The following is a 187,081-nucleotide window of genomic DNA, read 5'->3' as shown; positions in this document are numbered from 1 at the left end:
CTGGCCGTAATAGTTCATACCCCAGCAAAAGACCGTGCCGTCAGCACGCAGTGCGCACGAATGTGCATTGCCTGCCGCAACAGTCGTGGTAGCAGCGTCAGCAACCGTATTCAAAATAATGGATGCCGAGCTCCCGGCGCCCGTAACTTCGGTCTGGGTATGTGCGCTTCCTGTAAGGTTAAATCCGGTAGCCGCATTTGCATCGCTCGTCTGGGTAAGCGATTGCGAGGTAACGCCGAGCTGCAAATCAGCGCCTCCATTCACAATCGATAGTGCTGCGTCTTTTACACTGTATTCCGTCCAGCCTGTTTGATTAGATGCATGTACTGCGCTATTTGCTGTTACTCCGCCCGCCCAGTTTGTTTGCGTAAACGTAGAGGCGGCGGCGGCAACTTGGCCGTATGGCAAAATCGTGTACAGAAGTAGGCCACAAATTGCAGCCGAAGCAAAAAATCTTTTAGGAAAATCTTTGTTTACCGTGAAATGTTCAAAAGGAGAAAGAACCGACAATTTAATACAATCTAAATAAAAAGCAGCACATTTTTTTGTGACTTTTTTAGTAGCCCAAGTTACCTTTGTATGACTTTTTTCCACTTTGAAAATAACGATTTCTAGTAAAACAAGTCTGTTAAAATCAGAGCTAGCATACTATATTTTTAACATTTAGTCAAACTATATATTGATAGAATATCGCTGATGCCCCCCTAAAATAGGGACTACTAATATTGTACACATTAGGACACCATCATAATAAAAAACTGATGCGCTGGCTAAGAATATAGCCGAAATATAGCCTTTGTTGTCCACCGCGGCGGACTTCTCTTTTATATCCATTATCATTGTTCGGTTTTCCACCAAAGGAGGATCCGCCCTTGGAGGAGAATACCTGCCGGCAGTGCTACGCACTGGTGTTGCGGGCGAGATTCCGCCGCAGAGAAACTTCTCCGCTCCCCGTCTGTCCGCCTCTGGCGGAACCCCTTCCCCAGGTTCGAGTCCTTCCTTGTCTTCACCAAAAAAAATCACTGACGCAAAGTCAGCAATTTTTTTTGGTGCCCCGCTATTTCGGGACTACTATCGTTATATACATTACTGGTGCGCGGGAGAGGACTCCGTCGCTTCGCTCCTAGAACCCTCGTCGCCAAAGCTCCTCTTTCAAACCCCTCGGTTTGAATAATTCCGCTGCGGGAAAACTTCCGTTTTCCCGACCCCTTTCCCAGGTTCGAGTCCTTCCTTGCCTTCACCAAAAAAAATAGCTGACGCAAAGTCAGCAATTTTTTTTGGTGCGCGGGAGAGGACTCGAACCTCCATGGGATTGCTCCCACTAGCCCCTCAAGCTAGCGCGTATACCAATTCCGCCACCCGCGCGCACAATTTGTAGAGTGTAGCGCCCTGTCAGACGCCACGCAAGGTTACGCCGCAGCAGTAACCTTCTTCACTTCCTTAATTCGCTTCTTTGATGTTCGGAGATAACCAAGCTTTGCTCGACGCACTCGGTAGAGCTTCTTCACTTCAATCTTGTCGATGGTTGGTAAGTGCAGTGGGAAAATCTTTTCAACACCAACGCCATTTGAGATTTTGCGAACGGTAATAGTGGCACCGGCTTCTGAGCCATGCTTCCGACCTATGACCGTACCTTCGAAAATCTGTACACGCTCTTTCTCTTCGCCCTTTGGCGTAACTTCCCGAATTCGTTGGTGTACCCGCACGAGAGCACCCGGCACTACTTCTGGGTACACTGGGCCAACACTCACCACGGCAGCCTCACTGACAGCCACAACTTCTTCAGCCGTCGCCTCTGCTGGCTCGGCTTCAACAGTTTCAGCAGGCACCTCAGCCGCCATCTCTGGGGCTGTAGCTGCTTCTTTTGGTTCTTCAGAAGGGGCAACTGGCACCTCTTCAGTTTTCTCTACTTCTTCTTCAGCCATACAACGCTCAAAAATCGAATAAAAAAGCCCGAATTTCGGGGGTAAAATGCTCAGCTATTCTAAGCAATAACGTACGGTCAGTCAAGAGTGCACTTGCGCAATACTCCGAATGATAGCAGCAACCTCATCAACCGCCTGCCCTAATTTTCCTTGCGTATTCACAATGCGATAATCAAACTCGGTCTGACGTGCTAATTCTTGTTCGGTCTCTGTCCATCGCACCCGCCGCTGTTCTGGGGTAAACGTGTTCGAACTAAGTCGCACTTTTAGTTCGGCAAGGGAACCAGGGAGTATAAAAATGGTTATTGTTCGCAGCGTGCGGGCTCGAAGTGCTGCGGCACCTCGTACGTCAATCTGTTGAATGACATTGTGACCTTGCTGCAACAATGTTAGTAACGGCTCTTTCGGTGTCCCATATTTATAATTACGCACTGGTGCCCATTCGAGTAACTGCTTTTTTGCTATGCGCTCCTGAAATGCATCGTCGGATACGTAATGATACGTCTTCCCGGCTATCTCACCCGGTCGACGCAAACGAGTTGTCATGGTTACGAGTTTCACGAGTCCCAAACTTCTACGCCGGAGCAGCGAACGAAGAATGGTGTCTTTGCCCACACGCGACGGACCCACCAAAAGAAAGAGGGTGCCGGTATTTTTTTGTTTCAGCGGTTTCGGAGTCATGCCGTTATGGTAGTCAAGAAGGTAGCAAGTTCAGCGTCGAGCGGCAACGTATACCGATGCCAAACTTCCTGTGAGTCGCGGAATCCAAGATTCGTCGCCTGCAAAAAAAGTCGAGGCAACGCCACACCCTGAGCCAACACTTTACCGTACAACGCGTCCCCTACCACGGGGTGACCCAGGGCATTGAGGTGGGTTCGTATTTGGTGCGTTCGGCCAGTATGAATGACCACGGAAAGTAACGTGAAGTTAACATACCGAGTAAGCACCGTGTACGCAGTCTCGGCGGACCGTCCTTCACCACCGCTTGGTCGAGCAGCCATACGACCCGGATTTGTTTTCGAGCGACCAATCGGAAACGTTATAAGACCTTCGTCACGATCAATGCTGCCGTGCACCAGTGCGGTGTACTGCTTCTCCACTCGTCGTTCACGAAACTCGTTCACCAACCAGTCATACATAGCTGCCGTCTTAGCGACCACAAGAAGACCAGAAACATCACGATCAAGACGATGCACGATACCGGGGCGGTCCGGCTGACCAACTGTTGCGATGGCTGGTAAATAGTTTAGTAACGCGGAAGTTAAGGTTGGCGCTTTGGCGTTCGGCGCCGGGTGAACAAGAACGCCAGCTTGCTTGACGACAACTAAAAAATCTTCAGTCTCGTCGAGAATAACAAGTTCTGGAGCTGGGGGTGGAGGAATCAACGCCTCTGGATTATCGACAACGGTAATGACTTCTCCTGCTTTTAACCAATGGTGTATGACTGGGGCAACCCCACTAATAAGCACTGCCCCACTACGAATCAGCTGTTGCACCCGACTCCGCGACAACCCAAGGGACGCTACGAGATAGAGGTCGAGGCGTTGTTTCCCTATATCAATTGGAACCTTCAGTGTATGTTCTGGCATATTCGTCTTTTATAAACTCTACGGCAGCCTGCTTGGTGCGTACTGTACCCATCAACTGCTCTTCGCGCAATCGACGTTTCAAAAACCCAATGGCCGGCCCGGCGGCAATACGCACCACGCGCATAATGCCGTCACCACCAAGTAGTGGCGCTGGCAACTTACCATCACGTCGGGGTATCCGCTTCAAATGGCGCTCTAGGTCAACAAGATGTTTTGTGTACGGCTTTCCACTGGCTGGAATAGTGCCGAGCGTATCGGCCAGCAAAAGTGCCTTGAGCTTTTCTGCCAAAGGATGGTCAACGAAGTACTTTAGCACCGTGCGCAACTTCATATCAGTCACCCGACCGTGCAACAAGAGAAGATGGTGCTGAATAAGCCAGCGCACATTTGTTGGCTCAACGTGTAGTCCCGAATCTACTGACATCACAGAGAGCTTCAGTCGCTCACAAATTGCTTCAGCCATTTTTCCACCTTCGACATCGTGCCCATCAAAACGAACACGATCGACGCCATCCTTTTTTGGAGTTCTGAGCATGGTCGGCTTGGCTATGTCGTGTAGTAACACCGTTACAACTAACTCCGCATCAATGCCTGCATGCTTTGCCCGGAAGCGTCTAGAGGCAAGCGCCGCGAGTGCCAACGCAGTGTGCTTCCAAACAGACCCTTCGCTGTGATACTTGCGCGGTTGCGGGCACGTTTTCGTGGCTCGCAGTTCAGGAATTAATTTCTCAAGTGCCGTACTGCGGTCATACAGGTTGAGCGCAATAACGGGATTTGCAACGAACGTCCGCAAAAACTCACGAGCAATCACTTCCCTCGGTACAACAAATTCACCGCTCACTTTTTTTACAAGCCCAGCCGTCGCCACCCGCAGCTCCCGCCAGGTGGCTGGTGCAAATGAAAAATTATGTGTAACGGCAAATCGTAACCCACGCAGGACGCGTGAGTAATCTTCGGCGAACCGAGTTGCCGCATCACCCACCGTACGTAATTGTCGCTTCTTTAAATCAACTATTCCGCCGGTTGGGTCGACAATGCATTTACCACGTATATCCCAGGCTATTGCATTCACCGTATAGTCTCGACGCAAAAGATCCTCTTCGATAGGTAAAGACGCACGACGCACCACCTTTATATCCCTATATGCACCAGTTCCCTTGGCTGGTAAATCAAGCCGCGGCAGCGCAATATCAATGGCCAAGCTGCCGTGTTGACCTGTTGGAACAAATTTTATAACCCCGAACGTCCGGCCGACGGTATTCACTCGGCCATGTCGCTTTAGAAACGTTAGTAATTTCGCCTCGGCAACATTGGTCACTACAAAATCATAGTCTTTCGTTTGTCGACCAAGTAGCAAATCGCGCACCATGCCCCCGACCAAATAAAGATTGGAATCAGGATACGTTTTGAATAAGGCACGGGCAAATGAAAGTTCCCGTGTTCTAATGGCTCTTTTTTGCCAATCTTTTAATATTGTTTCTGGTTTCATAAGACAATGGTATCACAGGGCTTTCTTTGCCGACACGGAAACAACAAAGCCACCCTTGCGGTAAGGGTGGCTTTGATTGAAATGCGACACGACAACTACGCTTCTATATCTGTATTCGTTAATTCCTCGGGTGGTAAAGCATTTTCCCGGCTAATCAATATTTCTTCTGGACTAGGTGCCGTGCCGGGAGCTTCGTCTAAAGGTACGAAACGGCCGTGCGCAGGTTCGTCGCTAGACTCTTCTGTTTCGTCCGGTTTCCTTTCGCGGATAAATCTACTTGCCCAAAAATGCGACTCACCTTTTGGCTCTCCACTGAATAAACCCATATTTTATTATAAAGTTTACTTAATTTATTAAATTATAGCAGATTATTTGAATAAAATCAAGATTCCGCAGCGTAAAATCGAGATCCTTTCTTTGTTGATTCAATGTACTAGTACATTGAATTGTGCGATAAAAATTAATTTAAAAAAACTACATTAGCCTTTGTCTCCGTCAAAAGTTCCCTGGAGTCCCGCCTACGCGGGACTACTGAAATCCTAAACATTTTGAAAAATTAACTCTTTGGAGTCCCGCCTACGCGGGACACCATCATCATTTATCTTTTGTCGTGGTAAAAAACTCGGCTCTGTTGGAGCCCCGCTGCTGCGGGACTACTGTCATCGTAAACATTTTGAAAAATCAAAGATTGAATTCCTTGGAGTCCCGCCTACGCGGGACACCATCATCATTTATCTTTTGTCTCCGTCAAAAGTTCCGCTTTTGGAGCGGGCAAGGGGAATCGAACCCCTGGCATCAGCTTGGAAAGCTGAGGTATTACCATTATACGATGCCCGCCTAAAGTACAGTTTTTCTATCCTAGCGTGCTTTCCTGGGTTCGTGAAGACTTTCTCGACTGCCACCAGCTTTTAATTGGCGGGATAAATGACACCACGATGATTCCAGCAATTATAGGGAGAATGTACTCGTCAATACTTGGCACAAGTGTACCAAGAGTGAACCCAAGTGTCGGTATACCAATCGCCCACAATGCGGCACCGATAAAATTATAAGTGATGAATGTGCGGTACGGCATTTTGCCAACACCTGCGAGAATCGGAGTAAACGTTCTAACAATGGGCATGAATCGTGCCAGCACAATGGCTTGTGCGCCATAGCGAACAAAAAAATTGTGTGCTTGTTCAAGGTGTGCTTTTTTAAAAAATCGAGAATCCTCTCGGGTAAAAATCCGCGGACCAATTCGATACCCAAATGCATACCCAACACTGTCGCCTGCCACTGCTGCTATAAACGAGAGCAGAATGAGCAATGAGAATGAAAAAACACCTTGTGAGGCCAGTAGTCCGGCCGTGAACAGCAGGCTATCCCCCGGCAGAAAGAAACCAATAAGAAGCCCCGACTCTGCAAAAACTATAGCGGCGACGCCCAAGAGTCCGACGGTTTGAATAATTTGGGAAAGATCAAAGTGCAGCATGGCGTCGTTTCTGTGCTGCATTAATGGCGTCGTCATCTAAACCAAAGTGGTGTGCAACTTCATGCCACACAGTGTCGGTGACAATTTTTCGAATACCCTCAGGGGTGTTACCGAGCGCGACAATGGGCTCTTTAAAAATGGTTATTTTATCAGGGAGCACCATGCTGTAGTTTGGTCCGCGACGGGTTTGAGGAACACCCTGGTACAAACCAAGCAGTGTGTGACCCCGAGCTATGGGTACTTCGTTCAGCTGCTCGGGCCGCGCTACTGCTTCTATGGTTATAACCACATTATCCACGAGCTTGCCGAAGTGCTCTGGAATAGCATCTATTCCTTCACGCACAAGCTGGCTGAATACTTCATCGGTCATGGCGCCATGATAACTGATTTGTTGGTCGTCGGCTACGGTTGTCAGAGGCCCGCCACGACTGCTATACTTCGCCCTACTTTATCTCTTCTATGGCAGCCCGCCCAAAGTTTCACATTGTGGCGGGCATGGGGCAACACAAACCCTTCACCTGTGTCATTGTTCGTTGTAGGATCTTATCTCTGTGGCAGGGTAGCTCAGCTGGTTAGAGCAACGCCTTCATAAGGCGGAGGTCGCGGGTTCGAGCCCCGCCCCTGCTACCATAGTGAAACTTTTGACGAAGACAAAAGATAAGTGATATCAGTAGTCCCGCAGCAGCGGGGCTACCATAACGGAAAGAATCTAATGACTTTAGTGCCGTAGTAACGGTGCTACCATAGTGATAGAAAATGCAAGGACGGGAGTGCCGTGACAACGGTGCTACCATAGTGAAACTTTTGACGGAGACAAAAGATAAACGACGACAGTAGTCCCAACGGGGGGCTACCATAGCGGAAAAGTCTAATAACTTTAGTGCCGTGACAACGGTGCTAGATAACGGAAAGATTTAGAAATCCTGCGCATCAATCACACTACCCATTTTTATGTCTGTCAGTAGCCAACTAATTGAGAAAATTCCCGTTATCGTTCTTTTGCTACTGAGTGCTAGCTCGGTAGTCGCCGGTGATTACTTTGCAAAACTTTGGTCAATCAATTCTAGTCGACTACTCTTTGGTTTGGCGGTGCTTGGGTACATCGGCTCTGCTGTTTTTTATATACCAACCTTACTCCGAGAAGGGCTTGTCATAACATCTGTTATCTGGACAATCCTTAGCATCGTTGGTTTTTTAGTCATCGGTGTGCTTATATTCAATGAGGCACTCACGGGGTGGCAAATAGCGGGGGTAACAATTGGTGTTATATCTCTGATTATTTTAAGCTTCTCCTAGTTCATAAGCCCGGGTGGCGGAATGGTATACGCAGGGGACTTAAAATCCCCGGGTCTCACGGCCATGAGGGTTCGACTCCCTCCCCGGGCACCATTAGTGGTCATTTTGATTTTTCAAAATGTTTATACTGACAGTAGTCCCGCAGCGGCGGGACACCACCAAGTCAAACTTGGTTTTGGATAGGTAAAATAAGTGAGGTCAGTAGTCCCGCAGCAATAGAAATCATTCCGAAATATTCGGAATGTGAGGGAAAAAATTTCAAATCTTTATGAAAACCGTTGGGTTTATATACGCCATAGCTGCCGCTGTCACGTGGGGTTTGGTATATACCATAGACCAAAAGATACTGGACAAAGTTTCTCCATTATCCTTGATTTTTGTTGATGCCATTCTCGTAGCCAGTATTACGTTGCCGATAATACTTTTGGATACGCAGTCGCTAAAGGTTTTACTGACGTCCGGAAAACTAAATCTAAGTTTAATTCTTGCTGCCGTAATTTTGGCAACACTAGCAAATTTTTTTATCTTCTCTGGTATAAAAATACTAGGAGCACCAACTGCATCAATTTTTGAAATAGCATACCCATTTTTTGTTATACTTTTTAGTTTTTTGATTTTTAAAACAAGCTTAGATTTCTATTTCCTCCTAGGCTCAGTTTTTATATTTATCGGTTCTTTAATCATAATAAAGCTTGCCTAACTGATTCAGTTACAGATTTTTTCCTCAAGAGTTTTTGCGTCGGTTCGTCGTCAATAAAATTTGCGACTGTCGGACTACCTCTAGCCTATACTCTTTCGAAGCACTGCCAACGGTTGTAAATACTCTTCAAATGACTCACCGGCCTCTAGTCTAGCATGCACCTTTTGAACAATATTCGCGTGCTCAATTTCGTCTTTGGTAACAGGTCCTAAACGTTCCCCAAGATACGCTTCTATGTACTGAACATCTTGCTCAACCTCTTTCCATTCAGGAGACAATGTTGCCAGACGTGCCAATCCTTCTTTACACAAAAAGCCACCGGCTCGTTTCAGCTCACGCCGCAGACCAATATAATACTTCTCTAGCAAGTCCACGCCCATATTTTCCTCAGCATACTTTATTCCCCTACCAGTGCCGATGAGTTCCGGCGGAACGCCAAGTGAGTACAGCGCACCAGTAAAACCTATGGCACGAGGCAGTTGCACTTTTCCAAGACTCCGTGAATAACCAAAAAGACCAATATGCTGCACTCGCTCCCGTCGTCGTGGCAACGCAGAAGCAACCTGCATGATAATTGGCGCAATGCCCTCAACCGTTCGCTGGTAAGCCCCCTCAAAGTATGTAATGAGCGTTAGTAGCTTCTGTTCTTCCGATGGCGTAATCGTTGCTGCCTCGCCTAAGGGGAGCATCGTTTCGAGCAGGCGGATTGCTTCGAGAACCTTTTTTTTGTCAAAATCATACCGAAAAGCACTTTGCAAAAGCGCAGTTTTTATACCTCGATACTCGTGACAAAATTCTGCCACTGTATCGGGTGTTAGTCCCCCACGAAATGGCAAACAAGCTGAACCGATGATTGGGTACAGCCGCACCCCAGTTCTCTGTTCAAGCTCTTGATAACGAGACAAAGCAATTTTTATGGCCAGTACGGTTGGCACTAATCCGGAATTCAATGCTGGATCTGAACGGGCGAGGTACGGCCGAATGTACGCTGGTGTAAAATGAAAGATTCGCTCATGAAGTGCCAAGTACGTTTCCAAAATATGAGCAGACGCGATAATAACATCGACTTGTTCAAAAAGTGGGATAAGTTCAATATGGGTCAGGCCACCTCTCTCGAAGTTGTGCAGCGGATGTTTTAACGACGCCAACTCTTTAAACGATTCTTGAATGGCAATCATCTCTTCGGCTGACTCTGTCATGGGTAAAATGACTTCAAATAAGGGCGGAGCGTGAAGACCAACTTCTTTTGCTAGACCAGCCGCGCCCAAAATGCCCATGAATGCCCTACCCAAACGAAATTCTGTTTCCACCTTTGGGTTTGGAAGACGAAATGTTAAAAACTTATCTTTACCCAGGGGAAAATTTTTAAAGTATTCGAGATGTTCCGCCAACAAACGTTCAATGACCGATTCATCGACAAATTTGCCTTCCCAATCCCATTTGTACTCTGAGACACCGAGCTCGGAAAAAGAAAGGAAGCACTCATGTGTTTCCTGTTGCGTACTAATAAACGCTTCGGTATGCCAATAAGGCGTACCAGCTTGATCTGGGTGTTGTGAAACCATGGTGGCTGGAATCTTTCTATTCATACTTTTTTACAAACCGTTCAATACGTTTTATCCCTTCCTGTAATTCCTCGATGGGTACAGCAAAGCTTAAACGAATATAATTTTTATAAAGGAAAGTTTCGGCTGGAACGACAGCAACTCGTTCTTCGTCAAGTAACGCTTGGCACCAGGCCACTGCGCTCTGAAACTGTTTTCCAAGCAGCGGGCTGATATCGACAAAAAAGTAGAAGGCACCATCAGGAAGCGTGAACGATAGCTGTGGAGTCTTGGCCAGTGCTGCTGCCAAAAAATCACGACGGCTACGGTAGACCGTCCGCATCGCCTCAACTGATTTTTGCGGATGAGTCAGCGCCGCACAGGCGGCTTTCTGAGAAATAGACGACGTACTTGAGGTTGTTTGGCTTTGCAGGGCAACCATGGCATCGATAATATGTTTTGGCCCAGCAGCAAAACCAACCCGCCAACCGGTCATGGCATAACTTTTTGAAAAACCATTTATCGTTACAGTACGTGCTTTTATCTCTTCATTGAGAGATGCGATTGATACATGTCTACGCCCGAATATAATTTTCTCGTAGATTTCGTCAGAAATAACGATTATATTTTTTTCTACGGCAATCTCAGCTATTTTTATCAATTCTTCTTCTTCTATAATCGCCCCGGTTGGGTTAGCTGGACTATTTAATACAATTGCTTTTGTTTTTGAAGTAATACTTTTTTCTAGAGCGGCCGCGGTTAAACGAAAGGGTGGTTCTAGGGTAACAAAGACGGGTGTTGCGCCGCTCAGTCGTACTTGTTCCGCATACGTACTCCATGTGGGCACGGGCACAATAACCTCGTCTCCACTGTCACAAAGTACTTGAAACGCGTGATAGAGCAACTGTTTCGTTCCCACCCCAATAACTATTTCACTTGGGTGATAGAAAACTTTATTTTCATCAAAAAGTTTTTTGCACACTGCCGTCCTCAATTCAACGATGCCACTAGTGGCGGTGTAGTGCGTAAACCCCTTCACTATGGCAGCAATTGCTGCAAAGCGAATACTCCAGGGAGTACCAAAATCTGGTTCACCAATGCCTAAATTCACGACACTAATTCCATGGGACTCTAAAAGTCTCACGTTCTCTTCCAGCGCTAATGTTGGTGAAGAATGAAGTTGTTCTATTCGTTTGGCAAACATACGCATAAATGAAGACAACAAAAAAACCTAGTCTCTATCCATAAAAATTCTGGATAGACAGAGACGAGGTTACTCGTGGTGCCACTCTGTTTTCTTAGACAGTCGCCTGTCTAAGCTTATCAGTGCCCTCTAATTAGGACACCTCTATTCTATAACGGGAATTCCCGGCAAGGTTCTACTTATCTCTTTCAAGAGGTTCTTCCTGCAGCTCCGGAGTGTCAACTCCATCAACGCTTTTTGAATTGTAATTGGATAGTAGCAAAATGCTTTGGGCTGTCAATTTCGTAAACGACAAGACTCGCTTAAACGTATTGAAAAACGTTAGAAAAGAAAGAAGACCCCATACGCACTAAAAGAAAAGAAAGAAAAGAAAGGAAAGGTGGGTGGGTGGGTGTGCTAGAAGGGGCCTCTTTCTGGATAGTGGTGTGCGGGATTTAATGATTCACCCGCTGCCAAATTTCGGTGACCTAGGCGCAGCTGCGCCTATCAAGGCGCAAGGCGCACAAAAGTCACCATATCCAGGTGTGAATTCACAACTCGAAGAGCCGCAGTAATGAAAAAACCGCGTGAAGACGCGGAAACGGGTACGCACGAAGTGCGACCTTTTTTTCCACGCTCTCGATCCTCGGAGAGTTAAGAACTCACTTGAGTAAAATTCGTAGTGTGGCCGGACTGGCTACCGTAGCGGGTCTGTGGGGATTGCTCCCTCTTCCCTACGAACGTTACTTTTTAGAAAAGAACGACCGAAATGTTATCGGTCAAACGAGTATAACAAATTGTAGAAAGGTGTCTAGTGCAAAATTGGGGCCAAACCGAAATATTTACTCACCTTACTCTCCGTCAAGATAGTGGTCCGAAAGATCGAGCAACACTATGAGTAAGGCGAGCGAAATTGGCCCAAGAATAATGCCTAACGGTCCGAAAAGTTGTAGCCCACCGAAGACTGATAACAGCACCAAAAATGGATGGATATTAAAACTGCGACCAATCAGCCAAGGCCGAAGAATATTATCAATTAACCCAACGAGAACCGCCCCCCAGGCAAGTAAGGCAAGCGCCATGATTGGTGAACCAGCATACAACAGGTAAAGCACAGCGGGAACAACGACGAGTGAGGTACCAATGCCCGGAATAAGTGCCGCAAAAATGGCTACCCCACCCCACAGTGCCGGACTTGGGATACCAAAAATCGCAAAACCAATTCCGGCCAATACGCCTTGCGCAACGGCAACAACCACAGTGCCGGTAACGACAGCATTCACCGCTGTTTCAAGCCTGTCGAGTATTTGATAATCTCGTTCTTCTTTAAATGGGCTCACTTTTGCAAATGCCGCCGCAAATCGGTCACCATCTTTCAATATATAAAAAAAGGCAATGGCACTAAGCGCGAAGTTAAAAAGTGCCGACACAGTACCAGACAAAACACCCCGCACATTACCAGCCACACTAAGCCCAATGTCTTGGACGTAGCTGGCCAAATTACTACGAAGCCCTGGCATGTACCGTGACAGGATATCTACAATGTCATCCTCTACACCACCGTAACCACCAAGTCGCAAATAGGTCACGAGACCTCTGGCTTCCAAAAAAACAAGACTCCCCAAAATGAGGAGTGGCACAAGGACAAGCCCCACAGAAATAACCACGGTCAAAAAAGCGGCGGCACCATTTGGCGCACCAACATAACTCTGTAACTTACGATGGACTGGCCGAAAAACAACTGCCAACGCTGCCGCAATCGCCAGTGGTTGTAGATACGGGAAAAAAAGCGCGAATACCAAACTGGCCGCACCGAAAAGCATAGCAAAGAAGAAGAATTGTCGAGAATTTACCTTCATACGCGTAAGTGTAGCATGGCTGGTTCGAAAAAAAAGTTCAGAGGCCGCACCTTAAAAATCTATACCTTTCTGTGCCAAAATGCCTTTATAGTACGGATGCTTCACCATATCGACTCGGCTCACCAAGTCCGCTTTTGCAACTAATGCCTTTGGCGCAAAATGCCCAGTCATAACAAGGTGCGTAAGTGGCGGCTTAACCTTCAAAACTGCGAGAAGGTCTTGCACGGTGATTAACTTTTCTTCTATGGCACTTATTGCTTCATCCATAACGATGAGCTGGTAGTCACCACTCTTCAGGGCACGCTTAGCGCGTGCTAGGCCACGCTTGGCGGCGTCTTTATGCACACGCATCGGCTTCTTATCTCCTAAAATTTTAACAAAACCCTTGCCGGAGGACTCGACATGAACGTGACCAAGTTTCTTGCTTCCTTTGTACAGCGGTAGTAGCTCGCCATAGGCGGCAAAAAAGTCTCGCTCACCGTTTGGCCATTCGCCCTTAATAAAATGAATGATGAAAACATTCATGCCGGTGCCGAGCGCCCGAACGGCCATACCAATAGCGGCCGTAGTCTTCCCTTTACCTCGTCCCTCGTAAATCATAAAAAGACCGTGCTTTTCGGGAATAGTGACGGGTGGAGTGGGTGGATATTTTTTGCCCATATTGTACTTTGTTCAATTAAGATTACACTAAAAAGTACGGAACTACGACCAAGCAAAGCAGCCAAGGAGTGTCCCTATGAATGGTTTAGGTTACCGGAACGGTGGAGGCAGCGGCACGTGTACCAAATGCGACGCCATCGGGCACCTCATCGAGATTAGCGGGGTATCTCGATGCAGCCATTGCGGCGCTGTTTTTTACGCTGCGACCGGCGAACCCGTCGCCGAAGACGAACTCCGGCGAGGACAGCAATGGGAAGCCTGCAGGAAGTTTCTTCTGTGGACCACCTGTGTGGTTCTTCGCAAACAAGCCGCCTGAGAGGGCGGCAACAATGAGGAGAGAGACCTGACGCCCCGGCTTCCCTGCCGAGGCGTCTCTCTGAGAATACTATTTCAAATGAGTGTTTATTGCGGCAGTTTTCACAATATTATTCGTACTCTTTAATTTTTTCCTCTAACATTTTTTTGCGAAGGCATTGGTCATTTTAGGAATATATCCTTTCGCTAATCTAATATAAAATTCTCTAATATTTTCCACTTGCCCCGGCGCCACCTCAACTTCACAAGGACGCGTGATGTGTTCCATATAAAATAACGCTACCTCCATATTAGTGGCTGTTTCGGGTGCCTGCTCTGGAGCAGAAAACTGCGAGTATTCCTTTGGTTCAATGCCTTTATCTTTCATTACTGTATGTTACCAAAATATTTCACTGAGGCATCTCATGACACCTTCTAACATTGACTATTTGAAAACATCGTAGTAATAAAGTATGGTCCCACAATACAACGGAGCGGAGGAAAAAAGTCCATGAGCAATTTAAAGGTATCTACGGCCACACTGATTCAGGGACCATCCCTGACCATCGTGGCAATCACCATGCTACTCGAGGGTCTGAAGGTAGCGGTGTCGATCGATGGTGGCATCTACGAAGGTGTCGTCACTCAAATCGAGATGGCACCGGGGTGCGGATCGGACCATCTGTACGCGAATGTCCGCGTGCCCGACCTCGACGAGAGTAGCGACGACGACTACGCTTCAATCCGGGTCGCGATCACCGCCAACGGGCAGGTGACGGTCCTTCCGAAAGGCAGCGACTAAGTCGCCCCTCCGGAAACGGAAACATTCTCCACACGACCCGTCCCGCGGCCCACCCAGAACTGACACTGGGGGGCCGCTTTTTATAGGAGCGTAGAACTAATGAATGAATCCTAAGAACAGCCGGAAGTTGACCCGCAGTTCCAACACTTGTAGCAAGCACCATTACGCACCATTAAACTGCCGCAGTCAGCGCAGGTTGGCGCATCTCCCTGTACTCGAACCGTAAAGTGTTCGTTGATAACCACTTGCCCGCTCGTGTCCTGCATTACTGGTACTGCTTTCGTTTGCGGAAGTATAGCGGTCTTCATTTCCCCGACAACTTCAGTTGCCGCTGTTGGCTGTGCGGTTAGACCGGCTTCAACTTGATCAGCAGCTGAAAGAAAATTCATACCAAGCCACCGGAAGATGTAATCGATGACGGATTTAGCAATAGGAATGTCCTCATTTCTGGTAAATCCTGATGGCTCAAACCGCATATGGCTGAACTTACGAACGAGGTCTTTTAGCGGCACGCCATACTGCAAGGAAACGGAAACCATGGTGGCGAAGGCATCCATCAGCCCAGAAATAGTGGAGCCTTCTTTATTCATGGTAAGGAAGACTTCCCCTGGTTGACCGTCATCGTACAGGCCAACAGTGACATACCCTTCGTGACCAGCAATGGTGAATTTATGCGTTACTGCCCGACGAGTATCCTTAAGCTTGTGACGACGAAGTGAGGGGTCCTCGGTTACAGAAACGGACACATCTGCCTCAATAGATACTGTTTGTGCTGCTTCTTTCTTTTTGCCCGTATTCAAAGGCTGCGTCTTCTTTGAACCATCGCGATAAATAGCGAGCGCCTTCACTCCTAATTTCCATGCCTCGTAGTACATTTCAGCAATCTCTTCGGAAGTGCTCGTCTCTGGAATGTTCACCGTCTTCGATATGGCACCAGAAATAAACGGCTGTACGGCACCCATCATCTTAATGTGACCCTGGTAGTGAATGGAACGCTCTCCGTTCACGGGCTTAAAGGCACAATCGAATACGGCGAGGTCTGCTTCCTTCAAGTACGGCGCACCTTCAATAGTTTCTTGCTCGTTTACATACTCAACCATTTCTTTTATTTGTTCTTCGCTGTACCCGAGTCGTCTGAGTCCCGCAGGTAAGGTGCGGTTCACAATTTTCATCATGCCGCCACCAACGAGTGTCTTGTATTTAACAAGGGCAATGTCCGGCTCAACACCAGTGGTGTCGCAATCCATCATGAAGGCGATGGTACCGGTGGGGGCCAGCACGGTGGCCTGGGAATTTCGATAACCAAATTGTTCACCCAAAGTGAGCGCCGACGCCCATACTTCATACGCCGCCTCCATGAGGTCTTGCGCTACGGCCGGTGCGTCAATGTCTCGAATAGCTGCCTGGTGCTTTAAGATAACACCGAGCATTGGCTCACGGTTCTTCATGAAGCCTGCAAACGGTCCAACCCGAGAAGCAATACGGGCTGACATCTCATACGCCGTGCCAGTCATGAGCGCCGTAATAGCAGCCGCGTAAGAACGGCCTTCATCAGAGTCATACGGAAGGCCACGATCCATGAGTAATGCACCAAGGTTAGCGTACCCCAATCCAAGCTGGCGGTAATCGATGGCGTTTCTCGTTATCTCTGGCGTTGGATAGCTGGAGAAACCAACAATAATCTCTTGCGCCAAAAGTAAAATCTCTACCGCCCGCCGGAAACCAATAACGTCAAACTGGCCATCAGTTCGCACGAACTTCAACAGGTTGATACTCGCCAAGTTACAGGCTGAATTATCAATATGCATGTACTCTGAGCACGGATTTGAGGCGTTAATACGGCCAGTGTTTGGACAGGTATGCCACGCATTGATAGTCGTGTCGTACTGCATACCTGGATCACCACACACCCAAGCGGCGTCAGCAATCATCTTCATAAGGTCACGTGCTTTGAATGTTTCGACCGCCTCACCGGTTGTGCTGGCCCGTGTTGAAAAATCACCATCCGCTTCATAGGCGCGCATAAACTCATCCGTAACACGCACAGAATTATTCGCATTCTGAAATTGAATTGACTGCCAGGCTTCGCCGTTTAGCCCCATGTCGTACCCCATGGCGCCAAGTGCCCAAGCTTTTTTCTCTTCTAATTCTTTACTGCGCACAAACTCAACGATGTCTGGATGATCAATATTCAAAACCACCATCTTAGCTGCCCGTCGCGTTGTCCCGCCTGACTTAATGGCACCGGCCGAGGCATCAGCGCCGCGCATGAACGAAACCGGACCAGACGCTGTGCCGCCAAGCGACAATCGTTCTTTTGAAGATCGCAAAGTGGAAAGATTTATACCCGAACCAGAACCGTGCTTAAAAATCATCCCCTCTTTCTTGATCCAATCAAGAATCGACTCCATTGTGTCTTCGACCGAAAGAATGAAGCAGGCCGAGCACTGCGGTTTCTCTCGGACGCCAACATTAAACCAGACTGGTGAATTGAATGCTGCCTTCTGATACACAAGCAGGTGCGCAAGCTCAGCATTAAAAATGGGAGCCTCTTCATCGCGAAGATACCCACCAGTTTTTCCCCACTCAGTAATAGTGTCGGCCACTCGGCTCACCAATTGTTTAACACTGCGTTCCCGCTGCGGTGTACCGTTTTGCCCACGGAAATATTTTGAAACAACAACATTCGTGGCCAACTGCGACCAAAAATCTGGAATCTCGACGTCCTTTTGTTCAAAAACAACTTGCCCGCCACTACTTGCTATACTCGCTGTCCGTTGCTCCCAAACAATCTCATCATACGGATGCACTCCTGGTTTTGTAAAAAAATGTTCTATTCGATACCCTTCATCCTCGCTAACGACTGAAGACCTAGGAGTAGCACGGAGCGATGCGTCGATGCGAGTTGTTGACATAACCTGGCAAGGTAAGGTTAGCAATTAACAAAGCAAACAATGGAGGGACACCTCTGTACAGTACGGCGATGCGAGGCTGAATTGTCTACATCTAGTGGTGCTTAACAAAAAATACCACAAGATATTGTTAGGGTCAAGAAAACGCAACAAACTGCTGTGAGTCAAAAAACTTTATTTACTGGGAGAAAAACAGTGTTTGCCAGTATAGCACAGTGGGACAATCATCCAACCCCACAAGACGCGGTGGATAACCAAGCGACCGGGTATTTTGCACTCTACGGCTCTGCCGTAAGCTGGCCAAGGGCTTCACGAACTTGATCAAACGCTAGTTCGCCAGTAAATCGACTTCGGATAACTCCAGTGGCATCAATAAAAAACGTTACTGGCAGCTCAGTTGCTTTATAAAGATTCGATACTTCCTCATTTGTATCAACAAAAAGCCGTACCGCAGGGAATGGCTCTCGTGATTGCCTCCAATTAACCACTGCCTCAATTGGCTGTCCCCTGTTTACCGCCAATACGACGACCGGCTTCGAGGATAATAGTGCCGTAATATTGAACGTCGCCAATTGACTTACGCAAAACGGGCAATCAGTTCTCCAGAAGGTGAGAATAATTGGCCGACCAACAAACTGACTAAGTCGTTCGTCGCCATTACCGATTCTCGGTAAGGCAAAATCTGGCGCCAAGTAGTCAACCTCAGGAGCGGTCGCATATGTTTTTGGCGCCTCAGGTTCCGGAACGATTACTTCGACAATTTCAGTCTCTTTTTCAGTACTATCACGCAGCCAAGGAAGTTTATTCCAGCTATAGACAACGCCGACTAATACGATAGCAAGTATTACGATTGGCCCGAGTAGTCGTCTAAACATACAGATCAAATAATTTTGCCAGCCGCACCACACAACAAAATGCGTTCCCGTACAACTTCCTGCAGCGCACTACCGGCCGGCTTGAAGAGTTTGTACGGAATGATTTCTTCAGGCGCACCGGCAAGCGACGCACGCAAGGCCGTTATATAGGCGATCCGTAAGTCAGTACTAAAATGAACGTTTGCTATACCAGCTTTGACCGCCTCGGCCACGGCATCAAAAGGCACACCGGCACCACCATGCAGGACGAGCGGTACGGTTGGGATCGCACTATGAATTAGACCGACGCGCTCAACGTTCACATTGTCCTTCGCAAGATTATCTTTAACGACCATGCCATGAATGGTGCCAACCGCTGCGGCTAAGCGATCAACCTTCGTTGCCTGAATGAAATTCACCGCTCGCTCTACTGAGGCTAAGCTCTCCTCTGGTACAACGACAGCTTCAGTATAAATGGTCGAAGAATCGGTCACGAGGTAGCCAATTTCTCCCTCCACCATCACGTCTCCCGCGGCCCGAGCCGCTTCCACTACCTGCAAAACACCGGCAATATTTGTTTCATCTGACTCTTTAGAGAGATCAATGTGAACCGATTGAAAACCGGCAGTGATTGCTTCAATGGCGCTTTCGGGACTTCTAGCATGGTCCGCGTTTAGGTACAAACTCGCCCCGAACGTTTTGGCGGCCGCTGCCACCATGGCCACCGCAATACCATCACGAATAACGGCACGTTCGCCTTCAGACACACCAATCATAACGGGCGCCCGCAATTCCGCCGCTTTGACAGCAATGGCATTGAGCATTCCTAAATCAGAGATATTGAAATGCGGTATAGCCCACCTTTCCGCAACTGCTTGAGTAAAAACTTCGGAAAGTTTTTGCATAGCAAATGTTAATTGACGAAAGTAAACGAATCTAACAGACGTTCAAAAATGGGACCATAGCCACTCACTTCAACAAAACTACCACCAGTTCGGGGAATAATCACTCGATCCATTGCTTTTCCAGTCGCTGGGTCATAATCTCGATACCGATCGGCCATAACACTATTTTGTAGGACAACTGGCGTGGCTGGTGCCGGAATTAATGTTGTTGTCGTAACGGTCTCAATTGTACGAATACGAATGGTGTGCCCATTATTCTCGAAGATGTATTCACCCAACTCGTTATTTTTATTTTCCTGCCACGTAATTGGTAATGAAAATTTGTACCCTTCACTAGTAACTACAGACGCTTCAGTTGCCACGTTACTACTCACAACGGTATTGGCCGAACGGAAAATCGTGTCGGCAGTGATGAATGCTGCTGCCGCAATAACAACGACAGCAGTAAGTGCGACGCCAACCGTCCTTATAGATACCGTGGTCGACCAATCAACCTGACGAAAAAAATTACCCCTCATACGCTACTTCAGTATCCGAGGCTGCAATGACCGCTTCGTTTTTTGGACCTGCCGACGCATCGTCGACAATGTTAGCAAACCATCTTGCGGACCAATATGCTGCAGCACGCCAGCGGCATTCAACGTTCCCCACCGCATTGCTTCGACCATTGACTGCTTATAATGGAGCGCAGCCATAAATCCGCTGGCGAAACTATCTCCACAACCAGTACGCTCTATCACTGGCGAAGGGTAAATGCCAAGCTGCCAATAGGAACGACCATCAGTTGCGAATGAGCCGACTGGCCCATCTGTCATGACCGCAATACTCGCGCCAAGTGCCAGCATGCCGTTCAGTAGTTGTCGCTCCGTCTTCTCGCGACGAATGCCCGTCATAATTCTGGCCTCGTCTCGATTTAAGAACAGTGCCGTCGTTCGCTTTAGAATTGGGCGCAAGCGCTTAACATCATCTTTTAATTGAAAACTTCCTGGATTAAAACCAAGCTTTGTTTTTGGATGGGCGGCCAAGTAACGAACAACCTGGCGATAGAGGGACTGATACGGGCCACCAAAAGAAGTTAGATACACCCAGTGTGCTTCTGGTGGCTTTTTAGGAAAATCAAAACGATCTTCTGCTCCATGGTGTACGAGAATGGTCCGTTCTGCATGATAATCAATAACCACTGATGCATTCGTAGAACGATTTCGAGCAACTTGCACATACCGTGGCGAAACCGTTTCCTTGCGCAGAGTGCGCAGAATGCGTTGTCCATTATCGTCATCCCCAACCACGCAGTACATCGTTGTTTTCATACCCAGTCGTGCGCCGCCAACCGCATTATTCATGCCATTGTAGGCCGTTTTTGTTGTAATACCTTTGGCAATAATCTTGTCACCGTACCGTAAGCACACTTGGCACAACTGCGTATTTATACTGCAGTGCACGTCAGCGTCATCGATATTGACCAGTGTATCAAGGCCGGCTGGGCCAATAGTGAAGAGGTCGTATAGCATAGATATATGGTAGCACAGCTCACTATGACGACCGCTTTCGCGCTATAGCCTGTTTTGCTGCACGCACAATGCCCGCTTCGGTCAAGCCAAATTTTTTCAAAAGCTGCTCTGGCGTCCCAGACTCTCCGAAATGATTCTTAATACCGACAAACTCAATGGGGACTGGGTTATGTTGTGCTAGAATCTCGGCTACGGCAGACCCCATGCCGCCGGCAATCTGATGTTCTTCAACAGTAACAATGGCACCGGCGTCCCGTGCTGCCTTAATGAGGGTGCGCTCATCAATTGGTTTTATTGTGTGAAGATTAATTACCCGAACGCTGCGACCTATTTTTTCAAGGGCATGCGCGGCCATAATTGTTTCGTACACGAGCGGCCCTGAAGCAAGAAGCACAACATCAGGCTTTCCTTTGCTCTCAAAAAAAACTTCGGCTTTACCAATAACAAACGGTGTTTGCTTGGTAGTAAACACGGCTGTTTTTTCACGAGCAAGACGGAGGTAAACGGGATGCTTTGTCTTAGCAGCAGCCAGTGTGGCTTTCTGCGCTTCATTGGCGTCGCACGGGTACAGTACCGTCATGTTGGGCAATGCTCGCATAATGGCGATATCTTCCAACGCCTGATGCGTAGCACCGTCAGGACCAACGGAAACACCGGCATGGGAACCAACAATTTTAACCGGCACATTATTGTAACAAATGGTGGTTCTAATTTGCTCCCAATTTCGTCCGGGACTAAACGTCGCATAACTTGAAATGAATGGAATTTTACCGTAGTTCGCGAGCCCTGCCGCCACAGCTGCCAAATTTTGTTCAGCAACACCAATCTCAATAAACCGGTTAGGAAAGGCTTCAGCAAAATGTATGGTCTGCGTTGACTCGGTCAGATCTGCGCACAAAGCTACAATACGCTCGTCTTTTCTGCCTGCTTCAAGAAGACCTTGGCCATAGCCTTCCCTCGTAGCTTTCTGCACCACGTCTTTAACCTCAAATATTTTGTCCAGTAAATTGCTTTTTTTAGAAACTCCCATGTTTATTCGTGCTCACTTTAGGAACTTAAAGTGTAAATTTACGAGAACCTGAGAAACTGAGTTGCGTCATAGGATAGATACCAAAATAATGGAACGATTAAGACAGCGTAACCTAAGCCTTCTTTGAATTTTGATTTATACGAAAAATCGGCTAACTCTACACCGAGAGCCAAAAAAATGGGCGACAAAATAAAAGGACGCAAAATGCCAGCACAAAATAGACCAATTAAACTAAATGAGATAAGCCAGGCGACTTCAACATCCATCGTCAAGAAGAATTCCAACACTGCAGCAAATTGCATTGCGACAAGCAACAGCGAATGAAAAAGGGCATAAAATAATAGCAGACTCAGTACTGACCTTATTATAAGGTTCCTATATGTTTTCATATTACTCGTGTTCACTTTTTATTTTCCCGCCCAACGTTCTAAGCTCGTGCAAAAATTCCTTTGCCTCCACACCTGCTGGAGCCTTACCATGCCATCGATAATCAAATTCAATCTCCTCTATGCCTTTTCCTGGGATAGTATGGGCAATAATAACAACTGGTTTTTCGTAGATTGACCGAGCTGTTTCACAGGCATTGATAATTTCTGTCATATTGTGACCATTTACTTCAATGACGTGCCAACGAAATGCTTCGTATTTTTCTTTCAATGATTCAAGTGGCATGATGTCTTCGGTCATGCCGTCAATCTGAATATTGTTGCGGTCAATAATCGCCGTTACGTTATCGAGTCGGAGCTTACCAGCCAACAACACCGCCTCCCACGTGTTGCCAGCGTCGTGCTCGCCATCAGACAACAGACAGTAAACTTGGTTCTTGCGTGCATCCATCTTAAGACCGATAGCTATGCCAAGCGCTTGACTGAGTCCTGACCCAAGCGGGCCAGACGTCGTTTCAATACCGGGTAGAGAACCTCGATGCGGATGCCCCTGCAGCCGAGAGCCTAGTTTTCGTAACGTCATTAATTCACGCACAGGGAAATAACCAGCATGCGCTAACGTAGCGTATTGCACCGGACAAATATGCCCATTTGAAAGCACGCAGTAATCGCGCTCTGGCCAGAGTGATTTTTTAGGATTGTGTTTGAGAACAGCAAAGTAAAGAGCGGTAAAAACATCGGCCATACCAAGCGGACCAGCCGTATGTCCAGAGCCAGCCGCCACGAGCATTTCAATAATAGACTGGCGAATTTTATTCGCCGTTTGTTCAAGTGCTTTTATTTTTTTATCGGATATGTGTGTCATCGGATTCATCAAAACTTCTCAATCCGAGTTTTCATTCGTAAACCGTACAGCATATAGCGTATGGCGTATGCCATTAGAGTGTCGCTTGCCGAAACGCGGCGAGTACCGTCTTTGGGTCCCCAAATTTCCAAAACGTACTCCCCACGGCAACCCGATCAACACCCAGCTTTGACAACGGCTTCATATGTTCAATTTTTACCCCGCCATCAATGGTCAACTTTAATTGGGGGTAGCGTGCTTTCACTGTCCTAATTTTTTCATAGACTGCTTCAGAAAATACTTCGCCCTGATACCCTGGCTTTTCTATGCTGAGGAGTAATAGTGAGGTCAAACTGGGTACGTACGATTCTATGGCCGTGACTGGCGTTTCTAGCCGCAACGCAAGCCCATGCTCAATGCGGCTCGATGGCCTCGGAAGACGCAACACACCGTCGAGCGCCTCAACATGCCAATACACACGGCTAACGCCAAGTCGATACAGTGGCGGGCTCCAGCTAAGCGGATCGCGCACCATTAAGTGCGCCTCCCATTCAACATCTCGAAGTAATTCAGGCAGGTCATCGGGCGACACCGATTTGGTCGGCACAAATTGCCCGTCCATAAAGTCTACCTGCACCGTCAAACCCAAGCCAGCCACCGACTGCACCCGCGAGATAAGTTCTTGCGAAGAATCGGTAAGAATACTTGGAATGATAACCATACTTTATTTGTTTGGAGAAAACATCTCTTGCTCGAGTGCTGCCAGCTTATCAAGGCGATTACGATACCGTGGCTCGTTACTAAATGGTGTGGACAGCCAAACCTGAACGATATCGGCGGCATCAGCCCCGCTGGTCTCGTCAGCATCAAACACCAGTACATTGGCATCATCGTCTTTTCTTGAACCAATGGCTTGATGCACTGACCGAACCAATGCTGCTCGCACACCACGCACCTTGTTAGCAGCAATATCCATGCCAACACCACTGCCGCACATTAAAATACCGCGATGCATGACGGGGTCAGTGGCAACGGCTTTGGCAACCGGCAAAGCATAATCAATAAAGTCATCACTGGGGTCAAGTTTTGCCGCTCCGAAGTCCTCAAACGGAATCCTATTCTTCGTCAAAAACCGTTTTAATGACTCTTTAAGGCCAAAGCCACGATGATCAGCGCCAATATATATCATGTGGTTAGTATAGCCGTAAAACCGTTAGCCATAAAGCCGTACTGCCATTGTAACCAGCGTTTATTTATCGCTTGGAAATAATTCTTTGCCACGCTCCCAAAATTCTGGGTGACCTTGCTCACGCATCCAATACCACCACTCTACGCCCCAAAGATAGGCGTCACCAAACCCAGTTTTCTTAGCAAACGCTATTTGGTTATTCAATCGATCTATGTCCATGGAACGCAACTGCTCCTCAATGGTCGCCTCAACGAGGGAGACACCTGGCGGCCAAGGTTCTGCTTGAAGCTCTGCAATGAGAACGTGCGCAGGGTCTAGTCCCCAAAGACGAGCCTTCGCCCGATACAGTCCTGCCGGAAATGGATAGGTCCAATAGCCAATGTACTTATTCCAGGTAGTTCGGTAGATTGTGGTACCAAAGGTATCGGCAAACGTCGCAGCATGCGACCAAAGTGACAGTTCTCCTGAATCGGTAATAAGCACTGGTTTCTCTGTACGTTCCCTCATTATGGTCAGTTCACGATCAAGCCGTTCGCGGAGTGGTGCTGGGCAATAACCAAACCAGCTTACGAACGGCTCATTCTCTAACTGCCACATCACTATTTCTGGTCGACTGTCATAACGACTGACAATGGCTACCAATAGGTCTTCCAATGCTGCGTCTTGTTCGCTATTTGATAACGTATGGAGCCAAGCCGGCACGAAACACTCAGGCCAACGCGGCACCTTACGACCAACCGCAACAATAACTTCAGCGTTATGCGCCGCTGCTGCGTCGAGTTGCCAATCAAGTTCTGAAAAAGTAAACGTGTTTTGCGTTGGTTCTATATCATCCCAGTACGCAACGATACGCAACTGGCGAACGCCGAGTTCATCAAGAACGCTTCCGAGCACCACCTTTGGATCAAGATGTAATGCCAGCGCCTGCTTGGTTGAAAAAGTCACACCCAGGCGCTGCTCTTGCTCTGCTACTGGCCGAGCAAGATAGGCTAGCCAAACAATAAGGGCCGCGCAAATAGCCAGCGCTACCCAACGTATAGATGACCGACGAATACCTACGCGCATCTCAAGCGACAAGATAGAGGCCAAAACTTAAGACAAACAAAGCAAACACTTTTTGCAAAACTATCGTTCGAGTAATCCTTTCATGAATGGCGCCAGGAAAGAAACGATTTACAAATACAGCCAGAATGAAAAGGAAGGCGTACTGTACGCCCTGCAAAGCATTCACGACCGAAACCTGGGGTGCCAAGGCAACGGCAAAATTTAATAATACAAACCCAAGCGCACCAAACGCTTGTCCAACATAAAATAATGCCGATGGACGAGTGCCCCCACGGGCAAAAATGGCCTGGCGAATACCCGGCACCATGAGGAGCGGGACAACAGTACTAAAGGCCGCCAGTCGCATCCAAAGGAAACCATCAATGAACGTGGTTTGGTTAAAAACGACTTTCGTTAATGTGTACGAAAGGGCAAACAAGCCAGCAGCAAGGACTGTAAGATACGCTTCTCTATAACCAAGACGCTTCGCTTGTCCCCGTTCATACGATATAACCACCGCACCGATAATTAAGAGGGCTATCCCTGACAACTGACCGGATGACACCGTTTCGCCAAGCGTAACGGCAGCAAAAAGTATTGTCCAAAGAGGAACAAGTGCACCAACCGCCGGCACGACTCGAGTGGTCTCCCCTTGCTGCAGAGCATTAAAAAATGCCAACAGTGCCGCCATGAAAGAAGCGCCAGCTATGAATGCCGTAACAAGAACAGACACGGGCAAGATCGTTAGCTCACCAAAAGGCAAGAGCACAAAACCCAAGAGACCAAGTGTGCCAATAAAAAAGACATAAACACCTGGGCGTTGCATACGTCCAGACAGTAATATTTTATCAACAACGAACGCTAAAGCATTCGCAAAATGTCCGGCTAGTGCCACAAGCAGCCAATTCATTCCCTTAGTATACCAGAAGTCCCCTACCTGGACAGGAGCAAGAAAAGCAAGTATACAGAAACCTCGTAGGGAGCCGGATTAAAACCTTATTGTGGGCAATTAGCCCCGACGCTTTCAGGTCGGGGTTCCGACATGCCTAGCATCGTCGGAACTTCCTCCTTCGCTCCGGCAGTATCGTCGGAGCTATGGCGGACAGGCAGTTTCCGCCAACGGCGGATCCGCCTCTGGCGGAGGTTACCCGCCCAAAGTTTCACATTGTGGCGGGTTGGGAGCGTCTCGTTTACACCGAGAAGGCCGTCCCGTTTCACGGGACACCGTCCGTCATTTTCAGTAATTGCGATGCAATCGCAATTATTATGAGGTCTGCTAAACTTAGGTAACGAAGCAAAATTAAATCTTTTTGTGGGCAATTAGCTCAGTTGGTTAGAGCGTCTCGTTTACACCGAGAAGGTCGTAGGTTCGAATCCTACATTGCCCAATGAACAATACAATGTGGTCGTCCCGTTTCAAATGCCACCTTGGTGTTTAAAGCTAGCTTTCATTTTATTATGTATGGAAGATACAAAAACCATCACTCCTACTACTTATAAAACTCATCGAAAAGTTGCCCTCGTATTGGCAATTCTTTTCAGTCTTGATGCATTAAATAACTTGTTTGCTTTATTTGTAGAACTGAAAGACGGATTTAATATATTTTCATGGTTCATTCAACTCTTGCCTGCTGTAGGAAATACTTTTCTTTGTTGGTGGATTTACCTCAAGATTCAGACAGCAGAAAGTCGGCGACGCATGAAGATTGCAATAATCAGTGGATGTATTCTTGGCTTTATTAGCTTCATTGCTGGTTTTGTTGGTCCAATTCTTTTTGCGCCGGAAGCAGACCAAGGACCGCTACTTGGTATTATTATTACTGGGCCATTGGGATTTTATGCGGGAGTTGCGGGTGGATACCTTTATGCCCGACTTACATCAAAACAAGCATCAGCGTAACTTCTGATAGCCATACCTATACCAGAGCGCAGCCCCCATCTTTTGCCCCACGAATCAATTGAACTCTGTTCAGAACACGAAAATTTTAAATCCTATGCAGTGTGCGAAGCGGACGCGTGGCGAGAAAGGCACGCACCACAGCATCCTTCAACTAAACCAGTACCAGAAAGTCAGCCAGAACAAGTGACTCCCCAATCCGGACTCCCTCGAAGATTTTGGAAATTAATTACCCGCCGGAGAAATAAAGAATAGAAATTCTCGATTTCTACCTTTTTCTCCCACAATCGGCGACTCAGTCTCTGATTTTACATGGAGGCCAAGTGCGGCTAGATCGCTTTTCACTTTTGCCAGCACTTGCGACACGAGTTCATCTGGCACTCGCCCAGCAACTAACTGACCCGGCAGTGCTTCATAGTGCGGTTTAACTAATGTCACCACGACACCACCTGGTTTTATAAACGTGAGTGCTTTCGGAATAATTTTCTGCTGTCTCGTCCACCCAGCATCAATTGTCACCACATCAACAAGTTCTGGTAGCTCAGCGTAGAGCGCATTGGTTCTTTCCATAACAACCACACGTGCGTCATTTCGCAATTTCCAATCCAACACACCGTAGGCCGTATCAATCGCGTACACTTTCTTGGCACCACGCTGCAATAAGCAATCGGTAAAGCCACCCGTTGAGCAGCCTAAGTCGGCACATATCGCACCAGTTACATTCACGGCAAAAGTATCGAGGGCGTGAGCCAACTTTTCACCACCTCGCGATACAAATTTTTCACTACTCATATTTCTTTGCCAATATACGTAGCCACATCAAGTAAGTCATCAATAACAACGTCAGCGGCACTAAGGTGCTGCTTTTCAAAAGTTCCCGAGAACCCTATGGATTTCATTCCTGCTGCCCGAGCTCCCATAATACCCTTAGGAGAATCTTCAATAACAACACACTGACTAGGCACTACTCCAAGCTTTTCTGCCGCAAACAAAAAAACAGCTGGGTCTGGCTTTGATTTCCATCCAACTTCGCTTACCGAGTAGATGTGAGTATTGAAATATGTAGGTAACGCAAGTCGCTCCTGAACAATGGTCAATAATTCGGGATGAAGCGCCGTAGCAACTGCCATTCTGTATTTACTATCTGGGAGCAATCGCCAAAGTTCTTGAAAGCCCGGCACGAAAGTGATCGTTTTTTGAAATAGCTGCTGCACTATTTGAAATCGTTCATCTATAAGCTCGTCAACAGCATCTGGCAAATTAAAATAATCCTTAACATAGGAAGCACCGTCTCGTAATGACATCCCATTCAAAGATGCCTTTGCCTCAACCCATGACATATCACTCCAATTGAGACCGCGCTGACTGAGGAAAGCGCGGTCCGCCTCATCCCAAATGTGATTGGTGTCGGCAATAACCCCCTCTAAATCAAAAATTATGGCCTTTGTTTGCATAGTAGCTAAGCGTACCTGTGCAACACGGCTTGGGCAAGCACGGCTTCACAAATAGCCAAAAACCTGTAGAATTGGCACGTGACATTCACGAGGAAGAAAGAGGACTTCATCTGCGAACACTGCGCTCAAAATGTAGTGGGTGACGGATATACGAATCACTGCCCAAAATGTCTCTGGTCAAAACATGTGGACATTGACCCAGGTGACCGAGCAGCAACGTGTCATGGTATGATGCGTCCTATCGCAACACGCTACGAGCACGATACGTTTATTGTCTATCATCAATGTACGGTGTGCAATGTGATAAAAAAAAATAAAAGTGTAAACGACGACGCAAAAAGTTTACTACACACATTAGTGAACAAACCGTTACCGTAAGACGTTGTACGTAAAAAAATAAGAAGTTATCCACAGCCTATGCAAATCATCTGGGGCCTCATCATTACAACAATCGGCGCGCTCATTGTTGTCTACACAGAAAAAATTCTAACCTTTGCCGGCTCAATGGGTTGGGCTGAACAGTGGTTACGTTTCTACGGTGGATCGCGCCTTGGCTATAAGTTGGTTGGTGTCGCGGCAATCATAATCGGTTTACTTATGGTAACCGGACTTATTGGAAATGTACTTTTAGGCCTGTTTGGTGGTCTTTTTGCAGGATTCACAACTTTACCGTAACATCTTTTTCACGGGCTCGTAGCTCAGTTGGTAGAGCGCTCGGTTTGCATCCGAGAGGTCAGGGGTTCGAATCCCCTCGGGTCCACCAAAAAAATTCTGCTTCACTCGTCACTGCAATAGATTGCTACGAAACAAAATAACATTCGCTACGGCGAATGTTATTTTGTTGCAAAAAATATTGTTGACGATATTTTTTTAGTATATAATGATTACAGTTTTTGAAACGCACAATCGCGTTACAAAAAAATTTTAGCGCAACACATGTACTACGCGAAAGCGAACGCATCACTGTTACGCATAATTGGACGGAGGTGATTTTCATGGCAGCAAAGAAAAAGGCAGCAAAGAAAAAGACAGTGAAGAAGGCGGCACCAAAGCGCAAGGCCGCTCCTAAGAAGAAGAAGACTGTGAAGAAGGCAAAGAAGCGATAACCGCTTCTGTCCTCACAGCAAAAAGAGCTCCCTAGGGAGCTCTTTTTGCTTACCCAAAAATAGTTTTTTCTGCCGGACCAGGCGGACCTTCTAAACCATACAGGCTAATAGAGCCAAAAATACCATCGTACCCAGGCGTTATGGTTACTGCACCTCGTCGGACGCGATTAACCGCATCAGCTACGGCAGGCGACGTAGCCGCCTGTATGCGAGCGAGCGGCGCGTCAATGAGAACCTCGAACTCAGTCCCCACCGTTGGCACCAACTGCTCATAGATTCGCGCCACTGCTTTTGAATGTTTCCCAACGCCAATTACTTCTGACAAAATTTCTCTCAGTGGCACAATAGAAACATAATCTGGCCGGCTACTTGGTCGTTCAGTGACCATACGGTCTGCTAACTGAGACGCTCGGCTAAGAACGCCGACGGTAACGGATCGCCCGCACTTCGGACATACGCCTTGCAACTGTCGAGTCTCGTCAGGTAATAACCGTACACCACACATTGCATGACCATCAACGTGATACTTCCCCTCCTCAGGATAAAATTCAATGGTACCAACAATCTTGTTTGACTGTGTATTTGAAAGAGCATGACGAAGCGCGTCGTAGGTCCAATCCATGCCAGTAAGTACTGTCGCCTCACGGCCCAGATTATCCAGACTATGCGCGTCTGAATTTGATAGTAAGGTTACTTTGTCTAAGTGAGAAATCTGCCAGTTCATCTGCGGGTCCGACGAAAGCCCCGTTTCTATGGCAGTGACATATGGCGTTAGTTCCTCAAAACATTCTTCCAAACTATCAAAGCCCGATTTTGAACCAAAGACTGAAAACCACGGCGTCCAGACGTGTGCCGGAATAAACATGCATGCTTCTGAAATGCTCAGCACAATTTCTAGCAGACGCTTCGCATCGAGCCCCAACATTGGTCGCCCATCTGCTTTTAGATTACCAATTGCTGCTAGGGCGATATTAATTTTCCTTACGACCGAAAGATCGGGCGCAACAACCAACACATGTAAACGGCGAACTTTTTCGTTCTTTTTATAGATGCAAGCAATTTCAACAGTGGGAACGAATTGAACCGGCCGTACGGTTTTGGCTGCCTTACATTCATAAAAACCACTGCTAGTCTGCGTCAGTTCTTGTTCCATCATGGCAAACCACCCAGGGTGCGTGAAATCTCCCGTCCCCATGAGCGTGATGCCTTTGCGAGCTGCGGCGGCGGCAATATTCGGAAGCAGAAGATCTTTTGAACAGGCGCGAGAAAATTTTGAATGAATATGTAAATCAAGAACTGTATTTCCAATTGTCGAAATCATACGTAGCGCTACTGCCTCGCCAACCGATCAGCAAGCAATACTTCACCTTGTGTATTGACGCCGACCCCGTGGCGCCAATCTTTAAGTACCAGTGGCACAACTCGCTCACCATCAGCAACAGCGAGTGCCATGAGATCCGTTAAATAATATTCACGCTGTACATTTTTACGCTGTAATTTCGGTAGTGTGCGCCAAAGCCATGCCGCATTGAAACAATACTGACCGCAATTTACTTCGCGGATTCGTCGCTCTCCAGCTGTTGCATCCTTATACTCAATGCAGCGACGAACGAAACGACCAGTTGTATCACGTTCAATTCTCCCCCACTTCGAAAAAATACGCTGGACACCCCTATAGTTAGGAACAAGCGCTGTGGCGAGCGCCATGGCTGCCCCCGTCCGTAGTTGCATAGCCGACAACTTACGCAGCACAGCTGCAGTGAGAAAAGGACTATCACCATTAGCCACGATGACCTGATTAACCTTTCCTTTCAAAAGCGGCATCGCTGTAGCAACGGCGTGCCCTGTGCCAAGCTGCTTTGATTGCCCAGCATAGAGTGCCCGGCTACCAACGGCTTTTTCAACTTGTGCACGCTTATATCCAACGACCACGACAGGCTTCATTCCAAACGCGCCTTCTTCGATCGCCCCTACGGCGCGTAGAATCATAGGCTGCCCGGCAACAGGCACAAGCACTTTTGGGATAGACAAACCCATACGGCTACCTTTACCAGCAGCCAAAAGAACAACGCCAATTTTTTTCTGTTGCTTCATATGTTTTAGCTATACTAGCAGAGAAACCAATGTTTGGCAGGTTACCGGGCGCGCCCGAAGACAACGAAAACAGCAACCGAGTGGTTGCTGTTTTTTGTGGGCTGCACTGTCCTGGCGCTGACCTACTTTCCCCTGAAAGAGTATCATCGGCGCTGGTGAGCTTAACGGCTGTGTTCGAAATGGGAACAGGTGTGGCCTCACCGCTAGAAGCACCAGGACACTGCAGCCCACGGCTGGAGTGAAAACACAATGCAAGCACGCGTCTGTCTGACGCATCAAAAAAATTACAGTCATGCTGGATGTGGACGCACATCAGCACCGAGGCATCGGCCGATTAGTACGCCTCCGCTTCATCCCTTACGGGACTTCTACGTAGCGCCTATCAACCCAATAATCTCTTGGGGGCCTCAAACGAAACCTAATCTTGGAGACGGCTTCACGCTTATATGCTTTCAGCGTTTATCCTAACCGAACTTGGCTACCCAGCACTGCCCTTGGCAGAACAACTGGTACACCAGAGGTTCGTCCTTCCCGGTCCTCTCGTACTAAGGAAGGGCCTCCGCAAGTTTCCGCGCCCGTGGCGGATAGGAGACCGAACTGTCTCACGACGTTCTGAACCCAGCTCGCGTGCCGCTTTAATTGGCGAACAGCCAAACCCTTGGGAGCTTCTCCACCCCCAGGATGCGACGAGCCGACATCGAGGTGCCGAACCAGGCCGTCGCTGTGGACGCTTGGGCCTGACTAGCCTGTTATCCCCGGAGTAGCTTTTATCCGTTGAGCTTCGACCATCCTACATTGGATCGTCGGATCACTAAGTTCCGCTTTCGCGACTGCTTCTCTTGTAGGAGTTGCAGTAAAGCTGGCTTCTGGCTTTGCCCTATCGTCCCGATTTCCATCCGGGACTAGCCAACCTTTGTAAACGCCTCCGTTACATTTTAGGAGGCAACCGCCCCAGTTAAACTACCTGCCAGCTACTGTTCCCCGCACCGGATAACGGTGCAGGGTTAGGGTTACGAATACAAAAGGGTGGTATCTCACTGGTGCCTTGCGGCTCCCACCTATGCTGAACAGTTGTATCCCTAACTCAATAGCAAGCTGTAGTAAAGCTTCACGGGGTCTTTTCGTCCAGCCACGGGTCAGGGGCATCTTCACCCCTCTCGCAATTTCACCGAGTCCCTCGTTAAGACAGTTCTCAAGTCGTTATGCCATTCGTGCAGGTCGGAACTTACCCGACAAGGAATTTCGCTACCTTAGGACGATTATAGTTATCGCCGGCGTTCGTCAGCGCTTCGGTTCAAGGCTGCCGGCCCGAAGGCCATGACCAATCCCCTTAACGTTCTGACACTGGCCAGGCATCAGCCCCTATACATAAGCTTTCGCTTTCGCAGGGACCTGTGTTTTTGGTAAACAGTCGCTTGAGATCATTCGCTGCGCCCCGACAAAGTCGGGGAGGCCTTATCCCGAAGTTACGGCCGCTTTTTTGCCGAGTTCCTGAACGAGGGTTCTCTCGTACACCTGAGGCTACTCGCCTCGCGCACCTGTGTCGGTTTACGGTACGGTTCACTCCTACCACGTCTCACTTTACGCAAGACGAGATACGTTGCTTTTCTAGGCTCCTTCGCTACTCCCATTGGCTCTGCCTTGCGGCTTCGCCTGCGCCTTGCGGCACGCCTATAGCCAAAAAACGTGGGGACTTAAAAGAAGCGCACAACGCTCTACGTAGGAGCAAGTGCAGTAATATTAAACTGCTCATCCATCGGTTACGCCGTACGGCCTCACCTTAGGACCGACTCACCCTGGGTCGAGTGTCGTTGCCCAGGAAACCTTACGCTTACGGTGGTCACGGTTCTCACGTGACTTTTTGCTACTCATGCCAACATTCTCACTCCTGACCGCTCCAGGATCCCTCACGGGTCTCCCTTCGACGCAGATCAGGACGCTCCTCTACCACCTTCACTAAAAGTGAAGATCCGGAACTTCGGTACTGGATTTGAGCCCCGATAAATTTTCGGCGCAAGATAATTTGACCAGTGAGCTGTTACGCTTTCTTTAAAGGATGGCTGCTTCTAAGCCAACCTCCTGGTTGTTTCAATCATCTCACTTCCTTTGACACTTAATCCCACGCTAACCCGAAGGCTTCGCGTGTCCCGTACCCGCAGGTACGAGAAGATTTCGGGACCTTAGTTGCCGGTCTAGGGCTGTTTCCCTTTTGACTGATGGAGCTTAGCCCCCATAGTCTGACTACCACAGTATAACGATCCCAGTATTCGGAGTTTGGTTGAAGAACGTAGGATTGCTCCACCGTTCCTCATTCAGTGCTCTACCCCTGGGTGCCACTGTGGCGCTAGCCCAATAGCTATTTCGAGGAGAACCAGCTATCGCCGAGTTCGATTGGAATTTCTCCGCTAACCACAGCTCATCCCCGCGTGTTGTACGGCGCGTGGGTTCGGACCTCCCCTCGTCTTTCGACGAGGTTCATCCTGGCCATGGCTAGGTCACCCGGCTTCGGGTCGTATTGCTACCGCTTGTTCACACTACAGTCCTCGGTTACCACTCGACCGAAGTCAAGGATAACCAAAAACTATAGAGTGAAAATCGCGCTATTAACGCTCGCTTTCACTATGCCTCCGCCCTACGTGGGCTTAGACGAGCGATAGGCAACACACTCGTTGGCTCATTCTTCAATAGGCACGCCGTCACCCACCCGAAGGTGAGCTCCGACTCTCTGTAAGTAGATGGTTTCAGATACTATTTCATCCCCCTCACCGGGGTACTTTTCACCTTTCCCTCACGGTACTTGTTCACTATCGATCACTAGAAGTATTTAGCCTTGGATCGTAGTCGACCCAGATTCCCACAAGATTTCTCGAGTCTCGTGGTACTCAAAATAAAAACCGCAAAGCAATACCTTCTTTCGAGTACGGGACTTTCACCCTCTCTGGTGGCCCTTTCCAGGGACCTTCTCCTAGATGGTATTCAGCCGTAGCTGCTCACTCTGCCCAGCGCGGTCAGGCGCGCTGACGTAATCATTTTACAACCCCTCAATTGGCATTGGCCCTGAAGCCGTTACACGATTGCCCTTATCTCTTGCGAGTTAGGTACGCACATACAGCCATCTGAGGTTTGGGCTTCTCCCCGTTCGCTCGCCGCTACTAGGAGAATTTTCCTTCGCGAAAGTTGCCCGTGCGAACTTGCGTTCGCCGCCTGCAACTCTCGTGGAGGACATTATTTTCTTTTCCACCGGGTACTAAGATGTTTCAGTTCCCCGGGTACACTTCGTACGCCTATGTATTCAGCGCACGATAATCCCGCATTACCAGGATTGGGTTGCCCCATTCGGATATCTCCGGATCAAAGGTTGCTCACCACCTCCCCGAAGCGTTTCGCCGGTTGCCGCGTCCTTCATCGTCTTCTAGTGTCAAGGCATCCGCCATCTACCCTTTCGTGCCTCGATGCTGATATTCATCAGCATCCAGTAAAACTGCAATTAATCTATGTGAAGATGCGTCTTCATCCGTGTGCTTGCATTGGACTATGAAATTTTCAAGTTGCTATCCGTTCCACCCGCTGCAGCGACCGCGACGCGCAAGGCGTCGACGAGTCGCTGCACCAGGAACAACGAGCGGTGAGATTTAAAAAAAGAAGGGACAAAAAAACCGCCGAAGGGCGGTTGAGACACCTGCAACGCCGGTAATGTCTCTAGCCGTCCGTTTGGAGAGAAGTTATTAGGCGATGTTGCATAGAGAGGCGTTAGTTAATATCCACAGTTAACTTGGCTAATTATACCGAATGTTTCCGGCCTGTCAAGGGTTTTCAGGGTGTAAGCTGATGGATTCAAAAGACCCTTCAAAATACCCCGAAAGCCTTGACTAAACACCCTTTTTTTGCCAGGATACAGCAAATAATCACGAGGAAAATACCACGCTCCTTTGAGGGAGCGATTTACTATGGATATTCCTGATGACACTGAGGCATTTGGACGCGACCAAAACGCCGACGCAGTACAAAAAATTCTTAAAGCCGTACACAGACTCCGTCAAGCCATATGGCAGCGGCGCCCGATTCTTGGTGAAATAATGGATCGCCACGGGGCTAAGACACTCTATGAATATGCCCGCGATTTTCTTGACGTGAACCCTGCCCCACGTCTCGATGAACGCAAAGAAGAACTCATTGCCGTTGTCGAAAAACTCGTCGCTGAACGAATCAATCCTAGCGTTGGCAAACGTGTCGCTTTGCAATTAAGAAGTAAGGCGCTCATTTCAACGATCGATCATCACGGACCAATCGACCACCCTTTCTTCGTTAACGCTAATCTCATCTCCAGTCTCCCTGTGATGGATACGGACGACCCTGACTTATGTGCGGCGGTCGTTTTTTCATTTGCCAGTGTCTCTGTAAATAATGCCTCAGCCTATCCTCGAGGCATCTTGCTCAATGGCAAACGAGCCGGGCAGCACGAACTCATTCGCATACCTATACTCCCAGATCGCTTAAAAATGAGTGTTGTCTACGACTTAGAACCATTTACGGCTGCTGACATCGATCGGGCATGTGCGAGACTCGACGCGCTGGCACGCGGTGGCGCACTAACCATTCCTCGTGCAACGGCGGCGAAAAAAATATTAGGAGAAATCTTTGCAAACCCAGACGTACTAAACGCACCGGACTTCTCCACGCAAATAACAAAAATTAACTTTGCACTTTGGCCAAAACTATTCGGATCCCAACCGCTGGATCTCATCTATATTGATATTGAATCAATTGTTGCAACCCTCCTTCAAGAGGTTCACCTCATCAATGCAGACTCCCTCCTCTACCGCATGCTCTTTGACGACCGGGTTCGCGAAGAAGCGACGAACTGTTTTGACGGAATACCGGGCGCATTCTCTCAGGCGAAGGGTACCGGCACTTGCTTCTTCTGGGGAATTGACGAGAAACATCGTCGGGTAAGTTTACAGATTGCAAACGGTTCACTTACGTTGCCAAATGGATTGCCGATCGTACCATGGAACCCCGAAGCTATTCGAACTGCTCTCAAGGCAAAAAAAATTTTTCCGAGCATGCTTACCTGTTACATCATGGTGTCTTTATACTACGGCATGAAATGTCTTGGTGGTTTCTGCCAAGTCCACGATTTAACGCTAACGAAAAGAGCCTGGCAATCATTGCTAACATTTATGGCTGAGCACGAGGAAGCGGCGGCGGTTGCTGTTGTGCAAACAAAAGAATTAGGTGGTGATGGATTAGTTCTCGCCTACCTGGAAAATGACGATGCTTCACTTACGCCGGCAACCGGTATTGATCTGGCGATTGACGAAAATGCAGCACCTCATGAACACTACGCTGCCATAGCTCGTTCTGTTACGGTAGATGAACTGATGGGTTCCTTATTGCCAGAAATGTATACCGTACTCTATGCGGCGCACGAACGAGAAGCTGATCTAACAGAGCTATCGCCAACGAAAATTCTTCAGGCTCGAAAAGTTGAGCAAAAAATAAAAGCGGCGCTTCGCCGCTCGTCAAGCGTGCAAGTAGTTCCAGTTACCGCAACGTCGCCAGCAAAGCCTCCAGCGTCCGTACCCCAAAACCAGTAGCACCTAGTGGCACCGAGGGTTGCGTTTCGCGCTCCGCCCAAGCTGGTCCAGCAATATCAAGGTGCACCCATGGTGTTTTTTCAACAAACTCTTGCAAGAACAAAGCAGCTACGATAGCTCCACCCCATCTGTCTCCTGTATTTCTATAATCGGCTACTTTACTCTTCAAAAGCTCTTTATACCGACCAGGAAGCGGCAATTGCCATAGCGGCTCACCAACTTCCTTGCTAGCCGCCATTACCATTTTGGTGAACGCGCTCGTATTGCCAAACATCCCCGCAATCTCTTCACCCAGCGCCACGACGCACGCACCGGTTAATGTTGCGAGGTCTACAATGTAATCTGCTTTTTCTCGTACCGCATAACCAAGCGCATCACACAAAATGAGGCGACCTTCAGCATCAGTGTTCAAAATTTCTACCGTTTTACCCGATAAGGTCATGGCAACATCACCCGGTTTCGCGGCTTTGCCTGAAGGCATATTTTCAACAGCTGGGATTATGCCGTGCACTTCACACCGTGGTGCCAACTCATCAATACGAGAGAATAATCCTAGCACCGCCGCCGCACCGGCCATATCGATTTTCATATTTTCCATGTACCCCCACGGCTTAACATGCAACCCACCAGAATCAAACGTAACACCCTTACCAACAAAGAATACTTTTTTTAATTTGCCTGACCGCTTTGGCGTATATGTTAGGTGTATAAATTGCGGTGCCTCATCTGAGCCTTTTGCCACAGCGAGGAAAGCCCCCATGTTGAGTTTCTTTGCGGCAGCAGCATCCAGAACACGAACGGTAACTTGCGATTTTTTCTTGCTCGCAATCTCACGAGCAACGGCCGCCAAATGCTGCGGCGTCATATCGCTGGCAGGAGTGTTAACAAGGTCTCGGGCATAACACGTCATCGCAGCACTGCGCTGGCCACTAATAATGCCCGCCGTAGCCTGGCGCTTCTGAGCATCAGATCCAACAAGTACCGCCACCGTAGTAATGAGTCGCTTCTCTACTTCAACTTTTGTTTCCTTACCATGGTACCGATCGAACTTATAGGTTCCGAGAAGTACCCCTTCAGTAATAGCAGCAGCGCTTCGTTCAATAGCGCGACTACCGCCAAACGGCTCCACTGCGAACGCAATTCGCTTCGCTCGTTCTTGGCCAGTGCGCTTCGCCGTACTGGCTGCTAACTCTCTAAGTACACTAGCATCCCAATTACGACGCTGACCAAGTCCCAAAAGTAACACCGTGTGTGAGGGAATCCCGTGCGAAGGAATCAAAATGCTTTCGCCTTTCTTCCCAGAAAAATCATATCGCTTTATAGCAGCAGTGATTCGACCAGCCAAAATTCGGTCAATATCACGCACCGCACCAACTAATTTTTTTTCTTTTTCAAAGGAGCCAACAACCACTACATCCGTCTCGTATTGGGTTGCCATTCCTCGAATGGCCAATATTTCCATACTTACGAAAGCCCCAGTAATCGGGTAAGTTCTGTTTCTTTGAATCCCACGACAATTTCACTGTCAACGACAATAACTGGTACGGCCATGACTCCGGATTTTTCTATCATCTCTTGCTGCGCGGCGTGATCACTCGTTACATCTTTCTCTGTAAATGCTACGTTGTGCGCTACAAAAAAAGCTTTCGCCAACTTGCAATACGGGCACGTGCTCGTCGTGTAAATAGTAACCTGCATATTAACCAATCTGCAGAGTGCTACGAACTTTCTCAACAATATCGCCTGGTGTAAAGTGCGCCTTCACCAAATAACCAACGGCACCAAGCTTCAAACCCTTATCAACATCATCGCGTTGACCAAGGTTCGTGAGTAGAATTACCGGAATACCAGCCATGGCAGGCGATTGCTTCAGTCGTTCGAGGATTGTAAAGCCATCAATACCGGGAAGAATAATGTCTAGCAAGATAAGATCGGGCATGGTTTTCTCGGCAACAGCCAGCGCTGCTTCTCCTTCGATAGCAGTTTCAACAATGAATCCTTCGGCTTTCAATTTACGTTCTAATAAATCACGTAAAAATTGATCGTCTTCAACAATAAGAATGCGTCGCGCAGTGGCTGTCGGCACAACGGCTGCCTGAGCAACCACTGGTGGCTCGCCGAGCACGACTCGTACTTTTTCAACGACTTCTTCTGGATCAAATTCTGCCTTTACGAGGTAATCTCGGGCCCCAAGTTTTACCGCTCGATCAATCTCAACTGGTTGACCGGAGTTCGAGATAATAATGATTGGCAATTTCGGTATGATGCCGTCGCTATGCAGTTTCTCAAGCACAGCAAAACCATCAAGTTTTGGCATGAGAATATCCAGCAAAACCACGTCTGGCGAAGTTTCGGTGATGGCCCGCAGCCCCTCTTCCCCATCTCTTGCCTTGGTAACGATGTACCCGTACCCTACAAGCTTTCGTTCCAAAGCCTGTAGCAGTGTTTCGTTATCTTCAACGATGAGTACTTTTTTGCCTTCCATAGTAGCTGAACTATATCACGGCAAAACGGGGGACGCTACTCTGCAGCCGGAAGTGCCGGTGCTGGTGCTACTGCCATGTGTTTATCTCGGAAACCAGTCCCTGCCGGAATGAGGCGACCAATCAAGACATTTTCTTTTAGACCCTCAAGTCTATCCACGCGCCCAGACGTTGCGGCGTTAATGAGCACCCGAGCGGTTTCTTGGAAGGACGCCGCGGCGAGGAAACTCTTCGTTGATAGTGCCGCCTTTGTCATACCCAACAAAAGTTCATCGTACTCAACCAAATCTTTTGAACTGCCGGCGTTCGCATCCATCACCTGCGCACGCTCAACGATTTCTCCAGGGAGTAAGTCAGAGTCGCCGGCGTTTGTAACATACACTCGTGAGAAGAGCTGCCGACAAATGACTTCCACGTGCTTATCGTTTAGCTTCTGACCCTGGGAAGAGTAGATGTACTGAATCTCTCGAATAATGTAGCGCTGCGTTTCAAGACGCCCACGCAAGCGGAAAAGTTGCTGCAAATCATTACTGCCATCCGTCAGTTGCTCACCGACAGTCACGGTAGCGCCGTCATTAACAAGCAACCGATACCCTGGCGGAATAATAATCTCCCGAATGTTTTCACCAATCTCTGGGTCAGCGTCAGGAACGGGTTCATTGCTCACAATGCGGAGCAACCGCTGACCACGAGGTGCATCCGGATTCGCTTCGCGGCTCGGGGTGGTTATTGAGACAACACCAGCCACATCAGCCAAGAAGGTTTTACGCTTTGGTGGTCGCACTTCAAACAGTTCTTCCACTCGTGGCAAACCTTGCGTGATGTCCTGACCAGCCACTCCCCCAGTGTGGAACGTACGCATAGTAAGCTGTGTACCAGGTTCACCAATAGACTCAGCCGCGATGATGCCGACAGCCGTACCAAGCGAAACTGGACGGTTGTACCCAAGGTCCAATCCGTAGCACTTAACACAGACGCCACGACCCATTTTGCACGTCATGATACTGGCAATTCGTACTGAATCTACCTTCGCTTCAATCAACTCAGCCAATACATCGGAGCCAATCAGTTCACCTTCTTTGACGATAACCTTTCGAGTCCCTGGCTTCATTACCCGTTCCAGCACAACTCGACCAGCCACCTTTTCCTCTAACGTCTGCCCGGTACTGGCGGCTTCTTCTCGAGTAATAACCAAGCCCTCTTGGTCTCCACAATCAGTGCTCTGGACAATGACGTCTTGTGCCACGTCGACCAACCGACGAGTCAAATATCCGGCGTTAGCGGTACGAAGCGCAGTATCAGAAAGTCCTTTACGGGCACCGTGGGTTGAAATGAAGTACTCAAGTACGTCAAACCCGTCTTTGAAGTTACCCGTAACTGGCAGTTCGATAATATCCCCAGATGGGTTGGTCACAAGCCCCTTCATACCAACAATCTGTGTAAGCTGCCCCCACGACCCACGGGCACCGGACTCAACCATAGTGTAAACCGAGCTACCCTTTGGCAGAATATTTTTCGAGAGCGCTACGACCTTATCTTTGGCGCTGGTCCACAATTGCACCACCTGACTGTGACGCTCGTCATTCGTTAACAATCCATCGGCATACTGCTGCTGCACTTCATCAACTTCTTTGTGGGCCGCCTCAATAATTTCTGGCTTTTCAGGAAGTGAAGGAATATCCCCCATACTCCACGAGAGTCCAGACTTCGTCAGATAAGCAAACCCAAGATCCTTCAAGTCATCAAGTAGTTGCGCGGCTCTGTCTACTTCTTCAAGTTCAATCACTTTCTTGACGACATTTCCGAGCGTGCGCTTATCCATGACTTCGTTCATAAAGCCAACACTCTCTGGCATCACCTCATTGAAGAGCAATCGTCCAACTGAGGTAACAACGATTTCACCGGACAATAAGCGGACCGTTAGCATCTGACGAAGCCCAACAACCTTAAGGTCATGCGCGGTAATTGCTTCGGTCGGGCTACCAAACAGTCGTTTATTGGCGGTTGCTTCATCTTCGTCCACAGTGGTGAGGTAGTGGAGACCCCACACAATATCTTGGTTCGGGCTGGCCACTGGTTCGCCATGTGCTGGCTTCAAAAGGTTCTTAGACGAGAGCATTAATTCAGCTGCTTCACGTCGAGCCTCTGTTGTCAGTGGTACGTGTACCGCCATTTGGTCACCATCAAAGTCTGCGTTAAACGCCGGACAAACGAGGGGGTGCAATTGAATAGCTTTCCCTTCAACCAGGATTGGACGGAAGGCTTGAATACCAAGACGGTGCAAGGTTGGCGCGCGGTTCAATAGAACGAATGCATCGGCCACAATCTCGTCTAGTATGTCCCACACTTCTGGTCGAGCACTTTCAATGTATCGGTTCGCCGAACGCACGTTATGCACCAATTCACGACTGATAAGCTTGCTAATAACAAATGGTCGGAACAATTCAAGCGCCATTCGCTTTGGCAACCCACACTGATGCATCTTTAATGTTGGACCAACCACAATAACGGAACGACCAGAGTAGTCGATACGTTTACCGAGCAAGTTCTGGCGGAATCGACCCTGCTTCCCTTTCAGCATGTCGGCCAATGACTTCAAGCTTCGCTTCTGCCCCGTGGCAGCCATGACTGTCTTACCGTGACGAGCAGAGTTATCAATCAACGCATCAACCGCTTCTTGAAGCATACGCTTCTCGTTCCGCGTAATAACTTCCGGCGCGTTCAACTCAACCAGCTGCTTCAAACGGTTGTTACGGTTAATAACTCGACGATACAAATCGTTCAAGTCAGAAGTTGCAAAACGACCACCATCAAGCGGCACCATTGGCCGAAGATCCGGAGGTATAACGGGAAGAGCGGTAATAATCATCCACTCTGGTCGCAAATGATTCTGCATAAAACTCTTTAAGAGCTTCATTCGGCGAGTCAACTTCTCGGCCCGTGCACCACCAGCCTCTTCCATCTCTTCTTCCATCGTTTCACGAAGCGCTGGCAAGTCGATTTCAGAAAGTAATTTGTACACCGCTTCGGCACCAATGCCAGCCGTAAAGACATGACCATACTTAAGGGAAAGGTCGTGGTACGTGCTCTCGGAAATAATGCGCATCGGCTTCAAATCTCGAAGTTCACGCTCTGCGAGAGCAAATACTTCCTCAAGTTCAGCCAATCGTTCATCGCGAACCTTCGCAATAGCTGTTCTCTTTTCGCTCGTCCCGTCACCCTGCGCGTCTTTTACCTCGTGCTGATAGTCAGCTTCAATAGACCGACGCTTCGCCTGGTACTCCTGCTTCACCTGCTCGATAGTTGCCTCACGCAATCCTTCATCAACCTCGGTAATAATGAAGTTGGCAAAGTAAATGACTTTTTCCAAATTCTGCATGGAAAGGTCAAGCATAAGACCAATTTTTGATGGCACGCCACGCAGAAACCAAATGTGTGAAACTGGCGCTTTGAGTTCAATGTGACCCATCCGTTCACGTCGAACAACGGCTCTCGTTACCTCAACACCACACTTATCACAGACAATGCCCTTGTACCGAATCTTCTTGTACTTGCCGCAGTAACATTCCCAGTCTTTTGAAGGACCGAAAATTCGTTCCGAAAAGAGACCTTCCTTTTCTGGCTTTTGCGTTCGGTAGTTTACCGTCTCTGGCTTTGTGACCTCACCGTGCGACCAGCGTCGCACCGCTTCTGGTGAAGCCAGCTTCAATCGAATGGCGGCAAAGTCGGAAGCGGTTCCTTGTGTTGGTTCTGTATACATAGTGGTAGCGGTTAAGCGGCGACAACTGGTTCCTCGGACGACTCCCGTATGACATTGTCTTCGTCGTCTAGCAACTCAACATCAAGACAAAGTCCTTTCAGTTCACGAACCAACACATTAAAGGATTCTGGCACATTCATCTTTTGGATTGGCTCACCCTTAATGATAGCTTCGTACGCCTTGGAACGTCCGGGCACGTCATCTGACTTAATGGTCAAGATTTCCTGCAAGGTATGAGCGGCTCCATACCCTTCGAGCGCCCACACTTCCATTTCACCAAATCGCTGACCACCAAACTGCGCCTTACCACCCAGCGGCTGTTGCGTAATAAGCGAGTATGGACCGATAGACCGCTGATGAATCTTGTCGTCCACCATGTGGTTCAATTTCAACATATAAATGGTACCAACCGTTACCCGATGCGCGAACGGTTCACCGGTACGGCCGTTATATAGCACTGCCTTACCATCACGGGCGAGGCCGGCTCGTTCTAACTCATTTTGAATTGTTTCGCCCGTCACCCCATCTAACGCCGGTGTGGCTACGTGATAGCCGAGTCGTTCAGCCGCAATACCAAGGTGCGTCTCAAGAATTTGACCGAGGTTCATACGAGAAACCACACCGAGTGGTGAAAGAATGATGTCGACTGGTGTTCCGTCCTCAAGGAACGGCAAATCTTCAACTGGCACAACTCGCGACACCACACCCTTGTTGCCGTGTCGACCAGCCATTTTGTCACCCACCTGAATCTTTCGTAGGTTTGCCACCTTCACCTGAATGCTCTTAATAACGCCAGCCGGCAAACGGTCGCCTGCGTCACGTGAGAAAACTTTAACATCCACGACTTTACCGTGCTCACCATGTTCAAGGTATAGTGATGTGTCACGGACATCTTTTGCTTTCTCACCGAAAATGGCGCGCAGCAATTTCTCTTCAGCAGAAAGTTCAGTTTCTCCTTTGGGTGTAATTTTACCAACCAAGATGTCCCCCGAAGAAACTTGCGCACCGATGCGGACAACACCTTCTTCGTCGAGATCTTTCAGCTTCTCTTCACCAATGTTTGGAATGTCAGACGTAATAACTTCTGGACCAAGCTTCGTTTCACGAACGTCTACCGTGTAATCCTCAATATGAATTGACGAATAAACGTCGTCACGAACTAGGCGCTCTGAAATAATAATAGCGTCCTCATAGTTATAGCCTTCCCAACACATGAAGGCGACTGTGACGTTACGACCCAATGCCAATTCACCACCCTCAGTCGACGGACCATCGGCCAGCACCTCGCCAGCCTTCACTTTCTCACCCAGTGAAACAATGGGACGTTGATTTAAACAGGTCGAAGCGTTAGAACGAACAAATTTCGTAAGTTCATAGACGTACCGCTTGCCGCTCTTGGCGAGGAGCACTATGTGGCGTCCGTCGATTTCAACAATTTCACCCTCTTCGTCAGCAATAACAACGTGGCCAGAATCGCGGGCGGCTCGAGCTTCAACACCAGTACCGACAATCGGGGCGGCTGGATTGACCAAAGAAACTGCCTGCCGTTGCATGTTCGTACCCATGAGTGCCCGAATGGCGTCATCGTGTTCAAGGAAAGGAATGAGCGATGTGCCGATACTGACGATTTGGTTCGGCGCAACGTCCATGTAATCAATCGTTTCAACTGGTTCGACTGACGGCTCGCCATGGCGACGTACTTCGGCTTTTTCCTCAACAAAATAGCCATCTTCCGTAATGGGGGTCGTGGCCGCTGTTGTCGTGTGTCGCTGGTTCGTAAAGGCATCGAGGTACACAATCTCGCCCGTAATGCGTGGCTTCAACGCCACTGTTTCTACCTCACTAACAGCTGCAATATCTTTCGCTAGTGCTGCCGTTACTGTGGTGCCAGCTTTGGCAATAACTTTTCCGGTTTTGGGATGAACAACATCAAGCCGCACTATTTCGCCCGTCGTTTCTTTTGCGTCATTGTCCACATCGTGCTTCACACGAACGAAAGGTGTTTCAATAAATCCGTACTCATTCACCCGTGCGTAACTTGCCAAGTGTCCAACCAGACCAATGTTCGGTCCTTCTGGTGTGGCAATTGGACAGAGCCGACCGTAGTGCGTTGGGTGCACATCACGCACTTCAAATCCTGCCCGCTCACGAGACAAACCACCCGGGCCCATAGCAGACACGCGGCGCTTGTGCTCCAACTCAGCCAGGGCGTTCGTTTGATCCATGAACTGCGACAGCTGCGAACTCATGAAAAATTCTTTCAAGGCACCAATAACTGGCCGTGCATTGATAAGCTTATTTGGCGTCAGTTCGTTAATGTCCAATGTCGACATACGGTCGCGAATGATGCGCTCCATACGAGCGACACCAACACGGAACCGGTTTTGAATCAGCTCACCCACTGCCCGTACGCGGCGATTCCCCAAGTGGTCAATGTCGTCTGCTTCTTCTTGTGTCGCATTCAACCGCATAATCTCGTTCACAATCATAACGAGGTCTTCTTTGCGAAGAACGCGGTGCGCTTTGTCGTTCGGAACATCAATTCCAAAACGCATGTTCAATTTATGACGACCGACACGACCAAAGTCGTAGCGATCAAACCGGAAGAACATCGATTGAATGAGTGTCCGAGCGTTCTCGGTGGTAGCGAGGTCCCCTGGTCGAATCCGCTTATACACTTCAATCACCCCTTCATCTTCGTTTGTGGCAATATCTTTTGCTAACGTCGCTTCAAGATATGGCTGTACGAGCTCATCTTGGAACAGCGCTCTGATTTGATCATCCGTGCCATAGCCAAAAGACCGTAACAAAGAGGTTACGGCTACTTTTCGCTTTCTATCAATCTTCACCCAGGCCACACCGGCGGCGTCTGTTTCCATTTCCAACCATGCCCCACGGTTTGGAATGACCTTCGCCCCATACAACCGACGACCACGGACAAATTCTGAAGTAAAAAATACACCCGCCGACCGAATCATCTGTGAAACGACCACCCGTTCAATGCCGTTCACCACGAACGTCCCTCGTGGTGTCATAACTGGAAAATCACCCAAATAAATTTCTTGCTCTTTCACTTCCGACGTCCGTCGGTTCGTGAGCTTCGCTTTCACACGAAGCGGCGCTTCAAAGGTAACGTTCTTTTCGCGGCTCGTAATTTCATCGAACTTCGCTTCATCGAGATAATAATCGGTGAAGGCAAGTTCTAAATCACGACCAGTGAAGTCCTGGATAGGACTTACTTCATCGAACAGTTCGCGTAACCCCTCGCGCAAGAACCAATCGTACGATTGTTTCTGAATGGCCGTGAGATCAGGAAGGGGGGTAGCCTCACGAATGACGCCGAAACGTTTGCGTGGTGGGTGTGCCATGGGACGCTGGCAGTTAAAAAATAAGTAAGCGGGCAGGTGGAAACAAAAAACCCCCTCCCGAGAACGGGAAGAGTGCACTACCTATTACTATGAAGCACCACGGTGTAACAAAAATCGCAAAAAAACATGCCCGAAAGACGGGTTGAAAGTGTGAGCACCGTACCAGACTGTTTTTCAGCTGTCAAGTCCAGAATTTGGCCTGTCTGGAGCTCCGCCACGAGACTTTTCCACTTTCTCCAGAAGTAGGTTCCGTACCGCTTCCCCATTCTGCCGGCTTAGTCCATCAATATGCGTTTCAGTGTGAGAAATTTCCGATGCCGTTGCGACGTATAAATCGTACAGATTTAAAATGTGATCCAATGGGTCTTGGTCAAAGTATATGTCATGAATGCGGTTATACGGAACGCTCACTTCGCGACGGATGAGGACACCTTTTCGAACCCGAAGAAAATGTTCGTCAAGGTCATAAAAATAGGTCCAAATATACAGCCACTGATAGATGATGATAAGAAACAGCATGCAAAAAAATACAGCGGCAAAAGGCGAGAGTAGCAAAAGGTAGTTTGGTGCTACCGACTGTGGTGTTGCAGCTATGATGAGCGCAAAGATAGCAGCAACGATAAACAAGGTACCGAAGATTGAACGCCACATACGATGTGCTTCCTTCCCTACACCCATCTCAAGCGTCAATAGTTTCTTCCAAATCTTTCGAAATTGGAGCGGATAAACACGGCTGGTTGGTACTCGTTTCCTTTTAAAAAGAGGCATGCGATGAAATTATGAATTATTTAACGGCAGATCTCAGATAAGACTACGTATAGTTTATGCCCGATAACCAAGCTTGCCCAGTTCCTCACTAGCCACCACGCGATCGTCCCATTGTAATCGGACACCATTCGCCACTGCCATAGTTTGTTCGGCACCACGACCAGATATGAGCACGAGGTCCCCTGGCGCAGCTAACGCAAAGGCCCGGGCAATAGCGGCGCGACGATCTACTATTTTCTCAAGCACCACGCTGCGGCCTTGTTGCTGCACTTTCACTGCACCAGCCAATAATTCGTCAGCGAGCACGGCCGGGTCGTCGTCATAGGGGTCATCAGTTGTGCTAATCACGACATCTGCGTGCGCAGCAGCAACTTCGCCCATAACAGGACGCCGCCAACGATCCCGACCACCACCAGTCGGCCCGATTATTTGCAGTACCCGCTTATGAGACAGAACGGCAAGATGTCGATAGAGTGCTCGCATAGACGTTGGCTCGTGTGTGTAGTCAATCATAACCAGAAAGGGCTGACCACACTGAATAAACTCTTGCCTGCCGGGAACTGGTTTTAAAGCCGCAATGCCTGTGACAATACTTGGCCAGCTAAAACCGAATGCCAGACAGACAAGCGCTGCCGCTGCAACGTTTTCTACATTGAAACCAAAAAGAAATGGCGACTGCGCCATCTGGCCACCGAGTAAAATGGTTGCGCCTTTTGCGTCGAGCGACATTGTCCGATACGACAACCGATGCTCGTCTGTTAGCTCTTGCCCATTCCCTACCCCAAAAGACCAGAAGGTACCTGCAGCAAGCTCCCGATAGAATGAAAATTCTTTATCGTCGGCATTGAGAACCGTATGCTGCGAAATTGTTCTGCCATTAATCTTCTTCGGACGACTGCGGTGTAGATGTTGAAACAATTTCCCTTTCGCTGCTCGATACGCTTCATAAGAACCGTGCGATTCTAGATGCTCTGGAAACAAGTTCGTCAGTAGCACACAGTCGTAATGTATGCCGCTATGACGATACTGAGCGATACCTTCAGATGAAGTTTCTATGACTGCATACGTGCAACCAGCCCGGTGCATATCACGCAACATACGCTGCAGAGCAAATCGGCCAGGCATGGTCATGCCCGTTTGCGACAACCACTCTGTTGGACCAACCTTCATTGTGGCAGTCGACGTCAGGCCGACAACCTGGCCAGCTGATTCTAATAACTGAGCAATTATGTTTGCCGTGGTTGATTTCCCTTTGGTGCCGGTAACCCCAATGACAATGAGTTTTTCAGAGGGCCACCCATACCACCCTGCTGCAAACAAGGCCATACCGTGATGGTAGCCTTGAAATACAGCACGAGGCAGCCAGCGACGAGCAAGAGATTTTATGCGGTGTAGTAGCATGAAATTGCTAAATTATATTCCTAGACAAGGGTACCAAAAAACAAAAGAACTGGCGTTAGCCAGCGGTTTTGAAGAACAAAAAATTTACTTTGTCTGCTTTTGAACAAACTGAACTTTATTCTCGTCGAGGTCTAAAATGCTGAAGTTCTTACCCCAATCTTCAAGCACAAGTTCTTTGTGTATGATTATTTTTTTCTGCTTCAAACTGTCATACAACTCTTCAATACCTTGTTCTAAAGAAATAAATACTGTTTGCGCTCCCGGAATTTCTCTTGTTTCTATTTTTTTCTTAATACCTAAACGTGCGTTATTGGGAAAAATAAAAGAAACGTACTTGTCCGCCTGTTGCTGTTCAATAGTAAAATCCAAAACGTCTCGATAAAATCGAGTGGCTTTCTCAATATCCTCAGTGTAAAACACGGCGCTGTCTAAATTCATATACAGCTAAGTATACCGGAAACACATTGTTAGCATATCTCTGCTCCCAGAGGGAATCGAACCCCCATCTTAGGTTCCGGAAACCCACGTTCTATCCGTTGAACTATGGGAGCAAGGGTATGCTACAAATGTGCATTGTCCGCCAAGGGCGGATCCGCCTTTGGCGGAAACTACGAGGGCAAAAGAAAGGTGCGGGGTATTTTATTGTCCGCCGGAGGCGGAAACTATGGAAACAAAAACTACTTCCTTCTGAGCCGCCGACGAATATCTCGTGACGTGGCGTACATCCTATACCAAAAACGTTGGTGGACCAAATCAACGGCTTGCGGATAATGAACTCGTTCACCGGTTTTCCCAATCGTTGCGAATCCTTCCTTGAAACGAGTTAGGTTCGCCCACGCGTGCGCTTCAGCGCCTTCCGGGCTAACCCCACCAAAATTGTAGCGAGCATACCCTGAACGCTTCGCATGACGAATACCCTCCCAGTGCAGTAAGTACGGTGCCATGAGTGACCGGTGTTCGTAACTAGAAGCACCGTGGAGATAGGTAACCGTGTCACCAAACAGTCCCAGAATATTCGCTACGATAATCTGGTTGTCATACTCCGCCACATACAATTTTACTTCTCCACGCGGCAAAAGTATGTCAATCATGCGACGATAGTACAGTGTGTCATGCGGGCGAATTCCCTGCCGCTTAGCTGTCTGCTGCAAAAGCTTCACAAAGAATGGGAAAACACGATGTGCGTAACTCAAGTCTTCAATGAGTCGCCCATGAACACCGCGCCGCTCGGCAAGGTGAATATTGTATCGTGTCTTCTCTTGCATTGCAGCCAGTAAGCCATCTTCGTCTGTCGTTGTTAGCACATGAAGTTCATCGGCGGGCTGAACTGATTTCGTAGGCACAAGATTTGCTGTTGCGGACAACGAGACGTCCACCCACGGTTGTCCATGTGCCTCCAGCCGAGAAAAAACTGCCTGCTGCTCTTTAGCCGCCAAACTAATGCCTCGAACGCAGTGGTGCATAATACTTTCCGCCGTGCTCTCGTCGTCAGCCAACATGTGCGGACCACGCGGCGCGTAGAGATATTGCTTTCCAAGTGGCAGCGGCTGCGATACAAGCTGCAGGCCCGCCAACACAGTGTCGCCCTCAACAATCTGCAATCGTGTTACCTGATGCCCGAGGGTCTGTTGAAAAACGCCCCACCCCCACGACTGCGTGAGTTGGCTACAACGTGCGTGCTTCATCCAGTAGTCCCAAACGCCGGCATCATCTATCTTTCGTGTATCCATACTTACGACCGACTTGCTCCTAACTGCTTTAACGCTGCCTTCAATCGCTCAACAGAATCGGTCAAAGTCTTCGGAACGGCCTCGAGTGCGGCACGCGCATCGGCTAGGCGGTAACCGAGACGCTCCAGTGCTTCTAGTACTTCACCGTCACCAATGGCAAAACCTGCTGCGGTTGGTACTGCCCGCTCTTCAGCAGCAAACGTATCTTTCAATTCAAGCAGTAATCGTTCAGCGGTTTTACGACCAATGCCCGAAACTTTCGTTAACACTGCGATGTCACCGGTCACCACCGCATTCCGCAACTGTTCTGGCACGGTGGTCGACAATATACCGAGGGCACTCTTTGGACCGACGCCCGTTACCCCAATGAGGGTTACAAACATGGCCTGCTCTTCCGACCGTTCAAACCCATACAGCTCTAGCGCATCTTCTCGAACATACTGATGTGTATAAAGCGCGATTGTGTCATTAACTGCCACAGTCAAAATAGTGGCTTGCGTAGCGAATATTCTATACCCAATACCCTGCACAACAACGACGAGTGTCGTGCCAGTCTTACTAATAATTGTTCCTTCGACGTACGCAATCATATCTACAAGATACTCGCTTTTATTGTCTTCGGGGAGCGGCTCAATACGGTCACGCCACTACTTGTCACCGTGGCTAAGTCTTCAATCCGCACGCCGCCTTTATTAGTTTCATATATACCCGGCTCAACAGAAAAAACCATACCGTTTTTTAATATGTCACGACTACCAGTACTCAGTGTTGGCGCTTCATGAACTTCTAATCCAACGCCATGTCCAAGTGAATGACCAAAAGCCCCGGGATAGACTTCATCAATAATAACCCGAGCAATTGCGTCTGCCTTCGCGGCCAGACGCCCACCACGCCGAAGGTAGGTAAGCGCCGCTGTTTGCGCCTTGAGGCATGTTTCGTAGCGGTGACGCTGCGCCGTAGTTGGTTCCCCGAGATACACAGTCCGAGACATATCGGCATGGTACCCTACCAGCTTTACGCCGAGATCAATAATCACCTCCTGACCAAGCTGCAAACGTGCTGCTGTTGGCTCATGATGCGGCCGCGCTGCATGCTTTCCGGCTGCGACAATTGTCGGAAAGGCTAGTCCACCACCGGGAATGTCGTGTGCCAAGGTCTGAACATAATGAGCAACGCCAAGTTCGGTGGGAAGCTTCCGTTTCTTTTTTAACGTCCGAAGCCATAAAACCGTTTTTTTATAAACCGCATCAGTTGCCGCAATGGCTCGCTGCAACTTTTCCAATTCATAGTCGTCTTTGTATTTACGAAGTTGTTGCACAGCGTCACCAATACCTACAAGAGTCACACCCAGAAACGCACGCACCAACTGACGATGCGCTTCTACCGTCAGCGAGAAGTCTTCAATACCGAGTCTATGGGAACGGCCAGATAATTCTCCTCGAACAATTTTTGCGAGCGAACCAGTAATCTCTTCAACAAGTATGCACTCCGGTACTTCTTCTCGGGCGCGCTCCGTATAACGAAAGTCAGTATACAAAACAGCCTCATCGCGGGTCACGAGTACGGTCCCGGCTGTGCCAGAAAAATTTGTGAGGTAGTAACGGCTTAACTCGTCAGTAATCAAAATGCCATCAAGCTTGGCCTTGACCATTGTGCGCCGCAAGGCGCGTAGACGCAGCGCGCAGGCACTATCTGTGACCTGCCTCATGTACTTCGCACGACACTGCAATTGATTCGGTATTAACCTTAAGCGGGTGCTCCCCTTCGCCTGGCGCAATACTGGTAGCCAGGGTATCTCGCAGAATAGCCGAGACTTCTTCATGAAGCATGACACTAAGCGAAGCACTTTCTGTTTTGTACGTCAGAGAGATACCGTCGTTGATTGTAAGCCCGAGCTGTTTGCGGAGTGCGTTTACCTGCCGCACGAATTCTCGACGTAGTCCTTCACGCTCAAGCTCAGGAGTAAGATGCGTATCAAACGTAATGGTAACGCCCTGGTCGTCAGACAGAGATACAGACTGTGCAGATGCCGCAAAATTGTCTACGACAGCTTTTATGTTCAACTCTTCCAAAATGACGTCTCGCAAAACTTCCGGAACCGTTACGCCCGTGACAGACATAGCCGCCAGCGGCTGGCGAACCTTAATTTTCTCTTTCGCTCTGAGCGCATGACCAAGTTCGATTATCTGCCGCGCAACTTCAGTATCCGTAATGAGCGCTGGGTCGACTCGACTTGGCACTGCTTCTGGCCACGGTGCCAAGTGCACAGAATCAAAAGACTGCGTGTCCCAAGACTTCAGTCGCTGATGCAATGCCTCAGCAATAAACGGAGTGAACGGTGCCATTATCTTACTGGTCTCAGACAACACCGTGAACAAAGTCGACAAAGCGTCTTGCTTGTCCTTTTCGTCACTTCCTTTAAAGCGGTCGCGCGATCGCCGCACATACCAGGTAGAAAGATCGGTAATAAAAGGCTGCAAGGGCTTTACCGCCCGCCACAACTCATACGCCTCCATTCCATCAGTCACCTCCTGCTTCAATTGTTCCAGTCGCGCCAAAATCCAACGGTCTAACACATGCGTCGGTTTTTCAACTACAGCAATCGGTTGACCAATGGAAGCGTACAGGGCAAAAAAAGAATACACGTTCCATATCGGAAGTAGCGCCTTCCGCATAACCTCCCCGAGCTCTTGCTCGGAAAAATTAATCGGTTCGGCGCGCGTCACTGGAGAATCTAAAAGGTATAGTCGCAGCGCATCAGCTCCGTAGGTCGCAAGAATGGTATTTGAATCAGGCATGTTGCCCTTCGATTTCGACATCTTCGTGCCATCCCCAGCCATAACGAGCCCATTCACAATGACGTTTGTGAAAGCTGGTTTCTGAAACAGCGCTGCGGCGAGAACATGCAATGTATAAAACCAGCCGCGGGTTTGGTCTAACCCTTCAGCGATGAACTGCGCAGGAAATGACGCTTCAAATTGTTCTTTGTTTTCAAACGGATAATGTGCCTGACCATACGGCATCGTGCCCGAATCAAACCACACGTCGAGTACGTCTGGAACGCGCTTCATAGCGCCACCACACGAACACTTCCACGCTACGGCATCTATGCCTGGTCTATGGAGATCCGTCGGACGTACGCCTGAATGCGCTTCAATCTCATCAAGACTACCAAGCACCGTTTGCTCTGCGCACGCCCCGCACTTCCATAACGGCAAAGGAATTCCCCAATATCGTTTGCGTGAAACATTCCAGTCTGGTGCCGCAGCGATACCTTTGCCGAAACGGCCGTCTTTAATGTATTCGGGTACCCAACGAATCTGGCTGTTTGTTTCAGCCATTGCTTCCTTTAATTTTTCAACCGCAACAAACACAGAATCTTGCACCTTATAAATGAGCGGCTCTTTGCACCGCCAGCAAAAAGGGTAACTGTGCGTAATACTGTCCGACTTAAAGACAGCGCCGGCATTCGTGAGATCAACCACAATATCTGAATCTGCCTCCTTAACGTGCCGACCGGCATATGGCTTCACCTCTGGGAGATACCGGCCATCATCCCCAATCGTCAGAATAAGTGGCACGTCGTCGTTTTGATGCGCCAAGAAATCATTCTCGCCAAAGGCCGGTGCGATGTGAACGATACCAGTGCCGTCGTCGAGCGACACAAAATCTTGATGCAGTACTCGGTATGCCTTGTCAGTATTGTCGGGAGCAATAAATTGCTGAACAGGCGCATAACGCATACCGACTAACGCATCTCCCGCCACCTCGGCCAGCACCTCATACGGCTCATCCGCAAGCACTGATAGTCTATCCTTAGCAAGGATTACCACTCGGCCAGCCCATGGTGCTTTTTCTGTCTTCAAACGTGCCTTCACATACGTGGTTTTTGCGTTCACGGCCAAAGCAGTATTTGCTGAAAGGGTCCACGGCGTTGTTGTCCAAGCCAGTAAGTACGTATCAATTTCACCGTGCACCTTAAATCCCACATAGACCGACGGGTCAACCGCATCGTGATAATTTTCCCCGCCGCTTTCCATTTTAGAGAGTGGCGTCTCGCAACGCGTACAATACAGTGAACTTCTGTAGGCCTCGTAAACAAGCCCCTTGTCATATAGCTGTTTAAACACCCAAATACCCGACTCCATAAAGTCGAGATCCATCGTTTTGTAGTCATTATCAAAATCAACCCAGCGACCAATCCGTGTAACGACGCTCCGCCAAACGTCAACGTACTTTAAAACTGTCTCGCGGCACGCAGTGTTAAACTGCTCAATACCGATGGCTTCAATATCTTTTCGACTGTTTAATCCTAACGACTTCTCAACCATCACTTCAATTGGCAGACCATGACAATCCCAACCGAACCGCCGAGTCACGCGATACCCACGCATTGTTTTGTAGCGCGGCACTACATCTTTCTGCGTTTGCGCTAAGAGCGTGCCAATATGCGGCACACCAGTTGCATATGGTGGGCCGTCGTAAAAAACGAAGGGTTTGTCTTCTGGCCGCTCACGAACCGACCGGGCAAAAAGGTCTTCTTGCTGCCAAAAGGCAAGTGTCTCCTCTTCGAAAGCAGCAAGTGGATTCACTGGCTGTGGTTTTGAATTTTTTTGCTTGTCTTGCATAGGTCTCTGCCATAGTATCGTCGGAGTGTAGACTTGTCCATTTCTCACATTGCACAATGAGCAGCCAGCAAAGTAGACTAGGACAGATGAAAGCCGCACCAAAAAACCTTCCTACTGCTCCCGGCGTGTACTTCTATAAACGCGCTCGCCGGGTTCTTTATGTTGGCAAAGCCAGTAATCTAAAAAATCGTGTTTCGTCTTATTTCCACTTGAGCAGCAACCACTCACCTGCCAAACAAAAGCTTTTAGCTGACGCCACATCGATTACCTATGAGGAAACGGATTCTGAAATCGAGGCGTTACTCCTCGAAGCTCACTACATAAAAAAACTCCGGCCGCCATACAACGTACTGCTACGGGACGATAAAACATTTCTTTCTGTCGTTATCACTGACGAGGAATACCCACGTATACTGCCGACGAGAAAAATTGGCAGTGACGGCACATACTTCGGCCCGTTTACTGATGCGCGAGCCGTAAAAGAAGCACTACGGGTCATTCGAAAACTCTTTCCGTACCGAACCAAGTGCGTGCCCTTCAAAGCTTCAGCGAAGGAGGGCGTGCCAAATAGTAGACGTGGTTGCTTAGACTCTCACTTAGGGCTTTGTCCAGGTGTATGCAGTGGACGAATCTCAGCTGTCGAATACCGAAAAAGTATTCGGCGAATTAAACTTTTTTTTGAAGGGAAGAAACGGTTGGTGGTTTCCGCTTTAAAAAGAGAGCGAAGACAGGTAGCCAAAAAAACAGATGACGAGTCACGCTTTCGTCTTCAGCGCATCGACCAGCAACTGCAATGGCTTGAAAAGGTCATTGTTATGACGCACATCCTACGATATGAAGAAAAAGCTGAAGGCGATGTTATTGAGCTGGGGCGTGTATTGGGGCTCGCAAAGCCACCGCACCGCATTGAAGGTTATGATATTTCACACGTCTCAGGCACGTTGACTACCTCATCAATGGTCGTTTTCACAGATGGCAATGCTGATAAGCGTGAATACAAAAAATTTAAGATTAGAACGGTCATTGGCTCAAATGATGTTGCGAGCCTTAAGGAAACATTTCGCCGACGCTTTGAGCACAGACCAGGTGGTACAAAAGAACCCTGGCTAATGCCTGACTTAGTAATTGTGGATGGAGGACGACCGCAACTGAGTGCCGCGCTTGAGGTGTGGCGCGAATTGCATTTAACCGTTCCGCTTATTTCGCTCGCCAAGCGTTATGAAGAAATTTTTATACCGAACCAAGTGTCGGCCATGGTCTTACTACGTACCTCTCCGGCACTACATCTCGTTCAGCGCGTTCGCGACGAAGCCCACCGTTTCTGCAAGAGCTACCATACACTCCTCAGAAGGAAAAAATTGTTGCAGAGATAATTATCTGCCAATATTTTAACCAGCTTCAAGTTTCAAAAAAGTTCTGAGCTCGGGGCACTGGAATTTTTGGTTCCAGTGCCCCGAATCTCGAGGAGTGCGCTTACGGAAAGAACCCCTTAACAGACCTACACCCAGAGGCGGATCCGCCTCAGACGAACTTTTCTTTGCTATCGAATCTTGGGCAAGCAAGAAAATGAACAAATTATTTCTTACTTCACCTGCAACTCCCTCTCTGCAATTTTGGCAAAATCTAAGAGGTCGCTAATATCTTGCGCGGTCATTTCTCGAGGCTTGGTGTCTTTGATACAAAAAACGCCAACAGGTAAATTACTTGAACGCTCACGCAAAGCAACGCCGGCGTAAAACCGAATGAATGGAGCGTTCACCACCATAGGATTATCGGCGAACCGGGGGTCCAATAATGTATCCGCCACAACAAAAACATAGTTTGCCAATAAGGCGTGGCCACAGAAGGAGACACTCCGTGCCCCTTCGCGATCCGGCGGACAAATATCGCCGCAGCACGACTTGTACCATTCGCGCTTACGATCAATCAGTGTTACCGCCGCCATACGAACACCGAAACGCGCCATAGCTCGCTTTGTTAACTCATCAAAACGAGCTTCTTGTGGTGTATTAAGTAATCCCAATCGCTCCAGAGCAACTAAGCGATCTTCTTCTGCTGGATGTCCTTGAGGAGCCTGCATATAGTTATATTGTGATAGTCGGCCGCACAAGAGACTCCATGCCGACAAAAAATTTAAGGGTGCCCGATGAATCTAGTACAGGTGAAATACGGAGCGCCGCCGTATACTGAGTGCCGTCTTTACGACGATTTATCACCCAAACGGCAATAGGGCGTTTATGAATTTTAACTTCAAGCCAGAGATTTTTATAAAATTGAATGTCCATCTGACCACCCCATAAGGATGGGCGCTGACCAATGACTTCTTCTATTGTATAGCCAGTCATGGCTTCCACCTGCCCGTTTGCAAAATGAATGACTCCATCAATGTCAGTAATAATCACCATATCTGCAATAGCTTCTAGAATGGAATTAACTGACCCGCAACGCCCGCACTTAATAGCCAGCGACGCCGAATACAGCTCCCCCTTCGCAAGTAGGCGGCTGCATTTTTGACAGCGAAATTCCCCCTCTTTTTTTCCTGCCTCCATTTCAAAAAATGAAAGGAGCTCGCGGCTCTCATACTAATGATGAGCTTCAGCGAGCTTCTAAAACAAAAATAGCACGTGGTTGCACGCGAAGTCAATTATCGTATGCCCGTGCTAACAAAACTCACCGGCAGTTGCTCTATGATTACTTCCGCGGCTTTTTCAGACGACCACCCCTGGTTGCTCGCGTAGTACCGTGTGCTTCGTCCATTATATCCACACTACTTGCCGAAGTAACCAAATCAAAATTATCTCGCAACGTTGCCCGGGGCGTAATATGATTTTTCTTGTTATAGGCCAACTGAATGGCGCGGCGGCGAATAACCTCATCAATGGCCCGCCGCATAGAACCAGTAATTTTGTCAGCGTACATAATTACTGCCCCGTCAGGGTGCCGCGCCGCTCGACCCATGGTTTGAATGAGCGTTGTTTCATTTCGCAAAAACCCTTCTTTGTCGGCGTCGAGTATTGCCACGAGCGACACTTCCGGCAAATCTAAACCTTCACGAAGTAAGTTAATACCAACGATGACGTCGTAGCGACCAGCTCGCAAATCTTTGAGTATCTCAATACGTTCCAGTGTTTCAACGTCCGCATGCAAATACTGAACCCGAATATGCCGCTCTGCCAAGTATTCCGTGAGGTCTTCAGCGAGACGTTTCGTCAGGGTGGTCACGAGTGTTCGCTCACCCCTTGCGACACGTGTCGTAATCTCCCGCTCTAAATCATCCAGCTGACCTTCAGTTTTTCGAACATCTATATTCGGGTCTGGAATGCCGGTTGGGCGAATCAGCTGCTCAGCCACGTGGATAGAAGCCGTACGCTTTACGCTGTACGCCGTACGTTTAGCAACATCCCGGAAACCGTGAGGGGCGCCGGAAAGTTGCAGCTCATATTCATTTGGTGTTGCAGAAACATAAACGAGCTGACCTACTCGCTCTGAAAATTCTGGAAAGTTTAATGGTCGGTTATCAAACGCTGACGGCAAACGCCAGCCATAATCGATCAGCATTTGTTTTCGCGACCTGTCGCCAGCATACATACCTCGAATTTGCGGTACACCAATGTGGCTCTCGTCCAGACAAGTGAGAAACCCTGGGAGCTTATGCTGCCGGGCTGAGAACCCAAAATAATCAAGCAGGGTAAAGGGTGGTTCACCCGGGCGGCGACCATCAAAATGACGTGAGTAATTCTCAACACCATTACAATAACCAGTTGTCTCCAAAAGCTCTAAGTCATAATTTGTTCGTTCTTCCAGTCGCTGCGCTTCAAGCAATTTTTCGTTGGCTCGTAGGTCCTGCAGTCGAACAGTTAACTCCTCACGAATTGCAGCTATCGCATCTTTTTGACCATCCACTGGCGTTACGAAATGTTTGGCCGGATAAATGTCGACGGTCGAGAGCGACACGGCTTTCCGTGCCTCGCCCGCTCGTTTCTCAAGCATATTCGGCAGCAAGGTAATCGACTCAAGTTTTGACCCATACCACTCGAAACGTAAAACATCCTCGCCGCTAACTGGATGCACTTCGACTATCTCCCCCCGCACCCGAAACGTACCGCGATGAAAATCGATATCGTTCCGCTGATACTGCAGCTGCACCAGCGACTTAAGAAATGCCTGCCGCCCCAATGTGTCACCCACTAAAATCGGCACCCGCTGCGACTGGTAATTCTCTGGTGAACCTAAGCCATAGATACACGAAACCGAGGCAACAATAATAACGTCTGACCTCGTTAATAACGACTGAGTCGCGGCGTGTCGCAGCCGATCTATTTCGTCGTTTATCATCGACTCTTTAGCAATATACGTATCGGACTGTGGAATATACGCCTCAGGTTGATAGTAATCGTAGTACGAAACAAAGTAGTGAACCGCGTTCTCTGGAAAGAACTGTTTGAATTCACCATAGAGCTGCGCGGCAAGCGTCTTGTTGGGTGAGATAATAAGCGTCGGCTGCTGCATGGCTTCAATGACTTTGGCCATGGTGTACGTTTTTCCTGAACCAGTAACGCCGAGTAGTGTCTGGTGCGTATTGCCGGCTTTGAGCCATGTCGAAAGTTGCCGAATAGCTTCTGGCTGATCACCGGTGGGTTTAAATTTGGAGTGGAATTTGAATTTCATAGTGTTAGCTCAGTATACACTGATGTACTGTCTGGAGCCTTGATACGGTAACCCGACAAACAAAGAAGCGTCCTTGTCAAAATGACCAAGACACTTCTTTGCAATGCAAGTGTATTTGCTATAAAAAATGTTTTCTAAGAAAAGCTCTTCCCGACCCCGTTTTTAGATAGTACTCAAAATTTTTTGCTGTTTTTGTATTTTCAAAAGCAAAATACACACTGAGTTTCCATGGTTTAAATTTTGACGTATGCCTAGATTTTCCTGAATTGTGATCCTCTATTCTTTGTTTTAAGTCTTTAGAAAAACCAACATAATGTTGGGAGGGTGATTTAACGCTTCGAAGTAAATATACGTAAAACATATAAGCCCGCCTTCGCTGCGGCTACGGCGCGCAGCTTTCCTTTTATTTTTGCATCCACGTTTCGATGAACCTTCAAACTGGTATTGGCGTAAGCCAGCTGAAGCTTTAGCGAAAGCTGGAGCGGGAGACGGGAGTCGAACCCGCGACCTTCTCGTTGGCAACGAGACGTTCTACCACTGAACTACTCCCGCAAGAGTAGTGGCATTAAAGCACAGGCTTCTTACCGATGCAACTACAGAGAACGTGAAGAAAGGCCGCAAACATACTAGTCTGCGGCCTCTCGAATCAATTGCTGACGCGCCTCCTTATCGCGTCTTCAGAAAATTGCTTACCAGCTGTTCACCCTCTTCGCTGAAGTATGACTCCGGATGAAACTGCACCCCGTATACATTGCGCGGGCCAGTGAGCGTTACGGCCATAACCTGACCGTCATCACTTCGCGCTGTTACGGTCAGTGCCTTACTTTGCGCAGCCGCTCCACTGTCCAGCACCAACGAGTGATACCGCATGGCGGTAAACGACGATGGTACTCCCACGAACAAAGCGTCGTCTGTTACCGTCACCCGAACCTCAGAGGTTTTGCCGTGCATCAGTCGCCCGGCTGGCACAACAGGAACACCCGCCCAGGAGCCAATGGCTTGGCAGCCAAGACAGACACCGAGTATCGGCACAACATCGGCCCAGCGGTCCAGTGCAGTCTTGAACGGCCGCACGTCATCCGGATGCCCTGGGCCGGGGGACAGGACAAGATGCGTGAAGCCATCTGTCGACATCACCTCATTTGTCCGCACGACGCGAACACTTGCCCCGGCTACTGCCAACAGTTGCACCAGGTTGTAGGTGAAGGAGTCGAAGTGATCAAGAAGCAGTACCCGTGGAGACTCACTCATCGTCCAGTACCTCCCGTTGCATGCTTGAGCACGTTGCCAATTGATCTTGCTTTCGTTAGCGACTCCTCGTACTCACCGGCAGGTGTTGAGTCGGCAACTACGCCTCCCCCTGCTTGCCAGTACATAGTTCCGGAATCTACCCACGCCGTTCGAATCGCTATGCCCGTATCAAGACCGTATGAGGTGAACCAACCAACAGCGCCGCCATATGGCCCACGAGCACACGGCTCAAGTTCAACCAGCAATTGACAGGCGCGAATCTTAGGCGCACCGGAGAGCGTACCAGCCGGCAAGCAGGTGAGAAACGCCCGAAACGGAGTAATAGCTTCGTGCAGTCGTCCGCTCACGTCGCTCACCAGATGCTGCACCGTGCTGTATTTCTCTACCCGCATCACTCCGCTGACGACTACACTCCCCGTCACTGTCACTCGGCCAACATCATTTCGCGCCAAATCAACCAACATGCTGTGCTCGGCCCGCTCCTTTGGATCTGCCGCCAGCTCCTGCCGCAGGCGCTCGTCTTCCACCGCATCGATGCTCCGCCGTCTGGTTCCAGCAATTGGTCGAATGTGCACGACATCACCACTGACTTTCACCATAACCTCGGGCGACGCACCAGTAAGCACTCGCCCGTCGCTAAGCTCAAGGTGAAACATATACGGTGATGGATTCATACGACGCAGGTGTCGGTAGAAGTCGAATGAATCACCAGAAAAACCAACACTGAACCGCTGCGACAGCACTATCTGAAATACATCACCGCTGGTGATATACCGTTTCCCGGTTTCGATCATCCGCTCGTAGACGTCCCGAGTCATGTTGCTCGAAATCTTACCATCCACGCCGGTCAGCTTGGTGAGCGGCTCGATTGGTTTTTGCAGATGACGGATCAGTCGACCGGCACGTTCGTACGCATCCCGATGCGCCGCCGCTACATTTTCGCTGCCGTTGAACTCAGCCAAAGCGACGAGGTAAACAAGCTGACGGGCATGGTCAAAGACGATTACTTCGTCGAACGCGACGAGATCAATCTCTGGCCAATCCAGTTTGTTCACGCTGTGCCGTGACACCGTTGGTTCAATGAGGCATACACCCTCAAAACCAACGTAGCCGATTGCACCACCAAGAAATGGTGCTCGACCAGGTTGCTGCAGTGGTGTTGTTGACTGCAAAAACGCTTCCAGATGCTCGAGAGCCATTCCCTCGGCAATTTCCACCCGACCCAGCCGTGGTTTCAATGCCGACCGTTCACCTCGCACGGTGAAACGGGCGCTCATCCGACAACCAACGATGGTGTAATCCCCCAAGTGCTGCCCCTGCGGCACACTTTCAAGAAATACTGTTGGGGTGGTGGCTCGACGGACGGATTGATACACCGCTACCGGTGTTACGTTGTCACTTGGCAACCCAATAACGACCGGCACCAGGTGCCTACCACCCACAGCAGCCATGCGCTGGAAATCATCGAGCACATTCGCCGCGTAATCATCAATCACACGCCATGCTCCATTCCAACAGCTTTCCATCCCCTCACCCATTTCACGATTCAGTGCTTCACCGTTTTTCATGTCGTTCTCCCTATTCCTTTTCTTTTCAAAAGGTTTTTGTTGTCAAAGGTTCATTCCGGCTCGCTACCCAAAACAAAACGCCCGCTCCAGAGAGCGGGCCAAAACTATTATTAACAATAACAATCTAGGCTCGCCCTCTGAGATAGAGAACGGACCACCAACGAGCGTTTGCTTCAATGTGTATAGAAATCATACTTTTCTTTGTTTCAGTGTACTAGTACAGTGAACTATAGCAGAAAGAGATGTGGTGTCAAGAACGTTCGGTCGGTCGTTGCAGCAGGCGCCAAAAACCGCCGGTCGGGTTTGTTAATTCTCTGGCACCCCGAGCAATGGTAGCCACCCCCACACCAAGCTCTTCGGCAATGTCGCGGTGCGACGCACCAGCCGCCAGACGCTTTACAATCTGCCAACGCAAGGCCACTTCATCAAGTTCGGCTGGGGTTAATACGTCACGCAAAAACTCATGCAGCAACTCCGGCGACCGCGCCGCGCGCATAACTACTTCCTCAACTTCACTAATGTACTTTTTTGTTACGTTCCCCATATCAATGTACTAGTACATTGTATTTAACAATAAAAAATCTAGCAAGGCGCGAGGGGGTTGATTTCGATCAGCCCCCTCGCCGTCGAACATCTTAGCTGCAGGCGGCCCACCCTGTTCGCGTAGGTGGTGGTAGTTTTTGTGCCGTCCGACAACGAAAAACGATCTTCTCCATCAGCTCCCGAACGAAATCATCCGGCAGCCCCTGCGCCTCTGCCAACTTCGTCACTGCTGCAATCCTCGCCTGCTCCACGGCCGGACGCACAATTGGCAATCCAGCAGCACGCTTGATCTCGCCGGCTTCAAGTGCCAACCGAAATCGTAAGGCGAGCAGACGCACGAACAAGGCATCGATCTCGTCGATCTCAACCCCAATACTTTCTAAGGTTCTTTCCATGACCTCTACCCTCCTTCCGATGGCTCAAAACAAAAAACGCATCAAAACGATGCGCGAATCTTAGCCCTTACAATATCGCTGGTCAATGTTGTTTCCTATCGAGCGATTAGTTCACGAATCTTGTTCACAATCTGCGTTGGGGTTACTCGCGCTTTTAGAAACACTTCCGTTGCCCCGGCTTTTTTTACATCACTCAACTCATCTGATTCGACAGTGTTCGAAAAAACAATGATTGGCGTCTTCTCCAGTTTCGGCGTGGCTCGCAACGTGGCCAGTGCTTCAAGCCCGTTCATGGCTGGCATAGCTATGTCGAGAAGTATGAGATCAAATGGTTGGGTCTGAGCAGTCTTCACTCCCCAGGCACCATTTTCCGCCACGGTACAAATAAATCCTTCTTTCTCAAATCGATGACGATACAATTCAACAATGTCCCGCGTATCTTCAATGAGGAGCACCCGCACTTGCTGCACCGCAGCACTCGCTGTGCGGCCACGAGCCAATACCGTTTCAATTTTCTCTACCAATTGACTCGGCGTAAGGTCAGACTTTACCAAGTAGTCGTCGGCACCGAGCTGCATGCCTTTTGTAATCTCTTCGTCTTGTCCCAGGTTCGAAAGGACGACAATCAACAAGTCTTTCAAGTCTGCATCCTGCCGCACTACTTTTAAAACCTCATAGCCATCGAGGTCTGGCATGATGATATCGAGCAAAGTGAGATCCGGTTTTTCTTTATGCATCACCGCAATTCCCTGCTTGCCGTCAGGTGCAACAAAAACCTGGTACCCCAACTCTTTAAACTTCGTGTGGTACATCTCGGCGAGGAATGCCTCGTCTTCAATGATAAGCACTTTTTTCTTTGCCTCTGCCATAGTTGTCTGCACTAAGCCTAGCGAACCATATCCTTCAAGGCAAGGATGGCTTCATCCGTCACACTAGGAAGCGGCACGGCAAAAGCGAAGGTGCTGCCCTTGTTCACGCCTGGGCTCGTCACCCAAATAACACCGTGGTGTGCTTCAACCATCATTCTTCCGACGTAGAGGCCAAGGCCAGTGCCACGGGTATTGAGGTTATTGCCATCCGCTCGGTTAAACTTCTGAAACAAACGTTTCTGATCTTCTGGGGCAAGTCCTGCACCGGTGTCTGTTACGGAAAACATGATGCTTGGCACAGCAATGTACGGCGGTCGTTTGTTGCGAACCACTTCAACCCGTACGGTAACCGACCCTTTCGGTGTGTACTTCACCGCATTATCTATTAAGTTCATCATCACCTGACGCAACTTCTCACCATCAAGTGGTAACACTGGTAACGCTTCTCTTGGTTGCTCGAACACCAACTTCAATTTCTTGTTGCCGGCTGCCGTCTGCAATTCCTCTGTGGCGGAAGCTGCTAGTTCTTCAAGCTTGGTTGGTGCCATATTGTACTTCATGCGACCCGATTCAATGCGAGAAATAGACAGTAAATTTTCAACCAGTTCAATCAGCCGATTGGCTGATTCATAAATTTTTCTGATTGGATCTTCTTGCTTATTCGGAATTTTGCCAAACGAGCCCTCAGAAAGCATTGAAACGTATCCCTTAATAACCGTGAGTGGTGTGCGCAATTGGTGCGACGCGATAGAAACAAATTCTGACTTCGCTTCGTCAAGCACTTTCAATTGCTGGTTAGCATCTTCGAGCTGTGTCGTTAGCCTGGTAAGTATTTGCCGCTGCTTCACTTCCCGAAGCATACTTCGAATAAGGAAGTAGGCGAGTACTGACGCCAGCACCAGTACGGTAATGTTTCCAGCAAGCTGAATATCGCCATCGGCCAAGAATACCTGCCCAAGCAAGATGAGCAACAAGAGTACAACAAATACCTCCGTCGCAATTACTGTAATATTAAGTAAGTTGTAACGAACAATGGCGAACGTGGTGAGGAGTAAAAAAATAATAACCCCCCATGGACCATACCGACTCGATAAAAAATCACCACTGACGAGCGGAATAATTAAATTTCCACCGATACCAATAATAAGTCCGGCCAACAGACCAAACGTGAGGTACTGCAACTGAATTCGCTCTAAGCTCTCGCTATGTCTAAGCTTTTGAAAAAGAAAAATGCAAACGACAGAAAATAAGGTAATGAAGTAGGAGGCTAAAATTGGGAATAAGACACCGGTTTGTACATCAATGCCGCCACTGCGCGGAATCACCGCTGCCACGATGAATCCCTGGGGAAGGTAAATAATGACGCCGAGTAATGCAGTGAGGGCAAGTAACACTAACTGAACTCCTTTTGAGATAATGCCCGTTGGCTGAGGAAAAGCCTCAACAAAAAGGAACAATGTATAAAAAATCAGGAGCGCTCCAAGATATGCTGTCTCGGCCCAAAAGTGAGAACTGAAAACATCAGCTAAATAGTTTGCGACTGTCCACAATACGATTGCGAGTGTTAATGAGAGAAACAGACGATTCGTACGCTGCTTCGAATCGTGCAAATAAACAATGAGCCCGATGAGTGTTTCGAGCACGATAAGAACAAGAGTGGCAATGAAGTACACGTTCATAATCGTCAAGTGGGGAGGTCGCGTATTCTTCGCAACCTCCCCACCAGTTTATCACACTTCTCCTCGCCTACATCCCCGCCATGACGTAAGCGTAGAACTCCGGCCGTGAGGCCAGCCAGTTGGCCTCGCCGCGAAGCCGGTTCATCCGACACCCGTACGTGAGCGGGCAGTCCGGTGTGTGCACTTCGCGGCTGCACCAGTAGTGCTGCCCGACGGTTTCGACCACCACCGGAATGCCGGCAATTTGGTCGAAAATCAAAATCCGGGTGGGTTCATACAGCGCCCAGATGTCGGTAAATCCGACGCTGTGGCAACCCCAGTAAATTGCCTTCACCAAAGCGTCGAGCACCGCCATTGCGCCGTCCTGGGCTTTCCGGCGGTACGCACGCTCGATACCAACGAGGCTCACCTCGACCGGTCGGGCACTGTGGGTGATACAGCCCGGCTCGAACGATTCGACCGGGAACGGTCGCGGGGCAACGAGAATCTGCCCCGCTGCCACGAGTTCACCCGCAGCCCGAACGCCGACCAAGATCTGTTGCGGCCAACGAAGGATTGGTATCACCTCCTCCTCCGGCCAATGCATTTCGTCGGTGCCGATTTCGTAGAGGAGCAGCCGCACTGCGGTCAGCTCCTCCAACGAATCGGCGATGAAAGGCTGAACCGCTTCATGCTCTGCCATCTGTCTACCTCCTCCCAATGCGCTCGCACGGGGTCTTTGTTGTGAATTGCCGTGTTTCAAAAACGGCTGCTTACCATAGTCCTTTTTGTGAGCGCTGTCAACGCAGCCTACACAACGTGCACCTTGGGCTGCTTATTTCCGCAAAATTTCGAGGCATACATAATGCTATACGCGCCTGTTTTCAAAAGGTAGATTCTGTCCCCCACACCAATATCGGCTAGGTTTACGTGCTCTATAATAATGTCATCACCATCACACGATGGGCCGGTGAGAGTAAACATTTTTTTCTTGCCGTTACCGTTACTCACTCGCTTGGCACTCCCATTCACCTTATTCACTGGTGCATAAATTTCATACGCAAACCCTCGCGAACTTGGCTCAATTAATTCTAGTAGCCCGTTGAACGCACCGAGGTCACAGAATAACCAATTGTCCCGCCCTCGCTTAGTACGACCAATGACCGTCGTCACCGCGAAACCAGTGTCAGCCACCATTGCTCGTCCCGGCTCTGCCCAAATTTCTAAACCAGGCAAATACCGTTTCACACTTTGCTGAATGGCACTGAAAATTGTCTCAAGCGATGGCACATCTTTCGTGTAGCACACAGGGAAACCACCACCAATATCAATAACCTTGAGGTCGTAGCCACTTTTCTGTTTGAACGTATTCACCAGAGCTGCCGCTCGGCGTATACCCTGTTGCCAGTTCTGTACGTTTGAACATTGCGACCCAACATGAAATGCCAAGCCATATGGTACCAACCGTTGCTCTACAGTAAATTGCAGCAACCCCAACACTTGTGACGTCTCAGCACCAAATCGTCGCGACAACGGCCACTGACTACCTTTGTTGCTGGTGCGGAATCGAATGAAGACATTGCTGCCTGGTGCGTAGCGAGCCAACTTCGAAATTTCCATCATCGAATCTGCCACAAAATGGCGGACGCCAATGCGGTACGCTGCCCGAATCTCCGCCGGAATTTTTACTGGCGTCGTAAAAAACATCCGCTCTGGGCTTACCTTTAATTTTCTGAGAAGTCGAATTTCACCCAGTGACGCCACGTCAAAATGAGCACCCTCTTGAACTAAAACGTGCACCACAGCCGGAACGGCATTTGATTTTAATGTGAAAAAAATCTTCACGTTTGGCAGACCGCGGCGGAACCGTTGATAGTTCGCCGCCACTTGCCGCTTACTGAACCAGAACGCGGGTGTTTCCCGCGTTTCGCTTTTTGCTATGAGTGGCGCCAGTCCAAGCTCTTTTGTTTTTGCCATATAAACAGGCGAAATTGTAAATTTCATAGTGAATTATAGCACATTTTCCTGAACTTTTCAATAGAAAAAGAGCTTCGTGTGTTCACGAAGCCCCTTTCCCTCCAAACGAAATGGGCGCTGCCAGTCCTCCTAGAAAGGCAGCGGCATTGATGCTGTGCAGCCGATGCCGCTCAGCGTGAAATCCTTCCCGAGGTCACCCCCGGGCTGGGAAGAGTACATAGTGTCGCAGGTCAGCCACCGAAGCGGCCCTTGACCGTAGATGCCGAGGCCTGCGCCCCAGCTACCATCGGTCCCGACGCCACTGACACCGACGAGTTCAACATACTTCGCCAGCGGGTTCCAATGCCTCGGGAGCAAGGGAACATCGACGCCGAAGAAGGCGTCGATCGGGCGAATGGTATCTTCGCCCGAGATGGAAATATTCACGACACGAAGGTCGGCTGAAATCTCCACCTTGCGCAGCCACTCGTCCCACGAGGACTCACCACTGGCAAGGCCCATGGGCACGAACGGATGTACCGTCGCACCCAGCCGGCCGAACCAGAGGTTCGACGTGGAGTTGGTCCGGTAGACCTCACCGCTGTCGAGGTCGAGCGCGTCAACGCTGCTGTCGTAAGATGCGACGTTCAACGTCGCACCAAAACGCAGCCAATCGCGCTCGCCCATCTCGTAGAGCATCCCGAGAGTAAAGTCCCAACCGGGTTCCTCGTGAGCCTTCACGAGGTCGAGGTCGCCGAAGTCAGGAATCTCGGTTGAAATCCCAACCTTATTCTCGCTTCCAGGCAGGACGCCGATGACGCCGATGGACAAGCCATCGATGCCGACGGACGCCAGGTCCCACGCCAACGACAGCCGCCAGCGTGACGTTTCGAACGCAAGGTCGAGGTCGCTCGAGGGCAGCTCACCGTCAACAGCGGCGTTGACGTAGTTGAGCTGCACGACCACCGGCTTGAAGCCAGCGGTGATCGTACCGGAGTAGATGGTGCTTCCGTAGAAGTAGGCACCACCGACCGACGCCCAGTCGTCGAGGCCGAGATCGAATGTTTCGGTGAGGGTGGCCGGATTGGCCCACCCCCACTCATGAGAGGTGTAGGCAAGCCTCGCCCCGCAATCGGGGTAGAGGCAAAACTCGGACAGCAATGCGATCTGACTCCCCGCTCCAGCCGAAGCCGGCGCAGGAGCGAGGGTCATGGTGATGGACGCCAAGATGGCGCCAAGGAAACGAACGAAGAACTGACGCATCTAGCGTCTCCTTTGCCCTGAACGTATGTCAGAGCGGTTGTCTGCAGTTATTGTTAGAGTGCGAGCCGGAATCGAACACGATAATTTAGCTGAAAACTGCCACAAAGTCAATAGTTTATATAAAGAAGTATCGGCCGCCCTCGAGATTGAGAGCGGCCGGTGGGCACGGGCTAATGTGGCAACGAAGATTCGTGGTCGATGATCATCGAATGGGGCCACGAAGATTCGTGGTCGGCCACCATCGTAAGAAGTCGCTGCGCATGCCGAATCTCCTCGAGCGCCTGCTGTGCATGACCATTGTCCGGCCAAGCTCCCTGCTGGAAATGAGCCTGAGCGAGGCTGTTCCAGGCCAGCACCTGAAGGTGTCTGATGCCAGGGCTGACGTCACACGAGAACAACGAAGCCAGCTGGATCTCGTGAATGGCCCGAACAACGTCGCCGCCGAGGATGTACTCCTCGGCCTCGCGGTGGTGGTGCCGAACAGCATGGGTGCTGCCCGGGCAGTCCGCTTCAGCAACGACCGGCTTCGCGGGCGCTGCCCACTTTCCGGCGTCACTGTGGAGGATGGCGATCACACCAACCGCCGTAAGAGCCAGGGCAAAAATGGAACGAACGTTCATTGGACTTCCTCCTAAGTTGTCTACCGACGTTCCGTCGGTTGGGTTGAAACGAAAAACCTCCTAACGGCTGAGTGAATACCCGCGGCAGTTTCCTGCCGCGTTAACCTTGAACGCGCCAGAGTAGCTGTCGAAAAGAGCCACGACCCCGGCGACGAAAAGAACGAGTATGAGTGCACGGCGACGGTTCACGATAGCCCTCCTTGGTTGATGTACCGACGTTTCGTCAGTAGTCGCAAACAAATTCTACGGTTGAAGCGACCGCATAGTAAAGCAAAAGAAGGGCAAAAGGTCAATCCTAGATATTTAAAACTGCGGAAAATTTGTTGACAAAAAAGGAAAAAATTATATTATATCGTTGCCCATTCGGGAAGTCTTCAAGAAAAGAAGCTAGACTTGGGATGCCACTCAAGATACTAGATATAGGCTCGGGATTCCCTCGAGAAACTAGCTTGAAGGCGAAACGTTCAATGACAATCGGAAGACAATAGAAGGAGTTCCATCATGAAGTTGATCCGTTACGGAGGGTTCGCCCTCCTCGCCGCACTCCTGGTGTATTCGTCGCCGCCGGCTGCTACGGCTGGCAACCCCGCTCTGCAGGCCATCGCCGCCGCTCCCGTCGACGTCGGGAACACCGGCACGGCCATCATTCCGAACGGCACCGGCAAGACGACCACGATGCCGGCCCTCACCTCGGCCATCGCCGCCGACGATCCTGCGATTGCGCTGACGGCTCATCGTGCCGACATCGCTGACGCCATGGAGGGCACCGCGCTTTCGACCAGCACCAAGGTCGGCACCGGCACCGCCAACGCGATCCTGAAGACCGAGAAGACGATTTCCCCGGCGCTCGTGCGCAACAAGGAGGGATCCATCGGAATCGACACCAAGGTCGGCACCGACAACAACTCGCACAACTACGAAGCCGCCAGCATCCTCGACAAAGGCGGCCACAGCCACAAGAAGGCCTGAACCCGAACCAAGCGGGGCGGCTTCCAGTCGCTTCGCACATCTGAATTTCTTCAACAACGTCAGCATCGCTGACTCGTGTCAACAGGGAATCCAACCCTGACATGGCACCCGCCGCGGGTACGTTTTCCGGTCAACCGACCTGGAGCGTACCCGCGGCGCTCCCTTTTCAAAAAGTTTTTATATGACTCCCACGAACCCCATAGCAAAGGCAGCCCAGCGGTTAAGGAAAAGTTGCAGCGAGAAACAGCCATACTGTTCGACCCTGAGCGTGTGCGAAGGGAAGTTTATGGCTGTGCTGCAACTTTTGCGAGAAACCGCGTAGCTGCCGAAGCGAGGGTGCCATTTTTCCGCCAAAGGCGGATCGGCCTACGGCGGACTGGTCTCTATTCTTTTAAGCAAGCAAAAGAGTAATAAAAATCTTATCTAAAAAGCGAGCCTTAAGTGCAAGAAAAAATAACTCAAACAACAAAACAGCACCGACGTACGTCGGTGCTGTTTATTTTCCGAACCTCTTACCTGGGAGCGAGTGGGGTGTTTGGTAGTTACCTTAACCACACTACTCGCTGACTACTTGTCCCACTTAGGAGGGGTAGTGGTTCGTTCGTCGCTCCCAGATAAGAACCCCGGAAATGTTATTTCATTTCGAGTGCAGTAGCGCATTACTACCCGTACTCGACGCGGCACCTTAACAAGAAAAAGGCTTCCTGTCAAGGAAGCAGCCGTGCTAAAATTTTTACATAAAGGCTACGCCGCTCGTCGACTTCGTCTATTTTCTCTACCAAAAAAATTAAGCTGTTTCTCACTACTATCCTCTTCTCGCAATGCTTCCTCTTGCGCACCTCCGCTGCCTTCCGTCTCTCCTTGCCGCTGTCCTGAAATCCGAACCTCTTTATTTACCTCGTCGTACGCAGCACCGCACTCACGGCAATCACCATGTTCGTCTGGATGAAGATGTGTTCCGCACTTAATGCAAGACATACCCTTATAGTATTAAGAAATGGCCACTGAAACGCAAGATAGAGATTTTTGGCTGGCACTCAGCTTCGTTTTGGCGCCTATACAAATAAGAAAGCTGGCCAGGTATCTGCCGAGCGGTGAAGCAGCTTGGCGTGCATCGCGTGAAACATTGCGCGGCCTGAACTTTGAGCATGAAACAATTGAGAAATTTTTTACCTATCGTACAACCAACGATTCTACAACAACACAAGAGAAACTGCGTCGCGAAAACATAGAATTTGTCATCAAGACAGATAGTACCTACCCCGCACTCCTAAAAGAAATACCCGACGCACCACACCTATTTTTTTACCGTGGTGTACTCCCCCTGAACAAACCTGTCGAACCGACAATCGCAATAGTCGGAACACGTAAAATGACTGAGTACGGAAAGGTAGCCGCGCTTCATCTAACGCAAGCGCTGGCAAAAAATGAGCTAACAACGGTGAGCGGTCTGGCGCGTGGCATAGACGCAATCGTGCATGAGGCGACACTTGAAGTTGGCGGCCGAACTATTGCTGTGCTCGGTAGTTCCATTGCAGAATCAGATATCTACCCACCAGAACATCGTCAACTGGCAACGAAAATTGTCGAATCCGGTGGCCTCCTTATGAGCGAGTACCCACCCGGCGTTGGGCCGAGTCAACATCATTTCCCGGAACGCAATCGCATCATAGCCGGTCTAAGCCTTGGAACATTGGTCATCGAAGCACCACTGAAAAGCGGTGCCCTCATCACCGCTCGTTTGGCTCTCGACTATAACCGTGAAATTTTAGCCATCCCTGGGCGCATCACCGAAGAAAACGCCGCCGGCTGCAACGCGCTACTACACGACGGAGCGCACGTGATTACTGGCGCGCAAGACGTTTTCGTTGCATTAGGGTTAGAACCGAGAGTAGCGCCAACAAAAAAACTCAATCAACAACTGAGCGCAACCGCGACAAACATAATGGCGGCACTTTCCCACGAACCAATATACTTCGATGACCTAGCGGCACGATGTTCATTATCAACAACAATACTCGCCACTGAACTCCTCTCGCTTGAGCTTTCTGGCCTCGTGCGAGATGTGGGCGGGAAACGATATATAAAATTGTAAGAATCCAAACAAATTAAACTATTTACACTGAGCGAGCGGAGCGAGTCGAAGTGTTGCCCCGCTGCTGCGCCGCTTGCTAGCGGCACTACTAATAATCTATGCATTCCTGCTAAACAGGAATGAAAAAAGATGTCCCGCCTAAAATGGCGGGATACCCAATATTCAATACATTCAAAAAATTTTGAATGTTAATTAAGGTAACGGGCCTACTGGCTTTTTAAACATTCTGATGTTATCGAAATGACCACTAAGGTTGACACCCTACAGAACCCTCGAGTACGCTTCTGCCTATTATGAAACTCGTCATCGTTGAATCGCCAACAAAAGCCAAAACCATTCAGAAGTTCCTTGGCAAGAAATTTTCTGTCATGTCTTCCTATGGCCACATCCGCGACTTGCCGAAGTCGAAAATGGGTATCGATATAGAGAACGATTTCGCACCGCAGTACGTCGTGCCTTTGAAAGCGAAGAAAAATCTGACTGCTTTAAAGCTCAAGGCCAAAAAGGCTGACATGGTCATTCTGGCAACTGATGAAGACCGTGAAGGGGAAGCTATTGCCTGGCACCTCAAAGAAGCACTTGGCCTCACCAACGAAAACTCACAACGTATCGCTTTTCATGAAATTACTGACGAAGCGATTGCTGAAGCGCTTGAGCACCCACGCACCATTGACGAGCGAATGGTCGACTCCCAACAGGCGCGACGAATGCTCGACAGATTAGTTGGCTACGAACTCTCTCCATTTCTATGGCGAAAAATTTATCGAGGTCTCTCAGCCGGTCGTGTACAATCGGTCGCCGTACGAATGGTTGTGGAACGAGAACGAGAAATACGAGCCTTCAATGCTGAAGAGTACTGGACGATTGAAGCTGACTTTACCGTACCCACTGGCACTATAACTGCCGCACTGTTCACCCGTAATGGTGAGCGGCTCGATAAATTTGCCCTACCCGGAATATCGGCGGCCGATGCAATTGTCGCTGATCTTGAAAAAGCCAGCTACAAAATTGCGGACGTAAACGGCCGCGAAGCGAAGAAAACACCACCCCCGCCTTTCACCACATCTATTCTGCAGCAAGAGGCTAGCCGTCGCCTCAATATGAGTCCGAAGCAAACCATGATGGTGGCGCAGCAACTGTACGAGGGGGTAACCATTGGTGACGAAGGTGCCGTCGGTCTCATTACGTATATGAGAACCGATTCAATGAACCTGTCAGAGAAATTTTTAACTGAAGCACAGACGTACCTTCTGGAAACCTACGGCAAAGAGTACGCAACAGAGCCGCGTCGATTTAAATCACGTTCCAAAAACGCCCAAGAGGCACACGAAGCCATTCGCCCATCAAGCGCGCTTCGCACTCCAGAGTCAGTGGCAGAGTACCTCGACCCGAAACAAAAGAAGCTCTACGAACTCATCTGGCGACGGGCCATAGCTTCGCAAATGCCGGAGGCAATTGTTCGCACTACCACAATTGACGTGGCGACCGTGCAAGCTCCCGACTATACACTCCGTGCGAGTGGCTCAGTTCTTTCTTTTGATGGTTGGCGCAAGGTCTACTATAACGATGCAAACGACGTCGACTTGCCGGACGTTACTGTTGGAGCAACGGCAATGCTACAAAAAGTTGGCGGCACGCAACACTTCACCGAACCCCCCGCTCGCTTCTCAGACGCTACGCTCATTAAATCGCTTGAAGAACATGGCATCGGCCGACCATCAACCTACGCCCCAACCATTAGCACCATTACAGACCGCGGTTACGTTGAAAAAAAAGAACGACGGCTGTATCCCACCGAACTCGCTGAATTGGTAAATGACCTTTTAGTTGAACACTTCCCAGAAATCATTGACTTTGAGTTCACCGCCACGCTGGAACGCGAGCTCGATGAAATTGCTGAGGGTGAAAAACAGCTCGTGCCCGTGCTGCGTGCTTTCTACACCCCATTCAAAGAGCACCTTATAGTAAAAGATGCTGAAATCAGTAAAGAGAGCATAACCCAAGAAGCCAGTGACCAAGTCTGCGCCACCTGCGGTAAACCGATGGTGGTAAAGTTCGGTCGCTTTGGTCGGTTCCTGGCCTGCACCGGATACCCGGAATGTCGCACCACAAAGCCGCTAGCGGGGAGCGACGAAGCGGTGGCAGCAGAAACATTTGCGGCAGAACCATGTGAATTATGTGGCAAGCCCATGGCCGTTAAACGTGGGCGATTTGGTACCTTCCTTGGTTGCACCGGCTATCCAGAATGCAAAAAAATTAAACCAATCGTGAAATCCACCGGGGTACCATGTCCTGGCTGCGGTAAGGGTGACCTCGTTGAAAAACGCTCGAAGCGTGGGCGAAACTTTTTTGCCTGCAACACCTACCCGGCCTGCTCATTTGCGCTATGGTCTAAACCAACCGGCGAGAAATGCCCAACCTGCGGCTCACTGCTTGTCTTCGCAGCCAAAGGCGCGGTACGCTGCTCTATGAAGGGTTGCGGCTATATCGGCATGCAATCGGAAACGTAGAAATAACCTTTATGGAGAAGCCAAAGGAGCCCCAAGTACTCACGCAACTTCTCAAACGACTCGCAGCACAATTTCCCGGAGCTGATCTTGATATGGTTCGTCTGGCTTATGAATTTGCCGACCAGGCACATCAGGGCCAAAAGCGCACCAACGGCGAACCCTACATCACGCACGCCTTGGCAGTTGCGAACAAGCTCTCCACCATGCGAGTCGATTTGAACACGGTTATCGCCGGATTGTTGCACGATGTTCCTGAAGATACCTCATACACCGTGCCAGACATTCGAGAAAATTTTGGCGTTGATGTGGCGGCGCTGGTGGAAGGCATCACAAAACTCGGCACGCTCAAGTACCGAGGCATGGAGCGTTACGTGGAAAACCTGCGAAAAATGTTTTTAGCCATTTCAAAAGACGTTCGGGTCGTTCTCATTAAATTCGCGGACCGATTGCACAACCTGGAAACGCTCGACGCCTTAGCGCCAGAAAAACGCCAGCGCATTGCGCTCGAAAGTATGGAAATATTCGCCCCCATCGCGCATCGCCTCGGCATGTGGGAAATTAAAGGTCAACTAGAAGACCTGTCGTTCAAATACACCGACCAAGAATCGTACGCCTGGGTATCGCAGCTCATGGCCACAACCTCGCCAAGTAAAGAAAAGAACTTGGCAAAAGTAATGGCACTACTGCGCGATAAACTTGATGAAAACCAAACTATCACGGTGCTCGACATCGAAGGGCGTGCCAAGTTTCTGTACAGTCTTTATAAAAAACTGCTGCGCCACGACCGTGATATCTCAAAAATTTATGACCTCGTAGCCGTACGCGTGATTGTTGAAAACGTTACCGAATGTTACGCCGTCCTTGGCATCATTCACCAACTCTGGAAGCCGCTCCGTGGCCGTATTAAAGACTACATCGCCCAACCGAAGCCAAACGGTTATCAATCGCTGCACACGACCGTGTTCGTTGGCCCTGGCGAAATCGTTGAATTCCAAATTCGCACCAAAGCCATGGATGAAGAATCACACTACGGCCCAGCCGCACACTGGTACTACACCGAACAAGGTAAGCCTAAGGAAGGCATAAAAATGAACAGCCCACGGTACGCATGGGTAACAGAGCTCGTAAAATTGCAGAAAGAAATTCGCGACACCACCGAGTATCTCGAGCACTTAAAAATTGATGTCTTCCCTGAAAATATTTTTGTCTTCACTCCCGGCGGAGACGTCATTGCACTCCCCGATCAAGCCACACCCGTAGACTTTGCCTATCACATTCACTCAGACATTGGTAACCACTGTGTCGCGGCGCGTATTAATAACAAGCTGATGCCCCTTTCAACGCCACTTAAGTCTGGTGATATGGTTGATATTGTCATCGACAAAAAGCGAGCTCGCCCGTCACCAGACTGGCTGCAATTCGTTAAAACAAGAACGGCCAGAGAACGCATTAAGCTTGAATTAAATCGTTCACGGCAACTGTTCGGGTTATTCAAGAAGGTGTAAGCTGCTGCCATCTATGGCTACCATTCGCTCACGGGTCTTATCTGGTATTCAGCCCACTGGCCGACTACACGTCGGTAACTATCTTGGCGCACTCAAAAACTTTGTTACGCTCCAAACAGATCACGACTGCCTCTTTATGGTGGCTGACTTGCACGCTTTGACAGAAAGCTACAATACAAAAGAAAAAACAGCCGAAATCATAGATATCATTGCAAGTTACCTGGCTGCTGGGTTGAATCCGAAAAAGTGCACCTTGTTCTTGCAGTCGTTCGTTCCCGCCCACGCCGAGTTAGCTTGGATTCTGAACACGGTAACGCCCATGGGTGAGCTAGAACGGATGACGCAGTATAAAGATAAAAGCGCCCGGCAACCAGGCAACGCCAACGTCGGCCTGTTCACCTATCCCACCTTGATGGCCGCCGATATTCTTCTCTACAATGGCAACCTCGTCCCGGTTGGAGACGACCAGACGCAGCACCTCGAACTGACGCGCACCGTGGCCAAAAAATTCAACACTCGCTACGGCGCAGTGTTCACCGTACCGATGCCACTTTACACAAGCGTACCACGGCTAATGAGCCTAACTGATCCGAACCGTAAAATGAGTAAGTCCGAACCGACCGGTTGCCTTTTTCTGGACGACGAACCAGCAATCATTAAGAAAAAAATCGCCCGAGCAGTCACAGACAGTGGCACGGGAGACAAAAACGAAGTGGCGGCTGGGGTAGCCAACCTATTCCTTCTGCTTGATGCTTTCAGCACGCCAAAAGTGGCCGCTGAATTTCGGGCAAAACAGCAATCCGGAACTATTCGCTACAGTGAGCTAAAGGAAACACTAGCGAACGACATCTGCGTCGGGCTCGAAGACTTTCAAAAAAAGTTCCTGCATCTGCGTAGCCGGCCAAGAGCAATGCTTACGACACTTCGCAATGGCTCAAAAAATGCTGAAAAAATTGCGTTGCATACTATGAAAAAAGTGCGCCAGGCCATTGGGCTACCAAGTCGTTGATAACTCCATGAATGCTTTTCAGAATGCCCTAACCCAGCTGCAACAGGCTGGCAAAATTGCTAACACGCCGCCGGCAGTGCTCGATACATTAAGTAAACCAGAGCGAGTCATTGAAGTTACCGTTCCAGTAGTAATGGATGACGGACAAAAAAAACTGTTTACCGGTTACCGAGTGCAACACTCCAACGTCCGCGGCCCCTACAAAGGCGGCTTACGCTATCATTCAAACGTCGACCAGAACGAGGTGAAGGCGCTTGCCCTTTGGATGACCATGAAGTGCGCCGTCGTGGGTATACCAATGGGTGGCGGCAAAGGTGGTATCACTGTTAACCCCAAAAAACTTTCTAGCGGAGAATTGGAACGGCTAACACGATCGTTCACTCGAATGATGAAAGATGTCTTCGGCCCAGAACGAGACGTGCCAGCACCAGACGTAAATACAAACCCGCAGATTATGGCATGGATTGCCGACGAATATCGGCACATTGTCGGCCGCGCGGAACCGGGTGTTGTTACCGGTAAGCCAATTTCTGAGGGTGGCTCGCTCGGTCGCGATACAGCCACAGCGGACGGCGCCTACATGGTGCTAGAAGATGTCGCGAAAAAATTAAAACTGAACCCCAAAAAAACCAGCGTTATCATTCAAGGTTTTGGGAACGCTGGCTTTCATATGGCAACGCTTGCTCACAAAGCCGGCTACCGCATCATTGGTCTAAGTGATTCTACTGGTGGCATACTCGACGTCCGCGGCAAAGGCATGGACCCCAAAAACGTGATGGCCACAAAAAAAGACCGCGGTATGATAGGTTCGATGTACTGCGTTGGATCGGTGTGCGATGGTAAAAATTACAAAGGCGTAACGAACGAAAAACTACTCGAAGCACCCTGCGATATCCTTATTCCAGCCGCGCTCGAAAATCAGATTACCAAGAAAAATGCCGGTCGTATCAAGGCACGAATCATTCTCGAAGTAGCAAACGGCCCAACTACCCCAGAAGCGGATAGTAAACTGCTCAAACGTGGCGTTCTCGTCGTGCCAGATATTTTGGCCAATGCCGGCGGGGTCACGGTTTCCTATTTCGAATGGCTGCAAAATAAACAAGGTATCCGGTGGACAGCAAAGCAGGTTAGAGAAAAATTAAAGCCGATTATGCGCGACTCGTTTGCTGCTGTTTGGAAAGCGAAAGAATCATATAAAACAAGCATGCGCACGGCTGCGTTTATCGTTGCCCTAAAACGCCTAGAGGAGGCACTTGCCAAGCGTGGTTAAAGCGACACTACGAGAGCGCTTGCACGACAGTTCTAAAGGCGTCCCCCCGTTCAGAGGCGTTTGAAAACTTATCAAAACTAGCGGCCGCTGGTGACAGCAGAACAATCGTACCCGAGGTAGCACACGCTTTCGCAGCAGCTACCATAGTCGCCATGGTTTCCCCGCCTGAGACATACTTCGGTGGGGTTTTCCCTTGTCGAACACTTGCAGCTTCAATTGCCGTGTAGAGTGTTACAGCGCTCTGACCAATGCCGACGATTGTATGTACGGTTGAGCTGGCAATAACAGTAGCAAGTTCATCATACGAAAGTTTTTTATCGCTCCCGCCGAGCATTAGCACAATGGGGGCAGTGAATGATTGCACAGCAGCAATGGTGGCTTCTGGCGTTGTGGCGAATGAGTTATTCCAATAACTTACTCCGGCGACATCTCGAACATGCTCAAGCCGATGCGGCAAACCATGGAAATTTGCGACCGCTTCAGCGATAACCGCTTCGGGAATTCCTAAAGCAAGTCCAGCTGCTACAGCAGCAATAACATTTTCTAAATTAAATCTGCCAGGCAAACGCACATTGGTAATCGGCAACACTAGTGTTTGCTCTCCTTCAAGCGTGGAGATGATCGAGTCTTCACTAATGCCGACACCGTATTCAAGCACTCGTTTTGTGCTAATGGGAACGAGTTTCCCATGTACATTGCCTGCTAATGCTTCATTTGCAGTGTAGTCGACAGTGATAATAGCAATATCGTTCTCATGCTGATGGCGAAGAATGTTTGCTTTAGCCGCAACATATTCCGCCATTGAACTATGATAATCCTGATGTTCAGCGGTAATACCCAAAACAACAGCTATGGTTGGTGAAACGGAAAGGTCTTGCAATTGAAAACTTGAAAGTTCATAGACCACGAAGTCGTCAGCCTTGATAGTAGCCAGTGCCGCAATGGCGGGCGCGCCAATATTCCCCACGAGGTGCACCGTACGACCAGAAGCTTTTATTATTTCAGCGATTAGCGACGCTGTCGTGCCTTTTCCTTTTGTTCCAGTAACACCAATAATCTTTGCTGGACACATCTCAAAAAATTCAGCCGTTGGGCTGGTGAGCTTTACGCCAGCTGCCACCGCGACTTTTATCTCTGGCATAATGCGCACCCCAGGGCTTCGCATTATACAATCAAAACTGCTTAATCCAGCGAGATACTCCGGCCCAAGCTGCCATGTAATTCGTTCTTTTAACTCTTGCGCTGCCGCCTCCTGCGCTACAATTTCTCGCGCGTCACAAACTGTTACAACAGCATTTTTCAAAAGTAGATAGCGAACTGCTGCTTGCCCCTCACGACCAAAACCAATTACAGCAACTCGTTTTCCTGCCCACTCCATACTAATTAAGCACTGCTTTTTCAACTCGCACCGATTCACCCAACCACCATCTGGCGGTATCTGTAAAATGGGCCGTGTCTCCGGTGGCAAATAGTTTCATGATTCCTGTGCCGGAGGATTCACTATTTGGATTGTCGGCAAGGTACTGTGCTAATTTGTTTGCCATTGCGTCTGCCGAACTCACTAATTTTACCCGCTTGCCCATTATGCGCTGTATCTGTGGCGCAATCATTGGGTAGTGCGTACACCCCAAAATGAGGGTGTCGATGTGTCGCTCTTTAAGTGGCTTTAAGTACCGCCGTAAAATACGCATTGCCTCCGGATATCGCCACGCCCGTTCTTCCACGAGTGGTGCGAGGAGTGGCGTTGGCTGCGTAAAGATAGTCGCCTCCGGGCAGGCCGCCCGTAAAAGGTTCTCATGACTTTTGCTAGCAATTGTTGTGCGAGTACCAATGACGCCGATGCGATTTGCTTTACTAACGCGCAAAGCTTCGGCCACAGAGGCATCTGAAACATCAAACACCGGCATAGTTAACTCAGCACGCAACACCTCAGCAGCAACAGCAGAGGCAGTATTACAAGCAATGACAATAATCGTTGCACCCTGCGCGACCAAAAAAGCCGCCGCTTCTCGAGTGTAGCGCTGAATTGCTTCGGGATGCTGATTACCATACAACGCACGAGCTGTGTCCCCCAGGTACACGACATCAAGCGAGGGTAGCCGGGCACGAACGGCTTTTAATACCGTTAGGCCTCCTGCACCAGAATCAAAAAAACCAACCATAGCAGCTACGCCAGGATAGTAACTGTTTTCTTTTGCAAATGTTTTGTTGTTACGAGGATGCTTGTTTGTTTTGAACTACCAAGTGGCACGCCGGCTTTGTCAGTTAGCAATGCACCAGCCTCACGAGCCACGAGGAGAGCAGCTGCACTCTTAAACAAGCTGACACTGTCCGTAGGCGCAACAACAATGTCGTACGCACCAGCTGCGACGTAGCAAAGCCCCAAGGAGAGGCAATCTAAATCAACGTGAACTGCGCCAGCCCCCGTTAATGCCGTAGCGGCTGGTTTATCATTCGTAACGTACGCCACAGCACCAGCCAACTCTTTTTGTTCAGAAACTGCTAGTGGGCGGCCGCTAAGACTGGCGCCTTCACCCTTACGAGCCGAGAAGACATTCCCCGTTGCTGGTTCAAGCACGACACCAAGCACAACTTCGCCCTTCTCTCGAAGCGCTAAGGATGTCGTAAAGAGTGGTAGTCCACGAAAAAAGTAACGACCACCATCAAACGCGTTTATCACCCACTGCCAGGGCGCGTTCGTGCTGCCTGTTTCACCATGCACCGAATGAGCTGGAAAAAGTTGATGCAGTGTCGTCGACAAAAACGAACGAATTTCTGTTTCAATTTCCTGTGCCTTTACATGGCGCTGCTTGTCGGACAAACCAACCAGTTCTCGCTGCCGAGAAAGAAGGAGTTGCCCCACACGGCGTAGGAGCGGCAAAATAACGTAATACGTCTGTTCAACTGTTGGTGGTGTTGGTAAAGCCATACTTATGTAGTTGATTCAAGAATAAAAAGCCACTCCCGTAAAATTTGTTTCGTGTCCGACGGCCCAGCTACTGCCAAACAATCAACGCCAATTGCCTTCACTGGATAGTCATTCCCCCCCTCAAAAAGAGCGTCACCAATGAAAACCATTTCCTTAATAGCAGTGCCGGTCTGCTGTTCTATTTGTTTAATGCCGTATGCCTTGTCCACCCCTTTTTTTGTAACATCGATTGACGTCTCACCCCCCAACCGAACCTCAAACTCTGGCAACCGAGCCATAAGTGCTGCTTGTATAAGCGGCCGCCAATCTTTCGTTACTCGCCATAGTTTTTTCTCCGCCACTGGAGCCTGTTGGCCAAGAGCGGAGAATGTTACCTGCGTACCACGGTCTTCAATAATTTCACCATACGTTTTCTCTGGGTGCGAATAACCAACCTCCATAAAAACGCTGTCGAATGCGTGCCGAATTCTCTGCCTATCAGGTTCGGGAATCATATCAGCATACAATTCTTTCCACGCTCCTGCTTCGAACCGATAACTTCGCGCCGCACACGTTGGGAACAATAGTAAGCGCGATTTCAGTTCGTCTGGGCACTGAAACGAATGTATGAATTGCTCTTCAAATTTGTAGAATGCTCCACCGCCGATAACCGCGATGAGTCGTTGCCTGAGAAGGCGCACCAGAAGGCCGGACATTTCACTGTCCATAATAGCCTTACTTTCAGCCAATGTACCATCCAAATCAAAAACAATCAGTTTTTTCTCTACAATAGACACCATAGTATCGGCAGTGTAGCCGTTCCGTCCTGACTCAGCAACTAACTATTCTTAAGGAGGTTCACTAGGTTGGCGTGTAATTGTACCGGAGCTATGAGGAGATCACTCAGCGGGACTGCCCAGTTAAATGGGGAGCCAGAAAAATCAGTAACGATAAGGCCGGCGTTCTGTGCAATAAAAGCGGCGGCGGCAACATCATAGTGCCGCATATCATTCCATACTGCGCCGTCAATCCTACCCGCAGCTACCATACAAAGGTCAATTGCTGACGCACCAAGCACTCTCGTGGTTCGCACTAAGGGATGCAAGTACCCGTAGAGTGCAGCGTGACGAATTTTTGCCTTACCTTCACTGCTGCGTCCCAGGGTAATTATGGCTTTACTCGCCACGGCGCATATTGATGGTTGCAGTTGCACCCCATTCACCGTTGACTGCGTTGTCCCGTACGCGCTGAACAATTCATTAGTAAACGGATTGAACACCACCCCTACCACTGGCTTACCGTCGTAGAGAAGCGCTATAGAAACATTAGAATGTGCTAAGTTATGGGTGAAATTTGTGGTTCCATCTAAGGGATCAATTACCCACTTCCATAGTGACCCAGTGGCAACATCTCCGGACTCTTCTGAAAAGATGCTATCTTCGGGAAATGTTTTTTGCACTGTGTCGAGAATAATCCGCTCGGCTGCCTCGTCAATTTCAGTAACAGCATTAAGCCCCGCCTCATCTTTAAATCGAACGCCACCACCTTCCAGCGGGTGCTGTGCGATATATTCCCCAGCCGCTTTAGCAGCGCCAATCGCCACCTGCCAGGAATGTTCAATTCTGCTTGCAATGCTTTCCATATCCCGAACGCTAGCACGTGAAATTAGTGATGGCAATCCACTTTGACATCCCACATTACAGAGCATACGATTCCTAAATCTATGCAACATCTTAAATCTAAAGACCCAATCATTGCTGGGCTCATAGCAGCAGAACTGGCCAGACAGCAGCATGGTTTAGAAATGATTCCGTCTGAAAATTTTACCTCTTTAGCCGTAATCGAAGCACTCGGCTCTGTGCTCACCAACAAGTACTCCGAAGGGTATCCTGGTCGTCGTTACTATGGCGGCAACAGCATAATCGACGAAATAGAGGAACTGGCACGCAGTCGGGCAAAAGAGTTATTCGGTGTAGCGCATGCCAACGTGCAACCGTATTCCGGCTCACCAGCTAACCAGGCATGTTTTTTTGCCTTACTCAATCCCGGCGACACCGTGCTTGGTATGGAACTTGGCCACGGTGGTCACCTCACGCACGGCTACGGCCTCAATTTCTCTGGTCGTTACTATAAGAGCGTCAGCTACGGGGTGAACAAGGAAACAGAACTCCTCGACTACGATGCAATTCGTGCTATCGCCAAGCGTGAACGACCAAAGCTCATTGTGTGTGGCGCCACCGCCTACCCACGGAAAATTGACTTTGCCGCATTCAAAGCCATAGCCGACGAAGTAAACGCCTATTTGCTCGCCGACATATCCCACATTACAGGTCTCATTATTGCCGGCGTTCATGATTCTCCCGTGCCCTATGCAGACCTCGTAATGACGACCACGCACAAAACATTGCGTGGGCCACGCGGAGCAATAATTCTGGTGCCTCGTCTCACCGACCGTCTGGCTGAACACTATGAACGTGCAAAAACAAAGACGCTCGATACGCTTGTAGACAGCGCTATTATCCCAGGACTCCAAGGTGGGCCGCACAATCATCAAACGGCGGCTATCGCCGTAGCGCTCGCCGAAGCGGCCACTGACGATTTCAAAACATACGGCCGACAAATCGTAAAGAATGCCGCAGCCTTAGCAGAAACCATCACTACGGCCGGCGTCCGTCTTGTTACGGGTGGCACTGACAACCATCTGCTTTTAATCGACGTTACCCCAGTTGGTCTCACCGGAAAAGAAGCAGAAGAAGCGCTGGACAGTGTCGGCATTACGGTTAACAAAAATATGATTCCGTTTGATACACGGAAACCACTTGACCCCTCAGGTATCCGCCTCGGCACGCCGGCTCTCACCTCACGAGGATTCACCGAAAAAGATATGCAGCGAGTCGGCGAATGCATCGCAAACATCCTACGTCGTCCAACAGACGAAGCAGTGCGTGAAAAAGTAAAACGTACAGTTGCAGAACTAACAACACTTCACCCTCTATATCCAGAGCTCTAGGAACGTTGTGCTCTGCACAATCGAATTAAGTTTGCGTACAGCATAGCTACCGTTACAGGACCTACACCGCCAGGCACTGGTGTCGCAGCACCGACCGACTGCAATGTTTCGTCCCACAAGACATCCCCAATCGTTTTTCCGTCAACTAAGGTTGTTCCAACATCTATAATGGTGCTGCCAAGTGCAAACTGGCTTCCTCGCAAAAATTGAGGATTACCAACAGCCGTAACTACCACAGCCGCACCTGCTAAAATTTCAGCTAAGTCTTTCGCGTCGCTACGAATAACCCGAGCGTGCATTCCAGCCTGGGTTAATACCGAGCACAAAGTTGAGCCAAAGAAATCACCGTTTGATACCACCACGGCTGACTTATTTACAAAACGCACCGGAACCCAAAACGGCCGGTAGTTGCTTGAAAAAGGAAGGAGTGTGGCAACTGGCACTATGCCGTCGACGGTTTGCAAAAGTGCGATGGCCGCCCCAACGGGCGCCGGAAGAAAGGCGTCCGGTTCGGCGCGTAAAACCCGTTGACGATTTGCATCTGTTAATCCATCAGCGTCATGCTGTGGGTCAATGGCGGTAACTAATGCATCGGTGCTGGGTCTGAGCGCTAAAGGTAGAGGCAACTGCAATATCAAACCACCTGGTTCTTTGTTGAGGCTGGCTATGGTGTCAGCCACTACTGCTGCACTGACGGTGGCGGGTAAGTGATGAAGCGCGAATTGGATACCAAGGCGGTCGGCCGCCTCGCCCTTGCGACGCAAGTACAACACTGACGCCGGGTCGCTACCAACGAGTATGCAGTGCAGGGTTGGCGCAAAAGGCAATGCTGCCACCTGCTCGCGCATGGCACTATCCATAGCAGCCGCAATTATTTTTCCATTCAGAATATGCATACTAACGAGCGCCGCAATTATCGCACCCGAAACACCGTTCGTTAGCCACGGTGTCACCAAGGTAGCGCAGAATGAATGCTCGCCGACAAGCAACAGCGTGAGCGTAGCCTTCCATGAGATTAAGTTTCTGCTCATCATGCCGGCGTTTCTCGCGTAGGAGCTCCCACCGTAAGGCAAGTGCCTCTGGCATGACTCGATTTAAAATTTTAATCTCCTGCCCCCGATATGGCGGAGCATACGCCAAGAGCCCCCGCTCAGTGAGCGCCTTCAGTGACCGACTTAACCCTTCTCGGCTGAAATCCGCACTGCGAACAATCTCTTCAGGTGAAAATCGAACGCCTACTTCGAGTGCTTTACCATACCGATCTCGCAGTGCCTCCCAAACGGCTCGTTGCACCCGCGCTCGACGATTAATGGCAGCATCAACTTCGGCTAGTGGTTGCAGAAGCTGCACGCCCGCCGCGGAAGCAGACTCACGCGGACGCTCTATATAGCCGGCGTGTTCAAGTGCCTTTAGGGCAGTGCTGACTGCCATTTCCGGAGCCTTCATTCCAGTCGCGGCCAGGATCTCTGCGTACGTCGTTTTAATCACATCCCCAATCTGTCGAACCAAAGACCCGTAGACTGCTCGAATAAAAGCTGGCGATGGATTCTCTCCTTCAAGAAAGAACTCTCGTAGATACCTATCAGACGGATGATGCAATAATACTGCGTAACTTGGCTTACCGTCTCTCCCAGCTCTGCCAGCTTCTTGATAGTACGCTTCCAGTGTACCCGGCAAATCCATGTGCACAATCAGTCGTACGTCTGGCTTATCAATGCCAAGCCCAAAAGCATTCGTTGCTACCATCACTCGAGTTTTCCCTTCCATGAACTGCTGTTGCGAGACCTCTCGGTCGGCCTTGTCTATACCCGCATGATACGCCGTAACGGAAATGTCGTTCACCGCTAACACCTCTCGCATGGTATCAACCGCGTCACGGGTGCCCGCATAAATAATCGCCGGCCCAGAAATTTCTCGAACGAGCCTGACTGCATGTTCTATTTTTTCTGTTGGGGTGGCTCGAATTGCCCCGTACGTTACATTGGGTCGGTCAAACCCAGTTACAATCACCGCCGGATCTTTAAGATCTAGCGACGCAATTATGTCACGACGAACGTCCGGCGTGGCGGTGGCGGTCAGCGCCAAGACAGGCGGACGATGAAGTGTTTGTAAAACATCTTTCAACCGAAGATAGCTTGGTCGAAAATCGTGACCCCATTCAGAGATGCAGTGCGCCTCGTCGACGGCAAACAGACTAACCGTTACCTCCTGTAAGCCCCGCATGAATGCCTGGTCGTAAAATCGTTCTGGAGCCACATAGAGTAACTTTATTTCTCCCGAGCGTGCCGCAGCAAGCCTTGCAACAGATTCATTTGTCGACAGCGTACTATTTATAAACGTCGCTGGAATGTTGCGCGCTACAAGAACGCTCACTTGGTCCTGCATAAGGGCAATGAGCGGGGAAACAACAATCGTAAGGCCGGGCAGTGCCAACGCCGGCAATTGATAGCAGAGTGATTTACCGGCACCGGTCGGCATCACAACCAGCGCATCACGCTGAGCCAACACAGCCGATACAGCTGCTTCTTGCCCTTGTCGGAATTCGCTGTAGCCAAATTGCTCAGACAAAATTTTCTTTACCTGCATCTCCATAGTGGCGGCATTGTAGCATAATGCTGAGCGCCCGCCGCGAGATTTGTTTTCTCGCGGCGGGCTGCTGCTTCTCGCTCGTCAATCCTGCTGCCGACGCGCTCGATAGGCGAGATTTCTGATGAATTCACCTACGGGCATCTTCCCGTGTTTCTGCTGGTACGAGTAGTAACTCGACTGGCAGGAAAGGCAGAGCCGACCGCCCCTGGGGGGTTTTGACCGCCGCTGACAGCGATCGCACCTTGCCGGGTCAACAGCCCTTGGTTGTGTCGCTGCGACAGAATGCGCCTCCTTCCGTTTCGTCCCGCCACGAGATGTCCAGTTCCGCAAACCCTTCCGGATGTAGTCCGGATTCATTTGCAAAACATCGCATACATTCACGAAGCTGAGGGGCCATGCCGAGTCGTCCGACAGCAGCCAGCCGTATGCATCCTGGTACAGCCCCTGCCGCTTTCGATCCCGGGCGTAGGCATGCTTCTGGACGCACTGAATTGCATCTCTCAGCACCGCAATGAATAAACGGTGCTCGCCCGAAGGTAACTCCTTTAGGGCGCTGCGGCTGAAAAATTGTACCGGTAGAACCGGGTCGGGTAACGCAAGATCCTCATTGTGCATTCGATACCTCCTTGAACTCTGTAGTCTTGGAGCTCGCTCACAGCCTAAGCGCGAGAACAATAGCTGTCAATGAAGGCTTAGTTTTAAAAAGACCTCCCTCGTTATCTCAACATCTCGACCTGCCCGGTGAGCACCATCGCTATTAATGCCGAAATGCATTGCGACCGACCCCAGCCGGTAATTTGGGAGTTTTAAATGTTGCCGAGCAAGTTCTAGTGTGTCGACAATTGTAGGATGTTTCGCATAGGTAACGCCGTATTCTTCAAAGGCATAGGCCACAAACGGATAATCAAACCGACGCACATTATGCCCCACCCAAATACCGTTTCCAATGAAGTCAGCAAACTGTTGCAGTGCAACTCGTGGAGGCACCCCTTGTTCGCGCAAAAAATCGGTCGTGAGGCCGTGAATTCTACTGGCGTCAAGCGGCACAGGACGAAACGGCGTCATGTACGAATGAAATGTGTCGACGACAACACCGCCCACTAATCGCTCGCCAGCGAGCTCAACGATTTCATCGCCGCCATCCCACCGGAAACCCGTGGTTTCAATATCAAGAATAATGTGGGGCACATTTGTTTGCATAATCCTCAGTCTGAACAATATTAAGAGAAATGTGAAGCGCGGGGGACAAGTTTGTCCCCCGCATTGCTTCCCTCCTCTTTAAATTTTCTTCAGGTGACTGAGTCGACGGCGACCTCCTCGTGCCAACCAGCCACACAAACATCGACCTCATGTCGTTCTGGCGCTGACGCCGAACCCGGCCTGCTTACCTTGAGTCCCGCTGCTACCACGGCTCGCTTCAGACACATCTGCCAGGGCATCTTCTGCAGGTAGGAAGCGAGAAAGTAGCCGAGGAAGCAGTCACCGGCGCCCGTCTCCTGCACCACCGCAATGTCCGGATACGCCGGAATTCGATATCGAGCGCCGCCCGTGAGTACTTGTGCCCCCTCCGTATCTCTCGTCACCACGAGCACCGTATTGTGGCGGTGCAAGAACTGATCCACTCGACTGCCGAGCCCGAAGAAGAATTCGGATTCCTCCCTGTTCAACACCAGCCAGTTGATCTGCGGCAACAAGAGGTCGAAGAGGTCACTGACAACGAGCGACGCACGCGGGTTGAGAATGTTGAGCCGACGATCCGGCGTTTGATGCCGGAATAATGCTCGTGCGATTTTGACCTCATCTGCATCAGGCAGCAGTCCGGTCACGACACGGGTCGGGGCCGCATGCCGATGAAGCTCCTCAAGTTCTGCTGCTCGTAACGGCCGGTCCATGCCACGACGATCGGTCAGGAGCCACTTCTTCTCTGGAAGCAGGAGTGAAACCGGTGTCCGTTTACGAACCGGAAACAAACTTGCTTCGATGCCTGTCGCCTTCAGCTTCTGCCGCACGATAGGCGCGAACTCGTCGTGTCCGCCAATGGTCGCCACCAAGTGTGGTGAAAAACCAGCCTGACTCAAGGCGACCGCAACGTTGAATGAAGTACCACCAAGCTCGAGCTCAATGACACCGTTCAATTTGCTGCCCGCGGCGCCAGTCTCGATGCCGCGGCAAACGACCTCGAGAGCACACGAGAAACCAACCGTAACTCTTGCTTTCTTCACGATTCCTCCTCATGAGTATCTTTGAATGTACCCAAGCTTGCTGGCAAATCTACACGAAACCGGGTATAGTGCGCAACACTACCTATTCTATGGCACTTCAAGTTGGCATCGTTGGTCTACCAAACGTCGGGAAATCGACGCTCTTTAAGGCGCTTACAAAAAAACAGGTCGTTATTGAAAATTATCCCTTTGCCACCATTGAGCCGAACGTGGGCGTGGTGGCTGTGCCCGATGAGCGACTTGAAGCCCTGGCTGTTGTTTCAAAATCGGTAAAAATTATTCCAACGGCGATTGAATTTGTTGATATTGCGGGGCTAGTGGCTGGCGCGCACAAAGGCGAGGGCCTCGGTAATAAATTCTTGGCACACATTCGTGAAGTGGACGCTATAGTAGAAGTGGTTCGAGATTTTGTTGACCCAAACATCATTCACGTTGACGGCACACCAGATCCTGAACGTGATCGAATTACTATCGGGCTGGAGCTCGCCATGGCAGACCTCGATACGGTCACGCGTCGCATCGCCGCCACCGAGGGTCGAGCGAACAGTGGGGATGCACGTGCAGCCACCGAACTTGCCCTCTGCCGTCGATTAGCCGAAGCACTGAATACTGTTAACCATGTACGTGACGTTGAAACAACCGAAGATGAAGCTGTGATTTTGCAGTCTATAAATTTACTCACCCGAAAACCACTTTTAATTGTCGAGAATGTCAGCGAAGAAAATGCCGCCAGCATAGGGACGAATGGCGCAATACGTATTTCTGCAAAAATTGAATCTGAGCTAGCCGAACTAGCACCCGACGAAGCCAAGGCGTATCTCACTGACCTCGGCTTAGAGCGCTCCGGTCTTGATCGGCTTATTTCCGGAGCCTATGAATTACTACACTTGATTACGTTCTTCACGAGCGGCCCCACAGAAACTCGAGCGTGGACGATTCACGAAGGCACCAAGGCACCACAAGCGGCTGGTGTTATTCATACCGATTTCGAACACGGCTTCATTGCTGCTGAAGTTATTCCGTGGCAAGAATTGGTTAAAACAGGTGGCGAAGTACGAGCAAAGGAACTGGGGCTACTCCGGCTCGAAGGAAAAACATATACCCTGGCTGATGGTGATGTCTGCCACTTTCGTTTCAGCACCTAGCACCAAACAGTTGTTACATACTATGTTTCCATGTACTAGTACATGGAAACATACCAGCATACTCCCCTTTTTTATCTTAGGGGAATATGCAAAAACCGTATTACGACATTGAACCGGTGGGCATTCCTGATGGGGTTTTCATACCACACATCTTGCAAGTCGACTTATGGGTACCTATTTCGTAAATAGCAGACAAACCAACCAAGATGTAAATCACTCTTGAAATAACCATATCCATACCACCAAAGAGTGAACCAATTTCCCAACCAAAAAGACCCTGCAAAAGCCAGTTAAGGCCGCCAACAACGAGAAGAAGGAAAGTTAACATGTGAAGATTTTTCATATCCTCACCTCCTTTCCTATTTTGGTTTGTTCCGTCACTCCTTAAGAATAGCAGGAAACTACCGTGCTCTCAATTGTTTACGGGCTTCTCGAGAACAATGATTTCACGGCCAACTGCCTGCCCGGGTCTACGATAAATGCTTGTTTGCGCGCCATCAGGAAACGGGATTACTCGGAACATAGCCATATCAAGTACTAAATCAGCAATGACACCAATTGCACTGCCCTCGTCTGTTTCCCACACCGGGAAGGCGATGACTGCTCGACCACCAGGAATTAAAACTGCAGCAAACGATTCGAGCGCTTTACTATACAGCGGCAGCAAGGGTTCTTTCATAGCCGCAACGCTTTTTTCATTTGGCCGTGCGGCGCACGGTGGGCCCAAGGCAACTTCAGTAACGATTCCCTGCACGCTCTCCGAAGGGACAACGGTCGCTAGGTCTGGTACGGGTATTGTAAAAAGTTTTACCTCACCACTAACTGGCGTGTGTTCTCGCAACCAATCAATATTGGCCGCGCTGTCAGTCACTGCCAATTTGGCGATATCAGTTCCTACAACATTTTGCCAACCAGCCAGTAGCGCTTCCATGAGAACAGTTCCCGAACCGCAAAACGGATCAAGGAGTGTGCCGCGCATAGGCATACCCAGCAGATTAACCATTGCCCGGGCTAACTTTGGTGGTAGCATGCCGGCCCGAGCGTTCCGTCGTGGTCGACCATAGTCTCGCTTACCCCATGCTTCATAAGGTTGAACGGCTACCGTGCGAGCGATGTAAGCAACTTCATCACCAATGACAACGATAAACTCCGCGTTTTTATCTTGCGTTAACTTGTTTCCCGTAACTTGCACGGAGGTTAGTGGCTGACCACGACCATTGACCCAGCGCACACCTGAAACGCCGAGCGTTTTTAAATGCCGTTTTATCGACAAGCCAATTTTTTCTACTGCCTGAGCACCTGGCGCTTGGCCTGTCGCTGTGTAGTAGCTAATGCCGAAGGTTGCAGGTCGCAAGCGTGTTACCTGTGGTAGTAAAATGTCTAGCCAGGGGCTGACGTCATGAGCTTTGGGGATGTTCGTAATCTGCCCTAGTACTTCCGCAACTTTTACCGTTCCGCCCAATAGTTCTGGTAAACGAACCGCCGCACTTGCCTCTAGTCCCGAGACAACCGCAACTGAACCGAGCAACTGTGCCGTGCCGGTAGTGGCGTCGCCACGGGCAAAAAGCCGAGTCAACTCAGCGAAAGCGAGCGCCGGTTCGCGCCCAAAAATAACGACATATTTAGCCATACGGCCTAGTATTACATGTTCTCTATACTTGCGCACCAGGTACAAGCGTGATAGGGTGGGCAAGTATAAATTATATGCCTTTTGTGTCTCGGCGACTCGTCCGAGACATCCCACGCACAGGGCCTGGGAACCGGCAAAGCACTTCGCACCAATGTGGTGGCGAGGGCGGTGCCATACGGGCCGCTCTTATTTTTTTTAACCCAATAGAATGAAACGATACGAACTGCTCTACATGGTCGCCGGCAGCACTGGCGACGATGGTGTTCCTCCAGTCATCGCAAAAGTAACAGAACAGCTGCAAGTAAACGGCTGTGAAGTTTCGCACGAGGTCAATCTCGAAAAACGTCGCTTGGCGTACCCTATTAAGCACGAGCGCTACGCGTATTATCGATTGGTTGAGTTCAGTGCCGAACCAAGTGCCGTGGCGAAGTTGAACGAAACATTCCGCTTGACGCAAGACATATTGCGCCACCTCATTGTTGAGAAACCGGTAAAGAGTGCCGCAACGATTGAGCGAGAGCAAGCACTACGCACCCGATTGGCTGCTCGTCGACAACAGCGCGCTGTCGCCGCTGGCGTGGCCGAAGAAGCGGCCGCTGAGAGTGCTACCCCAGCCATGAGCGCCGAAGAGCTCGATGAAAAATTATCGAGGATTGTCGACGAAGCTCCGTTAGCGTAAAAAACAGCTAGATTTCTTTTATGGCAATGAGTCTAAATAAGGTTCTCCTCATTGGGAACCTAACCCGCGACCCAGAGGTACGAGCAACACCACAAGGTCAAAACGTCGCGACCTTTAGTGTTGCTACCAATCGGAGCTGGACAACGCCAGCCGGTGAGAAACAGGAGCGCACCGAATATCACAACATCGTCGTCTGGGGTAAATTGGCAGAAATCGCCGGCCGTTTCCTTGGCAAGGGCCGCAAAATCTACATCGAAGGCCGGCTGCAGACTCGCGAGTGGGAGGCGCAAGACGGCGCAAAAAAGAATCGAACGGAGATTGTGGCAGAAAACTTTATCATGCTCGACAAAGCTAGTGGAGAAATGCCCTTCCGCCCCACTACCAGCAACTCACCGCAGAGTAACGGCAATGAAGGCGTTCAGCCAGAACCGATCGAAGACGAAATTCAACTTGAAAACATTCCATTCTAATTATGAGCAAACCAACTTCACACACCTCGGCCATTGCGCCAAAAAGTCGCTACTGTCACTTCTGCGTTAACGGCATCAACGACATCGACTACAAAGAAACCGTGATTCTGCAGCGATACACATCGTCATACGCAAAAATCGTTCCTCGGCGAAAGAGTGGTGTCTGCGCCACGCATCAACGAAAGCTCGCCACTGCTATAAAGCGGGCAAGAGTAATGGCGTTGCTACCGTTTGTGAACCAACAGTAGTCAGGCAGTATGGGGATGATCTCCACTTTAAACGACATCAAGGTTGGCCTCGTCATTAATTACGATGGCGAACCGTTCATTGTGCTTGAGGCAAACTTTGTTCGTATGCAACAACGGAAGCCTGTCATGCAAACGAAGATGCGCCACCTCATTACTGGCAAGGTTTTGGAAATTAGCTTTAAGCCTGGCGACCGAGTAGAAACAGCTGACTTAGTTCGGCGCAAAGTGAGCTACCTCTACCGAGAGGGTGACCAATTGCAATTCATGGATGGCGATACCTTTGAGCAATTTTCTCTGTCGGCTTCGGTACTTGGCACTAAAATTAGTTTTTTGAAAGACGGCGAGATTCTCGACGTCCTGTACTACAACGACAAACCCATTAACATTGAGTTACCGAAGAAGGTTGAGTTAAAGGTTTTGGAAACTGAACCAGGTGCCCGTGGTGACACCGCCCAAGGCAACGTTTTGAAAGCCGCGAAGCTAGAAACCGGCGCTACCCTAAATGTTCCTTTGTTTATCAAAGAAGGTGACACCATTCGGGTGAATACCGAACGGGAAGAATACGTAGAACGGGTGTAGTAGTAAAAAAGACAACAAAAACACAGCCCCCAATTGGGGGCTGTGTTTTTTAATTGACGCCATTCCTACTACGTGGTTAAATCTGGCCGACCCTGAACGTGGGTCAACTACACAACCGGAGGGTACATCTTGAAAGGAATTCCTGTTCGTGACGGAAAGCGGGACCGCAAGCCGATGGCTGCCGCGGTAACTGAGCCGGAGACTGCAGCAGAATGGAGACGCCGGGTCGTTCGTAGCACGAACGATCTGCTGTGTTCCTTTATATTTGAAGGCGACATCGGATTCGTGGCAAAGACTGGCAGCCACAGCGGTGTTCGCGTTTCGAGGAGAGATGCGCAACTGACGGTGATCCTGCTGCCGACCAACGGCCAGGAGATCGACTGGCGCAATCTGGAGGTTGCGGCGTATGAGCAAGGGCTCGGGCGGCCGCGACACCTCGTCACCGTTCCTGTCGTGGTGAAGAGCACGCGAGGAACGGCAACGTTCACAAATCTGGACGCCGAACGGATCAAATTCAGTCTGGCACACTGTCAGCGCTGAGGATCCGTACCCCATCCTCTTTTTCGACCGCGGCCCGCCTTTTCGCAAGAGAAGGCGGGCCGCAACACATATAAAAAGTTTTATGAAGTTGGTCCCGCGCCAGATTTTTGGTCTCTGGCGCGGGGCTTCTGATCTGAAATGGGTAGTGTGACAACGGCGTTGTCGCAGTTGATGTATGTGTGGCGGGAAGAATTCCTGCGACGCACCCACTTATGTTGCTACCACACCAGTCCAGTGCCTATATTATATCAATGAGCTAGAGAGTTGTATACATTTCGGGACTACTGACTCTCTTGTTGCCCCACTGCTGTGGGACTACTGACTCTCTTGTTGTCCCGCTGCTGTGGGACTACTGACTCTCTTGTTGCCCCGCTGCTGTGGGACTACTGACTCTCTTGTTGCCCCGCTGCTGTGGGACTACTGACTTTTTAAACATTGCGACCACGTCGCAATGACCACTTTGGTTGACAACCAATATGATAAGAGCAACCTCGTAGTCGCAAGCAGGCGGAGCAGCTTGCCCTACAACACCTAGCTCCGCAGTACAGGGATACGGACATGAAGGCAACGAGAAATGGTGGTGGTGAGGTGGAAGAGGCTGGCCTCCAACAAAACGCGAGAGTACTCGCGGTTGAGATTCCGGGTATCGACCCCGGCAGAAGAGGGTCGGTCACGTCCGTCCATGAGAATGGACGGGTGAACGTCAGTTTTTTCCCCCGTGGCACGGAGAAAAATGCTGACTTCATCAGGGACCTGCTTCCTAGCCAGGTCAGGCTTTGCCCCTAAGCCTCCGGTTGGGGAAAAAATTTGAAACATGAAGCCGGATTAACCTCCGGCACCTAGAGTCAGGTTCGCCCTGCTCACAAGGCCGCTTTGGTTCAAACCTGGCGGCCTCCCTTTTAAAAGTTGATGATTGACAAATTTAAAAAATAATGATATTCTCGCTCGTTACTTGGACATTGAAAATTTCATAGGGAGGTACGGTAAGAAGAAGTGAGGCGTAGAACATTCCTTAAAGCAACTGCTGCATTTACGATGGGTGCAACGGTGCCCGGATGTAGCATTACGAAACCACAAACTCGCACCAGCAAGGTGCAAACAGCAACAGGAGCACGGAACTTGAAATACAGAAATGAACCGATCATCCGGCAGCGCGTGGCATGGCTCAAAGGCGAAGCAGGGCAGCTTCGACTCGATGGTGACGATACCGGTTATCGAGGGGTGGCGATCTCACCTCTCGACGTCGAAAATCCGGATCCGCTGGTTCCGATTGTCGATGTCGCCACCTTGCCGATTTACAACGTCGGCAAGGTCAACGGCCTGTGCGAGTACTACGGGCGCGGCCTCGGTGGGCCTGCCACGATCTTCGTACGAATACCAGTACTCGGAGCACTACTCGAAGTAGACCAGCTGCTCATCGACCACAACCGCCAGTTGGTGGTCGTCGATGGTTGGCGACCCTGGTGGGTGCAGGCGGCGCTCTGGCGCTACCTGCGCGGACAGATCATCAGGTCACGAGGCCTCAATCCCGAAGATCTGACAATCGCTGAAGAGCTCGAAGTCGGGCTCAAGGCCGACGACGTCGGGTCGTACTGCGGTCTGCGCCAAGACGACGCCCTCATCGAGGCAATCAGCAGACTGGTGCAGAGCGGCCAAGGTGAAGAACTCGCCAAGGCGGCTGTCTCTCTCGACATCACCGTCTATAAGGCCACCGAGCTCTTCCTCACCTTCAAGGCGAATATGGGAGAAGGTTCGCTCAAGATCGAGGAAAGTGCTATTACCGCGCACGGCAACGGTGGAGCCGTGGATGTCTGGATGCGGAACACGACGACCGGGAAATACGTCAACCTGGGCGTACCGTTCGACTACGTCCCGCGACCCGATGTCGCTGTCTCGCCGGCGGTCATCAACTACTTCGACATGGATGGCATCAACACCGCCGTCTATGCCGAGGAAGTTGCGCAGGACCCCATCCTGCGTACATACCTGCGCCATCTCGGCATCACCACGGTGAACGATGGTGTGTTTACTGAGGCGCAAGAGGAACGGCGACTGCTGTTCCACGCTATGCGTAGCGTGGGCTGCAGCTACTTCAGCCTCAACACCGATCTCGGTGAGCCGTGGCACTTCAACGTCCCTAACTGGTACGGGGGCAATCAGGTGGCCGAACTGCCCGGTAGTGGCAATACCTGCCACGCACTGCTCGCCGACGTTCGCGACCGAACCACCGGCCAGCCCATGGCCGTGTGGAGCAACGAAGTTGCCCATCGCCTAGCAAAGGAGATGGGCATCAAGTAGAACGCACCTCGGAGGACGGCGTAACTACAAGTCGACCCCGGCGCTATGAGAATCATGGTGCCGGGGTCGAGTTCGTTTTGCTAACAAATTTATTCTTCGCTGTCTGGCGCTGGCAATGGTTTCTGGGCCAACCTATCTTCCGCAACTTTTTTCATAACAATCTCCCGGATGCGCTTCATCGTGTCTTTGTGCTCTCGCAGATACTGCCGCGCGGTCTCCCTACCCACACCCAACTTTTCTTCGCCCACACTGTAACTGTTCCCATTTTTTTCAACGGCACCATAAAGTAGCCCCGTATCGATAAGGTCCCCAGCCACAGAAATGCCTTCGTTATACATAATATCAAACTCGGTGGTCTGAAATGGTGGGGCTACTTTATTTTTCACAATCTTCACCTTTACCCTGTTTCCCACATTCTTCTCTCCAGATTTAATCTGCGCCGCTCGGCGAACTTCAATCCGCACTGACGAGTAAAACTTCAGGGCCGTGCCTCCGGTGGTCGTTTCTGGATTACCAAAAAAGACACCAATCTTCATTCGAATCTGGTTGATGAAAATAACGACGGTCTGCGTCTTTGAAACTATACCTGCCAGTTTTCTGAGTGCCTGGCTCATCAGCCGAGCCTGCAGTCCCATGTGAGAATCCCCCATTTCGCCCTCAATTTCTGCCCGTGGCACTAACGCCGCCACCGAGTCAACAACAACAACATCGACACCATTGGAACGAACAAGTGTTTCTAAAATTTCCAATGCTTGCTCGCCGTTGTCTGGCTGCGAAATAAAAAGCTTGTCGACGTCCACGCCAATTTTTTTGGCGTACTCCGGCGACAAGGCGTGTTCAGCGTCAATAAAGGCAGCGGTACCGCCAGCCTTTTGCACCTCGGCCACAATGTGTTGCGCCAACGTAGTTTTACCAGATGCTTCTGGACCATAAATTTCAATGATGCGGCCCCGAGGTACACCACCAACGCCGAGCGCCAAGTCGAGCGACAAACAGCCAGTTGAAACTGCATCGATATCCATAGTTTGTGCTTCACCGAAGCGCATAATTGAACCCGCCCCAAAGCGCTCTTGGATCTGCGCAATCGCCGATGCGGCTGCTTTATCCCGATGGTCCCCGCCACTTGTATGTTTTGCTTTTGCCATAATTATAATGAATTCTTTTCGCTTGGAATTGCAGCGGCTTCTTTCGACGCCGCGTAGTACACCTGTCGCTCTAATATCGCCGGCCGGCCATACCGCTTCTCAGCCACAATGCGAATACTGTTTGGCCCTGGGCCTAGGCGAACGGGAACAGTAAAAAGACCGTCTGGCGAAGCGATAATTGATTGCCCATTAATGGAAATCCGCGCGCCCTGAGTAACGTTACCGGCAATAATTAAATTTTCCGTCGTCACAATGGCCCCCGCGGTTGGCTCAATAATAGCCAGCTTCGGTGGCGCCGCCATAGTAACGAGTTGCGCTCCCAGGTAAAGCACCAAGGCCAAGGCACCAGTACTGGCTCCGATTCGCCTCCAGAAGGTTGGGCCGCTCATGAGGTCTTTCCAGCCTACTCGCTGAGCAAACTGTTGGTCTCTGGTTGGCACTTCTTCCCGAAGCTCTTCCCAACCAAGCACCGTTGTTTCAACCGTTACGTGGAGTAACTGTGCATAGCGGGTAATAAAGTGCTTCTCATACACTAGGCCCGGTAGGGCTTCAAAATCTTCGGCTTCGATAGCTTTAAGATACCGCTCTGGAACAACAATTGCTCTGGAGCATTCGGCAATGCTGAATCCCAACGCTTCACGAGCAGCTCTGAGTGTTCCGCCAATGGAAATTTCGTCCGCAATAACAACCCGACGGAACACCGCTGGTGTACCCGTCGAGCTTACAATACGAGGCATGACACTACTGGTCGTAGTCATTATCAACAGTAGATTCTTCAATACTATCCTCCACAGTATCATCTCCCTCAGCCGCCAGCAACACATCCCGAGGCTTCGCCCCATCCCCCGGCCCAACCACACCTTGCGCTTCCATCATATCGATTAGTCGTGCCGCTCGGGCGTATCCAACTTTCAACCGACGCTGCAGGTATGAGGCCGAAGCTTTACGAGTGGTGAGCACCAGCGACTCAGCCTCACGATAGAGTGGGTCATCTGGTTCACCATCAAATGCCCCGCCACCGGCGCTCGGCTTCGTTACCACCTCGTCAACATATTCCGGCGTGGCGTTGTTTTTCAAGAACCGCACAACATCGGCAATTTCTTCATCGGCCAAATACGCACCTTGCAATCGTTTTGGTTTTGTCACCTCAGCAGAAACGTAGAGTAGATCTCCCCGACCCAATAATTTTTCGGCGCCGGCCATGTCAAGAATAGTGCGAGAGTCCGTTATGGACGCAACCGAGAAAGCGATGCGGGCGATAATGTTCGCCTTGATGAGTCCAGTGATAACGTCAACGGACGGACGTTGCGTTGCTAAAATAAGATGAATACCCACCGCCCGCGACATTTGTGAAAGCCGAATGATAGCTGACTCCACCTCTGAAGCAGCGGCAGTCATGATATCTGCCAATTCGTCTATGATGACGACAATATACGGCATCCGTTCTTTCTCTTTTAAATTGTACGACTGAATATTGCGATGACTCGCTGCTGCCAGCACGGTGAACCGTCGATCCATTTCACCAAGCAACCACTTCAGAGCATTCACTGTGGCTGGCAATTCGGTAATAATCGGCGTCAATAAGTGCGGCATGTGCTGGTAGACCGCGAACTCAACTCGCTTCGGGTCAACCAAAATAAATTTTAAATCTGTTGGATTATTTTGATACAGAAGCGAAACAATAATCCCATTTAACGCGACTGACTTTCCAGAGCCAGTGGAACCAGCCACCAAGAGGTGCGGCATTCGTTCTAGGTCAGCCACCCACGCAGCGCCGCTGACATCCTTACCAAGGGCCAAGGCAAGATTCGATGTTCGCTTTTGGAAACCCTCACCCTCTAAGACTTCTCGTAATTGCACGCGAGCCACTGCTTTGTTTGGGACCTCAATGCCGACTAACGACCGACCTGGAATTGGCGCCTCAATACGAATAGGATGAGCCGCCAGCGCGAGGGATAAATCGTTAGAGAGCGTTGTGATAGCGGCCAATTTCACGCCCTGATCAGGCTTCAGTGTGTACTGCGTGACCGTTGGCCCAACACTAATTTCACCCATTTCAACTGCAATGCCAAAACTACCCAGTGTCTGCTTAATAATATCCCGATTCGCATTGATGTCGCCGCTGGTTGGCTTCCCAGAACTTGGCTTCAAGAGGTCTAGTGGTAAATCAATCGGGATAGCTTTATACGGCCGACGAGTCGCTGTCAGCCCAGGCAGAACAGCTTCGGCCGCCTCCTTCACTTGGTCTTCGTCTGGCTCCTCTGGATGACTCACGACGGCTGTCGTAAATGACGGTGTCCGTTCAGTGGTCGCTACTGTTGTTGTGGGTATTGGCCGACGGAAACCTCGCAGCACACCAGCAAAAAAATCGACTATCGCGGACATGCCTGCACCAAATGATTCTGCGATATGGGCCAACGTAATTTCAAGGGTAATAACGACCGCAGCGGAAAGAAGAACCAAGAGAACAAAAATAGCACCCCACGCACCTAAAATGGTTTCGAGCGGCGAACGTAAAAAAAGACCAATATACCCACCACCCTCACCAGCCACGGTTGCCCGAAGCGCTGGATCAAGGGGAATCAACGTATCAACCAGTCCAGCGAACGAAAGGATAAAAAGGCCCACCCCAAAAAGTACTACACTCGACCGCCGACCATGGAACGGTCGAATGCGAAGGGCGATGAGTACCAATAAAAATGCGGGGAACAACCAAGCCGTCCAACCAAACAGTATGGCTAGCGTCCGCTGCCAAAACATACCAAATGGACCGGCGATACCAAGGAGCGCCAGGACACTCACCCCAGCCACCGCCAGAAGTACGAGTAGCCACAAATTAGCCGCTGTTTCAGCAGATAGTAAGGGGCCTCTTGTTGTGTGTCGACGTTCCTGTCGACGGGTTCGTTTTGCCATTGAGAAAGTGTTTGATTGTCTAAAAGTATACCACGGTCGCTGCGTTCGCTAAGCGGCTTCTTCGCCACGGTACTGCAATGCTTCAGCAATATGCGCCTCTTCGACAGTTGCAGACTTTGCCAAGTCAGCGATAGTGCGACTAACTTTCATAACCCTATAAAAGCTACGAGCCGAAAAGCCTAACCGTTCCGCTGCCACACCCAGCAACTGCTCCGCGGCCGCCGTTAATTTACCATGCTGACGAATTTGATCGCTTGATAGTTCCGCATTCGTTAAAGCGTTTGTCTCTACCCGACGGGCTTCTTGTAAAACACGTGCCTCGCGCACTCGCTCTCGAACTGTAAACGACGACTCGGCTATCCGACCATCCGTTTGTAGAGCAACAATTGGAACTCGCGGCACGTGAACATGTAAATCAATTCTATCAATAAGTGGACCGGACAGGCGCTGTCGGTATTTATTGAGCACGGCTGATGAGCACGTACACCGGCGCTCCGAATCAGTCGCATAGCCGCAAGGGCATGGATTCTCTGCGGTGACCAAAACAAATCGAGCCGGAAAGACAACCGTGCCAGCAGCACGAGCCACAACAATGCGACCGTCTTCCAACGGCTGTCGAAGTGTTTCAAGAACGCTTCTTGGAAATTCTGGAAATTCATCTAAAAAAAGAACGCCTCGATGCGAAAGAGATACTTCTCCAGGTTTCGCCGGGCTGCCGCCACCCACCAAGGCAACGGGCGAAGCCGTGTGGTGGGGATTACGAAACGGCCGTTCTCTCACGCAGGCAGTTTCGAGTAATCCACTGACCGAGTAAATATTCGTTACCTCAAGCACTTCGTCTTCTGTTAAAGGAGGCAGGATGCTGGCCAAGGCTTTCGCTAGTAACGTCTTTCCAGCCCCCGGTGGACCAATCAAGCGAATATTATGACCACCAGCCGCGGCAATTTCCAAGGCCCGCTTAGCAAACTGCTGCCCAACAATTTTTTGAAAGTCATCATCTGGTTCTGTGTACGTATCAGGTATTTGCGTAGCCACCGCTCGAGGTAGCTCCTGCTCTAATAAACAGTGCGACAGTACGGCCGCAAGTGACGGCGCCCCAAATACGGTTAACCCTTTTACTAGCGCCGCTTCTGGTCCATTCTGCACAGGCACAATAATTGCAGTGAACCCGTCGGCTCTGGCCCGGAGCGCCGCCGTCAGCACGCCCCGCACTGGACGAAGTGTTCCGTCTAACGCCAACTCACCCAAAAACATAACCTTGTCGATTGGCCGCTGTGGCGTAACCACGCCGCTCGCGAGCAATATGGCAAGCGCAATAGGTAGGTCATAGAGTGGCCCTTCTTTCTTTACGCCACCCGGCGCCAGATTAACAGTCACCCGAGTTGTGGGGAAGGGAAGTCCGCTGTGCTTCACCGCAGACCGCACCCGTTCTCGAGCCTCTTGTACCGCTGTGTCTGGTAGTCCAACAATGAGGACGCTCGGTAACGAGCGACCGACGTCTGCCTCAACGGCAACGGTTACCGCATCAAGACCGACGGTCGCTGCTGAGAACACTCGTGCTGCCATATAGGTGCTCATTTCTCCACTCACGAATATACATCCCCACGATAATGAAAACCCCAAACACAATGTACAGGTCCGCCGTATTAAAAATTAGACCGGGTGAAAAACGAAACGTATCAATAACATACCCATAACGAAAACGATCGAGCAGGTTTGAAGCGCCACCAATGAGCACGAGCACTGCGCCAAAACGATACGGTCGCGCAGTACCATGAAGCACCACAATACTAAACATGCCGATGGCAATACCGCCAAGAGCCAGCACCCAACTATTCGTCATTGGTATCCCAAACGGACCAAGTGGATTCACGGCCGGATGAAACGACAACGCCGCGCCGATAATCGGCTGCGGCGTTGCGGCGTCGAAAGCAAACGTTTTAATGACGCGGTCAATAACAGTTAAGGCAATAACAGCAAGCAGCGTCAACACACTTTTTTCCTACTTACATTCGACTCTTAATTTCTTCCTTGCAGCTTATACATGAACTTGACCACGGTCGTGCCAAGAGTCGTTTCTCATCAATCTGCTTCCCGCAATATTTGCAAACACCATAGGTGCCGTCGTCTAGACGGAGGAGCGCAGAACGAATGTCACGAAGTGTACTCGTCAACTCATGCTCAACCGAAAGATTATCTGTGAAGGTAGCGACCTCAGCGCTATTTTCGTCTTCATCGTTTCCGTAATCAGGAAAATTTGCCTCGTACTTTCCACCAACACCTTTATCAGCAACGTCTAGAAGCTCCTTCTTTAACGTGGCCTCTTTGTCGAGCAGCTTCTGGCGAATTGGCTCTGTAGTCGTACTGTCCATAAAAAATATGAAATGCCCACACGGGCAAACGAGAGTATACGGCACTGCTTGCAAGAGAGCAACAGGAAGCTAAAATCATCCGGAAATGTGAAGAGGCGCATCGAGCGCCCTATGTAATAATGTGGCGTGATGCGCCTCTCGCGGGTTCGTAGCCCATTTCATAACCGCCGGTGGCAGTAGTGAAAATTTTTGGCTAATAACCCGAAGGCGTTTCCCCGTCATAAACGTAAGAGCACCCCGCTACCGACCTTAGTGGTGTAACTCGGTCGACATTGCGAACACGAGTGATCACCTTTTCCTCATTGATTGAGGGCTTTTTATTTTTGTTGGTTCAGGTGCGCAGACGGGTGTTTGTATCGCACCTTTTCGGTGTAGTAGGGGGAGCAGTGTACCGAAACAATATTCGGACCACAGCTCCTTTGCTCTTTGTTTATTCTTTTAATGAACTGAACATAGTATAGCATGAAACAGCCGACAAAACAACCTTACTTTTACGAACAAAATACTATTGTTTGGCCTGATGAGGAATAGTTAGTCGCAAATGAATCCCAAGTTATACCCAACCTTATCCACACCACCCTCCCCGCTATGGGGAGGGTGGCTTTTTGTTCACGCTACCTTCTCTAATTAACTATCGCGACGTTTGTCACGCGGTGCGTCGCTCCCTGCTGGCGCTGGTGGAAACCACTCTGGCGGATTCGCTTGCTTCAACGAAAGATTAGTGCGGCCAAGCTCATCAATTTCAATGACCTTAACCCGCACGTCTTTCCCAACCGAAAGAATGTCTTCAACTTTATTTACTCGGTACGGCGCCATCTCTGAAATGTGCACTAGCCCTTCCTTCTTTGGAAGGATTTCTACGAAGGCACCGAAGTCCATGAGTCGCGTTACTTTCCCTTCATAGAATTCCCCAGCCACAACATCTCGCGTTAAATTCTTTACCCACGTTACCGCCTGCTCTAGGCCGTCGGCATTTGGGGAAGCGATAAAGACCGTGCCGTCTTGCTCAACATCAATGGTGACGCCCGTCTTGTCGATAATTTCATTAATCATCTTTCCGCCGGGACCAATAAGGTCGCGAATGCGTTCCGGATTAATTTTAACAGTAATGATGCGCGGGGCATGCGCCGACATTTCGCTTCGAGGCGCCGCGATGACGTTCGTCATGACATCGAGTATCTTCATTCTGCCAATGCGTGCGGCGGTCAACGTCTCTTCAATCATTGCGCTTGTCAGTCCGTTTGTCTTTGTATCCATCTGCACGGCAGTGATTCCATTTTTTGATCCTGCCACTTTAAAATCCATGCCGCCTTTTCCATCTTCTAAATCTTGCAGGTCAGTCAAAATGACATAGCGACCAGCCTCGTCTGAGGCAAGACCCATAGCCACCCCAGCCACTGGTGCGGTGAGTGGTACGCCGGCATCCATTAACGCCAACGTCGAACCACACACTGAACCCATCGATGAGGAACCATTGGAACCCAAAACTTCCGAGACGACTAACGTCGTGTACGGGAATATTTCTTTTGTTGGAAGTACTGGAATGAGTGCTTTCTCAGCCAGTGCACCATGACCAATTTCACGACGCTTTGGTCCTGACATTCGTCCAGCCTCGCCAACCGAGAACGGTGGGAAGTTATAGAAGTGAAGATAACGCTTCTTTGTGTTAAGCGACATCGTATCGAGTATCTGTTCGTCACCCGGTGAACCAAGCGTTACCACTGAAAGTACTTGCGTCTCACCGCGATTGAACAAACCTGAACCGTGTGTGCGTGGTAGTAGTCCAACCTCGACGGAAAGCGGTCGAATCTCGTCGAGCGCGCGCCCATCGACTCGACGCTTATCCTCAATAGCCGCTCGGGTAATTTCTTCTTCGACAATTTCGTAGAATAACGCTTTGGCAACAGCCCGACGCTCTTTGCCAATTTGATCCGTCACGAGCTGCGCCTCCAGTTCATCCTTTATAGTAGCGAGTACTTCTTTACGATTTCGTTTCGTTGCTGTTTTGTCGCTAAAGAATCGGCTACGAATCTCCGCCCTGCTCCAGGTGCGTACTCGTTCGGCAAGTTCTGGCTCCAAAACCGCCTCATCAGCCAGCAACGCGGCAACGTCAATCTTTTCAACCGCATGACTTGCAGTTAGTTCGTTTATCAACTCTAGGGCTGGAAGCAGTTGTGCTTGACCAAAATTGATACCGGCAAAAAAATCATCTTCGGTAATTTCCTTGGCGCCAGCCTCAATCATTGTCACGCGGTCGCGTGTTCCAGCAACGACGAGGTCAACGTCGCTCTCTTCTAATTCTTTAATCGTTGGATTTGCAATCCACTGCCCATTCACCCGACCAACACGAATGCCTGCTAAGGGACCAGCCCAAGGAATGGGTGAAAGCGCGAGTACTAACGAAGAACCAACTAATGCAGGAATACTCGGGTCGTTCTCTCCATCAAAAGAAAGCACCGTCACCACGACTTGGATGTCGTTTCGCATGCGGTCGTCAAACAGCGGCCGAATTGAACGGTCAACTAAACGAGCTGTTAACGTCGCTTCGTCTGATGGTCGGCCTTCTCGTTTAATGAAGCGTGACCCTTTAATTTTACCTGCGGCGTAAAACCGTTCTTCGTACTCGACAGTGAGTGGAAAATATTCCATTCCTTCACGAACGTCTGGACTCATCACTACTGTGGCGAGCACAACGGTCTCGCCATAGCGAACCGTGGCTGAGGCTGTTGCCTGCTTCGCCAATTTACCAAACTCAATCTGAAGCGTTCTTCCGCCCCAGGTTACTTCGCGGCGTATTGTCGCGCCGACTGCTGCTTCTTGCATAGACATTCTTTCATCCGCAACTGTGCGTCATTCGTGTGGTAGGTACACGAGTTGCCCGAACTATTTCGGAAAACTAGCGTAGCTACCACCTGCTCATGATACGCAGTGCGGTAATAAATAAAATTACGGCGTCTCCGTTTTTGTTTTGCTATCTGTTTTTGCTTTCATGGCTAACCGCGAGCGCATGAGGTACTGCCGTTTATCGCTCGACAAATCTATATAATCGTCCACCGCAGCTTTTAGGCCGCCCGATGTCGTTTCGCCGAAACCAATGGCTTCAACCAGTAGCCCTCGCATCTGTAGATACTCAACGAGCGGAATGAAATCTCCGTCACCAGTAACGAGAACGATGACATCAACTTTCGACGCCAACGTCACCGCATCAATAGCGATACCAACATCCCAGTCAGCTTTCTTAGCGCCGCTAGAAAAAATCTGCAGATCTTTCGTTTTCACTTCGAATCCCGATTTGTCCAAAGCTTCAAAAAAAGAAACCTCTTCTTCTGAATCAGACTTAATCGCGTAGGCAATGGCACGCGTCAAGCGTCGCCCACCCACCGCGGCGTCTAACATTGCCTTGAAGTTCAACCGGCTACCAAACAAATTTTTCGCTGAATGATACATGTTGGCGACGTCTACTAAGACGCCAACCCGCTGCTCACTATGTTTAATCATCTATGTCTAGTCTATTTCGTCGTCAGCATCTTTTGCCATTGCTTCGGCTTCAGCCTCAGCTTCTGCCTCGGCTTCTACTTCAGCGTCGTGCGCTGCTTCAGCTGCCTCGATAGTCTTTTGATCGTAGCGCTTGGCAATTTTAAGTTTTAGTTGCTTCACGAGCTGCTCGAAAGCTTGCGGATCCTCATGTTCAAGGTAACGCAATAATCGACGACGCTCTCCCACTTTTTTTAATAGGCCTCGACGAGACGAGTGATCTTTACGGTGCGTCTTCAAGTGATCCGTCAGGTCTTTAATCTCTGACGTCAGTATTGCAATCTGCACCTGACTCGAGCCCGTATCAGACTCATGGGTACGAAACTTTTTAATAATTCGGTCTTTCGCTTTCTTGTCGAGCATAGGCTCTGTTCGTTTAATCGTCGGTTTGCCAAGTGCAGGGTAAGACCGTACCCAATACACCGAGCGCCCGTGCGGGAGCGCGTCCTCTCATATATAAAAACGTACGCGAGAGACCAGTATAGGCAATATTGCTGGGGTTGTCAATCTATTGCTAATGAAATCAGGAAATCAATAGGTTTGACTTTTATCTCAAAACCCGCTACTTTACTCGGTCGCTCACATCCTGTGAGAGATTTGGCTCTACCCCATAAATAGCGGTTGCCAACACAGAAGGCTCACTGAAAATCGATCCGGAGGAACACCCATGAACAAGGCAACGCTGTACGCCCTCATCGGCGCTGTGCTTTACGGCACGCAGAGTGCCGTCATCGAGATGCGGCTCAAAGAGCTCACCCCGACTGCCGTGCTGCTTTGCTTTTACATAGCGATGCTGCCCGTAGTCCTGGCCATTTTGGCCTACAAATGGTCGACGGGAACGCCGATCATTTGGCCGCAGGGCGGCAACCTGTACATCGCGGGTGCGATGGGAATAGCCTATTTTTGGGCTGATTGGTTTACCGTTGCCGCCTACAACACTGGCGGCGATGTAGCCACGGTAACGGGCATCCTGATGCTCGTCCCCATCATCGCCAGCGTCATCAAACTGGCCGACGGCGGTACCCTGCCAAACATCTGGCAGGTCGCGGCGTACCTGACCATGGCGGTAAGTGTCGGCCTTTTCGCCAAGGGCCTAGAAGTCGCAACCTCGCGGACAATGTAAGGCGAGGAGGAGGAACAATGGACAAACGAAATTCCCTCGTCCGAAGGAGGCGCAGGCAGCATCTGACCACCTGGGTCGGCGTCTGTATCGCCATCTGGGTCGGGCTCGAGTTGCGGTCGTGCCACTACCGCCGCATGGCCCAGTCCCCAACCAGCTTTGACTTCCTGCTCGACAGGACGATGAAGCACTGACGTGCTGTTGCCGCCTCCTCTGGCGACAACGGTCGAATCGACATGAAGAAGGCCCCCACCATATCACTGGTGACGCGGGCCTCTTCTTCTTTTTAAAATAACTTAAAAAAGGGGGTGCTTTTTGGCTCACCCTACCACTATCAAAAACCTTACAGCATATAGCGTATGGCCTTTCCGTGTCGTACAATATTCACTATGGCAAATCTCAAAGACTACATTCAAGATTTTTTGGAATACCTGGAGATTGAAAAAAACCGCAGCGCGGCGACTATTCGCAATTACCGCTTCTACCTCAATCGTTTCGCTGACTGGTCAGAGGAACACAGTGTCACAAACACGAACCGCATTACACCAGAACATATTCGCCAATACCGACTCTGGCTCAATCGCTTTACTGATACTCACGGCGAAGCACTTAAAAAGAACACGCAAAACTATCACCTCATTGCGCTGCGCACGTTGCTAAAATATTTAGCCAAACGAGATGTGGCCAGCTTGGCACCAGAAAAGATTGAACTCATGAAAATGCCTGACCGCAGTATTTCATTTCTGACCGGCGAAGAACTACAGCGCTTACTCGCTGCGCCAGGACGAGTACCGCAGCCAAAACTGACCCTACTGCGTGATGCTGCTATGCTGACCGTTCTTTTTTCGACCGGTCTACGTGTCTCTGAGTTGACAAACCTTAAACGAGAGCAGGTGAGCACCCGTGAACCAACCAATGGTTCCCTAACGGAACTCAGTGTGCGAGGAAAAGGTTCAAAAATTCGTGTTGTTTTTTTGTCGCCAGACGCACGGGCGTATGTAAAGTCGTACCTGGCCGAACGGCACGATGTTTCACCCTATCTATTTGTCCGACACGACCGTGCTGGCAAAATTCAAAACGATCGGGCAAAAAAAGAAGGCGGTGCGCCGCTAACGCCCCGCTCCATTGAACGGCTTCTTCAAAAATATGCCCGCGTCGCCGGTATTATGAAACAGGTGACACCGCATACCCTTCGTCATTCTTTTGCCACCGACCTACTCATAAACGGCGCGGATGTGCGTTCGGTGCAGAGTCTGCTTGGTCACGCATCAATTACGACGACGCAAATTTACACCCATCTTACAGATAGCGAACTGCGCCGGGTGCACGAAGCATTTCACAATAAAAAATAATCACATCCATTCACAACTGGTTTTATAGCTCCTCTTTGTGGCGAAATAATAACGGATAGGTCATAAGAAAAAAACCAACGACTGCTGGCACTAAACCCGCAGTGGCTGCATACGGCACAACAGTTTGCGAAAGCAAATGGCTAGCAAAGTAGCTGACACCATCAATTGCAGCCACCACAGCACCAAGCGCCATAAAAATACTTCGACGTCGAACCGGTGCAGCAGTTGCGTTTATGCTCGTTCGAAAAAATTGCACCGCAAACAAACCAGCTGTGAAAACGATTCCCAAACTTATTATAAAAATCTCGCCGCCCGTATAGCTTGGGTTGCGATAGAAGAAAAACAGACTTGTTGAACTGAGCTGCGGTAATGGCAAGTGAGCCATTCTGTAAAGAAACATGGTGACGCCAAGACCAGAGGCAACACCAAAAACAATGTTCGCCAGCGCTGGCCGGCCAGACACTCGAATTGTAAAAAGGAGACAAAAACCAAGACCGATAAAAAGAAAAACGTAGAGAGCTAAGTAGAATGCCACCTGCGCCGTGATTGGGCTGATAGGTAAGACATTAGCAAATGCAAGTATGGCGAAGTAGGCTGTAAAACTGGCAAAAAAACTTTGGTAAACTTGATAAGCTGACTTTCCTTCTGTTATCTGATCTTTCCTTCGTTGCAATCTTAAGACGCCAAAAAAGAAGATTACAGAAATCGTGGCAGTCAAAAAAGTAAAAATCATAAATGCACTATAGCAGTCGCTTCAGGAATGGGAAGGATTGATTTTCAACAAGGGTCCCCTCTATACTCCCCTCACGTGCTCCTGTAGCTCAATTGGATAGAGCGTGTGGTTTCTACCCACAAGGTTGCAGGTTCGATTCCTGCCGGGAGCACCAACCTTCGAAAAAGCTTCGGCTGGCGAGCCAGCCATAGTTCTTGACCGTCCGAAGCCTGCCACCTCCGCCAAAGTAGCCAAAGGCTACGGCGGCTGGATGGCGCAGGTGGTCAGCGGCGGCGTGGCGAGCCAGGTGTTTTGAATAATGTCTTTCTGCCATAGTTTAATTTTTAAAACAATTTTAGTCACAAAATAGAAAATTGATTACTGTCTAAAATAGACGCACATGAACAATCAAAAAGGATTTACAAATATTATTTTGATAGGAGTAATTGTTGCCATCGTCGCTGTTGGTGGATTTCTTTATACAAAGTCTCAACTCAATGAAACGGGCAAGGTCAAAATATTAGTTTCGGTGCTAGACGCATCAACTAACCAACCAGTAAGCAATGCGGTAATTGAACTTGGTGGTTTGGCCGTAGGAATTCCTGAAGATCCAACGCCGCAGCCAACGTTTGGAAAAGAAAAAACTAAGAATGGTGTTGCTCTATTTTATATTTCGGCTAATAGCCTTGATGAAATTTTTGCATTTGATGCCAATGTCACCGCAGATAATTACCTTGCAGCATACGAAACATTCAATACAGAACTACGTGAGTTCACTATTCAGTTAGTAAATAAACAAACGAGCCTTGCAAGTTCACAAGCACAGGCCCTCGACTATGCAAAGAAAAATGAGTGGGTCGCATACTGGCTAGAGAAACATCCAGAATTTAATCCAAACGACCAAAAAAATTATCTAGTAACTTTTACATCCCCTTATTGGTGGGTTATTTTTAGAGATTCGGGGTTGAAACATCCAATCGCAAAATGTAACGAAGGGGCGTGGGACCCAACAGACATTCGGTGTACGATAGCGGCAAAAATAAATGCAGTGGATGGTACTCTTATGGAACTAAAGCCCGATTTGGCCGATACTGGCTGGGCGCCTTCTTACGGTTTTTAATTTGAAAGAGAATTTGCCGAAAAAAAGGTACTACCCCAATAAACGCCACTATGAAATCTAGTCATAAACATACCCACGCCACATATAACGTGGGACTGAAAATATTACTGCGGCGCGGTAACTCATACCTCTTTGTCTATACACCAGAAGGATACCTTGATATCCCAGGCGGTCGCATTGACGCAACAGAACATACAACACCACTACTGACAGTGTTAAAAAGAGAGTTAAAAGAAGAGCTTGGAACAAAAGTTCGCTATACAATCGGCCAGCCGATATTTCATTTCCGACGTCATTTCTCGAATCCAGAAAAACATATTTTCCTTGTGGTGTACGAAGCAACGTACCGCAAGGGCGACATCGTCCTCTCTAGTGAACACGCCCGCTACCAGTGGCTGAATCCAAAAAAAGATGTGCTACCGTCGTCGGCTTTATTTCACAAAGAAGGAGCAGCAGCTTTGAAGAACTATTTCAAACTTTTACCAAGGAAAACTAAGCCCAGTAAGTAGTTAGCCTTGACAATTCAACCAAAACGTGCTAGCTTATTCAATTCACTATTTTTTGGTGAGTGTAATAAGATCATGAAAATATCGCGCAAAACAATTTCTTTTTTTGTCGCAGCCCTGCTCGTGCCTACTGCTGCCTTCACTTCTCTAGAGACGGCAGCCGCAGCAACGTGTGACCGTAATATGGTTGTTTTTGAACGTGGCTTCTATGGCCAATACTACAACCTGGCGGAAGATGACATTGGCGTAGAAGACGACATTGAAAATTATATTCCAGAGGTGGCGGATGATAACTACTGGTACAACCCAGAATATCGTGTCTTCGACCGTGTAGACCAAACTATTAATTTCGGCGCTAAATTCTTTCCGGTTGACACCGGGAAACTGGGCGACCCGTACCACTTCGCTGTTCATTGGCGTAGTGCGTTCGTGGTATCCGCAACCGGAGAGTATGAATTTCGCGTTACCTCAAACAACGATTCCTGGTTACGCATTGACGACACTATGGTGCTGGATCTCGGTGACGCAAAATTTGCAAAGAGCGGCGTTAAAAAGATTACCTTGACCAAAGGTGTCCATGAACTAAACAGTTATTTTACTGAACGGCATACACCTGGCTCGCAGTATTCCTTTACTGTTACCGGAAGCGCGCTTCATTACTACCCACTACCAGCTAGTTGTACAATCACCGATGCACGCTCGTACGGCCTTGAGGCGTTGTCTACTTCTACCCCTGCGCCATCAAACGACAAGCCAACGACTACACCTGGCCGAGTCCTTGGGGCGAGCACGGGTGAGTACACGCCTGCAGTGGGGCTCGTCAAAACTGCAAACAGCCCGGACGTCTACGCTCTCTACGCCAATGGATTCCGTCACTACATAACAAGCCCAACATCATTCACTAACTATGGGTACGACTACAATACTATCCGCACCATTTCTCGCGCCGAGCTCAACAAGTATCCAGACGCGCGACTACTTCGAACGCCCGAGGATGCGACTGTTTATTTTCTCTCGACACGGCCAAACAGACAGTGGCTAAAGATTGCGCTTCCTTCGCCAACCGCGCTCGTGTCGTACCCAAATAACTACTGGGGCAATGTGCTCGTGGTTGATACAATCGATATTACTTCTTACCCCACCGCTAGGGTTGTAAAAACAGCAAACGCACCGGCTGTCTATTTATTGCAAGACAATAAACGTCGACTATTTTTATCAGGCGATGTTTTCACGGGTCTTGGTTACAAATGGCCAGAGGTGCTGACGATATCGAATGAGCATCTCGGTACCTACCTTGAAGGACCACCAATAGGATAACAGCCCACGAACGAAAACCGACTGTGCGAACAGTCGGTTTTCGTTTATACTTGGCCCATGAAAACACTGCCGCTTGGTCTCACCTTTGATGACGTTCTGCTGGTGCCTCAATTGTCTGAGGTCTCGCCCAGCACCGCCATTACTACGACCAAACTCACACCAAATATTCAGCTCTCTATTCCTTTGCTTTCAGCCGCCATGGACACCGTAACGGGCGCCAACATGGCCATTGCCATTGCGCGATTGGGGGGTCTCGGGGTGTTGCATCGTAATTGTACGATTCCAGAACAGGTCGCCATGGTGCGAACCGTCAAAAAAGCCGGATGTCTTGTTGCCGCAGCAATTGGACCACACGATAGTGAGCGAGCGTTGGCGCTAGACGCGGTGGGCATCGACGCAATCGTCGTTGATTCCGCCCACGTGCACAAACCAAGTATCCTTAAGGATGTAAAAACGCTGCGAAAAAAAGTGCACGCTAACTTGATTGTAGGCAACATAGCAACGGCCGCGGCTGCCCGTGCTTTTGCGCCGTACGTTGATGCACTCAAGGTTGGCGTCGGCCCGGGCGCTATCTGCACGACGCGTGTTGTTGCCGGCGTCGGCGTACCACAACTAACGGCCATTATACTGGTGGCAGAAGCCGTCAAAGGAAATCGAATTACGGTTATTGCTGACGGTGGCATTCGTTATTCGGGAGACATAGTCAAAGCTATTGCTGGCGGCGCGGCGGCAGTGATGCTTGGCTCATTATTTGCAGGAACTGACGAAGCCCCAGGGGATACAACCTTACTGAACGGCAAGAAAGTTAAACGGTATCGCGGCATGGGTTCATTAGGCGCCATGCAGATTGGTGAGAGCTCTGACCGCTATGGCCAAAAAGGAATGAAAAAATACGTACCTGAAGGTGTCGAGGGTATTGTTCCGTATAAAGGCCCTCTCGCCGACACGGTGTATCAACTCATCGGTGGACTAAAGGCTGGCATGGGCTATGTTGGAGTCTCCACAATCCCTCAACTGATGCAGTGCAGTAAACATTTCATTCGCATTACCCCAGCCGGCAGAGCCGAAAGCCACCCGCATACTATTCAGATAGAAAAACAAGCTCCCAATTATAACTAACTATGACAGAAAAAAAACCGTCGCCCTTTGCAAAATTACCCCTCGCTGAACTTCACACACACGTTGGTGGCGCGGCCGATGCGGCTGTATTGTGGACGCTCGCACACGATCAAGGTATTCGTCTCCCTACGAAAAACTACTGGGAGTTTGAAGACATGGTTACGGTAAAACGAAACTACAAAAGTTTCAAAGAAATCGATCGAGCGAAGTACCACTGGACCGAGCTCATTCAATCGTCACCAGTGGCAATGGAACCCGCCGTACACCAGACTATCGGTGGTGCGTACCGCTCACACAATATCGTACTCCATGAGATTCGCTTCAACCCGATGAAACGCAATCGGAACGGAGAACGAGACCTAGACTATATTATCCATGCCTCTATTCGTGGCCTGGAACGCGCTATGCTCGAATATCCAGATGTGCGCGCTGGCATCATTTTGATGCTTGACCGAGAATTTACCTACCGACAAAACGAAATCATTTACGAAAAAGCTCTCAAGTATCAACATCGCGGCGTCATCGGTATTGACGTTGCCGGTCCACAACTAGCCGCATTTAAAATGGCGCAGTACGTTGATCTGTTCTGTGCTGCCAAAGCAAAAGGGCTCGGCGTTACTATCCATACTGGTGAAGAGGGATCATTAAAAGAGCTTGAACTCGTCATTAAGAAAATAGCGCCGTCACGCATAGGTCATGGGGTCAATGCCTATCGAGACAAAAAACTGATGGGGCTCATCAAAGAAGCTGGCATCACTTTAGAGGTATGTCCAACTTCTAATATGCGAGTTGGTGTATTTAAAACCCTCAATGAGCAACGCCGCGCCTATCAAACACTGCACCAAGCCGGGGTAAAATTGACTATCAATACTGATGGGCCGGAAATGTATGAAACAAATCTGGCCGCCGAACTCAACTACTTATTGCATCATGCTATTTTTTCAGAATCCGAAGTAACCTCGTTCATCGCCAACGCCTTCGCGGCTACCTTTATACCGAAACGCCAGTAAGCATGGTCTACATTATAGATTTTGGCTCACAATACTCTCACCTCATAGGTCGGCGTGTTCGCGCCCTTGGCGTAGAGGCAACACTTATTCCCTTCACTGCTCCGCTTGGTCAGATTAAAAACGCTGAGGCTATTATTTTATCTGGGGGGCCAAGTTCCGTGTATACAACTGGTGCCCCAAGTTGCAGTCAGAAACTTTTTACTTTAGGAATTCCCCTACTCGGCGTGTGCTACGGCATGCAACTGATGACGCACCAGCTTGGTGGCAGTGTGGAACGGGGGAAACGTGGTGAGTACGGCCCGGCGCTGCTCGACGCCACGGTGTCGTCGCCGCTTTTGAAGGGGCTGCCAAAGAAAAATCGCGTTTGGATGTCTCATGGAGACATTGTTACGAAACTACCAAAAGGATTCCGACACATTGCGCAAACGGCGAACTCTCCTGATGCGGTCATCGCCAATGAGAAAGAAAAACTTTACGGCATTCAGTTTCATATCGAAGTTGAGCACACGCAGTACGGTAACGCTATTTTGAAAAATTTTCTCTTCACGATTGCTAAATGCAAAAAGACATGGAATGTTGCTGACTTAATTACCCAAAAAATCACCGCCATCCAAAATACTGTCGGCCAGAATGCGGTTGTTGCGGCTGTTTCTGGTGGGGTCGACTCCACGGTGACGGCCGCACTGGTGAGCCGAGCCATAGGGAAACAGCTCACGGCCGTATTCGTGAATCATGGCCTAATGCGTAAAAATGAACCAAGTGAAGTGCGCGCCATTCTGTCACAACTCGGTTGCCGTGTTCGCTACGTCAATGCAGAGCAACCATTTCTCCGTGGCCTAAAGGGCGTTACGTTTGGCGAAAAGAAAAGAAAAATTATTGGGCGCGAGTTTATCCGCGCCTTCGACCGTGCAGTAAAATCTGTTCACCCCCGTCCCACCTTCTTAGCCCAAGGAACTATTCAATCAGACGTTATTGAATCCGCTGCAGCGAGTAGTGGAAAAACGGCGCGCGTTATTAAATCTCATCACAATGTCGGTGGGCTACCGAAAGGATTGAAGTGGAAACTACTTGAACCGCTTCGCGACCTTTATAAAGATGAGGTCCGTGAACTGGGTGAAGCACTTGGACTACCCAAGGCGCTCGTTTGGCGACAACCGTTTCCTGGCCCGGGTCTGGCCATTCGCATTGCCGGCGAAGTAACGCCGGAAAAACTACGTATCGTTCGTGATGCTGACTTAATCGTGCGAGAAGAAATTCATCGGGTGAAGCGTGAAGACGAATTTTATCACTACTTTGCCCAAGTACTCAGCCAAAAAACAGTTGGGGTCACCGGTGACGAACGCCGCTACGCTTACCCAATAGTTGTTCGCATCATTACCTCGTCCGACATTATGACCGCGGACTGGGCACAACTTCCCCACGACTTTATGGCACGCCTTTCCTGGCGCATTACAAATGAAGTGAGAGGCGTTACTCGCGTCCTCTACGATATAACCTCAAAACCACCCGCTACGACGGAGTGGGAATAACACCGTTACGCTAGCGCTTCACTACTTTAAAGGAAACCGTCCGGTTTCCTGTTAATATATCCTTCCCTCAGCAAAGGTCGTTCTTGTTTCTCTCCGTGCTGTAACCGGCAAAGCCAGATTACAGTACTCGAGAAACACTCACTGTGATTTGAAAATATTACACAAATGGAAAAACGGCGCTGCTGTTAGGCTACGCCGTTTTCCCTCCATTGTTTCTTCTGACCTCCTTTACCGCACGGCTTCGATGCCGTTGCGGTAGATTTGCCATGCTGCCTCACAACCACGTTCGGGGTGCGGCATCATGCCCATGATCCGTCCCGTCTCGTCGCAGATGCCTGCGACCGGACAGCCGTTCGGACTAGCCGGATAGGTTATGACACCTTCATAGCTGCCGTAGGTTGCCGTGACAACAACAGGACCCTGGGATTGAAAATACCCTTCACCATGAGCTGATGGCATTTCGATCTCCACTCCATCCAGCCCCTTAGTCCAGAGGCTCGAGCCATGGAGAACCACGGGCGTATGCCGCCAGTGTTCGAAGCGACCAGTACGGTTGCGGTCAAGAACAGCGGTGCATCCGGAGGAAAAATCTCCCGCCGGAAGAAGTCCTGCCCGCACCAACACCTGGAATCCATTGCAGATGCCAAGCATCGGTACCTGCCGCTCGAGACAACGCTCCACGCTTTCACGCAGCCGCGTTTGTAACTCGATGGCAAACACCGTTCCGGCGCCACCATGATCGCCGAAGCTGAAACCGCCAGGCCAGAGGACAAGATCGGCTTCCCACAATCGGCGACGTCCGTCGAGTAGCACCCGAATGGGCACCACCTCCGCACGACCGCCGACCGCGTTCACCACTGCAACCTTCTCCTCATGGCTGTTTACTCCAGTAACCCAGGGAATCAATACAAGCGGTTTCATTCCACCACCTCCGCAAACGTTCTCTTCCACTCAGTTGCAATCGCATCGGGCAACACCTTGAACAGACGTTCTCCTTCTACATGCACCGCAATCTCCGGCTCTTCGGTAACCACACCAAGAGGGACATAGTCACCTCGAGCGAGATACCTCTCCCAAGGGGAAGCCGGATCAACCACGAGAATCATCGCTGCGTTCAGTTCGGCAAAAAGCGACTTCAGGGGGTCCCAAGGAAGATCTATGGCGCAACCGAAACCACTGCCATAGCTCATCTCAAAAAGACGCCGAATCAATCCGCCCTCTGCCACCACCGAACGAGAATGCACTCCCTCGTTCCATCCACACTCCTTGAACATGCGATGCACCCGACAGAGTCCCCGCCTGAGCTGCTTCAAGTCCACGTAAGGCAATACGTGACTTCGCTCGCCGTAGCGATCGAGGAAAACGGATCCGCCCAGTTGAACATCAAGCAACCCCGGATGGTAGAGAATGATAGTATCCCCAGGACGAGTGAACAACTTCGGAACGAGACGAGACGTATCCCGCATTCTCCCCAAAGCTAACACCGAAAGTCCGAGAGGTGCATCGCACTCTCCAAGCCGGCAGCTTGAACTGTCCTTGCCACTGATGACTGGTGTCCGAAGCATTTGCGAAGCGTAGCCGTAACCACACTCCACTAGCTGCTTCAATCGCCAAGCATGCCCAGGATTGTCCATCACAGGTGGACTCATCACATTCACGTTGAGCACGATATCGTCCGGGCCGAAACCAGCCGATACGAGCCGTGTCACCGCTTGTGCTGTGATGAGTTGCCCGAGCCCAGCAGGGTCAACTTCGCCGTAGTACTGGTTAGTTGCTACTGCGACACCGAGCCCCCAGGGCTTTCCATACACTGGTCCCGACACGTAGAGCTCTTCGGGCACACACTCTCCTACCCTGTTTCCGCGAATGATGTACGGGAGTACCGTACGCCCTTGCACCGTCTGGTCGAAATGATGCGCAGCGGAAGACTGATCGGCAATGTTGTAGTGCCCAAGGTGCGCTCTAACGAGCTGAATCCAATCGTCTTCGCTTGCAGGCTCAGACGGCTGGAAACGATGCGGACGAACCGTAGGTTCCCTGACAGCAATCTCCGGGAGTGGAGCCGCATTCAGAAAGTCATATGGCAAGTCAACTGCGACGTCACCGATGAGTTCTGTTGTCGGTGCCCCGACCCATTCGAGCTCTGAAAGCCCACTGTCGTAAACTGCCTGCGCCCTGCCAGTATCCGTAAAAACGCCGATGACCGCGAAACGGACATCATAGTCACGGAGTATGGCGAGAGCTTCAGGAAGCATACTTGGTGGAATCGCAAGAACACCGCGTTCCTGGCTTTCGGAAAGCAAGATTTGCCAGGGACGCATAGCCGCACACTTACGCGGCACCCACGCCAAGTTCAACCACACACCGGTGTCCTCACCCATTTCAAAGCATGCCGACGACAAGCCAGCTGCTCCGCAATCGGTTGAGGCACGAATGCATCCTGCGTCTCTCAAGACCGGAATCGCTTCCATGAAACCGCGCTGTTCAATCGGCATGCCGATTTGCACATGCGCAGCGTCAATGGTTACGGTTTTGGCCGTTGCAGCTGCACTCGACACTGTCGCACCATGCAACCCATCGTTACCGGTGAGACCACCGATAAGCACGACGAAATCGCCCGGCATTGGCGTACCTTTCTTGGCGCACTTCGCAGGAAGTATGCCCACACAATGACCAAGTGCGATGCCCTTCCAATTACGATCGTGCTTCAGGTACTGCGACCATGCCATGGGAATACCCATCGGGTTGCAGTAATCTGCCGTGCCCCGCACGGATTCAGTAAGCACGACCTGCGGATGTGTACCGCCAGGGACGACGAGATTCCATGGCAGATGAGGATCACAGGTTGCCATCACCGTCGTTCCGAGAATCGGGTACGCACCGAGTGCTGTGAGCATGATGTCCCGCTGGACACCACCATGCTTGGTCATGATCCCACCATAAGGGTCACCAGCGAACGTCGGTGAAATGTGAGTTTCACCCTTAACGTTTACACCGTAACGCCCATAGAAGCGCATCACACCAGCATTGTCCTCGAAGGCGCTCAGAACCAGCCTATGGTGCAGGCGATTCGTTACGTCAAAGAGGAACGGTAGTAGGCCAAGCGCACGCCACGTCTCGTGGTTGCAGTGATCGCTCCACTTTGCAGCAACCACCTCGAGTTCTGCATCTCGCGCCGGACGGCCCAGCGCAACGTAGTAGGCACGAACGACTGCCAGCTTTGCAGCCGACATCATAAGACGCCGCTTGCTTGATAATGCGGCGAGCTCTTGATCATCCATAGATGCAACAGCAATGTGCTCCACGCCGCCAACCTCACCCTGTGGTACGAGTGTATCGTACGCAAAATCCGGGGCGAGAATCTCTTGCGTCTGACTGTTCATGCAGTACCGCTTGACGATCTCATCGGCAACTCCGTGCGATACACCTTCGAAGGCGTATCTTGTTGCCCAGCGTGCCCATGTAAACTCAGGCAGACCAAGCGCCTGTGCTGTGCGCCGAAGCGACGCCAACTCCGGGTCGGTCATGGCTCGCCTATACGCCACCTCTCTCACTTGTGCCGTCGTGCTCGTCAAAGACGTAGCAACGCTTGGCACTTCAACCATTGGGTGAGTAAAAAACGGAAGAAGAGCGTGGACGTCGCCGACGCCCTCAACCCTCATTACCGACTCGATGGCGAGCGAAATTACCGAGTAATTGAGACCTTGCAGTCTCCGTAGCAAACTAGCGGCAACAGGATCGATCCCGAGGCGCATCTTGTATACAGTTTGAATGTGATTCATTGCTATCCCTCAACTGGTTGTGAAACGACAATCCAAAACTTTAGCCGAGAGACCTTAACACCGGAAGATTCACCTGGCAATGTTTAAATATGGAAAAACGGCGCTGCTGTTAAGCTACGCCGTTTTCCCTCCTTAGTTTCTTCTGACCTCCTTTATTTTGCTGTCGGGCTAAAGCCCAGCAGCGATATCGTTCCGGTGGTACTCACCATCCCAGTGAATCGTATTGACCCGACGGTAAGCGGCTTCACGCGCCGCACGGAAATCGAGGTTTGCACCTCGCCCGACGACCGTCAACGCGCGCCCACTATCCGTGAGGATGTCCCGGCCGCTGTCGGCGACCCTCGTCCCGGCATGGAAAATGGTCCTACTCCTTCTTCTCAGCGGCGCCGCTCGATCATTCTCGCGAGGCACTCCTTATAGGGGCGTCCCTCGGGGTACAGCATGAAACCGATTTCTTTGGCCCAGTTGAGCCGCCTCTCTTCTCCTGCCCTCACCGGCGAGGGACAATCGACAGGCAACAGCTCACCTTGCGCCGCACGACGCAACGCCTCGATCTGAACGCAGTGTTCGGTCGGAAGAAGCCTTGCTTGCAGTGAGTCCACGTCATCTGCCGGCAAAATTGGGCACTCCTCAAAGTGGAGCACTCTTCCTTCGTCGACAAACGGATCGAGATCCTGGCAAACTGACATGGCCACGAAATCACGCGGTAGCACGAGACGGGCGAACGCGATCTGCGACGCCACGACACGCTTCCCAAACATACCCGGCCCACCGAATGCTTTCGGATGAGCCGGATGCTGGTTCGTGCCGCGGATGCCCTCGGCAACGAGTGCTCTGACGCACGACTCCGGCACGGTTGGGATGCAACCGTAGAGTCCAACATGGTCCACCGCGAACTGACGAGAGAGTTCAAGAAGAACTCGCCCCCAGTGTTCCGCCTCACTCACCTTGTACGGCACGACGAGAAGATTGTCCCCCTCAGTCATGCCGAGAGCGGTGAGCTTGTCGATGAGACCAAGGGCGTCCTTGGTGTTGGTTGCGACGGCGCACACCAACTCGACAAGACCATGAAGGATTCCGCCTTCCATGGTCGCCAACTTGATGGCCCTGAGCGTGCTCCCGCCCCCGGAACCGAGTCCCAAGAGTCGCATTGGCAGCTTAAATGTTCTCACGGTTCTTTCCTCCTTATTCCTCTGGTAATGATCATGGAGCGTCTCTATAGACGCTAAAAACGCAAACGGCGGTACCTTAGCACCGCCGTTCAGAATGAGCAACGCAGCTTTGTGTAGAATTTAGGACCTCAAATTGTAGCCTCGTTGGAACATACGAACGCACATGGCAAACGAAAAAATTGTTAGGGCAATAACAACAGCGGCGGCAATGAGGGAGTTCACGTCACTTATTCCTATCATGCTAAAACGAATGCCATTAACCATATAAAAAATAGGGTTGAAGTGGCTCACTGTTGCCATCCAGTCAGGGAGTAATCGCACCGAATGAAAGACACCACCAAAGAAAGAGAGTGGGAGCAGTATGAATGTATTAGGAAGACTAATGTGATCAAACGATTTCCCCCACAATCCGACGATGCCTCCAAGCGAAGCAAACAACAGTGACGTAGCGATAAGGAAAAATAGAAACGCCCAGAAATGAGAAATGGATGCAGTTGTGAAAAATAAGGCTACGCCATACACCCCAAGCCCAACCACCAACCCGCGAGTAGTGGCGGCGAGCACAAATCCAAGAACAATCTCCGTGTACGAAAGTGGTGCAACAAGAAGCTCAGAGAGTGTATTCTGCAACTTCCCAATGTAGATAGATGAAGAAGTGTTTGTAAAACTGGCAGAGATGACGTTCATCATAAGTAACCCCGGAATCATAAAATCAATGTAGCTTACGCCTGGCAGTATATTTTCAATTCGTGACCCGAGAATGTTGCCAAAGACAACAATATACAGGAGTGAGGAAATAATAGGGGGGAATACCGTCTGCACCGCTAACTTAAATGTTTTGCGCAACTCACGAATGTATAACGTATACAGCCCTACCCAGTTCATATCCCGTTCTCTTTAGCCTCGGTTCGCGTGAGGTCAAGATAAATTTCTTCCAATTTCTTGTGGCCCTCTTTTGCGAGTAGCTCAGCTGTTTTTTCCATAAGCACAATCTTTCCATGATCGATTATGGCCACGCGCTCACAAAGCCGTTCTGCTTCTTCTAGGTAGTGCGTTGTTAAAAGAATGGTTGTCCCTTGTGCTTGAATATCTTTTAACTCTTGCCAGAGCCAGTGCCGCATTTCTACGTCCACTCCCGCCGTCGGTTCATCGAGAATGAGCAACTTTGGTTTATGCATTAAAGCCCGAGCCAAAAGTACACGACGTTTCATACCACCAGACAAACTTTGAAATGGCTTCATCCGTTGCTCCCACAAATCAAACCGCTTCAGTAGTGTTTCGGCGCGTAGTTTAGCAGCCCCCTCAGTAATGCCAAAGTAACCTCCGTTACTTATCAGTGTTTCTAAAGGATAGCGAAAAATATCAACATTAAACTCTTGCGGCGACAAACCAACCAACGCCCGTGCCGCTCGGTAATTTGTAACAACATCCTGACTAAAAACAGTGATGCTCCCAGAGTCTGGAGTAACCAGCCCCGCGATGCAGCCAATGGTGGTTGTTTTCCCAGCACCATTCGGACCAAGGAAACCAAAAAATTCCCCTTCGGCAATTGAAAACGAAACGTCGTTTACTGCCGGAACGCCGTTGTAAGATTTTTGTAAATTCGTAACCACTAACGCCGACATACGACCTTACTTAACAATGAGGCTAATGAGCAGGGTGGCTAATCCAAGGAAGAGGGAGAACCCACCAACGTCTGTGGCGGTTGTGACAAAAATACTCGACCCGAGCGCCGGGTCTTGCTTCAATTTACGAAGCACTAAGGGAACGAAGGCGCCAACGAGTCCTGCAATAATTAAGTTTCCGAGCATGGCCAAGAACATAACAAGTGCCAGCCAAATGTTCTGATACCACGCAAACGTTAAGAGACCGATAACAACACCAATGAGCATGCCATTCAAAACACCGATGCCCAACTCTTTCCCGATTACTTTCATTCCAAGGCTCCAATCAACTTCACCGAGTGCGAGGCTCCGCACCACAACGGTCAGTGATTGTGTACCAGCGTTACCACCCATACCAGAAACGATTGGCATCATAGCGGCTAGAACAACATACTGGGCAATGGTGTCCGAAAAAAGTGAAATCGTCGCGGCAGCTAAAACGGCGGTACCCAAATTAATGAGTAACCATGGGGCACGACGGCGAGTAGAAATAATAATCGGCGTCGAAACGTGGTCTTCTTGGCCAAGGTTAGCAAGGTGGTAGATATCTTGCGTTGCCTCATCGGTCAAAACATCAATAGCGTCGTCAACAGTAATTCGCCCGACTAATCGATGGTTATCATCTATAACGGGAACGGAGAGTAAATTATAGCGGGCGATTAAATCGGCTACGAACTCTTGATTAGCGTGTGGGCGCACTGCAACGGGGTCCACTTCCATGATGTCAGCCAGCGTTACGTCCGCAGCAGACAGCACCAATTGACGAAACGTCACTGCACCTACTAGTTGCTCATTGTCGTCACACACATAAATGCTGTAGTACTCTTCGGCCGCGTCCTTGGGTAACGCACGAATCTGTGCAATAGCTTCCCCGACAGTTAAAGTGCTTTGCATCGACAACAGGTCAGTGGTCATGATTCCACCGGCCGTATCTGGTGCGTAGCCTAACAATTTTCCAACTGCTTTCTTCTGCGTGCCGTTTAATTTATCAAACACTGGTTGCCGCCGTTCTTCTGGTAATCCATGAATTAAATCTGCGACGTCATCCGGATCAAGCTCTTGGAGCGCCGCCATGAAATGGTCCTCTGGAATGAGCTCTAAAATCTCTGGAACTTGTGATTCATCAAGTTCACTGATAACTCGAGCTAACTTTCGGCTCTTCAACAGGCTCTCCGCAAACCACTGCTGTTCACTTGCTTGAAGATACGGCAACAGTTGCGCCAAATCAGCCGGATGCATTTGTTTCACTGCATTAAATGCTGAGCTGAGCGCATGATTGCGAATCAACCTGAGCAGTGCATCTTGGACACGATTGAGGGATTTATGCATAGAGTTTTAATAACAAGCGCCTCACCGCACGGGTGAGGCTGGGAAATCCCGTGCCTAAAGCAATCCTAGTACAGCCCGCCAGGCTTGGCAATTTCTCCTTCCTATTTACCACTCACCACCGGTTCGGTTGAGTGTTGTTTTATGAGACGAGTTAAAATTGGAGGTGTAAAAATCGTGGTCACTATAACCATAATAACAATAACCGAGTAAACATCTTCAGAAACGACGCCCAAGCTTCTCCCCACAGTGGCAAAGATAAGCCCAACCTCACCACGCGGCACCATACCAAAACCGACAATGAGTTTGCGGACGGGGCCAGCAACCAAGCCGGCTGCTAATTTACCAATAAACGCGACAACTGTTACGGCGAGTGCGAGCACGAGCAGTCGCGGATTTGTGAAGGTAGCCACATTAACGTTCATACCGGTAACCACGAAAAAAATTGGGACGACGAGATACCCTACTGGTTCGACAATAGAATCTAAATGGCGCTTTGCGTGTGGCTCAATGATTGCTTCGATGCCCACCCTAGTAGTTTCATCACACCCAGCAATATATTTTCGTACGTCTCGAATAACCTTCGGATCTTTGAAGTATTGAAAATGTACCGAATCTAAAATTAATCCGGCAGCAAACGCACCAACAATCGGTGCTAGACCAATCGCGCTCGCCAAATAGGAAAATACGAGACCAAAGGATACTGCCAAAGTAAATTTCATTCCGACTCCTGTGCTTATTAGGGAGAAGAGTCGGCCAATTCTCGGAGCAGCAAGCTGCCCGACGACAATTGCCCCAACAAGGAAAAGGACGGCCTTTCCAATGATGAAGCTGACGGCGCCAAAGCTGACGGCGCCAAGCGTCACAATTGCCGAAACAATGGCCAAAATGATGAGACCCAGCACATCATCGATTACAGCCGCGCCAAGCACAATTTGCGCTTCAGGTTCCTTGATGAAATGAAGATCTTTAAATACCCGGCCAGTTATACCTACGGAGGTGGCGGTCAACGTCGCGCCAAGGAAAAGATGAGCATTCAGACTAAGTTCCGGGAAAAGCCAAGGACCGACGACGTATGTCCCCAGGACGAAGGGCACTATGACACCAACAACGGCAACAATCACAGCTCGCGGACCAGTCCGTTGCATCTCGGCAATATTGGATTCTAGCCCAATCTGAAACAGCAAAATAACGACACCCAGTTCGGCAAGAAAATGAATTATCTCGTTTTGGGCAATTGGCTCAAAAAAATTAATACCAATAAGCGCCAGGTTACCAAGGAAAACACCGATGAGGAGCTCCCCGAGAACCGCCGGTTGACCGAACGCTGCCACGAATCCTGAAAACTTCGCGGCGAGTAGCAGGATGGCAATCCATAAAAAAACAGTTGCGATATTTGCACCTTCGGGCACCGCTCCCGAACTGGCAAAAACACTATGCCCCCAAAATACTGTGGCACCAATCAGTACCATCTTAAAACGCTGCAAGAACAGTTTTGCGTTATTTACGAAAATCATATTTTTTATTGAAAGCGGTGGGCACGTTGCCCACCACACGAATTACCATTATCGCTAGAATACTCTGGCGGAATACCGTGTCAAGAGATTTTAAACTTTCGCTGCACCGCTCGCCGCACTTCGTACCGTTGCCGCGCTAATTCAATCAACCGATCGAGAAGTTGTGGATACGGGAGACCAGAACATTCCCACAACTTCGGGTACATACTGATTGGTGTAAACCCTGGCGCTGTATTCACCTCGTTAAAGACCCATGTGCCACTAGGAGTGTAGAAAAAATCCACTCGCGCCATTCCTGACAATTCTAATGTTTGAAAAATCTTACACGCTAACCGCTGCGCTTCCTGCTGCTCCGCTTTCGTAAGCGCCGCCGGAATTTGCAATGCCGCTCCTGCCTCATCAATATACTTCGCTTCGTAAGAATAGAAATCATGCGTTGGAGTTACCTCTCCTGGAACCGAGGCTTCAGGAACATCGTTTCCAAGTACTGCCACCTCAATCTCACGTCCCACAATGCCCTCTTCTATTAAAACCTTCGTGTCATAAAAAAAGGCAGCCTCAATCGCTTGCTGAAGATTTTCAGCATCGGCAACTTTCACAACTCCCACCGAAGAGCCAAGACTAGCCGGTTTAACAAAAACCGGAAAACCAACAGTTGCCGTGAAGTCGCGAACTGCTTGGCTTATGTGCGTGTGTGGTCGTACAACTATTGTTCGAGCAACGGGAATGCCTGCCGCAGCCACGAGTCGTTTCGCAACGTCCTTGTCCATACCAACCGCTGAACCCAAGACACCGCAGCCAACGTAGGGCACTTCGATAAGCTCCAGAAGACCTTGCAACGTCCCATCCTCACCGCCCGTGCCGTGGATGATAGGGAAAACAACATCAATTTTATGCGTATCCCCATCAGTTGCACCACGCAGAGTTAACCCACCATTAAGCGCTGTGGGTAAAACCTGCGTACCACCAGCTTGTTCAACGCTGCCCTCGAGGAGCATACGCTCCGCACCCCCCTGAAGCTGCCAGCGGCCATCGTGGTCAATTCCGGCCAACACGACATCGTACTTATTCTTATCAAGAGCATTATAAATACCCCGGGCGGAAACAACGGATACTTCATGCTCCGTTGATTTGCCGCCAAAAAGAAGGAGGACGGTAAGTTTTTTGTGTGCAGCCATATTTTTACTTTACCCTAGGACGAAGCAGTAGGAAAGCTGTTCATAATTCAGCCGTCATACGACGTAATGGATACCTTCAGACACTCCTCACCGCCAGCTGTTCCCCGCGACCGAAGGAAGTACCTGTGGTATTCGATTCCCCTCTCTCTACAATAAAGAAAACCCTTCCCGAAAAGGGAAAGGTTTTCTTTTGGACCCGAGGGGAATCGAACCCCTTACCTCTGCAATGCGAATGCAGCGCTCTACCAGATGAGCTACGGGCCCGTATGGCGAATGGCCCCGACGCCGCAATGTAAAGCATCTAATGAATCGGGGCTCCGACTAAACGTCGGAGCAAATAGCATATAGCAAATAGCGGCAGACAACCAGCCGTAATGGGTGATGTAATTTTGAACACAGCGACCGTAGAGCTTTACTCCTTATCACAAAGAAGGAAAAACGAGCAACCTTGGGGGATGGAAGGGAATATAGTATTGAGCTCTTTTTTTAAAATCAGAGTGAGTTTTTACTGAGCACGGTGGCGGTAGGGCAAAGCCTGCTACCGCGCGGAGGGAAAAATGAACGACCTTGAAGGAGGAAGGGATACCCTAACAGGGAAACGGGAGTTTCCCTTTAGAGAAGCGAAGCCGAGTCTGACTCGGCGAAGCGGTATCTGCCCCCGGAGGGAATTGAACCCCCATCACTGCATTAGGACTGCGGTGCTCTATCCGTTGAGCTACGAGGGCTTAAAAACTGTCTCTGCTTGGGCAGGATACTCGCGGAAATGTTATTTATCAATGCATGAAATAGCTTAACTTCAGCAGCACCTTTTGTAACTGTGATTCTACACATGCCATACTGTGTCCTGCCACGAGTACCTCCGTCGTTGTAATTTATTTTAAATCGCGCAGCGGGGATGCCAGTAACCCGAACCCAGTATTTAAGGCACTCCCCTTTACTCATGCCAGTAAAAAACCGCATGGTTGGCTTGATACGCGACTCAGATATAGAAAGATCTTTTCGCAAAATTTCTAAATATAATGCTATCAATCGCCCGTCCGAATTTATTAACTCACAAACCCCCTTACTGCCCTCTCCCCAATAAAGCATCGCAAGCACAATAAATGACTCGCGATGATGACTGGCCAACAATTGCAACGATTCACTTTCCGCTTTAGCAAGGCCAACCTTGCGACGATTCGCACTCCCGCCTTGTTTAGCTTTCAGGATGCGTGCATAAAAAGGACTTAAACGTATCGCATGTACATGGTGCCAGACAGTTGGCACTGGAATTGTTAGCAGCTTGGAAATTTCATTTAAACTGTACCCGTTCTTTCTGAGTTTTTTTGCTTTTTCTATCTTCTGAAGACTATGCACTCTCATAATTAAATATTATCACCTTGATTGAGAAGTTCAAGCTTGTCTATTAGTTGGGTAGCTATTTTGAATCTAAATTTACACCTGCTCGCAAATATTTTGACAGTAACCGCTGTGAACGATACAGTTTACTTAATACCTACTAACCATTTTCGCTCATGTTTAGCCAGAAAGAAGGCGGCTTCGCCGGCGCAACCGTTATTGCAGAGGGGGTTAAAGTTGAAGGAAATTTCAAAGGGGAAGGCCCCATGGTAATTGATGGTGAAGTGAAGGGGACCATCGTCACCAACCACTCAGTTGAGGTTGGAAAATCAGCCACCATTGAAGCAAACGTTCGAGCCGACTCTGTCGTCGTTGGTGGTTTTGTTCGTGGCAATATAATTGCAAAAAGTAGGATAGAACTTTTGGCTGGCAGTCGAGTAGAAGGAGATATCGCCACCACGTCTCTGGTGATTGCTGAAGGAGCAAGTTTCAATGGGAAGTGCGCTATGGGCGCGACAAAAACTGATGACCTTGAAAGTAGTGAACTCGCACGAGAGACCAAAGCGAAGGCCGTCAAAACATCATAAGGTGGCGCAGCGCGCCATTCTATTATGCACTTCTACGTCTACGACGAAGCACTAACGCAGCCTAAACTTGCGGCGGCATTAGCGAACGTTGAGGCGAGACTAACAGATCTCGAGCTCCATGGTCGCGTTGGCCGCCTTGGGCCACTAAAGAGCGCCAAAGACATGGTACGCCAGGCGGTTCGTGCTGGTGCCACGACGATTGTCGCTGTGGGTACTGACACTGTTGTCAGCGAAACACTCGACGCTATTGCGGGAACCGACACAACGCTCGGCATCATCCCCATTGGCGAGCCTTCCACCATCGCTCACCACCTCGGCGTTCCGGCAGGCGAACGAGCTGTCGAAGTACTCGCCGCCCGAAAAGTAGAAATTATAGACCTTGGTAAAATTGATACCCACTTCTTTTTGACCGAGGTAGAAGTAGCTGCGGCAAAACCACTCACCCTAGAGTGTGACGAACGGTACACGGTAAGTATTCCGAAAACCACCAACCGAGTTACCCTGGCCAATCTTACTACTGCTGCACACTGTCAGGATGGCTACCTCGAGGCACACTTCACCCCACCAACAAAACGTAGCTGGCTCAGAGCCACTACCGCCATCACAAGCACCGTTCCTTTCAAACACGTGCGTATTTTTGCCGGCGAAGAAGAAACCGCCACAATCCAAGGCAACTACACTATCAAGCTTCCGGCCATTGCCGAGGTAATGCCTCGTTCACTACGGGTAATTGTTGGCCGCGACCGGTCTTTTTAAGCACCCACCGCTGGTGCGCTTATCCCTGTCGCAGACGCCGGTAGTCCTTCACGGCTAACCGCATCAAAGACGACCATACGCTGCCGCTCTATCGCAACAACTTGCGCTGGCGTAATAATGAAACGCTCGTTCTGAAATGGCTTTGGCAGCCGCGGCGCAACATAAAAACGGACAACGGTACACAACGCAACGTCAATATCAAAATTTTTTATAATCCCCAGGCGAGTACCGCTTTGTGTTTCAACGGGTAGTCCAAGGAGTGCTTTAGCTGGCAAGGTTGCCATCTTTTTTCTTTCTAAAAAGAACCCACTGCTGCAACGCCAATAACAACGTGCTCAGGAACCAATACAATGCCAGTCCGGCTGGAAACGTCCACGCAATCACGGTCGTTACCGCCGGCATAACATACAGCATTTGCTGGTTCATAAGTGTCGCGAAGTCTTCATCCTTGGATTCGTCGCTTCGCTTGGCTGGCCGACGATGAACCAGCATTTTCCCTTGCCAAAATTGGGCCAACCCAGCGAGAATTGCAATTATATAATTCGGCTGCGATAGGTCGAGAAGGCCGTAAAGACCCATGGTGTTTATGTGCTCCGGCGATGGTATAAATGAGTACAATAGCTGCAAACTCTCGGGTTTTGTTACATTTCGAAACGCGTGGAACAGTGCAATAAGAAACGGGAGCTGCAGGAGTAAAGGAAGGCACGACGAGAGTGGATTAATCTTTTCTTCTTTGTAGAGCTGCATTGTCTCTCGCGCCAGCTGCTCACGATTATTGCTGTACTGTTTTTTTAAAGCTTCCAGCTTTGGCTGTAAGTCTTGCAATCCTTTTTGGGCACGTATGGATTTAACGGAAAGTGGATAGAGAACCAGGCGAATAAATATTGTCAAAATAATAATGGCAACACCGAGGTCATTGCCTGGGATAATGTCATACAAAAAAACTAACGCGTTGAAAACCGGCTGATAAAAGATGGTGTTATAGAGGTATGACATGGCAAAAATTACTGTTTTATAGCTTCTACAGGGTCACTGCCGCCTTTGGCCCATGGATGACACCGGACAAGGCGCCGGAACGCATACCACAAGCCTAGCCACTTATACTCGGCAACCGCCGCCTTGGCGTAGACAGAGCACGTTGGCGTAAAGCGGCAACAGCCATAGGGATAAAAATAGCGGCCAACAGCGCTATGGTCTGGTGAAACTGTCCACTGATAAAGAGTGATTCCGAAGGAAATAACCTTAAGCATAGGCTTAGAGACCCGATCGGCTGAGTAACGCTTGCAAGCTAGCTTTTCGTGCTATGGCCGAACACTGCAGTATCGGACGCTTTACAGAAACCATGATAGCAATACCACTCGACGACAAGGGTCGTTTTGCCAGTGCCTGACGTAAATCAACCCGCAACTGCCGTTTTATCTTATTCCGTACAGTAGCCCGTTTATCAACGACGGTACCAACAACAACGGTAACTCGCGGGCCAGGAGCAAGTAACGGCATTGTGCGCACCAATAAAAATTGATCGGATACTCGCCTGCCTTTTGCTATTGTCCGCTGGATGTCTCTTCGTTTCCGTAACCGCTCGGCCCGGGGAAACATGGACTAAGCAACGGCCAATCTTTTGCGACCCTTTGCTCGACGCCGCGCCAGTACCGCTCGTCCACTCGTGGTACTCATCCTCGCTCGAAAGCCATGTTTTTTTGCTCGCTTCGCTTTTTTAGGTTGGAACGTCCTCTTTGGCATACTCCCGTAAATGAATTAGTAAGTTGTAACGCTGCCCAGTCTATGTAATGCATTCAGTATACGTTGTCAAAAGCTCGTGGTCAAAGTCATCATGGAGAAACAGGCCGCCCACAGGATATCCACAGGTTGTTAACATTCCTTCTGTTCCATTCTACTATGAGCTTCCACCCCCTGTGCTATAGTTGAAAATACCGAATTTTTTGAAATAAACTACAATGATTTTTTTGCTGCTTCGTACTCACCACATGGTACCCCACCTCCTATGACAAAGGAGCATCTCTGGCAAGCGGTTTTGGGTGAGCTTGAACTGGTCATCAGCCGAGCAAATTTCACAACCTGGTTCAAAAATACATTTGTTATTGAGGTTGATGATGGCCGGGTGATTATTGGCGTCCCCAACACGTTCACAAAAACCTGGCTCGAAAAAAAATACCACGACGCCATTGTTGTTGCTATCCAAAACACCCTTCAAGAAACACTTCGAGAAGTGATGTACAAAGTTGAGGTCCATCGTCCTGACGGTGTCTTTGAACACACGACGACTGCAGCAGTCGAACCAAAAGCAGTAGCGGTAAGCCAGGCGCAGCAACGCTTTGGCTTAAATGAGCGCTACCGTATTGAATCTTTCATTGTTGGGAAAGGAAACGAACTTGCCCACGCCGCCGCATTGGCAGTAGCGAGTAACCCAGGTAAGTCATACAACCCCTTATTCATTTATGGTGGTGTTGGCCTTGGAAAAACACACCTTTTGCAAGGTGTCGGGCTTAACCTTATTGAAAAAGGCGCTCGGGTGCTCTACGTGACCAGTGAACGTTTCACGAACGACTACATTCAATCAGTTCGCGCCGGTCGTGCAAAAGAGTTTAAAGATCAGTACCGCTCCGTTGATGTTCTTCTCATTGATGACATTCAATTCATTGCTGGGAAAGAAGCCACGCAAGAAGAATTCTTCCACACCTTTAACGCGCTTCACCAAAACAACAAGCAAATCGTGCTTACTTCAGACCGCCCACCAAAAGCCATCCCCGCCCTCGAACAACGGTTACTCTCTCGTTTCGAATGGGGAATGATTGCTGATATTGCTAACCCCGACCTTGAAACTCGTACCGCCATTTTACAGTCGAAATGTAAGGAGAAGCGGGTAAACATCGACGGTGACATTCTTGGCTACCTTGCGTCTGTTGTGCAGCACAATGTCCGCGAATTAGAGGGGGCGCTAAACCGCGTGCTCGCCGAACAAGAATTCTCTGGCCGAATTGCAACCCTTGACGACGTGAAAAAACTGTACCGAGATATCGCTCAAACAACCACTCGCACCGAGCGACTCACTCCAAAACAGCTCATCGACATCGTTTGTCGTTATTATGCGATATCAATTGAGGATGTACTTGGGAAAAGTAGGAAACGAGAACTCGTTCTTCCCCGCCAAGTAAGCATGTACCTAATGAGAGAAGAAACAAAGGCGTCTTTCCCTTCCATTGGCCAACATGTTGGGCAACGTGACCACACAACCGTTATGCATGCGTATGACAAAATTAAAACTGCTGTTGAAAATGACGAAAAGATACGACAGGATATTCTCACTATTCGTCAGCAACTCTATGTTGTGTAAAACATGTGCACGAACAGTGCAGCACAGAGAGATGAACTGTGGAGAAAAAGAGACCTACTAACACAATTACTTTCCTTCACTCCACTCCTCACGACACTTTCCACAACCACTAAAACTTTATGATCACTACTACACAACGTCATCCGCACTTCATCAACAACCTAACACTTACCACCAGTAGAGATTTAGCAGCAAAAGCTGGGTACGGTTGTCTTTAATCTTACTTACCCACAAATCCACACCACTTACTACTTCTATTATTTCTTTTCTATATTAACTTATTAATATGCGGTTCACGTGCTTGAAAGAAAACCTAGTACTCGGTGTCCAAACAGTTGCCCCAACTGCACTTCGGTCTGGTGGGTTACCAGTGCTAAAGAATATCCATATTTCAGTTGAAGCAGGAAAAATAACTTTCACCACAACAAACCTTGAGTTGGGGGTCCAGCACACCGTTCGCGGAAAAACTGAAGAAGATGGCAGCTGTCTTGTACCTGCAAAATTATTCCTTGATCTTGTTAGTTTATTGCCAGAAGGAACGGTGACGGTTACTTTGGAGGAAAGTGGGTTGCGAATCGCCACCGCGGACACAAGTAGTTCACTTCACACAATTCCCGAAGCAGACTTTCCTATTATCCCCTCACTAGAGAATCCGAAAAACGAAGTTGAATTTTTAATTAGCGATTTTGTTGAGGGTCTTAAAAAAACACAGTTCTCAGTTGGAAGAAATGAGCAACGACCACAATTTCAAGGTGTTCTACTGGTACTTGATGGGCAGACGGTGTGTTTTGCGGCTACTGACGGATTCCGATTGGCTGAAGCGAAAGGAAAAATAGCAACGCAAGAAGGACGAGTGCAGTGTATTGTACCAACAAGTGCAGCTCAGGAAATCTTCAGGATGCTGGGTAGTTTAAGTGGATCGGTAAAAATGGCGCTTGGGGAAAATCAAGCATGTTTTTTGTTTGATCAAACAGTAGTAACAACCCGCTTGGTAGAGGGAGATTTTCCAGAGTACGAGTCTTTATTCCCAGTTGGTGGAACCGAGCATGTTGTAGCAGTTAGCGCCCTTAGTAAGGCGGTAAAAGCCACTGCACTTTTTTCTCGTGGTGGTTCGTCTAGTATTGGGGTAACCGGGAATGCCGACGGCTCACTAGATGTACATGCTGAAAGTAGTGAGGTTGGTTTCCATCGCACAAAAGTACCAGCTACTGGGCCAGCTGGAACAGGAGAGTCAATCACCCTAAACGCGCGTTACCTTCTCGATATTTTGGCGGTGGCTGATGGTAAGGTAGTCGTACATTTATTGAATGCTGATCGACCGGTTTTGGTTACCCCCTATGAAGCAGCAGAGGGAAATAATTGGCGGTATCTTATTATGCCCATTCGGGGGTAATAGAGAGGCAGCAGGAGAGGATAAGTAAACCCCCACAAGCGTGGGGGTTTACTTATGGGATGTAGTTAAAAGAACGCTCAACAGTTTTTGTGTTACCAACATCGTCTCGAACCTCAACTTGAAGATTGTGGAAGCCAGAGGCAAAGGTATCTGGTATAGCTATTGTTTGCCCTGTCCCCCCTCCCCCTGTGGCCACTCGGCTGCCGTCAAAAGAGTATGAAATACTTACAATGCCCCGTTTGGCAGTAGCGACCAGTGTGACGGGTAGCGTTGTTCCTCGCACGGTTTGGTTAGGTGCCGGACTTGTGACAATGAGCTGCGGTTCGTTCTCAATAGTGTGCACATCATCATACTCAGTTGGCGGGACTGTTATGGTGTCGCTACCTTGGGCTCCCACCCACTGTTGGACGGCAGCTTCCCATGGGGCGTAGTTAGGATCATTCTCTGGATGTTCAGGTGCTGGCCCGGTTGGGTTATCGCGATCAACATAGTGGAGAATACTGTGCGCCGCTGGGTAGGAGCGTGTTTCTCGATAATCAGTCGGTGTTCGGTCGGTGGCTAATTTTCCTGATGCACGATCAATAACAACAGAAAGCGTTGTTGGTATTTTCCCATAGAGCGCTGGATTACCATCCTCAGAAATTTGATCTGGTGGGGTGAACTGTTCAACCGAAGTACCTTGCAGGGCACCGCGCATAAAAGCGTTCCAGATTGGCGCAGCAACATTCACCCCGTCAGCAGAGCCGGTCATTGCCGTGTTGTTATTGTTTCCTGCCCACACACCAGCGACGAGAGACGGCGTAAACCCAATTGTCCAGCCGTCGTGGAAGTCGTTTGTTGTTCCTGTTTTTGCACCAACTGGTCTGTCTCCCAGGGTGAGCGGGCTACTGGCACCAAAGACATACGCCCGGGCACTGTTGTCGGTGAGAATACTGGTAACGAGTCTGGCAACTTGCGTTGGCATAGCTTGTCGATTTTTTGGTTGGAACGATTCGAGAAGGTTCCCATTGGAGTCCTCAACGCGAAGGATTGCCGCGGTTTCGTGGTAGACACCATCATTGGCGAATGCTTGAAAAGCAGCCGCATGTTCTAGTAGTTTTACCTCCCCACCCCCAAGCACCAACGACAAACCAAAGCGACTCCGATCACCAAGCGTTGTATAGCCGAGACGATCAGCGAGGTTCAGCGCATTATCGACACCAGTCAAATAGAGTGTTTGCACGGCAGGAATATTTAAAGAGCCGGCTAGCGCCTGCCGAATAGTGACCGGGCCATGCTCTGCCCCACCGAAATTGGTTGGTTCATAGGCGGCTTGCGGCGGCGATAAGAACTTTGTTTTTACGTCGTAGAGGACAGTGTTTGGTGTGTAGCCACGCATGAACGCAGCGGCGTATACGATTGGTTTGAAAGACGAGCCTGGTTGTCGTGGTTGAATGGTAACGTTGACGTTGCCGTCAATTGTTTCTTCGAAGTAGTCTTTGGAACCAACCATGCTCACTATTTGGCCTGTCTTTGGGTCAATCGCTATGAGTGCTGCGTTGTTTCCGCCGTAGCGCTCAGTATTTTTATCCGCACCATTCTTTACTGCCTCCTCGGCAATTTTTTGTAACTTCGCGTCGAGCGTCGTTACCACTCGTAATCCATTCGTTTCCAAATAGCCTTCTCCATATTTTTCTGCCAGCAAGGATTGAATATAGAAAACGAAATGTGGTGCCGTGATACCCTCCCCCAATTTCGAGAAGTGGAGCTCCTCTTGTTTGGCCACTTCAGCTGCCTCTTCCGATATATAACCAAGGGCGGCCATTTCGTCTAAGATGTAGTGCTGTCGTGCTATGAGTTCGGCTCGGTTGTTGCCATAAGGGGAAAGTCGAGAAGGTCTGTTTGGTAGGGCGGCCAGTGTTGCCGACTCCGCTAGCGAGAGTTCGTTGGCGTCCTTCGCAAAATATTTCTCCGAAGCAGATTGGATACCGTAGGCATTGCCGCCGTAAGGAATCGCGTTGAGGTAGAGTTCAAGAATTTGGTCCTTTGAAAATTCTTGTTCGAGTCGGTAGCTTAAAATGAGTTCCTTTAGTTTTCTGGTGTAGCTTTTTTCGTTCCCGACGATGGTGTTTTTAACCAGCTGTTGCGTAATGGTTGATCCCCCCGGTTGTCGACTGGTAAAAATATTCACAAGCACTGCTCGAAGGAACCCGCGGATATCAAACCCGTTGTGTGAGTAAAAATTACGGTCTTCGGCTACCAACGTCGCATTCCTTACGTTTTCTGGGATTTGCGCCAAGGTAATCGTCGTCTGTTTTTGGTCGCCATGGAATTCATATAGCACTGTTTCACCCGTGCGGTCGTAAATTTTTGTGCCATTGTTTATAGCCTGGTGCGCAAGGCTCCCAGGGTCGGGCAGGGTGTGTGAGTACCACGCGGTTAGTGCGAGAAGCGCCAGCACACCAAAGGCCGCGCCAGTGGCCCCAATAAGCGCCAGTTTGCCAATGAGATGTTTTGCGCCACGGGGGAGAGTGAACTGAGGGAGTCGGCGACCACGTTTTCGTTTCCGGTGCAGTGACCCTGTTGGAGACGGTTTATAGGCTATGCGTTTAAAGTGATGGTGCGGCATTTGTATAAGAAAGATAGTGGCTTCACTATAGCAGAGCTATCACCCTTGCCAAAGTCTGTCCCCTTCAGTATAGTGGGTAAACCTATGATTAAAGTAACAACGAAAAACCCCAGCAAAATCGCTACTTCAGAGATTCAGCAGCTTCTCGAAGATCGGCAATATTGGTCACTGCCAAAGGTTGGCGATGTCGTTTCCGGTATCGTTAGCAGTATTACAAAAACAGAAGTTCACCTTGATTTAGGTGGCTATTCTGGTGTCATCCGTGGTCGGGAGCTTTATAATGAATCAGAAGACTATGCAAAGTTGGGGCTTGGCGACCCGGCCGAAGCAACCGTTCTTGATCTTGAAAACGAGCTTGGTGAAGTTGAACTCTCCTTCAGATTTGCTGGACAGCAACGGTCGTGGGGTAAACTGGAAGACCTTCGTGATGCCGGCGAGTTAGTGACGGTAACCGTGCGAGAGGCGAACAAGGGTGGGCTCATTGTTGACGTCAACAATGTTGAAGGTTTCTTGCCTGTCTCACAGCTCTCAGCCGAGCACTACCCACGGGTTCCTGGTGGTGACAAGGTCCGCATTCTAGAAAAATTGAAAGAATTTATTGGTGAGAAGTTTGTCGTTAAGGTGCTTGACGCAAGCCTAGATGACGGGAAACTGATTGTTTCCGAAAAGAAGGTTGAAGAGGACAAACAGGTGGAGAAGATTAATGCGCATCGTGTTGGTGAGGTCTGTGAAGGTCCAATTACTGCCATTGCCGACTTCGGTGCCTTCATGGAGTTTGCCCCGGGGCTCACTGGTCTCATCCATATTTCAGAGTTGGCCTGGCAGCGGGTTGAGAATCCTTCAGAAATTGTCGTGATGGACCAAAAAGTAAAAGCGCAGATTATTAACATCAATGGCCCAAAGGTTTTCTTGTCGGTTAAGCGGCTTCTCCCTGACCCATGGAAAACAGTACAAGAGAAGTACGCTATTGGGACTCGAGTAAAGGGGAAAATCAGAAAGATAAACAGCTTTGGGTTGTTCGTGGAGCTTGACCCTGAAATTCATGGTTTGGCACACGTCTCAGAATTGGGTATGGCTCCCGAAGAGGTTGCTGAAAAAGTAAAGTTAGGTGACGAGATGGAGTTCACCATCGTTTCATTAAAGCCGCTTGAATATCGCCTTGGCTTGTCGCTTACAAAAACAGCCGCTGATGTTGCGGCCAGTGCAAAAGAAGAGCCCGTAACTGAAGATGATAATACGAAGAAAGAATCGGCCGTCTAAATTATTTATTAGGCATAAAAAACCGTCCCGTAGCCGGGGCGGTTTTTTCTTGCTACACTGCACCTACTTTATTATATGAAAAATTTACTTCGCAGCTTCCTCTTCTTCATCCTCATCTTCTTCGCACTCGCGGGGATGGTCGCTGTTGTTTCTAATTATCGCAGCAGCACAGAGACCGTAAGTCTTAGCGCATTTGTCACCGATATTTCTGCCGGTTCAGTAAAAAGCATACTCGTTAGTGATGGAGCAACGATTCTCTATACGTTGCAAGACGGGTCTGAGAAGATGGCGCACAAAGAATCACAAGATTCATTGCCAGCGCTGTTGCAGAGCTATGGCGTTTCAGCGGAAGCTATTCGGGCGCTCCCCATTACCGTAAAGACCGAGGGTGGTTTCTCGTATTGGCTGGGGGCAGTGCTTCCAATCCTCTTACCCATCGCGCTCATTGGACTGCTCTTCTACTTCATGTTGCGGCAGGTGCAAGGCATGAACAATCGTGCCATGACGTTTGGACAAAGCACCGCTCGAGAAGCAAGTGACCAGCGCCGCGAGAAAACGACCTTTGCCGACATTGCTGGCGCTCACGAGGCAAAGCAAGAATTAGAAGAAGTCGTGGAGTTTTTGGCTCAGCCAGAAAAATTTCAGGCCGTTGGCGCCAAGATTCCCCGTGGCGTTTTATTGGTTGGCGCTCCGGGTACAGGCAAAACGCTTTTAGCGAGAGCGGTTGCGGGTGAAGCCGGTGTTCCTTTTATCCACATTTCTGGTTCAGAATTTGTGGAAATGTTTGTTGGGGTTGGGGCTTCGCGGGTGCGCGATCTATTCCGCCGTGCTAAAAAGCTTGCCCCGGCTATCATTTTTATCGATGAAATCGATGCCGTTGGCCGTCAGCGTGGTAGCGGGTTGGGTGGCTCGCACGACGAACGAGAGCAAACACTAAATCAGATACTTGTTGAGATGGACGGGTTTGAAACATCAACCAACGTGATTGTTATGGCGGCCACAAACCGGCCTGATGTGTTGGATGCCGCCCTCCTCCGACCCGGTCGTTTTGATAGACGAGTGATGATTGACCTTCCCGACATTAACGATCGTGAGGCAATTCTTGCCGTACATGCAAAAAACAAACCAATGGCACCAACCGTTGTCTTACGAGAGGTGGCTGCTCGAACACCGGGACTGTCTGGTGCGGATCTCGCCAACGTATTAAACGAAGCGGCTATCTTGGCTGCGCGTCATGGAGACAAAGCGATTTCACAAACGGCGATTTTAGAGAGCGTTGAAAAAGTTATCCTTGGCCCAGAACGTCGTAATCAAGTGATCTCAGACAAAGAGAAGAAAATTACTGCATACCACGAGGCTGGTCATGCGCTCGTTGCACACTTGTTGCCAAACGCCGACCCGGTGCATAAAATCTCCATTATTTCTCGCGGTCATGCCGCAGGGTACACATTAAAACTGCCACTCGAAGACAAACGGTTCCACACGAAGAGTGAGTTTATTGACGACCTGGCTGTTATGTTGGGCGGCTACACCGCCGAGCAAGAAGTGTTTGATGAGTTAACCACCGGTGCGTCGAACGATTTGCGGCAGGCTACGAAACTGTCGAAGAGTATTATCGTTGATTATGGTATGAGCGTGCTTGGCCCACGAACCTTCGGGCATCGAGAAGAGATGATATTCTTGGGTAGAGAAATACACGAACAGCGAGATTATAGTGAAGACACCGCCAAGCAGATTGATGAAGAAGTAGCCGCACTATTGAAGCGGGCACAGGCAACAGCTAAGCGACTCATTAAAGAAAATCGACCGACTCTTGAACGCATTGTGGCCGCACTTCTTGAAAAAGAAACATTAGAGCGGCAAGCATTTGAAGCAATAATGGCAGAACCGGTGGCGGCCTAAGTGGCCGCCACTTTGCTGTAGTGAAGTTTTTTCGGTATACTATGTGCGTCGGGTAATCCTCAGGAGGCGAAAACACATATGATAAAAGTGCAACCAGTGTATCGGGCAGTGCTCGCGTCAGCCCTTCGTGCATCGTGGCGAGAAAAGTCGCTTTGGATGTGGGGATTATTTGCGGCGTTAATCGGTAACGTCGGTGAATATCAAGTTCTCTTTAGCGCCATTGAGCAAGTGAGCAATCGCGGTGGAGTACCGCTTCCTCTCAGTTTCACTGCCGACGTGCCGTCCGCAACTATTCAAACGGCCAGCTCACTCGGACACATTTTTTTCCAAGAGCCAGGTTCTATTCTGTTCCTCTTCATGACCGGCGCGGCGATAATAGCCGTGGCGGCTTTTTTAATTTGGTTGGCTATGATTAGTGTGGCCGCATTGGTGCGGAATGCCGCACTAGTCGCCGCCAGTAAACCACTTACTTCTTCAGCGACAACCTTGGCAGCAAGCCGAACCACTTTTGCTCCCCTACTCGTCACGTTTCTATTTGGGAAGATTGTTGTGTGGATGTTACTGGCATTGGTGGCGCTCTTCGCTGCTTTGGCAATCCTTGACCCATACTTTGGAATGCCAAGTTTTGCAGTAGCGTTTCTTTTGCTTATCCCAACAGCCATTGCGCTCTCGTTTATTGTTCGCTACATGGTTTCGTTTATTGTGTTAAAAAAGTGTAGCCTCGTCGATGCCCTTGAGCGGTCGATCGTTTTATTGAAGGCCCATTGGTTGGTCACGTTAGAAATGGCGGCTCTCCTTGGGGTTGTGAGTGTTCTTGTTGGGGCTCTCGTACTATTCATCGCTTGGCTATTCATTGTGCCGACGTTTATTGCCGCCGCTGTTCTTTGGCAGCTGGGGTTTGGCGCCTGGGGAACTATTGTGGGCTTAATCGCGCTCGTCGTTCTCATTGTCCTCCTCTTCTTTTTTGCGGCGTGGCTGGCAACCTTCCAATGGACGGCATGGACCATGCTCTACGTTCGATTAACCCAACGAACAAAAACTGTCAGTAAAATAGTGAGAGTATTGAGCCGTTTTCTGCCTGATAGGCGATTTCGCCTATTCCGTCGAGCATAGGGGCTATGGGCGCGGCCGGTAATGCGAGCGACCGCACGGTGCGAGTCGCTTCGCCCGACGCCTCGGGTAAGTTGGCGGACAAGCTCCGTTCACTTCGTTTTGAAGCAAAAGAGCGAGAGGTAGAAGAGCAAGCCACTACTGTTGGCGCTGTCTATTTTAATTTGAAGGGATTTCCAATTAATCCCGATAGCGTTTCTTTGATTTCAGAAGATGAAGCTCGTTCACTCGGATTGATTTGCTTTTGGTACTCAATAGATGACCTTCGGCTAGGTAGTATTAATCCAACGTCTCCAGCGGTACGTGAAAAAGTTGCGGCGCTCGCAGCAGAACACCATACCACGCCGACCCTCTACCTCATTTCGTATGAAAGTTTTCGCCTCGCCCTTGATACCTATCGACGGGTGCCACGACCGTACGTAACCACCCGTGGCGTTAGTATTTCTACCGGAGATCTTGAAAAGTATACCCAAGGTGGTCGGCAAAGTGACACGTTAGGTGAAATCAAGAAAGCAATTTCAGGCGCCTCAACGAGTGATGTGGTCACGGCAATCATTGCGGGGGCACTGCAAACACGGGCGAGCGACATACATATTGAAGCCAGTAACGCCGGTCTGGCACTACGGTTTCGTATTGATGGTGTTCTCTATCCCGTCCTTTCGTTTCCGGCGACTATGTATGACGCTTTGGTTAAACGATTAAAATTGTTGTCTGGACTAAAAATAAATATTACCGACAAACCACAAGATGGTCGCTTCACTATCGCTGAGGCCGCTGACAAGGTTGATGTTCGTATTTCTACACTACCAAGTGCGTATGGAGAAAGTGTTGTGTTGCGGCTCCTTCGCTGGAATGCGCGTGGGGTAGCCCTTGAAACGCTCGGCCTCACCGGGCACGCAAAAGAGGTATTGTTAGCCGAACTAGAAAAGCCAAATGGCATGATTCTGACGACCGGTCCAACCGGTTCTGGTAAGACAACAACGCTCTACGCCATGTTGGTGCGGTTAGCAAAACCAGAGAACAAGATTATTACTCTGGAAGATCCGATTGAATATCAGCTGCCGGGTATTACGCAAAGCCAAATTGATCAGACGCGGGGCTACACGTTTGCGGCTGGACTCCGTTCAATGTTGCGACAAGATCCAAATGTGGTTATGGTCGGCGAAATTCGTGATGCGGAAACGGCGGATGTGGCGGCGAACGCGGCGCTCACGGGGCATTTGGTGCTCTCTACGCTCCACACAAATAATGCCGCTGGTGCTATTCCGCGCCTCTTAAATATTGGGCTGGCTCGGTTTCTTTTACCAGCCGCCCTAAACGTTATCATTGGTCAGCGGTTGGTTCGTCGTCTTTGTGAATCGTGTAAAGTACCGACGATGCCAGAAGAAAAATTGGCCGCTCGTGTGGCCGCTATCCTGGCAACCCTTCCGCACGTTGATCGTGATGAGTTACCAAAGAACCAAACCTTCTACACCAGCCCGGGTTGCGAAGCGTGTCAGCAGCTGCAGTACCGCGGACAAATTGGTATTTATGAAGTACTGCTGGTTGATGCAGATATTGAAAATGCAATTTTGTCAGGCGCTGAACTTTCTGAGTCAGCAGTGCTTACAATGGCCAGGAAAAATGGTATGCGCACTATGGTTGAGGACGGTGTGCTGAAGGCGCTACAGGGAATTACGAGTCTTGAAGAAGTGTTCCGCGTAACCAGTGAAGAAGGTTAAGGAGTCGTAATTGTCACCGTTCTTTTTGTTCCTTGGCGAGAAAACTGTAGCCAGGTAGTGTGTGGCGGCAGAGCTGGCGCTATCGTGTCCGCCCACTCGACTATGACAATGCAGTTTTTATCGGCCAAAGCGTCGTCCAACCCCGCCATACATATTTCCTCGGCACTGTGCGCCCGGTAGCTATCAATGTGGCAGAGGGTGAATTTTTTTCCGGCATGAAATTGGACCAGCGTATAGGTTGGGCTAATCACTCGTGACTTTACACCAAGTGCGGCTGCAAAGAACTGCGTAAAGGTTGTTTTGCCGGCGCCAAGATTTCCAACGAGTCCAAAGACGTCACCCCCTCGGGCGAGCTTCGCGAGGCGAACGGCAAGGGCTTTTGTGGCTTGTAAATTTGCCAGTGGGAGCGTTACGCTCTGCTGTTTCTTCTTAGTCATAGCTACAGAGGCAAGTGCGGGTCAATAACGAGCGGCCGCTTTTTGTTCAAAAGAAAACGTACCGCCCCAGCCGCTGCAATCATGGCACCATTGTCCGTTGCGAACTCTATGGCCGGGGTGAGCAAGGTTGCTTTTGGGGCGCGCACGGTCAGCGCTTCTGCTAAACGCATTTGTAGTTTTGTGTTTGCGGCTACACCACCAGCCAGCACAATAGTTTTTGGCAAGTACTGTTCGGCCGCTCGACACGTTTTTTCAACAAGGGTTTCAACGATAGCCGTTTCAATACTTGCTGCCATGTCAGCCTTACGCACTCCCCCTTTTTCAATCTGCATTGCCGCAGCCGTTTTTAAACCAGAGAAACTAAAGTCAAGATTATATTTTTTGTCGAGCATCGGCCGAGGTAGTTTTATGATTGGCTTCCCTTGCTTCGCCAGTCGTGAAAGCGCCGGCCCACCCGGGTATGGGAGCCCAAGCAGTTTTGCTGTCTTATCAAATGCCTCACCCGCAGCATCATCTCGGGTAGAGCCAAGCACGATATACGAGAGATGACGCTTCATTAAAATAAGCTCGGTGTGCCCACCCGAAACCAGTAGCGCCAGCAATGGAAAAGTGAAATTGGCCGCGTTGTCACCCGGAGTTCTTCCCTTTTCCCCTTCGCCATTTGCCATTGGCAATTTACCATCTGAAATCTCCCCCCTTATTGTCTTGCCATTTGCTATTGGCCATTTGCCACCTGCCAACAAGTTCGCATAAATATGTCCCTCAAGATGGTTCACCGGCACCAGCGGCTTTTGCCACAGGTAGCTAATAGTACGAGCGACTTCCACGCCAGTAACTAGAGAAGTTACAAGGCCCGGCCCACTAGTAACAGCAATGGCATCAATTGATTTTTTTAATTCTGAAAGTGGGATTTTTTTTTCAAGTTGGGTAAGAAGACCCGGCAAACGAATAGCATGTTCTCGCGCCGCAATCTCTGGCACTACCCCGCCGGTCTTTCTGTGGGTGGCAATTTGTGAGTGAAGAAAGTTGTACTGCAAAGACAACTGAATGGTGCCGTGCTTGTCTCGCGAGGCATCCAGCAAAGCAATCCCGCTTTCGTCGCATGACGTTTCAATTCCTAATATCCGAACCCGTTTGTTCATATGACCCGAGTATACGGGTTCATGTGCATCGTCGCAATTAGCATTGACGGTCTTTAATTGATGAGCTATAAGTGTGGCACCACACGATGGAGGGTGGATGTGATGAGAAAAAAAATGTGGACGGTGTGTGTCTCTTTTTTCTTTCTGACGGGCATAGCCAAGGGAGCCGACGATCCACCTGCCGCCCGGGTAGGCATCGCCACGGCCGTGGCGAAGGCGTTTCACGACATTGCTCAAGAATGCCGTGGAACGCAGGTGGACCCCTGCATGTGCCACTTTGCCGCGGGGGTGGCGACAGAGGTTGGTCTACAACCCCTGCCTATCGTCACTGTCGTGAACGTCAATTTCTTCACGGCTATCGACGAGGCAGACCCAAGATGGGGGGTCGTTGTTGAGCTTGCTGGAGCGGGTGGGGCGATGTCGCAGATGTACTTCTCCCAGCCAGCAACAGACGAAGCGGCGTGTCTCGTCCTGAACGACCCCTTGGAGTATGTCAGGGTCTTGCGGCAGGCCTTCGCGAAAGTCGCGACCGGGAATGTCTTCCCATCGGAGCCAGCGACGCCCAGCTTGCCGATCTGACGACTCCTCCTGGCGCAGGCGGAGCAACCTTAACAGTTGTTTCCGCCTGCGCCCCCAAAAATTTGATTCAAAACAGAAATGAATGTACTATCGTCGCACCACATACCGCGGAAGCGAAGTGAGCGTTTCTCACAGATCTTTCAGGTAATTGAGGCCTCATCGTCTAACGGTTAGGACGCTGCCCTTTCACGGCGGAAATCGGGGTTCGATTCCCCGTGGGGCTACCAAATGGTATTTTTCACCACCGTACTCTTGTTTTACCCTGTGAATCTCTGTCATATCGAGGGTTTCAATTCGTTCGCCGTCGAAATATATAAATCCTTTGACCATCAAACCCCGTAAGCGCATTTTTCTAGATACATCGCTAGTTTTTCCCCATTTCTCTGGAATGGCTCTCAAATACTCAAAACAATAATTGAGGGCTAGCTCCATATCGAATTCTTCAATCCGGCTGTCATCTAGTAGTATCCTCTTTTGTTCGATGCGTTGGTTTATAAGCCGTTTCTGTTCTTGAAATTCTTCATCGGAGTATTTACCATTCTGGTGGAACTCAAAAATACGTTGACGATCAGTAGCCAATACTTCTATCTGTTTTTGAATCCGAGAATTATTTTCGTCTAGCTTTTTATAACTACTCTTCCAAGTATCAGTAATGATGGCTTTGAATAACTTTTCAAAACGATCATTGGGTGCGATCCTTTGAAAATAATTCAGAAAAATCTTTTCTAGTTCGATATTGGGGATACTTTTTGCGGCCACGCAACCTTGTTTACGATGATGATAGTAATGGTAGTATTTCCCGAGTTTCCCCCGAGATCTGCTGCCGGTGAGTGGTTGCTTGCATTTGGTACAAACCACAATCCGTCGTAGTGGGAACAGAGGGTTTTCTGGTGAACGACGACAGCCATTTGCAATGCCAAGTCTTATTTTTCTGCATTGTTCAAAAAGCTCTCTTGAAACAATCGGTTCAAATGCACCATCGATTCTCTCTCCGAGTCCGACTATTACTCCACAGTAAACTTCGTTTTTCAAAATTTTTACCATGAGCTGTGGCCAAGGTTTCTTACCCTCCTTTGTTCGTAATCCGCGATCACTAATAAATCTTGCCAACCTCTCGTAAGTGTATGTTCCTTTAGCGTATTCTTCGAACAAGATCCTTATGTAGAGTGCTATTTTTTCATCAGGCGTAATGTTAGCTTTCTTGTATGGGCGGTAGTAGCCCAGCGGAGCTTGCCAACACCAAATACCCTGTCGTATTCGAGCTAGCATCCCGCCCCTAGTCCGTTCGGTTCGCATATTGTTATCTAGCTCTGCAAAAACAGAAATCATTCCTTCCATGGCTCGCCCCAGTGAACTTTCGTCGATTGGTTCCGTAACAGAACGAAGTTCAGTACCGTAGCGTCTGAGAATGGCTCTTACAGTGACATGATCATCTTGGTTTCGAGCGAAACGATCAAGTTTATAAACAACGAAGTACTTGATTGGTAGTTTCTTATCAGCGCATCGTGAAATAGCCTTTTGGAATTCAGTTCGGTTGGCGCTTTTTGCAGACTCACCTTTCTCGACGAACGCTGGCTCAATAATCGTAATGGCGTTTCGTTCAGCGTATTCTATACAGGCTTTTTCTTGCGATTCTAGACTCGTGTTTTCAACCTGATCTTTAGAGGAAACTCTAACGTAAATTATCCCAGTTTTTACTGTATTCATGCTCATATTTATACATTACCCTGAAAATAAGAATTAGTGAGTACCCAAGCGGGATATTTCAAACTCTTATTATGGTCCTGATTTTAGTCCGTTTTCTTTTACAAAATCCTCAAACGCAAGCAGCGCAACAGCTTGTAGTTTTTCCCTAATGCGTAACAACTCTTCGTCTGTTATATCAGCAAGAGAGGGATCAATTTTTCGGCATTGTTCTAGAGTAAGCATCTCAAAACACATCAGCCGCCAGCGAGGTGACGCGCCAGCGGCTGAATAAGTGTGACGTCACCTGGTTGCAATAAATTTCCTGAAAAAAGTTATTGCAAGCCTATCCTTACCCTACCTTGTAATACTTCCACTTGGTTTAGTTTTCAGTTTCTTTTTTGTCTTCAAAAACCAAGTAAACAAATAAAAAAACAGCTCAGTTTTGAGCTGTCCCCAGTCGGAACCAAGTGGAATGGTTTTAGATCTCTGGGTTGTAAAATTCTATACCCTTTCCTCGGCGTATATGGATAATAGACTTACCATCCGCTGCACTGTTAGGAAGCTTTTTGTTGTTCAACTTTGCATATCGGAAAAACCCCTGGTCTACACTAAGCAAGTTATTGATTCTCTTGTTGCGTTGTTCGTTGTTCTTGCTCGGCTCAAAACCGTTTTGTATCAATAGATTTTCTAGAACGTCATAAGGAACAAAACCTCCCTGAGGGAAGTCCGACAGAAGAATATCAAAAGCGCGTGCATAATTAGTACCAAGGGTTACGTTTAGCGGTGCCCCTCGATATGTAAATAGTCCGTCGCTGTTTTTCATAATAGTCCTTTTGCCAACCACCTTCTCAGCTAGTTCATTTATCTTCTCACTGCCTACTTCAGTAATAGTAAGTCTAATTTTATAGCTGTGGCGCTGCCTTTTAGGCGGTGCTTCATCTTGTACCCAGGCTTCCGTCACTTTCACCAGGCCGAGTGTCGATGCCGCGACCATGGAATGAGTAAATAGAAAAGGAGAGTAGATAGAAAGACCATCTTCGTCTCTTGGAGGTGCGTACTCAAAAACAAATTCTTTGCCAAAATCTTTAGATCGTTCACGAAGTAGCATTAGAAGCTTCTCTATCTGCCGCTCAAAAGTGTAGAAGCTTTTTTCCCGCAACTTTAGTTGATCGTGTACAAACAGATCCATATAGCGCCCTAAGAATGAGTTCAAGATTTGACGGTTGCTGTCGCTCAGCTCTTTTTTGAACTCTATCCAAGCGAGCATACGTTGTTGCTGAGCAACAGGAAACGCGGCCACTATGTCAACCAAGTTGAACTTATTTTTGTAGATGTTATTCAGCGAGTTTTTCGCCTCGCTCTCTTTTTTGGTGCGATGTTTTTTATAAAACCATCTATGCCCCTTACGATCAAAAGTTGGATTTTCAAGTGTTATGCCCCACTGGTTTAGGTTGTGTAGTAGTACGTACAGTGATAGGTAACTGTTTCCTGGTCCCAATAAGTCGACTAATTGAAAAACCGGTCGACCCGTTAGGTTTCCGTTGAGATACTTCCAAAGAGCATAGACTTCGTAATCTTCGAAGTAAGGTAGATTCTCTAATGATTTAGCGGCGTCACCTTTTACCATTGTTCTTGTTTGACTTAGAAGTTTGGGCGTCACAATTCGGCAATTCCCGGTAATTGTGTCTATTACTGTCTAATTTCTAATCAGAATATCCTAATAGTGTCGGGTACTGTCGGATATGGAGTCAAAATGTTGTAAAAGTGTCAGATACTGTCCGGTTGTGTCCGGTTTTTACTTGACATTCGCACAAAAAGATTACGTAATTCCTAGTTCTTTAGTTGCTCAGTTCTTCGCAAGCAAGGCCGTCATTGTCTTTGTCTAATTGATGAATGTCTTTATTTATTCCTCCGCAGACTAAAAAGGTTGCTTGCGCCTTTTCTCCACTAGCAAAATCACTGCAGTTATAGAGGTCAAAATTACAAACGGCAGCGCTTGGTTCAACGCTTGGCGACGTAGCTCGCGCGGTTTCTCGAGCGGCAACTGGCGCATCCGTACGTGCAGATGTTGTTGCTGGAGCCCCGTGGCAGTGATACTCGCTCGTTTTCTTGTTGGTATGGCACCCGTTGGCATCAGTGCGTCCTGGGTGTGCCCAAGCAAGCGTCGGTGCCATTATGACCAGGACGGTTGCAATAGCTGCTCTACGCTTCATTTTTAGCCTGTAACGATGTGTGCAATAACAAAGGCTGCACCAAGAATAGTTGCCCCAAATACGATAGCTACAGCGTAATTCCCTTTTTTGAGTTCCTCCCACTCATCTATCGGGGTAAGCCAAGAAAAGACTTTGGCGAGAATGCCGAGCGCAAACGCCATAGAAATAGCGCCGGTAAGTGCCCAGCCGAAAGTGATCAAGTACTGCTTTAGTATGTAGCCCATAGATTTCTTAGGTTATACCCCACAGTATACGCCTACTACTCAAGTATTTCGATAACGTCTCCCTGGACGGAGACCTTAGCGCTTACAGTATTGGAGATTTTGCCACCAAAAGCATTCGTGCCTCGGAACGTTGTGGTGACGATGAGGTGGTCACTTTTATCCACGTATGTTGTTTTTACGTGTTCATAGCTATCAGGATCATGCATCGAATCTTTGATGACTCGAGTAAGTTTGATGTGGGAACCATCCCACGCGCTAAACTGTTTCTGAATAGTATTTTTGCGCTCCGCATCTTCTTTCGTAATGACGACAATACCAGAGTAGCCAGCATCTTTTTTGTCTCCGGCTGAAACACTACTCACCACATATGAATCAGTTGTTTCTTCTCTGAGATTAGCTGCTTGCAAGAGAGCCGTAATGTTTTGCACCGGCTCTATACCGGGCGGGCTGACATAGAAATCATTTACTTTTCGAGTAAGCACATCAAAGTTGACCATTAGCGTGATACCCTCGTGTTCGTAGCTTACTGTGCCTTCTGTATACCCAACCTTCTTTTGCTCTGCTGTTGGTTCCTCCTCTGCTGTTGGTTCTCCGAGTGCAGTTACAACTTCATCTATTGTTTTGCCTATGAGTGGAGGTAAATCAAAAACCATCGCTTGCACTGGTCCTGAATATTGATCACTCGTTTTTTCCAAAGAGTTCGCTGCACTAACGATAATGAGTAACAAAACAGCCATAGGCACGAGAAACCATAACTGCTGCCAAAAGGGTTTTTTGATACTTCCCGAAGTTGATTGGTTGTCCATGTGAATAAAATAAAAATAAGCGACTTGTAGGTAGCAAGGCGCTTGGGGTGCAACACAGAGCCCCGCGCCAGCTGAGCCTTTCTGCCCCATACCCCTTTCGGGATATGACCCACAACGAGTCGCTGAACACGGGGTTCAGTATCGTTGTGGGATTTCTTGCCATGCCGCTGGTTACCCAGTGGTTTAGGCAATTCAATTGTCGCAATCATTATGGCCTATTTCTATAAAATTGGCCAAGTATAAGTTCTACAAACATTTAGTTTGTTGACAAGAATTAGTGAAACATCTAGAATTAGTAATATTATAAAAGTTACTCATTCTATGACACAGGAACCTTTTCTGAACCCCTTCCGCCCCGGCGCTGGTCAACCGCCTCCTTACTTGGCTGGTCGTGACCCTGAAAAACAAGCATTCATAAACTTGCTCCAGCAGGAGGTCATTATGAAAAACATGATTCTGACTGGCCTACGTGGTACGGGCAAGACCGTTCTCGTCGATAGCTTCAAACCCGTCGCTCTTGTGAATCAGTGGCTTTGGGCAGGTACCGATCTTTCTGAGTCGGCTAGTGTTTCAGAAAACACCATTGCTACAAGAATATTGACTGACCTCTCGATTATTACATCGCAACTCAAGGGACAAAAGGACAAGATGGGTTTTGGCGGGGAAACAGACGAAGTTTCCCTAGACTACGCTGCATTGCTTGAATATTACAATGGTCAGCCAGGGCTGGTGTCAGACAAACTTCGAAGTACACTCGAATTTGTTTGGAATAATGTAAAAAAAGCTAGCCCTCAAGTAAAAGGAATAGTAATCGCTTACGATGAGGCACAAAAAATGAGTGATCAAGGGAAAGAAGGACAGTATCCGTTGTCAGTACTTTTAGAGGTTTTTCAATCGTTACAAAAAAGAGGTTATCCCTTACTACTTGTTCTCGTTGGTCTTCCAACGCTTCAGCAGCGTTTGGTTGATGCGAGGACTTACGCGGAGCGCATGTTTGAGGTGACAGAGCTTCATGGTCTCTCTGACACAGAGAGCAGAGAAGCGGTTCTAAAACCGATACAAAGGGAAAACTGTCCCGTAACATTTGGCGATACGTCAGTAGGAATAATTGTGAAAGAGTCGGGTGGTTATCCTTATTTCATTCAGTTTCTTTGTCGGGAAGCATTCAATAGTTTTTTGAGCCAGATGACACAAGGAAGGAATGATCCGAGCGTTCCCCTTGAAGAAATAATAGCCAAGCTTGATATAGACTTCTTTGCAGCGCGCTGGAATAACGCCACCGACAGGGAACGAGAATTACTGTCTGTTATGTCTACATTAGACAACTGCCAAGATGAATTCACAGTAAAGGAGGTAGTTGAGCAATGGGGAAGGCTGCTCCAGAGCCCTATTAGTTCAAGCCACGCAAGTCAAATATTTGCAAAGCTCGTTATTGACGGCCTTATTTACCGAACTCGGTATGGTAAGTATCGCCTCGGTATCCCGTTACTGGATAGATTTATCAAGCGCCAACGGATACTTTCTGCTATTAGTGAGTAGAAAATTCTTTTGCACATAAACTGCGATGATACTTTTATACCAAGGCAGTGGTGCATCTGGATTTGAACTTGTCGGTGAACCTATGCCCGAGGAACGATGGCAACGTATCGCCACGAATGCTGCCCGCTTGTTGCTTCGTCGAGGACAGTCTCGTGCAGCAGAATTGTTATCCTTGATACCGTTTTCGATAAGTGAAGGTTCTAATTATTTTGGCGATGACTTTTATGTTTTGCATGCAACGGTACCACTGGATGATTATGAAGAAATGGGTGCCCTGAAAACAACCCAGCAAGATGAGGAGGCTTTCATGCATGTTGCTTATTGTATAAGTGAGGTCGGGGGGCCTTTTATTCGTTTTATTTGTATTTATCCAGAATTAGTTGATGTTCCTGCACCAGTTTCAACACCAAAACCTCATAATACGACGGCTGTTGTTGATCGTGCACTGCTTGATGCCGAGAATCTCTTGGCCACAAATGGTCCGATCAGCGCCATGGATAGGGCCCACACAGCATTGCATGGCTACATGAAAAATTTATGTGAAGAAATGGGAGTAGCGGAAACGGATAACAAGAGTATTACGGAATTTTTCAAAATATTGAGAACAAAGCATCCAGCTTTTACTTCTGAAGTTACACGATCACATGACGTGGATCGAGTTTTGAAATCTTTCGCATCAATACTTGATGCAATGAATACGTTTCGCAATCAATCCAGTCTCGCTCACCCCAACAATAGCTTGCTCGCAGAGGCGGAAGCTATGCTTGTTATAAATAGTGCGCGTTCTTTATTGCACTATATAAATCAAAAAATGTTACGGTGATATTTTGGTATGATAAAAAAAACTTCCAAAGATCTTTGGATAGAGATGTCTATAAGGGAGATTTCAACACAAGCAAAATTTGCGGGGATCATGTATTCGTATTTGCAAAAGCCGCACCAGGCTAGTAATGACATAATTTTTATTGCCATTCATTCCTTTTTGTCCCACTGTGCAATGGTTTCAAAAATGCTGAAAGCAACAGAACAACGGAACAATATCCTTTCAAGGTGGTGGCATCGTTTTTTTGTCCAGAAGGATGTCTTCTCAATTGGAGTAGTGTTGGGAGTCGATAAAAAATCTCTAATCCATAAACGAAAATTCCGTAATCATCTGGAACATTATGATGAGCGGCTAAAGGGCTGGATTGGCAAATATGGTCCCGATACTAATATCGGGACATATAATATTGGTTCCCGATTAGCGTTTCAAATAAATAATATAGTTTTTGTTAGTCACTATGACCCTAGAACGATGCACTTCACTTTTGTAAACGAAGACTTTGATTTAGCTGTCTTGAATCAAGAGGTACTTAGGATAAAAATGCTGGCTGATCAGTGGGTGAAAAAAATTGAAAACAGAGTAGTACTTCCTCCTTTTGGCTAGTAGAATGTTCTGTGCCTTTTGTTACTTCTAAAGACAAGCTAATTGAGTGGGTTTGATTGTGGTTTTTATAGTTGGAAAGATGTTGTTTGGTCTCTTGAGTTAGCCCTACACTAATAAAACGATAGAATTTGATATGGCCTTGCTTCCACCAGCCTTTTTGAAATCAGTCGTTTCAATTGAAGTTATCGAGGGCCAAGAGGCGAAATGCCGCGGCACGGGATTTTTATTATTCAGAGTATATAATAAAGAGGGCGAACGTTATTCTGGTCAATTATTCTTAGTAACGGCCGCGCATGTTCTAATTGATATTGAGCGTGATGGGTTTGAAAAATTGTACCTAAGATTTGATAAAAACGGCGAAGCGATTGCACAGAAATTTTCCATTCCGACTCATCGCGCACCAGGTCTAAGGAGCTTTTTTTGTCCTGAATCAGGTAAAGATGTTGCTGTAATTCCACTCGACAAAGAAACTCTTGAAGAAAATGAAATTGATTTTGTCAGTATCCTCGACACTGAAACAGGACTCCGTCCTGAGCAATTTGATGAGGTGGGCTTATCTGTTGGTGATGAAATTTTTTTTCTTGGATTTCCACTTGGAATGCGCGGTGAAAACAAAAACTACGCTATCTGTAGATCGGGCATTATAGCGAGACGAGACCCCGAGCTTGCCAAAAACTCAATCTTATACCTTGATGCCCCAGTTTTCCCGGGTAATAGCGGCGGACCAGTTTTTTGCAAACCACAAGTTGTTTCTATCCAAGGGACAAAATCAATAAATCGTGCCTACCTAATAGGTATAGCCACACATTATTACTGGCAAACAAAGCACAGTGAAGCGGCTATGACCGAGAATAAAATACTTGAGTTAGTGGAAGGCCATCTAGGCCTGTCAAAAATAGTTACGCTAGATGCCGTTTATGAAGCTATCGGTGTATTCGAAAAAGCACTGTCCGATAAAGAGGTAGATATATCACCTAGTGCTCCACCTGCTGAATAGTGGTGTTCTACTCCCATGAGGGACTATGCCGCCAAGGTCATTTCCTTGGCCAAAGCATCCTTTTCCATATCTTCCCCAAACCGCAACCATTCTCTAAGCTCCAGAACAATAGAGTTCCAATGCGCACCCACTAGGGCTACCAAAAAAGCATCTCTCCTTGTGAGGGGTGCTTTTTTGGTATGTGCTTCCCCGCGTGGGAATCGAACGGGCAGCAGCGAGCGCTGAGTGATTTCGGAAGAAATCACGAATACCGCGAGCGCCGATGGATGTGAGCAGGCGAAGCATCAAGCGCTGCCCAGGACAGAGCACTGAGTCGCACTGCTGGCGACGAAGGGCGTCGGAATTCCCCGCTTGTCCTGAGAAGCTTAGCGACGAAGGATGGGGCTAAAAGAAAAAATCTGGCTGTGCGCCAGGTTTTTTCTTTTGGTTATACTATCGGATGCAAGAAGCTGGACTCGGGTCCGACCGCGCCCCGTAGAGTCCGAATGCATCTGAGGACTTCTACTGGGGTTCCCGGTTGCAAATTCCCTCGGTCGCAGATCGCGCCAAAGGCGGGATAACAAATTATTCTGTGGAAACAATTTGTAAATAAGCGCATAATTAAAATAGTTAAGTTTTTATTTGTTATTGAGTACTTAAGAAAAAAAATCCGCTTCGTTTTTGACTTTTATGGATTTACAAAAAACATATAAAATTCAACATCAAACTTCACAACTTGAGAATGTAATCAAGGAAATTGTCTTTGGGATGGAAGATGGTATGGTGTCTACTTTAGGTTCTGTCACCGGTATTGCGGTAGGTAGTGGAAACCATTCTACGGTACTGCTAGCAGGGTTAGTTATTATTGCTGTTGAATCTGTTTCTATGGGCATAGGTTCGTATTTATCCAACCAGTCTGAAGAAGAGGTTTCTGCCAGGAAATTAGCAGAGGAGAAAAGCGAAATTACAAATTATCCAATAGAAGAAAAAGAAGAATTAAGGGAGATGTATGCTAAAGACGGCTGGCCGGAAAAATTGGCAGTGGAGATGTCAGAGGCGGCTTCGCAAAACCCTGAACTCATGTTGAAAGAAATGGCTCTAAGGGAACTGGAAGTATTTCCTTCCCGTCCTTCTATTTCACTCAAAGGCGGGTTTTACATGTTTGGTTCTTATATCATAGGTGGAATGTTGCCACTATTTTCATATTTGTTTTTACCGATCAAGCAAGCCATACCAGTCTCTATAGTTTTAACATTGATTGGACTATTTGGTTTAGGAGCAGCGGCTACTAAGTCCACTAAACAACCATTAATAAAGTCAGGGCTAAAAATGTTAGTGATTGGTGGAGTAGCGCTTGTGGTTGGTTTGATTGTTGGAATATTAGTAGGATAGCTAATTCTGTTTTAAGGGGCATGGTTATATAATTGCGGAATTTCAGTAATTGAAAAATATACTTCCCTTACTAAAGCCAAGAAAGTTTTCCACCTTACAGGACCTAGTTCCACTCCCGCTACGGAGTACCAATTTGCACCACTTCCTTTTGAAAATCTAAGGCTTTCATCTCCTCCCCAAACCTCAACCATTCTCTCAGCTCCAAAACAATAGAGTTCCAATGCGCACCCACTTGGGCTAAAAATCAAAACATCCCGTCCAACGGGATTGTTTTTGTTTCCAAAACCTTTTCAAAAAGAAGAAGAGACCCGGAACACCAGTGATATGGTGCGGGTCTCTCCTCTTTTGTAAACTCCTAAACCGTTCTTTGTAAACCTATTAATATGGCCCTATTAGGGGCTTTTATTTCTTCCTCCCATTCTGAGAAATTGAACCGTGGTGAGATTCGCCCCGTAAATACAAGCAGCACAACGACCAAAGGGAGTGAGCACGCTTTCGTGTGAACGATTCCTGTGGGAGTGGGGACACTGTCAGAACTAAGGTATAATTAAGTCATAAGTATTAAGTTAGTGTATATGCTAAAAAGTAGAGAAATTGATGAAACAAAGGCGAGCTGGAGCTATGCCGAGCTGTGGGACAAATATCCAATACCAGCTCGACCAGACGACGAGGAGTTGGAAATAGAAAAGAAAGAAATACTAGCTTCTGGTGTACCACCGTCGGATATCAACGTAATGATACTTGGTTCCACTATAGAATATAGGTCGCTATGCAAAAAACTTGGTACCCATCCTTATGTTGTTGATTTTGCGAAAGAGAATTTCGATGCGCTGACTTCCTATGCTGAGGAAAAATTTGAACAAGAACATTTTATTGAAGCAGACTGGCTTCAGATAAACTATCAGAATTATTTTGACTATATATTAGGGCATCGTCCTTTCAACGTCATACGGGGAGATCAGGTTCGGCTACTGTTTCAAAAAATGTATGATTCTTTGAAAGTTGGCGGTGTTTTTTTCTGTCGAGGTAACGTGTTATTCCCCGAGAACAATGGCGAGTTGATAGAAGTGGTAAGTAAATGGGGGTTAGTTTCCAGTAGACCGTATCGACTGTTCAGTTATTTGGAGGTTCCTCTTTATATTTATTGTGCTGATAAACAAGGGTATCTAGATTATCCTAAAGCTCGTGAGGTCATAAAAAAAATTCATGAGCAGGGGAAAATTAGCGACGAAGATTATACGGACATCCAACCACTAATTTCAATGGCTGCAGGTACAAAGTTTCGTAGTTACGTAACAAAAGAGGAAATTCAAAAAGAAATTGAAGCCGCCGGTTTTAAAAAAATCGAGTGGTTGTTTACATCGCATGAGTTTACTCGGAATATGCCGGTTATTAAATTGACGAAGTAGTATGCCGGAGAGTTCGTTTAAACAACCGAAGATTGCTGCAGAATTCGAGACCATGGGACAATTTAATGAAGAAATTAACGAGGTTGGTTACGCCCGCTATAATTATAAAGAGCTTCAAGAAAGAGAGGCGGAGTTAACTAAAATGATTGAGGGGGCATCTGATGTTGCCCTTTTTAATTCTGGAGCAGCTGCGATGCACTCAGCCATTGCGGCAGAAGGTTTGAAGGTTGGCGATGTAGTATTTTGTGCTGATGCTATTTATGACACCACAAAAAAAGACATTCAGTCGTTAGAAGGTCTAGGGATACGGGTAGTTATTTTTGACTCCACCGATCTTGCAGCTTTGCGGGAACTTGTTGAGAGAGAAAAACCTCGACTGATAGTGGTTGAAACAGTTGCAAATTCTAAAGGTATGGAAGTAACCGATCTCGAGGGGGTCGGGGAAATTGTGCAAACGACAAATCTGGATTATCAAGAAAATAGAACGTCAGAAAAAATATTGACCAAGTTTTGTGAGAAGAGAAAAAATCTTACTGGGCTATCAGCAGAAACGCAGGCCATCATTTTGGCTTCGATAGAGGAATACCGAGTCGGTCAGAATCCTTTTGTATTTCGTAAAGCCGTAAGGTGCATTGAGCAGGATACCGAGCTTGCTCGCGAAGAAGTGGTACGCGAACTTGAGCGGATGGTGAAGCGAGTGACTGGAGATAGTCGCGAAAAATTATCTGTAATTATTGACAATACGTTGCCGTCACCAGTATTAATAAATCCATTACAAGTTCTAAAAAAGTTTAATGTTGAGAAGGTTATTGTTGAAAGCGGAACGAAGCACTACCAGGAGGGGGCAAATGAAATAACCTTAGGGGTTGCATATTCTGATAATGACGAGAAAACGAGGGCAATTAAGACAAGGAGAATCGAACTAGGAACATATTTACAGCCGACTGATGAAAGAAAAATTCCAGATAGTATTTCAGAAACGATGGCCGGAAAAATGAAAAATCATGCACGGAATGCACTGCAACTTGCTGAAGCGTTAAGTGGAATAACAGGCCTTGAGGTTTCCCACCCAAACTTACCCACGCACAAACAAAATGAGCTTGTGCAGGAATTGGCACCAGAGGGAGCCGTTACCTTATTTTATGTAACAGTGCCAGAAAAAATTACCGGAGAGCAGTTTATACAAAGAGTTAAAGATCTCGCCGGTGAAAGCGTTGGTTTAGGTTCAAGTTTTGGGCATGAAAAAACATGGCTTTCAAACTATGGTATGGACAAAAGAACCGTCAGAATAGCTGCAGGGATTGAATCAGAGCAAGATTTCAGCAACATAGTTCATATTTTCAAACAAGTGGCAATTGAACTTATTTAGGGGTGGAATTAGAGAATTGAGTATTTGATTAATCTCTGATTCTGTATGCTTACACGAGGACAAGTTGCGCAATGAAAAACATGGATAAGCACGTTTTTTTGTGAACGATCCCTGCGGGAGTGAGGCTAAAAAAATCTAACCTGAAAGGGTGGGCTGACTTTTGAAAATGAAGAAGCCCATCGAGCGCGACAGCTATCTTTTGCTGTGCGCCCGACGGACTTCAGTGGTGGGCATGGGCGGCGGTCTAGTCGTCTTCCCAAACCATGGTGCCATCTGGTTTGACGACGAGCTTCAGGCGATAGATGATAGGATCAACTATCATCAAGGTATCCCCATTTGGTTGCCACCCCTCTTCAGCGGCCGCGGTAAAGATCATTCCAATCAAGTCTTCGATGGTGTTCACGGTATCCTCCTTACCCAAAGGATAGTACTCTACTAACAAAAATCAAAACATCCCGTGCAACGGGATTGTTTTTATTTTTAAAACCTTTTCAAAAAGAACGAAGACCCGGGCACTGCAGTTGCAATGCACACGGGTCTTCTTCGTTCGGCGGTTCCTATCTTGTTTTCATCGCTTGCGTTTGGCGGTCGTCTTCTTGCTTGGGGTGCAGAGATATTTCAGCGTTCGAAGTGGTGTGTTCGACTCCTTCCTCTCCCACGTACTGTATGTCCGCAGAGAAACACCGAGCATCTGAGCCATCTCTGTTTGTGTTTCTTTCAGTTCCCGCCGCAATGCACGAAGGTCAAAATCTTCGATTACCTTGACAGCTACACGCAGTTTCCTTAGTAGCTTGGTTATATCTCCTCGCTTATTATTCATTGGCTCCTCCTGTGGTCCTTCGTTTTCAGGACACTAGCTCACCTTAAGCCCGCGCGCGGCATTTCTGAGTACCCACGCAACAGTAGGAGGTGACCCCAAGAGTTGTATCTTGATTTTCATGGCGTCCTGGGGAGGTTCCAATTTTGTTGCTCCGAGCACGTTTGCTAGGAGAGCGTCGATGGCAGGGGTTGTGTCAGCTAACCTGGTAGTGAGTAGATCATTGACTGGTATGTCGGCTTCGTGGGCGACGGCGGCATCGAGGAGGTGGCCGTAGATGCGCCGTTGATCGGCTGTCAGCGGACCCTCGTTGCGACACGACTCACAGAGGTCGTCGTCACCGACGCGGAGAATCCATGGGCTGTTGTCGCACTCCGTGCATGAGGCCGAATCGTAGGCTTCCCTCTCCTCGTTGTGTGCGAGGAGAATCTGACCTTCCGGGCCGCGGTCGTGTTCGTCCTTGACGCCGCAACCGTCGCAATCAATGCGCCAACCAACGAACTGTCCTAAGTATTCAATTCTAATGAGCATAAAGCAGTTCCTCCTTCTGCAGTTGTGCGGCCACCTTACTCTTGGTCTAATAGACGGTCAATATAGTTCTGTCCTCTTCCGGAGTGCCAATCTTCACTATTTCCTTCTAGGGCTAATAAAAAATACCTGACATAGCGCCAGGTATTTTTTATTTAATAAGCAGAAAATTCGAACGAGCAAGGACGAAACAGTCAAAGCGCAGTCGAGCGCCGAGAGGTGCGAACGTGCGCAAGTATTTGGGGCTGTTCAGGACGAGACTCCTCGGCTAGTTATTGTTAGGCAAACCGATTGGTCCTTGATCTATGATCGGCCGTGACATGTCAATAAATTCTATGTTTGTCGGTAAAACAAATAAGGAGCTATCTACTATCCAGGGATCGCAACGGTAGTCGGCTTCTTTGTCATTATCAATTCCTTGCCATTTATCATCGCCGGGAACTGCGGAAGAACTTTTTACTGTAGATTTAGCACCGGTTGTCATCCCTTCAACCCAAACGTAATTTGTTTCCATATCGCCAATCATATGAAATTTCATTATTTTGGAATCTCTTGTGGACATTAAGTCTCCTCTTACTTTTCCACCATTTATAAACACGGTGCCCTGTGTTTTAAAAGGATCAGTGGAATCTATAAACTGACAGCGCTGAGGTTGGCCTGAGGCTAGTAGGATTTTTAGAGAGGTGGACTTTGATGGCTCAGTCACATTTGCTGAATCCGTTTCGGCTTGTTCTTGAGTATCAATTTGAATTGCTTGGTCAACCTGTAGCTCGGTTTTGGAGGGACTACCCACCATAAAATAGACGCCTGAAGCAAGACCAAGGGTTACCAAAACGGCGACGACAATTGAGACCACTTTATTATTCATAAAATTCTAATCATTAATATTGTTATAAGTATACAGCTTTCCATCAGGCTAGACACTGGCAAAGCATGTTGCTGACCCAAACTGGGTTGGATTTAGGGGCTTTGAGTCGGTTTATTTTATAACCCGTTGTAGGGTATCACGTCCCTTGGTGGCCCCTCTAAGGCTAAAAATCAATACACATCCCCCGTGCAACGGGAGTGTTTTTGTTTCCAAAACTTTTTAAAAAAGATGAAGAGGGAACGACACATGTTCCCTCTTCATGATTCTCTGTGTTGGCTCCCTACACCCAAATGTGTCTTGGGTTGTGCGAGCAGTTAGCTGTCGCCAACTGAGTCGACTTCGGCGAAGAAGTGGCCCCCTCCCTGCCGGCCGGTACAAGAACCATCGCAGGGGCCCTTTGTTGTGACCTTGATGTCCTTCTGCGTTCGGCTGTGTTGAACGAACGGTACCCCCTCGTCGTTCACGACTTCGACTCGTTCAGTGAGTCGGGCGTGGTGCGTACCGCTGCAACCGAGTACCCACTCAAGGCGACTGTCACCGAACCGTTCACCGTTCAGGGGGCGATTGGCCCCTCGTTGGTAGTTGTTGAACCTTTGCGTTGGCATTGTTGTGCCACCTCCTTGGTTTGTGCCCACACCTTAGCTTTATAAATAAAACTGTCAATAGCCCCAATTAAAAAGAACGATGATCAAGAAGATTAACCTGTTTTTAAAGTTAATGACGTATCAAAAGTTACCTTAACCATGTAATCACTTCCCTTTCAGTCGCATCTCATACGCTGGTTACCACGATGCTGTTGGTGGTTAATCCATGCTAGGCTACTGCCTAGCCCTGAAGTGCTACTTGTAGCAGCAGATATATAACAATGCAGAGCTTATGTTGAAAATTGTCACTATAATCTCAGTCTTTTCACTATTGCTTCCCGCAGTCAGTCTTGCTGAGACGCAGGAACTTCGTACCATTACGTTCCCAGTGAATGGTGCGCACAGTTTTAGTGATGACTATGGTGACCCTCGCTCTGGTGGGCGCGTGCACGAGGGTATAGATATTACTGCTGCAAAAATGACACCAGTTGTTTCCGCCGTAGGCGGCTATGTTAGCTCATTGCCCCAAGAAGAGCCGTCGTACGGATTTACTATTATCATTCGGGGAAATGACGGATACTCGTATCATTACCTTCACATTAATAACGACACGCCTGGCACCGATGACGGTTTAGGTGGCCCGCCGTATGCCTATGCACCGGGAATTGAGCGTGGGTCACCGGTGGTGGCTGGGCAACATATTGGTTGGGTTGGTGATAGCGGTAATGCCGAAAACATTGGGTCGCATCTTCATTTTGAAATACGTTTACCAGACCACTCTCCTATAAATCCTTACCCAAGCCTCGTTGTTGCAGATAGCGTTACAAAATTTGATCCCGCCAAAGCTACACAAAGTGCGCCAACCATAAATGACGATAAGCAGTTGGTCGCGAACTTCAACACAGTTTGCGAGTCGAACACACTCATCAAGGGTTCACTGAGCGCCGTCTACTACTGTGGTGCGGACAACAAGCGGTATGTTTTTCCAAATCAAAAAACTTACATCAGCTGGTACCCAGACTTTACAGGTGTTGTAAAAATTACTGACACAGACCTTGCCAACATCCCGCTTGGTGGGAATGTAACCTCACGCCCAGGAGTGCGAATGGTGAAGGTGCCAACAGACCCACACGTCTATGTGGTGCAGCTCGGTGGAGTCTTACGGCACGTAACGTCACCCGACATTGCAGTCAGTATGTACGGCGCGAACTGGTCAAAACAGGTAGATGATTTACCAGAAGCCTTTTTTGTAAATTACTCAGTAGGCGCACCAGTAACGAGTAGCTAGAAGCAATTCAAAAAGTTCGAAGGCCCCGGCGCTGCTGTGTTTAAAGCAATGCGGGGGCCTTCTGGCCGGAGACTAAGACCGCTAGGTCTTATTATGGAGGGCCGCCATCGCGCGTTTCACGATTGCGGCGATTTTCGCATTGGTCTTCGGGAAAGATTTCCCGTCTGGCGTACCGATGCCGAAGCGTACGGCAAAGATTTCGCGTTCCTTCGGGGTCGCCGTGTCGAGGAACGTTCTTACTTGGTCTGCCAGCTCCTCCGTTGAAGAAGGTTTGGTGGGTTTTGGCACCGCGCCTCTTTCCTATTTCCTTCCCTTTGCCACTCGTTCCTCCTTAGCGCAGTTGCGCTTATCTTTAGTATCGACAGGTGTCCATTGCGGCGAGTCGTTTCCGGAGATCATCTGGCCATAGATTCCCGTAGCCCAGGTTCTCGAGCGTGCGCAGGGTCCATGTGAGACCTGCGTGTGCATTGCCTCTTCGTCTGGCTCGTTCCACCAGACATCCGGCCAGTTTTTGTGGGTCGGCGGCTGATATTTCGATGCGGCCGTTATTGCAAAAAAGCTGTACGTAGCGCTTCGTTGTGTCGCAAGCGAAACATATCTCGCCATCCTCAATAGCGACCAGCAAGTATCGTGTGCCCGATTGCGCGAAAGGGTATTCGGCCTGTTCGATACCCGCCCACGCATTCATGATGCACGGCAGGTGGGTGCTCGTCGTCTCCGGGAAGCGGAGTATACGAGTCGTTACCATGATGAGCACACCACCCCACCGCCCCTTGCTACGCAGCAGCGGACGCTTGGGGTTGGTTTTATCCGGTGCAGCTTCACGAAGAAGCTCATCGCGCACCAAGGGTGGTTGCGCATGAAATGGAATCACACGGACGTCCTCCCTGTCGCCAAGCTGTACGCAGCGCTTTCCGTTGCCGATAACCGGAATGCCTTCAAGTAGAATGCCTGTTGCCATCATTCGAAAACAATTCGTCATGGTCGGGGTTTGCTCCTTGCGAGTTTTGAACGTTCGTTCGTGGCCGCAAATTAGCAGCATTATACTCATCAGTCAATTGTCTAACGTTGGTCAGTTGGTCGTTTTAAAATTTTCAAAACGAAGAAAGGGCCCGAACAACATCTTGACGATGTGTGGGCCCTTTCGGAATTGTTCGGCCGTAGTCGCCAGGGTGGCGACTTGGGCACGTCAGCTGATGTAGCCGCAGCGCTTGAGCGCAGCGACGATGAGGTCGCTCGCCAACTGGCAGCGATGTTCGCGAGCATGGCCCATAGAGGCCAGGAACACCGTCTGACTGGTGGCGTCGCAGGTCTCGAGCTCTGCGCTCGCCTGCGCCGTGTTCTTGCGTGCCTCCATCACGTGTCTGTTGGCGACCAACAGTCCGTGTTTGTTCGTTCTTCGCACGAACGTTGCTCTCAGTCGCGGGAACCAGTAGTGTTCCCGCCAAAACACCAATGCGACGACCTCCTGAACGGGCTGTGCTCCAGGTGAGCACGACTCGTCCAGGAAGCTCCGCAGACTCTTCTTCACGTCGTCTTCTTTCATCGCTTCATTCCTTCTTACTTGTCCCGCCGCCTGCTCTCTTCCTTTAAGTCGAGAGCAGGCGGCATGTGAGCGGTTGTGGTCAGGAGCGGTGGCCGCGGTTCCTTTTTCCGCTCTTGGGGTGGGTTCGCTCCTCGTTGCGGGGCGGCTGTCCCATGTCGGCGAACGGGGAGTTCCGGAACTGGCCATTGCCTCGGACATGGCGGGGCAGTTCAACCGGCCTGGTGGTCGGCTCGATGCGTCCGATCACTTCCGTGCGGTGCGGACGCTGACGCTGCTCATCGGGCTTGTGGCCGAAGAGGGCAGCAGTCGCCGCAGCCCGTTCGCGCTTCACCTTGGCTTCGGCCTCGCGGGCTTCGCGCTTCACCTTGGCTTCGGCCTCGCGGGCTTCGCGCTTCACCTTGGCTTCGGCCTCGCGCTTCACCTGTTCCGCCCGCCTGACCTCGTCCTCTTTGATCAGCCTGCGCGCGGAGCAGACCTGGTGGAAGGCCATGCCCGCCGCTTCGAGTTCGGGTCGGCAGACCGAGCAAACGAGCACCATGAACAGGTGCTCCTCCTGAACGATCCGGGGCATTCCTTGCGCCTCGAGAAAGTTCTCGATCTCGATCATTGAGGGCACACGGAAGTATTTCTCCCAGTTCCCACCCGTCGCTGGCTTGCTGCAGTGCACGCAGCTGCCGACGGGGTTGGTGGTTGTGCTGATCTGGTCGCTCATCTGCTCACCTCTAAGTCAATTTTCAAAGCGAAGTTACCTTACCCACTCTTGCAACAACTTCTAATTTGCAAAGTGATTCAGTTCCCAAAATTGAGAAAAGAACTCTGTATCGTACAAGTTTTTATAGATTTGTCAACCCAGGCGTGATTATTAAAAATGATTTCGCCGGCCGTTCCTCAACCCAAGTTTGGGGAGAAACGGCCGGCGTAGTTCGCGAACCAGGTTTTGGTCAGGCCTTGATGGCCTGAATAAGCGGTGTGGTGTTGTCCTCCAACGCCCAATGCCGCTGGACCTCTTCGTCCCACGGTCCCCGGTAGGTCTGGGTGGACCAAAGGACTATCTTCGTGTCCGGGAACTTTGCCCGGAGCTGCGTTGCTACCCTGCGCCCTTCTTCGCAGTGTGCATCACCAGGGGTGACGATTGCCACACTCGGTGCAGTCGTGAGTCCTTCGATCAGTTTTTCCGCCTCGACAGCCGAATCGGTTGCTACCAACTCGGAGCCGAGCTCTTTCTTGACTGCCTCCACCACTGGGAGGTATTCGCTTAGATGGACGTCAAACAAAAACAACATTACTCTTGAACCCCTTGTGAGTTTTTTGTCCAACCCTTTTTGGCCGAACACAACATACTACGATGTGGATTGCTATCGGTCAAGGTAAGGCACTTCTTGCCCACGGGTGATGCTCGACGTACACTTGCTCTATGCCCGCACATACACTTGCCATTGAACCAAACAATCAGCTGCGCGTTACTGTTTACGCAGAAGATGACGCCGCTAAGGCGGAGACATTGACTGGTGTTGTCTTAAAAACATTTTCAGACCATCCGGGTGAACAGTTTTCAGCACTGGTTGATTTGTCGAGCGCCAGTAATTCGGCTGACCCAGCGACCCTCAAGGCGTACGTTCCCGCCCTGGAGCATCCGCAACTTACAAAGGTAGCCTTTTTTGGGTTCCTTAATGAGACGCAAAGAGTGTTCGTTGAATTTGCCGTTCGTTTTGCAAAAAGCTCCAAGGTTGGTTTTTTTGACTCTGAACAAGAAGCAGTTAATTGGCTCCATCAGTAGTAACAGCTACCAAAACAGTTCGTGAGTAATTTTTAGCAGTGCACAATATAAAGAAAGTACTATGAAACAAAACAGTATAGTAAAACAGAAAGCGTGGGTTGTATCGGTCGACATGGGATATGGTCACGAGCGCGCCGCTTTTGGTTTACGGCACATTGCGTCAGGCGACATTGTAACGGCGAATAATTACGATGGTATTCCAGCTAAGGATTTACAGCTTTGGCAGCAAGGAAGAAAATTTTATGAGGCTATTTCACGCCTCAGCACCGTGCCGCTTGTGGGGCAGTTCATTTTTGAAACGTACGATAAGCTGCAAGAGATTCAGCCGTTCTATCCACGTCGTGATTTATCTCGCCCCACCCTCCAAGTTCGTGAACTGTATCGAATGATGGAGAAGCATGAGTTCATGCGCGACCTGATTGATCGTCTCCGACGAAAAAATTTACCACTCGTTACAACCTTTTTTCTTCCGGCGTTTGCCGCTGAATATTATGGCTACCCCGGGGAAATATATTGCGTGGTAACTGACGCCGATATTAGCAGAGCGTGGGCAGCGCTTGACCCAAAGCAAAGCCGCATTAAATATTTTGCCCCGACCGGCAGAGTGGTAGAACGGTTGAAGCTCTATGGGGTGCCCGAGGAGAACATTTTCTTGACTGGTTTCCCCCTACCAAAAGAATTAGTTGACGGGCCAGACCCAGCACAGCTCCGGCGTCAAATTTCGCGACGACTCAATAATCTTGACCCAAATGGTATTTTCAGAAAGCAGTACGACCGAACGTTGCACCAGCACTTTGGTCGCGATTGGCATAGTCGACCGCAACCACGGTCGCTCACTGTTACTTTCGCTGTTGGTGGTGCCGGAGCGCAAGCAAAAATTGGCGTTGAGGCACTGCAGTCGCTCCGTGTTCGTATTGCCAGAAACGAGATTACGTTTAACCTTGAAGCCGGCACGCATCGCGGTGTTCGCGACCTCTACAAGAAAGCAGTCAGCGATCTGCGCCTAACGAAATATCTTGGCAGTAGCGTACATGTTTACTACACAAAAAGTCGTCACGACTACTTCCGTGATTACACAAAGCGACTAGCGACGACGGATGTTTTGTGGACGAAACCATCAGAACAATCTTTCTATGCTGGCGCAGGATTACCAATAATTATTGCTCCCCCGCTTGGATCTCAGGAAGAGTTTAACGCGCGTTGGCTGCAAACGGTTGGAGGTGGTGTGCCGCAGCATAACCCAAAGTATGTTGGCGAGTGGCTCTTTGACTGGGTGGCAAGTGGTGGTCTCGCCAAGATGGCGTGGAGCGGCTACATCGAAGCACCAACCCACGGTGCGTATCGAATAGAGAGCGTTATAACCGATGAACACTTTCCTCTAGAGTCACTGCCGCTCATTGTGTAGGTATGTTGAATCAGGTTCGTACGAAGGTTTTGCGCTCGTGGGTTATTTTGCGCGGCCTACTGCGGCGACATAGTTGGCTCGTCACATTGTGGCTTTTGGTAATCACGAATGCGTTGCTCGTATACTTTTTTATTTTACAATCACCACAACCCGCACCTGTCGTGCCAGTAGTAGCACCAGCAGTAACAACGACGCCGTCATTATTAAACGGTTCTCCGGTTTCACTCACCGTTGCCACAAAACTACCCATTGCCGCCATGATCGATAATAGTGTTGCGGCTCGACCGGCCGCAGGGTTAAGTAAAGCTGCCGTTGTGTTTGAATTTCCAGTTGAAGGTGGGCTTACGAGGTTGTTAGCACTGTGGCAAACAGATGAGAATGTGGTTATTGGTCCGGTACGTTCTGCTCGAGAGTATGTCCTGCCAATTGTTCAAGGCTTTCATGCTCTCTATGTGCATTCGGGTGGCAGTCCGTTGGCGCTTCAGCGATTAAAACAAAATACCGGATTGCTCGATGCAGACGAGTTTCGTAATGGTAAGTACTACGCAAGGCAATCAAGCAGTCCCGCTCCTCACAATTTGTTTTCTAGTATTTTTCAGTTAGACCTTTTGGCCGCCTCGAACGACTGGTTAGTATGGCCGGGTGTTACGGCAATGGCGGCGCACGACAATGCGCCTGGTGGTGGTGTGGCTGCTTCGCAGGTGCGCGTTTCACCGTCGTCACTCCTGACATACCAAACCGTGTGGAAGTGGAATGAAGGCAATCAGGGCTATGAACGGTTCATTGGTGGCGTAGAAGCAATCGACAGAACCACGCATGAAACTATTCGTGCCGCTACGGTCCTACTACTTGAAACAGACGTTTTGCCAGCACCTCGCCCTGGGGTGCCCGATGCGGTTACCGTGCGAGTTACGGGTAGTGGCAAAGCGCTACTACTCCGGAATGGTCAGCAATATTCAATTTCGTGGAGCAAGGTGAATGCTGACGGGCCGCTGCAATACTTCGACAAAGATGGGAATGCCGTACCCATTGCCCCCGGCTTACTGTGGGTGCATTTTGTTCCGTCGCTCAGAAGCGCGGAGGCAGTTAATCCCAAGTAACTTGCTACAGACAGCAGACCTCAGTATACTGAACGGCGTTCATACTATGGCATGGCTTTTTAAAAAATCGAAACGAACCCCGGTGCATTCTGTACCGGTGAGTGATCGTGCCGAAGCAGTGTTCACGCCTCCGATTGCGCGAAGTGACGAAGCATTTCAATCAGCCACATCTGAGGGTGCTCTTGCGCTAGATGTTTATGTGACCGATAGTCAGGTGGTTGTTCAGAGCGCCATTGCTGGTGTTCGACCAGAAGATATCGTTATCGCGCTGCACAACGATCTTCTAACTGTTCGTGGTGAACGTCATGAAAAGTACAGCCAAGAAGTTAAGCAGTATATGGTGCAGGAATGTTATTGGGGGGCATTCTCACGTTCCGTTGTCCTTCCGGTGTCAGTACAAGCAGACAGCGCTACCGCTACAATGCAAGACGGTGTATTAACAATTACTCTTACGCGCAGTGAACCAACCGCGGTTACCGTGCGCGTTGTAACCTAACATACATATGGAAGCAACTATTGATCGGTTTGAAGGAGACGATGCAATTCTCAGGACAAGCGATGGTCAAGAAATTTATTGGCCAAGTGCCGAGCTCCCGGACGAAGCGGCCGAAGGCAGCGTATTGCAGTTAGTCGTAGCGGTTGACGGTGCGGCCACGGATGACCGACGTGACCAGACAAGAGAATTACTCAATGAAATTTTGAACGCCGACGAATAAGAAAACAAGCTCGCACACTAGTGCGAGCTTGTTTGTTTTGCGACCGGGGAACTGCATCCAAGAGGCCCGAAGTGGGGAAAATCTGAGTGCAAGCACCAAGATTGCCTCCGCCCGAAGACCCCACGCTTGTCGTGGATGCAGTTCCTCGAACTCAAAACAGAAAACTTTAGCATAGCCTTGCCAACGTGTCAATATGTCACTTTCCGGGCGCCTAGCGACAAATACAATAATTCAGTCCGTCGGTAAAATACTCAGCATCGCGCTTGGTTGGGGGGTAGTACTTTTACTGACCAACTACCTTGGTGCCGGTGGTTATGGGACGTATACCATCATGACAACGTACCTGCAGTTCTTTGCAGTAGCGATTGATTTAGGATTGGTACTCGTCAGTAGCCAGCTATTTGCAGAATTTACCACCGACCGGCAAAAAGTATTTTCTAATGTATTGGCATTCCGTGCTGTCACCGCCTTATTCGCTCTTGCTCTTGCCCCACTGCTTGTTTGGCTATTTCCATACAGCTTGCTTGTGAAACAAGGTGTGGTTGTATTGGTACTGTCGTTTGTCTGCGTCGCAGTGCTCCAGGTGTTTACTGGTCTGTTTCAGCAAACACTTACCATTTGGCGAGCGACTATTGCCGAGGTACTTTCCCGATTGGTGCTTCTACTCGCCGTTGTTGCGGCTATAGCCACCGGGCGCGGGATACTTTTTATTGCCTTAGCAGTTACTGTTTCAAGCATAGTTAACGTAGCGGTTGCGGCTTGGTTGGCACGGCCATTCGTTCGTTTGCGTTTCGCGTATGACAGTGAATTATGGCGCCTCATTTGGCAGCGCTCATGGCCGATTGCGCTTGGCGTTGTTTTAAACCTTGTCTATCTAAAAGCCGACACCCTTATACTTTCTTTCGTGCGCGACGAAGCAGAAGTTGGTGTGTACGGAGCAATGTATCGGGTCTTAGAAGTGCTCATTACGTTCCCCACCATGTTTGTTGGTCTGCTACTTCCAGTACTAACGGCAGCGTGGCTCACAGAAGACAAAGATCGTTTCCGACGCATCACGCAAAACGGATTTGCAGCCGTGTGTTATTTTGCTTTTCCCATCGCGGTGGGTGTCGTAATGACAGCTCCACGGTTCACCGTCTACTTTGGACAAGAGTTCGTGGCGCTTGGTACACCAGTTCTACAGTTACTTGGCATTGCGACGGGCATAATATTTATTGGTACCTACTTCGGGCATCTCATTGTTGCAATTGGCCAGCAGCGCAAAGTGCTTTGGGCGTATGCGGTCGCTGCCGCAGTAAGCTTGTTCGGGTATGTCATCGCAATTCCTCGTTTTGGGGCATTGGGTGCGGCAAGCATGACCGTGGCAGTGGAGCTGCTGATTGCCGTTTTGCTGTTTGGGTATCTCGTGTCAGTGGGTATTCGGTTCCGACTCGCTAGTATACTGCCCGCAATGTTGGCTACCGCTGTCATGGTTGCGTGGCTAATTTACGCCAGTAGTTTTGTTCTATGGTTAGTTATTCCGTTTGCCGTACTTGTCTACACCCTTGTGTTATTTGTTTCTAGTCCACTGGTTCGTCAATTATTTTTTGATGCACGGACCACGTTTCAAAAGTGACGGTAGTAGACTTTTCCGGTAGTCACATTGCAACCCGGGAATTTAGTTTTGCGGTATAATAAAATCATGGATTCTACGATTTTAATAAGCGCTTACTTACTTAGTTTTGCTTTGCTCACGTACCGAGCACCTAAAAGGGCGCTGGCTTTAATTGTTTTTTTACTCCCAACGTATCTCGTCCGGATTGAGCTCTTTGGTATCCCAACAACACTTCTTGAACTAACCATCACTGTTGTCGCGGCTGTTTGGTTTTTGAGAATGGTCCGCCACCATGGTTGGCCACGGCTACCAGCAGGAAGCACCGTAAGTACTGACAATCCTTTTCATCCCGTTCTTTACCCACTACTTGCGTTTTTGTTAACCGCTACAGTCAGCGCAATTCTTTCGCCAAATATTGATGCCGCACTTGGCGCCTGGAAGGCGTACTTTATTGATCCCATGCTGCTCTTCACTATCCTGGTTATCGAATTTCGTGGCGCACGTGAACGAATTTGGCTGCTCCACGCTCTCGGTGGCCTCGCGATTTTTGTCGCTATGGGTGCATGGTTGCAGTACTTCACTGGCTACGTACCAGAGCCATACGCCAGTGCAGCGGTTTTAAAATTCACAAGCGTTTTTCCATACCCCAATGCTGTTGGTCTGTTGCTGGCGCCAATTATTGCGCTTTACATCCCGCTCCTCATAACTTCATATCGTCGGCAGCAATCATTTTGGTGGTCGCTCATTGTCGTTATTTTTGGCGTGAGCGCCATTGTTTTGTCTCAAACGAAAGGTGCGTGGTTGGGGGTGGCCATTAGTACCTTTGTCGCCATCTTGCTTGTTTCAAAAAATCGACACCGAGTAGTTGTCGTAGGCGCAGCATTCTTATTTGTCGGCTTTTTGGCTTTTGTGCCAACACTCAGATTAAAAGTTGAGCAAAGCTTTTCATTTAGCGCGCCGTCCGGCGCAATGCGGTTGGCGGTATGGGAAGAGACTGTCGAGCTTATAAAAGACCACCCCATAACAGGCGCCGGTTTAGCAAATTATCAGCAAGCAGTTGCACCGTATCATGTAGATTGGCGACCAAATATTACGCCCTACAAAATAGAAATATTTCTCTACCCACATAATCTTTTCTTAAATGCCTGGGTAGAGCTTGGTCTGGCTGGTCTCCTCGCATTTGTCTGGCTGCTCGCGGCCTTTTTTGTTCATGCCTGGCCGCGACGGAATAGCCCGGTAGTTGCTGGAGCAATTGCCGCAATGTTGGCGTTAGTTATTCATGGGCTGGTGGATGTTCCGTATTTTAAAAATGACCTCTCCATATTATTTTGGGTGCTTATGGCGCTGCCCTTATTAGAAACACGACGGGTACATGTATTTGAATATGATGCGTTTTCGTTTTCACTACTTTCTAGTGGACGGCGACGGGTTGACCCGCGCTTACTAGCTGGTGGCCATGAACGGGTTCGCGAAGGCGACATACTGCTGTGTTATCAAGAAGGAAACGGTGCTCATTGCGTTCGATTGGCGGTCGAGTCTATTCGGCCGTATGCATCTTTTGACCATCTGGTTGCAGCGCACCATCCATTTGATTTAGGCTTTGAAACAGCATCGGAAGCTTTATTATGGTTAGCAACCCGCTATCAAGATCATTCGCGACACTATGGTGTTGCCGCATTTCATCTACGGTTAGTACCATAAAGCTTGTTGAAGACGTTCGGTCATGGTAGCGTGCGAAGCACGTTTCTAAGTAAACCTGTGGAAGGGTGCCAAAGTGGTCGCGCGGTCATACGAATAGTTCTGTACACTAAGTAAGCCTATGGAAGGGTGCCAGAGTGGTCGAATGGGCCGCACTCGAAATGCGGTAGATCCTACAAGATCTCGAGGGTTCGAATCCCTCCCCTTCCGAAGTGAACTTTGTGAACGAAGGAAGGGAGCGAATGAACTGCTTCATTCGCGTGAGGGATTCGAAAGCCGGAACGATGTCTGAGGAGTATTGCTGACGACGAAGACCGTGAGGCGGGGTCGCGACCGAGTGAGCGGAAGCGAACGAGAGTTGTGACCGATTCCCGACCCTCCCTTGAAGTGAACTTTGTGAACGAGGAAGGGAGCGAATGAACTGCTTCATTCGCGTGAGGGATTCGAAAGCCGGAGCCCCTCACTGTGTGCGGGATAAACTCGTGAGGCGGGGTCGCAGCCGACAACAATAACACCCATTCTGATGTGATCAGAATGTCATGAATTGTCAGTAGCTCCGCAGCAGCGGAGTCGAGGGAACGAGGCGAGAGTTGTGACCGATTCCCGACCTTTGAGTTGAAGTGTTGAGACATTCAATTTCTATAAAGCCTCTATGATCGATTTCCAAAAAATTCTAAAAGAGATTTGGGAAAATAAAAATACAAAGAAGTTCAATATCGATGATATTAATTTGGAATTTTGTTTAACCTTTGATGAGCTCGCCGAGGCGTTCCGTGCCTATCATAAAAAATTGCCTGATATAGGTGAAGAGTTGGCCGATGTTGCAATTTATCTTCTTTCTCTATCTAAAATGCTAGACGTTGATTTAGAAAAAGAAATTGTAAAAAAGATTAAAAAGAATAAGCAACGAACATATAAGAAAGTTGGTGGCGTCAATGTAAAGGTTAAAGGTAAGTAAAATAGTCTTCCTAATTATGGAAATGAAACTCATCCGTGATGATTTAAAAGGGAAGGTTTATGAAGCGGCAGGTCTCAAAATTTTTTTAAGAAACAGAGAGTCAGTATCGGGTGACAACTCTGAGAATGCAGCCGAGCTAATTTATCTACTTAAAGGAATGGCTGAAGTAACAACAGGAGATCGTATCTATAAGATTCAAGGGCCTGCAAAAATTGAATTTCCAGCTCGAACGTATCATAAGATCAAGGCGTTAACCGATATCGTTTTCGTTCTCTTAGATAGCTAGTATTAATTTCTGTAATGAGAACGGCCGTCCAGACTTTCGTCCGGACGGCCGTTTCCCTCTTTGTTCCTCCCTTTCTTTACAGTTGATCGTGGGCAGTTCGAACCGCCAACTTTACTGCATCACCAAGGTAGTCTCTGGGCGAAGCGATTTGCCTTCTCGTTTCCTCCGGAACGAGAGTCCAAGCGGCGCGAAGCCGTCTGTTTCGCGTCTGCTTGATGACCGTGTCTGTGGCAACTACCAAGTCGCAACCAGTTGCCCGCGCCGCCGGAACGATTACCTTGTTCACGAGCGTATGGGCATTCGCGAAGCCCGCATGCAGCAGTGATACGTAAAGCAGTTCGGCCGTTACACACGGTCCGGCTTTCTGCAGATTCTCTGTGCAGCGAGCCTCGTTTACCCGCAGACTTTTCAGCAACCGGTCGGCGGTTAGTAGCTGCTGGTAGGTGTAGCAAAGTACGCCGCCGAAGCCGCGCATCACGCTCGATCCGCGAAGGTCTCGCTGCAGGTCGCTTACGAGTGTTCCGAGTACCATGGTGTACGCACCAAGAACACTGCCGTGCATGCCGGCCATATTCTCGGCTGCCACCGGGTTACCAGTCTTATGTGCCATCGTCGAGCTTGTTGAGCCGATGCTCGTCAATTCTCCGATGTCAGACGACTGCAGCAGCCGTACGTCTTCCCCCAGATTAGCCAGTGACCCAGAGGTCAGTACAATTTCACCCAGAAATCTGACGAACGCTTCTGGCGGTGTGATCTGGGTAGACTGCAGCGGCCGCGGCAACCGCAAGGAATTGAGTAGCCCAACTTCGAGGTCGTTCGTTCCAAAGTGGTGTCGCAGCGCCGCACTCGTGCCTACTGCACCACTCGCTTTCCCAGGAATCGCGCGACTGAGTTTCCTTGCTTCACGAACGCTTGCCGCGAAACGGTTACGCAGTTGAGCGAGCCAGCAACCCACGGTGATGGGTAGGGCGTACTGGAGGTGAGTCCGTCCAATTTGGACCACCTCGGCGTACTCTGCAATCAGGCTTCGCCACCGTTGGTCAACTTCACCAGCTTTGACGTAGAACGTCTCCTCGAACGCTTCGCGCATTTGCAACGCGTAAGCGGTCGAAATGGTGTCGTACGATGTCAGATCGAGGTGCAGGTACTGGTGCAGTTCCCGTGGCAGCGCTTGACGCATGCACGCCAAGAGGGCAAGAACGTCGTGCCCTGTTCCGGGGTTCGTTGGCGTTCCCCGTTCACGCCTCGTTACCCGCGCCGTATGCGTCTTCTCGAAGACACGTCGGAGAAGATTCGGCGTCAGCAGCGTGCCAGTCATAACCGGCATCTGCCCGGTTGCTGCCAACGTTTCGAGCCAGCGGAATTCCACAAGTGCCCACCATGAGGTGCGCATGTCGTATCCAAAGGCCCAGCGCAAATCCCCGGGCTGGTAGTGCCCGTCACAGGGCAGTTGGAGGTTGAGCCCACGACGGTTGCTCGATTCCTTGAGCTCTTGAATGACCGCGCCAAGAGGTATCATTGGTACCATCCTTTCCGCTTTCAGCGGGTGCTAGTTGTGAAGGTCGTAGCTTTATCAAGCTCAGCCTTTTTACTTGTTTCGAGTGGCGCGGTCAAGAGAAGGCGAACTGCTTGTCAGAGAAGTTTTTGCTGGGTACCCTTACGGTAAGGTAGTCTTTAATCACTTTGTACGTTATGAATAAATCACTGCAAATACTTTCCGGTTTTCTCGTTCTGGCACTTCTTGGTTTTGCTGGGTACACGTTATATCAGCAACGCTCTGAGAACGAGGTGCTCGCTGGACCAATAAAAATTGGGTGGGTGGGGCCGCTCTCGGGTGGCGCTGCCAGTTACGGCGAAAGTATTCGTCGAGGCGTAGAGATGGCGTCACGTGAGTTGAACCCAGGAACCATTGAGATTGTTTTTGAAGATACGAAGTGTGAAGGTCGCGACACGGTGAATGCGGTGAACAAACTTATTTCAGTTGATGGTGTGAGTGCCATTGTTGGTGAAGTTTGCTCAGGCGCTACATTAGCCGCTGCACCAGTTGCCAATCAGAATGGCGTCGTCATGATTAGCCCAGCGTCAACTAGTCCTCGGCTGAGCGAGGCTGGTACATTTTTTTTCCGCACGGTACCGTCTGACGCATCACAAGGATTATTCGGCGCAAATTTGGTGTACGACAATGGATTCCGAAAGTTGGCTGTTCTCTACAGCAACGAAGAGTACGGGCTTGGTTTTAAAGATGTGTTAACCAAACAATTCTCAGAGCGGGGTGGTGCGGTAGTGGCGACGGAAACGTTTGGTCGAGACGATGTTGATGTGCGAGTTCAAATAGAAGCAGTTAAAAGTGCTGAGCCAGATGCCGTTTACATTGTCGTGAATAATCCAGAGACGGCCGTCGCCACGCTAAAGCAACTGCGTGAACTTGGGGTGACCGTACCACTCTATGGATCTGAAGGGTTGAAAAGTGATGACATTTTAATTGGCGCCGGCATTGCTGCCGAAGGGTTAATTGTCACCTCGGTCAGTGCTGGAACGAGTGGGTTTATTGAACGTCATAAAGCCGAATACAACGGTGCAGAACCTGGACCATTCGCCGCGCAGGGATATGACGCAATGCGAGCGTTAAATCTTGCCATACTGAAGGGTGCTCGAAGTGGCGACGCAATTGCCAAGGTGCTTCGCGAGGTAACATTTGAAGGTGCGTCAGGACATATTGATTTCGACGAACATGGTGACGTAGTTGGTAATTATGACGTTGTAAGAGCTAAAGGCGGTAAATTTATTCCGGTAGAATAAGCGGTAACGTAAGGTCAGCAGTATGTGAACGGCATGTTCAGACGACGATACGTACGTTTCACGTGGAACCAATTACTACAAAGAACACAGAGGCAGAATAATTCTCTCGACAGCACCACCGGTGGTGCTATTCTTGGTAGAGTCAGTGTATCGCTGATACATCAGTCAGCTTGATTAATCACATGCGCACAACACTTTTTGCTCCTCCATTTTTCTCAGCCGCAGGTATGATTGCGGGTCTTACTATAGGTGCAGGTATTTTTGCCGTACCTTACGCGGTGACTATCTCAGGTGTAGGATGGTCTACTCTCCTCGCTGTGCTGGCGGCAGCGGCCGTGCTGGCAATACACCTCAGTTATGGTGAAGTTGTGGCGAGCACAATTGAACAGCACCGTTTGCCAGGTTATGTGCGGCGTTATCTTGGATCTGTACCCGGGTGGATAGCCGCAGTAAACGAAGTCATCTTCGTCAGTGGCGTGCTGCTTGGCTATGTGCTTCTGGGCGGCATATTTCTAAGTAAAATTTTTGGTGGTGCAGCAACGTATTGGTCAATTACATTTTTTGTTGTCGGCGCCTTGCTCCTTCTTGGTCGTGCCCGACAAATTAGCGAAATCAATTTCATGTTGGCGCTGCCGCTCATGACCTCGTTTGTTGGCATCGGGTTAGCGGGCATAGTGCGGGGCGACATTGCTCAACTCCCTGCGATTGGCAATGATCCACTGTTTGCTTTTGCGGTGTTTCTTTTTTCACTTTCCGGGTACGTCGTCATCGCAGACGCGTATCAATTTTTTCGTGGGACGGTTGATGATTGTCGACGGTTACGGTTACTCATAGTTGCCGGTGTGGTGCTGCCATTAATCACCACTGCTATTTTTGTTGCGGGTGTGTTAATGGCATCAGGCGGGGCTGTTACTACTGATGCCCTAAGTGGTTTGGTGGCAGTGCTTGGTCCGTCCGTCGTTCAATTCGGAGCAGCGCTTGGTTTCGTAGCTGTTTTTAAATCGTATCTTTCACTTGGGTACGACCTCAAAGAAATCTATGAGTTTGATTTTAAAATTTCACCGACCGCTTCTTGGTTCCTCGCGGTAGCCTTACCGGTTGTTCCGTTTCTTTTTGGCGCAAACAATTTTGTTAGTCTCATCGCATTTTTGGGAGGTATCTCGATTGCCATTGATGGCATCTTCATTGTTCTCATGTTGCAAAAGATTCGCGGATTAGGAATTTCTCGTTTTCGTTTTTTGCCAATGAACCGTATCGCCGCCAGTGTGCTGGTTGTGCTTTTTGTTTTTAGTGCCGGGTATGAATTATTCCACCAGTTAACATAACCTGCCTAGCAGTTTTGAGAGAGGCCCGGCGCGACGATACGCACCGGGCCTCTGTTCATCTTCGTCCAACCCGTCGATGGGTCCGGCAACGCCTCCCCCTCCACAGGTGAGAGGAATTGCCGGCGACCCGAAGGGCGCCGTCTGCTCGAAGCCGGCCGAGAACAGCCACCTTCGGGGGGTGCTTGACGCCGGTGCCTCGAATGTCGAGGTTCCCGATAATCCGTACCAGGCATCTCGGTAGGTGGTGAACTGTCTTCTTGTTGCGGAGGTTCAGTCCACCTTGGCACTCGGCGCCGTCGGTGTAGAAGGTGAACTTCGCGTTCACCCAGTTCCGAGCTCTGGTGCGATCCCAGCCGTAGGTGGACATCGCCCAGGTCACGACCTCCTTTCTCATGCGAGTCTTGTGGCTTTTCACCCACGCTGCCCAACGGGGCGCGACTGCACGAAAAACGAGGTATGAAACCAGGAAAATTGTGGCCAGTAGCAACAGTTCGGTCATTGTCGCCTCCCTGACGCACCGCATTGCGGGCATCTGTTTTCGATGTTCAAACTACTACAGACAATCACTAGTCACGAGGACTGTCAACCTAAAAGTATTTGGGTTCGAGAGAGTGCAAAGAGTGCAAAACGAAGTGACACTTTATGTTTCAGCGTACTAGTACATTGAAACACGATACGGCAAGAGGTATATTCGATTTTTTCAACACGCACTGTGCCTTAGGTAATAAACCCACCAGCCTGAATTTCCCAAAGTCGTTTGTATGTCCCGTCGCGTTCGAGAAGTTCAGTGTGTGTTCCAGCCTCACTAATACCACCTTCCTCAATGACAATAATTCTGTCCATTTCCATGATGGTTGAAAGTCGATGCGCGATAACAATGGTCGTTCGGTCGTGCATCAGCTTTTTTAGTGCGTCTTGAATCAGCAGTTCAGACTCTGAATCAAGCGAGGAAGTCGCTTCGTCCAGAACAAGAATTGGTGCGTTTTTAAGAATTGCTCTCGCGATTGCAACACGCTGCCGTTCTCCACCAGACAGCCGCACCCCACGTTCACCAACAAAGGTGCTATACGCTTCAGGTAGATCCATAATGAAGTCGTGGCAGTTGGCTTGTCGCGCTGCTTCCATGACATCTTCGTCTGATGCATTCCGACTTCCGTATCGAATATTTTCAAGCAGTGTTCTGTGGAATAGAATCGGGTCCTGTGGTACGAGCGCCACAGCATCGCGCAAGCTCTCGAGTGTTATCTCGGCAATATTTTGGCCATCAATTAAGATACGACCATGGTCAACATCGTAAAGCCTGAAGAGCAACTTCGTGATTGTAGATTTTCCTGCACCCGACGGACCAACGAGGGCAATACGCTCACCTGCTTTCACTAAAAGCGAAAACTGTTTGAGAACGGTTCTTGTTTTGTTAAAGCTGAAACTTACATTCCGAAAGTCGATTTCGCCCCCGGCTGGCTTTAGTGGCTTTGCAGTTATCACGTCATGGATTTCGTGTGGTGTGTCTAAAATCTGGATAACCTCAGAAGCATCGGCTAAGGCTTCGAATTGTCTGCGCAATACTCTTCCAAAATCCCAAATCTGAAGTACCACAGTAATCAAGTATGCTTGAATCAGCGCGAAATCACCGATAGTAATTATTTGCTGTTTCCATAGATTAACCGCAGTGAACATGAGAGCAATTTCAATGCCGACGGTGAGCAGTGTTTGTATTGAGTCGATTCCAGCATCAATGTTCCACGTGAAACGTCTGGCCCTTTCGTGTGTTTGTGAAATTGCATTGAAACCTTCATTTTCATGCTTGTTTGCTGTGTAAAGTTGTACATTTAGACTATTTGAAACAATATCAGACAGAAAACCGGTCAGTTTTGAATCAAGCTCAGCTTTTCGTATATCATATTGCTGTTTCCATTTTGCGAGGCCAATGTTGATAGATAGAAAAATCACTACCCAAAGGAACATCGCTATTCCTAGTCTATAATCTCGTGAAAATAGAACAGCGCTGATAAACGTCACGGAAACGCCGAGTGGAATAATATTGAACAGAAAATCATCAGATATTGTCTCAAAGGAACGGGGCATCTTTGTCACTTTTCGAACCAAAGAACCAGAGAAGTTGTCCGAAAAAAAGTGATAGGAATGCCCCATGAGGTACGCTTCTGCCGATTGCCAGAGATCTGACATTGTTCGGGATTGAAAGTATATGGCAGCAAATATAGCAATCCTTCTCAGTAAGTTTTCAAATAGATAAATTCCCAATATTGTTAACAATATGGCTTGTAGGGCGGGGACAAGAGCAAAATCAACGGTTGCTAGAGTATCGAAAAATCTTTTGTAGAAAATGGGGGCCGTTAAACCAGTGATTCTCGCTAACAATACACCAATAAACGCAATGAAAAAGGCCCGTTTGTATTTCAGGGCTGCATTTAAAAATACAGAGAGTATTCGCCAATTTGTGGGTCTATTTTCGAATAACATACAGTAAGTAAGACGTTAAGTACCCATGCATTGTTACTGTGTTCCACGTGGAACACAAGCGGATATATTTTATAATATAAATTAGTTAAATTGTCAATATTAAATAGTATTATAAACAATAATTGCTATATTTACAAGTATATACTATAGTAAGTATGGAGCTTCGGTTTGCCGAGTCTGAAGACTGTGACCGGCAAGACTTACGTAGATCTACTCTTTGTACTATCATTCAGAAACTTGGGCCGTTAGCTCAGCTGGTAGAGCGCTTGCATGGCATGCAAGAGGTCAGCGGTTCGATCCCGCTACGGTCCAGAGTAATTTTTGCTTCAAGGTAGCCGATTATGTAGTCCGTCAGTAATCCAGCTACAGAAAATATATTCCGCTGAGTTGAAATGCGCAGGTAGTAATTATCCCGCAAGCAGGCTGGGCAAGCAACATCAGTTTTTTAAAGTGCAGTATGCACGTCAGCAGTTTTTAGATTTTTTTGTTTTTTATGAAAACATCTCACATTATTTTCAGAAGTTTTTTACACGCCTTCAGTCTTGCGCTGTACGTAAGTCTTGTTGCATTGCTTCTCTCTAATGGGGAACAATTATTTGGATCAGTGGATAGTTTCTTAATACCGGTGTTCATGCTTTTGCTGTTTGTTCTTTCTGCCACAGTCAGTGCGCTTCTGGTGCTTGGATTACCGGCGGCACTTTATTTCAGCGGTAGTCGCAGGACTGCAATCATCGTTCTTGGTGCAACATTGGGCTGGCTGGCTGTATTTATTTGCGGCATTGCCCTTGTGATGGCTACGCAGTGGCGATAGTTGATATATGGTCGTTGGTAAAGATTACGTTGGCGTAACAACTTCCTTTTGCTGTCACGATGGTAAAGGAAATTTTCTTTTACATCGTCGTGGTGCAGCGTGTCGTGATGAACAAGGTCGATGGGACGGTGGTGGGGGAAAATTAGATTTTGGTGTTTCAATGGAAGACAATGTGTTGCGTGAAATTTACGAAGAGCTCGGAGTCAACGGTGTTATTCAAGGACGGTTGCCGGCACTGGATATTTTTCGTGAGCACAACGGACAACCAACACACTGGGTGGCAATTCCGTTTTTTATTTTGGTGGATCCGAGCGAGGTTCGCATTAATGAGCCAGATAAAATTGATGAGTTGGGTTGGTTCACCCTCGATGCGTTACCCAGCCCACTGCATACGGGGTTTGCGACTATTGTGAAGCGATATGAAGAGGAGTTTAAAAAAATTGCACGAGGTGAATATGACTAGTTTCGAAGCATTTACTGAGCTCGATGTTCGAGTCGGCCGCATTACAGCAGTAGAAGATTTTCCTGAGGCGAGAAAACCGGCGTATAAACTAACAATTGACTTTGGTTCTGAGATTGGGACTAAACGGTCCAGCGCTCAGCTTGTAACGCACTACACAAAAGAGCAGCTACTCGGTAAGCTGGTGCTTGGTGTGGTAAACTTTCCTCCTAGGCAGATTGGCCCGTTTATTTCAGAATCGTTAACGCTCGGCGTACCAGACGAACAAGGACAATGTGTGCTCATTACGCCAGACGAAGCCGTGCCTGTTGGTGGTCGACTCTATTAATGTAGTTAATTATTTTACGCAAACTATATGGCTGAAGTTATCGTGACAGATCAAAATTTTGACGCTGAGGTTTTGAAATCGGACGTGCCGGTGTTAGTTGATTTTTGGGCGCCCTGGTGTGGACCATGCAGAGTGCTTGGCCCAATTGTAGAAAAATTGGCAGTGGAATTTGCGGGGAAACCGATAAAGATTGCCAAAATGAACGTAGACGAAAACCAAGCGACGGCTGGTGGCTTTGGTATTCTCAGTATCCCCACGCTACTTTTTTTTAAGGGCGGTAAGGTGGTGGAACAGCTTGTTGGCGTGCAACCAGAGGAAGTTCTCCGACAAAAATTGAACGCTCTTGCTAGCTAAATAGATTTTTACGTTTCGACCACTCGAGTCGCGTCGGCGCGGGCAAGGGTACCCGCTTGTTGCTGGTGTCGACGAGGTAGGGCGGGGAGCGTTGGCTGGTCCACTCGTAGCAGCAGCCGTAGTGCTTCGAGTGGGGGCGCGTTTGCCAAATCTTAAAGATTCAAAAGCACTCACTCGATTGCAGCGTGAACAATTCGCAAAAAGAATTTTAGCTGTTGCAGAGAGTATCGGTTATGGACAGGTACCTCCAGCAGCTGTTGATCGGCTTGGCGTTGCTAGCGCAAACGAGCTGGCCTTCAGGTTGGCACTTGATGCCCTGCGTCCACGCCCTGACTATGTTCTGGCAGATTATTTTTCAATTACAGATTATCGCTGCCCTGTTGAAGGGGTACTACATGGGGACATCGTGATACGTTCGATTGCAGCTGCGTCGATACTGGCGAAAGTATATCGTGACAAACTAATGTTTACGCTGGCCGCCACACATCCGCAGTATGGCTTTGAGTCGCACGTTGGGTATGGCACTGCCGCGCATGAAAAAGCTATTCGAATGCATGGGCTGACAAAGATTCATCGGCAGTCATTTTGTAAAAAATTTCTCACCTAATCGAGGGTCTTCACGGTGTGACCGCTACCTGGTATACTCGGCAACACTATGAACATAGCTAATTTTTTCTCTGTTTCATATCTCACGACAAATTTCCCTGGGGTGTTGAGTAGAAACGGTCTTATTGCCTGGGCAGTACTCGCCGGCGTTGTGCTCTGCGCGGCCGTTGCCGGCTCAGTCCTTATTCATCGGACAACGCTTTTACCAGCGTGGCGTGCATGGTCCCGACGGTGGGTTATCCTTGGCTACACAGTAAGTGGCTTGGCATTTCTGTTTCTTTTCTTGCGATACGAACAAGTGCCGTGGTTTTCGGCTCGTTACTGGATGCTCCTTCTCGCGTGTGTCGCTGCTGTTTGGTCGATGCGACTACTGTACCGAGCAATCCGCGTGGTGCCAAAACAGGCTGCAGCGCAAGCTGAAGATCGTCGTCGTCGGCAGTATCTTCCATAGCTGAATGTATGAATGTCCGCAGCGAGCTCGGCCGACTTGGTGAGCAGTATGCGGTGCAATACCTAGAGCATAGTGGTTGGAAAGTATTGGCTCAAAACGCGCGATTCAAACAACTGGAAGTAGACATAATTGCAGCACGAGGGGGCACGGTTGCCTTTGTTGAAGTGAAAACCCGACGAGGTGATGCCTTTGGCTCACCCGAAGAAGCTATTACAAAAGCCAAGGTGCGTCGTTTGGCTATCGCACTTGCCCAATACGCTCGGCAAAACGCTGTAACGAATTGCCGTATTGACGCGATTGCGATTGTTTTTGGGTTTGACGACAAGAAGCCAATACTGCGCCACTATGAAGCCATCGGCGGCTCAAATCTTGCTTTTTTGCCCTAACTAGGCTATTATTACTAAGTGCTCATTCTAGGAAGAATGAGTTTTTTTATTCCTACTGATGCTTCAGGCATCAACTAACTATTACAAACATGTCGGGTGAGTCGCCAATTAAGGCCGCTGTTCAACAAATCGCCGAAGAGAAAGGACTAACCGTCGAATCAATTGTTGGCACTATTGAAGCAGCACTCGCCGCTGCGTATCGAAAAGATTTTGGCGAAAAAAATCAGAACATTAAGGTGGAATTTGATTTAGAAACAGCGTTAACTCATGTCTTTGATGTAAAGGTGGTTGTCTCGGATGAATTTATTGCTGAGGCTGAAGCCCGTGCCGCGGCTGGTGAAGAAGAGCCAGAGGTTGTGGTAATGGGCGACGAATCAGATGCTGAAGTGCGGTACAACCCAAAGCTACATATCAGCGTCACTGCCGCGCACTCTATAAAACCAAATGCGGTAGTAGGGGAGGAGATTCGTACTGAACTTTCTGTCCCGGGTGAGTATGGTCGTATGGCGGCGCAAACTGCCAAGCAGGTCATCATTCAGAAGATTCGCGAGGCAGAGCACACAAATGTATTTGAAGCATTTCGTGATCGTGAGCGGCAGGTTGTTACCGCTACGGTGCAGCGTCGCGATGGGCGATCAGTTATTATGGAATTAGGACGAGGCACGGGCGTACTGCCATATGAAGAGCAGATACCGCGTGAGCGTTACAATCCAGGCGATCGGCTGCGAGTGTACGTGGTGAGTGTTAGTCAAACGCCGCGTGGTCCACAGATTGTATTGTCCCGTTCTCACCCTGAGGTTGTGCGCCAGGTTTTCTCTATGGAAATCCCAGAGATAGCCAATGGCCTTATCGTCATTAAGGGTATTGCTCGTGAGGCTGGTTCTCGTTCGAAAGTTGCAGTACAAGCGGTTGACTCGAATGTCGACCCAATTGGCTCTTGCGTTGGGCAACGGGGAACCAGAGTGCAAACCATCATCAGCGAACTGGGCGGGGAAAAAATCGATATCATCGAATTCAGCGACGATCCAATTCGCTTCATTTCGAATGCGCTTTCGCCAGCCAAAGTGTTGACCCTTGAGACTGACGACGAAACACACACCGCCGTTGCTACGGTTGAAGAAGACCAGCTCTCGCTCGCCATTGGTAAAGGGGGGCAGAATGTTCGCCTGGCAGCAAAATTAACCAGCTGGCGAATAGATATTCGTCCAGTCGGTGGTGATATACAACCATTTGAGGCCATGGAAGAAATACCGGCTGACGAGGAAGAAGCAGCAGTTGTTAGTGACAGCGTGACCGAGGCCGCCGTGGAGGAAGTAACGATAGCGCCAACGGAGGCGGCCGCTCCTGCAGTGGCACCTGCGGAAGAGGAAGAAGAGTTGCGCGGAGAATAAATTTACTCATTATTTTTCTCATTCTTATGTTTACTACTCTTCCTATAGCACTGGCCGTTGGCGCCCTGGCGGTTGGTTACGGTGGGCTTCTCATCGTTTGGTTACTTAAGCAGCCAGCAGGCAATGAGCGCATGCAAGGTATTGCTCAGGCAATCGAAGACGGTGCCAAAGCATTTTTGGCCCGACAGTACCGAAGCATTGCTATCGTTGCCGTGCCAATTTTCTTCGTACTCGGGTTTAGCGTTTCCTGGCGCACCGCCGCTGGGTTTGCGTTGGGCGCATTCTTTTCTGCGCTGGCAGGATACGTTGGTATGCGTATTTCGGTGCGAGCAAATGTTCGTACTGCTGAGGCAGCCACACATGGCATGGCCAGCGCTTTTCAGGTGGCTGTTCGTGGCGGTGCTGTAACGGGATTCTTTGTGGTCGGTCTTGGGCTTTTGGCGCTGGCTGGTTTCTACATGGCGACGGGTGACATCGCTGCCCTTCTGGGGCTTGGTTTTGGTGGTAGTTTGATTTCCATATTTGCCCGTGTTGGTGGTGGTATCTTTACCAAAGCAGCTGATGTTGGAGCTGATTTGGTTGGAAAAGTTGAAGCAGGTATTCCTGAAGATGACCCGAGAAATCCGGCCGTCATCGCCGACAACGTGGGAGATAATGTCGGGGAT

The 187,081-nt window shown here is 49.2% G+C and carries 176 protein-coding genes, 14 tRNA genes, 2 rRNA genes and 2 pseudogenes; 77 read left to right on the top strand and 117 right to left on the bottom strand.

Annotated features, from left to right (window positions below):
• From WC052_02165 to WC052_02115, 11 genes are all read right to left on the bottom strand, one after another.
• A partial coding sequence (locus WC052_02165; GenBank protein MFA7286442.1) for an RCC1 domain-containing protein occupies nucleotides 1-510 on the bottom strand: 510 nt, incomplete at its 3' end.
• A gap of 642 nt (nucleotides 511-1,152) precedes the next feature.
• Nucleotides 1,153-1,308, bottom strand: a complete 156-nt coding sequence (locus WC052_02160) for a hypothetical protein (protein MFA7286441.1) — start codon at nucleotides 1,306-1,308, stop codon at nucleotides 1,153-1,155.
• A tRNA-Leu gene (locus tag WC052_02155) sits at nucleotides 1,279-1,365 on the bottom strand. Before WC052_02155 ends, WC052_02160 begins: the two co-directional genes overlap by 30 nt.
• Before the next feature lie 44 nt (nucleotides 1,366-1,409).
• Nucleotides 1,410-1,775, bottom strand: coding sequence for a 50S ribosomal protein L19 (locus WC052_02150; protein ID MFA7286440.1), 366 nt, complete (start codon nucleotides 1,773-1,775; stop codon nucleotides 1,410-1,412).
• A 231-nt stretch (nucleotides 1,776-2,006) separates the two neighbouring features.
• On the bottom strand, nucleotides 2,007-2,606 hold the full coding sequence (locus tag WC052_02145) for a guanylate kinase (protein ID MFA7286439.1): 600 nt from the start codon (nucleotides 2,604-2,606) through the stop codon (nucleotides 2,007-2,009).
• Complete coding sequence (locus tag WC052_02140) at nucleotides 2,603-3,514, bottom strand: RluA family pseudouridine synthase (GenBank protein MFA7286438.1); 912 nt, start codon at nucleotides 3,512-3,514, stop codon at nucleotides 2,603-2,605. The genes WC052_02145 and WC052_02140 overlap by 4 nt, the downstream gene beginning before the upstream one ends.
• A complete protein-coding gene (locus tag WC052_02135) occupies nucleotides 3,483-5,003 on the bottom strand; it encodes an HD domain-containing protein (protein ID MFA7286437.1) in 1,521 nt (506 codons plus the stop codon). The genes WC052_02140 and WC052_02135 overlap by 32 nt, the downstream gene beginning before the upstream one ends.
• A 95-nt stretch (nucleotides 5,004-5,098) precedes the next feature.
• Nucleotides 5,099-5,329, bottom strand: a complete 231-nt coding sequence (locus WC052_02130) for a hypothetical protein (protein ID MFA7286436.1) — start codon at nucleotides 5,327-5,329, stop codon at nucleotides 5,099-5,101.
• A 437-nt stretch (nucleotides 5,330-5,766) separates the two neighbouring features.
• A tRNA-Gly gene (locus tag WC052_02125) sits at nucleotides 5,767-5,840 on the bottom strand.
• A gap of 16 nt (nucleotides 5,841-5,856) precedes the next feature.
• Entirely contained in the window at nucleotides 5,857-6,498 is a 642-nt protein-coding gene (locus tag WC052_02120; protein ID MFA7286435.1) for a VTT domain-containing protein, read from the bottom strand.
• Nucleotides 6,464-6,847, bottom strand: coding sequence for a metallopeptidase family protein (locus WC052_02115; protein MFA7286434.1), 384 nt, complete (start codon nucleotides 6,845-6,847; stop codon nucleotides 6,464-6,466). Before WC052_02115 ends, WC052_02120 begins: the two co-directional genes overlap by 35 nt.
• Before the next feature lie 183 nt (nucleotides 6,848-7,030).
• On the opposite strand from WC052_02115, the gene WC052_02110 reads away from it, so the two are divergent.
• The 4 genes from WC052_02110 (at nucleotide 7,031) to WC052_02095 (ending at nucleotide 8,473) form a co-directional block, all read left to right on the top strand.
• Nucleotides 7,031-7,107, top strand: a tRNA-Met gene (locus WC052_02110).
• A gap of 321 nt (nucleotides 7,108-7,428) precedes the next feature.
• Nucleotides 7,429-7,773, top strand: coding sequence for a hypothetical protein (locus WC052_02105; protein ID MFA7286433.1), 345 nt, complete (start codon nucleotides 7,429-7,431; stop codon nucleotides 7,771-7,773).
• Nucleotides 7,774-7,780: 7 nt separating this feature from the next.
• Nucleotides 7,781-7,866, top strand: a tRNA-Leu gene (locus tag WC052_02100).
• A gap of 175 nt (nucleotides 7,867-8,041) precedes the next feature.
• Nucleotides 8,042-8,473 (top strand): DMT family transporter, encoded by a 432-nt coding sequence (locus WC052_02095; protein MFA7286432.1) that lies wholly within the window; start codon nucleotides 8,042-8,044, stop codon nucleotides 8,471-8,473.
• A gap of 80 nt (nucleotides 8,474-8,553) precedes the next feature.
• Here the strand turns inward: WC052_02095 and ppcA are convergent, their stop codons facing one another.
• The 5 genes from ppcA to WC052_02070 all read right to left on the bottom strand — a co-directional run bounded on the left by ppcA (nucleotide 8,554) and on the right by WC052_02070 (nucleotide 14,401).
• On the bottom strand, nucleotides 8,554-10,062 hold the full coding sequence (gene ppcA / locus WC052_02090) for a phosphoenolpyruvate carboxylase (protein ID MFA7286431.1): 1,509 nt from the start codon (nucleotides 10,060-10,062) through the stop codon (nucleotides 8,554-8,556).
• A complete protein-coding gene (locus WC052_02085) occupies nucleotides 10,055-11,221 on the bottom strand; it encodes a pyridoxal phosphate-dependent aminotransferase (protein ID MFA7286430.1) in 1,167 nt (388 codons plus the stop codon). The genes ppcA and WC052_02085 overlap by 8 nt, the downstream gene beginning before the upstream one ends.
• An 830-nt stretch (nucleotides 11,222-12,051) precedes the next feature.
• Nucleotides 12,052-13,059 carry an AI-2E family transporter gene (locus WC052_02080; protein MFA7286429.1) on the bottom strand — a complete coding sequence of 336 codons (1,008 nt, stop codon included), beginning with the start codon at nucleotides 13,057-13,059 and terminating at the stop codon, nucleotides 12,052-12,054.
• A gap of 51 nt (nucleotides 13,060-13,110) precedes the next feature.
• Nucleotides 13,111-13,719 (bottom strand): cob(I)yrinic acid a,c-diamide adenosyltransferase, encoded by a 609-nt coding sequence (locus WC052_02075; protein MFA7286428.1) that lies wholly within the window; start codon nucleotides 13,717-13,719, stop codon nucleotides 13,111-13,113.
• 451 nt (nucleotides 13,720-14,170) lie between these two features.
• The gene (locus WC052_02070; GenBank protein ID MFA7286427.1) at nucleotides 14,171-14,401 is read right to left on the bottom strand and encodes a hypothetical protein; all 231 of its coding nucleotides are present in this window, start codon (nucleotides 14,399-14,401) and stop codon (nucleotides 14,171-14,173) included.
• Nucleotides 14,402-14,524: 123 nt separating this feature from the next.
• On the opposite strand from WC052_02070, the gene WC052_02065 reads away from it, so the two are divergent.
• Nucleotides 14,525-14,815, top strand: a complete 291-nt coding sequence (locus tag WC052_02065) for a hypothetical protein (GenBank protein MFA7286426.1) — start codon at nucleotides 14,525-14,527, stop codon at nucleotides 14,813-14,815.
• Between the two features lie 110 nt (nucleotides 14,816-14,925).
• On the opposite strand, the gene WC052_02060 is transcribed toward WC052_02065, so the two are convergent.
• From WC052_02060 to WC052_02005, 12 genes are all read right to left on the bottom strand, one after another.
• A complete protein-coding gene (locus tag WC052_02060; protein ID MFA7286425.1) occupies nucleotides 14,926-17,730 on the bottom strand; it encodes a vitamin B12-dependent ribonucleotide reductase in 2,805 nt (934 codons plus the stop codon).
• A gap of 275 nt (nucleotides 17,731-18,005) precedes the next feature.
• The gene (locus WC052_02055) at nucleotides 18,006-18,602 is read right to left on the bottom strand and encodes a TlpA disulfide reductase family protein (GenBank protein MFA7286424.1); all 597 of its coding nucleotides are present in this window, start codon (nucleotides 18,600-18,602) and stop codon (nucleotides 18,006-18,008) included.
• 5 nt (nucleotides 18,603-18,607) lie between these two features.
• Nucleotides 18,608-19,486, bottom strand: coding sequence for a class II fructose-bisphosphate aldolase (locus WC052_02050; GenBank protein MFA7286423.1), 879 nt, complete (start codon nucleotides 19,484-19,486; stop codon nucleotides 18,608-18,610).
• An 8-nt stretch (nucleotides 19,487-19,494) separates the two neighbouring features.
• Nucleotides 19,495-20,004 (bottom strand): hypothetical protein, encoded by a 510-nt coding sequence (locus WC052_02045; GenBank protein ID MFA7286422.1) that lies wholly within the window; start codon nucleotides 20,002-20,004, stop codon nucleotides 19,495-19,497.
• A 3-nt stretch (nucleotides 20,005-20,007) separates the two neighbouring features.
• Nucleotides 20,008-20,997, bottom strand: coding sequence for a carbohydrate kinase family protein (locus WC052_02040; GenBank protein ID MFA7286421.1), 990 nt, complete (start codon nucleotides 20,995-20,997; stop codon nucleotides 20,008-20,010).
• A 22-nt stretch (nucleotides 20,998-21,019) separates the two neighbouring features.
• Nucleotides 21,020-22,027: a transketolase C-terminal domain-containing protein gene (locus WC052_02035; protein ID MFA7286420.1), complete on the bottom strand. Its 1,008-nt coding sequence runs from the start codon at nucleotides 22,025-22,027 to the stop codon at nucleotides 21,020-21,022.
• Nucleotides 22,028-22,065: 38 nt separating this feature from the next.
• The gene (locus tag WC052_02030; protein ID MFA7286419.1) at nucleotides 22,066-22,293 is read right to left on the bottom strand and encodes a hypothetical protein; all 228 of its coding nucleotides are present in this window, start codon (nucleotides 22,291-22,293) and stop codon (nucleotides 22,066-22,068) included.
• A 124-nt stretch (nucleotides 22,294-22,417) separates the two neighbouring features.
• Entirely contained in the window at nucleotides 22,418-23,287 is an 870-nt protein-coding gene (locus WC052_02025) for a transketolase (GenBank protein MFA7286418.1), read from the bottom strand.
• A gap of 64 nt (nucleotides 23,288-23,351) precedes the next feature.
• A complete protein-coding gene (locus WC052_02020) occupies nucleotides 23,352-23,978 on the bottom strand; it encodes a hypothetical protein (protein MFA7286417.1) in 627 nt (208 codons plus the stop codon).
• 3 nt (nucleotides 23,979-23,981) lie between these two features.
• Nucleotides 23,982-24,446, bottom strand: a complete 465-nt coding sequence (locus WC052_02015) for an RpiB/LacA/LacB family sugar-phosphate isomerase (protein MFA7286416.1) — start codon at nucleotides 24,444-24,446, stop codon at nucleotides 23,982-23,984.
• A 60-nt stretch (nucleotides 24,447-24,506) separates the two neighbouring features.
• Complete coding sequence (locus WC052_02010) at nucleotides 24,507-25,511, bottom strand: hypothetical protein (GenBank protein MFA7286415.1); 1,005 nt, start codon at nucleotides 25,509-25,511, stop codon at nucleotides 24,507-24,509.
• Between the two features lies 1 nt (nucleotide 25,512).
• Nucleotides 25,513-26,400, bottom strand: coding sequence for an EamA family transporter (locus tag WC052_02005; protein ID MFA7286414.1), 888 nt, complete (start codon nucleotides 26,398-26,400; stop codon nucleotides 25,513-25,515).
• 404 nt (nucleotides 26,401-26,804) lie between these two features.
• Here WC052_02005 and WC052_02000 point away from each other — a divergent pair.
• A tRNA-Val gene (locus WC052_02000) sits at nucleotides 26,805-26,878 on the top strand.
• Between the two features lie 74 nt (nucleotides 26,879-26,952).
• The gene (locus WC052_01995) at nucleotides 26,953-27,390 is read left to right on the top strand and encodes a hypothetical protein (GenBank protein MFA7286413.1); all 438 of its coding nucleotides are present in this window, start codon (nucleotides 26,953-26,955) and stop codon (nucleotides 27,388-27,390) included.
• A 222-nt stretch (nucleotides 27,391-27,612) separates the two neighbouring features.
• Here the strand turns inward: WC052_01995 and WC052_01990 are convergent, their stop codons facing one another.
• Together WC052_01990 and WC052_01985 are read right to left on the bottom strand one after the other, a co-directional pair.
• The gene (locus tag WC052_01990) at nucleotides 27,613-28,179 is read right to left on the bottom strand and encodes an SAM-dependent methyltransferase (protein ID MFA7286412.1); all 567 of its coding nucleotides are present in this window, start codon (nucleotides 28,177-28,179) and stop codon (nucleotides 27,613-27,615) included.
• Entirely contained in the window at nucleotides 28,176-28,841 is a 666-nt protein-coding gene (locus tag WC052_01985) for an HAD family phosphatase (GenBank protein ID MFA7286411.1), read from the bottom strand. Before WC052_01985 ends, WC052_01990 begins: the two co-directional genes overlap by 4 nt.
• Nucleotides 28,842-28,919: 78 nt before the next feature.
• Between WC052_01985 and WC052_01980 the strand changes: the two genes are divergently transcribed.
• The 4 genes from WC052_01980 (at nucleotide 28,920) to WC052_01965 (ending at nucleotide 29,947) form a co-directional block, all read left to right on the top strand.
• A complete protein-coding gene (locus WC052_01980) occupies nucleotides 28,920-29,219 on the top strand; it encodes an RNHCP domain-containing protein (protein MFA7286410.1) in 300 nt (99 codons plus the stop codon).
• Between the two features lie 39 nt (nucleotides 29,220-29,258).
• On the top strand, nucleotides 29,259-29,516 hold the full coding sequence (locus tag WC052_01975; GenBank protein MFA7286409.1) for a hypothetical protein: 258 nt from the start codon (nucleotides 29,259-29,261) through the stop codon (nucleotides 29,514-29,516).
• A gap of 12 nt (nucleotides 29,517-29,528) precedes the next feature.
• Nucleotides 29,529-29,604, top strand: a tRNA-Ala gene (locus tag WC052_01970).
• Nucleotides 29,605-29,734: 130 nt separating this feature from the next.
• Nucleotides 29,735-29,947, top strand: coding sequence for a hypothetical protein (locus WC052_01965; GenBank protein MFA7286408.1), 213 nt, complete (start codon nucleotides 29,735-29,737; stop codon nucleotides 29,945-29,947).
• 49 nt (nucleotides 29,948-29,996) lie between these two features.
• Here WC052_01965 and WC052_01960 read toward each other — a convergent pair whose 3' ends face one another.
• The 4 genes from WC052_01960 to WC052_01945 form a co-directional block, all read right to left on the bottom strand.
• Entirely contained in the window at nucleotides 29,997-31,268 is a 1,272-nt protein-coding gene (locus tag WC052_01960) for an endonuclease Q family protein (protein MFA7286407.1), read from the bottom strand.
• Nucleotides 31,269-31,276: 8 nt separating this feature from the next.
• Nucleotides 31,277-32,041 (bottom strand): NTP transferase domain-containing protein, encoded by a 765-nt coding sequence (locus WC052_01955; protein ID MFA7286406.1) that lies wholly within the window; start codon nucleotides 32,039-32,041, stop codon nucleotides 31,277-31,279.
• A 109-nt stretch (nucleotides 32,042-32,150) separates the two neighbouring features.
• A 5S ribosomal RNA gene (rrf, locus tag WC052_01950) occupies nucleotides 32,151-32,258 on the bottom strand.
• Nucleotides 32,259-32,355: 97 nt separating this feature from the next.
• Nucleotides 32,356-35,496 (bottom strand): 23S ribosomal RNA (locus tag WC052_01945).
• Between the two features lie 492 nt (nucleotides 35,497-35,988).
• Here WC052_01945 and WC052_01940 point away from each other — a divergent pair.
• A complete protein-coding gene (locus WC052_01940) occupies nucleotides 35,989-37,638 on the top strand; it encodes a hypothetical protein (protein ID MFA7286405.1) in 1,650 nt (549 codons plus the stop codon).
• On the opposite strand, the gene WC052_01935 is transcribed toward WC052_01940, so the two are convergent.
• From WC052_01935 to ileS, 13 genes are all read right to left on the bottom strand, one after another.
• The gene (locus WC052_01935; protein MFA7286404.1) at nucleotides 37,586-39,076 is read right to left on the bottom strand and encodes a leucyl aminopeptidase; all 1,491 of its coding nucleotides are present in this window, start codon (nucleotides 39,074-39,076) and stop codon (nucleotides 37,586-37,588) included. The two genes, WC052_01940 and WC052_01935, sit on opposite strands and share 53 nt — an antisense overlap.
• Before the next feature lie 26 nt (nucleotides 39,077-39,102).
• The gene (locus WC052_01930; protein MFA7286403.1) at nucleotides 39,103-39,336 is read right to left on the bottom strand and encodes a glutaredoxin family protein; all 234 of its coding nucleotides are present in this window, start codon (nucleotides 39,334-39,336) and stop codon (nucleotides 39,103-39,105) included.
• Between the two features lies 1 nt (nucleotide 39,337).
• Nucleotides 39,338-40,123, bottom strand: coding sequence for a response regulator (locus WC052_01925; protein ID MFA7286402.1), 786 nt, complete (start codon nucleotides 40,121-40,123; stop codon nucleotides 39,338-39,340).
• A 35-nt stretch (nucleotides 40,124-40,158) separates the two neighbouring features.
• Complete coding sequence (gene rpoC, locus WC052_01920) at nucleotides 40,159-43,881, bottom strand: DNA-directed RNA polymerase subunit beta' (GenBank protein ID MFA7286401.1); 3,723 nt, start codon at nucleotides 43,879-43,881, stop codon at nucleotides 40,159-40,161.
• Nucleotides 43,882-43,892: 11 nt separating this feature from the next.
• Nucleotides 43,893-47,249 (bottom strand): DNA-directed RNA polymerase subunit beta, encoded by a 3,357-nt coding sequence (locus WC052_01915; protein MFA7286400.1) that lies wholly within the window; start codon nucleotides 47,247-47,249, stop codon nucleotides 43,893-43,895.
• A 174-nt stretch (nucleotides 47,250-47,423) separates the two neighbouring features.
• Nucleotides 47,424-48,017: a PH domain-containing protein gene (locus WC052_01910; GenBank protein MFA7286399.1), complete on the bottom strand. Its 594-nt coding sequence runs from the start codon at nucleotides 48,015-48,017 to the stop codon at nucleotides 47,424-47,426.
• A gap of 54 nt (nucleotides 48,018-48,071) precedes the next feature.
• The gene (murE, locus tag WC052_01905; protein ID MFA7286398.1) at nucleotides 48,072-49,343 is read right to left on the bottom strand and encodes a UDP-N-acetylmuramyl-tripeptide synthetase; all 1,272 of its coding nucleotides are present in this window, start codon (nucleotides 49,341-49,343) and stop codon (nucleotides 48,072-48,074) included.
• Between the two features lie 159 nt (nucleotides 49,344-49,502).
• Nucleotides 49,503-49,856, bottom strand: a complete 354-nt coding sequence (locus WC052_01900; GenBank protein ID MFA7286397.1) for a VOC family protein — start codon at nucleotides 49,854-49,856, stop codon at nucleotides 49,503-49,505.
• 41 nt (nucleotides 49,857-49,897) lie between these two features.
• Nucleotides 49,898-49,969: transfer RNA gene (locus WC052_01895), tRNA-Arg, on the bottom strand.
• 126 nt (nucleotides 49,970-50,095) lie between these two features.
• Entirely contained in the window at nucleotides 50,096-51,148 is a 1,053-nt protein-coding gene (locus tag WC052_01890) for a peptidoglycan bridge formation glycyltransferase FemA/FemB family protein (protein ID MFA7286396.1), read from the bottom strand.
• Between the two features lie 2 nt (nucleotides 51,149-51,150).
• Nucleotides 51,151-51,738 (bottom strand): Holliday junction branch migration protein RuvA, encoded by a 588-nt coding sequence (gene ruvA, locus WC052_01885; protein MFA7286395.1) that lies wholly within the window; start codon nucleotides 51,736-51,738, stop codon nucleotides 51,151-51,153.
• Nucleotides 51,739-51,740: 2 nt separating this feature from the next.
• A complete protein-coding gene (locus WC052_01880) occupies nucleotides 51,741-52,856 on the bottom strand; it encodes a Xaa-Pro peptidase family protein (GenBank protein ID MFA7286394.1) in 1,116 nt (371 codons plus the stop codon).
• Nucleotides 52,837-55,776 carry an isoleucine--tRNA ligase gene (gene ileS / locus WC052_01875; protein ID MFA7286393.1) on the bottom strand — a complete coding sequence of 980 codons (2,940 nt, stop codon included), beginning with the start codon at nucleotides 55,774-55,776 and terminating at the stop codon, nucleotides 52,837-52,839. Before ileS ends, WC052_01880 begins: the two co-directional genes overlap by 20 nt.
• A 56-nt stretch (nucleotides 55,777-55,832) precedes the next feature.
• On the opposite strand from ileS, the gene WC052_01870 reads away from it, so the two are divergent.
• Nucleotides 55,833-57,149 (top strand): excinuclease ABC subunit UvrC, encoded by a 1,317-nt coding sequence (locus WC052_01870; protein MFA7286392.1) that lies wholly within the window; start codon nucleotides 55,833-55,835, stop codon nucleotides 57,147-57,149.
• A gap of 209 nt (nucleotides 57,150-57,358) precedes the next feature.
• Here WC052_01870 and WC052_01865 read toward each other — a convergent pair whose 3' ends face one another.
• The 15 genes and pseudogenes from WC052_01865 to WC052_01795 all read right to left on the bottom strand — a co-directional run bounded on the left by WC052_01865 (nucleotide 57,359) and on the right by WC052_01795 (nucleotide 70,567).
• The gene (locus tag WC052_01865; GenBank protein ID MFA7286391.1) at nucleotides 57,359-57,856 is read right to left on the bottom strand and encodes a GAF domain-containing protein; all 498 of its coding nucleotides are present in this window, start codon (nucleotides 57,854-57,856) and stop codon (nucleotides 57,359-57,361) included.
• 4 nt (nucleotides 57,857-57,860) lie between these two features.
• The gene (locus WC052_01860) at nucleotides 57,861-58,325 is read right to left on the bottom strand and encodes a PAS domain S-box protein (GenBank protein MFA7286390.1); all 465 of its coding nucleotides are present in this window, start codon (nucleotides 58,323-58,325) and stop codon (nucleotides 57,861-57,863) included.
• A gap of 262 nt (nucleotides 58,326-58,587) precedes the next feature.
• Nucleotides 58,588-60,444: pseudogene (uvrB, locus tag WC052_01855) on the bottom strand (excinuclease ABC subunit UvrB).
• A 118-nt stretch (nucleotides 60,445-60,562) separates the two neighbouring features.
• A complete protein-coding gene (locus WC052_01850) occupies nucleotides 60,563-60,805 on the bottom strand; it encodes a GIY-YIG nuclease family protein (GenBank protein ID MFA7286389.1) in 243 nt (80 codons plus the stop codon).
• A gap of 116 nt (nucleotides 60,806-60,921) precedes the next feature.
• Nucleotides 60,922-60,996: transfer RNA gene (locus tag WC052_01845), tRNA-Gly, on the bottom strand.
• A gap of 114 nt (nucleotides 60,997-61,110) precedes the next feature.
• Entirely contained in the window at nucleotides 61,111-61,695 is a 585-nt protein-coding gene (locus tag WC052_01840) for an aminodeoxychorismate/anthranilate synthase component II (GenBank protein MFA7286388.1), read from the bottom strand.
• Nucleotides 61,692-63,263, bottom strand: a complete 1,572-nt coding sequence (locus WC052_01835) for a chorismate-binding protein (GenBank protein ID MFA7286387.1) — start codon at nucleotides 63,261-63,263, stop codon at nucleotides 61,692-61,694. Before WC052_01835 ends, WC052_01840 begins: the two co-directional genes overlap by 4 nt.
• 250 nt (nucleotides 63,264-63,513) lie before the next feature.
• A complete protein-coding gene (locus WC052_01830; GenBank protein ID MFA7286386.1) occupies nucleotides 63,514-63,807 on the bottom strand; it encodes a Trp family transcriptional regulator in 294 nt (97 codons plus the stop codon).
• A gap of 91 nt (nucleotides 63,808-63,898) precedes the next feature.
• A complete protein-coding gene (locus tag WC052_01825) occupies nucleotides 63,899-64,201 on the bottom strand; it encodes a chorismate mutase (GenBank protein ID MFA7286385.1) in 303 nt (100 codons plus the stop codon).
• A 95-nt stretch (nucleotides 64,202-64,296) separates the two neighbouring features.
• A complete protein-coding gene (locus WC052_01820; GenBank protein MFA7286384.1) occupies nucleotides 64,297-65,070 on the bottom strand; it encodes a response regulator in 774 nt (257 codons plus the stop codon).
• 17 nt (nucleotides 65,071-65,087) lie between these two features.
• The gene (locus WC052_01815; GenBank protein ID MFA7286383.1) at nucleotides 65,088-66,749 is read right to left on the bottom strand and encodes an ATP-binding protein; all 1,662 of its coding nucleotides are present in this window, start codon (nucleotides 66,747-66,749) and stop codon (nucleotides 65,088-65,090) included.
• A gap of 67 nt (nucleotides 66,750-66,816) precedes the next feature.
• Nucleotides 66,817-67,431, bottom strand: a complete 615-nt coding sequence (locus tag WC052_01810; GenBank protein ID MFA7286382.1) for a hypothetical protein — start codon at nucleotides 67,429-67,431, stop codon at nucleotides 66,817-66,819.
• Between the two features lie 107 nt (nucleotides 67,432-67,538).
• The gene (locus tag WC052_01805; protein MFA7286381.1) at nucleotides 67,539-68,705 is read right to left on the bottom strand and encodes a type III PLP-dependent enzyme; all 1,167 of its coding nucleotides are present in this window, start codon (nucleotides 68,703-68,705) and stop codon (nucleotides 67,539-67,541) included.
• Nucleotides 68,706-68,834: 129 nt separating this feature from the next.
• A complete protein-coding gene (locus tag WC052_01800; protein ID MFA7286380.1) occupies nucleotides 68,835-69,947 on the bottom strand; it encodes a hypothetical protein in 1,113 nt (370 codons plus the stop codon).
• Nucleotides 69,948-70,117: 170 nt separating this feature from the next.
• Nucleotides 70,118-70,567: a hypothetical protein gene (locus tag WC052_01795; protein ID MFA7286379.1), complete on the bottom strand. Its 450-nt coding sequence runs from the start codon at nucleotides 70,565-70,567 to the stop codon at nucleotides 70,118-70,120.
• 501 nt (nucleotides 70,568-71,068) lie between these two features.
• Here WC052_01795 and WC052_01790 point away from each other — a divergent pair.
• Nucleotides 71,069-71,536, top strand: coding sequence for a hypothetical protein (locus tag WC052_01790; GenBank protein MFA7286378.1), 468 nt, complete (start codon nucleotides 71,069-71,071; stop codon nucleotides 71,534-71,536).
• Nucleotides 71,537-72,280: 744 nt separating this feature from the next.
• Here the strand turns inward: WC052_01790 and WC052_01785 are convergent.
• The gene (locus WC052_01785) at nucleotides 72,281-72,514 is read right to left on the bottom strand and encodes a hypothetical protein (protein MFA7286377.1); all 234 of its coding nucleotides are present in this window, start codon (nucleotides 72,512-72,514) and stop codon (nucleotides 72,281-72,283) included.
• 19 nt (nucleotides 72,515-72,533) lie between these two features.
• On the opposite strand from WC052_01785, the gene dprA reads away from it, so the two are divergent.
• The 5 genes from dprA to WC052_01760 all read left to right on the top strand — a co-directional run bounded on the left by dprA (nucleotide 72,534) and on the right by WC052_01760 (nucleotide 79,925).
• On the top strand, nucleotides 72,534-73,631 hold the full coding sequence (gene dprA / locus WC052_01780; protein ID MFA7286376.1) for a DNA-processing protein DprA: 1,098 nt from the start codon (nucleotides 72,534-72,536) through the stop codon (nucleotides 73,629-73,631).
• Nucleotides 73,632-73,924: 293 nt separating this feature from the next.
• Complete coding sequence (gene topA, locus WC052_01775; protein MFA7286375.1) at nucleotides 73,925-76,141, top strand: type I DNA topoisomerase; 2,217 nt, start codon at nucleotides 73,925-73,927, stop codon at nucleotides 76,139-76,141.
• 11 nt (nucleotides 76,142-76,152) lie between these two features.
• Nucleotides 76,153-77,646 (top strand): RelA/SpoT family protein, encoded by a 1,494-nt coding sequence (locus tag WC052_01770; protein ID MFA7286374.1) that lies wholly within the window; start codon nucleotides 76,153-76,155, stop codon nucleotides 77,644-77,646.
• Nucleotides 77,647-77,659: 13 nt separating this feature from the next.
• Nucleotides 77,660-78,655: a tryptophan--tRNA ligase gene (gene trpS, locus WC052_01765; protein MFA7286373.1), complete on the top strand. Its 996-nt coding sequence runs from the start codon at nucleotides 77,660-77,662 to the stop codon at nucleotides 78,653-78,655.
• Between the two features lie 7 nt (nucleotides 78,656-78,662).
• Nucleotides 78,663-79,925: a Glu/Leu/Phe/Val dehydrogenase gene (locus tag WC052_01760; protein ID MFA7286372.1), complete on the top strand. Its 1,263-nt coding sequence runs from the start codon at nucleotides 78,663-78,665 to the stop codon at nucleotides 79,923-79,925.
• 7 nt (nucleotides 79,926-79,932) lie between these two features.
• Here WC052_01760 and murD read toward each other — a convergent pair whose 3' ends face one another.
• The 5 genes from murD to WC052_01735 are packed head-to-tail and all read right to left on the bottom strand — an operon-like array spanning nucleotide 79,933 to nucleotide 84,475.
• Nucleotides 79,933-81,303 carry a UDP-N-acetylmuramoyl-L-alanine--D-glutamate ligase gene (gene murD, locus WC052_01755; GenBank protein ID MFA7286371.1) on the bottom strand — a complete coding sequence of 457 codons (1,371 nt, stop codon included), beginning with the start codon at nucleotides 81,301-81,303 and terminating at the stop codon, nucleotides 79,933-79,935.
• Between the two features lies 1 nt (nucleotide 81,304).
• Nucleotides 81,305-82,087 (bottom strand): glutamate racemase, encoded by a 783-nt coding sequence (murI, locus tag WC052_01750; GenBank protein MFA7286370.1) that lies wholly within the window; start codon nucleotides 82,085-82,087, stop codon nucleotides 81,305-81,307.
• A 5-nt stretch (nucleotides 82,088-82,092) separates the two neighbouring features.
• Nucleotides 82,093-82,854: an inositol monophosphatase family protein gene (locus tag WC052_01745; protein ID MFA7286369.1), complete on the bottom strand. Its 762-nt coding sequence runs from the start codon at nucleotides 82,852-82,854 to the stop codon at nucleotides 82,093-82,095.
• 2 nt (nucleotides 82,855-82,856) lie between these two features.
• On the bottom strand, nucleotides 82,857-83,633 hold the full coding sequence (locus WC052_01740; GenBank protein MFA7286368.1) for an HAD-IIB family hydrolase: 777 nt from the start codon (nucleotides 83,631-83,633) through the stop codon (nucleotides 82,857-82,859).
• Between the two features lie 38 nt (nucleotides 83,634-83,671).
• Entirely contained in the window at nucleotides 83,672-84,475 is an 804-nt protein-coding gene (locus tag WC052_01735) for an inositol monophosphatase (GenBank protein MFA7286367.1), read from the bottom strand.
• Nucleotides 84,476-84,556: 81 nt separating this feature from the next.
• Between WC052_01735 and glyA the strand changes: the two genes are divergently transcribed.
• Nucleotides 84,557-85,843 carry a serine hydroxymethyltransferase gene (gene glyA, locus WC052_01730; GenBank protein ID MFA7286366.1) on the top strand — a complete coding sequence of 429 codons (1,287 nt, stop codon included), beginning with the start codon at nucleotides 84,557-84,559 and terminating at the stop codon, nucleotides 85,841-85,843.
• On the opposite strand, the gene WC052_01725 is transcribed toward glyA, so the two are convergent.
• The 4 genes from WC052_01725 to WC052_01710 all read right to left on the bottom strand — a co-directional run bounded on the left by WC052_01725 (nucleotide 85,840) and on the right by WC052_01710 (nucleotide 90,654).
• Nucleotides 85,840-86,739, bottom strand: coding sequence for a bifunctional 5,10-methylenetetrahydrofolate dehydrogenase/5,10-methenyltetrahydrofolate cyclohydrolase (locus WC052_01725; protein ID MFA7286365.1), 900 nt, complete (start codon nucleotides 86,737-86,739; stop codon nucleotides 85,840-85,842). The two genes, glyA and WC052_01725, sit on opposite strands and share 4 nt — an antisense overlap.
• A gap of 1 nt (nucleotide 86,740) precedes the next feature.
• Nucleotides 86,741-88,435, bottom strand: coding sequence for a RecQ family ATP-dependent DNA helicase (locus WC052_01720; GenBank protein MFA7286364.1), 1,695 nt, complete (start codon nucleotides 88,433-88,435; stop codon nucleotides 86,741-86,743).
• 678 nt (nucleotides 88,436-89,113) lie between these two features.
• A complete protein-coding gene (locus WC052_01715; GenBank protein MFA7286363.1) occupies nucleotides 89,114-89,632 on the bottom strand; it encodes a 3'-5' exonuclease in 519 nt (172 codons plus the stop codon).
• 89 nt (nucleotides 89,633-89,721) lie between these two features.
• The gene (locus WC052_01710) at nucleotides 89,722-90,654 is read right to left on the bottom strand and encodes a carbohydrate kinase family protein (GenBank protein MFA7286362.1); all 933 of its coding nucleotides are present in this window, start codon (nucleotides 90,652-90,654) and stop codon (nucleotides 89,722-89,724) included.
• A gap of 89 nt (nucleotides 90,655-90,743) precedes the next feature.
• On the opposite strand from WC052_01710, the gene ychF reads away from it, so the two are divergent.
• Entirely contained in the window at nucleotides 90,744-91,799 is a 1,056-nt protein-coding gene (gene ychF / locus WC052_01705) for a redox-regulated ATPase YchF (protein MFA7286361.1), read from the top strand.
• 100 nt (nucleotides 91,800-91,899) lie between these two features.
• On the opposite strand, the gene WC052_01700 is transcribed toward ychF, so the two are convergent.
• Nucleotides 91,900-92,142, bottom strand: coding sequence for a DUF378 domain-containing protein (locus tag WC052_01700; protein ID MFA7286360.1), 243 nt, complete (start codon nucleotides 92,140-92,142; stop codon nucleotides 91,900-91,902).
• Nucleotides 92,143-92,211: 69 nt separating this feature from the next.
• The gene (locus WC052_01695; protein ID MFA7286359.1) at nucleotides 92,212-93,429 is read right to left on the bottom strand and encodes a hypothetical protein; all 1,218 of its coding nucleotides are present in this window, start codon (nucleotides 93,427-93,429) and stop codon (nucleotides 92,212-92,214) included.
• Between the two features lie 208 nt (nucleotides 93,430-93,637).
• On the opposite strand from WC052_01695, the gene rpsF reads away from it, so the two are divergent.
• The 6 genes from rpsF (at nucleotide 93,638) to WC052_01665 (ending at nucleotide 98,243) form a co-directional block, all read left to right on the top strand.
• On the top strand, nucleotides 93,638-94,108 hold the full coding sequence (rpsF, locus tag WC052_01690) for a 30S ribosomal protein S6 (protein MFA7286358.1): 471 nt from the start codon (nucleotides 93,638-93,640) through the stop codon (nucleotides 94,106-94,108).
• A gap of 20 nt (nucleotides 94,109-94,128) precedes the next feature.
• Nucleotides 94,129-94,578, top strand: coding sequence for a single-stranded DNA-binding protein (locus tag WC052_01685; GenBank protein MFA7286357.1), 450 nt, complete (start codon nucleotides 94,129-94,131; stop codon nucleotides 94,576-94,578).
• A 2-nt stretch (nucleotides 94,579-94,580) separates the two neighbouring features.
• Nucleotides 94,581-94,826, top strand: coding sequence for a 30S ribosomal protein S18 (gene rpsR, locus WC052_01680; GenBank protein MFA7286356.1), 246 nt, complete (start codon nucleotides 94,581-94,583; stop codon nucleotides 94,824-94,826).
• Nucleotides 94,827-94,835: 9 nt separating this feature from the next.
• Nucleotides 94,836-95,405: an elongation factor P gene (efp, locus tag WC052_01675; GenBank protein ID MFA7286355.1), complete on the top strand. Its 570-nt coding sequence runs from the start codon at nucleotides 94,836-94,838 to the stop codon at nucleotides 95,403-95,405.
• Between the two features lie 129 nt (nucleotides 95,406-95,534).
• The gene (locus WC052_01670) at nucleotides 95,535-95,945 is read left to right on the top strand and encodes a hypothetical protein (protein ID MFA7286354.1); all 411 of its coding nucleotides are present in this window, start codon (nucleotides 95,535-95,537) and stop codon (nucleotides 95,943-95,945) included.
• Nucleotides 95,946-97,064: 1,119 nt separating this feature from the next.
• Complete coding sequence (locus WC052_01665; GenBank protein MFA7286353.1) at nucleotides 97,065-98,243, top strand: hypothetical protein; 1,179 nt, start codon at nucleotides 97,065-97,067, stop codon at nucleotides 98,241-98,243.
• Nucleotides 98,244-98,332: 89 nt separating this feature from the next.
• Here WC052_01665 and recA read toward each other — a convergent pair whose 3' ends face one another.
• From recA to rpsO, 9 genes and pseudogenes are all read right to left on the bottom strand, one after another.
• Complete coding sequence (recA, locus tag WC052_01660) at nucleotides 98,333-99,388, bottom strand: recombinase RecA (protein ID MFA7286352.1); 1,056 nt, start codon at nucleotides 99,386-99,388, stop codon at nucleotides 98,333-98,335.
• A gap of 2 nt (nucleotides 99,389-99,390) precedes the next feature.
• On the bottom strand, nucleotides 99,391-100,146 hold the full coding sequence (locus WC052_01655) for a helix-turn-helix transcriptional regulator (GenBank protein ID MFA7286351.1): 756 nt from the start codon (nucleotides 100,144-100,146) through the stop codon (nucleotides 99,391-99,393).
• Entirely contained in the window at nucleotides 100,130-102,301 is a 2,172-nt protein-coding gene (locus WC052_01650; GenBank protein ID MFA7286350.1) for a DNA translocase FtsK 4TM domain-containing protein, read from the bottom strand. Before WC052_01650 ends, WC052_01655 begins: the two co-directional genes overlap by 17 nt.
• A gap of 48 nt (nucleotides 102,302-102,349) precedes the next feature.
• A complete protein-coding gene (locus WC052_01645; GenBank protein MFA7286349.1) occupies nucleotides 102,350-103,867 on the bottom strand; it encodes a YifB family Mg chelatase-like AAA ATPase in 1,518 nt (505 codons plus the stop codon).
• Nucleotides 103,827-104,294: a signal peptidase II gene (locus WC052_01640; protein ID MFA7286348.1), complete on the bottom strand. Its 468-nt coding sequence runs from the start codon at nucleotides 104,292-104,294 to the stop codon at nucleotides 103,827-103,829. The genes WC052_01645 and WC052_01640 overlap by 41 nt, the downstream gene beginning before the upstream one ends.
• Nucleotides 104,295-104,307: 13 nt before the next feature.
• Entirely contained in the window at nucleotides 104,308-104,673 is a 366-nt protein-coding gene (locus WC052_01635) for a TraR/DksA family transcriptional regulator (GenBank protein MFA7286347.1), read from the bottom strand.
• Between the two features lie 627 nt (nucleotides 104,674-105,300).
• The gene (gene pnp, locus WC052_01630; GenBank protein MFA7286346.1) at nucleotides 105,301-107,496 is read right to left on the bottom strand and encodes a polyribonucleotide nucleotidyltransferase; all 2,196 of its coding nucleotides are present in this window, start codon (nucleotides 107,494-107,496) and stop codon (nucleotides 105,301-105,303) included.
• A 123-nt stretch (nucleotides 107,497-107,619) separates the two neighbouring features.
• Nucleotides 107,620-108,171: an NYN domain-containing protein gene (locus WC052_01625; protein ID MFA7286345.1), complete on the bottom strand. Its 552-nt coding sequence runs from the start codon at nucleotides 108,169-108,171 to the stop codon at nucleotides 107,620-107,622.
• A gap of 138 nt (nucleotides 108,172-108,309) precedes the next feature.
• Nucleotides 108,310-108,570: pseudogene (gene rpsO / locus WC052_01620) on the bottom strand (30S ribosomal protein S15).
• Between the two features lie 304 nt (nucleotides 108,571-108,874).
• On the opposite strand from rpsO, the gene WC052_01615 reads away from it, so the two are divergent.
• The 3 genes from WC052_01615 (at nucleotide 108,875) to WC052_01605 (ending at nucleotide 110,679) form a co-directional block, all read left to right on the top strand.
• Entirely contained in the window at nucleotides 108,875-109,330 is a 456-nt protein-coding gene (locus WC052_01615; GenBank protein MFA7286344.1) for a hypothetical protein, read from the top strand.
• Nucleotides 109,331-109,347: 17 nt separating this feature from the next.
• Nucleotides 109,348-109,521, top strand: a complete 174-nt coding sequence (locus tag WC052_01610; protein ID MFA7286343.1) for a hypothetical protein — start codon at nucleotides 109,348-109,350, stop codon at nucleotides 109,519-109,521.
• 195 nt (nucleotides 109,522-109,716) lie between these two features.
• Entirely contained in the window at nucleotides 109,717-110,679 is a 963-nt protein-coding gene (locus WC052_01605) for a tyrosine-type recombinase/integrase (GenBank protein MFA7286342.1), read from the top strand.
• Between the two features lie 22 nt (nucleotides 110,680-110,701).
• Here WC052_01605 and WC052_01600 read toward each other — a convergent pair whose 3' ends face one another.
• Nucleotides 110,702-111,412, bottom strand: a complete 711-nt coding sequence (locus WC052_01600) for a hypothetical protein (GenBank protein MFA7286341.1) — start codon at nucleotides 111,410-111,412, stop codon at nucleotides 110,702-110,704.
• 77 nt (nucleotides 111,413-111,489) lie between these two features.
• On the opposite strand from WC052_01600, the gene WC052_01595 reads away from it, so the two are divergent.
• The 7 genes from WC052_01595 to guaA all read left to right on the top strand — a co-directional run bounded on the left by WC052_01595 (nucleotide 111,490) and on the right by guaA (nucleotide 117,992).
• A tRNA-Arg gene (locus WC052_01595) sits at nucleotides 111,490-111,566 on the top strand.
• A 225-nt stretch (nucleotides 111,567-111,791) separates the two neighbouring features.
• A complete protein-coding gene (locus WC052_01590; protein ID MFA7286340.1) occupies nucleotides 111,792-112,511 on the top strand; it encodes a hypothetical protein in 720 nt (239 codons plus the stop codon).
• 50 nt (nucleotides 112,512-112,561) lie between these two features.
• Nucleotides 112,562-113,020: an NUDIX hydrolase gene (locus WC052_01585; GenBank protein MFA7286339.1), complete on the top strand. Its 459-nt coding sequence runs from the start codon at nucleotides 112,562-112,564 to the stop codon at nucleotides 113,018-113,020.
• A 72-nt stretch (nucleotides 113,021-113,092) separates the two neighbouring features.
• The gene (locus tag WC052_01580) at nucleotides 113,093-114,334 is read left to right on the top strand and encodes a PA14 domain-containing protein (protein ID MFA7286338.1); all 1,242 of its coding nucleotides are present in this window, start codon (nucleotides 113,093-113,095) and stop codon (nucleotides 114,332-114,334) included.
• 57 nt (nucleotides 114,335-114,391) lie between these two features.
• Complete coding sequence (locus WC052_01575) at nucleotides 114,392-115,453, top strand: IMP dehydrogenase (protein MFA7286337.1); 1,062 nt, start codon at nucleotides 114,392-114,394, stop codon at nucleotides 115,451-115,453.
• Nucleotides 115,454-115,455: 2 nt separating this feature from the next.
• Nucleotides 115,456-116,463: an adenosine deaminase gene (locus WC052_01570; protein ID MFA7286336.1), complete on the top strand. Its 1,008-nt coding sequence runs from the start codon at nucleotides 115,456-115,458 to the stop codon at nucleotides 116,461-116,463.
• Nucleotides 116,464-116,465: 2 nt separating this feature from the next.
• A complete protein-coding gene (gene guaA, locus WC052_01565; protein ID MFA7286335.1) occupies nucleotides 116,466-117,992 on the top strand; it encodes a glutamine-hydrolyzing GMP synthase in 1,527 nt (508 codons plus the stop codon).
• A 228-nt stretch (nucleotides 117,993-118,220) separates the two neighbouring features.
• Here the strand turns inward: guaA and WC052_01560 are convergent, their stop codons facing one another.
• The 10 genes from WC052_01560 to WC052_01515 form a co-directional block, all read right to left on the bottom strand.
• Nucleotides 118,221-118,913 (bottom strand): phosphoribosylformylglycinamidine synthase subunit PurQ, encoded by a 693-nt coding sequence (locus WC052_01560; protein ID MFA7286334.1) that lies wholly within the window; start codon nucleotides 118,911-118,913, stop codon nucleotides 118,221-118,223.
• Nucleotides 118,910-121,774, bottom strand: a complete 2,865-nt coding sequence (locus WC052_01555; GenBank protein ID MFA7286333.1) for an AIR synthase-related protein — start codon at nucleotides 121,772-121,774, stop codon at nucleotides 118,910-118,912. Before WC052_01555 ends, WC052_01560 begins: the two co-directional genes overlap by 4 nt.
• Nucleotides 121,775-122,151: 377 nt before the next feature.
• Nucleotides 122,152-122,862, bottom strand: coding sequence for a hypothetical protein (locus tag WC052_01550; protein MFA7286332.1), 711 nt, complete (start codon nucleotides 122,860-122,862; stop codon nucleotides 122,152-122,154).
• A 204-nt stretch (nucleotides 122,863-123,066) separates the two neighbouring features.
• Nucleotides 123,067-123,831: an ABC transporter permease gene (locus WC052_01545; protein ID MFA7286331.1), complete on the bottom strand. Its 765-nt coding sequence runs from the start codon at nucleotides 123,829-123,831 to the stop codon at nucleotides 123,067-123,069.
• The gene (locus WC052_01540; protein ID MFA7286330.1) at nucleotides 123,828-124,571 is read right to left on the bottom strand and encodes an ABC transporter ATP-binding protein; all 744 of its coding nucleotides are present in this window, start codon (nucleotides 124,569-124,571) and stop codon (nucleotides 123,828-123,830) included. Before WC052_01540 ends, WC052_01545 begins: the two co-directional genes overlap by 4 nt.
• A 6-nt stretch (nucleotides 124,572-124,577) precedes the next feature.
• Nucleotides 124,578-125,939 (bottom strand): magnesium transporter, encoded by a 1,362-nt coding sequence (gene mgtE / locus WC052_01535; protein ID MFA7286329.1) that lies wholly within the window; start codon nucleotides 125,937-125,939, stop codon nucleotides 124,578-124,580.
• 101 nt (nucleotides 125,940-126,040) lie between these two features.
• A complete protein-coding gene (locus WC052_01530) occupies nucleotides 126,041-127,453 on the bottom strand; it encodes a cation:proton antiporter (protein ID MFA7286328.1) in 1,413 nt (470 codons plus the stop codon).
• Nucleotides 127,454-127,533: 80 nt separating this feature from the next.
• On the bottom strand, nucleotides 127,534-128,631 hold the full coding sequence (locus tag WC052_01525; GenBank protein MFA7286327.1) for a D-alanine--D-alanine ligase family protein: 1,098 nt from the start codon (nucleotides 128,629-128,631) through the stop codon (nucleotides 127,534-127,536).
• Nucleotides 128,632-128,822: 191 nt separating this feature from the next.
• Nucleotides 128,823-128,895, bottom strand: a tRNA-Ala gene (locus WC052_01520).
• Between the two features lie 389 nt (nucleotides 128,896-129,284).
• Nucleotides 129,285-129,356 (bottom strand) — tRNA-Arg (locus WC052_01515).
• 789 nt (nucleotides 129,357-130,145) lie between these two features.
• On the opposite strand from WC052_01515, the gene WC052_01510 reads away from it, so the two are divergent.
• Nucleotides 130,146-130,556 carry a polymer-forming cytoskeletal protein gene (locus WC052_01510; protein ID MFA7286326.1) on the top strand — a complete coding sequence of 137 codons (411 nt, stop codon included), beginning with the start codon at nucleotides 130,146-130,148 and terminating at the stop codon, nucleotides 130,554-130,556.
• A gap of 24 nt (nucleotides 130,557-130,580) precedes the next feature.
• A complete protein-coding gene (locus WC052_01505; protein MFA7286325.1) occupies nucleotides 130,581-131,312 on the top strand; it encodes an acylglycerol kinase family protein in 732 nt (243 codons plus the stop codon).
• Here the strand turns inward: WC052_01505 and WC052_01500 are convergent.
• From WC052_01500 to rpmH, 5 genes are read right to left on the bottom strand one after another with little or no spacing between them, the layout of a single operon-like run.
• Nucleotides 131,309-131,596 carry a hypothetical protein gene (locus WC052_01500; GenBank protein ID MFA7286324.1) on the bottom strand — a complete coding sequence of 96 codons (288 nt, stop codon included), beginning with the start codon at nucleotides 131,594-131,596 and terminating at the stop codon, nucleotides 131,309-131,311. The genes WC052_01505 and WC052_01500 overlap by 4 nt on opposite strands.
• A complete protein-coding gene (locus WC052_01495; protein ID MFA7286323.1) occupies nucleotides 131,577-132,308 on the bottom strand; it encodes a YidC/Oxa1 family membrane protein insertase in 732 nt (243 codons plus the stop codon). Before WC052_01495 ends, WC052_01500 begins: the two co-directional genes overlap by 20 nt.
• Before the next feature lie 8 nt (nucleotides 132,309-132,316).
• Entirely contained in the window at nucleotides 132,317-132,562 is a 246-nt protein-coding gene (gene yidD / locus WC052_01490) for a membrane protein insertion efficiency factor YidD (protein ID MFA7286322.1), read from the bottom strand.
• Between the two features lie 4 nt (nucleotides 132,563-132,566).
• The gene (rnpA, locus tag WC052_01485) at nucleotides 132,567-132,911 is read right to left on the bottom strand and encodes a ribonuclease P protein component (GenBank protein MFA7286321.1); all 345 of its coding nucleotides are present in this window, start codon (nucleotides 132,909-132,911) and stop codon (nucleotides 132,567-132,569) included.
• A 3-nt stretch (nucleotides 132,912-132,914) separates the two neighbouring features.
• Nucleotides 132,915-133,055, bottom strand: coding sequence for a 50S ribosomal protein L34 (gene rpmH, locus WC052_01480; GenBank protein MFA7286320.1), 141 nt, complete (start codon nucleotides 133,053-133,055; stop codon nucleotides 132,915-132,917).
• Nucleotides 133,056-133,317: 262 nt separating this feature from the next.
• Between rpmH and dnaA the strand changes: the two genes are divergently transcribed.
• Both dnaA and dnaN read left to right on the top strand, forming a co-directional pair.
• Nucleotides 133,318-134,667, top strand: a complete 1,350-nt coding sequence (dnaA, locus tag WC052_01475) for a chromosomal replication initiator protein DnaA (GenBank protein ID MFA7286319.1) — start codon at nucleotides 133,318-133,320, stop codon at nucleotides 134,665-134,667.
• 286 nt (nucleotides 134,668-134,953) lie between these two features.
• Nucleotides 134,954-136,060: a DNA polymerase III subunit beta gene (gene dnaN, locus WC052_01470; protein ID MFA7286318.1), complete on the top strand. Its 1,107-nt coding sequence runs from the start codon at nucleotides 134,954-134,956 to the stop codon at nucleotides 136,058-136,060.
• A 52-nt stretch (nucleotides 136,061-136,112) separates the two neighbouring features.
• Here dnaN and WC052_01465 read toward each other — a convergent pair whose 3' ends face one another.
• A complete protein-coding gene (locus tag WC052_01465) occupies nucleotides 136,113-138,668 on the bottom strand; it encodes a PBP1A family penicillin-binding protein (GenBank protein MFA7286317.1) in 2,556 nt (851 codons plus the stop codon).
• A gap of 84 nt (nucleotides 138,669-138,752) precedes the next feature.
• Between WC052_01465 and WC052_01460 the strand changes: the two genes are divergently transcribed.
• The 4 genes from WC052_01460 (at nucleotide 138,753) to WC052_01445 (ending at nucleotide 144,661) form a co-directional block, all read left to right on the top strand.
• A complete protein-coding gene (locus tag WC052_01460; GenBank protein ID MFA7286316.1) occupies nucleotides 138,753-139,928 on the top strand; it encodes a S1 RNA-binding domain-containing protein in 1,176 nt (391 codons plus the stop codon).
• A gap of 75 nt (nucleotides 139,929-140,003) precedes the next feature.
• Entirely contained in the window at nucleotides 140,004-141,830 is a 1,827-nt protein-coding gene (ftsH, locus tag WC052_01455; protein ID MFA7286315.1) for an ATP-dependent zinc metalloprotease FtsH, read from the top strand.
• Nucleotides 141,831-141,908: 78 nt separating this feature from the next.
• Complete coding sequence (locus tag WC052_01450) at nucleotides 141,909-142,943, top strand: hypothetical protein (GenBank protein MFA7286314.1); 1,035 nt, start codon at nucleotides 141,909-141,911, stop codon at nucleotides 142,941-142,943.
• 5 nt (nucleotides 142,944-142,948) lie between these two features.
• Complete coding sequence (locus WC052_01445) at nucleotides 142,949-144,661, top strand: GspE/PulE family protein (GenBank protein ID MFA7286313.1); 1,713 nt, start codon at nucleotides 142,949-142,951, stop codon at nucleotides 144,659-144,661.
• Here the strand turns inward: WC052_01445 and tsaE are convergent.
• Together tsaE and tsaD are read right to left on the bottom strand one after the other, a co-directional pair.
• Nucleotides 144,658-145,098 (bottom strand): tRNA (adenosine(37)-N6)-threonylcarbamoyltransferase complex ATPase subunit type 1 TsaE, encoded by a 441-nt coding sequence (gene tsaE, locus WC052_01440; GenBank protein ID MFA7286312.1) that lies wholly within the window; start codon nucleotides 145,096-145,098, stop codon nucleotides 144,658-144,660. The two genes, WC052_01445 and tsaE, sit on opposite strands and share 4 nt — an antisense overlap.
• 2 nt (nucleotides 145,099-145,100) lie before the next feature.
• Nucleotides 145,101-146,240, bottom strand: coding sequence for a tRNA (adenosine(37)-N6)-threonylcarbamoyltransferase complex transferase subunit TsaD (gene tsaD / locus WC052_01435; GenBank protein MFA7286311.1), 1,140 nt, complete (start codon nucleotides 146,238-146,240; stop codon nucleotides 145,101-145,103).
• Nucleotides 146,241-146,342: 102 nt separating this feature from the next.
• Here tsaD and WC052_01430 point away from each other — a divergent pair, with 102 nt between their 5' ends.
• Together WC052_01430 and WC052_01425 are read left to right on the top strand one after the other, a co-directional pair.
• Nucleotides 146,343-146,819, top strand: a complete 477-nt coding sequence (locus WC052_01430; protein ID MFA7286310.1) for a hypothetical protein — start codon at nucleotides 146,343-146,345, stop codon at nucleotides 146,817-146,819.
• A gap of 152 nt (nucleotides 146,820-146,971) precedes the next feature.
• Nucleotides 146,972-147,046, top strand: a tRNA-Glu gene (locus WC052_01425).
• Between the two features lie 1,937 nt (nucleotides 147,047-148,983).
• Here WC052_01425 and WC052_01420 read toward each other — a convergent pair.
• The 4 genes from WC052_01420 to WC052_01405 all read right to left on the bottom strand — a co-directional run bounded on the left by WC052_01420 (nucleotide 148,984) and on the right by WC052_01405 (nucleotide 151,748).
• Nucleotides 148,984-150,132, bottom strand: coding sequence for a hypothetical protein (locus tag WC052_01420; protein MFA7286309.1), 1,149 nt, complete (start codon nucleotides 150,130-150,132; stop codon nucleotides 148,984-148,986).
• A 211-nt stretch (nucleotides 150,133-150,343) separates the two neighbouring features.
• Complete coding sequence (locus WC052_01415; protein MFA7286308.1) at nucleotides 150,344-150,718, bottom strand: YHYH domain-containing protein; 375 nt, start codon at nucleotides 150,716-150,718, stop codon at nucleotides 150,344-150,346.
• 2 nt (nucleotides 150,719-150,720) lie between these two features.
• Nucleotides 150,721-150,942, bottom strand: coding sequence for a DUF350 domain-containing protein (locus tag WC052_01410; GenBank protein ID MFA7286307.1), 222 nt, complete (start codon nucleotides 150,940-150,942; stop codon nucleotides 150,721-150,723).
• 35 nt (nucleotides 150,943-150,977) lie between these two features.
• Nucleotides 150,978-151,748: a hypothetical protein gene (locus WC052_01405; protein MFA7286306.1), complete on the bottom strand. Its 771-nt coding sequence runs from the start codon at nucleotides 151,746-151,748 to the stop codon at nucleotides 150,978-150,980.
• A 321-nt stretch (nucleotides 151,749-152,069) separates the two neighbouring features.
• On the opposite strand from WC052_01405, the gene WC052_01400 reads away from it, so the two are divergent.
• From WC052_01400 to WC052_01370, 7 genes are all read left to right on the top strand, one after another.
• A complete protein-coding gene (locus WC052_01400; GenBank protein MFA7286305.1) occupies nucleotides 152,070-153,287 on the top strand; it encodes an ATP-binding protein in 1,218 nt (405 codons plus the stop codon).
• Between the two features lie 25 nt (nucleotides 153,288-153,312).
• Nucleotides 153,313-154,110 carry an abortive infection family protein gene (locus tag WC052_01395; protein ID MFA7286304.1) on the top strand — a complete coding sequence of 266 codons (798 nt, stop codon included), beginning with the start codon at nucleotides 153,313-153,315 and terminating at the stop codon, nucleotides 154,108-154,110.
• A gap of 9 nt (nucleotides 154,111-154,119) precedes the next feature.
• Complete coding sequence (locus WC052_01390; protein ID MFA7286303.1) at nucleotides 154,120-154,713, top strand: hypothetical protein; 594 nt, start codon at nucleotides 154,120-154,122, stop codon at nucleotides 154,711-154,713.
• Nucleotides 154,714-154,846: 133 nt separating this feature from the next.
• A complete protein-coding gene (locus tag WC052_01385) occupies nucleotides 154,847-155,710 on the top strand; it encodes a serine protease (protein ID MFA7286302.1) in 864 nt (287 codons plus the stop codon).
• Nucleotides 155,711-156,379: 669 nt separating this feature from the next.
• Nucleotides 156,380-157,081, top strand: coding sequence for a VIT1/CCC1 transporter family protein (locus tag WC052_01380; protein MFA7286301.1), 702 nt, complete (start codon nucleotides 156,380-156,382; stop codon nucleotides 157,079-157,081).
• A gap of 575 nt (nucleotides 157,082-157,656) precedes the next feature.
• Nucleotides 157,657-158,490, top strand: coding sequence for a class I SAM-dependent methyltransferase (locus tag WC052_01375; GenBank protein ID MFA7286300.1), 834 nt, complete (start codon nucleotides 157,657-157,659; stop codon nucleotides 158,488-158,490).
• Between the two features lies 1 nt (nucleotide 158,491).
• On the top strand, nucleotides 158,492-159,859 hold the full coding sequence (locus tag WC052_01370; GenBank protein ID MFA7286299.1) for a PLP-dependent transferase: 1,368 nt from the start codon (nucleotides 158,492-158,494) through the stop codon (nucleotides 159,857-159,859).
• Between the two features lie 244 nt (nucleotides 159,860-160,103).
• On the opposite strand, the gene WC052_01365 is transcribed toward WC052_01370, so the two are convergent.
• The 4 genes from WC052_01365 to WC052_01350 form a co-directional block, all read right to left on the bottom strand.
• On the bottom strand, nucleotides 160,104-160,262 hold the full coding sequence (locus tag WC052_01365; protein ID MFA7286298.1) for a hypothetical protein: 159 nt from the start codon (nucleotides 160,260-160,262) through the stop codon (nucleotides 160,104-160,106).
• 165 nt (nucleotides 160,263-160,427) lie between these two features.
• Nucleotides 160,428-160,679 carry a helix-turn-helix transcriptional regulator gene (locus tag WC052_01360; GenBank protein ID MFA7286297.1) on the bottom strand — a complete coding sequence of 84 codons (252 nt, stop codon included), beginning with the start codon at nucleotides 160,677-160,679 and terminating at the stop codon, nucleotides 160,428-160,430.
• 33 nt (nucleotides 160,680-160,712) lie between these two features.
• Entirely contained in the window at nucleotides 160,713-161,207 is a 495-nt protein-coding gene (locus WC052_01355) for a hypothetical protein (protein MFA7286296.1), read from the bottom strand.
• 265 nt (nucleotides 161,208-161,472) lie between these two features.
• Nucleotides 161,473-162,072, bottom strand: a complete 600-nt coding sequence (locus WC052_01350; protein MFA7286295.1) for a hypothetical protein — start codon at nucleotides 162,070-162,072, stop codon at nucleotides 161,473-161,475.
• 876 nt (nucleotides 162,073-162,948) lie between these two features.
• Here WC052_01350 and WC052_01345 point away from each other — a divergent pair.
• Complete coding sequence (locus WC052_01345; GenBank protein MFA7286294.1) at nucleotides 162,949-163,944, top strand: M23 family metallopeptidase; 996 nt, start codon at nucleotides 162,949-162,951, stop codon at nucleotides 163,942-163,944.
• Between the two features lie 81 nt (nucleotides 163,945-164,025).
• Here WC052_01345 and WC052_01340 read toward each other — a convergent pair whose 3' ends face one another.
• The 5 genes from WC052_01340 to WC052_01320 all read right to left on the bottom strand — a co-directional run bounded on the left by WC052_01340 (nucleotide 164,026) and on the right by WC052_01320 (nucleotide 166,773).
• Nucleotides 164,026-164,232, bottom strand: coding sequence for a hypothetical protein (locus WC052_01340; GenBank protein ID MFA7286293.1), 207 nt, complete (start codon nucleotides 164,230-164,232; stop codon nucleotides 164,026-164,028).
• A gap of 64 nt (nucleotides 164,233-164,296) precedes the next feature.
• Nucleotides 164,297-164,905, bottom strand: a complete 609-nt coding sequence (locus WC052_01335; GenBank protein ID MFA7286292.1) for a hypothetical protein — start codon at nucleotides 164,903-164,905, stop codon at nucleotides 164,297-164,299.
• 228 nt (nucleotides 164,906-165,133) lie between these two features.
• Entirely contained in the window at nucleotides 165,134-165,490 is a 357-nt protein-coding gene (locus WC052_01330; protein MFA7286291.1) for a hypothetical protein, read from the bottom strand.
• A gap of 79 nt (nucleotides 165,491-165,569) precedes the next feature.
• Nucleotides 165,570-166,202, bottom strand: a complete 633-nt coding sequence (locus tag WC052_01325; protein MFA7286290.1) for a cell envelope integrity protein TolA — start codon at nucleotides 166,200-166,202, stop codon at nucleotides 165,570-165,572.
• 229 nt (nucleotides 166,203-166,431) lie between these two features.
• Entirely contained in the window at nucleotides 166,432-166,773 is a 342-nt protein-coding gene (locus tag WC052_01320; protein MFA7286289.1) for a hypothetical protein, read from the bottom strand.
• A 131-nt stretch (nucleotides 166,774-166,904) separates the two neighbouring features.
• Here WC052_01320 and WC052_01315 point away from each other — a divergent pair, with 131 nt between their 5' ends.
• From WC052_01315 to WC052_01270, 10 genes are all read left to right on the top strand, one after another.
• Nucleotides 166,905-167,267, top strand: coding sequence for a hypothetical protein (locus WC052_01315; GenBank protein ID MFA7286288.1), 363 nt, complete (start codon nucleotides 166,905-166,907; stop codon nucleotides 167,265-167,267).
• Nucleotides 167,268-167,328: 61 nt separating this feature from the next.
• Nucleotides 167,329-168,672 (top strand): hypothetical protein, encoded by a 1,344-nt coding sequence (locus WC052_01310; GenBank protein ID MFA7286287.1) that lies wholly within the window; start codon nucleotides 167,329-167,331, stop codon nucleotides 168,670-168,672.
• 2 nt (nucleotides 168,673-168,674) lie between these two features.
• Complete coding sequence (locus WC052_01305) at nucleotides 168,675-169,772, top strand: DUF3048 domain-containing protein (protein MFA7286286.1); 1,098 nt, start codon at nucleotides 168,675-168,677, stop codon at nucleotides 169,770-169,772.
• A 46-nt stretch (nucleotides 169,773-169,818) separates the two neighbouring features.
• On the top strand, nucleotides 169,819-170,268 hold the full coding sequence (locus WC052_01300) for an Hsp20/alpha crystallin family protein (GenBank protein ID MFA7286285.1): 450 nt from the start codon (nucleotides 169,819-169,821) through the stop codon (nucleotides 170,266-170,268).
• A 7-nt stretch (nucleotides 170,269-170,275) separates the two neighbouring features.
• Nucleotides 170,276-170,488 (top strand): DUF3006 domain-containing protein, encoded by a 213-nt coding sequence (locus WC052_01295; GenBank protein MFA7286284.1) that lies wholly within the window; start codon nucleotides 170,276-170,278, stop codon nucleotides 170,486-170,488.
• A 193-nt stretch (nucleotides 170,489-170,681) separates the two neighbouring features.
• Nucleotides 170,682-172,103: an oligosaccharide flippase family protein gene (locus tag WC052_01290; GenBank protein MFA7286283.1), complete on the top strand. Its 1,422-nt coding sequence runs from the start codon at nucleotides 170,682-170,684 to the stop codon at nucleotides 172,101-172,103.
• Between the two features lie 66 nt (nucleotides 172,104-172,169).
• Nucleotides 172,170-173,783 carry an O-antigen ligase family protein gene (locus WC052_01285; GenBank protein MFA7286282.1) on the top strand — a complete coding sequence of 538 codons (1,614 nt, stop codon included), beginning with the start codon at nucleotides 172,170-172,172 and terminating at the stop codon, nucleotides 173,781-173,783.
• Between the two features lie 120 nt (nucleotides 173,784-173,903).
• A tRNA-Ser gene (locus tag WC052_01280) sits at nucleotides 173,904-173,990 on the top strand.
• A 442-nt stretch (nucleotides 173,991-174,432) separates the two neighbouring features.
• Nucleotides 174,433-174,738, top strand: coding sequence for a MazG-like family protein (locus tag WC052_01275; GenBank protein MFA7286281.1), 306 nt, complete (start codon nucleotides 174,433-174,435; stop codon nucleotides 174,736-174,738).
• A 16-nt stretch (nucleotides 174,739-174,754) separates the two neighbouring features.
• A complete protein-coding gene (locus tag WC052_01270) occupies nucleotides 174,755-175,024 on the top strand; it encodes a hypothetical protein (protein MFA7286280.1) in 270 nt (89 codons plus the stop codon).
• Between the two features lie 76 nt (nucleotides 175,025-175,100).
• Here WC052_01270 and WC052_01265 read toward each other — a convergent pair whose 3' ends face one another.
• Nucleotides 175,101-176,543, bottom strand: a complete 1,443-nt coding sequence (locus WC052_01265; GenBank protein ID MFA7286279.1) for a lyase family protein — start codon at nucleotides 176,541-176,543, stop codon at nucleotides 175,101-175,103.
• A gap of 173 nt (nucleotides 176,544-176,716) precedes the next feature.
• On the opposite strand from WC052_01265, the gene WC052_01260 reads away from it, so the two are divergent.
• Both WC052_01260 and WC052_01255 read left to right on the top strand, forming a co-directional pair.
• Nucleotides 176,717-177,823 carry a penicillin-binding protein activator gene (locus tag WC052_01260; GenBank protein MFA7286278.1) on the top strand — a complete coding sequence of 369 codons (1,107 nt, stop codon included), beginning with the start codon at nucleotides 176,717-176,719 and terminating at the stop codon, nucleotides 177,821-177,823.
• Between the two features lie 182 nt (nucleotides 177,824-178,005).
• The gene (locus WC052_01255) at nucleotides 178,006-179,148 is read left to right on the top strand and encodes an aromatic amino acid transport family protein (GenBank protein ID MFA7286277.1); all 1,143 of its coding nucleotides are present in this window, start codon (nucleotides 178,006-178,008) and stop codon (nucleotides 179,146-179,148) included.
• A 717-nt stretch (nucleotides 179,149-179,865) separates the two neighbouring features.
• Here WC052_01255 and WC052_01250 read toward each other — a convergent pair.
• Nucleotides 179,866-181,629, bottom strand: coding sequence for an ABC transporter ATP-binding protein (locus tag WC052_01250; GenBank protein MFA7286276.1), 1,764 nt, complete (start codon nucleotides 181,627-181,629; stop codon nucleotides 179,866-179,868).
• Between the two features lie 239 nt (nucleotides 181,630-181,868).
• On the opposite strand from WC052_01250, the gene WC052_01245 reads away from it, so the two are divergent.
• From WC052_01245 to WC052_01200, 10 genes are all read left to right on the top strand, one after another.
• Nucleotides 181,869-181,941 (top strand) — tRNA-Ala (locus WC052_01245).
• Nucleotides 181,942-182,122: 181 nt separating this feature from the next.
• Complete coding sequence (locus WC052_01240; GenBank protein ID MFA7286275.1) at nucleotides 182,123-182,440, top strand: hypothetical protein; 318 nt, start codon at nucleotides 182,123-182,125, stop codon at nucleotides 182,438-182,440.
• Nucleotides 182,441-182,447: 7 nt separating this feature from the next.
• A complete protein-coding gene (locus WC052_01235) occupies nucleotides 182,448-182,903 on the top strand; it encodes an NUDIX domain-containing protein (protein MFA7286274.1) in 456 nt (151 codons plus the stop codon).
• Entirely contained in the window at nucleotides 182,896-183,228 is a 333-nt protein-coding gene (locus WC052_01230; GenBank protein MFA7286273.1) for a tRNA-binding protein, read from the top strand. The genes WC052_01235 and WC052_01230 overlap by 8 nt, the downstream gene beginning before the upstream one ends.
• A gap of 27 nt (nucleotides 183,229-183,255) precedes the next feature.
• The gene (gene trxA, locus WC052_01225; GenBank protein ID MFA7286272.1) at nucleotides 183,256-183,582 is read left to right on the top strand and encodes a thioredoxin; all 327 of its coding nucleotides are present in this window, start codon (nucleotides 183,256-183,258) and stop codon (nucleotides 183,580-183,582) included.
• A 4-nt stretch (nucleotides 183,583-183,586) separates the two neighbouring features.
• The gene (locus WC052_01220; protein ID MFA7286271.1) at nucleotides 183,587-184,189 is read left to right on the top strand and encodes a ribonuclease HII; all 603 of its coding nucleotides are present in this window, start codon (nucleotides 183,587-183,589) and stop codon (nucleotides 184,187-184,189) included.
• 48 nt (nucleotides 184,190-184,237) lie between these two features.
• Nucleotides 184,238-184,639 (top strand): hypothetical protein, encoded by a 402-nt coding sequence (locus tag WC052_01215; GenBank protein ID MFA7286270.1) that lies wholly within the window; start codon nucleotides 184,238-184,240, stop codon nucleotides 184,637-184,639.
• 8 nt (nucleotides 184,640-184,647) lie between these two features.
• A complete protein-coding gene (locus tag WC052_01210) occupies nucleotides 184,648-185,025 on the top strand; it encodes a YraN family protein (protein MFA7286269.1) in 378 nt (125 codons plus the stop codon).
• Between the two features lie 89 nt (nucleotides 185,026-185,114).
• Nucleotides 185,115-186,416, top strand: a complete 1,302-nt coding sequence (gene nusA / locus WC052_01205; GenBank protein MFA7286268.1) for a transcription termination factor NusA — start codon at nucleotides 185,115-185,117, stop codon at nucleotides 186,414-186,416.
• A gap of 26 nt (nucleotides 186,417-186,442) precedes the next feature.
• Nucleotides 186,443-187,081: sodium/proton-translocating pyrophosphatase (locus WC052_01200; protein ID MFA7286267.1), on the top strand; the 639-nt coding region annotated here is incomplete at its 3' end.

This window comes from Patescibacteria group bacterium, assembly GCA_041675205.1.
Classification (GTDB): domain Bacteria; phylum Patescibacteriota; class Patescibacteriia; order GWA2-46-9; family GWA2-46-9; genus JBAYUF01.
The sequence above is the reverse complement of the archived record's forward strand: the minus strand, read 5'-3'. Positions and strand labels throughout refer to the sequence as shown.

Bases quoted from the DNA above. Each gene is read 5' to 3' on its own strand.
- WC052_02160 (MFA7286441.1), bottom strand. From the start codon at position 1,308: ATGGAGGTTCGAGTCCTCTCCCGCGCACCAAAAAAAATTGCTGACTTT.
- WC052_02145 (MFA7286439.1), bottom strand. From the start codon at position 2,606: ATGACTCCGAAACCGCTGAAACAAAAAAATACCGGCACCCTCTTTCTT.
- WC052_02140 (MFA7286438.1), bottom strand. From the start codon at position 3,514: ATGCCAGAACATACACTGAAGGTTCCAATTGATATAGGGAAACAACGC.
- WC052_02135 (MFA7286437.1), bottom strand. From the start codon at position 5,003: ATGAAACCAGAAACAATATTAAAAGATTGGCAAAAAAGAGCCATTAGA.
- WC052_02130 (MFA7286436.1), bottom strand. From the start codon at position 5,329: ATGGGTTTATTCAGTGGAGAGCCAAAAGGTGAGTCGCATTTTTGGGCA.
- WC052_02120 (MFA7286435.1), bottom strand. From the start codon at position 6,498: ATGCAGCACAGAAACGACGCCATGCTGCACTTTGATCTTTCCCAAATT.
- WC052_02115 (MFA7286434.1), bottom strand. From the start codon at position 6,847: ATGACCGATGAAGTATTCAGCCAGCTTGTGCGTGAAGGAATAGATGCT.
- WC052_02105 (MFA7286433.1), top strand. From the start codon at position 7,429: ATGTCTGTCAGTAGCCAACTAATTGAGAAAATTCCCGTTATCGTTCTT.
- WC052_02095 (MFA7286432.1), top strand. From the start codon at position 8,042: ATGAAAACCGTTGGGTTTATATACGCCATAGCTGCCGCTGTCACGTGG.
- ppcA (MFA7286431.1), bottom strand. From the start codon at position 10,062: ATGAATAGAAAGATTCCAGCCACCATGGTTTCACAACACCCAGATCAA.
- WC052_02085 (MFA7286430.1), bottom strand. From the start codon at position 11,221: ATGTTTGCCAAACGAATAGAACAACTTCATTCTTCACCAACATTAGCG.
- WC052_02080 (MFA7286429.1), bottom strand. From the start codon at position 13,059: ATGAAGGTAAATTCTCGACAATTCTTCTTCTTTGCTATGCTTTTCGGT.
- WC052_02075 (MFA7286428.1), bottom strand. From the start codon at position 13,719: ATGGGCAAAAAATATCCACCCACTCCACCCGTCACTATTCCCGAAAAG.
- WC052_02070 (MFA7286427.1), bottom strand. From the start codon at position 14,401: ATGAAAGATAAAGGCATTGAACCAAAGGAATACTCGCAGTTTTCTGCT.
- WC052_02065 (MFA7286426.1), top strand. From the start codon at position 14,525: ATGAGCAATTTAAAGGTATCTACGGCCACACTGATTCAGGGACCATCC.
- WC052_02060 (MFA7286425.1), bottom strand. From the start codon at position 17,730: ATGTCAACAACTCGCATCGACGCATCGCTCCGTGCTACTCCTAGGTCT.
- WC052_02055 (MFA7286424.1), bottom strand. From the start codon at position 18,602: ATGTTTAGACGACTACTCGGGCCAATCGTAATACTTGCTATCGTATTA.
- WC052_02050 (MFA7286423.1), bottom strand. From the start codon at position 19,486: ATGCAAAAACTTTCCGAAGTTTTTACTCAAGCAGTTGCGGAAAGGTGG.
- WC052_02045 (MFA7286422.1), bottom strand. From the start codon at position 20,004: ATGAGGGGTAATTTTTTTCGTCAGGTTGATTGGTCGACCACGGTATCT.
- WC052_02040 (MFA7286421.1), bottom strand. From the start codon at position 20,997: ATGCTATACGACCTCTTCACTATTGGCCCAGCCGGCCTTGATACACTG.
- WC052_02035 (MFA7286420.1), bottom strand. From the start codon at position 22,027: ATGGGAGTTTCTAAAAAAAGCAATTTACTGGACAAAATATTTGAGGTT.
- WC052_02030 (MFA7286419.1), bottom strand. From the start codon at position 22,293: ATGGATGTTGAAGTCGCCTGGCTTATCTCATTTAGTTTAATTGGTCTA.
- WC052_02025 (MFA7286418.1), bottom strand. From the start codon at position 23,287: ATGAATCCGATGACACACATATCCGATAAAAAAATAAAAGCACTTGAA.
- WC052_02020 (MFA7286417.1), bottom strand. From the start codon at position 23,978: ATGGTTATCATTCCAAGTATTCTTACCGATTCTTCGCAAGAACTTATC.
- WC052_02015 (MFA7286416.1), bottom strand. From the start codon at position 24,446: ATGATATATATTGGCGCTGATCATCGTGGCTTTGGCCTTAAAGAGTCA.
- WC052_02010 (MFA7286415.1), bottom strand. From the start codon at position 25,511: ATGCGCGTAGGTATTCGTCGGTCATCTATACGTTGGGTAGCGCTGGCT.
- WC052_02005 (MFA7286414.1), bottom strand. From the start codon at position 26,400: ATGAATTGGCTGCTTGTGGCACTAGCCGGACATTTTGCGAATGCTTTA.
- WC052_01995 (MFA7286413.1), top strand. From the start codon at position 26,953: ATGGAAGATACAAAAACCATCACTCCTACTACTTATAAAACTCATCGA.
- WC052_01990 (MFA7286412.1), bottom strand. From the start codon at position 28,179: ATGAGTAGTGAAAAATTTGTATCGCGAGGTGGTGAAAAGTTGGCTCAC.
- WC052_01985 (MFA7286411.1), bottom strand. From the start codon at position 28,841: ATGCAAACAAAGGCCATAATTTTTGATTTAGAGGGGGTTATTGCCGAC.
- WC052_01975 (MFA7286409.1), top strand. From the start codon at position 29,259: ATGCAAATCATCTGGGGCCTCATCATTACAACAATCGGCGCGCTCATT.
- WC052_01960 (MFA7286407.1), bottom strand. From the start codon at position 31,268: ATGATTTCGACAATTGGAAATACAGTTCTTGATTTACATATTCATTCA.
- WC052_01955 (MFA7286406.1), bottom strand. From the start codon at position 32,041: ATGAAGCAACAGAAAAAAATTGGCGTTGTTCTTTTGGCTGCTGGTAAA.
- WC052_01940 (MFA7286405.1), top strand. From the start codon at position 35,989: ATGGATATTCCTGATGACACTGAGGCATTTGGACGCGACCAAAACGCC.
- WC052_01935 (MFA7286404.1), bottom strand. From the start codon at position 39,076: ATGGCAACCCAATACGAGACGGATGTAGTGGTTGTTGGCTCCTTTGAA.
- WC052_01930 (MFA7286403.1), bottom strand. From the start codon at position 39,336: ATGCAGGTTACTATTTACACGACGAGCACGTGCCCGTATTGCAAGTTG.
- WC052_01925 (MFA7286402.1), bottom strand. From the start codon at position 40,123: ATGGAAGGCAAAAAAGTACTCATCGTTGAAGATAACGAAACACTGCTA.
- rpoC (MFA7286401.1), bottom strand. From the start codon at position 43,881: ATGTATACAGAACCAACACAAGGAACCGCTTCCGACTTTGCCGCCATT.
- WC052_01915 (MFA7286400.1), bottom strand. From the start codon at position 47,249: ATGGCACACCCACCACGCAAACGTTTCGGCGTCATTCGTGAGGCTACC.
- WC052_01910 (MFA7286399.1), bottom strand. From the start codon at position 48,017: ATGCCTCTTTTTAAAAGGAAACGAGTACCAACCAGCCGTGTTTATCCG.
- murE (MFA7286398.1), bottom strand. From the start codon at position 49,343: ATGGCCTTGTTTGCAGCAGGGTGGTATGGGTGGCCCTCTGAAAAACTC.
- WC052_01900 (MFA7286397.1), bottom strand. From the start codon at position 49,856: ATGAATTTAGACAGCGCCGTGTTTTACACTGAGGATATTGAGAAAGCC.
- WC052_01890 (MFA7286396.1), bottom strand. From the start codon at position 51,148: ATGGATACACGAAAGATAGATGATGCCGGCGTTTGGGACTACTGGATG.
- ruvA (MFA7286395.1), bottom strand. From the start codon at position 51,738: ATGATTGCGTACGTCGAAGGAACAATTATTAGTAAGACTGGCACGACA.
- WC052_01880 (MFA7286394.1), bottom strand. From the start codon at position 52,856: ATGAGGCAGGTCACAGATAGTGCCTGCGCGCTGCGTCTACGCGCCTTG.
- ileS (MFA7286393.1), bottom strand. From the start codon at position 55,776: ATGCAAGACAAGCAAAAAAATTCAAAACCACAGCCAGTGAATCCACTT.
- WC052_01870 (MFA7286392.1), top strand. From the start codon at position 55,833: ATGAGCAGCCAGCAAAGTAGACTAGGACAGATGAAAGCCGCACCAAAA.
- WC052_01865 (MFA7286391.1), bottom strand. From the start codon at position 57,856: ATGCAGGCTCCTCAAGGACATCCAGCAGAAGAAGATCGCTTAGTTGCT.
- WC052_01860 (MFA7286390.1), bottom strand. From the start codon at position 58,325: ATGGAGGCAGGAAAAAAAGAGGGGGAATTTCGCTGTCAAAAATGCAGC.
- WC052_01850 (MFA7286389.1), bottom strand. From the start codon at position 60,805: ATGTTTTACGTATATTTACTTCGAAGCGTTAAATCACCCTCCCAACAT.
- WC052_01840 (MFA7286388.1), bottom strand. From the start codon at position 61,695: ATGAGTGAGTCTCCACGGGTACTGCTTCTTGATCACTTCGACTCCTTC.
- WC052_01835 (MFA7286387.1), bottom strand. From the start codon at position 63,263: ATGAAAAACGGTGAAGCACTGAATCGTGAAATGGGTGAGGGGATGGAA.
- WC052_01830 (MFA7286386.1), bottom strand. From the start codon at position 63,807: ATGGGGAACGTAACAAAAAAGTACATTAGTGAAGTTGAGGAAGTAGTT.
- WC052_01825 (MFA7286385.1), bottom strand. From the start codon at position 64,201: ATGGAAAGAACCTTAGAAAGTATTGGGGTTGAGATCGACGAGATCGAT.
- WC052_01820 (MFA7286384.1), bottom strand. From the start codon at position 65,070: ATGGCAGAGGCAAAGAAAAAAGTGCTTATCATTGAAGACGAGGCATTC.
- WC052_01815 (MFA7286383.1), bottom strand. From the start codon at position 66,749: ATGAACGTGTACTTCATTGCCACTCTTGTTCTTATCGTGCTCGAAACA.
- WC052_01810 (MFA7286382.1), bottom strand. From the start codon at position 67,431: ATGGCAGAGCATGAAGCGGTTCAGCCTTTCATCGCCGATTCGTTGGAG.
- WC052_01805 (MFA7286381.1), bottom strand. From the start codon at position 68,705: ATGGCAAAAACAAAAGAGCTTGGACTGGCGCCACTCATAGCAAAAAGC.
- WC052_01800 (MFA7286380.1), bottom strand. From the start codon at position 69,947: ATGCGTCAGTTCTTCGTTCGTTTCCTTGGCGCCATCTTGGCGTCCATC.
- WC052_01795 (MFA7286379.1), bottom strand. From the start codon at position 70,567: ATGAACGTTCGTTCCATTTTTGCCCTGGCTCTTACGGCGGTTGGTGTG.
- WC052_01790 (MFA7286378.1), top strand. From the start codon at position 71,069: ATGAAGTTGATCCGTTACGGAGGGTTCGCCCTCCTCGCCGCACTCCTG.
- WC052_01785 (MFA7286377.1), bottom strand. From the start codon at position 72,514: ATGTCTTGCATTAAGTGCGGAACACATCTTCATCCAGACGAACATGGT.
- dprA (MFA7286376.1), top strand. From the start codon at position 72,534: ATGGCCACTGAAACGCAAGATAGAGATTTTTGGCTGGCACTCAGCTTC.
- topA (MFA7286375.1), top strand. From the start codon at position 73,925: ATGAAACTCGTCATCGTTGAATCGCCAACAAAAGCCAAAACCATTCAG.
- WC052_01770 (MFA7286374.1), top strand. From the start codon at position 76,153: ATGGAGAAGCCAAAGGAGCCCCAAGTACTCACGCAACTTCTCAAACGA.
- trpS (MFA7286373.1), top strand. From the start codon at position 77,660: ATGGCTACCATTCGCTCACGGGTCTTATCTGGTATTCAGCCCACTGGC.
- WC052_01760 (MFA7286372.1), top strand. From the start codon at position 78,663: ATGAATGCTTTTCAGAATGCCCTAACCCAGCTGCAACAGGCTGGCAAA.
- murD (MFA7286371.1), bottom strand. From the start codon at position 81,303: ATGGAGTGGGCAGGAAAACGAGTTGCTGTAATTGGTTTTGGTCGTGAG.
- murI (MFA7286370.1), bottom strand. From the start codon at position 82,087: ATGGTTGGTTTTTTTGATTCTGGTGCAGGAGGCCTAACGGTATTAAAA.
- WC052_01745 (MFA7286369.1), bottom strand. From the start codon at position 82,854: ATGGCTTTACCAACACCACCAACAGTTGAACAGACGTATTACGTTATT.
- WC052_01740 (MFA7286368.1), bottom strand. From the start codon at position 83,633: ATGGTGTCTATTGTAGAGAAAAAACTGATTGTTTTTGATTTGGATGGT.
- WC052_01735 (MFA7286367.1), bottom strand. From the start codon at position 84,475: ATGGAAAGCATTGCAAGCAGAATTGAACATTCCTGGCAGGTGGCGATT.
- glyA (MFA7286366.1), top strand. From the start codon at position 84,557: ATGCAACATCTTAAATCTAAAGACCCAATCATTGCTGGGCTCATAGCA.
- WC052_01725 (MFA7286365.1), bottom strand. From the start codon at position 86,739: ATGCATATTCTGAATGGAAAAATAATTGCGGCTGCTATGGATAGTGCC.
- WC052_01720 (MFA7286364.1), bottom strand. From the start codon at position 88,435: ATGGAGATGCAGGTAAAGAAAATTTTGTCTGAGCAATTTGGCTACAGC.
- WC052_01715 (MFA7286363.1), bottom strand. From the start codon at position 89,632: ATGCAAACAAATGTGCCCCACATTATTCTTGATATTGAAACCACGGGT.
- ychF (MFA7286361.1), top strand. From the start codon at position 90,744: ATGGCACTTCAAGTTGGCATCGTTGGTCTACCAAACGTCGGGAAATCG.
- WC052_01700 (MFA7286360.1), bottom strand. From the start codon at position 92,142: ATGAAAAATCTTCACATGTTAACTTTCCTTCTTCTCGTTGTTGGCGGC.
- WC052_01695 (MFA7286359.1), bottom strand. From the start codon at position 93,429: ATGGCTAAATATGTCGTTATTTTTGGGCGCGAACCGGCGCTCGCTTTC.
- rpsF (MFA7286358.1), top strand. From the start codon at position 93,638: ATGAAACGATACGAACTGCTCTACATGGTCGCCGGCAGCACTGGCGAC.
- WC052_01685 (MFA7286357.1), top strand. From the start codon at position 94,129: ATGGCAATGAGTCTAAATAAGGTTCTCCTCATTGGGAACCTAACCCGC.
- rpsR (MFA7286356.1), top strand. From the start codon at position 94,581: ATGAGCAAACCAACTTCACACACCTCGGCCATTGCGCCAAAAAGTCGC.
- efp (MFA7286355.1), top strand. From the start codon at position 94,836: ATGGGGATGATCTCCACTTTAAACGACATCAAGGTTGGCCTCGTCATT.
- recA (MFA7286352.1), bottom strand. From the start codon at position 99,388: ATGGCAAAAGCAAAACATACAAGTGGCGGGGACCATCGGGATAAAGCA.
- WC052_01655 (MFA7286351.1), bottom strand. From the start codon at position 100,146: ATGACTACGACCAGTAGTGTCATGCCTCGTATTGTAAGCTCGACGGGT.
- WC052_01650 (MFA7286350.1), bottom strand. From the start codon at position 102,301: ATGGCAAAACGAACCCGTCGACAGGAACGTCGACACACAACAAGAGGC.
- WC052_01645 (MFA7286349.1), bottom strand. From the start codon at position 103,867: ATGGCAGCACGAGTGTTCTCAGCAGCGACCGTCGGTCTTGATGCGGTA.
- WC052_01635 (MFA7286347.1), bottom strand. From the start codon at position 104,673: ATGGACAGTACGACTACAGAGCCAATTCGCCAGAAGCTGCTCGACAAA.
- pnp (MFA7286346.1), bottom strand. From the start codon at position 107,496: ATGCAAGAAGCAGCAGTCGGCGCGACAATACGCCGCGAAGTAACCTGG.
- WC052_01625 (MFA7286345.1), bottom strand. From the start codon at position 108,171: ATGATTAAACATAGTGAGCAGCGGGTTGGCGTCTTAGTAGACGTCGCC.
- WC052_01615 (MFA7286344.1), top strand. From the start codon at position 108,875: ATGAACAAGGCAACGCTGTACGCCCTCATCGGCGCTGTGCTTTACGGC.
- WC052_01610 (MFA7286343.1), top strand. From the start codon at position 109,348: ATGGACAAACGAAATTCCCTCGTCCGAAGGAGGCGCAGGCAGCATCTG.
- WC052_01605 (MFA7286342.1), top strand. From the start codon at position 109,717: ATGGCAAATCTCAAAGACTACATTCAAGATTTTTTGGAATACCTGGAG.
- WC052_01600 (MFA7286341.1), bottom strand. From the start codon at position 111,412: ATGATTTTTACTTTTTTGACTGCCACGATTTCTGTAATCTTCTTTTTT.
- WC052_01590 (MFA7286340.1), top strand. From the start codon at position 111,792: ATGAACAATCAAAAAGGATTTACAAATATTATTTTGATAGGAGTAATT.
- WC052_01585 (MFA7286339.1), top strand. From the start codon at position 112,562: ATGAAATCTAGTCATAAACATACCCACGCCACATATAACGTGGGACTG.
- WC052_01580 (MFA7286338.1), top strand. From the start codon at position 113,093: ATGAAAATATCGCGCAAAACAATTTCTTTTTTTGTCGCAGCCCTGCTC.
- WC052_01575 (MFA7286337.1), top strand. From the start codon at position 114,392: ATGAAAACACTGCCGCTTGGTCTCACCTTTGATGACGTTCTGCTGGTG.
- WC052_01570 (MFA7286336.1), top strand. From the start codon at position 115,456: ATGACAGAAAAAAAACCGTCGCCCTTTGCAAAATTACCCCTCGCTGAA.
- guaA (MFA7286335.1), top strand. From the start codon at position 116,466: ATGGTCTACATTATAGATTTTGGCTCACAATACTCTCACCTCATAGGT.
- WC052_01560 (MFA7286334.1), bottom strand. From the start codon at position 118,913: ATGAAACCGCTTGTATTGATTCCCTGGGTTACTGGAGTAAACAGCCAT.
- WC052_01555 (MFA7286333.1), bottom strand. From the start codon at position 121,774: ATGAATCACATTCAAACTGTATACAAGATGCGCCTCGGGATCGATCCT.
- WC052_01550 (MFA7286332.1), bottom strand. From the start codon at position 122,862: ATGGAAGGCGGAATCCTTCATGGTCTTGTCGAGTTGGTGTGCGCCGTC.
- WC052_01545 (MFA7286331.1), bottom strand. From the start codon at position 123,831: ATGAACTGGGTAGGGCTGTATACGTTATACATTCGTGAGTTGCGCAAA.
- WC052_01540 (MFA7286330.1), bottom strand. From the start codon at position 124,571: ATGTCGGCGTTAGTGGTTACGAATTTACAAAAATCTTACAACGGCGTT.
- mgtE (MFA7286329.1), bottom strand. From the start codon at position 125,939: ATGCATAAATCCCTCAATCGTGTCCAAGATGCACTGCTCAGGTTGATT.
- WC052_01530 (MFA7286328.1), bottom strand. From the start codon at position 127,453: ATGATTTTCGTAAATAACGCAAAACTGTTCTTGCAGCGTTTTAAGATG.
- WC052_01525 (MFA7286327.1), bottom strand. From the start codon at position 128,631: ATGGCTGCACACAAAAAACTTACCGTCCTCCTTCTTTTTGGCGGCAAA.
- WC052_01510 (MFA7286326.1), top strand. From the start codon at position 130,146: ATGTTTAGCCAGAAAGAAGGCGGCTTCGCCGGCGCAACCGTTATTGCA.
- WC052_01505 (MFA7286325.1), top strand. From the start codon at position 130,581: ATGCACTTCTACGTCTACGACGAAGCACTAACGCAGCCTAAACTTGCG.
- WC052_01500 (MFA7286324.1), bottom strand. From the start codon at position 131,596: ATGGCAACCTTGCCAGCTAAAGCACTCCTTGGACTACCCGTTGAAACA.
- WC052_01495 (MFA7286323.1), bottom strand. From the start codon at position 132,308: ATGTCATACCTCTATAACACCATCTTTTATCAGCCGGTTTTCAACGCG.
- yidD (MFA7286322.1), bottom strand. From the start codon at position 132,562: ATGCTTAAGGTTATTTCCTTCGGAATCACTCTTTATCAGTGGACAGTT.
- rnpA (MFA7286321.1), bottom strand. From the start codon at position 132,911: ATGTTTCCCCGGGCCGAGCGGTTACGGAAACGAAGAGACATCCAGCGG.
- rpmH (MFA7286320.1), bottom strand. From the start codon at position 133,055: ATGCCAAAGAGGACGTTCCAACCTAAAAAAGCGAAGCGAGCAAAAAAA.
- dnaA (MFA7286319.1), top strand. From the start codon at position 133,318: ATGACAAAGGAGCATCTCTGGCAAGCGGTTTTGGGTGAGCTTGAACTG.
- dnaN (MFA7286318.1), top strand. From the start codon at position 134,954: ATGCGGTTCACGTGCTTGAAAGAAAACCTAGTACTCGGTGTCCAAACA.
- WC052_01465 (MFA7286317.1), bottom strand. From the start codon at position 138,668: ATGCCGCACCATCACTTTAAACGCATAGCCTATAAACCGTCTCCAACA.
- WC052_01460 (MFA7286316.1), top strand. From the start codon at position 138,753: ATGATTAAAGTAACAACGAAAAACCCCAGCAAAATCGCTACTTCAGAG.
- ftsH (MFA7286315.1), top strand. From the start codon at position 140,004: ATGAAAAATTTACTTCGCAGCTTCCTCTTCTTCATCCTCATCTTCTTC.
- WC052_01450 (MFA7286314.1), top strand. From the start codon at position 141,909: ATGATAAAAGTGCAACCAGTGTATCGGGCAGTGCTCGCGTCAGCCCTT.
- WC052_01445 (MFA7286313.1), top strand. From the start codon at position 142,949: ATGGGCGCGGCCGGTAATGCGAGCGACCGCACGGTGCGAGTCGCTTCG.
- tsaE (MFA7286312.1), bottom strand. From the start codon at position 145,098: ATGACTAAGAAGAAACAGCAGAGCGTAACGCTCCCACTGGCAAATTTA.
- tsaD (MFA7286311.1), bottom strand. From the start codon at position 146,240: ATGAACAAACGGGTTCGGATATTAGGAATTGAAACGTCATGCGACGAA.
- WC052_01430 (MFA7286310.1), top strand. From the start codon at position 146,343: ATGAGAAAAAAAATGTGGACGGTGTGTGTCTCTTTTTTCTTTCTGACG.
- WC052_01420 (MFA7286309.1), bottom strand. From the start codon at position 150,132: ATGGTAAAAGGTGACGCCGCTAAATCATTAGAGAATCTACCTTACTTC.
- WC052_01415 (MFA7286308.1), bottom strand. From the start codon at position 150,718: ATGAAGCGTAGAGCAGCTATTGCAACCGTCCTGGTCATAATGGCACCG.
- WC052_01410 (MFA7286307.1), bottom strand. From the start codon at position 150,942: ATGGGCTACATACTAAAGCAGTACTTGATCACTTTCGGCTGGGCACTT.
- WC052_01405 (MFA7286306.1), bottom strand. From the start codon at position 151,748: ATGGACAACCAATCAACTTCGGGAAGTATCAAAAAACCCTTTTGGCAG.
- WC052_01400 (MFA7286305.1), top strand. From the start codon at position 152,070: ATGACACAGGAACCTTTTCTGAACCCCTTCCGCCCCGGCGCTGGTCAA.
- WC052_01395 (MFA7286304.1), top strand. From the start codon at position 153,313: ATGATACTTTTATACCAAGGCAGTGGTGCATCTGGATTTGAACTTGTC.
- WC052_01390 (MFA7286303.1), top strand. From the start codon at position 154,120: ATGATAAAAAAAACTTCCAAAGATCTTTGGATAGAGATGTCTATAAGG.
- WC052_01385 (MFA7286302.1), top strand. From the start codon at position 154,847: ATGGCCTTGCTTCCACCAGCCTTTTTGAAATCAGTCGTTTCAATTGAA.
- WC052_01380 (MFA7286301.1), top strand. From the start codon at position 156,380: ATGGATTTACAAAAAACATATAAAATTCAACATCAAACTTCACAACTT.
- WC052_01375 (MFA7286300.1), top strand. From the start codon at position 157,657: ATGCTAAAAAGTAGAGAAATTGATGAAACAAAGGCGAGCTGGAGCTAT.
- WC052_01370 (MFA7286299.1), top strand. From the start codon at position 158,492: ATGCCGGAGAGTTCGTTTAAACAACCGAAGATTGCTGCAGAATTCGAG.
- WC052_01360 (MFA7286297.1), bottom strand. From the start codon at position 160,679: ATGAATAATAAGCGAGGAGATATAACCAAGCTACTAAGGAAACTGCGT.
- WC052_01355 (MFA7286296.1), bottom strand. From the start codon at position 161,207: ATGCTCATTAGAATTGAATACTTAGGACAGTTCGTTGGTTGGCGCATT.
- WC052_01350 (MFA7286295.1), bottom strand. From the start codon at position 162,072: ATGAATAATAAAGTGGTCTCAATTGTCGTCGCCGTTTTGGTAACCCTT.
- WC052_01345 (MFA7286294.1), top strand. From the start codon at position 162,949: ATGTTGAAAATTGTCACTATAATCTCAGTCTTTTCACTATTGCTTCCC.
- WC052_01335 (MFA7286292.1), bottom strand. From the start codon at position 164,905: ATGGCAACAGGCATTCTACTTGAAGGCATTCCGGTTATCGGCAACGGA.
- WC052_01330 (MFA7286291.1), bottom strand. From the start codon at position 165,490: ATGAAAGAAGACGACGTGAAGAAGAGTCTGCGGAGCTTCCTGGACGAG.
- WC052_01325 (MFA7286290.1), bottom strand. From the start codon at position 166,202: ATGAGCGACCAGATCAGCACAACCACCAACCCCGTCGGCAGCTGCGTG.
- WC052_01320 (MFA7286289.1), bottom strand. From the start codon at position 166,773: ATGTTGTTTTTGTTTGACGTCCATCTAAGCGAATACCTCCCAGTGGTG.
- WC052_01315 (MFA7286288.1), top strand. From the start codon at position 166,905: ATGCCCGCACATACACTTGCCATTGAACCAAACAATCAGCTGCGCGTT.
- WC052_01310 (MFA7286287.1), top strand. From the start codon at position 167,329: ATGAAACAAAACAGTATAGTAAAACAGAAAGCGTGGGTTGTATCGGTC.
- WC052_01305 (MFA7286286.1), top strand. From the start codon at position 168,675: ATGTTGAATCAGGTTCGTACGAAGGTTTTGCGCTCGTGGGTTATTTTG.
- WC052_01300 (MFA7286285.1), top strand. From the start codon at position 169,819: ATGGCATGGCTTTTTAAAAAATCGAAACGAACCCCGGTGCATTCTGTA.
- WC052_01295 (MFA7286284.1), top strand. From the start codon at position 170,276: ATGGAAGCAACTATTGATCGGTTTGAAGGAGACGATGCAATTCTCAGG.
- WC052_01290 (MFA7286283.1), top strand. From the start codon at position 170,682: ATGTCACTTTCCGGGCGCCTAGCGACAAATACAATAATTCAGTCCGTC.
- WC052_01285 (MFA7286282.1), top strand. From the start codon at position 172,170: ATGGATTCTACGATTTTAATAAGCGCTTACTTACTTAGTTTTGCTTTG.
- WC052_01275 (MFA7286281.1), top strand. From the start codon at position 174,433: ATGATCGATTTCCAAAAAATTCTAAAAGAGATTTGGGAAAATAAAAAT.
- WC052_01270 (MFA7286280.1), top strand. From the start codon at position 174,755: ATGGAAATGAAACTCATCCGTGATGATTTAAAAGGGAAGGTTTATGAA.
- WC052_01265 (MFA7286279.1), bottom strand. From the start codon at position 176,543: ATGATACCTCTTGGCGCGGTCATTCAAGAGCTCAAGGAATCGAGCAAC.
- WC052_01260 (MFA7286278.1), top strand. From the start codon at position 176,717: ATGAATAAATCACTGCAAATACTTTCCGGTTTTCTCGTTCTGGCACTT.
- WC052_01255 (MFA7286277.1), top strand. From the start codon at position 178,006: ATGCGCACAACACTTTTTGCTCCTCCATTTTTCTCAGCCGCAGGTATG.
- WC052_01250 (MFA7286276.1), bottom strand. From the start codon at position 181,629: ATGTTATTCGAAAATAGACCCACAAATTGGCGAATACTCTCTGTATTT.
- WC052_01240 (MFA7286275.1), top strand. From the start codon at position 182,123: ATGAAAACATCTCACATTATTTTCAGAAGTTTTTTACACGCCTTCAGT.
- WC052_01235 (MFA7286274.1), top strand. From the start codon at position 182,448: ATGGTCGTTGGTAAAGATTACGTTGGCGTAACAACTTCCTTTTGCTGT.
- WC052_01230 (MFA7286273.1), top strand. From the start codon at position 182,896: ATGACTAGTTTCGAAGCATTTACTGAGCTCGATGTTCGAGTCGGCCGC.
- trxA (MFA7286272.1), top strand. From the start codon at position 183,256: ATGGCTGAAGTTATCGTGACAGATCAAAATTTTGACGCTGAGGTTTTG.
- WC052_01215 (MFA7286270.1), top strand. From the start codon at position 184,238: ATGAACATAGCTAATTTTTTCTCTGTTTCATATCTCACGACAAATTTC.
- WC052_01210 (MFA7286269.1), top strand. From the start codon at position 184,648: ATGAATGTCCGCAGCGAGCTCGGCCGACTTGGTGAGCAGTATGCGGTG.
- nusA (MFA7286268.1), top strand. From the start codon at position 185,115: ATGTCGGGTGAGTCGCCAATTAAGGCCGCTGTTCAACAAATCGCCGAA.